225 protein-coding genes, 1 tRNA gene and 1 pseudogene (1 of these 227 cut by a window edge) are annotated in these 224458 nt (G+C 70.9%); 100 read left to right on the top strand and 127 right to left on the bottom strand.

Going from position 1 to position 224458, the window contains the following annotated elements; translation table 11 throughout:
- Positions 1–726, bottom strand: the 5' portion of a protein-coding gene (locus AB0N03_RS18940) for an FAD-dependent monooxygenase (protein ID WP_364372913.1). Its footprint begins 465 nt before the window's first position; 726 of the gene's 1191 nt are visible here — the first part of the coding sequence; it begins with the start codon at positions 724–726; its stop codon lies off the left edge, out of view.
- A gap of 73 nt (positions 727–799) precedes the next feature.
- On the opposite strand from AB0N03_RS18940, the gene AB0N03_RS18935 reads away from it, so the two are divergent.
- Positions 800–1372 carry a TetR/AcrR family transcriptional regulator gene (locus AB0N03_RS18935; RefSeq protein ID WP_364372910.1) on the top strand — a complete coding sequence of 191 codons (573 nt, stop codon included), beginning with the start codon at positions 800–802 and terminating at the stop codon, positions 1370–1372.
- On the opposite strand, the gene AB0N03_RS18930 is transcribed toward AB0N03_RS18935, so the two are convergent.
- The gene (locus AB0N03_RS18930; RefSeq protein ID WP_364372907.1) at positions 1369–1926 is read right to left on the bottom strand and encodes an NAD(P)H-dependent oxidoreductase; all 558 of its coding nucleotides are present in this window, start codon (positions 1924–1926) and stop codon (positions 1369–1371) included. The two genes, AB0N03_RS18935 and AB0N03_RS18930, sit on opposite strands and share 4 nt — an antisense overlap.
- A gap of 79 nt (positions 1927–2005) precedes the next feature.
- Here AB0N03_RS18930 and AB0N03_RS18925 point away from each other — a divergent pair, with 79 nt between their 5' ends.
- The 8 genes from AB0N03_RS18925 to AB0N03_RS18890 are packed head-to-tail and all read left to right on the top strand — an operon-like array spanning position 2006 to position 7324.
- Positions 2006–2422, top strand: coding sequence for a MarR family transcriptional regulator (locus tag AB0N03_RS18925; protein WP_364372904.1), 417 nt, complete (start codon positions 2006–2008; stop codon positions 2420–2422).
- A 31-nt stretch (positions 2423–2453) separates the two neighbouring features.
- Positions 2454–3245 carry an SRPBCC family protein gene (locus tag AB0N03_RS18920; RefSeq protein WP_364372902.1) on the top strand — a complete coding sequence of 264 codons (792 nt, stop codon included), beginning with the start codon at positions 2454–2456 and terminating at the stop codon, positions 3243–3245.
- 34 nt (positions 3246–3279) lie between these two features.
- Positions 3280–4386, top strand: a complete 1107-nt coding sequence (locus tag AB0N03_RS18915) for a sensor histidine kinase (protein ID WP_364372899.1) — start codon at positions 3280–3282, stop codon at positions 4384–4386.
- On the top strand, positions 4383–5048 hold the full coding sequence (locus AB0N03_RS18910) for a response regulator transcription factor (protein WP_364372896.1): 666 nt from the start codon (positions 4383–4385) through the stop codon (positions 5046–5048). The genes AB0N03_RS18915 and AB0N03_RS18910 overlap by 4 nt, the downstream gene beginning before the upstream one ends.
- Before the next feature lie 26 nt (positions 5049–5074).
- Entirely contained in the window at positions 5075–6712 is a 1638-nt protein-coding gene (locus tag AB0N03_RS18905) for an acyl-CoA carboxylase subunit beta (RefSeq protein WP_364372893.1), read from the top strand.
- Positions 6709–6930, top strand: a complete 222-nt coding sequence (locus AB0N03_RS18900) for an acyl-CoA carboxylase subunit epsilon (protein WP_364372890.1) — start codon at positions 6709–6711, stop codon at positions 6928–6930. Before AB0N03_RS18905 ends, AB0N03_RS18900 begins: the two co-directional genes overlap by 4 nt.
- A gap of 15 nt (positions 6931–6945) precedes the next feature.
- Positions 6946–7164: a Scr1 family TA system antitoxin-like transcriptional regulator gene (locus AB0N03_RS18895; RefSeq protein ID WP_364372888.1), complete on the top strand. Its 219-nt coding sequence runs from the start codon at positions 6946–6948 to the stop codon at positions 7162–7164.
- Positions 7133–7324, top strand: coding sequence for a DUF397 domain-containing protein (locus tag AB0N03_RS18890; RefSeq protein ID WP_364372885.1), 192 nt, complete (start codon positions 7133–7135; stop codon positions 7322–7324). The genes AB0N03_RS18895 and AB0N03_RS18890 overlap by 32 nt, the downstream gene beginning before the upstream one ends.
- Here AB0N03_RS18890 and AB0N03_RS18885 read toward each other — a convergent pair.
- Positions 7275–7733, bottom strand: a complete 459-nt coding sequence (locus AB0N03_RS18885) for a MarR family transcriptional regulator (protein ID WP_364372882.1) — start codon at positions 7731–7733, stop codon at positions 7275–7277. The genes AB0N03_RS18890 and AB0N03_RS18885 overlap by 50 nt on opposite strands.
- A gap of 9 nt (positions 7734–7742) precedes the next feature.
- Entirely contained in the window at positions 7743–8636 is an 894-nt protein-coding gene (locus tag AB0N03_RS18880) for an LLM class flavin-dependent oxidoreductase (RefSeq protein ID WP_364372879.1), read from the bottom strand.
- 141 nt (positions 8637–8777) lie between these two features.
- Here AB0N03_RS18880 and AB0N03_RS18875 point away from each other — a divergent pair.
- The 4 genes from AB0N03_RS18875 (at position 8778) to AB0N03_RS18860 (ending at position 12898) form a co-directional block, all read left to right on the top strand.
- Positions 8778–8846, top strand: a tRNA-Arg gene (locus AB0N03_RS18875).
- A gap of 102 nt (positions 8847–8948) precedes the next feature.
- Positions 8949–10526 carry a TROVE domain-containing protein gene (locus tag AB0N03_RS18870; RefSeq protein WP_364372876.1) on the top strand — a complete coding sequence of 526 codons (1578 nt, stop codon included), beginning with the start codon at positions 8949–8951 and terminating at the stop codon, positions 10524–10526.
- A 151-nt stretch (positions 10527–10677) separates the two neighbouring features.
- Positions 10678–11304 carry a PadR family transcriptional regulator gene (locus AB0N03_RS18865; RefSeq protein ID WP_364372873.1) on the top strand — a complete coding sequence of 209 codons (627 nt, stop codon included), beginning with the start codon at positions 10678–10680 and terminating at the stop codon, positions 11302–11304.
- Positions 11285–12898, top strand: coding sequence for a DHA2 family efflux MFS transporter permease subunit (locus tag AB0N03_RS18860; RefSeq protein WP_364372870.1), 1614 nt, complete (start codon positions 11285–11287; stop codon positions 12896–12898). The genes AB0N03_RS18865 and AB0N03_RS18860 overlap by 20 nt, the downstream gene beginning before the upstream one ends.
- A gap of 63 nt (positions 12899–12961) precedes the next feature.
- Here the strand turns inward: AB0N03_RS18860 and AB0N03_RS18855 are convergent, their stop codons facing one another.
- The gene (locus AB0N03_RS18855) at positions 12962–13090 is read right to left on the bottom strand and encodes a hypothetical protein (RefSeq protein WP_364372868.1); all 129 of its coding nucleotides are present in this window, start codon (positions 13088–13090) and stop codon (positions 12962–12964) included.
- Positions 13091–13224: 134 nt separating this feature from the next.
- On the opposite strand from AB0N03_RS18855, the gene AB0N03_RS18850 reads away from it, so the two are divergent.
- Both AB0N03_RS18850 and AB0N03_RS18845 read left to right on the top strand, forming a co-directional pair.
- Entirely contained in the window at positions 13225–13854 is a 630-nt protein-coding gene (locus AB0N03_RS18850) for a nucleoside triphosphate pyrophosphatase (protein WP_364372975.1), read from the top strand.
- 100 nt (positions 13855–13954) lie between these two features.
- A complete protein-coding gene (locus AB0N03_RS18845) occupies positions 13955–15307 on the top strand; it encodes a dicarboxylate/amino acid:cation symporter (protein ID WP_364372865.1) in 1353 nt (450 codons plus the stop codon).
- A gap of 148 nt (positions 15308–15455) precedes the next feature.
- On the opposite strand, the gene AB0N03_RS18840 is transcribed toward AB0N03_RS18845, so the two are convergent.
- The gene (locus AB0N03_RS18840; protein ID WP_364372863.1) at positions 15456–16178 is read right to left on the bottom strand and encodes a hypothetical protein; all 723 of its coding nucleotides are present in this window, start codon (positions 16176–16178) and stop codon (positions 15456–15458) included.
- A gap of 130 nt (positions 16179–16308) precedes the next feature.
- Here AB0N03_RS18840 and AB0N03_RS18835 point away from each other — a divergent pair, with 130 nt between their 5' ends.
- The 8 genes from AB0N03_RS18835 (at position 16309) to AB0N03_RS18800 (ending at position 21967) form a co-directional block, all read left to right on the top strand.
- The gene (locus AB0N03_RS18835) at positions 16309–16584 is read left to right on the top strand and encodes an SAV_915 family protein (protein ID WP_364372860.1); all 276 of its coding nucleotides are present in this window, start codon (positions 16309–16311) and stop codon (positions 16582–16584) included.
- A gap of 106 nt (positions 16585–16690) precedes the next feature.
- Positions 16691–18484, top strand: coding sequence for an acetyl/propionyl/methylcrotonyl-CoA carboxylase subunit alpha (locus AB0N03_RS18830; RefSeq protein WP_364372857.1), 1794 nt, complete (start codon positions 16691–16693; stop codon positions 18482–18484).
- A 58-nt stretch (positions 18485–18542) separates the two neighbouring features.
- Positions 18543–19079, top strand: coding sequence for a DUF1707 domain-containing protein (locus tag AB0N03_RS18825; protein ID WP_364372854.1), 537 nt, complete (start codon positions 18543–18545; stop codon positions 19077–19079).
- Positions 19080–19085: 6 nt separating this feature from the next.
- Positions 19086–19475 carry a DUF1707 domain-containing protein gene (locus AB0N03_RS18820; RefSeq protein WP_364372852.1) on the top strand — a complete coding sequence of 130 codons (390 nt, stop codon included), beginning with the start codon at positions 19086–19088 and terminating at the stop codon, positions 19473–19475.
- 22 nt (positions 19476–19497) lie between these two features.
- The gene (locus AB0N03_RS18815) at positions 19498–20652 is read left to right on the top strand and encodes a sensor histidine kinase (RefSeq protein ID WP_364372972.1); all 1155 of its coding nucleotides are present in this window, start codon (positions 19498–19500) and stop codon (positions 20650–20652) included.
- A gap of 75 nt (positions 20653–20727) precedes the next feature.
- On the top strand, positions 20728–21165 hold the full coding sequence (locus tag AB0N03_RS18810; RefSeq protein ID WP_364372849.1) for a hypothetical protein: 438 nt from the start codon (positions 20728–20730) through the stop codon (positions 21163–21165).
- A gap of 11 nt (positions 21166–21176) precedes the next feature.
- On the top strand, positions 21177–21377 hold the full coding sequence (locus AB0N03_RS18805; protein WP_364372846.1) for a hypothetical protein: 201 nt from the start codon (positions 21177–21179) through the stop codon (positions 21375–21377).
- A gap of 59 nt (positions 21378–21436) precedes the next feature.
- Positions 21437–21967, top strand: a complete 531-nt coding sequence (locus AB0N03_RS18800; RefSeq protein WP_364372843.1) for a GNAT family N-acetyltransferase — start codon at positions 21437–21439, stop codon at positions 21965–21967.
- 6 nt (positions 21968–21973) lie between these two features.
- Here AB0N03_RS18800 and AB0N03_RS18795 read toward each other — a convergent pair whose 3' ends face one another.
- Complete coding sequence (locus tag AB0N03_RS18795; protein ID WP_364372840.1) at positions 21974–23713, bottom strand: glycerol-3-phosphate dehydrogenase/oxidase; 1740 nt, start codon at positions 23711–23713, stop codon at positions 21974–21976.
- 336 nt (positions 23714–24049) lie between these two features.
- Between AB0N03_RS18795 and AB0N03_RS18790 the strand changes: the two genes are divergently transcribed.
- Both AB0N03_RS18790 and glpK read left to right on the top strand, forming a co-directional pair.
- Positions 24050–24799, top strand: coding sequence for an MIP/aquaporin family protein (locus tag AB0N03_RS18790; RefSeq protein ID WP_364372837.1), 750 nt, complete (start codon positions 24050–24052; stop codon positions 24797–24799).
- A gap of 31 nt (positions 24800–24830) precedes the next feature.
- Positions 24831–26345 (top strand): glycerol kinase GlpK, encoded by a 1515-nt coding sequence (gene glpK, locus AB0N03_RS18785; RefSeq protein WP_364372834.1) that lies wholly within the window; start codon positions 24831–24833, stop codon positions 26343–26345.
- Between the two features lie 68 nt (positions 26346–26413).
- On the opposite strand, the gene AB0N03_RS18780 is transcribed toward glpK, so the two are convergent.
- The 5 genes from AB0N03_RS18780 to AB0N03_RS18760 form a co-directional block, all read right to left on the bottom strand.
- The gene (locus AB0N03_RS18780) at positions 26414–27217 is read right to left on the bottom strand and encodes a VOC family protein (protein WP_364372831.1); all 804 of its coding nucleotides are present in this window, start codon (positions 27215–27217) and stop codon (positions 26414–26416) included.
- A gap of 87 nt (positions 27218–27304) precedes the next feature.
- The gene (locus tag AB0N03_RS18775) at positions 27305–27955 is read right to left on the bottom strand and encodes a class F sortase (RefSeq protein ID WP_364372828.1); all 651 of its coding nucleotides are present in this window, start codon (positions 27953–27955) and stop codon (positions 27305–27307) included.
- Between the two features lie 86 nt (positions 27956–28041).
- Positions 28042–28593, bottom strand: coding sequence for a hypothetical protein (locus AB0N03_RS18770; RefSeq protein ID WP_364372825.1), 552 nt, complete (start codon positions 28591–28593; stop codon positions 28042–28044).
- 187 nt (positions 28594–28780) lie between these two features.
- The gene (locus AB0N03_RS18765; protein ID WP_364372822.1) at positions 28781–29242 is read right to left on the bottom strand and encodes a hypothetical protein; all 462 of its coding nucleotides are present in this window, start codon (positions 29240–29242) and stop codon (positions 28781–28783) included.
- A 72-nt stretch (positions 29243–29314) separates the two neighbouring features.
- On the bottom strand, positions 29315–30718 hold the full coding sequence (locus AB0N03_RS18760; protein WP_364372819.1) for an NAD(P)H-quinone dehydrogenase: 1404 nt from the start codon (positions 30716–30718) through the stop codon (positions 29315–29317).
- 128 nt (positions 30719–30846) lie between these two features.
- Between AB0N03_RS18760 and AB0N03_RS18755 the strand changes: the two genes are divergently transcribed.
- A complete protein-coding gene (locus tag AB0N03_RS18755; protein ID WP_364372817.1) occupies positions 30847–31299 on the top strand; it encodes a gamma-glutamylcyclotransferase in 453 nt (150 codons plus the stop codon).
- Positions 31300–31359: 60 nt separating this feature from the next.
- Here the strand turns inward: AB0N03_RS18755 and AB0N03_RS18750 are convergent, their stop codons facing one another.
- The 6 genes from AB0N03_RS18750 to AB0N03_RS18725 all read right to left on the bottom strand — a co-directional run bounded on the left by AB0N03_RS18750 (position 31360) and on the right by AB0N03_RS18725 (position 39286).
- Positions 31360–32133, bottom strand: coding sequence for a DUF559 domain-containing protein (locus AB0N03_RS18750; RefSeq protein WP_364372814.1), 774 nt, complete (start codon positions 32131–32133; stop codon positions 31360–31362).
- A 287-nt stretch (positions 32134–32420) separates the two neighbouring features.
- Entirely contained in the window at positions 32421–33722 is a 1302-nt protein-coding gene (locus tag AB0N03_RS18745) for an amidohydrolase (protein WP_364372811.1), read from the bottom strand.
- A gap of 197 nt (positions 33723–33919) precedes the next feature.
- Entirely contained in the window at positions 33920–34228 is a 309-nt protein-coding gene (locus AB0N03_RS18740) for a hypothetical protein (protein WP_364372808.1), read from the bottom strand.
- A 49-nt stretch (positions 34229–34277) separates the two neighbouring features.
- Positions 34278–35273 (bottom strand): methylmalonyl Co-A mutase-associated GTPase MeaB, encoded by a 996-nt coding sequence (gene meaB / locus AB0N03_RS18735; RefSeq protein WP_364372805.1) that lies wholly within the window; start codon positions 35271–35273, stop codon positions 34278–34280.
- Between the two features lie 3 nt (positions 35274–35276).
- Positions 35277–37445 (bottom strand): methylmalonyl-CoA mutase, encoded by a 2169-nt coding sequence (gene scpA / locus AB0N03_RS18730; protein WP_364372802.1) that lies wholly within the window; start codon positions 37443–37445, stop codon positions 35277–35279.
- Positions 37442–39286, bottom strand: a complete 1845-nt coding sequence (locus AB0N03_RS18725) for a methylmalonyl-CoA mutase family protein (protein ID WP_364372799.1) — start codon at positions 39284–39286, stop codon at positions 37442–37444. The genes scpA and AB0N03_RS18725 overlap by 4 nt, the downstream gene beginning before the upstream one ends.
- A gap of 123 nt (positions 39287–39409) precedes the next feature.
- Here AB0N03_RS18725 and AB0N03_RS18720 point away from each other — a divergent pair, with 123 nt between their 5' ends.
- Positions 39410–41152 (top strand): serine/threonine-protein kinase, encoded by a 1743-nt coding sequence (locus tag AB0N03_RS18720; RefSeq protein ID WP_364372969.1) that lies wholly within the window; start codon positions 39410–39412, stop codon positions 41150–41152.
- Here AB0N03_RS18720 and AB0N03_RS18715 read toward each other — a convergent pair.
- Entirely contained in the window at positions 41149–41787 is a 639-nt protein-coding gene (locus tag AB0N03_RS18715; RefSeq protein WP_364372796.1) for a MerR family transcriptional regulator, read from the bottom strand. The two genes, AB0N03_RS18720 and AB0N03_RS18715, sit on opposite strands and share 4 nt — an antisense overlap.
- 108 nt (positions 41788–41895) lie before the next feature.
- On the opposite strand from AB0N03_RS18715, the gene AB0N03_RS18710 reads away from it, so the two are divergent.
- The 3 genes from AB0N03_RS18710 to AB0N03_RS18700 are packed head-to-tail and all read left to right on the top strand — an operon-like array spanning position 41896 to position 44029.
- Positions 41896–42837 (top strand): hypothetical protein, encoded by a 942-nt coding sequence (locus AB0N03_RS18710; RefSeq protein ID WP_364372793.1) that lies wholly within the window; start codon positions 41896–41898, stop codon positions 42835–42837.
- A complete protein-coding gene (locus tag AB0N03_RS18705; RefSeq protein WP_364372790.1) occupies positions 42834–43253 on the top strand; it encodes an ABA4-like family protein in 420 nt (139 codons plus the stop codon). Before AB0N03_RS18710 ends, AB0N03_RS18705 begins: the two co-directional genes overlap by 4 nt.
- Complete coding sequence (locus AB0N03_RS18700) at positions 43250–44029, top strand: purine-nucleoside phosphorylase (protein WP_364372787.1); 780 nt, start codon at positions 43250–43252, stop codon at positions 44027–44029. Before AB0N03_RS18705 ends, AB0N03_RS18700 begins: the two co-directional genes overlap by 4 nt.
- A gap of 91 nt (positions 44030–44120) precedes the next feature.
- On the opposite strand, the gene AB0N03_RS18695 is transcribed toward AB0N03_RS18700, so the two are convergent.
- Positions 44121–45281, bottom strand: a complete 1161-nt coding sequence (locus AB0N03_RS18695) for a nucleotide disphospho-sugar-binding domain-containing protein (protein ID WP_364372785.1) — start codon at positions 45279–45281, stop codon at positions 44121–44123.
- Positions 45282–45311: 30 nt separating this feature from the next.
- Between AB0N03_RS18695 and AB0N03_RS18690 the strand changes: the two genes are divergently transcribed.
- The 8 genes from AB0N03_RS18690 (at position 45312) to hisS (ending at position 52698) form a co-directional block, all read left to right on the top strand.
- Entirely contained in the window at positions 45312–46946 is a 1635-nt protein-coding gene (locus tag AB0N03_RS18690; protein WP_364372782.1) for a phospho-sugar mutase, read from the top strand.
- Positions 46946–47407, top strand: a complete 462-nt coding sequence (locus AB0N03_RS18685; protein WP_364372779.1) for an NAD(P)H-dependent oxidoreductase — start codon at positions 46946–46948, stop codon at positions 47405–47407. The genes AB0N03_RS18690 and AB0N03_RS18685 overlap by 1 nt, the downstream gene beginning before the upstream one ends.
- Before the next feature lie 288 nt (positions 47408–47695).
- Positions 47696–48100 carry an XRE family transcriptional regulator gene (locus AB0N03_RS18680; protein ID WP_364372777.1) on the top strand — a complete coding sequence of 135 codons (405 nt, stop codon included), beginning with the start codon at positions 47696–47698 and terminating at the stop codon, positions 48098–48100.
- Entirely contained in the window at positions 48097–48618 is a 522-nt protein-coding gene (locus AB0N03_RS18675) for a hypothetical protein (protein WP_364372774.1), read from the top strand. The genes AB0N03_RS18680 and AB0N03_RS18675 overlap by 4 nt, the downstream gene beginning before the upstream one ends.
- Entirely contained in the window at positions 48615–49742 is a 1128-nt protein-coding gene (locus AB0N03_RS18670) for an MAB_1171c family putative transporter (RefSeq protein ID WP_364372772.1), read from the top strand. Before AB0N03_RS18675 ends, AB0N03_RS18670 begins: the two co-directional genes overlap by 4 nt.
- Before the next feature lies 1 nt (position 49743).
- The gene (locus AB0N03_RS18665) at positions 49744–50907 is read left to right on the top strand and encodes an amidohydrolase family protein (protein WP_364372769.1); all 1164 of its coding nucleotides are present in this window, start codon (positions 49744–49746) and stop codon (positions 50905–50907) included.
- Positions 50908–50994: 87 nt separating this feature from the next.
- A complete protein-coding gene (locus AB0N03_RS18660; RefSeq protein WP_364372766.1) occupies positions 50995–51384 on the top strand; it encodes a hypothetical protein in 390 nt (129 codons plus the stop codon).
- Positions 51385–51408: 24 nt separating this feature from the next.
- A complete protein-coding gene (gene hisS, locus AB0N03_RS18655) occupies positions 51409–52698 on the top strand; it encodes a histidine--tRNA ligase (protein WP_364372763.1) in 1290 nt (429 codons plus the stop codon).
- Positions 52699–52852: 154 nt separating this feature from the next.
- Here the strand turns inward: hisS and AB0N03_RS18650 are convergent, their stop codons facing one another.
- From AB0N03_RS18650 to AB0N03_RS18615, 8 genes are all read right to left on the bottom strand, one after another.
- A complete protein-coding gene (locus tag AB0N03_RS18650; protein ID WP_364372760.1) occupies positions 52853–54043 on the bottom strand; it encodes a HAMP domain-containing sensor histidine kinase in 1191 nt (396 codons plus the stop codon).
- On the bottom strand, positions 54040–54687 hold the full coding sequence (locus AB0N03_RS18645; protein WP_364372757.1) for a response regulator transcription factor: 648 nt from the start codon (positions 54685–54687) through the stop codon (positions 54040–54042). Before AB0N03_RS18645 ends, AB0N03_RS18650 begins: the two co-directional genes overlap by 4 nt.
- 64 nt (positions 54688–54751) lie before the next feature.
- Complete coding sequence (locus AB0N03_RS18640; RefSeq protein WP_364372754.1) at positions 54752–56032, bottom strand: cation:proton antiporter; 1281 nt, start codon at positions 56030–56032, stop codon at positions 54752–54754.
- Entirely contained in the window at positions 56029–57294 is a 1266-nt protein-coding gene (locus tag AB0N03_RS18635; RefSeq protein WP_364372751.1) for a cytochrome P450, read from the bottom strand. Before AB0N03_RS18635 ends, AB0N03_RS18640 begins: the two co-directional genes overlap by 4 nt.
- The gene (locus AB0N03_RS18630) at positions 57291–58364 is read right to left on the bottom strand and encodes an alpha-hydroxy acid oxidase (protein WP_364372748.1); all 1074 of its coding nucleotides are present in this window, start codon (positions 58362–58364) and stop codon (positions 57291–57293) included. The genes AB0N03_RS18635 and AB0N03_RS18630 overlap by 4 nt, the downstream gene beginning before the upstream one ends.
- Positions 58364–59905, bottom strand: coding sequence for an NAD(P)-binding domain-containing protein (locus AB0N03_RS18625; RefSeq protein WP_364372745.1), 1542 nt, complete (start codon positions 59903–59905; stop codon positions 58364–58366). The genes AB0N03_RS18630 and AB0N03_RS18625 overlap by 1 nt, the downstream gene beginning before the upstream one ends.
- A gap of 84 nt (positions 59906–59989) precedes the next feature.
- Positions 59990–60913: an aldo/keto reductase gene (locus tag AB0N03_RS18620; RefSeq protein ID WP_364372966.1), complete on the bottom strand. Its 924-nt coding sequence runs from the start codon at positions 60911–60913 to the stop codon at positions 59990–59992.
- A gap of 50 nt (positions 60914–60963) precedes the next feature.
- Entirely contained in the window at positions 60964–61365 is a 402-nt protein-coding gene (locus tag AB0N03_RS18615; protein WP_364372742.1) for a MerR family transcriptional regulator, read from the bottom strand.
- 84 nt (positions 61366–61449) lie between these two features.
- On the opposite strand from AB0N03_RS18615, the gene AB0N03_RS18610 reads away from it, so the two are divergent.
- The gene (locus AB0N03_RS18610; protein ID WP_364372739.1) at positions 61450–62049 is read left to right on the top strand and encodes a TetR/AcrR family transcriptional regulator; all 600 of its coding nucleotides are present in this window, start codon (positions 61450–61452) and stop codon (positions 62047–62049) included.
- Between the two features lie 3 nt (positions 62050–62052).
- Here the strand turns inward: AB0N03_RS18610 and AB0N03_RS18605 are convergent, their stop codons facing one another.
- From AB0N03_RS18605 to AB0N03_RS18595, 3 genes are read right to left on the bottom strand one after another with little or no spacing between them, the layout of a single operon-like run.
- Positions 62053–62997 (bottom strand): pentapeptide repeat-containing protein, encoded by a 945-nt coding sequence (locus AB0N03_RS18605; RefSeq protein WP_364372736.1) that lies wholly within the window; start codon positions 62995–62997, stop codon positions 62053–62055.
- 4 nt (positions 62998–63001) lie between these two features.
- The gene (gene upp, locus AB0N03_RS18600) at positions 63002–63625 is read right to left on the bottom strand and encodes a uracil phosphoribosyltransferase (protein WP_285482509.1); all 624 of its coding nucleotides are present in this window, start codon (positions 63623–63625) and stop codon (positions 63002–63004) included.
- 5 nt (positions 63626–63630) lie between these two features.
- Positions 63631–64053 carry a protein-tyrosine phosphatase family protein gene (locus AB0N03_RS18595; protein ID WP_364372733.1) on the bottom strand — a complete coding sequence of 141 codons (423 nt, stop codon included), beginning with the start codon at positions 64051–64053 and terminating at the stop codon, positions 63631–63633.
- Between the two features lie 85 nt (positions 64054–64138).
- Here AB0N03_RS18595 and AB0N03_RS18590 point away from each other — a divergent pair, with 85 nt between their 5' ends.
- From AB0N03_RS18590 to AB0N03_RS18575, 4 genes are all read left to right on the top strand, one after another.
- A complete protein-coding gene (locus tag AB0N03_RS18590; RefSeq protein WP_364372964.1) occupies positions 64139–64753 on the top strand; it encodes a DUF1707 domain-containing protein in 615 nt (204 codons plus the stop codon).
- Positions 64754–64837: 84 nt separating this feature from the next.
- Complete coding sequence (gene deoC, locus AB0N03_RS18585) at positions 64838–65812, top strand: deoxyribose-phosphate aldolase (RefSeq protein ID WP_364372731.1); 975 nt, start codon at positions 64838–64840, stop codon at positions 65810–65812.
- The gene (locus AB0N03_RS18580) at positions 65812–67245 is read left to right on the top strand and encodes an aldehyde dehydrogenase family protein (RefSeq protein WP_364372729.1); all 1434 of its coding nucleotides are present in this window, start codon (positions 65812–65814) and stop codon (positions 67243–67245) included. The genes deoC and AB0N03_RS18580 overlap by 1 nt, the downstream gene beginning before the upstream one ends.
- Positions 67238–68104 (top strand): aldehyde dehydrogenase family protein, encoded by an 867-nt coding sequence (locus tag AB0N03_RS18575; RefSeq protein WP_364372727.1) that lies wholly within the window; start codon positions 67238–67240, stop codon positions 68102–68104. Before AB0N03_RS18580 ends, AB0N03_RS18575 begins: the two co-directional genes overlap by 8 nt.
- 60 nt (positions 68105–68164) lie before the next feature.
- Here the strand turns inward: AB0N03_RS18575 and AB0N03_RS18570 are convergent, their stop codons facing one another.
- Together AB0N03_RS18570 and AB0N03_RS18565 are read right to left on the bottom strand one after the other, a co-directional pair.
- Positions 68165–69031, bottom strand: coding sequence for a hypothetical protein (locus tag AB0N03_RS18570; protein WP_364372724.1), 867 nt, complete (start codon positions 69029–69031; stop codon positions 68165–68167).
- A 62-nt stretch (positions 69032–69093) separates the two neighbouring features.
- Positions 69094–69744, bottom strand: a complete 651-nt coding sequence (locus AB0N03_RS18565) for a helix-turn-helix domain-containing protein (protein ID WP_364372721.1) — start codon at positions 69742–69744, stop codon at positions 69094–69096.
- Positions 69745–69923: 179 nt separating this feature from the next.
- Here AB0N03_RS18565 and AB0N03_RS18560 point away from each other — a divergent pair, with 179 nt between their 5' ends.
- From AB0N03_RS18560 to AB0N03_RS18550, 3 genes are read left to right on the top strand one after another with little or no spacing between them, the layout of a single operon-like run.
- Positions 69924–71147: a cytochrome P450 gene (locus AB0N03_RS18560; protein ID WP_364372719.1), complete on the top strand. Its 1224-nt coding sequence runs from the start codon at positions 69924–69926 to the stop codon at positions 71145–71147.
- 14 nt (positions 71148–71161) lie between these two features.
- The gene (locus tag AB0N03_RS18555; RefSeq protein WP_364372716.1) at positions 71162–72361 is read left to right on the top strand and encodes a cytochrome P450; all 1200 of its coding nucleotides are present in this window, start codon (positions 71162–71164) and stop codon (positions 72359–72361) included.
- Between the two features lie 37 nt (positions 72362–72398).
- The gene (locus AB0N03_RS18550) at positions 72399–72593 is read left to right on the top strand and encodes a ferredoxin (protein WP_086858280.1); all 195 of its coding nucleotides are present in this window, start codon (positions 72399–72401) and stop codon (positions 72591–72593) included.
- 59 nt (positions 72594–72652) lie between these two features.
- Here the strand turns inward: AB0N03_RS18550 and ugpC (AB0N03_RS18545) are convergent, their stop codons facing one another.
- The 5 genes from ugpC (AB0N03_RS18545) to AB0N03_RS18525 are packed head-to-tail and all read right to left on the bottom strand — an operon-like array spanning position 72653 to position 77861.
- The gene (gene ugpC / locus AB0N03_RS18545; RefSeq protein ID WP_364372713.1) at positions 72653–73726 is read right to left on the bottom strand and encodes a sn-glycerol-3-phosphate ABC transporter ATP-binding protein UgpC; all 1074 of its coding nucleotides are present in this window, start codon (positions 73724–73726) and stop codon (positions 72653–72655) included.
- A 2-nt stretch (positions 73727–73728) separates the two neighbouring features.
- Positions 73729–74601, bottom strand: coding sequence for a carbohydrate ABC transporter permease (locus AB0N03_RS18540; RefSeq protein ID WP_364372710.1), 873 nt, complete (start codon positions 74599–74601; stop codon positions 73729–73731).
- Entirely contained in the window at positions 74598–75530 is a 933-nt protein-coding gene (locus AB0N03_RS18535) for a sugar ABC transporter permease (protein ID WP_364372707.1), read from the bottom strand. Before AB0N03_RS18535 ends, AB0N03_RS18540 begins: the two co-directional genes overlap by 4 nt.
- Positions 75530–76864: a sugar ABC transporter substrate-binding protein gene (locus AB0N03_RS18530; protein WP_364372704.1), complete on the bottom strand. Its 1335-nt coding sequence runs from the start codon at positions 76862–76864 to the stop codon at positions 75530–75532. Before AB0N03_RS18530 ends, AB0N03_RS18535 begins: the two co-directional genes overlap by 1 nt.
- Entirely contained in the window at positions 76857–77861 is a 1005-nt protein-coding gene (locus AB0N03_RS18525) for a zinc-dependent alcohol dehydrogenase family protein (protein WP_364372701.1), read from the bottom strand. The genes AB0N03_RS18530 and AB0N03_RS18525 overlap by 8 nt, the downstream gene beginning before the upstream one ends.
- 128 nt (positions 77862–77989) lie before the next feature.
- Between AB0N03_RS18525 and AB0N03_RS18520 the strand changes: the two genes are divergently transcribed.
- The gene (locus tag AB0N03_RS18520; protein ID WP_364372698.1) at positions 77990–78970 is read left to right on the top strand and encodes a sugar-binding domain-containing protein; all 981 of its coding nucleotides are present in this window, start codon (positions 77990–77992) and stop codon (positions 78968–78970) included.
- Positions 78971–79205: 235 nt separating this feature from the next.
- Positions 79206–79856, top strand: coding sequence for a hypothetical protein (locus AB0N03_RS18515; protein ID WP_364372695.1), 651 nt, complete (start codon positions 79206–79208; stop codon positions 79854–79856).
- Here the strand turns inward: AB0N03_RS18515 and AB0N03_RS18510 are convergent.
- The gene (locus AB0N03_RS18510; RefSeq protein ID WP_364372692.1) at positions 79747–80070 is read right to left on the bottom strand and encodes a helix-turn-helix domain-containing protein; all 324 of its coding nucleotides are present in this window, start codon (positions 80068–80070) and stop codon (positions 79747–79749) included. The two genes, AB0N03_RS18515 and AB0N03_RS18510, sit on opposite strands and share 110 nt — an antisense overlap.
- Before the next feature lie 67 nt (positions 80071–80137).
- Here AB0N03_RS18510 and AB0N03_RS18505 point away from each other — a divergent pair, with 67 nt between their 5' ends.
- Positions 80138–80746 carry an NAD(P)-binding domain-containing protein gene (locus tag AB0N03_RS18505; protein ID WP_364372689.1) on the top strand — a complete coding sequence of 203 codons (609 nt, stop codon included), beginning with the start codon at positions 80138–80140 and terminating at the stop codon, positions 80744–80746.
- Between the two features lie 106 nt (positions 80747–80852).
- Here AB0N03_RS18505 and AB0N03_RS18500 read toward each other — a convergent pair whose 3' ends face one another.
- Positions 80853–83357 (bottom strand): DUF3516 domain-containing protein, encoded by a 2505-nt coding sequence (locus AB0N03_RS18500; RefSeq protein WP_364372686.1) that lies wholly within the window; start codon positions 83355–83357, stop codon positions 80853–80855.
- A 149-nt stretch (positions 83358–83506) separates the two neighbouring features.
- Here AB0N03_RS18500 and AB0N03_RS18495 point away from each other — a divergent pair, with 149 nt between their 5' ends.
- Positions 83507–84778 carry a primosomal protein gene (locus tag AB0N03_RS18495; protein WP_364372683.1) on the top strand — a complete coding sequence of 424 codons (1272 nt, stop codon included), beginning with the start codon at positions 83507–83509 and terminating at the stop codon, positions 84776–84778.
- A 324-nt stretch (positions 84779–85102) separates the two neighbouring features.
- Here the strand turns inward: AB0N03_RS18495 and AB0N03_RS18490 are convergent, their stop codons facing one another.
- Positions 85103–86314, bottom strand: a complete 1212-nt coding sequence (locus tag AB0N03_RS18490; protein ID WP_364372961.1) for an MFS transporter — start codon at positions 86312–86314, stop codon at positions 85103–85105.
- A gap of 88 nt (positions 86315–86402) precedes the next feature.
- Entirely contained in the window at positions 86403–87497 is a 1095-nt protein-coding gene (locus AB0N03_RS18485; protein ID WP_364372680.1) for an adenosine deaminase, read from the bottom strand.
- Between the two features lie 213 nt (positions 87498–87710).
- On the opposite strand from AB0N03_RS18485, the gene AB0N03_RS18480 reads away from it, so the two are divergent.
- Positions 87711–88835 (top strand): PA containing protein, encoded by a 1125-nt coding sequence (locus AB0N03_RS18480; RefSeq protein WP_364372678.1) that lies wholly within the window; start codon positions 87711–87713, stop codon positions 88833–88835.
- 196 nt (positions 88836–89031) lie between these two features.
- Here the strand turns inward: AB0N03_RS18480 and AB0N03_RS18475 are convergent, their stop codons facing one another.
- The 7 genes from AB0N03_RS18475 to AB0N03_RS18445 form a co-directional block, all read right to left on the bottom strand.
- Entirely contained in the window at positions 89032–90315 is a 1284-nt protein-coding gene (locus tag AB0N03_RS18475; protein WP_364372675.1) for a thymidine phosphorylase, read from the bottom strand.
- A complete protein-coding gene (locus AB0N03_RS18470) occupies positions 90312–90701 on the bottom strand; it encodes a cytidine deaminase (protein ID WP_364372672.1) in 390 nt (129 codons plus the stop codon). Before AB0N03_RS18470 ends, AB0N03_RS18475 begins: the two co-directional genes overlap by 4 nt.
- The gene (locus AB0N03_RS18465; RefSeq protein WP_364372669.1) at positions 90702–91979 is read right to left on the bottom strand and encodes an ABC transporter permease; all 1278 of its coding nucleotides are present in this window, start codon (positions 91977–91979) and stop codon (positions 90702–90704) included.
- Positions 91979–93067: an ABC transporter permease gene (locus tag AB0N03_RS18460; RefSeq protein WP_364372666.1), complete on the bottom strand. Its 1089-nt coding sequence runs from the start codon at positions 93065–93067 to the stop codon at positions 91979–91981. Before AB0N03_RS18460 ends, AB0N03_RS18465 begins: the two co-directional genes overlap by 1 nt.
- Positions 93064–94644, bottom strand: coding sequence for an ABC transporter ATP-binding protein (locus AB0N03_RS18455; protein WP_364372663.1), 1581 nt, complete (start codon positions 94642–94644; stop codon positions 93064–93066). The genes AB0N03_RS18460 and AB0N03_RS18455 overlap by 4 nt, the downstream gene beginning before the upstream one ends.
- Before the next feature lie 78 nt (positions 94645–94722).
- Positions 94723–95862 carry a BMP family ABC transporter substrate-binding protein gene (locus AB0N03_RS18450; RefSeq protein ID WP_364372661.1) on the bottom strand — a complete coding sequence of 380 codons (1140 nt, stop codon included), beginning with the start codon at positions 95860–95862 and terminating at the stop codon, positions 94723–94725.
- A 322-nt stretch (positions 95863–96184) separates the two neighbouring features.
- Complete coding sequence (locus tag AB0N03_RS18445; RefSeq protein WP_364372658.1) at positions 96185–98176, bottom strand: NPCBM/NEW2 domain-containing protein; 1992 nt, start codon at positions 98174–98176, stop codon at positions 96185–96187.
- Between the two features lie 394 nt (positions 98177–98570).
- Between AB0N03_RS18445 and sdhC the strand changes: the two genes are divergently transcribed.
- From sdhC to AB0N03_RS18420, 5 genes are all read left to right on the top strand, one after another.
- Positions 98571–99014: a succinate dehydrogenase, cytochrome b556 subunit gene (gene sdhC / locus AB0N03_RS18440; protein ID WP_364372655.1), complete on the top strand. Its 444-nt coding sequence runs from the start codon at positions 98571–98573 to the stop codon at positions 99012–99014.
- Between the two features lies 1 nt (position 99015).
- Positions 99016–99429 carry a succinate dehydrogenase hydrophobic membrane anchor subunit gene (locus tag AB0N03_RS18435; RefSeq protein WP_364372653.1) on the top strand — a complete coding sequence of 138 codons (414 nt, stop codon included), beginning with the start codon at positions 99016–99018 and terminating at the stop codon, positions 99427–99429.
- A gap of 27 nt (positions 99430–99456) precedes the next feature.
- A complete protein-coding gene (sdhA, locus tag AB0N03_RS18430) occupies positions 99457–101211 on the top strand; it encodes a succinate dehydrogenase flavoprotein subunit (RefSeq protein ID WP_364372650.1) in 1755 nt (584 codons plus the stop codon).
- Positions 101211–101984, top strand: a complete 774-nt coding sequence (locus AB0N03_RS18425) for a succinate dehydrogenase iron-sulfur subunit (RefSeq protein ID WP_364372647.1) — start codon at positions 101211–101213, stop codon at positions 101982–101984. Before sdhA ends, AB0N03_RS18425 begins: the two co-directional genes overlap by 1 nt.
- A 97-nt stretch (positions 101985–102081) precedes the next feature.
- Positions 102082–102561: a TIR domain-containing protein gene (locus tag AB0N03_RS18420; protein WP_364372644.1), complete on the top strand. Its 480-nt coding sequence runs from the start codon at positions 102082–102084 to the stop codon at positions 102559–102561.
- A 43-nt stretch (positions 102562–102604) separates the two neighbouring features.
- On the opposite strand, the gene AB0N03_RS18415 is transcribed toward AB0N03_RS18420, so the two are convergent.
- The gene (locus AB0N03_RS18415; protein ID WP_364372641.1) at positions 102605–104002 is read right to left on the bottom strand and encodes a S8 family serine peptidase; all 1398 of its coding nucleotides are present in this window, start codon (positions 104000–104002) and stop codon (positions 102605–102607) included.
- Positions 104003–104065: 63 nt separating this feature from the next.
- On the bottom strand, positions 104066–104299 hold the full coding sequence (locus AB0N03_RS18410) for a hypothetical protein (RefSeq protein WP_364372638.1): 234 nt from the start codon (positions 104297–104299) through the stop codon (positions 104066–104068).
- Positions 104300–104342: 43 nt separating this feature from the next.
- Between AB0N03_RS18410 and AB0N03_RS18405 the strand changes: the two genes are divergently transcribed.
- Positions 104343–105587 carry a D-alanyl-D-alanine carboxypeptidase family protein gene (locus tag AB0N03_RS18405; protein WP_364372636.1) on the top strand — a complete coding sequence of 415 codons (1245 nt, stop codon included), beginning with the start codon at positions 104343–104345 and terminating at the stop codon, positions 105585–105587.
- Here the strand turns inward: AB0N03_RS18405 and AB0N03_RS18400 are convergent.
- The 6 genes from AB0N03_RS18400 to AB0N03_RS18375 form a co-directional block, all read right to left on the bottom strand.
- The gene (locus tag AB0N03_RS18400; protein WP_364372633.1) at positions 105584–106021 is read right to left on the bottom strand and encodes a helix-turn-helix domain-containing protein; all 438 of its coding nucleotides are present in this window, start codon (positions 106019–106021) and stop codon (positions 105584–105586) included. The two genes, AB0N03_RS18405 and AB0N03_RS18400, sit on opposite strands and share 4 nt — an antisense overlap.
- Positions 106018–107022: an NADP-dependent oxidoreductase gene (locus AB0N03_RS18395; protein ID WP_364372630.1), complete on the bottom strand. Its 1005-nt coding sequence runs from the start codon at positions 107020–107022 to the stop codon at positions 106018–106020. The genes AB0N03_RS18400 and AB0N03_RS18395 overlap by 4 nt, the downstream gene beginning before the upstream one ends.
- A gap of 8 nt (positions 107023–107030) precedes the next feature.
- Positions 107031–108137, bottom strand: a complete 1107-nt coding sequence (locus AB0N03_RS18390; protein WP_364372627.1) for an acyl-CoA dehydrogenase family protein — start codon at positions 108135–108137, stop codon at positions 107031–107033.
- A 56-nt stretch (positions 108138–108193) separates the two neighbouring features.
- On the bottom strand, positions 108194–109207 hold the full coding sequence (yhjD, locus tag AB0N03_RS18385; protein WP_364372624.1) for an inner membrane protein YhjD: 1014 nt from the start codon (positions 109205–109207) through the stop codon (positions 108194–108196).
- 291 nt (positions 109208–109498) lie between these two features.
- The gene (gene trpS, locus AB0N03_RS18380) at positions 109499–110533 is read right to left on the bottom strand and encodes a tryptophan--tRNA ligase (protein WP_364372621.1); all 1035 of its coding nucleotides are present in this window, start codon (positions 110531–110533) and stop codon (positions 109499–109501) included.
- Between the two features lie 329 nt (positions 110534–110862).
- Positions 110863–111213: a hypothetical protein gene (locus AB0N03_RS18375; protein WP_364372618.1), complete on the bottom strand. Its 351-nt coding sequence runs from the start codon at positions 111211–111213 to the stop codon at positions 110863–110865.
- A 455-nt stretch (positions 111214–111668) separates the two neighbouring features.
- On the opposite strand from AB0N03_RS18375, the gene AB0N03_RS18370 reads away from it, so the two are divergent.
- Positions 111669–112397: a chitinase gene (locus tag AB0N03_RS18370; RefSeq protein ID WP_364372615.1), complete on the top strand. Its 729-nt coding sequence runs from the start codon at positions 111669–111671 to the stop codon at positions 112395–112397.
- A 57-nt stretch (positions 112398–112454) separates the two neighbouring features.
- On the opposite strand, the gene AB0N03_RS18365 is transcribed toward AB0N03_RS18370, so the two are convergent.
- Positions 112455–112955 (bottom strand): MarR family transcriptional regulator, encoded by a 501-nt coding sequence (locus AB0N03_RS18365; protein WP_364372612.1) that lies wholly within the window; start codon positions 112953–112955, stop codon positions 112455–112457.
- An 82-nt stretch (positions 112956–113037) separates the two neighbouring features.
- Here AB0N03_RS18365 and AB0N03_RS18360 point away from each other — a divergent pair, with 82 nt between their 5' ends.
- Positions 113038–113511 carry a cupin domain-containing protein gene (locus tag AB0N03_RS18360; RefSeq protein WP_364372609.1) on the top strand — a complete coding sequence of 158 codons (474 nt, stop codon included), beginning with the start codon at positions 113038–113040 and terminating at the stop codon, positions 113509–113511.
- Here the strand turns inward: AB0N03_RS18360 and AB0N03_RS18355 are convergent.
- Positions 113508–114314, bottom strand: a complete 807-nt coding sequence (locus tag AB0N03_RS18355) for an exodeoxyribonuclease III (RefSeq protein WP_364372606.1) — start codon at positions 114312–114314, stop codon at positions 113508–113510. The two genes, AB0N03_RS18360 and AB0N03_RS18355, sit on opposite strands and share 4 nt — an antisense overlap.
- 52 nt (positions 114315–114366) lie before the next feature.
- On the opposite strand from AB0N03_RS18355, the gene AB0N03_RS18350 reads away from it, so the two are divergent.
- Positions 114367–115095, top strand: coding sequence for an MBL fold metallo-hydrolase (locus tag AB0N03_RS18350; RefSeq protein WP_364372603.1), 729 nt, complete (start codon positions 114367–114369; stop codon positions 115093–115095).
- Between the two features lie 403 nt (positions 115096–115498).
- On the opposite strand, the gene AB0N03_RS18345 is transcribed toward AB0N03_RS18350, so the two are convergent.
- Both AB0N03_RS18345 and AB0N03_RS18340 read right to left on the bottom strand, forming a co-directional pair.
- Positions 115499–115795, bottom strand: a complete 297-nt coding sequence (locus AB0N03_RS18345) for an SH3 domain-containing protein (RefSeq protein WP_364372600.1) — start codon at positions 115793–115795, stop codon at positions 115499–115501.
- Positions 115796–115963: 168 nt separating this feature from the next.
- Entirely contained in the window at positions 115964–117187 is a 1224-nt protein-coding gene (locus AB0N03_RS18340; protein WP_364372598.1) for an NADP-dependent isocitrate dehydrogenase, read from the bottom strand.
- A 256-nt stretch (positions 117188–117443) separates the two neighbouring features.
- On the opposite strand from AB0N03_RS18340, the gene AB0N03_RS18335 reads away from it, so the two are divergent.
- From AB0N03_RS18335 to AB0N03_RS18325, 3 genes are read left to right on the top strand one after another with little or no spacing between them, the layout of a single operon-like run.
- Entirely contained in the window at positions 117444–117962 is a 519-nt protein-coding gene (locus AB0N03_RS18335) for a hypothetical protein (RefSeq protein ID WP_364372597.1), read from the top strand.
- Positions 117963–117987: 25 nt separating this feature from the next.
- On the top strand, positions 117988–118368 hold the full coding sequence (locus AB0N03_RS18330; RefSeq protein WP_364372595.1) for a DUF2203 domain-containing protein: 381 nt from the start codon (positions 117988–117990) through the stop codon (positions 118366–118368).
- A 9-nt stretch (positions 118369–118377) separates the two neighbouring features.
- Positions 118378–118995, top strand: coding sequence for a class I SAM-dependent methyltransferase (locus AB0N03_RS18325; RefSeq protein ID WP_364372592.1), 618 nt, complete (start codon positions 118378–118380; stop codon positions 118993–118995).
- Positions 118996–119005: 10 nt separating this feature from the next.
- On the opposite strand, the gene AB0N03_RS18320 is transcribed toward AB0N03_RS18325, so the two are convergent.
- A complete protein-coding gene (locus AB0N03_RS18320) occupies positions 119006–119419 on the bottom strand; it encodes a DUF2000 domain-containing protein (RefSeq protein WP_364372590.1) in 414 nt (137 codons plus the stop codon).
- 50 nt (positions 119420–119469) lie between these two features.
- Between AB0N03_RS18320 and AB0N03_RS18315 the strand changes: the two genes are divergently transcribed.
- Complete coding sequence (locus AB0N03_RS18315; protein WP_364372587.1) at positions 119470–120246, top strand: AraC family transcriptional regulator; 777 nt, start codon at positions 119470–119472, stop codon at positions 120244–120246.
- A gap of 30 nt (positions 120247–120276) precedes the next feature.
- Positions 120277–120858 carry an HhH-GPD-type base excision DNA repair protein gene (locus AB0N03_RS18310; protein WP_364372584.1) on the top strand — a complete coding sequence of 194 codons (582 nt, stop codon included), beginning with the start codon at positions 120277–120279 and terminating at the stop codon, positions 120856–120858.
- A 69-nt stretch (positions 120859–120927) separates the two neighbouring features.
- Here AB0N03_RS18310 and AB0N03_RS18305 read toward each other — a convergent pair whose 3' ends face one another.
- Positions 120928–121122 (bottom strand): TrmH family RNA methyltransferase, encoded by a 195-nt coding sequence (locus AB0N03_RS18305; RefSeq protein WP_364372581.1) that lies wholly within the window; start codon positions 121120–121122, stop codon positions 120928–120930.
- Between the two features lie 139 nt (positions 121123–121261).
- Here AB0N03_RS18305 and AB0N03_RS18300 point away from each other — a divergent pair, with 139 nt between their 5' ends.
- Positions 121262–121450: a DUF1918 domain-containing protein gene (locus AB0N03_RS18300; RefSeq protein ID WP_364372578.1), complete on the top strand. Its 189-nt coding sequence runs from the start codon at positions 121262–121264 to the stop codon at positions 121448–121450.
- Here AB0N03_RS18300 and AB0N03_RS18295 read toward each other — a convergent pair.
- Entirely contained in the window at positions 121447–122613 is a 1167-nt protein-coding gene (locus tag AB0N03_RS18295; RefSeq protein WP_364372575.1) for an MFS transporter, read from the bottom strand. The genes AB0N03_RS18300 and AB0N03_RS18295 overlap by 4 nt on opposite strands.
- A 108-nt stretch (positions 122614–122721) precedes the next feature.
- Between AB0N03_RS18295 and AB0N03_RS18290 the strand changes: the two genes are divergently transcribed.
- A complete protein-coding gene (locus AB0N03_RS18290; protein WP_364372572.1) occupies positions 122722–123045 on the top strand; it encodes a metalloregulator ArsR/SmtB family transcription factor in 324 nt (107 codons plus the stop codon).
- A gap of 196 nt (positions 123046–123241) precedes the next feature.
- Complete coding sequence (locus AB0N03_RS18285) at positions 123242–124423, top strand: MFS transporter (protein WP_364372569.1); 1182 nt, start codon at positions 123242–123244, stop codon at positions 124421–124423.
- A 107-nt stretch (positions 124424–124530) separates the two neighbouring features.
- Here the strand turns inward: AB0N03_RS18285 and AB0N03_RS18280 are convergent, their stop codons facing one another.
- Positions 124531–124854: a DUF3017 domain-containing protein gene (locus AB0N03_RS18280; RefSeq protein WP_364372566.1), complete on the bottom strand. Its 324-nt coding sequence runs from the start codon at positions 124852–124854 to the stop codon at positions 124531–124533.
- Entirely contained in the window at positions 124851–125717 is an 867-nt protein-coding gene (locus AB0N03_RS18275; RefSeq protein ID WP_364372564.1) for a bifunctional methylenetetrahydrofolate dehydrogenase/methenyltetrahydrofolate cyclohydrolase, read from the bottom strand. The genes AB0N03_RS18280 and AB0N03_RS18275 overlap by 4 nt, the downstream gene beginning before the upstream one ends.
- A 187-nt stretch (positions 125718–125904) precedes the next feature.
- Between AB0N03_RS18275 and AB0N03_RS18270 the strand changes: the two genes are divergently transcribed.
- Positions 125905–128682 carry a glycohydrolase toxin TNT-related protein gene (locus AB0N03_RS18270; protein WP_364372562.1) on the top strand — a complete coding sequence of 926 codons (2778 nt, stop codon included), beginning with the start codon at positions 125905–125907 and terminating at the stop codon, positions 128680–128682.
- Positions 128683–128724: 42 nt separating this feature from the next.
- Here the strand turns inward: AB0N03_RS18270 and AB0N03_RS18265 are convergent, their stop codons facing one another.
- Both AB0N03_RS18265 and AB0N03_RS18260 read right to left on the bottom strand, forming a co-directional pair.
- Positions 128725–129312: a pentapeptide repeat-containing protein gene (locus tag AB0N03_RS18265; RefSeq protein ID WP_364372560.1), complete on the bottom strand. Its 588-nt coding sequence runs from the start codon at positions 129310–129312 to the stop codon at positions 128725–128727.
- A gap of 25 nt (positions 129313–129337) precedes the next feature.
- Positions 129338–129796: a VOC family protein gene (locus AB0N03_RS18260; protein ID WP_364372558.1), complete on the bottom strand. Its 459-nt coding sequence runs from the start codon at positions 129794–129796 to the stop codon at positions 129338–129340.
- 138 nt (positions 129797–129934) lie between these two features.
- On the opposite strand from AB0N03_RS18260, the gene AB0N03_RS18255 reads away from it, so the two are divergent.
- Positions 129935–130663 (top strand): methyltransferase domain-containing protein, encoded by a 729-nt coding sequence (locus AB0N03_RS18255; protein ID WP_364372555.1) that lies wholly within the window; start codon positions 129935–129937, stop codon positions 130661–130663.
- Here the strand turns inward: AB0N03_RS18255 and AB0N03_RS18250 are convergent.
- The 5 genes from AB0N03_RS18250 to AB0N03_RS18230 all read right to left on the bottom strand — a co-directional run bounded on the left by AB0N03_RS18250 (position 130656) and on the right by AB0N03_RS18230 (position 137693).
- Positions 130656–133961 carry an error-prone DNA polymerase gene (locus tag AB0N03_RS18250; protein WP_364372552.1) on the bottom strand — a complete coding sequence of 1102 codons (3306 nt, stop codon included), beginning with the start codon at positions 133959–133961 and terminating at the stop codon, positions 130656–130658. The genes AB0N03_RS18255 and AB0N03_RS18250 overlap by 8 nt on opposite strands.
- A 156-nt stretch (positions 133962–134117) precedes the next feature.
- Complete coding sequence (locus AB0N03_RS18245) at positions 134118–134426, bottom strand: hypothetical protein (protein WP_364372549.1); 309 nt, start codon at positions 134424–134426, stop codon at positions 134118–134120.
- Between the two features lie 2 nt (positions 134427–134428).
- A complete protein-coding gene (locus tag AB0N03_RS18240; RefSeq protein WP_364372958.1) occupies positions 134429–135991 on the bottom strand; it encodes a DNA polymerase Y family protein in 1563 nt (520 codons plus the stop codon).
- A gap of 490 nt (positions 135992–136481) precedes the next feature.
- The gene (locus tag AB0N03_RS18235) at positions 136482–137180 is read right to left on the bottom strand and encodes a hypothetical protein (RefSeq protein ID WP_364372546.1); all 699 of its coding nucleotides are present in this window, start codon (positions 137178–137180) and stop codon (positions 136482–136484) included.
- 153 nt (positions 137181–137333) lie between these two features.
- Entirely contained in the window at positions 137334–137693 is a 360-nt protein-coding gene (locus AB0N03_RS18230) for a phosphohydrolase (RefSeq protein WP_364372543.1), read from the bottom strand.
- A 158-nt stretch (positions 137694–137851) separates the two neighbouring features.
- Between AB0N03_RS18230 and AB0N03_RS18225 the strand changes: the two genes are divergently transcribed.
- Both AB0N03_RS18225 and AB0N03_RS18220 read left to right on the top strand, forming a co-directional pair.
- Complete coding sequence (locus AB0N03_RS18225) at positions 137852–138319, top strand: GNAT family N-acetyltransferase (protein WP_364372540.1); 468 nt, start codon at positions 137852–137854, stop codon at positions 138317–138319.
- A 68-nt stretch (positions 138320–138387) separates the two neighbouring features.
- Positions 138388–139137 (top strand): hypothetical protein, encoded by a 750-nt coding sequence (locus tag AB0N03_RS18220; RefSeq protein WP_364372537.1) that lies wholly within the window; start codon positions 138388–138390, stop codon positions 139135–139137.
- Here the strand turns inward: AB0N03_RS18220 and AB0N03_RS18215 are convergent.
- From AB0N03_RS18215 to AB0N03_RS18175, 9 genes are all read right to left on the bottom strand, one after another.
- Positions 139134–139874 carry a hypothetical protein gene (locus tag AB0N03_RS18215; protein WP_364372534.1) on the bottom strand — a complete coding sequence of 247 codons (741 nt, stop codon included), beginning with the start codon at positions 139872–139874 and terminating at the stop codon, positions 139134–139136. The two genes, AB0N03_RS18220 and AB0N03_RS18215, sit on opposite strands and share 4 nt — an antisense overlap.
- A 30-nt stretch (positions 139875–139904) precedes the next feature.
- The gene (purH, locus tag AB0N03_RS18210; protein WP_364372531.1) at positions 139905–141467 is read right to left on the bottom strand and encodes a bifunctional phosphoribosylaminoimidazolecarboxamide formyltransferase/IMP cyclohydrolase; all 1563 of its coding nucleotides are present in this window, start codon (positions 141465–141467) and stop codon (positions 139905–139907) included.
- Positions 141457–142074 (bottom strand): phosphoribosylglycinamide formyltransferase, encoded by a 618-nt coding sequence (purN, locus tag AB0N03_RS18205; protein ID WP_364372528.1) that lies wholly within the window; start codon positions 142072–142074, stop codon positions 141457–141459. The genes purH and purN overlap by 11 nt, the downstream gene beginning before the upstream one ends.
- A 77-nt stretch (positions 142075–142151) precedes the next feature.
- Positions 142152–143597, bottom strand: coding sequence for a DUF6350 family protein (locus tag AB0N03_RS18200; RefSeq protein ID WP_364372526.1), 1446 nt, complete (start codon positions 143595–143597; stop codon positions 142152–142154).
- Between the two features lie 152 nt (positions 143598–143749).
- Positions 143750–144538 (bottom strand): DUF5336 domain-containing protein, encoded by a 789-nt coding sequence (locus tag AB0N03_RS18195; protein WP_364372524.1) that lies wholly within the window; start codon positions 144536–144538, stop codon positions 143750–143752.
- Between the two features lie 270 nt (positions 144539–144808).
- The gene (sucD, locus tag AB0N03_RS18190) at positions 144809–145699 is read right to left on the bottom strand and encodes a succinate--CoA ligase subunit alpha (RefSeq protein ID WP_364372521.1); all 891 of its coding nucleotides are present in this window, start codon (positions 145697–145699) and stop codon (positions 144809–144811) included.
- A 1-nt stretch (position 145700) separates the two neighbouring features.
- The gene (sucC, locus tag AB0N03_RS18185) at positions 145701–146870 is read right to left on the bottom strand and encodes an ADP-forming succinate--CoA ligase subunit beta (protein ID WP_364372519.1); all 1170 of its coding nucleotides are present in this window, start codon (positions 146868–146870) and stop codon (positions 145701–145703) included.
- A 118-nt stretch (positions 146871–146988) separates the two neighbouring features.
- Positions 146989–147321 (bottom strand): hypothetical protein, encoded by a 333-nt coding sequence (locus AB0N03_RS18180; RefSeq protein ID WP_364372517.1) that lies wholly within the window; start codon positions 147319–147321, stop codon positions 146989–146991.
- On the bottom strand, positions 147311–149089 hold the full coding sequence (locus AB0N03_RS18175; RefSeq protein ID WP_364372515.1) for a hypothetical protein: 1779 nt from the start codon (positions 149087–149089) through the stop codon (positions 147311–147313). Before AB0N03_RS18175 ends, AB0N03_RS18180 begins: the two co-directional genes overlap by 11 nt.
- Positions 149090–150230: 1141 nt before the next feature.
- On the opposite strand from AB0N03_RS18175, the gene AB0N03_RS18170 reads away from it, so the two are divergent.
- Entirely contained in the window at positions 150231–150911 is a 681-nt protein-coding gene (locus tag AB0N03_RS18170) for a M23 family metallopeptidase (RefSeq protein WP_364372512.1), read from the top strand.
- Between the two features lie 853 nt (positions 150912–151764).
- On the opposite strand, the gene pcrA is transcribed toward AB0N03_RS18170, so the two are convergent.
- Positions 151765–154182, bottom strand: coding sequence for a DNA helicase PcrA (gene pcrA / locus AB0N03_RS18165; protein WP_364372509.1), 2418 nt, complete (start codon positions 154180–154182; stop codon positions 151765–151767).
- A gap of 108 nt (positions 154183–154290) precedes the next feature.
- Here pcrA and AB0N03_RS18160 point away from each other — a divergent pair, with 108 nt between their 5' ends.
- From AB0N03_RS18160 to AB0N03_RS18130, 7 genes are all read left to right on the top strand, one after another.
- Entirely contained in the window at positions 154291–154716 is a 426-nt protein-coding gene (locus AB0N03_RS18160) for a DUF1707 domain-containing protein (protein ID WP_364372506.1), read from the top strand.
- Positions 154717–154877: 161 nt separating this feature from the next.
- Complete coding sequence (locus tag AB0N03_RS18155; RefSeq protein WP_364372503.1) at positions 154878–155174, top strand: chorismate mutase; 297 nt, start codon at positions 154878–154880, stop codon at positions 155172–155174.
- A gap of 64 nt (positions 155175–155238) precedes the next feature.
- The gene (locus AB0N03_RS18150; RefSeq protein WP_364372500.1) at positions 155239–155553 is read left to right on the top strand and encodes a hypothetical protein; all 315 of its coding nucleotides are present in this window, start codon (positions 155239–155241) and stop codon (positions 155551–155553) included.
- Between the two features lie 337 nt (positions 155554–155890).
- Entirely contained in the window at positions 155891–157342 is a 1452-nt protein-coding gene (locus tag AB0N03_RS18145) for a hypothetical protein (RefSeq protein WP_364372497.1), read from the top strand.
- Between the two features lie 259 nt (positions 157343–157601).
- Positions 157602–158462: a hypothetical protein gene (locus AB0N03_RS18140; RefSeq protein ID WP_364372494.1), complete on the top strand. Its 861-nt coding sequence runs from the start codon at positions 157602–157604 to the stop codon at positions 158460–158462.
- A gap of 215 nt (positions 158463–158677) precedes the next feature.
- Positions 158678–160300, top strand: a complete 1623-nt coding sequence (locus AB0N03_RS18135) for a serine/threonine-protein kinase (protein ID WP_364372491.1) — start codon at positions 158678–158680, stop codon at positions 160298–160300.
- A gap of 13 nt (positions 160301–160313) precedes the next feature.
- Positions 160314–161408, top strand: coding sequence for a serine/threonine-protein kinase (locus AB0N03_RS18130; protein ID WP_364372488.1), 1095 nt, complete (start codon positions 160314–160316; stop codon positions 161406–161408).
- On the opposite strand, the gene AB0N03_RS18125 is transcribed toward AB0N03_RS18130, so the two are convergent.
- Positions 161405–162307, bottom strand: a complete 903-nt coding sequence (locus AB0N03_RS18125) for a LysR family transcriptional regulator (RefSeq protein WP_364372485.1) — start codon at positions 162305–162307, stop codon at positions 161405–161407. The two genes, AB0N03_RS18130 and AB0N03_RS18125, sit on opposite strands and share 4 nt — an antisense overlap.
- Before the next feature lie 104 nt (positions 162308–162411).
- Between AB0N03_RS18125 and AB0N03_RS18120 the strand changes: the two genes are divergently transcribed.
- A complete protein-coding gene (locus tag AB0N03_RS18120; protein ID WP_364372482.1) occupies positions 162412–163380 on the top strand; it encodes a DMT family transporter in 969 nt (322 codons plus the stop codon).
- 10 nt (positions 163381–163390) lie between these two features.
- Here AB0N03_RS18120 and AB0N03_RS18115 read toward each other — a convergent pair whose 3' ends face one another.
- Positions 163391–164071 (bottom strand): response regulator transcription factor, encoded by a 681-nt coding sequence (locus AB0N03_RS18115; RefSeq protein ID WP_364372479.1) that lies wholly within the window; start codon positions 164069–164071, stop codon positions 163391–163393.
- A gap of 7 nt (positions 164072–164078) precedes the next feature.
- Entirely contained in the window at positions 164079–165368 is a 1290-nt protein-coding gene (locus tag AB0N03_RS18110) for a PspC domain-containing protein (protein WP_364372476.1), read from the bottom strand.
- A 131-nt stretch (positions 165369–165499) separates the two neighbouring features.
- On the opposite strand from AB0N03_RS18110, the gene AB0N03_RS18105 reads away from it, so the two are divergent.
- Positions 165500–166789 carry a PspC domain-containing protein gene (locus tag AB0N03_RS18105; protein ID WP_364372473.1) on the top strand — a complete coding sequence of 430 codons (1290 nt, stop codon included), beginning with the start codon at positions 165500–165502 and terminating at the stop codon, positions 166787–166789.
- A complete protein-coding gene (locus tag AB0N03_RS18100) occupies positions 166782–167024 on the top strand; it encodes a hypothetical protein (protein ID WP_364372470.1) in 243 nt (80 codons plus the stop codon). The genes AB0N03_RS18105 and AB0N03_RS18100 overlap by 8 nt, the downstream gene beginning before the upstream one ends.
- A 65-nt stretch (positions 167025–167089) precedes the next feature.
- Here AB0N03_RS18100 and guaA read toward each other — a convergent pair whose 3' ends face one another.
- The gene (gene guaA, locus AB0N03_RS18095; RefSeq protein ID WP_364372467.1) at positions 167090–168646 is read right to left on the bottom strand and encodes a glutamine-hydrolyzing GMP synthase; all 1557 of its coding nucleotides are present in this window, start codon (positions 168644–168646) and stop codon (positions 167090–167092) included.
- Positions 168647–168754: 108 nt separating this feature from the next.
- Between guaA and AB0N03_RS18090 the strand changes: the two genes are divergently transcribed.
- Complete coding sequence (locus AB0N03_RS18090; protein ID WP_364372464.1) at positions 168755–169306, top strand: DinB family protein; 552 nt, start codon at positions 168755–168757, stop codon at positions 169304–169306.
- 77 nt (positions 169307–169383) lie between these two features.
- Positions 169384–169854, top strand: coding sequence for a hypothetical protein (locus AB0N03_RS18085; protein ID WP_364372461.1), 471 nt, complete (start codon positions 169384–169386; stop codon positions 169852–169854).
- On the opposite strand, the gene AB0N03_RS18080 is transcribed toward AB0N03_RS18085, so the two are convergent.
- Positions 169842–170450, bottom strand: coding sequence for a rhomboid family intramembrane serine protease (locus AB0N03_RS18080; protein ID WP_364372458.1), 609 nt, complete (start codon positions 170448–170450; stop codon positions 169842–169844). The two genes, AB0N03_RS18085 and AB0N03_RS18080, sit on opposite strands and share 13 nt — an antisense overlap.
- 75 nt (positions 170451–170525) lie before the next feature.
- Between AB0N03_RS18080 and AB0N03_RS18075 the strand changes: the two genes are divergently transcribed.
- Positions 170526–171560, top strand: a complete 1035-nt coding sequence (locus tag AB0N03_RS18075; RefSeq protein ID WP_364372455.1) for a zinc-dependent alcohol dehydrogenase family protein — start codon at positions 170526–170528, stop codon at positions 171558–171560.
- Between the two features lie 243 nt (positions 171561–171803).
- Complete coding sequence (locus AB0N03_RS18070) at positions 171804–173249, top strand: aldehyde dehydrogenase family protein (RefSeq protein WP_364372452.1); 1446 nt, start codon at positions 171804–171806, stop codon at positions 173247–173249.
- Here the strand turns inward: AB0N03_RS18070 and AB0N03_RS18065 are convergent.
- The 3 genes from AB0N03_RS18065 to AB0N03_RS18055 form a co-directional block, all read right to left on the bottom strand.
- Positions 173246–174760, bottom strand: coding sequence for an FAD-binding oxidoreductase (locus tag AB0N03_RS18065; RefSeq protein ID WP_364372449.1), 1515 nt, complete (start codon positions 174758–174760; stop codon positions 173246–173248). The genes AB0N03_RS18070 and AB0N03_RS18065 overlap by 4 nt on opposite strands.
- Positions 174761–174889: 129 nt before the next feature.
- A complete protein-coding gene (locus AB0N03_RS18060) occupies positions 174890–175600 on the bottom strand; it encodes a maleylpyruvate isomerase family mycothiol-dependent enzyme (RefSeq protein WP_364372446.1) in 711 nt (236 codons plus the stop codon).
- A 10-nt stretch (positions 175601–175610) separates the two neighbouring features.
- Positions 175611–177320 carry a GMC family oxidoreductase gene (locus AB0N03_RS18055; protein WP_364372444.1) on the bottom strand — a complete coding sequence of 570 codons (1710 nt, stop codon included), beginning with the start codon at positions 177318–177320 and terminating at the stop codon, positions 175611–175613.
- Positions 177321–177484: 164 nt separating this feature from the next.
- On the opposite strand from AB0N03_RS18055, the gene AB0N03_RS18050 reads away from it, so the two are divergent.
- A complete protein-coding gene (locus AB0N03_RS18050; protein ID WP_364372442.1) occupies positions 177485–177685 on the top strand; it encodes a DUF397 domain-containing protein in 201 nt (66 codons plus the stop codon).
- Here the strand turns inward: AB0N03_RS18050 and AB0N03_RS18045 are convergent.
- The 4 genes from AB0N03_RS18045 to guaB form a co-directional block, all read right to left on the bottom strand.
- Positions 177669–178802 (bottom strand): GuaB3 family IMP dehydrogenase-related protein, encoded by a 1134-nt coding sequence (locus tag AB0N03_RS18045; RefSeq protein ID WP_364372439.1) that lies wholly within the window; start codon positions 178800–178802, stop codon positions 177669–177671. The two genes, AB0N03_RS18050 and AB0N03_RS18045, sit on opposite strands and share 17 nt — an antisense overlap.
- A 76-nt stretch (positions 178803–178878) precedes the next feature.
- Complete coding sequence (locus AB0N03_RS18040) at positions 178879–179364, bottom strand: hypothetical protein (RefSeq protein ID WP_364372436.1); 486 nt, start codon at positions 179362–179364, stop codon at positions 178879–178881.
- A 1-nt stretch (position 179365) separates the two neighbouring features.
- Positions 179366–179893 (bottom strand): hypothetical protein, encoded by a 528-nt coding sequence (locus AB0N03_RS18035; RefSeq protein WP_364372433.1) that lies wholly within the window; start codon positions 179891–179893, stop codon positions 179366–179368.
- A gap of 130 nt (positions 179894–180023) precedes the next feature.
- Positions 180024–181535: an IMP dehydrogenase gene (gene guaB, locus AB0N03_RS18030; RefSeq protein ID WP_364372430.1), complete on the bottom strand. Its 1512-nt coding sequence runs from the start codon at positions 181533–181535 to the stop codon at positions 180024–180026.
- Positions 181536–181664: 129 nt separating this feature from the next.
- Here guaB and AB0N03_RS18025 point away from each other — a divergent pair, with 129 nt between their 5' ends.
- Positions 181665–182060: a DUF5319 domain-containing protein gene (locus AB0N03_RS18025; RefSeq protein WP_364372956.1), complete on the top strand. Its 396-nt coding sequence runs from the start codon at positions 181665–181667 to the stop codon at positions 182058–182060.
- Between the two features lie 59 nt (positions 182061–182119).
- Here AB0N03_RS18025 and AB0N03_RS18020 read toward each other — a convergent pair whose 3' ends face one another.
- From AB0N03_RS18020 to AB0N03_RS18000, 5 genes are all read right to left on the bottom strand, one after another.
- Positions 182120–183058 carry an anti-sigma-D factor RsdA gene (locus AB0N03_RS18020; RefSeq protein ID WP_364372427.1) on the bottom strand — a complete coding sequence of 313 codons (939 nt, stop codon included), beginning with the start codon at positions 183056–183058 and terminating at the stop codon, positions 182120–182122.
- Positions 183059–183631, bottom strand: coding sequence for a sigma-70 family RNA polymerase sigma factor (locus tag AB0N03_RS18015; protein ID WP_026468912.1), 573 nt, complete (start codon positions 183629–183631; stop codon positions 183059–183061).
- A gap of 392 nt (positions 183632–184023) precedes the next feature.
- Complete coding sequence (locus AB0N03_RS18010; RefSeq protein ID WP_003073605.1) at positions 184024–184620, bottom strand: response regulator transcription factor; 597 nt, start codon at positions 184618–184620, stop codon at positions 184024–184026.
- A gap of 131 nt (positions 184621–184751) precedes the next feature.
- Positions 184752–185606 (bottom strand): hypothetical protein, encoded by an 855-nt coding sequence (locus AB0N03_RS18005; RefSeq protein WP_364372424.1) that lies wholly within the window; start codon positions 185604–185606, stop codon positions 184752–184754.
- A gap of 158 nt (positions 185607–185764) precedes the next feature.
- Positions 185765–186709: a MerR family transcriptional regulator gene (locus tag AB0N03_RS18000; RefSeq protein ID WP_364372421.1), complete on the bottom strand. Its 945-nt coding sequence runs from the start codon at positions 186707–186709 to the stop codon at positions 185765–185767.
- Positions 186710–186918: 209 nt separating this feature from the next.
- Here AB0N03_RS18000 and AB0N03_RS17995 point away from each other — a divergent pair, with 209 nt between their 5' ends.
- Positions 186919–187221 (top strand): WhiB family transcriptional regulator, encoded by a 303-nt coding sequence (locus AB0N03_RS17995; protein ID WP_364372419.1) that lies wholly within the window; start codon positions 186919–186921, stop codon positions 187219–187221.
- A gap of 110 nt (positions 187222–187331) precedes the next feature.
- Here the strand turns inward: AB0N03_RS17995 and groL are convergent, their stop codons facing one another.
- Positions 187332–188945, bottom strand: a complete 1614-nt coding sequence (groL, locus tag AB0N03_RS17990; RefSeq protein WP_364372416.1) for a chaperonin GroEL — start codon at positions 188943–188945, stop codon at positions 187332–187334.
- Between the two features lie 95 nt (positions 188946–189040).
- Positions 189041–189334: a co-chaperone GroES gene (gene groES, locus AB0N03_RS17985; protein WP_004559922.1), complete on the bottom strand. Its 294-nt coding sequence runs from the start codon at positions 189332–189334 to the stop codon at positions 189041–189043.
- A 260-nt stretch (positions 189335–189594) separates the two neighbouring features.
- On the opposite strand from groES, the gene AB0N03_RS17980 reads away from it, so the two are divergent.
- Positions 189595–191469, top strand: coding sequence for a peptidoglycan recognition family protein (locus AB0N03_RS17980; protein ID WP_364372413.1), 1875 nt, complete (start codon positions 189595–189597; stop codon positions 191467–191469).
- Positions 191470–191530: 61 nt separating this feature from the next.
- Here the strand turns inward: AB0N03_RS17980 and AB0N03_RS17975 are convergent, their stop codons facing one another.
- Together AB0N03_RS17975 and xrtP are read right to left on the bottom strand one after the other, a co-directional pair.
- Positions 191531–192772, bottom strand: coding sequence for a glycosyltransferase (locus AB0N03_RS17975; RefSeq protein WP_364372410.1), 1242 nt, complete (start codon positions 192770–192772; stop codon positions 191531–191533).
- Positions 192769–193277 (bottom strand): annotated as a pseudogene (gene xrtP, locus AB0N03_RS17970) (exosortase P). The gene AB0N03_RS17975 and the pseudogene xrtP overlap by 4 nt, the downstream one beginning before the upstream one ends.
- 357 nt (positions 193278–193634) lie before the next feature.
- Between xrtP and AB0N03_RS17965 the strand changes: the two are divergent.
- The 3 genes from AB0N03_RS17965 to wecB all read left to right on the top strand — a co-directional run bounded on the left by AB0N03_RS17965 (position 193635) and on the right by wecB (position 195490).
- A complete protein-coding gene (locus AB0N03_RS17965; protein ID WP_364372407.1) occupies positions 193635–193925 on the top strand; it encodes a hypothetical protein in 291 nt (96 codons plus the stop codon).
- 138 nt (positions 193926–194063) lie between these two features.
- A complete protein-coding gene (locus tag AB0N03_RS17960) occupies positions 194064–194243 on the top strand; it encodes a peptidase (RefSeq protein WP_364372404.1) in 180 nt (59 codons plus the stop codon).
- 95 nt (positions 194244–194338) lie between these two features.
- Positions 194339–195490 (top strand): UDP-N-acetylglucosamine 2-epimerase (non-hydrolyzing), encoded by a 1152-nt coding sequence (wecB, locus tag AB0N03_RS17955; RefSeq protein ID WP_364372953.1) that lies wholly within the window; start codon positions 194339–194341, stop codon positions 195488–195490.
- A gap of 78 nt (positions 195491–195568) precedes the next feature.
- Here the strand turns inward: wecB and tsaD are convergent, their stop codons facing one another.
- Genes tsaD through tsaB form a run of 3 tightly spaced genes read right to left on the bottom strand, consistent with a single transcriptional unit; the run spans position 195569 to position 197765 of the window.
- Positions 195569–196615 carry a tRNA (adenosine(37)-N6)-threonylcarbamoyltransferase complex transferase subunit TsaD gene (gene tsaD, locus AB0N03_RS17950; RefSeq protein WP_364372402.1) on the bottom strand — a complete coding sequence of 349 codons (1047 nt, stop codon included), beginning with the start codon at positions 196613–196615 and terminating at the stop codon, positions 195569–195571.
- The gene (rimI, locus tag AB0N03_RS17945) at positions 196615–197094 is read right to left on the bottom strand and encodes a ribosomal protein S18-alanine N-acetyltransferase (RefSeq protein ID WP_364372399.1); all 480 of its coding nucleotides are present in this window, start codon (positions 197092–197094) and stop codon (positions 196615–196617) included. Before rimI ends, tsaD begins: the two co-directional genes overlap by 1 nt.
- On the bottom strand, positions 197091–197765 hold the full coding sequence (gene tsaB / locus AB0N03_RS17940) for a tRNA (adenosine(37)-N6)-threonylcarbamoyltransferase complex dimerization subunit type 1 TsaB (protein ID WP_364372396.1): 675 nt from the start codon (positions 197763–197765) through the stop codon (positions 197091–197093). The genes rimI and tsaB overlap by 4 nt, the downstream gene beginning before the upstream one ends.
- 200 nt (positions 197766–197965) lie before the next feature.
- On the opposite strand from tsaB, the gene AB0N03_RS17935 reads away from it, so the two are divergent.
- The gene (locus AB0N03_RS17935; protein WP_364372393.1) at positions 197966–199390 is read left to right on the top strand and encodes an acyl-CoA synthetase; all 1425 of its coding nucleotides are present in this window, start codon (positions 197966–197968) and stop codon (positions 199388–199390) included.
- Positions 199383–200714, top strand: coding sequence for a carboxyl transferase domain-containing protein (locus AB0N03_RS17930; protein ID WP_364372390.1), 1332 nt, complete (start codon positions 199383–199385; stop codon positions 200712–200714). The genes AB0N03_RS17935 and AB0N03_RS17930 overlap by 8 nt, the downstream gene beginning before the upstream one ends.
- Before the next feature lie 9 nt (positions 200715–200723).
- Here the strand turns inward: AB0N03_RS17930 and tsaE are convergent, their stop codons facing one another.
- The 8 genes from tsaE to glmS all read right to left on the bottom strand — a co-directional run bounded on the left by tsaE (position 200724) and on the right by glmS (position 210256).
- Positions 200724–201179, bottom strand: a complete 456-nt coding sequence (tsaE, locus tag AB0N03_RS17925; RefSeq protein ID WP_364372387.1) for a tRNA (adenosine(37)-N6)-threonylcarbamoyltransferase complex ATPase subunit type 1 TsaE — start codon at positions 201177–201179, stop codon at positions 200724–200726.
- On the bottom strand, positions 201176–202273 hold the full coding sequence (locus AB0N03_RS17920) for an alpha/beta hydrolase (RefSeq protein ID WP_364372385.1): 1098 nt from the start codon (positions 202271–202273) through the stop codon (positions 201176–201178). Before AB0N03_RS17920 ends, tsaE begins: the two co-directional genes overlap by 4 nt.
- Positions 202270–203400, bottom strand: a complete 1131-nt coding sequence (gene alr / locus AB0N03_RS17915; RefSeq protein WP_364372382.1) for an alanine racemase — start codon at positions 203398–203400, stop codon at positions 202270–202272. Before alr ends, AB0N03_RS17920 begins: the two co-directional genes overlap by 4 nt.
- Before the next feature lie 29 nt (positions 203401–203429).
- Complete coding sequence (gene ugpC / locus AB0N03_RS17910) at positions 203430–204521, bottom strand: sn-glycerol-3-phosphate ABC transporter ATP-binding protein UgpC (RefSeq protein WP_364372379.1); 1092 nt, start codon at positions 204519–204521, stop codon at positions 203430–203432.
- Positions 204522–204524: 3 nt separating this feature from the next.
- Positions 204525–205955 (bottom strand): xylulokinase, encoded by a 1431-nt coding sequence (gene xylB / locus AB0N03_RS17905; protein ID WP_364372376.1) that lies wholly within the window; start codon positions 205953–205955, stop codon positions 204525–204527.
- Positions 205945–206784, bottom strand: coding sequence for a DeoR/GlpR family DNA-binding transcription regulator (locus AB0N03_RS17900; RefSeq protein ID WP_364372374.1), 840 nt, complete (start codon positions 206782–206784; stop codon positions 205945–205947). Before AB0N03_RS17900 ends, xylB begins: the two co-directional genes overlap by 11 nt.
- Positions 206785–206927: 143 nt before the next feature.
- Positions 206928–208367: an NAD(P)H-hydrate dehydratase gene (locus tag AB0N03_RS17895; protein WP_364372371.1), complete on the bottom strand. Its 1440-nt coding sequence runs from the start codon at positions 208365–208367 to the stop codon at positions 206928–206930.
- A 26-nt stretch (positions 208368–208393) separates the two neighbouring features.
- The gene (glmS, locus tag AB0N03_RS17890) at positions 208394–210256 is read right to left on the bottom strand and encodes a glutamine--fructose-6-phosphate transaminase (isomerizing) (RefSeq protein WP_364372368.1); all 1863 of its coding nucleotides are present in this window, start codon (positions 210254–210256) and stop codon (positions 208394–208396) included.
- Positions 210257–210599: 343 nt separating this feature from the next.
- On the opposite strand from glmS, the gene AB0N03_RS17885 reads away from it, so the two are divergent.
- Entirely contained in the window at positions 210600–211424 is an 825-nt protein-coding gene (locus tag AB0N03_RS17885; protein ID WP_364372365.1) for an alpha/beta hydrolase, read from the top strand.
- A 42-nt stretch (positions 211425–211466) separates the two neighbouring features.
- On the opposite strand, the gene AB0N03_RS17880 is transcribed toward AB0N03_RS17885, so the two are convergent.
- The 5 genes from AB0N03_RS17880 to AB0N03_RS17860 form a co-directional block, all read right to left on the bottom strand.
- Positions 211467–211937, bottom strand: a complete 471-nt coding sequence (locus AB0N03_RS17880; RefSeq protein ID WP_364372363.1) for a hypothetical protein — start codon at positions 211935–211937, stop codon at positions 211467–211469.
- 19 nt (positions 211938–211956) lie between these two features.
- Complete coding sequence (locus AB0N03_RS17875; RefSeq protein WP_364372360.1) at positions 211957–214503, bottom strand: WXG100 family type VII secretion target; 2547 nt, start codon at positions 214501–214503, stop codon at positions 211957–211959.
- Positions 214503–214814, bottom strand: coding sequence for a hypothetical protein (locus AB0N03_RS17870; RefSeq protein ID WP_364372358.1), 312 nt, complete (start codon positions 214812–214814; stop codon positions 214503–214505). The genes AB0N03_RS17875 and AB0N03_RS17870 overlap by 1 nt, the downstream gene beginning before the upstream one ends.
- A 143-nt stretch (positions 214815–214957) precedes the next feature.
- Entirely contained in the window at positions 214958–215218 is a 261-nt protein-coding gene (locus AB0N03_RS17865; protein ID WP_364372356.1) for an acyl carrier protein, read from the bottom strand.
- Positions 215211–216755, bottom strand: a complete 1545-nt coding sequence (locus AB0N03_RS17860) for a fatty acyl-AMP ligase (RefSeq protein WP_364372353.1) — start codon at positions 216753–216755, stop codon at positions 215211–215213. The genes AB0N03_RS17865 and AB0N03_RS17860 overlap by 8 nt, the downstream gene beginning before the upstream one ends.
- 30 nt (positions 216756–216785) lie before the next feature.
- Here AB0N03_RS17860 and AB0N03_RS17855 point away from each other — a divergent pair, with 30 nt between their 5' ends.
- Positions 216786–217670: a cytochrome P450 gene (locus AB0N03_RS17855; protein WP_364372350.1), complete on the top strand. Its 885-nt coding sequence runs from the start codon at positions 216786–216788 to the stop codon at positions 217668–217670.
- On the opposite strand, the gene glmM is transcribed toward AB0N03_RS17855, so the two are convergent.
- From glmM to rplM, 3 genes are all read right to left on the bottom strand, one after another.
- On the bottom strand, positions 217656–218990 hold the full coding sequence (gene glmM / locus AB0N03_RS17850) for a phosphoglucosamine mutase (protein ID WP_364372347.1): 1335 nt from the start codon (positions 218988–218990) through the stop codon (positions 217656–217658). The two genes, AB0N03_RS17855 and glmM, sit on opposite strands and share 15 nt — an antisense overlap.
- Before the next feature lie 285 nt (positions 218991–219275).
- Positions 219276–219935: a 30S ribosomal protein S9 gene (gene rpsI, locus AB0N03_RS17845; protein ID WP_364372344.1), complete on the bottom strand. Its 660-nt coding sequence runs from the start codon at positions 219933–219935 to the stop codon at positions 219276–219278.
- A 14-nt stretch (positions 219936–219949) separates the two neighbouring features.
- Positions 219950–220402, bottom strand: coding sequence for a 50S ribosomal protein L13 (rplM, locus tag AB0N03_RS17840; RefSeq protein WP_247060576.1), 453 nt, complete (start codon positions 220400–220402; stop codon positions 219950–219952).
- Positions 220403–220663: 261 nt separating this feature from the next.
- Between rplM and AB0N03_RS17835 the strand changes: the two genes are divergently transcribed.
- Both AB0N03_RS17835 and AB0N03_RS17830 read left to right on the top strand, forming a co-directional pair.
- On the top strand, positions 220664–221557 hold the full coding sequence (locus AB0N03_RS17835; protein ID WP_364372341.1) for a hypothetical protein: 894 nt from the start codon (positions 220664–220666) through the stop codon (positions 221555–221557).
- A gap of 29 nt (positions 221558–221586) precedes the next feature.
- Entirely contained in the window at positions 221587–222324 is a 738-nt protein-coding gene (locus AB0N03_RS17830) for a DUF4333 domain-containing protein (RefSeq protein ID WP_364372338.1), read from the top strand.
- Between the two features lie 95 nt (positions 222325–222419).
- Here AB0N03_RS17830 and AB0N03_RS17825 read toward each other — a convergent pair whose 3' ends face one another.
- The 4 genes from AB0N03_RS17825 to AB0N03_RS17810 all read right to left on the bottom strand — a co-directional run.
- Positions 222420–222713, bottom strand: coding sequence for a WXG100 family type VII secretion target (locus tag AB0N03_RS17825; protein WP_364372335.1), 294 nt, complete (start codon positions 222711–222713; stop codon positions 222420–222422).
- Positions 222714–222770: 57 nt separating this feature from the next.
- The gene (locus tag AB0N03_RS17820; RefSeq protein ID WP_364372332.1) at positions 222771–223094 is read right to left on the bottom strand and encodes a WXG100 family type VII secretion target; all 324 of its coding nucleotides are present in this window, start codon (positions 223092–223094) and stop codon (positions 222771–222773) included.
- Between the two features lie 251 nt (positions 223095–223345).
- Positions 223346–223702: a hypothetical protein gene (locus tag AB0N03_RS17815; RefSeq protein ID WP_364372330.1), complete on the bottom strand. Its 357-nt coding sequence runs from the start codon at positions 223700–223702 to the stop codon at positions 223346–223348.
- A gap of 14 nt (positions 223703–223716) precedes the next feature.
- On the bottom strand, positions 223717–224458 hold a 742-nt coding region (locus tag AB0N03_RS17810; protein WP_364372327.1), incomplete at its 5' end, for a type VII secretion-associated protein.

Below are 224458 nucleotides of genomic sequence, written 5' to 3'. Positions count from 1 at the left end.
GAACGTCTCCTCGACGATCCGCCGCTGCTGCTCGACGTCGCGGTGGTCGTAGTCGATCGGCGGGGAGCCGAACCAGAACAGCGCCTTCGCCTCCGCGTTGTCCCGCGCGCTGTAGACGCCGATGGTGCGGTTCGGCTCGTTGTAGAACCGGCCGACGTGGTCGAGGCCGAGATGGTTCGGCACGGTGAAGATCGAAACGTAGTACCCGAGGTCGCGGCGGTACCGGGACTCGGCGCCGAAGACCAGCGAGCGCACGTTCGAGTGCAGCCCGTCGGCCCCGATGACCAGGTCGAACTCGCGCGGCTCGCCGTGCTCGAAGGTGACCGTGACGCCGTCGTCGTGGTCGAGGACGCTGATGACCGAGTCACCGAAGACGTACTCGACGTCGTCCTTCGTGGCGTCGTACAGGATCCGCGACAGGTCGCCACGCAGGATTTCCAGCTCGCCGCTCTGGAACGAGGCGGGCGTGCCGGCCAGCGGCCGATCCGCACCGTCCACATAGGTCACGTCGCCCATCCGGGTCGCGGCCGCTTCGACCCGCTCCAGCAGGCCCATCCGGTCGAGGACCCGTAGCGACGCGCCGCGGAAGTCGACCGCGTAGCCGCCGTCGCGCAGCTCGGGAGCGCGCTCGACGACCGTCGGCGTGAAGCCGTGGCGGCGGAGCCAGAAGGCGAGAGCGGGGCCGGCGACGCTGGCGCCGGAGATGAGGACTCGTCGGTTCGTCATGCCGGGAACCATAACGACGATTTGGGCGATCGCGCAAGGCGTTCGCCTAAGACGTTCGTGCTAGGGTCGGGCCATGGGCAACAAGGAAGCGCTCCTGGCCGGCGCGAAGCGCTGTCTGAACGAGAAGGGCTACGCCCGCACGACCGTGCGCGACCTGGCCTCGGCGGCGAACGTGAGCATGGCCGCCATCGGCTACCACTTCGGCTCGCGGGAAGCCCTGCTCAACACCGCGCTGATCGAGGCGAACGAGGAGTGGGGCGAGACGCTGGCCAAGGTGCTGCAGGTGGAGACGCCGGCGGGCGCGTCACCGGCCGAACGGTTCGAGCTGATCTGGCGCCGGGTCATCGAGTCGTTCGAGGAGCACCGCCGGATGTGGGCGGTGAGCATGGAGGCCTGCTCGCAGCCGGATCTGGACCCCGAAGTGCGCGCGCAGCTGGCGAACGCCCTGGAGCTGGCCCGCTTCGGGCTGGCGAACCTTTTCCAGGGCCTCGACGACGGCGGCGACGCGGCCTGGGCCGTCGGCACCGTGCACCAGGCCCTGCTCTCGGGCGCGATGCTGCAGTGGCTGATCGACCCGGACCGCGCGCCGTCGGGCGCCGACCTCGTGCGCGGCCTGCGCCTGATCGCCGCCGACGTCCTGAGCTAGGCCGTCACGAGAGCGCGGCTGAAGAACGTCGAAGCCGCCGACATCGCGTCGGCGTCCAGGAGCACGTCGCCGGGGCGGCTGCCGTTCCCCAGGAGCACGCCGCCCCAGTTCATGCCGAGGTACTCCGCGCACAGCTCGAGCGTGCCGATCAGCGGCTGGGCCTCGCGGGCCGTCTCACTCAGGACGCTCACGCCCCACAGTGTCTTGCCGCGCATCTTCGGCTTGAACTCGACGGGCAGCCGCATCCAGCCCGACCAGTAGTCCAGGTACAGCTTCACGCTCGCCGCGACCGAGTACCAGTACACCGGCGACACGACGACGATGTCGGTCGCCGCGAACGTCGCGTCCATCAGCAGTTGCTCGTTCTCGCCCGGCGCCGGATGGTCGCCCGCGCCGTGGCGGCGGTCTTCGAACGGCGGCAGCGGCAGCTCGGGCAGCCGGAGCCACCGCTGTTCGGCGTCGCGAGGCAGCTCCCGGGCCGCTCGCCGGGCCAGCATCTCCGTGTTCCCGCCGGCCCGCGCCGCGCCGACCAGGAAGAGGAAGCTCCGCGTCATCACATGTCCCCTCAGTTACTTGCATGTACATATAAAGACTGTCCCTGGACTATGCTGGTGTCAAGAGGAAGGCGGGAAGATGACCGTCGATGAAGAATCCTGGGGACGCATGCTCGTGCTGCACGCCCGCATCGAGCAGGACCTGGGGAAGGCACTGCAACGGCGACACGGGCTCGGCCTGTCCGAGTACCGCGCGCTCGGCAAGCTGGTCGCGGGTCCGCGCGGCGGCCTGCGGATGCAGGAGCTCGCCGAAGCGATCGGGCTCAACCAGAGCTCGGTCAGCCGGATGTGCGCACGGCTCGAAGACGCCGGCCTGACCATCCGCGACCTGTGCGAAGACGATCGCCGCGGCGTCTATTCGGTGATCACCGACGCCGGCCGAAAGCGCTACGCCGAAACCGAGCCGACGTACTGCTCGGTGCTGCGGACGTCGCTCGACAAGGCCGAGAGCGACCCGGAACTCACGGCCGCGGTCGTCGCCGTCCGGGGCGCTTGACCCGTATATGCCTCAGTGGTTATATACAGGCATGCCCGCGAAACTGCTGACCACCGAGGATCGCCCGGTGCTGCGGCTGGAACGCCGCCTGAAGCACGCGCCCGAGAAGGTCTGGCACGCCATCACGGACCCGGGCGAGCTCGCGCACTGGTTCCCGACGAAGGTGGACGTCGAACTGCGCGCCGGTGGCGCCATCCGATTCGCCTTCCCCGGCGAGGACACGACGACGACCGGGCGGGTCGTCACCGCCGACCCGCCGCGCGAGTTCACCTTCGTCTGGAACGACGACACCCTGCGCTGGCTGATCTCCCCCGACGGCGACGGCAGCCTCCTGGAGTTCACGCACACGTTCGGCCGCGGCGACCCGGCGATCGCGAAGCTCGCGGCGGGCCGCACCGCGAGCGGCTGGGACGTCTGCCTCCACGCCCTCGACGCTCGCTTGTCCGGCCGCGACTTCGAGCAGCCGACGGACTGGCACGCCCGCATGGCGTCCTATGTGGACGAATTCGGTCTCGGCTTCGGCGAGGTTCTCACCGACGGCACGATCCGCTTCCGCCGCGACCTCGTCTGGCAGCCGGTGGACGAGGTCCGGGCGCTGCTCCCGGACGAACCCGGCTGGCACGTGCTCCAGGACCCGCTCGAAGGCACCCGCGTCGAGTTCACGGAGAAGCAGGAAGACGACGTCCCGGCACAGCTCGCCCGGCGCCACGAGCAGCTCGACAAGCTGTTCGCCGCGACGCACGGCGTCGACCTGCCGGGCTGGACGGCCGAGCGCGTCGAGGCCGTGAAGAAGCATTACGCGGAGCGTCCGACTCAGGGTTGACGCGCGGGGGCCGCGTCCGCATTACGTTCGGTGCATGCGAATTCGCGTGGTGCTGGACGCGCTCGCGGTCCTGGTGCTGGCGTTCGGGGCCGGCGGCAACCTCGCCGCCGGCGCGTGGGCGCTGCCGCCGTGGCTGCCCGCGTGGCTCGGCTGGACGATCATGCTGACGAGCGTCACGCCGATCCTGCTGCGGCGCTGGTGGCCCCGGCCCGCCTACGTCCTCGCGCTGGTGCTGACGGCGGCGGCCGTGCCGATCGGCGGGCCGGTGCTGGCGATCGCCGTCGTGGCGGCCGGGTGCGCGCTCTACACCTTCGTCGTGCGCCGGGGCAGCCGGGCTTCGCGGGTCGGGTTCGCGGCCGGGCTGCTCGGCATCGGTCTGCTCGGGGTCGCGGTGCCGAACCCGAGCACCGCCACGACCGTCAACTTCGGGGCGTCGGCGCTGATCGTCGGGTTCGCGCTCGGCATCGCCGTCCACGGGCGCCGCGAGTACGCCGCCGCCGAGCGGGAAACCCACGCGCGGGAAGCGGTTTCGGCGGAACGGCTGCGGATCGCGCGCGAGATGCACGACGTCGTCGCGCACAGCATGAGCCTGATCGCGGTGAAGGCGGCGGTCGGCAACCACGTCGCTCTGGAGCAGCCCGCGGAGGCGCGGGAAGCGTTGCGCGTCATCGAAGACACCAGCCGCGAGACGCTGGCCGAGCTGCGGCGGATGCTCGGCGTGCTGCGCGACGGCACCGGCGTCCCGGCCTTGGCACCCGCCCCGACGCTCGCCGACCTGCGCGCGCTCGCCGAGCGCGCGGAGCAGGCGGGCGCGCTGGATGTCGACCTGACGGTCGACGGTCTCGACGAGCTGCCGGGCGGCGTCGGCCAGTCGGTGTACCGGATCGTGCAGGAGGCACTGACCAATGTGGTCAAGCACGCGGGCGCGACGACGTGCCGCATCCGCGTCACGGGCGGCGAGGGGGAGGTCGGCATCGAAGTCCGCGACGACGGCCGCGGCGGCACCGCGACCCCGGGCCACGGCCTGATCGGCATGCGCGAGCGCGTGGCCGTCTACGGCGGCGAGTTCTCCGCGGAGCCGGCCGACCCCGGTTTCCGCGTGTTCGCCCGGCTCCCCTACGAGACGGCGGTGGCCCGATGACCCGCGTCCTGATCGCCGACGACCAGGCGTTGCTGCGCGGCAGCTTCCGGGTGCTGGTCGACAGCGCGCCGGGCTTGGAGGTGGTCGGTGAGGCATCCGACGGCGTCGAGGCGGTGGCGCTGACCCAGCGCGAACTCCCCGACGTCGTGCTGATGGACGTCCGGATGCCGGAGATGGACGGGATCGAGGCGACCCGCCGGATCTGCGCGGAAACGGAAGTCCGGGTCCTGATGCTGACGACGTTCGACCTGGACGAGTACGTCTACGCGGCATTGCGCGCGGGTGCCAGCGGGTTCCTCCTGAAGGACACCCGCCCAGCGGACCTGCTGTCGGCGATCGACATCGTGGCTTCGGGGGACGCGTTGCTGGCGCCCTCGGTGACGCGCCGGCTGGTGTCGGAGTTCGCGCGGCTGCCGACGGGCCCGGTGACCGCGCGGCTGGACGGGATCACGGCGCGCGAGCAGGAGGTGCTGACGCTGATCGCCCGGGGCCTGTCGAACGACGAGATCGCGACGCGGCTGCACCTGGGCATCGCGACGGTGAAGACCCACATCGGCCGGCTGCTGCACAAGCTCGCGGCCCGCGATCGGGCGCAGCTGGTGATCGCGGCGTACGAATCCGGCCTGGTCGGTCGAACGTTGCCTACGCCACACGCGAAGTGACCGGCAAGTAGCTAAGCTCCGGTGCCATGAGCAGTGCGACGGAGCCGCTCGGGACGCCGCCCGAGGATGAACCGGACATCCACACCACGGCCGGCAAGCTGGCCGACCTGTACCGCCGCTACGACGAGGCGGTGCACGCGGGCTCGGCCCGCGCGGTGGAGAAGCAGCACGCCAAGGGCAAGAAGACCGCGCGCGAGCGGATCGAGCTGCTGCTCGATGAGAACTCGTTCGTGGAGCTCGACGAACTGGCCCGGCACCGCTCGACCAACTTCGGCCAGGAGAAGAACCGCCCCTACGGCGACGGCGTCGTCACCGGCTACGGCACCGTCGACGGCCGCCCGGTCTGCGTCTTCAGCCAGGACGTCACCGTCTTCGGCGGCAGCCTCGGCGAGGTCTACGGCGAGAAGATCGTCAAGGTCATGGACCTGGCGATCAAGACCGGCCGCCCGATCGTCGGCATCAACGAAGGCGGCGGCGCGCGCATCCAGGAAGGCGTCGTCTCGCTCGGCCTCTACGGGGAGATCTTCCGCCGCAACGTGCAGGCCTCCGGCGTCATCCCGCAGATCTCGCTGATCATGGGCGCGAACGCGGGCGGGCACGTCTACTCCCCCGCGCTCACCGACTTCGTCGTGATGGTCGACGAGACCTCGCAGATGTTCATCACCGGCCCGGACGTCGTCAAGACGGTCACCGGCGAGGACGTCACCTTCGAGGAGCTCGGCGGCGGCCGCACCCACAACACGAAGTCCGGCGTCGCGCACTACCTCGGCGACGACGACGAAGACGCCATCGCCTACGTCAAGGAACTGCTCTCCTACCTGCCGCAGAACAACCTCTCCGACGCGCCGGTGTTCGAGCAATCGGACACCCCCGCCGGGTTCTTCGACGACGTCACCGACGCCGACCGCGAGCTCGACACGATCATCCCGGACTCGCCGAACACCCCGTACGACATGCACGAGGTCATCAACCGCGTGGTCGACGACGGCGAGTTCCTCGAGGTCCACGAGCTGTTCGCGCCGAACATCATCGTCGGCTTCGGCCGCGTCGACGGCCAGAGCGTCGGCGTCGTCGCCAACCAGCCGACGCAGTTCGCCGGCTGCCTGGACATCGACGCCTCCGAGAAGGCCGCGCGGTTCGTCCGCACCTGCGACGCGTTCAACATCCCGGTGCTCACCTTCGTCGACGTCCCGGGCTTCCTCCCGGGCACCGAACAGGAGTGGAACGGCATCATCCGCCGCGGCGCGAAGCTGATCTTCGCCTACGCCGAGGCGACGGTTCCGCTGGTCACGATCATCACGCGCAAGGCGTACGGCGGCGCGTACGACGTCATGGGCTCCAAGCACCTCGGCGCCGACATCAACCTCGCCTGGCCGACCGCCCAGGTCGCGGTCATGGGCGCCCAGGGCGCGGCGAACATCGTCCACCGCAAGACGCTGGCGAACGCGGCTTCCGAAGGGCGCGATGTGGACGCGTTGCGAGCCGAGCTGATCCAGGAGTACGAGGACACGCTGCTCAACCCGTACGCGGCGGCCGAGCGCGGCTACGTCGACTCGGTGATCGTGCCGGCGCACACCCGCGGGCACGTCGCGCGGGCGCTGTCGCTGCTGCGCAACAAGCGCGAGTCGCTGCCGCCCAAGAAGCACGGGAACATCCCGCTGTGAGCAGCGACGAGAAGCCCCTGCTGCGGGTGGTCCGCGGAAACCCGAGCGACGCCGAGCTGGCGGCGCTGACGGCGGTCGTCGCCGCGGCGTCGGCCGCTTCGCCCGCGAAGAAACCGAAGCCGCGTACGTCGTGGTGGGGCGATCACGCCGCTTCGCTGCGTAAGCCGCTTCACGCCGGCGAAGGTGCTTGGCGCGCTTCGGGTTTTCCTCAGAGCTAATCGCTGCTCACGCTGATGCAGTTCGCCGAGATCCGGCCGGTGGTCTACCTCGAGAACGCCACGACCACGGTCTTCCTCGAAGAACCCGAGGAGACGGCCACCTACGAACGCATCGTCACCGCACTGGCCGAAACTGCCCTGTCTCGGGAAGAATCGAAGGAGCTGATCAGTACCTTGGCGATCGAGCTGTACGGAGGCGAAGATGACCTGGCGGACAAGCAGCTACACGGGTAGCCAGGGTAATTGCGTCGAAGTCGCTTCCGGTGAAACCGTCCTGGTGCGGGACACGAAAGACCGCAGCGGCGGCACCCTCGCCGTCGAACCTCGCGCGTGGGAAGCGTTCCTCAGCGCTGAACGGTGTCCAGGAACACCGTCGGAGCCTCGTTCTCGCTGACGATCAACCCCAGCAGCCCCGCGAGCCGGTCGCGGTCCGGGGTGCTCAGGCCCGCGGCCAGCTCGTCGACGCGCCGGCAGGTCGCGGCGTAGAAGTCCTCCGCCAGGTCGCGGCCTTCGCCCGTCAAGACCACCTGGACCGCGCGGCGGTCGTCCGGGTCGGGCTCGCGGCGGACGAGCCCGCGCCGGACCGCGCGGTCGACCAGGCCCGTCAGGCTGGACTTCTCGAGGCCGAGCGTCGCGCCGAGGTCGCCCATGCCGTACGGCCGGCCCATCAGCACGCACAGCAGCTGCCCCTGCTGCACGGTCAGCCCGTACTCACGAGCTGACTCGGCGTAGACGGCGTTCACCAGGAACGACGCCCGCACGAGCCCGGCCACCACGCCGAGGTCCTCCCCGCGTTTCCCCATCGCACCAGCCTACTTCGCGACGGCTTCCCGCACGGCGGGCACGATCTCCCCGGCCCAGCGCGCGGCGGCATCCTCGTCGGGCGTGCTGCCGCCCGGCCCGAACAGCACGAACCCGGCGGCGCCGTGCTCCAGGACCGCGCCGGTCAGCTCCTCGATCCACTGGTCCGGGGAGCCGCCGATCCAGCGTCCGTCGTCGGTGCGGGTGTTCTCGAGCGGGTTTTCGGTGATGCGGCCGGGGAAGTTGTAGACGGTGACGACGTCGGCGGGCTCGCGGCCGGCGTCGACGGCGGCCTTGTCGATCAGCGGGCGCGAGGTGCGGTAGCGCTCGCTGAGCCAGTCGGCGGCGCGGCCGGGCATCCACCCGTCGGCGACGCGCCCGGTGACGGCGAGGGACTTCGGCCCGACCGAGCCGGTCCACACGGGCGGCATCTTTTCCGCGGCCGGTTCGAGGTCGGTGACCTGGTAGAACTCGCCGTCGAAGGTGACCGGCTCGCCGCCGTCGCCGAGCATCTTGACGAGCCGGATGCCCTCTTCGAAGGCGCGGACGGCCTGCCCCGGGGTCAGCTTGGTGAACCCGAGCCGCGCGATGTCGTCCCAGAGCCCGCCGACGCCCATCCCGAGCACGATCCGGCCGCCGGTCAGAGCGCTCAGCGACGTGATCGTGCGAGCGAGCATCGGCGCGGGGCGCGTCGGCAGGTTGGTGACGCTGACCAGGCCAGAGATCCGTTCGGTGCGCCCCAGAAGGACACCGATCTCGGCGTACGCGTCGAGCCGGTCGGCGTGGTACGGGTGATCGGACACGGTGAGCAGATCCAGCCCGGCGCGGTCGGCTTGAGTGGCGAGCTTCAGGGTGCCGGGAATGGCGGTGACGGCGGTGGACACGCCGATGCCGAAGTGCGTCATGATTCCTCCCAGTGTTAGTTCGTGCTACGAACTGACTATACATAGTTCTTAGCACGAACTACCGGTACCCGCCAGGCGGTCCGCGTGCCGCGCGGATATTCGGTTCCCCCGGGGCGGCGCGGCGGCTAACGTAGCTCTCGCCCGGTGCGGCGGTGAGGGTTACTTCCACTCCTATTGGGCAGGTCGGGGGTTCGAATCCCTCCCGGACCACGTGGTCCGGTAGCTCAGCCTGGCAGAGCAGCAACCGTACCTTCACCGACTTCGATCTCGGGCATCGCTGTGGCCGCGGCTCCCCCATCACGAGGGGGAGAAATGAGCAAGTTCAACACCGCCCGCGCGCCCGCCGCGACCTCTCCGGTCCGCGGTGAGGCCACGCCGTCCGGCGTGACCCACGAGGGCGGCGCCGGCTACGCGCGCGACGCACGGTCCGAGCTCTTCCTGCTCGCCGTCACGAACATGCTCGGCGAGCACACTTTCTACGAGCCCGCCGGAAAGCGCGACACGCGCTACACCGAGCTCGTCCACGCCGCGACCCTCGAGGATCCCGAGTGGACAGCCCGGTTCCTGCGCTGGCTGCGCACCGAAGCGAACCTGCGCACCGCGTCGCTCGTCGGTGCGGCCGAATTCGCCAAGGCGCGCCGCGACGCCGGGCTCGACGGGCTCGGCCGCCAGGTCGTCGCCGGCGTCCTGCAGCGCGCCGACGAGCCCGGCGAGCTGCTCGCCTACTGGACTTCCGTGCACGGCAAGAACATCCCGAAGCCGGTCAAGCGCGGCGTCGCCGACGCGGCGCGGAAGCTTTACGACGAGCGTTCCTACGTCAAGTGGGACTCGGGGGCGCGGGCGTTCCGCTTCGCCGACGTCCTCGAGCTGACGCACCCGTCGAACGGCGACTCCGCGCTGTTCAAGCACATCCTCGACGAGCGGCACGGCCGCGGGAACCCGCTGCCGGACGCGCTCGAGGTGCTGCGCGCCTGCGCCGAGCTGACGGCGTGGGACGTGCCGCGCCGCCGTGCGCTGTTCGCCCGGCCGGACGCCGCGGACGTCCTCCGCGCGGCGGGCATGACGTGGGAGTCGGTCGCCGGCTGGCTGCAGGGTCCGCTCGACGCGCGCGTCTGGGAGGCGCTGATCCCGTCGATGGGTTACATGGCGCTCCTTCGCAACCTGCGCAATTTCGACGAGGCCGGCGTCTCGGACGAGGTCGCGCAGCGGGTCGCCGCCCGGCTCGCCGATCCCGCGCGGGTCGCGAAGTCGCGGCAGCTGCCGATGCGGTTCCTGTCGGCCTACCGCGCGGCGCCGTCGCTGCGCTGGGCGTGGGCGGTGGAGCAGGCGATCGCGCACTCGCTGGCGAACGTGCCGGAGCTGCCGGGCCGGACGCTCGTGCTCGTCGACACCTCGGCGTCGATGAACACGGGCTTCAGCCGCGACGGCTCCCTCATGCGCTGGGACGCCGCCGCGGTGTTCGGCCTCGCGCTGGGCCGGCGGTGCGCGGACGCCGACGTCGTGTCGTTCTCGGACGGCTTCCTGCTGGGCGGCGCGCACACGAAGGTGTTCAAGCTGCGGCCGGGCGGGTCACTGCTGAGCGACGTCGAGCACTGGAAGTCCCGCGGGTACTTCCTCGGCGGCGGCACGAACACGGCGGGCGCGGTGAAGAAGCACTTCGCGAACCACGACCGCGTCGTCATCCTCACCGACGAGCAGGCCGGCCAGGGTGACGTCGGACAGTCACTGCCCGTGCGCGTGCCGCTGTACACGTGGAACCTGGCCGGCTACCGGTACGGCCACGCGCCGTCCGGCAGCGGGCACCGGCACACGTTCGGCGGCCTGACCGACCAGGGGTTCCGGATGATTCCCCTGCTCGAGGCGGGGCGGAACGCCGACTGGCCGTTCTGAGAGAAGCCGTGGAAGCCCCCTTGACGGGATCATGGGGGCCTTCGCGCTGTGTACGGACCGTCACAGGAATGAGTGTGGACCGAGCGCTAGTCTGCGCCGTATAGTCCACGTGGAATAAACGGCCTGGAGTCATCCGAAGGGAGTAACGATCATGGCCTTGGCCAAGCTGACCCCACTCGGCCTCGCCGTGCTGGAGCTGCTCCACGAGAAGCCCATGCACCCCTACGAGATGGCTTCGCTGATGCGCGAGCGCTACGTCAGCACCCGCGTCAACGTGAAGGCCGGGTCGCTCTACCACACCGTGGAACGCCTGCAGCGCAACGGCTTCATCGAAGTCGTCGACACGCAGCGTGACGGCAGGCGACCCGAGCGGACCGTCTACGGCATGACCCAGGCCGGGCTGGACGAGTTCAGCCAGCGTGGCCGCGAGTTGCTGGGCGACCTCGCCGACGAGTTCCCCGCTTACCTGTCCGGGCTCGCCGTGATCGACGAGCTCGGCAAGGAGACGTCGCTGCTCGAACTCGAACACCGGATCACGCGGCTGCGTGCCGGCGTCGCGGCCGACCAGGCCGTGCTGGAGCGCCTCGCCGAGGACCGGACGCCACCGATCTACTGGCTCGACTGGCGGTACAAGTGCGACCACAGGAAGTTCGAGCTCGAGTGGACCGAGCGCCTCCACGAAGACCTGAAGTCCGGACGGATCCCGTTCCAGGACTGCGAACAACCGAAGCTCACGCTCATCACCGAGGAAGACGACGATGAACGCAAGACAAGCTAACCCGTGGGCGGCGCTCGGCGCGCTGTGCCTCGGCTTCTTCATGATCCTGCTCGACACGACGATCGTGTCGATCGCGATCCCGACCATGCTGCGCGAGCTGAACGCCGGGCTGAACTCCGTCGTCTGGGTGATCAGCGTCTACCTGCTGACCTACGCCGTGCCGATGCTGTTCACCAGCCGCCTCGGTGACCGCTTCGGCCCGAAGCGGGTGTTCCTCGCCGGGCTGGTCGTGTTCACCGGCGCGTCGCTGTGGTGCGGCCTGTCCGGCAACGTCGAGATGCTGATCGCCGCGCGTGCCGTGCAGGGCATCGGCGCCGCGCTGATGACGCCGCAGACGCTGGCGTTCATCACGCACCTGTTCCCGCCGGCCAAGCGCGGCCCGGCGATGGGCATGTGGGGCGGCGTCGCCGGCCTGGCGACGATCACCGGCCCGCTGCTCGGCGGCGTGCTCGTCGACCACTTCGGCTGGGAGTGGATCTTCTACGTCAACGTGCCGATCGGCGTGGTCGCCATCGTCATGGCGCTGCTGCTGGTGCCGGACTGGCAGCCGAAGCACTCGCACTCGTTCGACGTGATCGGCGTCGTGCTCTCGAGCGCGGCGCTGCTGTTCATCGTGTTCGGCGTGCAGAACGGCCAGCAGTACGACTGGGGCGCCGTCTGGGGCGGGATCACGGTGTTCGAGATCATCGGCGCCGGCGTGCTGCTGCTGGTGGCGTTCGTCGTGTGGCAGCGGGTCAACAAGCGGGAGCCGCTGCTGCCGCTGCAGGTGTTCTCGAACCGGAACTTCTCGGCGGGCACGCTCACGGCGACGACAGTCGGCTTCGCGATGACCGGCATGTTCCTGCCGCTGGTGATCTACATCCAGTCGGTGCTCGGGCTCAGCCCGACGATGGCGGGCCTGCTGACCGCGCCGATGTCGCTGCTGTCGGGGATCGTGGCGCCGTTCGTCGGGAACCTGTCCGACAAGGTCAACGGCAAGTACCTGGTGATGTTCGGGCTGGCCGCGCTGGCGGTGGGGCTGGGGGTCATCTCGTGGCAGGCGGCGCCGGACAGCAGCCCGTGGAGCTTCATCCCGGCGCTGCTGCTGTGCGGGCTCGGGATCGGCTGCATCTTTTCGCCGATGAGCAACATGACGATGGGTTCGGTGGAGCCCCGGCTGGCCGGGACGGCGTCAGGGATCTTCAACACGTCCCGGCAGGTCGGCGGGGTGCTCGGGTCCGCCGCGATCGGCGTGCTGCTGCAGGCGCAGGTCAGTTCGTCGATCGCTTCCGAAGCGGCCGAGGCCGCGGCTCAGCTGCCTCCGCAGTATCGGGCGCCGTTCGCCGAAGGCATCGCGAAGGCCGCGGCGAGCACCGGCGAGTTCGGGTCCGCCGGCGGACCGTCGCCGATGCCGGGGGTGCCGGCCGAGATCGCCGCCCAGGCGGGGAAGCTCGCCTCGGACGCCGTCCACAGTGGACTGACGGACGCCGCTCGCGTGACGATGCTGCTGCCGATGGCGGTGCTGCTGCTGGGCGTCATTTCGGCCGCCGTGATGCGGCAGGTGAAGCCGCGCTGGGCCGCCCCGACGCCGGCTCCCGAGGCCGCCGCGGCCTGAAAACCGTGCGAGCCTCCGGGTGTCGGGTGCCCGGAGGCTCGCACGAACCGCGGGAGCGGTGGTTCAGCGAGCGGTCTTCGGGGCCGTGGCCGAATCCGCCCGGATGGTCGCCCGGCCCTTCGTCGCGCGGATCCTGGTCCACAGCGACTGCGACCTGGTGGCCGACGTCGATTCCGTGACCCGTACGGTCATCGGTCACCTCCGCGTCTGTCCCCAGCGCCATATGTTGCGAGCCACAACAAACTAACTCCGTTCGCCGGGTGACGCCGGTCACAATTTGGTCACGGCGAGCGCCCGGGTACGTTCGGCCTGTGTCCGTTCAAGCCATGCAGTTCGTCCTCGCCTCCCAGTCCCCCGCCCGCCTCGCCCTCCTGCGCTCCGCGGGCCTCGATCCGGCCGTGTTCGTCTCCGGCGTCGACGAGGACGCCGTCGCCGCGTCGCTGACCGACCCGTCGCCTTCGGAGCTGGTCGCGGCCCTCGCGGCAGCCAAGGCCGAAGCGGTCCTCGACCAGGTCGCCGCGGCGCACCCGGACGCCGTCGTCGTCGCCTGCGACTCGATGCTGAACATCGGCGGGCGGATGGTCGGCAAACCACCCACTCCGGACATCGCGCGGCAGCGCTGGGCCGCGATGGCCGGGACATCCGGTGAACTCCTCACCGGGCACGCGGTCGTCCGGCTCGAGGGCGGGACGCGGGCCAAGGAGACCAGCGGCTGGGAGTCGACGACCGTCCGGTTCGGCACCCCCAGCCCCGAGGAGGTCGACGCCTACATCGCGACCGGCGAGCCGCTGCACGTGGCCGGCGGGTTCACGATCGACGGCCTGGGCAGCTGGTTCATCGACGGGCTCGACGGCGGCCACACGAGCGTCATCGGGATCAGCCTGCCGCTGACGCGCCGGCTGCTGGCCGAAGTCGGCGTGAGTGTCGTGGATCTCTGGCGACCTCCCGCATCCTGAGAAGAGCACCACACCAACGGGTGATCCGGAAGAGTCTCCTCTTGCCTGACGTTCTCTTCACGAGGCAAAACAAGAAACTTTCGAGCACCGGAGTCGCCCCGTGTCTTTTGTACGGACTTACACCAAGCCGCGGGTGTTCGCGGCCGCGGTTCTCGGCTCGCTCATCGTCGGCGCCCTGCTCGGCGTCGTCGCGCGGCAAACCGAGGCCGGGTGGCTGACCGATCTCCTCGACCAGATCGGCACCATCTTCACCACGCTGCTGCAGGTCGCGGTGATCCCGCTGGTCTTCACGGCGATCGTGGTCGGCATCAACAGCCTCCGGAAGCTCGGCGGCGGCCGCACCGCCGCGCGGCTCGGCGGCAAGACGGTCATGTGGTTCGCGATCACGTCGTTCATCGCGTCCCTGATCGGCATCGCGGTCGGCAAGCTCTTCAACCCGGGTGTCGGCGGCCTCGGCGGCGTCGAAGCGACCGCGAAGAACGCCGAAAAGGCGGCGAAGAGCGTCGACAGCTGGGGCTCGTGGAGCGCTTTCATCCAGGGGCTGCTGCCGGAGAACTTCATCAAGGCCTTCGCCGACGGCGAGACGCTGCAGGTGCTGTTTCTCGCGCTGGTCATCGGCGCGGCCGCGTACAGCCTCGGTGACAAGGCCAAGCCGTTCGTGGACTTCACGACGAGCGTCTTCGAGATCATCCAGCGCTACCTCGGCTGGATCGTCCGGCTCGCCCCGATCGGCATCATCGGCCTGATCGGCGCGGCGGTGTCCAACTACGGCGACGCGCTGTTCCGGCCGCTGTTCTCCACCACGCTCGCGGTGTACGTCGGCTGCCTGCTCGTGCTGTTCGTCGTCTACCCGATCCTGCTGCAGTTCGTGGCGAAGGTCAGCCCGCTGAAGTTCTTCGCGAAGGCGGGCACGGCGATCCAGTTCGCGTTCGCCTCGCAGTCCTCGGCCGCCACGCTGCCGCTGACCCGCCAGTCCGCGGTGAACCTCGGCGTGCAGCCGGCGTACGCGGCCTTCGCGACGCCGCTCGGCAGCGCGACGAAGATGGACGGCTGCGCGGCGGTCTTCCCGGCGATCGCGGCGATCTTCGTCGCGAACCTGGCCGGGGTGCAGCTCAACTTCTGGCAGTACGTCGGCATCGTGGTGGTCGCGGTGGTCGGCGCCCTGGCGACGGCCGGCACCACCGGCTGGCTGACGGCGTTCACGCTGACGACGTCGTTCATCGGCCTCGACGCCAAGCAGGTGGCGCTCGGCCTGGCGCTGATCTACTCGGTCAACCCGATCATGGACATGATGCGCACGGCGACGAACGTGGCCGGCCAGATCGTGGTCCCGGTGGTCGTGGCCCGCGGCGAAGGCCTCCTCGACGAAGAGGTCCTCAACGCCCCGACCGACAACCCGCAGCACAGCGACGAAGGCACGGAAGCGCGTCACACGGAACCCGCCCCCGCCTGACCCGAAGCGCCCCAGTGTGGCCTTGGTTGCTCCATCCATGCCCCCGCCACCACCCTCAACGGAGGCGCTTCGCGCCGCAGCGCTGATTCAACGCACCCAAGGGGCCCTTCGGTGCGTTCAACGCACCGAAGGCCACATTGGGGCGCTTTCAGGAGGGGCAGGTGCGCAGGTCGGCGCGCGTGAGGCGGATGTCCGGCCAGCCGCGCAGGTCCGACGGCGCCGTGTACCGGCGCGTGCAGCCGACCGACTTGCCCGTCAGGTCGTACACCTGGCCCAGCACCGGGGCCGCGGCGCACTTGGGCGTGCCGGCGTCCGCGCCGCGGCAGTCGTGGCGGACCACGATCACGTCCGGACGGCCGTCGGCCGTGACGTCGTAGAGCGACAGCGTCCCCGCGTCCGCGAAGTACGGCTTGCCCGGCGCGCGCCACACTCCGCCACCCGCGACGAGCAGCTCGCCGTACGCCGCGGTGCCCTGGTCGCCGACGTCGCCGCGGACCAGGCACGTCGGCGCCGCGCCGTCGATGCAGCGCAGCGAGTCCTGGTCCAGCCGCACGCCCAGCTGGGCGATCGACAGCTCGAACACCGTGCCCGGCTCGGGCCCGACGCGCACCCGCGCCGAACCGCCCGCCGCGTCGGTCAACAGCACCACCGGGGTCCCGCCGACCGTCATCGCCGCGAGCTGGCGGCACGGGCCGCCGCCGCAGGTCACCACCGGCGACACCGGGGCGGCCGCGGGCTCGGCCGCGGCGGCGGGCTCCTCCGGCCGCGGCCGGAGGAGGAACACCGCGGCGATCGCACCGACGGTCACCACCGCGGCCAGCACCGCGGTGAGCAGCGCCGACCGAGGCGTCCGCGCCGCCGAAGTCCGCATGAGACAGAGCGTAAGCCGCGTCGCGACTGTGTGTGGGCAGCGGCCCGGCGGGGTGTGGCTGAAATCCCCCGGCCGGGCACCCGGCGGAGGCAACCCGGGGTGGCGGAGCGTGTCCGTCTATGTTGTCCGGGTGACCAACCCGAACCTTCCCCCCGCGCTCTACCTGCCGACCGGCCCGGCCAGCGCCGAGACCGAAGGCGCGTCGATCGAGCTGCGGCGCACGCCGGACGGCCGCACCGCGCTCGTCGCGTTCACCGCGCTCGACCGGCTGATCGACTGCTGCGGCGAGCACCAGCCGTGGGTGCTGGTGAACACCGAGCACCTGCCGACGGTCCACGCGGCGAACCCGTACGACGTCATCGTGCTGGACTCACCGCTGCCCCAGGAGCTGCGCCACCACGTCTGAGCGTGGTTCAGCTCTCACTCAAGAGACTCCCGACGTCATATCCGTAGACTCCCCCGTACCGCGTGGGCGGTCAGCGATGGAGCTGTCGGGACGCAGGAGGTGCGGGGTGGCCGAGCAGGTCGGCGAATCCACCGGTGGTCCGGTGACCAAGATCCTGGTCACCAACCGGGGCGAGATCGCGGTACGCGTGATCAGAGCCGCCAAGGACGCTGGGCTCGCCAGCGTCGCGGTGTACGCCGACCCGGATCGCGACGCACCGCACGTGCGCCTGGCCGACGAAGCCTTCGCGCTCGGCGGCACCACGGCCGCCGAGAGCTACCTGAACTCCGACAAGCTGCTCGACGCCGCCAAGCGCGCGGGCGCCGACTCGGTGCACCCGGGCTACGGCTTCCTCTCCGAGAACGCCGACTTCGCCCAGGCCGTCCTCGACGCCGGGCTGACCTGGATCGGGCCGAGCCCGCAGGCCATCCGCGACCTCGGCGACAAGGTCACCGCGCGCCACATCGCCCTGCGCGCGGGCGCGCCGCTGGTGCCGGGCACCAAGGAGCCGGCCAAGGACGCCGACGAGATCGTCGCGTTCGCCGACGAGTACGGCCTGCCGGTGGCCATCAAGGCCGCGTTCGGCGGCGGTGGCCGTGGCCTGAAGGTCGCGCGCACCCGCGAAGAGATCCCCGAGCTGTTCGAGTCGGCGACGCGGGAAGCGGTCGCCGCGTTCGGCCGCGGCGAGTGCTTCGTCGAGCGCTACCTGGACAAGCCGCGCCACGTCGAGGCCCAGGTGCTGGCCGACCAGCACGGCAACGCGATCGTCGTCGGCACCCGCGACTGCTCGCTGCAGCGCCGGCACCAGAAGCTCGTCGAGGAGGCGCCCGCGCCGTTCCTGTCCGACGAGCAGCGCAAGCGCATCCACGAGTCGGCGAAGGCGATCTGCAAGGAAGCCGGGTACTACGGCGCCGGCACGGTCGAATACCTCGTCGCCACCGACGGCACCATCTCCTTCCTCGAGGTCAACACGCGCCTGCAGGTCGAGCACCCGGTCTCGGAGGAGACCACCGGCCTCGACCTCGTCCGCGAGATGTTCCGCATCGCGCGCGGCGAGAAGCTGCGGATCACCGAGGACCCCGAGCCGCGCGGCCACTCGATCGAGTTCCGCATCAACGGCGAGGACGCCGGCCGCGGCTTCCTGCCCGCGCCGGGCACGGTGACGAAGTTCGTCGCGCCGAGCGGCCCCGGCGTGCGCGTCGACTCCGGTGTCGAGTCCGGCAGCGTGATCGGCGGCCAGTTCGACTCGATGCTGGCGAAGCTGATCGTCACCGGGTCCGACCGGAACAACGCCCTCGAACGCAGCCGCCGCGCCCTGGCCGAGATGGTCGTCGAGGGCATGGCGACCGTGCTGCCGTTCGACCGCGTGATCGTCGACGACCCCGCGTTCATCGGCGACGAGAACGGCTTCAGCGTGCACACGCGCTGGATCGAGACGGAGTTCGACAACAAGATCGAGCCGTTCGTGGCGCCGGACGTCGAGGCCGCCGAAGAAGAGCCGCGGCAGAACGTCGTCGTCGAGGTCGGCGGGCGGCGCCTGGAGGTTTCGCTGCCGGGCGGGTTCGCGCTCGAAGGCGGCGCCGGGGGCGGCACCGCCGTCAAGGCGAAGCCGCGCAAGCGGGCCGGCGGCGGCAAGGCCGCGGTGAGCGGCGACGCCGTCACCGCGCCGATGCAGGGCACCATCGTCAAGGTCGCCGTCGAAGAGGGCCAGACGGTCGAAGCCGGTGAGCTGATCGTCGTCCTCGAGGCGATGAAGATGGAGAACCCGGTCACCGCGCACAAAGCGGGCACGATCACCGGCCTTTCGGTCGAGGTCGGCGCCGCCGTGACGCAGGGCACACAGCTGCTGGAGATCAAGTAGCGCAGTTCGTTGCGGATGTCGTGGTGGGCCGCCCCCGTGGCGGCCTACCATCGACTACGTGACCGAAGTCCCGTCTCCGCAGCTGCGGATCAGCGACCAGAACCGCGAGTCCGCGCTGTCCGCGCTCGGTGAGCACATGAGCGCGGGGCGGATCGACATCGACGAATACGGCGAGCGCTCGGCGCGGATCACCGCGGCGAAGACGCGCGGAGAGCTCGTCGACCTCTTCGCGGACCTGCCCGCGCCGCACCCCCGCTACGACGACGTCCCCCAGGCCGTCGCGGCTCCCGAGCCGGCCACGGAGGCCGCACCGGCACCGCGGCACCCGGGTACGCCGGACGGCTGGACGGGCCCGCAGCGGTTCGTGGCCGCGTTCGTCCCGCTGGTCTGGATCGCGGTGATCGCGCTGATCGCCACCGGGGTCGTGCACGGGGCGCTGATCCTCGTCCCGATCGGGCTGAGCATCTTCGGCCGGTCGATGTGGGGCCACAGCGGGCACCACGACCACCGCCACGACCGGCACCTGCGCGACCGGGAGCGCCGGCGCGAGCTGCGCGACTCCTTCCGCGACCACCGGCGTGGCCTGGACCGCTGAGCCACCGTGGGCGACATGCGGTTGAGCGACGACGAGCGCCAGGACGCCCTGGACGTCCTCGAAGAGCACGTCCGCTCCGGGCGGCTCGACATCGACGAGTACGGCACCCGCTCCGCGAAGGTCACCGCGGCCAAGCGGGTCAGCGAGCTCGTGCCGCTGTTCGACGACCTGCCCTCGCCGCGCCCGAGCGCGCTGCTCAACGGGGCCTCCGCGCCCCCGGTGCCGGTGATGTCCGGCGACAACGCGCTGCAGCAGTTCCTGATCCGCGGCGCGGTCCCGATCGCGATCGTCCTCGCGGTCGCGGTGCTCATCCTGTCCCGCGGCCGGCTGCTCATCATCTCGGTCGCGCTGCCGCTGGTGGTCGCGATGATCGCCGGGGCCCGCCGGCGGCGCTGAACCTGCGAGAATCACCGGCGTGATGGGCGTGGTGCCGGGCGCGCTGGACGTCCGAGGCGAACGGCTGGCGGGGCCGATCTTCACCGGCGTCGGGCTGGCCGGGCTCGCCGCTTGCGTGATCTGGGGGCCCGGAGTCCGGGGCGCCACGCTGGTCGTCGTCGTGCTGGCGGCGGTGTGGGTGCCGCTGCTGATCCCGCTGTTCCCGCACCGGCGGACGCACCCCTGGGTCGCCGCCGGCTACTACGCCGGCGTGCTCGCGGCCGCGACGGTGCTGGTGGCGCGCGACGACACGTTCATGGGCTTCGCGTCCTTCGGCTACCCGCTCGCCTTCGTGCTCTTCCCGGCGCGGTGGGGGTTCTTCGCGGTGGCCGCGACAGCGACGTTGCCGCTGCTGGCCGCCGACCCGGGCTCGCGCAGCCCGACCTGGGTGCTGGTCCTGTCGATGGCCGGCCCGCTGCTGTACGCCGCGTGGTTCGTCGGCGCGGAGAGCGAGCAGCGGCGGAAGGCGAACGTCCGGCTGGAAGCGGCGCTCGAGGAGAACGCGGACCTGCACGCGCGGCTGGTGGCCCAGGCGCGCGAAGCCGGCGTGCTCGACGAACGGCAGCGGATGGCCCGCGAAATCCACGACACCCTCGCCCAGGGCCTGACCGGGATCGTCACGCAGCTGCAGGCGGCGGACGGCCCGGACCGCGACCGGCGGCTGGAGCAGGTCAAGGCGCTCGCCCGCGACAGCCTCGCCGAAGCGCGGCGAGCGGTGCAGGCCCTCCGACCGGAACCCCTCGACGCGGCTCAGCTGCCGGAAGCGCTTTCCCGGCTGGCCGAGCGGGTGTCGTCGACGTCCGGAGTCGCGGTTCGCGTGGAGACGACCGGTGACGCCCGGCCCCTGCTGCCCGAACTGGAGGAAACGCTTTACCGCGTCGCGCAGGAGGCGCTGGCGAACGCGGAGAAGCACGCGAAGGCGTCGCGGATCGGGGTGACTCTGTCCTATTCGGACGATCTGGTGCTGCTCGACGTCGTCGACGACGGCATCGGCTTCCGCCCCGGCGACCGCGGCGAGGGCACCGGCTTCGGCCTGGAGGCGATGCGGCAGCGCGTCCGCCGGGTGGCGGGGACGCTGTCGATCGAGAGCACCCCCGGCGACGGCACGGCCGTGAGCGCCCAGGTCCCGGCCCTCTGAGATTGCTCCTTTCGCCGGGCAACCGGTCCCCCGCCTCGGACGTGGTGATCGTGCAGGTCGGGGGAAGGGAACAAAATGCGGGTGGACGCCGACGACGAGAACTCGTCCGGCGTGGTGGCCGGCACGATCCACGACTACGAGAGCATGGTCAGCCGGACGTACACACTGGACGCGTCGGGCTACCACATCAAGGACGTCCCGGCGGGCTACGACTCCGTGTTCGGCGTCGCGATCAACACCCGCGGCGACGTGCTGGGTGAGGCCTATCGGTTCGGTGGCACCGGGGCCGTCGTCCTGTGGCGGGCCGACGGCAGTGCGCCGGTGGTCATCCCGGAGACGGGCGACGTCTCGTCCCCGCGCGACCTGGACGACGACGGCACGATCCTGCTGGACTCGGGCATCGGCTCCGCGCTGTGGAAGGACGGCGTCGTCCGGTACCTGTCGCCGAGCCCGGCGGCCCAGGCCTGGGGATCCTCGGCGGCCGGGCGACGGGCGTCAACCAGGCCGGCCTGACGACCGGGCTGGTGCCGAACCCGGCGGGCCCGGTGATCGTCGGCAACGCGATCGTCTGGCGCGGCACGACCCCGGGCGAGGTCCGCGCACCGAGCGGCTACTCGACGTTCGAAGCCCCGGTCGTCGCCGACGACGGCACGCTCGCGGGTTACGCGTCGAACGACCTGACCGCCGGCAGCGGGGTGCCGGTGATCTGGCGCTTGACGCCGTGATCCGGCCCTGATCGCCGGGCCGGGAGCGGGGTGCTCCCGGCCTGGCTAGGCTGGGCGGAGTGGAACCGGTGGAGATCAACGCGGGCACTTACTACCTGCGCCAGCTGCGCGCCGACCGGCACATCGACGACCGGCCGCTGCTCATGGAGGCGTTCGCCGACCCGACGCACCGCAAGTACGTGCTGAACTACCGCCTGCGCACCCTCGACGAGGCAACGGAGTACGTGGCGCTCCGAGCGGCCCAATGGGCGGGCGACGAGCGCTGTTCGTGGGCGATCGCGGAGCCGACGTCAGGGCGTCTGCTCGGCGAGGTGGGCCTGCGCGAGCTGGACCTTTCGTCGGAGTACGCGGAGGCGACGATCTGGGTTCACCCGACCGAGCGAGGCAAGGGCATCGCGACGACGGCGTTGAACGCGGCCTTGCGCTTCGGTTTCGGCGGCCTGGGGCTGACCGAGGTGAGCTACCGGTACGAGGAGAGCAACGCGGCCTCGGCGATCGTGGCGGAGCGCTGCGGGTTCACGTTGGTGGGCCCGGAGCCGGACCCCGCCCCCACCAGCGAACGCCTGATCCGCTGGCACCGCACGGCCTGACACCCCTCAGCTCACCGGCTCCACGATGCCCGCCCGGGCCTCCGGGGCCGCCGACCTCAACGCGTCCGCCGCTTCGTCGCTCGGCTGGGACTGGGACTCCCTCTCCGCCTCCACCCGGGCGTTGTAGACCTCGATCTCCCGCTTCACCGTTTCGGGTGACCAGCCGAGGACCTCGCCGACCAGCGTCGCGACCTGCTCGGCGCAGTCGACGCCGCGGTGGGCGTACTCGATCGAGATGCGCGTCCGGCGGGCCAGGACGTCCTCCAGGTGCAGCGCCCCCTCGTGCGAAGCCGCGTACACCACTTCGACGCCCAAATAATCCGGAGCATGCTCGATCGGCTTCAGCAGCTCCGGGCGGCCGTTCGCCGACGTCAGGACCTCGTTGACCAGCGAGCCGTAGCGGTCGAGCAGGTGCCGGACCCGGTACGGGTGCAGGCCGTGCTCGGCGGCCAGGTGGTCGGCCTGGTTGACCAGGGCGTGGTAGCCGTCCGCGCCGATCAGCGGGACCTTGTCCGTGATCGACGGCTGCGAGCGGCCCGGCAGGTCCACCGCCGCCGCGTCGACGGCGTCCGCCGCCATCACCCGGTACGTCGTGTACTTGCCGCCGGCGATCGCGACCAGGCCTGGTGCCACCCGAGCCACCGCGTGCTCGCGCGAAAGCTTCGACGTCTCTTCGCTCTCCCCCGCCAGCAACGGGCGAAGGCCCGCGTACACACCTTCGATGTCGTCGTGCGTCAGCGGCGTCGCCAGGACGCTGTTGACGTGCTCGAGGAGGTAGTCGATGTCGTGCTTCGTCGCCGCCGGGTGCGCCAGGTCCAGGTTCCAGTCCGTGTCCGTCGTCCCGACGATCCAGTGGTTGCGCCACGGGATCACGAACAGCACCGACTTCTCGGTGCGCAGGATCATCCCCGACTCCGAGACGATCCGGTCGCGCGGCACGACGATGTGCACGCCCTTGCTGGCGCGCACGCGGAACCGCCCGCGGCCGCCGGAGAGCCGCTGCAGCTCGTCGGTCCACACGCCGGTGCAGTTGATCACCGCGGCCGCCGAGATCTCCGTTTCGCGCCCGTCCTCGACGTCGCGCACGCGGACGCCGGACACCCGGTCGGCCTCGCGCAGGAACCCGACGACCTGGGTCGACGTCCGCACGACCGCGCCGTAGTGCGCCGCCGTCCGGGCCACCGTCATGGTGTGGCGGGCGTCGTCGGACTGCGCGTCGTAGTAGCGGATCCCGCCGATCAGCGCGGACCGCTTGAGCGCCGGCACCATCCGCAACGCACCCGCCCGGGTGAGGTGCTTCTGGCCCGGGACGCTCTTGGCGCCGCCCATCGTGTCGTACATCAGCAGGCCGGCGGCGGTGTAGGGCCGCTCCCACACGCGGCGCGTCAGTGGGTAGAGGAAGCTGACCGGCTTGACCAGGTGCGGCGCGATGGTCGTCAGCATCAGCTCGCGTTCGCGCAGCGCTTCCCGGACCAGGCCGAATTCGAGCTGTTCCAGGTAGCGCAGGCCGCCGTGGAAGAGCTTGCTCGACCGGCTCGACGTCCCCGAGGCGAGGTCGCGGGCCTCGACGAGCGCGACCCGCAGTCCGCGCGTCGCGGCGTCCAGCGCCGTGCCCGCGCCGACCACGCCGCCGCCGATGACGACGAGGTCGAAGGTCTCGTTGCCGAGCCGCTGCCAGGTCTGTTCCCGCTTGGCCGGGCCCAGTCGAGCCGGGTTCGTCTCCGCTGCGTGCTGCGCACTGGCCACGTGACACTCCTCCTCGTGCTGGCGAGGCTTCCAGCATCGCACGACCTGGTGATCCTCCGCCCGTCCACGGATGACACGTGTGGCGTAACCCTCCGCGATCTTGCTGTGCCGCTGGTTTGCCAATCCGACGGCAGTCACGGCGGAAACCGGCACCTCGCGCGAATCGCTGCGGCCCGTATCCGCCTGCTTTGGGTCGGATTGGTAAAAAGTTTCGGCTACCCGGTGCTTGGTATCCGCTTCTACGCCCCGGTAACGTCGCGCGGACGTGGGTCGGCAACGGTGCCGTGGCACGCCGTGATCGACCCTGCGCAGAGTGTCCAGTGTGGAGGTGCAGCGGTGAGTGCTGGGGCAATAATCGTCTGGGAACTACTGGGAACGGCCGCCCTGATCCTGCTCGGCAACGGCGTGGTCGCGAACCACGTGCTCCGCAAGAACAACGGCCACAACGCCGGGTTCTTGTTCATCAACTTCGGCTGGGCGTTCGCCGTCTTCACCGGCGCCAGCATCGCCGCGCCCAGTGGCGCGCACCTCAACCCCGCAGTGACGCTGGGCCTGGCGATCTCGGGCAAGACCCCGTGGGCCGACGTCCCCTTCTACTTCATCGGGCAGATGGCAGGCGCGATCATCGGCGCCGTCCTCTGCTGGGCCGCCTACAAACTGCAGTTCGACGACCACCCCGAGCCGGAGAACACGCTCGGCATCTTCTCCACCGCACCTCAGATACCGAACACCGTGTGGAACCTCGTCACCGAGGTCATCGGCACCTTCGTCCTGGTGGCGTGGATCCTGCTCAGCCCGGTGGTCTCCGTCGGCGACGGCGGCACCCCGAACTTCGGCAACTCCGCACTGGGCTACGCCGGCGTGTCCTTCGTCGTGCTCGTGATCGGTACCTCCCTCGGCGGGCCGACGGGCTACGCCATCAACCCGGCCCGCGACCTCGGCCCGCGCATCGCGTACGCCTTCCTGCTGCCGATCAAGAACAAGGCCAACGCGAACTGGGGTTACTCGTGGATCCCGGTCGCCGGCCCGCTGGCCGGTGGCGCGCTCGCCGCGTTGCTCTACCTCGGTGTGCACAACCTGACCTGATCGCCCCACTTACCGAATTCCTGGAGCACAGATGACTTCGTACGTAGCCGCGATCGACCAGGGCACCACGTCGACCCGGTGCATGATCTTCAACCACGAGGGCCGCGTGGTCTCGGTCGACCAGCGCGAGCACGAGCAGATCTTCCCGAAGGCGGGCTGGGTCGAGCACAACGCCGAAGAGATCTGGGAGAACACGCGCCGGGTCGCCGCGGGCGCGCTGGCCAAGGCCGACCTGACCGCGAAGGACATCGTCGCGGTCGGCATCACCAACCAGCGCGAGACCGCGCTGGTCTGGGACAAGACGACCGGCAAGCCGGTGTACAACGCGATCGTCTGGCAGGACACCCGCACCGACAAGATCGTCACCGAGCTCGGCAACCTCGGCGGCGGCCAGGAGCGCTACCGCGAGAAGGTCGGCCTCCCGCTCGCGACGTACTTCTCCGGGCCGAAGATCAAGTGGATCCTCGACAACGTCGACGGCGCGCGCGAGAAGGCCGAAGCCGGTGACTTGATCTTCGGCAACATGGACACCTGGGTGCTGTGGAACATGACCGGCGGGGCCGACGGCGGCGTGCACGTCACCGACCCGACCAACGCGTCGCGCACCATGCTGATGGACCTCGAAACCCTGCAGTGGGACGCCGACATCGCCGGTGAGATGGGCATCCCCCTTTCGATGCTGCCGGAGATCCGCTCCTCGTCCGAGGAGTACGGCAAGGTCCGCGAGAAGGGTGCGCTGGCCGGCGTGCCGATCTCGGGCATCCTGGGCGACCAGCAGGCCGCGACGTTCGGCCAGGCCTGCCTTTCGCCCGGCGAGGCCAAGAACACCTACGGCACCGGCAACTTCATGCTGCTCAACACCGGCACCGAGAAGGTGATGTCACAGAACGGGCTGCTCACCACGGTCTGCTACAAGATCGGCTCGAACGACACGATCTACGCGCTGGAAGGCTCCATCGCGGTGACCGGTTCGCTGGTGCAGTGGCTGCGCGACAACCTCGGTATGATCGGGACCGCGGCCGAGATCGAGGAGCACGCGCGCAGCGTCGAGGACAACGGCGGCGCGTACTTCGTCCCGGCGTTCTCGGGTCTGTTCGCTCCTTACTGGCGATCCGACGCTCGCGGCGCGATCGTCGGGCTCACCCGGTTCGTCAACAAGGGCCACCTCGCCCGCGCGGTCCTGGAGGCGACGGCCTTCCAGTCCCGTGAGGTGATCGACGCGATGAACGCCGACTCGGGTGTCCCGCTGAAGTCGCTCAAGGTGGACGGCGGCATGGTCGTCAACGAGCTGCTGATGCAGTTCCAGGCCGACATCCTCGGCGTGCCGGTGATCCGTCCCGTGGTCAACGAGACGACGGCGCTGGGTGCCGCGTACGCCGCCGGGCTGGCGGTCGGGTTCTGGAAGTCCGAGGACGACATCCGGAACAACTGGGCGCAGGACAAGCAGTGGGACCCGGCGATGGACGACTCCCGCCGCGACCGCGAGTACCGCAACTGGAAGAAGGCCGTGACGAAGACCTTCGATTGGGTCGCCGACGACGACTGAGCGGACTGACCGGCCCGGGGCCGGGGGCGTCGTTCGGCGTCTCCGGCCCGCGGCCGCGCGGTACCCCCTCAGTCCTCCCAGCCCTCCGGTTTCCCGGACCGCTCGTTCGGCGAAATGACCAGGAATGGCGCCCCCTGGTCGTCCACCACCCGGACCTGCCGCCCGTACGGTGAGTCGAACGGCTGGTCCAGCGCCTGGCCGCCCAGCTCCACCACCTTGGCCGCGCTCTCGTCCGCGTTCGCCACCGAGAAGTACGTCGACCAGTTCGACGGCACCTCCGCCGGCACCGAGCCGGGCAGCGCGCCGAGCCCGCCGACCGGGCGACCGTCGATCAGCAGCACCGCGTACGTGAAGTCGTCGTTCGACAGGTCCTGGAACCCGTACCCGAACACCTGCTCGTAGAACGCCTTCGCCGCCGGGTAGTCGCGGCTCATGCACTCGTTCCAGGCCAACGTGCCCGGCGCCGCCGTGACCTGCGTGCCCAGGTGGTGGCCCGGCTCCCACAGCCCGAACACCGCGCCCGCCGGGTCGGCCGCCACCGCCATCCGGCCTTCCTTCAGCACTTCCATCACCGGCACGACGATCTGCCCGCCCGCCTCGGTGATCGACGCGGCCGTCTTGTCCACGTCGGACACTGACAGGTACGTCGTCCACACCGGAGGCATGTCCTGCCCCGACGGTGTCTGGCCGATCCCGGCGACCGGCCGCCCACGCAGCTCCGCCATGCCGTAGAAGCCGGTTTCCTCACCGCCCGCCTGCACGTCCCAACCGAACAGGCCGCTGTAGAAAGCCACCGCTTTCGCCTGGTCGGGCACCATCAGGTCCACCCAGCTGGGCGTGCCATCGGGCCACCGCTCGTCCCGGAACACCATGTCGACTCCAACCCTCGCCTACGCCGCCTCGGGTGACGGCCGACACAGTCTTGCACCGAGCACCGACAAAACAGGGCCGAAGGACCTTCAGTGGCCGACGAGCTGGGCGTACACGACGATGTTGTCGACGTAGTTGTGCGCGCTCCGGTCGAAAACTCCCCCGCAGGTGATCAGCCGCAGCTCAGGGCCCGCCGTGTCGTCGTACACGCCTTCCTTCTCGAAGTCCTGCTTCGGCACCTGGTGCACCTTGGTCACCTGGAACAGCGCCGTCGTCCCGTCCTGGCGCGCGATCGAGACGCGGTCGCCGGCGGCCAGCTCCTTGAGCCGGTAGAAGATGCCCTTCTGGTGGTTGCCGTCGACGTGCCCGAGGACGACGGCGGGGCCGACCTCGCCCGGCGTCGGCGCGTACGTGTACCAGCCCGCCTGCAGCGGCGTGGTCACCGGTGGCACCTGGATGGTGTTGTCCGCGTTGACGCCCAGCGGCACCAGCGACGAGTGCGCGCCGATCTTCGGGATGTCGATCGAGACCGGATCGGACTCCGGCAACGCGGCGACGGCGTCCTGCTCGCCGGCCGCGAACTCCGGGTTCACCGCGACGGGCTGGGCGGGCGGCGGCTGCGCGGTCGACGTCTCGGATCCGTCGCCGCCGAGCGTCAGCGCCAGCACCACCAGCGCGGCCAGCAACGCCACGACCAGGGCGATCAGATAACCCCGTCGGCTCGTGCTCCTCGTGCTCATGTGCTCCCCCCTTCCTGCGGGTTCACTCGTCCGGGCGGCCCGATCGGTTGGGCCGCCCAGACGCTACCCCCGCTCCCCTCGGGAGATCAGCGGCGCCGGACCCGCCGGGCCAGCACCAGACCGCTGCCGCCGACCGCGAGCACGCCCATGGCGGCCGCGGCCGCGAGCGGGCTGCCGGAGTCGTCGGCCGGGCCGTCGGTGCCGCCGGTCTGCGGCGCGCCCGCCGGCACCTTGGTGACCTGCTTCGGCGCACCCAGCAAGGTGAACTTCGTGCTGATCTCGGCACCGCCGCAGAAGAACGACAGCGGATACACGCCCGGCTTCACCGGCTTCACGACGGCGGACGCGACGGCGGCCGGCGCGGTCGCCGGGTCGTTCTGCGGGCCGGTGCGGCGCAGCGAGCCGATGGTGAGAGCCGGCGAAGTCAGGTCATGCGTGCCTTCGGCGGCGCAACCCACCCGGATCTGCACCTTTGCGCCAGGGCGGGCGACCTTCGGAATCACCTGGACGTAGGCCTTCGGGACACCCACGTACTCGGCCGGGGCGTCCGCGGCCGGCGACGTGCTCGCCAGCGCCGCACCGGGCGCGAGGACGAGGAAAGCGGTGGCGAAACTCGCGACGACAGCGGTCTTCTTCATTCTTTTCTCCCCTGTGGAATGATTCGACGCAGCAATTGCACGGACACCGATCGCAGTTCCCCCTGCCTCGGCTTTGTCCGCTTGCTTATGTCCTCAAGACGTCTCCACCTGCGAAAGGTTGCACCCGTCGGTCACGAAAAAACCGCCCCGGAGCGTGACCCCGGGGCGGTTCGGCGTATTCGGGAATTCAGCCGGCCATACTGCCGTCGCCCGCTTTCGCTGCCCCCGACGGCACCTTCGAAACCTGCGGCGCCGGCACCGAGAACTGCGTGCTGTAAGTCTGGGCGCCGCACGTCACGGTGAGCGGGTACGTCCCAGCCCCGGTACCCGGATTGAGGGCGACGTCGGCGCTGATGTTCGCGTCGACACCCATGAACGGGCCCGGGATGTAGTTCGAGAACGTCAGCACCGGCGAGGAGAACGTCGGCGAAGCGCCTTCGCACTTCGCTAGCGCGACATTCGGCGCATCGCGGACGTACTTGTCCACGAGCGACTGGTTGATCGCGGTGTTGACGTTGAGCTGCACACTGCCCTTCACCGGCGTGGCGCTGGGCGCCGGACTGGGACTCTGCTGCTGCGCTTGCGCCGGCCCCGCCAGCGTCGTCGCCCCGATCAGCGTTGCTACAACGAAAACCACCGTCTTGCGCACCTTCGCACCCTTCGCGTCCTTCAGCCGTACAACCGACAAGACGCGACGGGGCGCGACGGGTTGCCTACCGGATCAGTCGAGATCGTCGTGACGCATGAGCTGGCGCCCGGCCTCGGTGATCGAGCCCGACAGCGACGGGTACACCGAAAATGTCAGTGCCAGGTGGTCCACTGTGAGCTGGTTCTGGACGGCGAGCGCGATGGGAAGGATGAGCTCGCTCGCCTGCGGCGCCACGACGACTCCACCGACGACCACGCCGGTGGCGGGGCGGCAGAACAGCTTCACGAAGCCTCGGCGGAGGCCCTCCATCTTCGCGCGCGCGTTGGTGGCCAGGGGCAGCATGATGGTGCGCGCGGGCACCTCGCCGGAGTCGATCGCGTGCTGGCTGATGCCGACGGTGGCGATCTCCGGGTGGGTGAACACGTTGGCGGCGACGGTCTTGAGCTTGATCGGCGCGACGCCCTCGCCCAGCGCGTGCCACATCGCGATGCGGCCCTGCATGCTCGCCACCGAGGCCAGCATGAGCACGCCGGTGCAGTCGCCGGCGGCGTAGATCCCGGGAACGGAGGTGCGCGAAACGCGGTCGACGGTGATGAACCCGCCGGGGCCGGGCGAGATGCCGACGCGGTCGAGGCCGATGTCCTTGGTGTTCGGGACCGACCCGACGGTCATCAGCGCGTGGCTGGCTTCGATCACGCGGCCGTCGGCGAGGAAGATCTCGACGCCCTTTTCGGTGCGCTCGACGCGGTCGGCGCGCGCCTGCTTCGCGACGGTCGTGCCGCGCTGCGAGAAGACCTCTTCGAGCACCGCGGCGGCGTCGGCGTCCTCGTGCGGGAGGACGCGGTCGCGGCTGGAGACGACGGTGACCTTGACGCCCATCTCGGTGTAGGCGGACGCGAACTCGGCGCCGGTGACGCCCGAGCCGATCACGGCGAGGTGCTCGGGCAGCTCCTCGAGCTCGTAGAGCTGGCGCCAGTCGAGGATGCGCTCGCCGTCGGGCACGGCGCCGGGCAGCACGCGCGGGGTGGCGCCGGTGGCGATCAGGACGACGTCCGCGGGCAGCTTCTCGGTTTGGCCGTCCGACGTCGTCACGGCGACCTTGTGGGTCGCGAGGCCGGTCTCGTCGTCGCAGAAGCGGGCTTCGCCGATGACGACGCGGACGCCTTCGCGCTGGACGCGGGCCCGGATGTCGGCGGACTGGGCGAGCGCGAGGCCCTTCACCCGGCCGTGGACGGTCGGGAGGTCGATGCTCGTGTCGGCCAGGTCGGTGTTGATGCCGAGCTCGCCGAGGTCGTGCATCTTCGCCAGCGCACCCGAGCTCGCGATGAACGTCTTCGAAGGAACGCAGTCGTAGAGGACGCACGCGCCACCCAGTCCGTCACGCTCGACGATCGTGACGTCGGCCCCGTGCTGGACTGCGACCAGCGCGGCTTCGTAGCCGGCCGGGCCCCCGCCCATGATCACGATCCTGGTCACCTGGGTCCTCCTCGAAGTGCTCGCGTGCGGTGCACTCACCGTACGCGGCGAAGGTGACCGGACACTGAAGTGGGCGAACACGGCGAGTGCGTCCACTCGGGTGAGCGCGGGGTCGCTACGCTGTCGGCGTGCCGTTGTATGCCGCGTACGGATCGAACATGGAGCCCGCCCAGATGCTGGAGCGCGCGCCGCACTCTCCGATGGCCGGCTCCGGCTGGCTGGAGGGGTGGCGCCTGACCTTCGGCGGCGAGGACCTCGGCTGGGAAGGTGCCCTGGCCACGATCGTCGAGGACCCGGCCTCCCGGGTCTTCGTCGTGTTGTACGACGTGACGTCGCTGGACGAGACGGGCCTGGACCGCTGGGAAGGCGGCGAGCTGGGGATCCACTCGAAGATCCGGTTACGGGTCCAGACGATGGACGGCTCGACCTTGGCCTGGTTGTACGTCCTGGACGCCTACGAAGGCGGCTTGCCTTCGGCCCGCTACCTGGGCGTCCTGGCGGACGCCGCCGAGGCGGCCGGCGCTCCCGCCGACTACGTCGACGACCTGCGAACCCGCCCCTGCTCCGGCATAACCGGCTAACCCGTGTCGTCCCTCTAATCACGCGTGTCGACCCTTCAATCACGCGTGTCGACTCTCTGATCACGCTGCCCGGCCCGATCGCCGGTTGAAGGCGTTGTGCAACTCGACCAGAAGGCGACTTGGATCCCGGAGGTCGGCCGCGCTGGCCCGGATGGTGATCCAGCCACGGGCTGCCATCCGCTCGTCGCGTTCGCGATCGTATTCGCGCCGTTCCTCGTGGGCGGCGAACCCGTCGTACTCGAGGGCGATCTGCCTACTCGGCCAAGCCATGTCGAACACGTAGAGCTTGCGGCCGTCGATGGCGGTGATCTCGTACTGCGGTTCGGGCACCGGAAAGCCGGCTTCGACGACGATCAGCCGGAGCACGCTCTCCGGAGGCGATTCCGCCTTGCCGGTGGTGAGGTCCAGGAGCATCAACGCCCTGTGGATACCTCGCCGGTCCCGGCGGTCGTCGAGCCGGTCGCGGACGTTCTCCCGGAGTTTCGCGCAGTGGTCCGGCGGCAGTCCTCGCATGGCCTCGTCGGCCGCGGTGAAGGCCGCTCGCTTGTTCCCATCGCAGAGGAAGTCGGCCAGGGCGCGATCGAGCAGGAACGTCGCGAGGCCATCGATTTCGATCACGTCCTCGTCCCGGAAGCCACCCTGGTGCACGACCAGACCGGCCCGTGACCGAATGCGCCGCGAGTACGGCACCATCACGTGGATATTGCGGTCGTCGGCAGCCGAAATGCCATGTAGGGCAAGAGAAGTGGCTCCAGCCAGCGCGACCGGAGGACCGACGGCGAGCAACGCTGCGGCGGCTCTCGTCGGCAGCTTCAGCAGGTCGGTGGCGTGCACGACAACGCCTCGCCACGGCTGCGAAAGCAGCCCACGGTCAAGCCCTTCGAGGACCTTGCGCCGGCCTAGGATCCGATCGGCCTCGCAACGCGAGAGCACTCCATGTCGCCTTGCCCACTCGATCACGACATCGAGAATGAGGCCCTTCCCGCTCGGATGGAAGGGCCTCATTCTCGATCTGTGGATAACTGCCTACCTGTGGATAACCTGTGCACAACCCCGCCGTGAGGGAAGGGTCGACACGCGTGATTAGAGGGTCGACACGCGTGATTGAAGGGTCGACTCGGTTAGGCGAGGGTGGTTAGGGCTGTGTGGACCAGGGTTCGGACTCCGCAGAGCAGGGCTCGCTCGTCGAGGATGAACGTGGGGCGGTGGATGTCGGACTGGGGTTCCGGGGAACCGGACCAAACGCCCAGCCGGGCGAAGGCTCCCTGGACGTGCTCCAGGTACCAGCCGAAGTCCTCGCCACCTGAGGACTGCTCTGTCGACGCCACCGCGCCTTCGCCCAGGGCCGCGTCGACGCCCGCGCGCATCAGGGCCGTCGAGTCCGCGTCGGACACCACCGGCGGGACTCCGCGGCGGTAGTCCAGGTGGAAGCCGACGCCCGTCGGCGCCAGGAGGGATTCGACAGAAGACGCCACCAGCGGCTCCAGCGCCGTCCAGACCTCGTGGTCGGCCGTGCGCAGCGTGCCGCGCAGGACACCGTTCTGCGGGACGGCGTTGGCCGCCTGGCCCGCGTGGACCGCGCCCCACACCAGCACCGTGCCGGACCTCGGGTCGACCCGGCGCGAAAGCAGGGCGGGAAGACCGGTGATCACCGTGCCGAGGGCGTGGACCAGGTCGGCCGTCAGGTGCGGCCGGGACGTGTGCCCGCCCGGCGACGTCAGCCGCAGCTCGATCAGGTCCGCCGCCGACGTCAGCGCGCCGACGCGCATGCCGATCTGGCCCACCTCGAGCCGCGGGTCCACGTGCAGGCCGTAGATCCGCTCGACGCCCTCCAGCGCGCCCGCCGCGATCATGTCCAGCGCACCGCCGGGCATGACCTCCTCGGCGGGCTGGAAGATCAGCCGGACGCGGCCGGGCAGCTCCGGCGCGCCGGCCAGGGCGCGGGCCGCACCCAGCAGGATCGCCGTGTGGGCGTCGTGGCCGCACATGTGGGCCGCGCCCTCGACGGTCGACGCGAAGGGCAGCCCGGTCGACTCGGTGAGCGGCAGCGCGTCCATGTCCGCGCGCAGGGCCACGCACCGCTCGCCGCTGCCGATGTCGCAGACGACACCGGTGCCGCCGGGCAGCACCCACGGCTTGAGCCCGACGGCACGCAGCAGCGTGACGACCAGTTCCGTGGTCGCGAACTCGTGCCGGGACAGCTCCGGGTGCGCGTGGATGTGCCGGCGCCAGGCGAGCACGTCGGTCGCGTTGGCGCGCAGCCAGTCATCGAGCCAGAACGGGCCGCGGCCCGCACCAAGGTCCTCCACGGGAGCCATGCTTACGCCCGCTTCGGAAATAAGCGCCTGGGACCCCTCCATGGGGTTGATGATGCGCCCATGGGGGTCGCCTGGAACGTCCGGCCGTGAGTCGAGCACCGTCACGCCGCACCTCCTCCCGCAACACGGGTAACCCGGGCAGCGGCTGGGGTCACGCAACGTGCCGATCGATCTGTCGTACGCATTTGCAGACGATCGTGCACCATGCAGGCGGCAACGCGCGCCTCGAAAACGGCCGTCCTAGATGGCCGGTACCGGATCTGCGTTGAACGGCGTGCAGTAGTTCGGCTAAGCCGAACGCCTCAAGAGCTCTTGGCCTTCTTCGACCGAATCCGCCTGCCCCAGATCACGATGCCGAGCAGCGCCACCGCGACCACGCCCGCGATCAGCTTGTTCTTGGTCTTTTCGGTGTTCGCCTTGTCCGTCTGCGCCGGGTCGAGGACCGGGCCCGGCGGCTGCGTCTGCGTCTGCACCGGGACCAGCGCGACGGAGGCGTGCGCGACCGTCACCGTGACGGCCGCCGAGCGCACCGGTTCGGCGGACGCCGGCGACGCGCTGAACAGCACCGCGCCCAGCACCCCGGCCAGGACCAGACCCCGCAGTTTCGCCATGTCATCCCTTCGCCACGACCAGGCATTCTCCCGCGGAACGCCCGGCGCGTCAGCCCCCACGCGGTGGACCGAACGCGTCGAGGATCCGCTGAGCACCGAGGGTAGCCGTCAGTTCACCGTCCCGCACCGCCCGTTCGACGTCGGGAACGACCGTTCGCACGTCCGGATGTGCCGCCAGACGACTCAGCAGCTGTTCGCGAACCATCGCCCACGTCCAGTCGACCTGCTGTCGGCGGCGGCGGGCATCGAGCTCGCCGGACGCCGTGAGCGTTTCGCGGTGCTGCTCGATCGCGCCCCACACCTCATCGAGCCGCAGGTTGTGCAGGCCGCTGCAGGTCAGCACCGGTGGCGTCCACGACGCTTCGGGCCCGTAGATCATCCTCAGCGCGCCCGAAAGCTCGCGGGCCGCGCGCCGGGCGTCCCGCTCGTGGTCACCGTCGGCCTTGTTGACGGCGATGACGTCGGCGAGCTCCAGCACGCCCTTCTTGATCCCCTGGAGCTGGTCGCCCGTGCGCGCGAGCGTCAAGAACAGGAAGCAGTCGACCATGTTCGCGACGGTCACTTCGGACTGTCCTACCCCGACGGTCTCGACCAGCACGGTGTCGTAGCCGGCGGCTTCCATCAGCACGATCGTCTCGCGCGTCGCCCGCGCGACACCGCCCAAGGTCCCGGACGTCGGCGACGGGCGGATGAACGCCCGTTCGTCGATCGCCAGGCGCGCCATCCGGGTCTTGTCGCCGAGGATCGACCCCCCGGTACGCGTCGACGACGGGTCGACCGCGAGCACGGCGACGCGGTGCCCGGCCGCGGTCAGGTCGGTCCCCAGCTGATCGATGAATGTCGACTTGCCGACACCGGGCACGCCCGTGATGCCGATCCGTCGCGCGCCACCGGACGAAGGCAGCAGCTCGACCAAAAGCTCCTGCGCCAACGCCCGGTGGTCCTCCCGCTGCGACTCGACCAGCGTGATCGCCTTCGACAGCGTCCCGCGATCGCCCGCCAGCACGCCCTTGGCGTAGGCGGTGACGTCGATCTTGCGCGGCAAGGGTCAGGACTCCTGCGCCGTCAGCTGGCCGAGCAGGTCGATGGCCGCGTCCGCGAGCACCGTCCCGGGCCCGAAGATCGCCGCCGCGCCGGCCTCGCGCAGCGCCGGGTAGTCCTGCGGCGGGATGACGCCGCCGACCACGACCATGATGTCCTCGCGGCCCAGCTCGGCGAGCTCGTGGCGCAGCGCGGGCACCAGCGAGAGGTGCCCGGCGGCCAAAGAGGACACTCCGACGACGTGCACGTCCGCCTCGATCGCCTGCCGCGCGACCTCGGCCGGGGTGGAGAACAGCGGGCCGACGTCGACGTCGAAGCCGATGTCGGCGAAGCCGGTGGCGATCACCTTCTGGCCGCGGTCGTGGCCGTCCTGGCCCATCTTCGCGACGAGGATCCGCGGCCGGCGGCCCTCTTCCGCGGCGAACTCTTCGACCAGCTGACGGGCCTTCTCGACGTTCTGCGACTTACCCACCTCTTCGCGGTAGACGCCCGAGATCGTCCGGATCTGCCCGGAGTGCCGGCCCCAGAGCTTCTCCAAGGCGTCGGAGATCTCGCCGACCGTGGCCTTCGCGCGGGCCGCGCCGATGGCCAGCTCCAGCAGGTTGCCGCCGTTCCCGGCGCCCTCGGTGAGCCGCCGCAGCGCGTCCTCGGTGGCGGCGGAGTCACGCTCTTCGCGAAGGCGCCGCAGCTTCTCCAGCTGTTGCGTCCGGACGCCGGCGTTGTCCACTTTGAGCACTTCGATGTCTTCATCGCTCGTGACCTGGTACTTGTTGACGCCGATCACGGGCTGCCGGCCGGAGTCGATGCGCGCCTGGGTGCGGGCGGCGGCCTCTTCGATGCGCAGCTTGGGGATGCCCGCGTCGATCGCCTTGGCCATGCCGCCGGCCTGCTCGACCTCGCTGATGTGCCCCCACGCCTTGCGCGCGAGGTCGTAGGTCAGCTTCTCGACGAACGCGCTGCCGCCCCACGGGTCGATCACGCGCGTGGTCCCGGACTCCTGCTGCAGCAGGAGCTGCGTGTTGCGGGCGATCCGCGCGGAGAAGTCCGTCGGCAGCGCGAGGGCCTCGTCGAGGGCGTTCGTGTGCAGCGACTGCGTGTGCCCCTGGGTCGCGGCCATCGCCTCGACGCACGTGCGCACGACGTTGTTGTAGACGTCCTGCGCGGTCAGCGACCAGCCCGAGGTCTGGGAGTGCGTCCGCAGCGACAGCGACTTCGAGCTGGCCGGCGAGAAGCCCTTCACCAGCTTTGCCCACAGCAGGCGCGCCGCGCGCAGCTTCGCGACCTCCATGAAGAAGTTCATGCCGATCGCCCAGAAGAACGACAGCCGCGGCGCGAACTTGTCCACACCGAGGCCCGCGTCGACGCCCGAGCGGATGTACTCGACGCCGTCGGCCAGCGTGTAGGCCAGCTCCAGATCGGCGGTCGCCCCGGCTTCCTGCATGTGGTAGCCGGAGATGGAGATCGAGTTGTACTTCGGCATGTGCTGCGAGGTGTAGGAGAAGATGTCGGAGATGATCCGCATCGACGGCTGCGGCGGGTAGATGTAGGTGTTGCGGACCATGAACTCCTTGAGGATGTCGTTCTGGATGGTCCCCGCGAGCTGCTCCGGTTTCACCCCCTGCTCCTCGGCCGCGACGACGTAGAGCGCCAGCACCGGCAGCACCGCGCCGTTCATCGTCATCGACACCGACATCTTGTCGAGGGGAATCCCGTCGAAGAGCTGCCGCATGTCGTAGATGGAGTCGATCGCGACGCCCGCCATGCCGACGTCGCCGGAGACGCGCGGGTGGTCGGAGTCGTAGCCGCGGTGGGTGGCCAGGTCGAAGGCGACCGACAGGCCCTTCTGCCCGGCGGCGAGGTTGCGCCGGTAGAAGGCGTTGGACTCCTCGGCGGTGGAGAACCCGGCGTACTGGCGGATGGTCCACGGCTGGTTGACGTACATCGTCGGGTACGGGCCACGCAGGAAGGGCGCGATGCCGGGATACGTGCCCAGGAAGTCCACATCGGACAGGTCGGCGGCGGTGTAGACCGGCTTGACGCCGATGCCCTCGGGCGTCTCCCAGGCCAGGGCGTCCGGGCCCTTGCCGGTGGCGGCCTCCACCGCGCGTGCCCAGGCGTCACGGTCACCCGGCGACGGCGTGCCGAGGTCGAGACCGGCGAAGTTCGGGATGCTCATCGGGTGACTCCCAGCTTGGCGTGCAGGCCGTTCAGGACGTCGAGGGCGTCGCAGCCGGCGAAGACGTTGCCGTCCACTCCGTCGTACGAGCCCTTGCCCGCCAGTAGTACGTACTCGGCTCCGAGGGACGCGGTCACCTCGGCCGCGGAAGCCGCGTAGGCGTCGTCGGTGCCGCAAAGACAGGCGACTCGGGCGCCGCTCGCGCGGAACGCACCGGGCAGGTCGTCGGTCGCACCCGGGTTGACGGCCTCGATCCCGCCCGCCTGGAACAGGTTGGCGGCGAAGCCGGCGCGCGCGGTGTGCGCGGCGACCGGGCCGAGCGTGGCCAGGAAGATCTTCGGCCGGGCGCCGGTCGACGCGAGATGGGCGTCGGAGGCGTCCCGCAGCGCCTCGAAGCCTTCGGCGTACCGGTGCCGCGGCAGCCCACCTTCCACAGCGGCCTCGACCGGCTCCCGGACCACCGGTTTCTCGGTCAGGTTCGGGAACTCGCTGACGCCGGTGAGCGGGTCGCGCCGGGTCGCGATCCGCTTCGACCGCTTCTCCCACGTCTCGGCCAGCCGGCCGGCCAGCGCGCCGGAAGACAGCTCGGCCAGCAGGCCGCCCGCGCCCTCGATGGCGGTGAACTCGGCCCAGGCGACGTGCGCGAGGTCGTCGGTGAGCTTCTCGACGTACCAGGAGCCGCCCGCCGGGTCGGCCACGCCGGCCAGCTTGGACTCCTCCAGCAGCACGGCGTGGGTGTTGCGGGCGATCCGCGCGGAGAACGCAGAGGTGTTCTCGGGGCGGCCGATCGCCGCGTCGAACGGCAGCACGGTGACCGCGTCCGCGCCGCCGACGCCCGCGCCGAAGCAGGCGACCGTCGTGCGCAGCATGTTCACCCAGGGGTCGCGCCGGGTCAGCATCGCCGGCGACGTCACGGCGTGCTGGCGCATCGGCGAGGAGAACCCGCACACCTCGGCGACGCGGGCCCACAGGCGCCGCGCCGCGCGCAGCTTCGCGATGGTGGAGAACTGGTCGGCGGTCGCGGCGAGCCGGAACTCCAGCCGGCCGGCCGCGGTTTCGGCGTCGAGGCCCGCGTCCGTCAACGAACGCAGGTAGGTGACGCCGGCGGCGACGAGCGCGCCCAGCTCCTGCGCGTCCGACCCGCCGGCTTCGTGGAACGGCAGGCCGTCGGCGACGATCGTGCGCACCTTCGGGTACTTCCCGGCGACACGCGCGGCAAGCGCGGCGGCCGGTTCGAGCGCGACGGCCGAGCCGGTGCGGGCCGCGAGCCCGATCGGGTCGGCGCCCAGCACCGCGGTGGCTTCGCTCGCCGGGATCTCGCGCTCGTCGAACAGCGCCAGCAACTCCGAGGCCGCGGCTTCGTACTCCGCGCCCGCGTCCAGCACGACCGGCGCCAGGTCGAGGTAGACCTCGTTGAGCGCGTCCGCGAGCGACGCGGGCGGGACGGACAGCCAGATCGACGTGACGCCGCCTTCGAGGTCGGCGAGGATCGCCTTGTTGACCGCGCGGGCGTCGTCACCGGTGAAACGGGCCCGGACGTCCCAGCCCGTGCTGATCTGGCCTTCCGGGCGGGAACCGCGGACGAACGGCGGCAGTCCGGGGAACCCGGTTTCGCCCGGCACGTCTTCGGCCGTGTACAGCGGCTGGATCTCGATGCCGTCGTAGGTCCGCGTGACGAGCTTGCTCTCCGGCGCGCCGGTGAAGTCCTCAGGCAGCTTGCCGCTCTTGCGCAGGACCCCGGCGACCAGCTCCTGCCACTGCTCGCGCGTCGCCTGCGGGAACTCGGCCGCGAGGTCGAGCTCGGAGATCGGCGCTGACTCCGGACCGGCCACTTCAGTCATACCCAGTGATGGTAGAGGCACGGGCCGCGTCCGACCTGTGACTCTAGTCGCGCCCCTAGGCAGTCAGGGGTGAGCCGCGTAAGACACAATCAGGGGGTGCCCCCCTCCAGCGAAGAGACACGACTGGTCGCCGGTCGCTACCGGTTGCGCTCGGTGCTCGGCTCGGGGTCGATGGGCACCGTCTGGTCGGCCTACGACGAGTTCCTGCACCGGCAGGTGGCCGTCAAGGAGATGAAGGTGCCGCCGGGCATCCCGGCGGCGCAGGCGGACGAGCTGCGGGAGCGCACCCTGCGCGAGGCCCGCGCGATCGCCGTCCTGTCTCACCCGAACGTGATCATCCTGCACGACGTCGCCCGCGAGGACGACCAGCCGTTCGTGGTGATGGAGCTGCTGCCCTCGCGCAGCCTGGCGCACATCCTGCGCGACCACGGGCCGCTGACCGTCGAGCAGGCGGCCGCGGTCGGCATCGCCGTGGCGTCCGCGCTGGAGGCCGCGCACGCCGCCGGGATCACGCACCGCGACGTCAAGCCGGGCAACGTCCTGGTGGCCAGCGACGGCCGGATCAAGCTGACCGACTTCGGCATCGCGCGCAACGTCTCCGAGGCGACTATGACCCGCACCGGGATCATGCTCGGCTCCCCCGCCTACATCGCGCCGGAGGTCGCCTCCGGCGGCGCGGTCGTCCCGGCCGCCGACCTGTGGGGCCTGGGCGCGACGCTGTTCGCGGCGGTCGAGGGCGCGCCGCCGTACGACGCCGACGGCGACCCGCTGGAGACCGTCGGCAAGGTCGTCAACGGCAAGGTGCCCAAGCCGAAGGCCGGGCCGCTGGCCGACGTCATCTCCGCGCTGATGAAGAAGGAGCCGGGTCAGCGGATCACGCTGCGGGACGTCCGGCACCGGCTGTACCCGCTGCAGACGAAGACGCCGCTCGACCTGTTCGGGGCGGACCTGTTCCGCACCCCGGACGGCAAGAAGACGTCCGCCCAGCCGGACGCGACCGACACCCAGGTGATCAAGACCGTCCTGCCCGACAAGGCGGAGAAGAAGGCCGAGGGGTCGAGCAGCGAGCTCGCCACCGACCCGGGTCCGCTGCCGTTCCTGCGGCCGCCCACCCCCGCGCCGGTGCCGCCGCCGTCGCCCTCGGCGGAGCAGGCCACGGTGTTCGTCCCGCCGAGGGTGACGGCACTGTCCGGGCGGCGGACCGCGCGGGCGAGCGTCGTGCTCGTCGCCGTGGCGGTCCTGATCTTCCTGCTCGCCGCGGGCGGCGGGTTCGCGCTGGCCAGGACGGTCGGCGGGCAGCCGCTGCTGCCGCCGGCCGCCGAGCCGGCACCGGCGCCGAACGGGCCCACCGAGGTGCCGCCGCCGACCCTGGTGCGCCAGACCGGCAACGGCAGCTACGTGAACGGCGACGGCGGGCAGTACGCCCTCGACGTACCGGAGGGCTGGCAGAAGTTCTCCGCCCCGCACAGCACGAAGTTCGGGCTGAGCCTGGCCGTCCAGTACGTCTCGCCGGACGGGCGCCGGTCCCTGCGCCTGGAGCGGCTGAGCAAGTACTTCGACCAGTCCGACGATTACGAGGACTACATCGCCTGGCTGCGGGCGTCCTACCCGGGCAACGCGCTCGCGCTCTTCACGCCGTCGAAGTCGGCGGACGGCAAGAGCGCCACGGTGACCTACCGCCTGGCCGAGGGCGGCACGGCCCCTCAGAGCGACGGCGGCGGGGGCACCCGCGTGACGTTCATGAAACTGGTCCAGGCCGGCACGAGCCTGTGGATCCTGTCGGTCACCGTGCCGGCCGAGCAGGAGAGCGCGGGCGAGGCGGACGTCTTCAACCGCGTCGCGCCCACGCTGGCAGTCTCGGACTAGGGAGCCCGGTTCAGCACCTCGCGGGACACGTGCTCCTGCGCGAGGTGGCGCAGGCCGGTGAAGATCCGGTCGCCCAGGACCGTCGCGACCAGGCCGGCCTCGATGATCTTGTCGAACGACGTCAGTCCCGTCACGACCTCGACGTCCAGCTCCGCGACGCGCAGCGCGAGCACGAAGTACTCGTTCAGTCGTTCGGCGAGCTTCTCGTGCCCCAGCTCCTTCGCCGTGGCCAGCGCGGCGACCAGGTTGCCGGTCGCGCGGCTCTCCTCCGAGTGCCACGTCCAGCCGTGCCGATGGGCGAGGTCCTCGAGGAGCCCGGACGCCCACGCGGCCGCCTCGTCGGACACCTTCGGCGGCGTCCCGGCCAGCTCCTCCTGGACGACACCCATCGTTTCGTGCGGGGTTTCGCCGCCGTCGATCGCGCTCAGCACGGCCCCGACCGACGCCAGCGGCAGGCCGCCGACCTCGGTGAGCGCCTTGATGAGCCGGAGCCGCTGGACGTGGGCCGCCGAATACCGGGCCTGGTTGGGGCTCGTGCGCTCACCCGCCGGGAGCAGGCCTTCGCGCAGGTAGTACTTGACGGTCGCGACCGGCACTCCCGACCCCGCGCTCAGTTCGGCCATCCGCATGCGCATCCGCTCCGATCCCAGGGTCGGACTCCGGGTCAACCCTGAAGATTTCTCAGTATGGATAGTTTAGCTTCCCATAACGGAGAGCTTGACTATCCATTCTGGGAGGGAACCATGACCATTCTTGCCGATGTCCGGAGCAGAACGCGCGGGTGGCACCGGCCGTCCGCGCTCGCGGCGGCCGCCCTGGGGGTGATCGCGGTGCTGTGCGTCGCGGCGCTCGTCATCGACCAGCGCACCTTGGCCGGCGCGCCGATCTGGGCGAAGCCGTTCAAGTTCGCGGTGTCCGGTGCGCTCTACTTCGCCACCTGGAGCTGGCTCGTCTCGTTGCTGCCGCGGTTCCGGCGCACGGCGGGCGGGCTGACGAACTTCCTGGTGGCCATCTTCGCCGCCGAGTACGTCCTGCTCGTGTTCCAGGCCGCACGCGGCCGGGCGAGCCACTTCAACAACGCGACCCCGCAGGACGCCCTGATCTACAACGTCATGGGCAAGATGATCATGGGCCTGTGGGTCGCGACGCTCGTGTTGACCGTGCTGGTGATGTTCACGAAGCTCGAGGACCGGGCGAGCTTCTGGGCCGTGCGCGCCGGCGCCGTCGTGTCGCTGGTGGGGATCTCGCTCGGCATCCTGATGACGAACCCGACCGCGCAGCAGCTCGCGCAGTGGAAGACGGGCGGCACGCCGGACCTGGTCGGCGCGCACACCGTCGGGCTCGCCGACGGCGGCCCCGGCCTGCCGATCCTCGGCTGGAGCACGGTCGCCGGCGACCTGCGGATCCCGCACTTCGTCGGGATGCACGCGCTGCAGGCGCTGCCGCTGCTGGCCCTCGCGCTCGCGGCACTGGCCCCGCGTTTCGCCCGGCTGCGCGACGACGTCGTCCGCGCGCGGCTCGTCCTGGTCGGCGCGGCCGGGTACGCGGGGCTGACCGCGCTGGTCACCTGGCAGGCCCTGCGGGCGCAGTCGATCGTGCACCCGGACGCGCTGACGCTGGGCGCGGCCGCGCTGCTCGTGGCGGCCGTCGGGCTGGGGTCGTGGGCCGCGGTGCGCGTCCGATGACTCTGTTCGGCCTGGCGTTCCCGCTGGCGGCGCCGTTCTGGGCGCTGATGATCCTGGCGCCGAACTGGCGGTGGACGGCGCGGATCATGGCGTCGCCCTGGGTGCCGCTGCTGCCGCTCGCCTGCTACTTCGCCCTGGTCCTGCCGCACTTCGGCGAGTGGGGACGAGCGATGCTCTCGCCCGACCTCGGCGTGCTGCGGACGCTGCTGGCCACGCCGTGGGGCGCCGGGCTCGTCTGGGCGCACCTCATCGCGTTCGACCTGTTCATCGCGCGGTGGATGTACTTCGAGGCGCGGTCACGGGAGATTTCGCCGTGGATCATGAGCCCGATCCTGGTGCTGACGATCTTCCTCTCGCCGTTCGGGCTGGTGGTGTTCCTCGTGGTGAGGAGCGTCCGGATACGCTCCCTCGCATGAGTGAACACGAGGCCGCGAGCGCCATCGCCAGTCGAACCGGCGTGGACGCGCACGACATCGCGGTGGTCCTGGGGTCGGGCTGGCGGCCGGCGGCGGACGTCATCGGGGAGTGCGAGACGGAGATCCCGTTCGCCGAACTGCCCGGCTTCACCACGCCCGGCGCGGTGGGGCACGGCGGCACCATCCGCTCGCTGAAGATCGGCGACAAGAACGTCCTGGTGCTGCTGGGACGCACGCACTTCTACGAGGGCAAGGGCATCGACCCGGTGGTGCACAACGTGCGCACCGCGGCGGCGGCCGGCGTCCGGACGGTGCTGCTGACGAACGCGGCGGGCGGGCTGCGCCAGGGGTTCAAGGTGGGTCAGCCGGTGCTGATCTCCGACCACCTGAACCTGACCGCGCGCTCGCCGATCGTCGGCGCGAACTTCGTCGACCTGACCGACCTGTACTCGGCGCGGCTGCGGAAGATCGCGCGGGAGATCGACCCGTCGCTGGAGGAGGGCGTCTACGCGGGCCTGACCGGACCGCACTTCGAGACGCCCGCCGAGATCCACATGCTGCGCACACTGGGCGCGGACCTGGTCGGCATGTCGACGGTCCTGGAGGCGATCGCGGCCCGCGCGGCCGGGGTCGAGGTGTTCGGGCTGTCGCTGGTCACGAACCTGGCCGCCGGCATGACGGGCGAGCCGCTGAACCACCAGGAAGTCCTGGAAGCGGGCCGCGCCGCGGCGACCCAGATGGGCTCGCTGCTGCGCGACCTGGTCTCCCGCGCCTGACCCGAGCGCCCCAATGTGGCCTTGGTTGCGTTCAACGCACCCAAGGGGCCCTTCGGTGCGTTCAACGCACCGAAGGCCACATTGGGGCGCTTTACACCAGGGTGGGGAGCTGGGCGGCCACCTCGGCCGGGGACGGCATCGCCGCCACCTCCGCCGCCAGGACCCGGGTCGCGTCGGCGATGGAGGTGTCCGTGAGCAGGTGACGGGCTTTTGCGGCGACGGCGTCGGCGGTGACCTCCGCGGCCAGCAGGCGGTCGCCCACACCGGCCGCGATGACCGCGTCCGCGTTGCTGAACTGGTCCGCGCCCTGCGGCAGGAGCAGCTGCGGGAGGCCCGCGCCGAACGCGCCGAGCGTCGTGCCGCTGCCGCCGTGGTGGACGACCAGGTCGACGTGCGGCAGCAGCGCCGCCTGCGGGACCCACGCCTCGAGCCGGACGTTCGACGGCACCTCGCCGAGCGCCGCCGGGTCGACCGTCGGGCCGGTGGCGACCAGGACGTCGACGTCCAACCCGGACAGACCGGCGATCGCCGCGCTCAGCACGCCCGCGTGGCCCATCGCCGTGCCGAGGGTCAGGTAGACCAACGGCCGCGAGCGCTCCAGCACGCCCGCGGGCAGCTCACCCGGCTCACTCCAGCCGACCGGCCGCAGCGGGACGCGCGTCGTGCGGGCCAGGAAACCCGGCTCCTGCACCGATTCCGGGCAGATGTCGAGGAACGGCCCACCGAACGCGAGGTCCTCGCCGACGTCGATGCCCAGCGCCGCGCCGTGCGCGCGGATCGCGTCGCGGATCTTCGTCACCATCGGGTCTTCGCTCGACACCCGGCCGAAACCGTGGGCCACCACCGGGAGCCCGGCCTTCATCGCGGCGAACGCGCCACCCGAGTTGCCTGCCTCGCTCACGACGAGGCCGGGCCGGAACCGCGAGAACAGCGGCAGCAGGTCGGCGACGAACCGCTGCGGCATCACCTCGCCGAACACCTTCGCGACGATCGGCCCCAGGACCTCCGGCGGGATCTCGCCGGGCGGCCGCCGCGGGCCGGGCGGCCCGGCTTCGGCGAACGCCTGGCCGAAAGCGTCGCGGATCTCGAGCCCGGCCGCCGCCGTCTCGAGCCCGGCTTTCGTCAGCTGTGGCAGGAAGTCTTCCGAGGTGGCGAAGACGACGTCGTGGCCCGCGTCGCGCGCGGCGACCGCCAGCGGGACGAGCGGGAACGTGTGACCGAAGGACCCCAGTGAGGTGAAGAGCAAGCGCACTCCCCCGACCCTAGCCCGTAGGCTGGCTCGGTGACTTCGACCTCCACGCTGCGTGACGCCGCCTCCCGCTGGATCGCCGACGACCCCGACGACCGCACCCGCGCCGAACTGCAGGACGTCCTCGCCCGCGCGATGGACGGCGAGGACGCTGCCGCCGACGACCTGGCCGACCGGCTGGCCGGGCCCCTGGAGTTCGGCACCGCCGGCCTGCGCGGGCCGGTGCGCGCCGGGCCGAACGGGATGAACGTCGCCGTCGTCACGCGCACGACGGCCGGGGTGGCGGAGTGGCTGAAGGCACACGGGCACGCGGGCGCGCTGGTCGTCATCGGCCGCGACGCGCGGCACGGCTCCGAAGCCTTCGCGACCGCGGCCGCCGAGGTGCTCACCGCGGCGGGCTTCGACGTCAAGGTCTTCCCGAAGCCGCTGCCGACGCCGGTACTGGCGTTCGCGGTCGGGCGGCTCGGTGCGGTGGCCGGGATCCAGATCACCGCGTCGCACAACCCCCCGGCGGACAACGGGTACAAGCTCTACGACGCGACCGGCGGGCAGATCGTGCCGCCGTCCGACGGCGAGATCGAGCGGGCCATCCAGGCCGCGCCCGCCGCGGTGAGCGTGCCGCGGGCGCCCGGCGCCGAGGTCGTCGACCTGCTGGACCGCTACCTCGACGAGGTCGCGACCCTGCCGCTCGGCCAGGAGCGCACCGTGCGCGTGGCCGCCACCGCGTTGCACGGCGTCGGCGCCGACACGCTGCGCGCGTCCTTCGAACGGGCCGGGTTCACCGACCTGCACCTGGTGGACGACCAGGCCGCGCCGGACCCCGACTTCCCGACGGTGTCGTTCCCGAACCCCGAGGAGCCGGGCGCGACCGACCTGCTGCTGGCGCTGGCGTCCGATGTGGACGCCGACCTGGCGATCGCGCTCGACCCGGACGCCGACCGGTGCGCGCTGGGCGTGCGGGACCCCGGCGGCGAGTGGCGGATGCTGCGCGGCGACGAGACCGGCGTGCTGCTCGGCTCGTACGTCCTGTCCACAGTGGACCGCACGACCCTGCCGGACCCGCTGGTCGCGACGACGATCGTCTCGTCGTCGATGCTCGGCGAGATCGCGAAGGCCGAGGGCGCCCGCTACGCCGAGACGCTGACCGGCTTCAAGTGGCTGGTCCGCGCCGGCGAAGGACTCGTGTTCGCCTACGAAGAAGCGCTCGGCCTGTGCGTGAACCCGGGCTTCGTGCGCGACAAGGACGGCATCGCCGCCGCGACACTGGCGGCCGGCTACACCGCGCGGCTGAAGGCCGAGGGCCGCACGCCGCTGGACGTCCTGGACGAGCTGGCGCGGCGCCACGGCGTCCACCTCACCGACCAGGTTTCGCTGCGGGTCACCGACCTCGCCGTCCGCGGGCAGCTGATGACGAAGGTGCGGGAGACGCCGCCGGCCGAGCTGGGCGGCGTCGAGGTGACCCTCGAAGACCTGCTGCCGGACGCGGACGTGCTGCGCCTGACCGGCGAGGGGGTGCGCGTGGTCGTGCGGCCGTCCGGGACCGAGCCGAAGCTGAAGGCGTACTTGCAGGTCGTGGCCCCGGTGACGGGTTCGCTGACCGAAGCCCGCGACGCCGCGACCGCCCGGCTGAGCGCGTTGCGGACCGCCGTCGAGGAACTGCTCGCCTGATGCCAAGGCTGCTGATCGTGCACCACACGCCGTCGCCGTCGACGCAGGCGCTGTTCGAGGCGGTGCTGGCCGGCGCGACGCACCCGGACATCGAAGGCGTGGACGTGGTCCGCCGGGCGGCGCTGGCCACCACCGTCCCCGACGTCCTCGAAGCGGACGGCTACCTGCTGGGCACGCCGGCGAACCTGGGCAGCATGAGCGGTGCGCTGAAGCACTTCTTCGACACCGTCTACTACCCGTGCCTGGACGCGACGCGCGGCCGTCCGTTCGGGTACTGGATCCACGGCAACAGCGACACGGCGGGAACGGAACGCCAGCTGCTGTCCATCACCACGGGCCTGGCCTGGGAGAAGGTGGCGGAGCCGGTGATCAGCACGAGCGAGCCGGACAAGAAGACCCTGGAAGCGTGCACCGAACTGGGCGGCACCCTGGCCGCCACGCTGATGTCGGCGAAAAAGTAAGGGGCCTGTCACCGGAAGCCCTGGGGGTCGACCTCCGGCAACAGGCCGAGACCAAGGGATCGCCGCTAGGGCGTTCGACCTTGGCACCCAAAGCGTACTACAGACCGCCGATCATGACGAGTCGGCGGACATGACTGCCTCTCGTCTTGCGGTTCCGTACACCCCCAGGGTACGGAGAGCAAGACGAGAGGCGCGTCAACTGTAAACCACTGCATACGATAGCTGTCAACATGTGCGTACAGTGGTTTCCCGGCTAGAATTTTCACGGTGGAAACCTAGGGGGCGGGTATGACACGGGAACGCACCTTCGCGGAGCGCCTGAGCGCCCTGATCGAGGCCGCTCGGCTGGACGGCCGCGCGCCGCACAGCTACCGGGAGATCTCGGCCGCCGTCGAGCGGGCGGGCGGGCCGGCGATGTCGCCCGCCTACCTGCAGCAGCTGGCCACGGGCAAGCGCGTCAACCCGAAGATCCACTATGTTGAGGCCCTGGCGAGGCTGTTCGGTGTGCCCGTGACGTACTTCTTCGACGAAGAAGCGGCCGCGCCCCCGGCCGGGGAAGCGCAGCTGATGGCGATGCGGGCGCAGGAGCTCTCGCCGCAGGGACGGCGGCAGGTCATGGACCTGCTGGAGCTGGTGGAGCGCTACGAACGGGCCGAACGCGAGGGCCGGAACCCGGAGGACGCCGCGCGATGAAGGAACGGGAGCTGCGCCGCCGCTGCCGCACGCTGCTGAAGCAGCTCGACATCGGCCCGCCGCTCGACGTCGAGGTGCTGTGCGCGCGGCTGGGGGACCAACGGCGGAAGCCGATCCGGCTGATGGCCTACCCGCTGGAAGTGCCCGGGCCGTTCGGCTGCTGGATCGCGACGTCGTCGGCGGACTACATCTTCTACCAGGCCGAAACGACGAAACCCCACCAAGACCACATCATCCTGCACGAGCTCGGGCACATGCTGGCCGACCACCACCCGCACGGCGACGCCGCGCCGGCGGACTTCCTGCGCGGGCCCGCTCCGGATCTTGACCCGGATGCAGTACACCGCGCACTGCGGCGGACGTCCTACGATGACGCGCACGAGTGGGAAGCCGAGACCGTCGCGACCATCATCCTCGAGTGGGCGTCGGTCCTGAACTACACGATCCCGCGGCGTGCTGCGGACCGGGATCTCCGCCGGATCCAGGGGACGCTCGGCGATCACCAAGGGTGGTTGTGAGCACACTTTTCAGCCCCGTGAACGTTCTCGCGATGGTGCTGTTCGCCGCTGCCCTGGCGTGGCGGATCTACCAGGTGCAGCGCGCACCGACGGTGCCGAACTGGGCCGTCACGGCGTGCATCGCCGGGTTCGCGGCGGCGTTCCTGCTGCAACAGGAAGCCGTGTCCGACGAAATCGACGCGGTCCTCGGCCTCGGCGCGGCACGCGTGGTCAACAACGCGCTGCTGGCGTGCGCCGTGTGCGCGCTGGTGATCTTCTTCCTCGGCTCGGCGCTGGGCCCGCGGCGCTACCGCCGGGTGGTGGTGGAACTGGTGCCGCTGGCCGCGGCGATCACGCTGATGATCGTCACGATGGCCCTGACGGCGCCGGAGCTGCGCGGGCTCCCGCTCGGGCCGTCGACGATCCACGACAGCGGGATCGCGTCGTTCTACCTCGGCGCCGGGCTGTACCTGATCTACGGCCTGATCGCCTGCACGGCGTGGATCGTGCGCTACCTGCGGGTGGCCGACCGGAACCTGCGGATCGGGCTGCGGATGGGCGCGGCCGGCATGGCCTGCGCGGCCGCGGGCAGCATCTTCCGCGCGCTGTACATCGTGGTGGCGTGGGCGTTCGGCCCGGTCGTCAAGGTCCTGCTGCTGCTCGGGGTGCCGTTCGTGATCGTCGGCGGGATGCTGTTCCTGCTCGGCGTCACCTACCCCGGCGTGCGGGCGCGCGTCTCGGCGTTGCGGCGCCGGCGCCAGCACCGCCGCGAGCACGACGCCTTGGGTCCCTTGTGGACGGTTCTGGTCCGGGCGTTCCCCAGCATCGTGCTCCGGACGCCGCCGCGCCGGCGCGGCGAACGCCTTTCCCCGCGCAGCATCCACCGCGTGCACTACCGCCGGGTGATCGAGATCCGGGACGGCCTGGTGCAGCTGTCGCCCTACCTGGCCGCGGACTTCGGCGAAGTCGTCGCCACCGATCCCGGTGCGGCGGCGGCCGCGTTGAAGGCGGCGCTGGCGCGGCACGCGGCCGGCGAGGGGAGCGACGGCCACGCCAAGCAGGTCCTGCCCGCACCGGCGGACGACATCGAATCGGACGTCCGGCCGCTGCTGGCGCTGTCGGCGGCGATGGAGAGCGGGGCCTGACGTGGACACGCTGATCACGGCGGGCCGGGTGCTGCCGCGGCCGTCGATGCCGATCGAAGACGGCGCGGTGCTGGTGCGCGACGGGGTGCTCGTGGCGGCCGGTCCGCGCGCGGACGTCGTCGCGCAGGCTTCGCCGGATGCCTCGCGGCACGACTTTCCCACCGGCACCGCGCTGGCCGGGCTGTTCAACGTCCACGTGCACCTGGCCTTCGACGCGTCTCGCGAGATGCTGGCGCATTTGGAAGACGGCGCCCTTCTGGACGGCGCGCGTTCGCGGCTTTCGTCGATGCTGCGCAGCGGCGTCACGACGGTGCGGGACCTCGGCGACCGCGACCACCTGGGCGCGGCGGTCCGCGAGTCCTTCTCGGACGAGGTGGCCCCGCGGCTGCTGGTGTCGGGCCCGCCGATCACGGTGCCGGACGGGCACTGCCACTTCTTCGGCGGCGCGGTCACTTCCGACGATTCGATCCGCGCGCTGATCGACGCGAACGCGGCGGCGGGCGCGGACGTGATCAAGGTGATGGCGAGCGGCGGCCAGATCACCGAGGGCGGCGCGGACATGTGGGAGTCGCAGTTCGACGCCCGGCAGCTGTCCCTGATCGTCGCGCACGCCGCGTCGCACGGGCTGCCGGTGGCGGCGCACGCTCACGGCGCCGACGCCATCGAGGCGGCGGTCGAGGCCGGGGTGTCGACGGTCGAGCACTGCAGCTTCCTGACCGGGCCGCGGTCGTTCGACCGGCGCGAGCCGGTGGCGAAGCGGATGGCCGCTCAAGGGATTTCGGCGTGTTCGACGAGCAGCCGCAACTGGCGGGTGATCGTCGAGAAGCTGGGCGACGAGACGGCTCAGGCGATGTACGGGCGGCTGCCCTGGCTGGAGGAACACGGGGTCCGGTTGCTGGCGGGGACGGACGCGGGCCTGCCGGGATCGGTGTTCGACGACCCGGTGGGAGCGCTGGAGCTGTACGAGTGGCTTGGTTTTCCCCGCCGCCGGATCCTGGAGATCGCGACCGAGGATTCCGCGGCCGGGCTGGGGCTGGCCGAGGTGACCGGACGGCTCGAGCCAGGCCTCGCCGCGGACGTGCTCGTCGTCGAAGGTGACCCGCTAGCGTCGCTCGCCGCCCTGCGAAACCCCCTCTTGGTGCTGGCCCAGGGCCGCGCGGCCTAGATTCCCGACCAGGGAAGGCCAGTTTGGTGACAGTGTTTTAAAACAGTGTTACTGTAGCCGCGACCTCACCGGACAAGGAGTCCCCCGATGCACGGACCCACCCAGCTCTTCACCGTGATCGCCCTGGTTTCGCTGCCGACCGTGATGTACGGCGGTTACGCGCTCATGGGCGTCCTGCGGGACCGGAAGCTCACCGAACACCAGCGCGCGATGTTCCGCGCCGGCCACGCGCACGCCGGCGTCCTCCTGATCCTCGCCCTCGTCGCGCTGCAGATCCTCAGCCGGACGACGCTGTCCGACCCGACGTTGTGGATCACCTGCTTCCTGCTGCTTTTCGGGATCCTCGCCCAATCCGGCGGGTTCTTCCTCCACCTGCTCCCGAACCGGGGCAAGCTCGGCGGGCGCGTCACGTCCACCGGCGCCGTGCTCCTCGCCGCCGGCACGCTGCTCACGGCCTATGGGGTCGCCTTCGCCTGAGCGCCGGTCGTTAAGCTGGGTGACGTGCCTGAATACCTGCCGACCGCGCCCTACAAGGGGACCCGGGACTTCCTGCCCGCCGAAATGTCCGTCCGGACGCAGGTGTTCGGTCATCTCTACGACGTCCTCGAGCGCCGCGGCTTCCTCCGCTACGACGGCCCGATCCTCGAATCGGCCGAGATCTACGAGCGGAAGTCGGGTCAGGAGCTCGCCGACAAGCAGCTGTACACCCTCACCGACAAGGGCGGGCGGCGGCTGGCGCTGCGCCCGGAGATGACGCCGTCGGTGGCGCGGATGATCGCCGGGAGCGCGAAGTCGCTGTCGTTCCCCGTCCGCTGGTACAGCCACCCGAACTGCCACCGGTACGAGGCGCCGCAACGTGGGCGCGTGCGCGAGCACTGGCAGATCAACGCCGACATCTTCGGCTCGGACAGCGCCAACTGCGAGATCGAGATCTTCGAGCTCATCCACGACATGATGGCCGCGCTCGGCGCGACGCCGGACATGTTCGTGCTGCGCGTCAACGACCGGAACCTGCTGACGTCGGCGCTCACCGACGTCGCCGGGGTCTCCGAGGACCACCTGGCCCAGGTGTTCACGCTCGTCGACCGCTGGGAGAAGTACCCGCGCGAGAAGCTGGCGGAGAGCGCCGCGGAGATCGGGCTCTCGGACAAGCAGTTCGAGAAGCTGGCCGAGACGCTCGGCGCCGGCGAGGCCCTGCTCGACGAGCTGCCGGCCGAGGTGCGCGAGGCGTCGAACCTCGTGCGCGTGCTGAACAGCAGCGCGGGCAGCCTGGTGAAGTACGAGCCGATGATCGTGCGCGGGCTGGCGTACTACACGTCGACCGTGTTCGAGGTCTTCGACACCTCGCCGGAGAACCGCCGCGCGCTCTTCGGCGGCGGCCGCTACAGCGACCTCGCGTCGATGTTCACGCCGCAGCAGATCCCGGGCATCGGCTTCGGCATGGGCGACGTCACGCTGATCGACTTCCTCGACACGCACGGCCTGGCGCCGGCCCCGCGCAGCGAGGTCGACGTCACGGTGATCCCGGTGACCGAGGACCTCGCGGACGCGGCCCGCTCGGTGGCGTCGTCGCTGCGCGCCGCCGGGCTCCGGACGTCGACGCCGATCGAGCACCGCAAGCTGGGCAAGGAGCTGACCCGCGCGGACAAGGCGGGCGCGGTCGCGGTCGTGATCGTCGGCCAGGAGGACTGGGCGGCGGGCAACGTCACGGTCCGCAGCCTCGCGACGCGCGAGCAAACCTCGGTCGCAACCGCCGACGCCCCCGCCGCGGTCCAGGCCCTGCTGGCCTGAACACCGATCTCGCGTGATCAGGAGGTCGACACGCGTGATTGGGGAGTCGACACGCGTGATTGAGCGGTCAACACGACGAAGCCCGGCCGAGCCCGCCGTGTCGACCCTCCAATCACGCGTGTCGACCCTTCAGACACGCGTGTCGACTCTCTGATCACGCGGGGTCGGCGCGGAGCAAGCGCAGGGTGAACGTTGCTCCGTCGCCGGGGCGGCCGGCCGCCGCGATCGTGCCGCCGTGGCCCGTCACCACTTCGCGGACCAGCGCCAGGCCCAGGCCGAACCGGCGGCCGTCGCCGTCGGAGCCGCGGGCGAACCGCTCGAAGATGCGGTCCGCGTCGGCCGCCGGGAAGCCGACGCCCGTGTCGCGGACTCGCAGCTCCACGTGCCTTTCGTCGGGCACGCCCAGCCACACCTCGATCGAGCCGCCCGGCGGGGTGTGGCCCAAGGCGTTGTCCAGCAACGCCGAAAGCACCCGCCGCAACGCCGTCGGGACGCCCTGGACGACGTACGGCCGCCGCTCCCGGGACACCGCGAGCCGGACGTCGCCCTCCCCCGCGCGCACCGCTTCCGCCGCGACCGCTTCCTCGGCGAGCCCACCCAGCTCGACCAGCTCGAACTCCGGCCGGTCGCACGCCTGCGCCGACAGCAACAGGTCCTCGACGACGTCGCCGAGCTCCCGCGTCCCGCGCACCAGCTGCGCGAGGTCGTCGGCGTCCCGGCCGGACGCGCGCCGGGCCAGCAGCTGCGCCCGCGTGTGCAGCCGGGTCAGCGGGGCGCGCAGTTCGTGGGACGCGTCCGCGACGAACGTCCGCTGCCGCCGCAGCGCGTCGGCCAGGGGCCGGATCGCCCGGCAGGCCAGCACCCGGCCGCACAGCACGGCCGCGAGCAGCGCCAGCACTTCCGCGACCACGAGCCCGGACACCAGCGACGAGCGGTCCTGGATCTGGTAGACCTCCTCGAAGAACGCCTGGGAGACCACGCCGCCGCGGTTCTCCACGCGGATCGTGTACGTCATCCCGCCGATCGGGCGGCGTTCCGTGTGGACGTCGCCGGGCGAAGGCACCCTCGCGGTCAGCGCCGGGATCGGCATCCCGGCCGGTGGCGTTCCCGAAGGCGCGTGCAACGCCGGGGTGAACAGCCAGACGCAGCCGGGCGGGGTCGCCGCGGGGCCGAGCTCGATCGTCCTGCTCAGGGTTCGGTCGGCCTCCGCGTGCTGCCGGGACAACATCATCCCGTAGGCGATCCCGCCCGCGACGGCCACCAGCATCGACACCACGACGGCGATCTGCGCGGTGATCGCCCACCGAGCCCGCCGCAGGGCCCGCTCTTCCGGGTCGGCTCTCATACCGCGCCGATCTGGTAGCCGAGGCCGTGCACGGTCCGGACGACGTCGCGGCCGAGCTTGCGCCGCAGGTAGTAGACATAAGTGTCCACAATGGACTCACCGGTCGAGTCGGCGAAGACGTGCGTGCGCAGCGACGCCCGCGGGTGGATCGCCTTGGGCCGCTGGGCCAGCGTCCGCAGCAGCTCGAACTCCCGCCCGGACAGCGTGATCCGCTCGCCGCGCGGCAGCACGACCTCGTGCCGCTGCAGGTCGAGGGCCGCCGCGCCGACCGGAAGACTCTCCGCGCCTTCGAGGTCGCGGCGGCCGAGCGCCCGCAACCGGGCCAGCAGCTCCTCGGCCTCGAACGGCTTGACGAGGTAGTCGTCGGCGCCGGCGTCGAGCCCGCCGACGCGGTCGGCGAGCTCGCCCAGCGCCGAGAGCACCAGGACGCGCGTGGTCACCCCGCGCGCCCGGAGCCGGGCGAGCAGTTCGAGGCCGTCCAGCACCGGGAGGCGGCGGTCGATGATCATCACGTCGTACCGCCCGGTGAGCCCGAGGTGCAGACCCCGCTGGCCGTCGTGCGCCGCGTCGCTCTCGTAGCCTTCGTCCGCGAGCAGCTCGGCGAGCATGCCCGCCAGCTCCCGGTCGTCTTCGACGAGCAGCACTCTCGGTTTTGTCGCCCCATCGTGCACGAGTCCATACTGGCAGTGATTTTCCGAAATTGAACTATCAACTTTTCCCGGTCACCGGGACCGGTTCGGCCATCAGGAGCACCTCGGTGGTCCCCTTGCGGGCATCGCGGCGGTCGAGCCAGCTCAGCACCGGCGCGGTCATGATCGTGGTGACCAACGCCACCAGCACCAGCACCGTGAACAACGCCGGCGAAACGATCCCCGCGGCCAAGCCGACGTTGAGCGCGATCAGCTGCATCAGCCCGCGGGCGTTGACGAGCACGCCGACGCGCGTCGCGATCGCCTGCGGCTCCCCCGCCAGCCGGGCCGCGCCCCAGGACGCACCCAGCTTGCCGACGATCGAGACCGCCACCGTCAGCAGCGCGAAGGCGAGCAGCTTCGGGTCGGCGAGCAGCGCGAACCGGGTGTTCAGGCCGGAATAGGTGAAGAACAGCGGAACGAACACGATCGACCCGATCGGCATGATCTTCGCGAGCACGGCGTCGGAGGCCGCACCGCGGGGGAACGCCACCCCGACGGTGAACGCGCCGAACACCGCGTACAGCCCGATCGTGTCGGTGAACCAGGCGGCCGCGAACAGCGTCATCGCGGTGATGAGCACCCGCTGGTCGACGCTCACCCGGTCACTGCCCATCAGCCGGGTCAGGAGCCGGCGCCCGACGATGAACACCAGCAACGCGAACAGCAGGCCGCCGCCGAGCGCGAGCGCGATCGGCCCGGCCGACCCCGCGTGCATCCCCAGCACGACGGCCAGCAGCAGCCACGCCAGCACGTCGTCGAGCGCACCGCAGGCCAGGGCCAGCGAGCCGAACTTCGTCGACCCGATCCCGCGCTCGGTGATGATCCGGACCATCATCGGGAACGCCGTGATCGCCACCGCCACCCCGACGAACGCCGCCGACGTCACCAGTGAGACGCCTTCCTTGCCGATGCCGATCCACGACGTGCCGAGCACCGCGACCGCGATCCCGAGGGTCAGCGGCACCAGCGTCCCGGCCGAGGAGATCGCCGCGACCGACTTCTTCGACTTCCGGATGCTCTGCAGGTTGAACTCGTAGCCCGCGCCGAACATGTAGATGACCAGGCCGATCTGGCCACCGACGTAGAGCAGGGACTTGATGCCGTCGGGGAACAGCTCCGCCTGGACGTGCGGCAGCAGCAGCCCGAACAGCGAGGGGCCGAGCAGCACGCCGGCGACCATCTCGCCGACCACCGGTGGCTGGCCGAGCTTGACCGCGATCATGCAGACGATCCGGACCACCAGGAGGATCACCACGACAGCGAGGAAGAACAGCGGTGCCGCTTCGGACGGGGTCATGAGTTTCCTCCGGCGAAGTAGGTCGAGCAGAGGGCTTGCTTGCGGGCGTCGAGCACCATGTACGTGCCGAAGACGAGCTGGGCGAAGCTGCGCCAGACGTCTTCCCAGCGGTCGCGGACCGCGAGCCACACCAGCGGCGCACGCTTGCGGCGCGCACCGCGGGGCGTGAGCAGCGCCGGGCCGCGGTTGGGGATCGAGCGCGTGTGCCGGGCCGTCGAGGCGAGGCTGAACCGGCGCAGGACTTCGCGCGTCACGACCCGCATGGTCGGCGGGGCCAGGCCGCGGGCCGGGCACGCGCGGTTCTGCGCGACGCCGAACGGGATGAACTCGTCCTTCGCGGTTTGCGCCGCGAAGCCCGGGTAGCTGAAGCACAGAACCGTGCCCGCCGGGATGGTCAGGTCCGCGAGGTCGATGTCGGCGGTGGAGATCCGGTGCGCGATGCCGAACAGCGGGTACTCGCGCAGCCCGTCGTCGATGACCTGGTCCAGGTAGGCGTCGTCGTCCGGGTGCTCGACGAGCCGCCGCTGCACCTCCGGGCGCTGGGCGATGATCATCAGCAGGTGCGCCATCGCCTCGGACATCTGCACGACGGCGGTGTTGAAGAACGTGCCCTGCAGGTAGAAGGCCTGCTCCTCCGGCGTCAGGGACTGCGGCAGCGGGTGCGGGACGTCGGCGAGGCGCCGTCGCAGGTACTTCGTCAACCGGGCCCGGCGACGCATGTTGCGAGGCCGCACGCACTTGAGCGCCGAGACGACGTCGTCGGCGTGGCCGACGATCAGGTCGCGCGCCTCCGGCGGGCACGGCTCGTCGAACACCAGCTCGTAGTAGAGCTCGGCCCAGATCGGCATCATCTCGTCGCGGATCCGGCGCAGGCCGCCGTCGAGACCGTCGAGCACGTGCGCGGCTACGCGGCGAGCGAGCTCCTCGGAGTCCTTTTTGGACCGGACCAGGATGTGCCGGGTGCACTTGGCGACCTCGTCGTAGCGCGGCCCGGCTTCGAGGTGCTCCTGGTGCACTTCGGGCCCGGGCGCGAGCCAGTACCAGAACAGGTCGGAGAGCGCGGCGCCGCGGCTGCGGCCGTTCGCCGCGGGGTCGGCGTAGACGCGCCGGAAATCCCCGACGCCGACCTGCTCCCCCGGGATCGTCACCACGTCCTGGCCGTTGACCAGCTCGAAGATCCGCATCCGCAGCGCGACGACCCGGGCGGGGAGCCACGCCGGCGCGGTCACCAGCGCGGCCGCGGCAAGCGCTTTCCCGATCACCGGCGCACCTGGTCCGGGGTGAGGTCGGCCGGGTACCGGCCACCGCACATGGCCAGCGCCTGGTCGAAGTCGTCGCGCAGCAGCTCCAGGACCTGCGTGACGCCTTCGCGACCGCCCGCGGCCAGCCCCCACACGACCGGCCGGCCGACGCCGACCGCGTCCGCGCCGAGGGCCAGCGCCTTGACGACGTCGGTGCCGCGGCGGATCCCGCCGTCGAGCAGCACGGGTATCGCCCCGCCGACGGCCGCCGCGATCTCGGGGAGCACGTCGATCGTGGCGGGCACGGTGTCGAGCTGGCGGCCCCCGTGGTTGGACACGACGATCCCGGCGACGCCGTGGTGCACCGCCAGGCGCGCGTCCTCGGCGTGGAGCACGCCCTTGATCAGCACCGGGAGCTTGGTCTTGCCCCGCAGCCACGCGATGTGGTCCCAGCTCAGCCCGGCCGACATGACGATCTCGCGGACGTGGCTCGCGTTGCCGCCGCTGCGGTTCTCCAGGTCGAGGTTGCGGAGGTTCTCCACGACCAGCCCCGGCGGCAGGTCGTGGAAGTCGTTGCGGTCGTCGCGCTCGCGGCGGCCGAGCACCGGCGAGTCGACGGTCACGACGAACGCCTTGACGCCGGCGTTTTCGGCCCGGCGCACGATCGCCTCGGTGAACTCCAGATCGGGCTGCAGGTAGAGCTGGAACCACAGGCCCGGGTCCGGCGCGACCTCGCGGGCCGCCGCGGCGATGTCCTCGATCGCCGTGGTCGAGGCCATGCTGACGATCATGATCGTGCCCGCCCGCGCGGCCGCCCTCGCCGTGGCGAGCTCGCCGTCGGCGTGCGCGAGCCGGTGGAACGCCGTGGGCGCGACGAGGATCGGCATCGAGGACGGCGTCCCGAGCAGGGTCAGGCTCAGGTCGCGCTTGTCGCTGCCGCGCAGGACCCGCGGGAGGAGCCGCAGCTTCTTGAACGCCGATTCGTTCTCCGCCACCGTGATCTCGTCCTGCGCGCCACCCGCGAAGTAGTCGTAGTGCACCGGGTCGAGGCGCTGCCGGGCCGCCGCCTCGAACTCCGCGATCGTGCGCATCACAGCTCCCGGGCGAAGAACGCGGTCAGCGGTCCGACGTGCACCTCTTCGTTGTCCCACTCGTTCTCGAGGTTCTCGGTGACGTGGTGGGTCGCGACCAGCTCGCCGCGGCGGTAGTGGCGGACGATCGGGTGCAGGTAGTGGCCTTCGCCGTGGTCGTTGGCTTTGTCCTGGGCGGCGCGCGCGACGAAGTCGAACGGGTCGATCTTGTCGTGGTCGGGGCCGTAGTCGAGGGTGACGATGTAGGCGTCGTCGGGGGGATCCTGGAGGACGCGATCCACCGGCACCTCTTCGAGGTAGCGGGCGGTGTCGCCGTCGACGATCAGCGCGTCACCGAGGAAGCCGAACTGCTGGTACAGCGCGGAAGTCCGGTTGATCCGGGTGATCACGGCGTCGGTCAGCGCGTCCGGTTTGGCGGGCAGCTCGGTGCTCGGCCACGGCGTGTCGTGGTGGCGCTCGTTCAGGACCTTGGCCAGCGCGCGGACGCCGTAGCGGAAGCCGTGGATGAACGCGCTGGTGGCCTTCTTGAAGTCGCGGACCTGCGTGATCGTGCCGGCGAAGTAGAGGCCGGGCACGTTGACCGACTCCCAGTCCGGCGTCTGCGCCGGGAAGCGGTCGTTGATCGTGAGCTGGGGACGGCAGTCCTCGTCGAAGAGTTCGGCGTCGAAGCGGAAGCCCGTGCAGCCGATGACGCGGTCGTAGCGGATCTCCTTGATGACCTCGTCGGCGCGGGCGAAGGCGAACTTGACGTGGTAGCCGTCGGCGTCCTTGCGGACCTCGCGGACGTCGCCGTCGAGGATCGCGTGCTGGAGCTTGAGCTGGTACATGTCGAGGATGCCCGCGTTGTAGGCGCGGAGGTGGCCGACGAAGTGGGTGCGCCAGGCGAGCTTCACCGGCCGCGGGCCGCCGACGTGCACGACCGCGGCGGTCTCGATGAGGTTGTCGGCGGTCTCGAAGGCGGAGTTCCCCTTGCCCAGCACCAGGACACGCTGGTCGGTGAAGCTCTTCGGGTCGACGTCGACGTCCACGTACTGGTCGATCAGCTCGACGCCGGGGAACTGCGGGAGGTACGGCTTGGTGACGCCGGAGGCCATGACCAGCCGGTGCGCCTTGAACTCCGTGTCACCGGCGGTGAGGATGAAGACAGCGCTTTCCGGGTCGCGGCGGATGCGCGTCACCCGGGTGTCGTAGCGGACGTCGACGTTGTGCTTCGCCGCGTAGTCGGCGAGGTAGCGCAGGAAGTCCGGAGCGTCCGGGAAGAGCTTCTCGCTGTAGTCGGTGAAGACGGGCTGGTCGTCGCCGCCCTCGGTCAGGATCGAGTTCCAGTCCATCCGCATGCGCAGCTCCGGGTCGGCGTACCCGGTGTGCTTCTTGTTGATGGAGATGAGCGTGCGGTGCCGGGGGAAGGTCTCGAAGAAGTGGCCGGGCGCGGAACCGGCCTCCAGCACCAGGTACCGGTGGCCGGCGTGGCCGAGGTGCTGCCCCAGCTGCAACCCGGCGGGCCCGGCCCCGACGACCAGATAATCGAGCACTTCCTCCACGACGACCTCCTGCAGGCTCGGCACCGACCTTGATCGGCGCCGAGCCTGCTCCGGAGATCTCAGAAAAGGCTCAGAGGAAGTTGCTTACTTGCCGGCGGCGCGGGCCAGGCGTTCGGGGTAGCGCTCCCCCGCCACGGCCTCCGCCGGCGCGGCCGCCGCGATGGCCGCCAGGTCGTCCGCGGTCAGCTCCAGCGAAGCCGCCGCCACGTTCTCCTCGAGGTACTTGCGGCGCTTCGTCCCCGGGATCGGCACGACGTCCTCGCCGTGGGACTGCACCCACGCGAGCGCCAGCTGCCCCGCCGTGACGCCCTTCGAATCCGCCAGCGCACGCAGCGCGTCGACGATCGCCATGTTGCGCTCGAAGTTGCCCTCGGCGAACCGCGGCAGGCCGCGGCGCATGTCGTCCTCCGGCAGGTCCGCCATCGACTTCACCGCGCCCGTCAGGAAACCGCGGCCCAGCGGCGAGAACGGCACCACGCCGACGCCGAGCTCCCGGCACGTGTCCAGGATCTCGCCCTCGATGCCACGGGTCCACAGCGACCACTCGCTCTGCAGCGCGGTCACCGGGTGCACCGCGTGCGCGGCGCGGATCGTCGCCGCGCTCGCCTCGGAAATCCCGGCGTACCGGATCTTCCCGGCTTCCACGAGCGAAGCCAGCGCGCCCCAGGTCTCCTCGATCGGCGTGTCCGGGTCGACGCGGTGCTGGTAGTACAGGTCGATGTGGTCGACGCCGAGCCGGCGCAGCGACTCGTCGCAGGATTGCTTGACGTACTCGGCGTCACCGCGGGCGCTCATCGCGCCGTCGGTCCACACGATGCCGAACTTCGTCGCGAGCACGACCTCGTCGCGGCGGCCGGCGATCGCGCGGCCCACCAGGTCCTCGTTGACGCCGTCGGCGTAGACGTTCGCGGTGTCGAGCAGCGTGACGCCGAGGTCGAGGGCCCGGTGGATCGTCGCGATCGACTCTTCGTCGTTGTCGCGGACGCCGTAGGCCTGGCTCATCCCCATGCAGCCGAGTCCCTGGGCGCTGACCTCCAGGCCGCCGAGCTTCCTGGTCTTCACGCGGAAATCTCCTCCATGTCGGGTTCCACGCCGAGCACCTTCCGCTCGACCTGGGCGTAGTTCTCGATCTTGTAGTCCAGGACGTCGAGGCAGCCCTGCAGCTCGGCGATCCGCTCGGCGACCGACCGCCGCTGCTCCACCAGCAGAGCCTTGCGGCGGCCCGCGCTGGCGACGCCGTGGCGGCGCAGCGACGCGTATTCGCGCATGCTCTTGATGGGCATCCCGGTGGTGCGCAGCTTGGTCAGGAACCCCAGCCAGCCGAGGTCGTCGTCGGAGTAGGCCCGGCGGCCCGCGGTGTCCCGAGCGGGCGGGTCGAGCAGTTTGATGCGCTCGTAGTACCGGAGAGTGTCGATCGACAGTCCGCTACGTCGCGCGGCTTCCGCTATCGAGTAGCTCATGAGCTCGACACTACGACCTGGAGTGCACTCCAGGTCAACTCTTCACCCTGGCCATTTATAACAGCGTTCCGATACGCTGCGTACATGGCTCGACCACGGACCCACGACGAAGCGCTGCGGCTGAAGCTCCTCGACCGCGCCGGAGAGCTCATCGCCGCCGACGGGCCCAAGGCGCTTTCCCTGCGGAAGCTGGCCGCCGACGCCGGGACGTCGACCACCGCCGTGTACTCCCTCTTCGGCAGCAAACCCGATCTGGTGAACGCCCTCTACACCGAAGGCTTCCGCCGCTTCGGCGCCCGGATGGCCGGCACCGTGCTGACCGGCGACCCGGTCGGCGACCTCGTCGCGCTCGGCAGCGCCTACCGCGCCAGCGCGCTGGCCGACCCGAACCTCTACGGAATCATGTTCACCAGGTCGGTGCCCGGGTTCGAGCCCAACGAAGACGCCGAAAAACTGGCCAGGAAGACCCTCGAGCCCTTGGAGGCGATCATCCGCCGGGCCATCGCCGACGGCGTCTTCCTCGACGTCCCGCCGGAGACGGTCGCGGTCGGCTGCTGGGCCTTCGTGCACGGGCTCGTCTCCCTGGAGCTGACCGGCAACCTGCCGGAGGAGTTCGACGTCACGGGCTCGTACGAGACGGCCCTGCGCGCGAACGCCTCCGGCTGGCTGCGCTCTCGGCCGTAGCGCTCACGCGGTCTCGTCTGGCGGGAACCGGGCGTCCGCCAGGTCGAGTTCCTCGTGTTCGCCTCCCTCGAAGTCGGCTCCCCCTTCGAAATGCGTGTGGGAGCACTGGAACAGGCCGCCCGAGCGGATCCGGGTGAAGCGGACGTCCCGGGCGAAGTGCGCCCACGAGAAGAACACGCCCTCCTCGAAGACCGACTGGTCGAAGTTCGCGATGTCGGTGAACTGCGTGCCGTAGAACCCCGCCCGGCGGGTGAAGGTCGTGCCGCGGATGTGGACCGCGCCGACGAACCGGGCGCGGCTGAAGTCCGCGGCGGCCAGGGTGCAGCCGCTCAGCCGGAAGTCGACCAGGACGGCGCGCTGCAGGTCGACCGACATCCCCGGCCAGTAGCCCGGGTCCTCGTGGCTCAGGTGCGTCTTGAGCAGCTCCTGCACGGCCAGGCGGACCAGCAGTTCGGGATCCGTGTCCTCGCCGAGCTCCGCGCCGGTCCGGCCGCGCAGGCCCGTTTTCGGGGCCTTGAACGGCATCCGCAGGTACGCGCACAGCACGTTCACGATCGTCTGACGCTGTTTCGGGTTGTCCTGCCCGAGCCGCTCCAGCGCGTAAAACCCGCCGAACCGCACCGGCGCCTTGTCGCTGCCGAGCTGCTCGACGGCCTTCGTGTACAGCTCGGTGACCCGCCGCTCCTCGAGATCGCGTTCGGTCACGCCCGCGACGCGGGTCGTCTCGGCGAGCTGCAGCTCCATCGTGCGCTGGCGGCGCGTCGCCAGCCACAGCGCGAAGATGCCGCCCGCGCCGGCGCCGATGCCGAACGCCGTCTTGACGGCGTCGATGCGCACCGGCGCGTCCGGCGACCCGGACCAGCCCAGCAACAGCCACAGCAGGCCGGCCGTGACGACCGCGACCACGGCGCCGGCCACCGCGACCCACCGCCACTTCAGGACGGGCAAGGCTTTAGACAGCACCGTACTGGCGGTCACCCGCGTCACCGAGACCCGGGACGATGAAGCCCGAGTCGTTGAGGCGCTCGTCGATGCTGGCGGTGACGACGCGGACGGGCAGGCCGGTCTTTTCCAGGTGCGCCAGGCCTTCCGGCGCGGCCAGCGCGCAGATGGCCGTGACGTCGTCCGCGCCGCGGTCGGTGAGCAGCCGGATCGTGTACTCCATCGAGCCGCCGGTGGCCAGCATCGGGTCGAGCACCAGCACCGGCCGGTCGGCGAGCGACTCCGGCAGCGATTCGAGGTACGGCGTCGGCTTCAGGGTTTCTTCGTCGCGCGCGAGGCCGACGAAGCCCATCTGCGCGTCCGGGATCAGCTTGTGCGCCTGGTCGGCCATGCCGAGGCCGGCCCGCAGCACCGGGACGAGCAGCGGCGGCTTGGCCAGCTTGTAGCCCTCGGTGCGCGCGACCGGCGTGTGAATCCGCTCGGTCTTGACCGGCACGTCGCGCGTGGCTTCGTAGACCAGCATGACGGTCAGCTCGTGCAGCGCGGCCCGGAACGCGGCGCTGTCGGTGCGCGCGTCGCGCATCGTGGAGAGCCGGGCCTTCGCGAGGGGGTGATCGACGACGTGCACATCCATGCGGGTCAATCTAGCCGTCCCGCGAACCTTTTCACCCAGCCGCGCTGCCAGGGCGTTTCGACGGCGCGTTCGTGGTAGTGCTCCCGCACCCAGGCGACGGCTTCGTCGGCCGGGACGCCGGAGAGGACGGCCAGGCAGGCCATCACCGTGCCGGTCCGCCCGGCGCCGCCGTAGCAGGCGACTTCGACGGTTTCCGTCTTGGCTCGTTCGTGGAGGGCCTTGATCTGCCGGCGTGCTTCGGCGGGCTTGGTGGGCAGCAGGAAGTCCGGCCAGGTGACCCATTCGTGCGGCCAGGTGATGCCCCCGCCGTGCTTGCGCCGCAGCCGGCTCGTGCCCAGGTAGAGCCCGAAGTCCGGCTCGGGTTCGTCGGGCCGCGGGCGCCCCAGCCCGCGACCTCGGACCTGGACGCCGTCAGGGAATTCGACCATCGGCCCAGTGTCCTCCGGAAGTTGGACACGCAGGGTGGTTTTCGCCGCTAAGCTCCGCCGGGTGAGCGAACTGACGCCCGATCAGATGAGGGCCTCCGACGCGGACCGCGAGCGCGTCGCGCAGGTGCTGCACAACGCCCTCTCGGAAGGGCGGATCACCGTGAACGAGCTGGAAGAGCGGCTCACGACGGTATACGCGGCGAAGACGCTCGGCGACCTCAAACCGGTGACGGTGGACCTGCCGTCCACGTCGGCGGCGATCGAGCCGGCGACCACGCGCGCGCTCGGGTTCCCCGACCAGCGCATCGGCGGCCACCCGGGCAGCCCGGTGTCGATCGGCGTGCTGTCCGGAGCGGTCCGCAAGGGCAGCTGGGTCCTGCCCCCGCAGCACAACAGCTTCGCGTTCTGGGGCGGCGCGGAGATCGACCTGCGCCAAGCGCGTTTCGCGGACCGGAACTGCACGATCACCGCGGTCGCGATCATGGGCGGCATCCAGATCACGGTCCCGGACGACATCAACGTCGACGTGACGGGGATCGGGTTCATGGGCGGGTTCCTGCTGGAGGACAAGTCGGGAGCACCGCCCGCGCCCGCGACGGCGCCGACGGTGAAGATCAACGGGCTGGCGTTCTGGGGCGGGGTCGTGGTGTACCGGAAGGCGGCTCAGCGGTCGGAACCGCCGCAGATCGAAGGGGCCTGACCTCGGCGTTGTGACGCGCTACGCACTCAGCGTCACAGCCGATGGGGCCTCGCACTGCCGGACCCGCCGCCTAGACTCAGGCGCATGACAGCCACGACCAGCACGTCAGCGGCGCCGGCCACCCCGGCACCGCTGGTGGACGCGACTCGCGACGACGCGAGCCTGCGCCGCTTCCTGCTCGGGCTGCCCGGTGTCGACCAGGTCGGCGTCGAGCAGCGCGCGGCGGGCCTCAGCACGCGCAGCATCAAGAAGGACGCCAAGCGGTGGGCCATCGACACCGCCATCTCCATGGTCGACCTGACCACGCTGGAGGGCGCCGACACCCGCGGCAAGGTCCGGGCGCTCGCCGCGAAAGCCGTCCGCCCCGATCCCGAACGCCAGGACACCCCGCGTGTCGCCGCCGTCTGCGTGTACCCGGACATGGTCGCCACGGCCGTCGAGGCGCTCAAGGGCAGCGGCGTCCACGTCGCGAGCGTCGCCACCGGCTTCCCCGCGGGCCGCACCAGCCGCGAGATCAAGCTGGCCGACACCAAGATCGCCGTCGACGCCGGCGCGCACGAAGTCGACATGGTGATCGATCGCGGCGCCTTCCTCGAGGGCCGCTACATGGACGTCTTCGAGGAGATCCAGGCCATCAAGGCCGCCTGCGGAGACGCCCACCTCAAGGTCATCCTCGAGACCGGCGAGCTGGCGACCTACGACAACGTGCGGCGCGCGTCGTGGCTGGCGCTGCTCGCCGGCGGTGACTTCATCAAGACGTCCACCGGCAAGGTCTCCCCCGCCGCGACGCTGCCGGTCACCCACATCATGCTGCAGGCCGTCCACGACTGGCACGCGCAGACCGGCGAGCTGCGCGGCGTCAAGCCCGCCGGCGGCATCCGGACCACGAAGGACGCGATCAAGTACCTCGTCGCCGTGCACGAGGTCGCCGGCGAGCAGTGGCTCGTCCCGGACCTGTTCCGCTTCGGCGCGTCCAGCCTGCTCAACGACCTGCTGCTGCAGCGCCGCACCCAGGTGGACGGCCACTACAGCGGCCCCGACTACGTGACGGTGGACTGATGCCTGTTTTCGAGTACGCACCGGCGCCCGAGTCGCGCGCCATCGCGAACCTGAAGGACCACTACAAGCCGTTCGTCGACGGCGCGTTCGTCGACGGCTCGGGTGAGCCGCTCAAGACGATCAACCCGGCCACCGAAGAGGTGCTGGCCGAGGTCGGCACGGCGTCGAAGTCCGATGTGGACATCGCGGTGAAGGCCGCGCGCAAGGCTTTTACGAATGTCTGGTCCAAGATGCCGGGCACCGAGCGCGCGAAGTACCTCTTCCGCATCGCGCGGCTGATCCAGGAGCGCTCGCGCGAGCTGGCCGTGCTGGAGAGCCTCGACAACGGCAAGCCGATCAAGGAGTCGCGCGACTCCGACATCCCGACGGCGGCGGCGCACTTCTTCTACCACGCCGGCTGGGCGGACAAGCTCGAATACGCGGGGTACGGCGCCGATCCGCGTCCGCTGGGTGTCGCGGGCCAGATCATCCCGTGGAACTTCCCGCTGCTGATGCTGGCCTGGAAGATCGCGCCGGCGCTGGCCACCGGCAACACGGTGGTGCTGAAGCCCGCCGAGACGACGCCGTTGACCGCGCTGGTGTTCGCCGAGATCTGCCAGCAGGCCGAACTGCCGCCGGGCGTGGTCAACATCCTGCCGGGCGCGGGCGACATCGGCGCGTCCATTGTGGAGCACGGCGACATCGACAAGATCGCCTTCACCGGCTCGACCGAGGTCGGCAAGGCCATCCAGCGCGAAGTCGCGGGCACCGCGAAGAAGCTCACGCTGGAGCTGGGCGGCAAGGCCGCGAACATCGTGTTCGAGGACGCGCCGCTCGACCAGGCCATCGAGGGCATCGTCAACGGCATCTTCTTCAACCAGGGTCACGTCTGCTGCGCGGGCTCGCGGCTGCTGGTCCAGGAGTCCATCGCCGAAGAGGTGCTGGAGAAGCTGCGCTACCGCGTCTCGACGCTGCGCGTCGGCGACCCTCTGGACAAGAACACCGACGTCGGCGCGATCAACTCGGCCGAGCAGCTGGCGAAGATCCAGGGGCTCGTCGAGTCCGGTGACGCCGAGGGCGCGCAGCGCTGGACCAGCCCGTGCCCGGTGCCGGACCGCGGGTTCTTCTTCGCCCCCACGGTGTTCGCGAACGTCCAGCAGTCGATGCGGATCGCGCGCGAGGAGATCTTCGGCCCGGTGCTGTCGGTGCTGACGTTCCGCACGCCGGACGAGGCCGTCTCGAAGGCGAACAACACGCCGTACGGGCTTTCGGCCGGCATCTGGACCGAAAAGGGCTCCCGGATCCTGTGGATGGCGAACCAGCTGCGCGCCGGCGTGGTCTGGGCCAACACCTTCAACCGCTTCGACCCCACCGCCCCCTTCGGCGGCTACCAGGAATCCGGCTTCGGGCGCGAAGGCGGCCGCACCGGGCTGGAGGCGTACCTGAATGTCTGACCGGATTTCCGTCGCGAAGACGTACAAGCTGTACCTCGGCGGCAAGTTCCCGCGTTCGGAGTCCGGCCGGGTCTACCCGGTGACGGACGCGAAGGGCAAGTTCCTGGCGAACGCGGCGCACGCGTCCCGCAAGGACGTCCGCGACGCGGTGGTGGCGGCCCGCAAGGCGTTCCCGGGCTGGGCGGCCGCGACGGCGTACAACCGCGGCCAGGTGCTCTACCGGGTGGCCGAGGTGCTGGAAGGCCGCCGCGACCAGTTCATCGCGGAGGTGTCGGCGTCGGAGGGCCTGGCCGCGAAGAAGGCCGAGTCCAGTGTGGACGCGGCCATCGACCGCTGGGTCTGGTACGCGGGCTGGACGGACAAGATCGCGTCGGTCCTGGGTTCGGCCAACCCGGTGGCGGGCCCGTACTTCTCGTTCACGATGCCGGAGCCGACCGGCGTGATCGGCGTGCTGGCGCCGCAGAAGTCGTCACTGCTGGGCCTGGTCAGCGTGCTGGCCCCGGTCCTGGCGACGGGTTCGACGGCGGTGGTGGTGTCGAGCGCGGAGCGGCCCCTGCCGGCGATCACGTTGTCGGAAGTCCTGGCGACCTCGGACGTCCCGGGCGGAGTGGCGAACATCCTGACGGGGCGGGCATCGGAGCTGGGGTCCTGGCTGGCCTCGCACGGCGACGTCAACGCCCTGGACCCGACGGGAGCCGCGGCGGAGGACCGCCCGGGGTTGGCACGCGAAGCGGCGAACACGGTGAAGCGGGTACTGACGGTCCCGGAGGCGGAGCCGGACTGGACCGCGGCGCCGGATCTGGCCCGGCTGCGGAGGTACCTGGAGGCGAAGACGGTCTGGCACCCGCTGGGCGTCTGAGTTCTTCCATGAGGGGCACCTTCATGGCCTGCAGAGCCATGAAGGTGTCCCTCATGGCAGTCAGCTCATCGTCACCGAGAAGTCCGTCAGCGTGAACCTCGCCTTGCCACCACCGGTCGAGCAGAACTCGATCCCGTAGCCGATCTGGTTCACCGTCGGGTTGGGCGGGATCAGCCCCTTCCCGATCGACCAGGCGATCATCGCCTTCAGGTCGAGGCTCCCCGAGTACTGCGTCGCCCGCGAAACGAACGCCACGTACCCGTCGTCGTCCGCCCAGACGTCGTACGTCGCCCCTCCGGCCGTGTACGTCGCCAGCTTGTCGCCCGAGGGCTGCTGCTTCAGGTTCTCCGTCCACACCATCAGCTCGCTGACGCCGGCCCCGTCGCCGACTCCGTTCAGCCACAGGTCGTACGCCACGTCGTAGATGCCCACGCCCGGGCCGCGGCCCGCGAACGTCGTCTTGATCACCGAATAGTCGTTGAACGGTTTCCCGTTCTGGTCGTTGATGTCCTTGTGCACATTCGGATAGGTTTTCACCGACGTCGATTCGGGTTGGGTGGAATCGACGTACCAGTTGTCGTACGCGCACGCGCGCAGCGTTTCCGGGCCTGCTTCGTCCGCGTTCCACATGTTGTTGTGGACGTAGTAGCCGCCGTCCGACCAGCCGCCGTCGGCGTCGGACGTCGTGAACTCCGGGCTGCGGCAGCCGCGGACCGGTGTCGTCGACGGCGGAGTCGGAGTCGGTACCACAGCACGGGAAGACGCGGAAGGCGAGGTCGAAGTGGCGGACGACGGCGAGACGCTGGGCGCCGTCGTCGTGGCGGCCACCGGGGCCGGGGCCGCCGCGCCGCCGACCGGGCCGTCACCGCAGCCGGCGACCGCCAGGAAGGGAATCGTCAACACCACGGCCAGCATTCTTCGTCGCATTTTCCCGCCCGCAGCCCGAATTCGGCAGAACGAGGCGGAACCCTAACACGAAAACCGAAGAATCAGCTGTGGTCGTCCGCGGGGTCCAGATCGTCCGACGTGATCGGACGGCCCGGGAGCTCCGTGCCCGGCCGCGCGCTGAGCCCGTCGATCATGATCCCGACGCAGCGGCGCGCCGCCATCTCGGCCACCTCCGGCACCTTCGCCCGCACCTGCCGCAGCAGCGTCGCGAACAGGATCGCGATGTCGCCCGCACCGATGTCCCGGCGGAGCCTGCCCTCGGCCTGCGCCCCGCGGACGAGCTCGTCCACCACCACCAGGATCTCGTCCCGCAGCCGCCGGACCTCCGGGTCGCTCTTCAGGATGACGAGCGCCCGGTGGGACACCATCGCCAGCTGGATGCTCAGCTGCAGCTCCACCGACTGGCGCAGCAGCCGCGACAGCGCGCTCCACGCCGACGTCTCCTCGGCGGCGATCACCTTCGCCTCGATCAGCACCCGCTCGAAGTTGTCCATCGCGACCGCGCGGACCAGCGCGTCCCGGTCCGGGAACCGGCGGTACAGCGTCCCGACGCCGACGCCGGCGGCGCGGGCGATCTCTTCCATCGGCACTTCGGGACCGGAGACGGCGAAGATGGTCTTCGCGGCAGCCAGGATCTGGTCGCGGTTGCGCCGCGCGTCCGCCCGCAGGGTGGTCTCGGGGTCTGCCGTCATGCCGTTCGCCTCTCGCTGGATCGCGCGGGGTGATTCTCGCATGGTCAGGCGGCCACACACTCGGCCTCAAGTGAGTCACCCGTTAGCTAGTGGACGACTTCCCTCCACTTCGGTACCTTGGGTTCTAGAACCGGAATGTAATCCTCCGCATACTGTTAGTCCGTTTTAGGGGGCCCGATATGACCGAAGTCGCCGATCCCACCACGAAGGGCGAAGTCTTCCCACTGGCGCGCACCTGCCCGTTCGCTCCGCCGGCGGCGTACGAGAAGCTGCGCGAAGCGGGGCCTGTCCAGCGCGTCGCGCTGCAGTCCGGCCAGGAGGCGTGGGCGATCACCCGGCTCGAGGACGTCCGGCAGATGCTCACCGACCCGCGGTTCAGCTCCGACCGGTTCAACCCCGGCTTCCCGTTCCTGACCAAGCAGGGGCGGCCGGTCCGGCGGACCAACTTCACCGCGTCGCTGATCAACATGGACCCGCCGCAGCACGGCGCGGCCCGCCGCGAGGTCGTGGGCGAGTTCACCGTCCGGCGGATGAAGGCGCTCGAACCGCGGATCCAGCAGATCGTCGACGAGCACATCGACGCGATCCTGGCCGGCCCGAAGCCCGCCGACCTCGTCACCGCGCTGTCGCTGCCGGTGCCGTCGCTGGTCATCTGCGAGCTGCTCGGCGTGCCCTACGGCGACCACGACTTCTTCCAGGTCCGCAGCTCGACGCTGCTCAACCGGGACGTCGAGCAGGAAGTCCGGATCAAGGCCGTCGACGAGCTGCAGGAGTACCTCGACCAGCTCGTCGCCAAGAAGGAAGCCGAGCCGACCGACGACCTGCTCGGGCGCCAGATCCTCAAGCAGCGCGAGGAGCACGGCGACGTCGACCACGACTCGCTCGTGTCCCTGGCCTTCCTGCTGCTCATCGCCGGCCACGAGACGACGGCCAACATGATCTCGCTCGGCACCGTCGCGCTGCTGGAGAACCCGGACCAGCTCGCGCTCATCAAGAACGACCCCGGCAAGACGCTCGACGCCGTCGAGGAGCTGCTGCGGTACTTCACGATCGCGGAGTTCGCGACCTCGCGCGTCGCCACCGAGGACGTCGAGATCGGCGGCCAGCTGATCCGCGAAGGCGAGGGCGTGCTCGGCCTCAGCTACTCCGGCAACCGCGACGAAGCCGCGTTCGAGAACGCCGACGAGCTCGACCTGGAGCGCGGCGCGCGCCACCACGTCGCGTTCGGCTTCGGCCCGCACCAGTGCCTCGGCCAGAACCTGGCCCGCATGGAGCTGCAGATCGTCTTCGACACGCTCTTCCGCCGCATCCCGGAGCTGAAGCTGGCCGCGCCGGTCGACCAGCTGCCGTTCAAGCACGACTCGTCGATCTTCGGCCTGTACTGCCTGCCCGTCACCTGGTGAAAAGGGGGAAAGTCATGACGACAGTCGAGAAGCACGAATTCCCGATGACCCGCACGTGCCCGTTCGCGCCGCCGGCGGCGTACGAAGAGATCCGCGAAGAGGATCCGGTTTCGAAGGTGGGGCTGCCCGACGGCGGCTGGGCCTGGGTGGTCACCCGGCACGAGGACGTCCGGACCGTGCTGAACGACCGTCGGTTCAGCGCCGACCGGCAGCGCCCGGACTTCCCGCAGCTGGTCAAGGGCGGGTTCCGGCGGCAGGGCGACGAGCGCACCATGATCACCATGGACGCGCCCGAGCACGGCCCGGCCCGCAAGGCCGTGCTCGGCGAGTTCACCGTGCGCCGGATGGAGGCGCTGCGGCCGCGGATCCAGGAGATCGTGGACGGGCAGATCGACGCGCTGCTGGCCGGGCCGAAGCCGGGTGACCTGGTCGAGGCGCTGTCGCTGCCGGTGCCGTCGCTGGTGATCTGCGAGATGCTCGGCGTGCCCTACGCCGACCACGGCTTCTTCCAGGAGCACACGGCCAAGCTGATCAAGCGCGCGACGCCGCCCGAGGAGCGGCGGGCGGCGTTCGACACCATCCGCGGCTACATGGCCGACCTCATCGCGAAGAAGGAGGCGAACCCGCCGGACGACCTGCTCGGCCGGCAGATCGTCAAGCTCCGCGAAGACGGCACCTACCGGCGGGAATCGCTGGCCGCGACCGGCTTCCTGCTGCTCGTCGCCGGGCACGAGACCACGGCGAACATGATCTCGCTGTCCACCGTGGCGTTCCTGCGCAACCCGGAGCAGCTCGCGGCGATCAAGGCCGACCCGGGCAAGACGCTCGACGCCGTCGAGGAGATGCTGCGCTACTGGACGATCGTCGACGCGGCCACCGCGCGCCTGTGCGTCGAGGACGTCGAGGTCGGCGGGCAGCTGATCCGCGCCGGCGAAGGCGTGCTGGCGCTGGGCTACGCGGCGAACCGCGACCCGCGGGCGTTCGAGAACGCCGACGAGCTGGACATCGAGCGCGGCGCGCGCCACCACGTCGCGTTCGGCTTCGGCCCGCACCAGTGCCTCGGCCAGAACCTGGCCCGGATGGAGCTGCAGATCGTGTTCGACACGCTCTTCCGGCGGGTGCCTTCGCTGGCGCTGGGCGCTCCGGTGGACGATCTGCCGTTCAAGGACGACGCGAACATCTACGGCCTGTACCGGCTGCCGGTGACCTGGTAGAGAACGAACTGCCATCCCACCACAGGAGAGAAGAACCATGAAGATCATCGCGGACACCGGCAAGTGCGTCGGCGCCGGTCAGTGCGTGCTGACGGAGCCCGAGCTGTTCGACCAGAGTGAGGACGACGGCACGGTCATCGTCCTGAACGAGACGCCCGAGGGCGAGCTGGTCGAGAAGGCCCGCGAAGCGGTGCACGTGTGCCCCAGCCAGGCCCTCTCGCTGCAGGAGTAGCGAGGAACGGCCACCTCGCGGGCAAGGGGTTTCCCGCGAGGTGGCCGTGGCCTGTTCTTTCAGGAGAGCCGGAGGGTGGTCTCCGGGTTGAACGCGTGCGTCTCGCCTTCGCCGCGCAGGCCGACCCGGACGTTGTCGCCCATGCGGGGCGGCGTACGGCCGTCGACGCGGACGACGAAGCGGTCGTCGCCCACCTTGCCGTGCACGTACGCGTCCGCGCCGAGTTCCTCGACCAGCTCCACCACCAGCTCGAAGCCGCCCTCGGGCACCAGCTGCAGCGACTCCGGGCGGACGCCGAACACGACTTCACGCAGGTCGCCCGCCGAAGTCAGCACCGAGCGCGGCAGCGGCAGCACGACGTCGCCCAGCCGGACGCCACCCTCGGTCAACGGCAGCGTCGCCAGGTTCATCGCCGGTGAGCCGATGAAGCCGGCCACGAACGAGTTCGTCGGGTTCTCGTACAGCTCCCGCGGTGACGCGCACTGCTGCAGGATTCCATCGCGAAGGACCGCCACCCGGTCGCCCATCGTCATCGCCTCGACCTGGTCGTGCGTGACGTAGATGGTCGTCGTGCCCAGGCGCTGCTGCAGCTTCGCGATGTTCGCGCGGGTCTCCACCCGCAACTTCGCGTCCAAGTTGGACAGTGGCTCGTCCATCAGGAACACGCTGGGCTCGCGCACGATCGCCCGGCCCATCGCGACGCGCTGCCGCTGCCCGCCGGACAGCGCCTTGGGCTTGCGGTCGAGGAACTTCGTCAGGTCCAGCATCTTCGCCGCTTCGGCGACCTTGGCCGCGATGTCCTCTTTGGACAGTCCGCGCAGCTTCAGCGCGAAGCCCATGTTGTCGGCCACCGTCATGTGCGGGTACAGCGCGTAGGACTGGAACACCATCGCGATGTCCCGGTCCTTCGGCGGCAGGTGCGTGACGTCGCGCTCGCCGATGTGGATGGCGCCTTCGTCGACGTCCTCCAGCCCGGCGAGCATCCGCAGCGCCGTCGACTTGCCCGAGCCCGACGGCCCGACCAGCACCAGGAACTCGCCGTCCGGCACCGCCAGGTCGAACCCGTCGACCGCCTTCACCGGAGGAGAACCCGGGTAGATCCGCGACGCAGCTTCGTAAACGACTCCGGCCATGGCTACTTCACCGCTCCCATCGACAGACCGCGGACGAGGTGGTTCTGCGCGATCCAGCCGACGATCATCACCGGCAGCGAAGCCAGCAGCGCGGCGGCGGAAAGCTGGGCCCAGTACAGGCCCTCACTGGTGATGAACCCGACGAGGAACACCGGCACGGTACCGGCCCGGGCCGCCGTCAGGTTGACCGCGTAGAAGAACTCGGTCCAGGAGAAGATGACGCAGATCAACGCGGTCGCCGCGATTCCGGGCGCGACCACCGGCATGATGATCTTGCGCAGCAGCGTCGGCAGGTTCGCGCCGTCGATGCGGCCCGCCTCGATCATCTCGTGCGGCACTTCCAGGAAGAACGACCGCATCATCCAGATGGCCAGCGGCAGGTTCATCGACGTGTAGAGGATGACCAGCGCCCACACCGTGTCGAGCAACTCGGTGTTCTGGGAGATGATGTACAGCGGGATGATCGCCGCGACGATCGGCAGCATCTTCGTCGAGAGGAAGAAGCCGAGCGCGTTCGACGTCTTCTTCACCGGCGCCAGCGACAGCGCGTACGCCGCCGGGATGCCGAGCAGCAGCACCAGCAGCGTCGAAAGCACCGTCACGAACGCGGAGTTCGACACGTAGGGCAGGAACCCGCCCTTCAGCACGTTCGCGATCTGGTCGAACGTCGGGCTGAAGAACAGCTTCGGCGGGTCGGTGTAGGCGTCGGCCTCCTGCTTGAACGCCGTGAGGATCATCCACAGCAGCGGGAAGACGAACAGGATCGCGATGATCCAGGTGACGGCGGTGAGCACGCCGGGGCCGGTCTTGCGCTTCGGCTTGCGTGCCGGCGGGGCGGTGGTGGCCGCCGACGGGCGGGTCTCGAGGGTGGTCATTTGATCCCTCCGTCGACCGAGAAGGTGCGGAACATGAGGCGCAGCGCGAAGGTCGCGACGATCATCGTCAGGATCACGACGATCACGCCCATCGCCGACGACTGGCCGACGTCGAAGCCTTCGAACGCGCGCTGGTAGATGTAGTACGGCAGGTTGGTGCTGGCCACACCCGGCCCGCCCTGGGTCATCAGGAAGATCGCGTCGAAGCTGTTCACGATGTAGATCGCGCCCAGCAGCGTCGCCAGCTGCAGGAACCGGGACAGGTGCGGCAGCGTGATCGACGCGAACGTCCGCCACCGGCTCGCACCGTCCACGGAGGCCGCCTCGAGGACCTCTTTGGACTGGCTCTGCAGGCCGGCCAGGATGAGCAGCATCATGAACGGCGTCCACTGCCACACGATCTGCGCCATCACCGACGCCAGCGGGAACTCCGAAAGCCAGTCGGTGTCGGTGCCGAAGACGAAGTGCAGCAACCCGTACGTCGGGTCGAACACCGTCGTCTTCCACAGCAGCGCGCCGGCCGCCGGCAGGATGAGGAACGGCGTGATCAGCAGCGTCCGGACGACACCGCGGCCGAAGAACTTCCGGTCGAGCAGGATCGCCAGGCCGAGACCGAGCAGCAGCGCGACCAGCACGCACACCACGGTCAGCAGCACCGTGTTCAGCAGCGCGACCAGGAACGTCGTGTCACTGAAGACGTCGATGTAGTTGTCGAGGCCGACGAAGTGCCGTGAACCCGGCCGGACCAGGTTCCACGACTGGAACGAGTAGAACACGGTGAGCAGGAACGGCAGCTGCGTCACCGCGATGACGAAGATCAGCGCGGGCAGCAGCGGCAGCCGCCGCTTGGCCGCGGTGCTCAGGCCTTTCTTTTCCTCGGCCTTCGCGTGCGTGTGGGACTTGGGCGTGTCTACGGAGAGCGTGGACATCACTGCACCGCCTTGTAGGAGTCGCCCACCGTCTGGGCGTAGTCCTGGGACTGCTTGAGGGCGTCGTCGACCGACTCGCGGCCGGCGATGGCCGCCGACAGCTGCTGACTCACCCGGGTACCCAGGTCCTGGAACTCGGGGATGCCGACGAACTGGATGCCGGGGTAGGGCACCGGGTTCGCCATGGCCTTCTGCTGGTTCGCGTCCGCGATGCCGTCCAAAGTGGGCTTCGCGTAGGCCTGCGCGGCCTTGGCGTAGTCGGGAATGTCGTAAGTGGACTGACGCACGCCCGGTGGGACGCGGTTCCAGCCGTAGGTCGCGCCGACCTTCTGGACGTACGCCTTGTCGGTCATCCAGGCCATGAACTTCCAGGCCGCGTCCTTGTCCTTGGCGACCTTCGGGATGCCGAGCGCCCAGGTGTAGAGCCAGCCGCTCGCCTGCGTCTTGACGACCGGCGCGGGCGCATACCCGGACTTGCCGACGATCTTGCTGCTCGACGGGTCCTCGTTGGTGCCCGCCATGACCGTCGCGTCGTACCACATCGCCGCGTTGCCCTGCGTGTAGCGCGTGCCGCACTCGGAGAACCCGGCGCTGGAGGCGCCGACCTCGCCGTGCTCGCGGATCAGGTTGACGTAGAAGTTCGCGGCTTCCTTGAACTCCGGCGACGTCAGCTTGGCGTTCCAGTCCTTGTCGAACCACTGCGCGCCGAAGGTGTTGGCCACCGTGGTGAACGGCGCGAGGCTCTCGCCCCAGCCCGGCTTGCCGCGCAGGCAGATCCCGGCGACGCCGTTGGCCTTGTCGTCGAGCTTCGCGGCGTAGTCGGCGATCTGCTGCCAGGTCGGCTTGGCCGGCATGGTGATCCCGGCCTTGTCGAAGAGGTCCTTGCGGTAGGCCAGGAACGACGACTCGCCGTAGAACGGCACCGCGTACATCTGGTTCTGGTACGACAGCGACTGCTTGATGCTGGGGATGAAGTCGCCTTCGTCGTAGCCCGGGGTGGCCGCCATGTGCGGCTCGAGGTTCTCGAGCCAGCCGTTGGCCGCCCATTGCGGGGCCTCGTAGTTGCTGATCATGACGACGTCGAACTCGCCGCCCTCGGTGGCGGTCGACGCGGTGATCTTGGCGCGGGCCTGGTTTTCCGGGAGCGAGACGAACTTCAGGTTGATGCCCGTGGCCTTCTCGAACTCCGGGGCGAGGGAGATCGCGTCCTTCATCTGCGGGTTGGACACGATCGCGATGACGAGCGTGCTCCCGCCGGTGCCGACCGAGCCGGCCCCGGCACAGCCGGTGACCAGCAGGGACGTCGCGGCGAAGAGGGTGAGGAGCTTACGCACGGCCGCCTCCCGGGAGTACCTGCACCTTGAGGCCCGAGCCGCTGCGCATCTTGGCGAGCGCCTCGGGGTACTGCTCCAGCGGAAGCCGGTCCGTGAGCAGCGAATCGGTGTCGATCGCACCGGACGCGACGAGGTCGAGCGCGGTGCCGAAGCTGTGCAGCACGGCCATCGAGCCGACGATGGTGATCTCGTCGTTGTAGATGCGGAACGGCGAAAGCGCGACGCGGGCCTCGGCCGGTGCGACGCCGAAGACGAGCAGCCGGCCGCCGCGGCGGATCGAGTCGAACGCGGCTTCGATGGCGGGGGCGGCGCCGGTGGCGTCGACGGCGACGTCGAACTTCTCGCCGTTCAGCTCGCCGACGTCGGTCGCGGTGGCGACGGCGCCGAGGCTCGTGGCCCGCGGCAGCCGGGCCGCGTTGCGGTCGACCACCGTGACCTCCGCGCCGGAGCGCTGCAGCAGCTGCTGCATGATCAGGCCCATGGTGCCGGCGCCGACCACGAGGAAGCGCTCTCCGGCTTCGACGCCGACGCGGCGCACGCCGTGCACCGCACAGGAGACGGGCTCGACCAGCGCGCCCTGTTCCCAGGTCATCGCGTCGGGCATGCGGTAGCAGGTGGACGACGGGACGGCGACGTACTCGGCGAAAGCGCCGTTGACCGTGTCGCCGGTGGCGCCCCAGTTCGCGCAGAGGTTGCCGTGGCCGGCGCGGCACGGGCCGCAGTAGCCGCAGAACAGCGACGGGTCGACCGCGACGCGGTCGCCGACCTTCCATTCGCCCGGCACGTCCGCGCCGAGCTCGACGATCTCCCCGGCGAACTCGTGCCCGGGGACGATGGGATACGGCGTGGGCGGGAAGTGCCCGTCGGCGATGTGCAGGTCGGTCCCGCAGATCCCGCACGCTCCGACCTTGACGACGACCTGGCGTTCTCCGGGTTTCGGATCGGGCACCTCGCCGACCCTGATCTCACCGGGCCGGTCGACGATGGCGGCACGCATGCCTTGCCCCTTCCTCGCGCTCATATGAGCAGCGTTGACCTATGGCGTCGAGAACATGTGAAGGCATTACAGGACTGACCTCGGTGTTACGTCAACCTTTCAGGCAGATTTCGGACTATAGTGCTCATATGAGCGCCTCCAAGAAGCAGCCGTCGCTGACCGAAGCGATCCTGCTGGCCACCATCGCCCGGCGCTTCTACGTGCAGGGACGCTCCAAGCTGGAGATCGCCGACGAGTTCGGCGTCAGCCGGTTCAAGGTGGCCCGGATGCTCGACACGGCCATGGAGTCCGGCCTGGTCAGAGTGGAGTTCGCGCTGCCGGCGCCGGTGGACCTGGCCCTGTCGGACGAGGTCCGTTCGGCGTACGGCCTGAAGCGGGCCTTGGTGCTCGAACGCTCAACCGAGCGCGAGCCGAGAGAGGTCGTCCGGGCCAAGATCGGGACGCTTTCGGCGCGGCTGCTGGAGGAGATCGCGACCCCGTCGGACGTCATCGGGTTGTCGTGGGCGCGGTCGGTGAACGCGATGACCGAGGCGATCCGGACGCTCCCGCGGTGCCCGATCGTCCAGCTCTGCGGGGTGCAGGCGGGGATGGACATGCGCGGCCGGTCGGTGGAGACGGTCAGCCGCGTGACGGCGGTGTCCGGCGGCGACGCGTACCCGATCTTCGGCCCGCTGGTGCTGCCGGACCGCCGGACCACGGAGACGCTGCGGCGCCAGCCGGGCATCGCGGAGACGTTCGGGCAGTTCCGTCATTTGACCAAGGCGGTCGTCAGCATCGGCTCGTGGCAGCCGGGCGAGTCGACGGTGTACGACGCGCTGGACGAGGCCGAGCGAGCGGCGATCGCGGCCCGCGGCGCGACGGCGGAGGTCGCGGCGCGGTTGTTCGACGCTTCGGGAAACGCTTTGTCGACCGGGCTGGCGCACCACGTGCTGGCGATCAGTCACGAGGAGCTGATGGCGGTGCCGGAGGTGATCGCCTTGGGTTACAGCAAGCCGAAAGCGTCGGCGGTGGACGCGGTCCTGCGGTCCGGCATGGTCTCGACACTGATCACGGACGCCGCGGCAGCAGTCCCGCTCCTCGCCCTGGCCGCCAAGAACCCACCGCGCTGAGCCGTGTCGCCCCTTCAATCACGCGAGATGCCCTCCCAATCACGCGAGTTCCGGCTTCAATCACGCGAGTTCCGCCGCTGATCACGCGAGTTCCGGGTTCCCGCCGTACTCCCCCGGCGGTACGACTCGTCCGGTGCCCTACTCCGCCGGGTGCAGTCCGCACCACCCCGGCTCCGGGACGAAACCCGGGTCGCGCCCGATGTGCTCTCGTGCCCGCTCGGCGAGCCTGGACCGCGTGAAGACTTCCCCTCGCTGGCGCCAGACCGTCGTCTGGCTGCACGTCGTTTCGTCCGTCGCCTGGATGAGCCAGGCCCTCGCCCTCGTCGTGCTGATGTCGACGGCCGCGCCCTCGATGGCCGACCGGCTCGACTCCGTCCTGCTCGCCCCGATGGCGAACGTCTCCGCGTTCACCGGCCTGGTGCTCGCCGGCGCGACGGCGTGGGGCTACTTCCGGCACTGGTGGGTGCTGACGAAGTTCGCGCTGACGCTGATCCAGCTCTACGCCGGGATCTTCCTGCTCTCCCCCGCGCTGCGCGACTCCGCGGAGACCGGCACCGTCGCCTGGGCGCAGATCGCCGGGGCGTCGCTGATGGCGAGCGCGCTGTCGTTCCAGGCGTGGCTTTCGATCGCGAAGCCGTGGAAGAAGACGCCGTGGTCCGCGGCCGCGAAGCCGCCGACCGCGCCGACCTGGGTGTTCGTCGCGGGGGTCGGCGCGCCGGTGTTCGACGTCGTCGCCGGGATCCTCGCCGGCTACCCGCTGCCGGCGTTGTCGCTGGTCACGCTGATCGTGCTCGGTCTTGAGCGGCGACGACGTCGTCGCCGTGCTCCGCGGCCCACCGCCCGAAACCCTCGATCGGCTCCAGGAAGCTTGAACCCAACGCCGTAAGCGCGTAAGCGCCTTCGCGGCGCTCGACGAGACCGTCGAACTCCAGGCGCCGCAGAGTTTCCGTGAGCACCTTCGCGCTGATCCCGCCGATCGTGCGCCGGAGGTCGGCGTGCCTTCGCGGCCCGTGGCGCAGCGCCCAGACCACCACCGGGTTCCAGGTGTTGGCGACCAGGTCGAACGCGAGCCGCGTCCGGCAGTCGGCGAGGAAGTCCATGGTTACCGTTCGGTTCCTTCCCGGGTTCCTACCGTCGAGCACGTACAGCCAAGCACAAGGAGGACACATGCGGATCGGGATCTTCGGCACGGGCGGGATGGCGGACGCACTCGGCACGCACTGGGCGCGCGCGGGACACGAGCTGATGGTGAGCGGCCGTTCCGACCCCGGCACCCTGGCCGCACAGCTCGGCGCCGCCGTCGGATCGTGGCCCGAGACGGCGGCCTTCGCCGACGTGCTGCTCCTGGCGATCCCCGCCGCAGCGGTCGGCGAGGTCCTGGCGGAGGCGGGCCCGCTCGCCGGGAAGGTCCTGGTGGACTGCACCAACCACCCGGACCTGAGCGGCACCCCGGTGGCGTCGCGGATCGCCACCGAAGCCCACGTGGTCAAGGCGTTCAACCTGGCCCACGTGGACATCTGGCGGATGACGCCCCCGGCGTGGGACGGCCGCCCGCTGTCGGTCCCCCTGTGCGGCGACGATCCGGCGGCGCTGGAAGCGGTGCGCACGCTGGTCCGGGACGCCGGCGGCAAGCCGGTGCACGGAGGCGGCCTGGACCGCGCCGCACTGCTGGAAGCGACAGCGGCGTTCGTCATCGGCCTGTGGTTCGCCGGCGAAGACGCTCAGGCGATCCTCGCGCCCACGGGCACCCCGGCACCCGGCGCGCCCGCTCGGTGACCGGCCACGCCGGCAGTCCCGCGAGGACGGTCCGGATGTCGGAAGCGGCGTACGAACCCAACGCGCGGAAAGCGGCTCCCGGGCCCGCAGTCAGGAAAGGGAACGGCTAGTGCGCGCCCACCTCGGTCACCCGCACCACGGCCACGCCGGCCTCGTCGGACGCCGCCAGGTCGACCTCCGCGCTGATGCCCCAGTCGTGGTCGCCCGCCGGGTCGTCGAAGATCTGGCGGACCTTCCAGACGTCCGGCAGCTGCTCGATCATGATCAGCGCCGGGCCGCGCGCGTCCGGGCCGGTGCCGAGCGCGTCGTACTCCTCGAAGTAGTCCTCGATCGCGTCTTCCCACGCGTCGGCGTCCCAGCCGGACGCCGCGTCGAGCTCGCCGAGCACGTTCCACGCCCGGCGCCCGAACAGCTCGACCCGGCGGAACAGCTCGTTGCGCACCAGGACGCGGAACGCGCGCTCGTTGCGCGTGACGGCCGGCGGCAGCTCCGGCGGCCGGTGCGACACCGGCCCTTCTTCGTCCGGGTGGCGCAGCGCTTCCCACTCGTCCAGGAGACTCGAGTCGACCTGCCGGACGAGCTCGCCGAGCCACTCGATGAGGTCCTGCAGCGGCTCGGTCTTCGCCTCGTCCGGCACCGTGTGGCGCAACGAGTCGTAGACGTCCGTGAGGTAGCGCAGGACCAGGCCTTCGGAGCGGGCGAGCTGGTAGAACCCGATGTACTCGACGAAGTTCATCGCGCGCTCGTACATGTCGCGCACGACGGACTTCGGCGAAAGCTCGTAGTCGTCGACCCACGGGTGGCCCTGCCGGTAGCTGTGGAACGCGCCCTGCAGCAGCTCCTCCAGCGGCTTCGGGTACGAGACGTTCTCGAGCAGCTCCATCCGCTCGTCGTACTCGATGCCCTCGGCCTTCATGGCGTTGACGGCCTCGCCGCGCGCCTTGAACTGCTGCTGGGACAGCACCGGCCGCGGGTTGTCCACCGTGGACTCCACCGTGGACACGACGTCGAGCGGGTAGCTCGGCGACTCCAGGTCGAACAGGTCGATCGCGGCCAGCGCGAACGGTGAAAGCGGCTGGTTGAGCGCGAAGTCGAACTGCAGGTCGACGGTGAGCCGGATGATCCGGCCCTGCTCGTCCGGTTCGGACAGTCGTTCGACGACGCCGGCGGCGAGCAGCGCGCGATAGATCGCGATGGCGCGCAGGATGAGCTTGCGCTGCGACGCGCGGTCCTCGTGGTTGTCCTCGAGGAGGTGCCGCATCGAGTCGAACGCGTTGCCCGGGCGCGAGATCACGTTGAGCAGCATCGAGTGCGTCACCTTGAAGCTGGACGTCAGCGGCTCGGGCTCGGCCGCGATGAGCCGGTCGAACGTGCTCTCGGTCCAGTTGACGAAGCCCTCCGGCGCCTTCTTCCGGACGATCTTCTTTTTCTTCTTCGGGTCGTCGCCCGCCTTTTCGAGGGCCTTGGCGTTCTCGACGACGTGGTCGGGCGCCTGCACGACGACGTAGCCGTCGGTGTCGTAGCCCGCGCGTCCGGCCCGGCCGGCGATCTGGTGGAACTCGCGCGCCTTCAGGTGGCGCTGGCGGACGCCGTCGTACTTGGTCAGCGCGGAGAAGACCACTGTCCTGATCGGCACGTTGATGCCGACGCCGAGGGTGTCGGTCCCGCAGATCACCTTGAGCAGCCCGGACTGCGCCAAGGTCTCGACCAATCGGCGGTACTTCGGCAGCATGCCGGCGTGGTGGACGCCGATGCCGTGGCGGACCAGCCGCGAGAGCGTCTTGCCGAACCCGGCGGCGAAGCGGAAGTCGCCGAGCAGGTCGGCGATGGCCTCCTTCTCGGCCTTGGTCGTGACGTTGATGCTCATCAGCGTCTGGGCGCGTTCGATGGCCGCGGCCTGCGAGAAGTGCACGACGTAGACCGGCGCCTGGCCGCCGTTGAGCAGCTCGGACATGGTCTCGTGCAACGGCGTGAGCGCGTACCGGAAGGTCAGCGGCACCGGGCGCTGCACCGACGTGACGACGGCCGTCGGCTTGCCGGTGCGGCGGGTGAGGTCCTTCTCGAAGAAGGACACGTCGCCCAGGGTCGCCGACATCAGGATGAACTGGGCTCCTCGCAGCTCGAGGATCGGCACCTGCCACGCCCAGCCGCGGTCGGGCTCGGAGTAGAAGTGGAACTCGTCGGCGACGACCTGGCCGACCGGGGCGTCCGCACCGAACCTCAACGCGATGTTCGCCAGGATTTCGGCCGTGCAGCAGATGATCGGCGCGTCCGGGTTGACGCTGGAGTCGCCGGTCATCATCCCGACGTTGTCGGCGCCGAAGATCTCGATGAGCTGGAAGAACTTCTCCGACACGAGGGCTTTGATGGGCGCGGTGTAGTAGCTGCGGCGGCCTTGGGCGAGCGCGGTGAAGTGCGCGCCGACGGCGACGAGGCTCTTCCCGGAGCCGGTCGGCGTCGAGAGGATGACGTTCGATCCGGAGACGACCTCCATCACCGCCTCCTCCTGCGCCGGGTACAGCTCGATGCCCCGATCGGCCGTCCAGGTCGTGAACGCTTCGAAGAGGGCGTCGGGGTCGGGATCCGCAGGCAGGAGGTCTGTGAGAGTCATCAGGTGTCCATCGTGCCATCCGCTCGTCGCAAAGTCGGCAGGGGCAATCGCGTCGCGCGTGGTAAACCCGTAGGCTTCGCGGTACCGCGCATCGACCGGGATACATTCGGTCTCGCGCGCACACGGGCGGTAATCCGGAGGGCTTAGGAATGGCACAGGACATCATCCCGATCGAACTCGGGCTGCCGCAGGGCGACGTCGTCACCCTGTGGGCCCCGCGCTGGCGGGAAGACGGCGAGGAGTGGGAAGCGTTCCTCGGCGACGAGGACGACCTGTACGCCTTCCCGGACGCCGCGCACCTGGCCGCCTTCGTCCGCACGTCCGAGCGCCACGACCTGCTCGACCACCCGGCCTGGGACGCCGTGCCGTCGCTGAACGTGCCCGAGCTGATCCCGGACGAGGACCACACCTACGACCTCGTCGGCGTGCCGGAGCTCGTCGCCGAAGAGCCGGACATCTGGCACATCGCGGAGCTGGCCGAGATCGTCGGCATCGTGCGCTCGCTCGCCGACGTGTGCGACCTCGAAGAGGTGCACGAGATCCTCGACTCGACCGAGGGCTTCTCGCTGCTCGACCAGGGCACCCTCCCGTTCACCGGGAGCGTCGGCGTCCAGGTCTGGAACGACCTGTCCGAGACGGTGTCGCAGAAGTGGGACACCGTGCTCGACGCGATCGACGGCCTGGTGACCGCGCCGGACGTCGACGAGAAGGTGCTGGAGCAGACGGCCGAGGAGCTGGCCGCGTTCCACGAGGAGTCCGCCGAGGCCGAAGCCGGCGCCGAGGGCGAAGAGGACCTCGAAGCCATCGACTCTCTCGACTCCGATTCGGATGAAGACTCCGATGAAGACGAGGACGAGGGCCCGGTCGGGTTCTGGGCCGAGGTCGGCATCGACCCGATCAAGATCATCACGTCCGGCGCGGAGTACTACACCCTGCGCTGCTACCTCGACGACGCGCCGGTGTTCCTTGGCAGCGAGGGCGAGATCGACGTGTTCACGTCGGAGAAGGCACTGGCCCGCGCGCTGGCCGACGGCAAGGACCTGGCCGACACGGACCTCGCGGACGTGTCCACGTGGGACGAGGTCCTGGCGAAGGCGACGGCGGGCGAGCTCGAGGTCGAGGTCGACCCCGAGAACACGTACGTCCTGACGGGCATCGACGCGGACATCGCGGAGGGCCCGGAGGCGATCGACCCGACGCAGCTGGAGCTGGCGGTCGAGCTGATCACGGACGCGGCGGACTGGGCGGGCGACGACTCGGCCGAGACGGCGCTGGCGGGCAACGAAAGCCTGGGCTGGCTGGTGTCGTTCGTGCTGCGCCCGGACCCGACGCGCCTCGAGCCGTCGGCGCCGTTCGACGCGGAGCAGAGCGCTTGGCGGAAGCTCGTCGAGGGGTTCGAGAACCGCCTGACGGTCGCTTGATCTTTTGGTTCGGCGAAGGCCGCTTCCCGTGGTTGGGGAGGCGGCCTTCGCCGTGTCCGGGGCTGGGGCTGGGGCCGGGGGACGACGCCGGGACGACATGAAAGGGTCGTTCATGTCGTCTGGTGACATGAAAGGGTCGTTCACCACACCTGCCGCACCCACCGCGCGGCCGGACCTGCCGCACCCACCGCGCGGCCGGCCGGATCGCTCCACAGCCCGGGCGTGATGTGGACAAGTGGGCCCACCCACCTCGCGAGCGGCCGGTTTCCGTCGTAGGCGGCCGATACGCTGGAGACGGGGGGCGCCCCCGCGGGCCGGCGGGTGTCAGTCCTCCGAAGCGTGCTCCGCGCGGACCGGGACCACCAGCACCGCCAGGGCCGGGAACACCGCCGCCACGCAGAAGGCCAGTGCGTACCGGCTGTCGCCGATCACCAACCCCAGCAGCGGCGGGGTCAGCGAGGCCGCGATGTTCTGGCCCGTGTTCTGCGTCCCCATCGCGCGGCCCGACCACGCCAGGCCGGCCAGCTCCGCCGACGCCGTGAAGCCCAGGCCGTTGTCGGCGACCGTCACCACACCCGCCAGCGCCACCGCCAGCAGCACCAGCCAGGGCCACGAAGCGTCCCCCAGAGCCACCAGCAGCATCACGAAACAACTCAGCACCGCCAGCTGACGCATCGGGCGGAGACGGCTGCCCACCCGGTCGGACCACCAGCCCGACCCCAGCCGCCCCGCCGCGCCCAGCACCTGGACCACCGCCAGGTACCAGCCCGCCGACAGTGGGCTCCAGCCCTGCACCGCCACCAGGTACGCCGGCGCGAACGCCGACACCGCGAACTGCGGCACCACCAGCAGCGCGCTCGCGCCGTGGACCCGCCACAGCGTCGCGTGCCGGTATGGCGAAGGCGGCTTCTCGCCAGACGCCGGCCGCGGCGGTCGCGGCGGGTCCGTGACGAGCCAAGCCACCAGCAGCGCGACGGCGATCGCCAGCCCGGCCGGCAGCAGGACGGCCGCCCGGAACCCGAAGTGCGCCGCCAGCGGCGGCAGCCCGAGCGCCGCGACGCCGACGCCGAGCGGCTGGGCCGTCTGGCGGATCCCCATCGCGATCCCGCGCTCGGACTTCGCGAACCAGCCCATCACGACGCGGCCGCTCGCCGCGTTCACCGAAGCCGTGCACGCTCCGGCCGCCAGGAACACACCAAAGAGAAGCCCGATCGGGTGAGTTCCTACCCCGGCGTACACCAGGAGTAACCCCGAGGCGCCCAGTCCGAGCGCCATGATCAGACGCTCTCCGTAACGGTCCGCAGCCGCACCCCACACGATCAGGGTGAACAGCAGCCCGATGCTCGGCGCCGCGACGACCGTGCCGGCCTGGGCCAGGGACAGCCCTTCCTGGTCCCGCATGACCGGGACCAGGAACGGGATGCCGTAGAGGAACGAACAGCTCGCGGTCTGCGCGGCGAGACCGAGCGCGAGGATGAGCCACCGTCGTGAACTCGCCTGCACCCGTTCGACCGAACCGTCCGCGACCTGCGCCATCTTCGTCACCGTCTCAATATCTGAGAACAACTTCCTATATGGTGAACGATAGTTGGCATGGCTAAGGACCGCAAGGACCCGGTCCGTCTCAGCTCAGCGCGGCGTACCCGGGCTTGATGACGTCGTCGATCAGCGCGAGCCGGGCGTCGAAATCGATGAACGCGGATTTCATCGCGTTGATCGTGAACCACCGGAAGTCGTCGAGGTCATACCCGAAGGTCTCGTGCAGCGCGGCGAATTCGCTGGTCATCGTGCATCCGCTCATCAGGCGGTTGTCGGTGTTCACGGTCACCCGGAAGCGCAGCCGCTTGAGCAGGCCGATCGGGTGCTCGGCGATCGAGCGCACGGTGCCTGTTTGGACGTTCGACGACGGGCAGATCTCCAGGGGGATCCGGCGGTCGCGCACGTACGCGGCCAACCGTCCAAGGTGGACCGTGCCGTCCGCGTCGGTCTTGACGTCCTCGACGATCCGCACGCCGTGCCCGAGCCGCTCGGCGCCGCAGTGCTGAATCGCCTCCCAAATGGACGGAAGACCGAACGCTTCACCGGCGTGAATCGTGAAATGCGCATTGTTCTGCCGCAAATACTCGAAAGCGTCGAGATTGCGGGTCGGCGGAAATCCGTCCTCGGGTCCGGCGATGTCGAAGCCGACGACACCGGCGTCGCGGTAGCGGACGGCCAGGTTCGCGATCTCGAGGGCCCGGGCGTGCTGGCGCATCGCGCAGAGCAACGTCCCGACGCGGATCGAACCGCCGTTCGCGGCCACGCGGCGTGTGCCCTCCGTGAACCCCTCCTGGACGGCCTCGACCACCGCATCGAGTGACAGTCCGCGTTCGACGAACAACTCCGGTGCGTAGCGCACCTCGGCGTAGACGACGCCGTCGGCGGCCAGGTCCTCCACCGCCTCCGCGGCGACCCTGACCAGGGATTCTTCCGTTTGCATCACGCCACAGGTGTGCGCGAAGGTCTCGAGGTAGGACACGAGTGAGCCGGAATCGGCCGCCCGGCGGAACCAGCTGCCCAGCTCGGCCGGGTCGGTGGTGGGCAGTCCGGCATAGCCGGTGGCTTCGGCGAGCTCGGCGACGGTGGCCGGGCGGAGCCCGCCGTCGAGGTGGTCGTGCAGGAGGACCTTCGGCGCGCGGCGGAGTGTCTCGCTGGTCAGAACAGGGCTTTCGTCAGGCATCCCCCAACGGTAACCTCGTTGTCATTCCCCTACATGGCCGTAACTCTCAGGCTCGGGTCAACGCTCAGCGTTGACGATCATGCGACGAATCGGCCATCCGGGGGCAGCCTCCGTAATACGCGCTTCACGGGGGCCATACGCACAGCAATTTCGCAATCGTTAAGCTTCGTGGCACGTCCCTCCCATTTCCCCGCCGACGAAGGACACACAGCAGTGACCACTGACAACCACATTGCCGCCCCGTCCTTCGACCGGATGCGCAACATGCTGGTGCGCGCGGCCGAAGTGCGTGAGAGCGAGCAGCAGCAGATCTTCGACGCGCTCGACGACATCTACGCCCGCCTCGCCCCGGTGGACTCGCTGGGCGCGGTCCGCAAGCGGCTGTCCGAGATGCCCGACCGCACCGAGGTCAGCGTCCTGGCCGAGCGCCTCGACGAGACGATGTCCCGGCTCGAGAACCAGGACAACGCGATCGCCGCGCTGACCCGCGCCGTCGAGAGCATCGTCGACAAGCTGGCCAAGCCGTTCGCGCAGCTCGACGGGCGGCTCGACGGCATGGCCGCCCGCTTCGAGGGCGTCGCGGGCCGGATGGACGGACTCGAGGACAAGCTCCAGAACATCCACCGCCGGATCGACGAGGTCGGCGGCCACCTCGACAAGCAGGACATGAAGCTCGACTCGATCCCGCAGTCGGTGAGCGGCCCGGTCCGCGAGCGGATCGAGCAGGCCGAGGCGTCGCTGCGCGACCGCGTCGACCACGCCGACCACGAGCTGCGGGGCAAGGTCGACGAACTGAGCCGCACGACGCAGGAGCGCATCGGCGAGCTGGACCGCGTCACCGGCGAGCGGATCGGCGCGAACACCGAGGCGCTCAAGACGGCGCTGACCGAGACCGGCGAGATGATCGACGCCTCGGACCGCCTGGAGAAGCTGGGCAACCGGCTCGAAGCGGTCACCACCCGCCTCGACGACATGGCCGGCCGCCTCGACAAGGTGGAGGACGGCTTCCTCTCCGGCATCGGCGACCTCGACGGCGCGCTCAAGGCCGGGCTGTCCAAGGTCGAGGGCACGCTGTCCAAGCAGCCGGACACCGACTCGGTGGACACGCTGGTCCGCAAGAGCAACGACGAGAGCGTCCGCCGCATCGGCGGCCAGCTCGACGAGGCGATGGCGACGTTCGCGGAGCTGATGCTCGGCGGCGGCCCCTCGGTGCAGCAGATCGCCCCGGCACCCCCGGCCCCGCGCCAGCCGCGTCGCAGCTCCCGCAACGGCCGCGCGCCGAAGCCGGCCGACCCCAAGGCCAAGACCGGCGAAGGCGCCGAAGAAGCCACGGAGTAACTCAGCCCCACGAAGAGGCCCCCACCGGATTCCGGCGGGGGCCTCTTCGCGTGATTGAGGCCGGAACTCACGTGATCAGAAGCGGAACTCGCGTGATCGGAGCCGTTACGGCTTCAATCACGCGAGTTCCGGCCTCAATCACGCGGGATACGACCTCGGACGTCACTCACTCGGGTGATCATCTTCGCGATGATCGTCACACCGTGCCGCGGATCGTCTCCCGGACGATCGGACCCGGCTCCGGGGCCGAGTCAGCCACCGTGAAGCTGCCTTCGAGGGCCGCCAGGGCCGCGGGGACCGCTTCCGGCGTGTCCGTGTGCAGCTCCAGCAAGGGCTCACCCTCCGTCACGCGGGAGCCGGGCTTGGCGAGGCACAAGATCCCCGCCGCGGCCTGGACCGGGTCCTCCTTGCGGGCCCGGCCCGCGCCCAGCCGCCACGCCGCGACGCCCACCGCGTACGCGTCCAGCGAGGCAAGCACGCCGGAAGCGGGCGCCGAAACCACGTGGACGTGCGAAGGCGTCGGCAGCGGCGCCGAAGGGTCGCCGCCTTGGGCGGAGATCATCCGGCACCACACCTCGTACGCCTCACCCGAAGCCAGCACCGCGGCCGGGTCCACGTCCAGACCGGCCAGCGCCAGCATTTCGCGAGCCAGCGCGAGAGTCAGCGAAACCACGTCCGCGGGTCCGCCGCCCTGGAGCACGGCAACCGACTCCGCGACCTCCACCGCGTTCCCGACCGCCCGCCCCAGCGGGACGTTCATGTCGGTCAGCAACGCCGTCGTCGGGACACCGTGGTCGACACCGATCGAGGTCAACGTCGAGGCCAAGGTCCGAGCCTGTTCCAGAGACTTCATGAACGCGCCCGACCCGAACTTCACGTCCAGGACCAGCCCGGACGCGCCTTCCGCGATTTTCTTGCTCATGATCGAGCTGGCGATCAGCGGAATCGACTCCACAGTGGACGTCACGTCCCGCAGCGCGTACAGCTTCTTGTCCGCCGGCGCCAGCCCGTCCGTCGCCGCGCAGACCACCGCGCCGACGTCCTCCAGCTGACGAGCGATCTCGGCGGCGGAAAGGGAAGCCCGCCACCCCGGGATCGACTCCAGCTTGTCGAGCGTCCCGCCGGTGTGCCCGAGCCCGCGCCCGGACAGCTGCGGCACCGCCGCGCCGCACGCCGCCACCAGCGGCGCCAGCGGCAGCGTGATCTTGTCGCCGACCCCGCCGGTCGAGTGCTTGTCGACCGTCGGCCGCGACACGTCCAGCGACAGCCGCTCACCCGAGGAGATCATCGCCCCGGTCCACCGCGAGATCTCGTCGGAGTCCATGCCCCGCAAGTAGATCGCCATCGCCAGCGCCGACATCTGCTCTTCGGCGACCTCGCCGCGCGTGTACGCGTCGACGACCCAGTCGATCTGCTCGTCCGAGAGCCGGCCGCCGTCGCGTTTCACCCGGATGACGTCGACCGCCGCGAACGCGCTCACGGCAGGTCGTCCGGGCCGAAGGCATCCGGGAGGACGTCCGACATCGGCAGCACCCCCCGAGGGGTGTCGACCAGGCAGGCCGATCCGCCCAGCTCGAACAGGATCTGACGGCAGCGCCCGCAGGGCATCAGCAGGTCACCGGCGCCACTGCGGCACGCCACCGCGACGAGCCGGCCGCCGCCGGACAGCCGCAGCTGCCCGGCCATTGTGCACTCCGCGCACAGCCCGAGCCCGTAGGACGCGTTCTCGACGTTGCACCCGGTGACCACGCGACCGTCGTCGACGATTCCGGCGACCCCGACGTGCAGACCCGAATAAGGCGCGTACGCATGGGAAGCGGCCTCGATCGCCTGAGCGCGCAGAGCGTCCCAGTCCACAGTAGACACTCAGTCCTCACCTCGCCGATACGGCTGCCCGTCGGCCTTCGGCGGCCGAAGCCGCTGCGAAGCCACGGCCAGCACGATCAACGTCACGAAGTGCGCGGTGTACGGGATCAGGTCCGACGGCAGCGTGTCGTTGGACCAGTAGATCAAGTACAGGATCCCGGCACCGAGGACACCGAGTCCCGCCGCGATCCACTGGCGACGGAACAGCTGCACGACGACGATCACGGCGACCAGGATCACCGCGCCGTACAGCAGCGCGAGCACCGCTTCGCCGCCGCCGGCGAGCTGCAGGCCGTCCGCGTAGCCGAACAGCGCCGCTCCGCCGAGCAGGCCGCCCGGACGCCAGTTGCCGAAGATCATCGCCGCGAGGCCGATGTACCCGCGGCCGTTGGTCTGATTCTCCAGGTAGTCGGCACCGCCGCGCAGCAGCACCAGCGACGCGCCGCCCATCCCGGCGAACCCGCCCGAGATCAGCATCGCGACGTACTTGTGCCGGTAGACGTTGACGCCCAGCGACTCCGCGGCCACCGGGTTCTCGCCGCACGAGCGCAGCCGCAGGCCGAAGCGCGTGCGCCAGAGCACCCAGAAGCTCACCGGCACCAGGATGATCGCGATCATCGTCAGCGGCGCCACCTCGGTGACCAGGCCGCGCAGGATGCCGGCGACGTCGGAGATCCCGACGCGCTGCTCCTTCTCGAGGTCACCGAGCCAGTCGGAGAGGAACGACGCGGAGTAGGTGTCGAACTTCGGCACCACCGGCGACTGCCGCGGGTTGCCCGAGAGCGGCTCGAAGATCAGGTTCGCCAGGTACTTCGTGACACCGAGGCCCAGCAGGTTGATCGCGACGCCGGAGACGATGTGGTTGACGTTGAACGTCACCGTCGCCACCGCGTGCAGCAGGCCGCCGAGCGCACCGAACACGATCGCGGCCAGCAGGCCGACCCACACGCCGCCGTAGTACGAACCCCAGGCGGCGCCCCAGGTCCCGAGGATCATCATGCCCTCGAGGCCGATGTTGACGACGCCGGCGCGTTCGGCCCAGAGGCCGCCGAGCGCGCACAGCAGGATCGGCAGCGCCAGCCGCAACGCCGTCGACGCGGTGTTGGACGACGTCAGCGCGGAGACGCCGGTGGAGTACGACGCCGTCGAGACGACGGCGATGGCGATGACCGCCCAGATGACCCCGCGGAGCCAGCCGGGGACGCGGGACCGCTTGCGGTGCACCGGCATGGTGCCGGAGCTGCCCGGATCCGGCCTAGAGATGTCGGTGACGGCCATCAGACGGCACCTCCCCCGGCGACCGAGGAGCTCTTGGCGCCGAGCGCCCGCCCGACTCTGCGTTGTTCGGCCGCGAGGTCGGCGCGGCGCACGACCTCGTACGCCACGACGACCGACAGCACGATGATGCCCTGCATGATCGTCGCGATCTCCTTGGACACGTTGATCTGCTCCAGCGACACCGCGGAGGTGTCCAGGAACGCCCACAGCAGCGCGCCGAGCGCGATGCCGCCGGGGTGGTTGCGGCCCAGCAGCGCGACCGCGATGCCGGTGAAGCCGTACATCTGGGTCGAGGTGATGCCGTAGGTGTAGTCGCGGCCGAGCAGCTCCGGCATCGCGACCAGGCCGGCGACGCCGCCGGAGAGGACCATCGCGATGAGCGTCATCTTCTTGGCGTTGACGCCGCCCGCGGCGGCCGCGGTGGTCGACTCGCCGGACGCCTTGAGCTCGAAGCCGAACCGGGTGCGGTTGAGCATGAACCAGTAGGCGGCACCGATGATCGCGGCGATGACGACGAACCCGAACAGCGTGCCCGAGCCGAGCGGGATGCCCGGGATCCGGCCGGACGGCGTGATTTCGCGGGTGCCGATGTTGTTGCCCCGCTGCACGCCGAACTGGTCGGCGTTGATGAGGAAGGCGATGATCCCGCCGACGATCGAGTTCAGCATGATCGTCGCGATCACCTCGCTCACCCCGCGGGTGACCTTGAGGATCGCCGGGATCGCCGCGTACGCCGCGCCGGCGACGACCGCGACGATGAGGATGACCAGCGTGTGGAGCACGGGCGGCAGCTGCAGCGCGCCACCGGCGATGGCCGCGATGACCGCCGCGAACCGGTACTGGCCCTCGACACCGATGTTGAAGAGGTTCATCTGGAAGCCGATGGCGACCGCCAGCCCGGAGAGGTAGTACACGGTCGCGAGGTTCACGGTGTCGACCGCGGTCGAGCCCTTGAACATCTGGCCGATCATGGTGCCGTACGCCTCGAGCGGGTCGGCCCCGGAGATGATCAGCGCGATCGCCGACAGCAGCACGGCGAACACGATCGCCAGCAGCGGCGGCAGGACTTTGGTGCGCCAGGAAGTCATTCTTTGTCACCCGCTGTGTCGTCTTCGGCGCCGGTCATCGCCGAACCCAGTTCCTGCGGCGTCACGGTGGCCGGGTCGGCCTCGCTGACGAGCCGCCCGCGCAGCATGACGCGGATCGTGTCGGACAGGCCGATCAGCTCGTCGAGGTCGGCCGAGATCAGCAGCACCGCGAGCCCGGCCGCGCGGGCCTGGCGGATGTTCTCCCAGATCAGCGCCTGCGCGCCGACGTCGACGCCGCGGGTCGGGTGCGAGGCGATGAGCAGCACCGGGTTGCCGGACAGCTCCCGCCCGACGATCAGCTTCTGCTGGTTGCCGCCCGAGAGCGCCGCGGCCGGGACGTCGATCCCCGGCGTGCGGACGTCGTACTCGCGGACGATCCGCTCGGTGTCCGAGCGCGTGCCCGCGATGTCGAGCAACTGTCCTTTCGAGACCGGTTCGCGGGTCTGGTACCCGAGCATCCGGTTGACCCACAACGGTTGCGTGAGCAGCAGGCTGTGCCGCGTGCGGTCCTCGGCGATGTAGCCGATGCCCGCTTCGCGCCGCGCCAGCGTGCCTGCCTTCGTCAGGTCGCGGGCCTTGCCCTCGGCGTCGACCAGCTCGATGGTGCCGCCGGACGCCTTGCGCATGCCCATGATCGTCTCGACGAGCTCGGTCTGGCCGTTGCCCTCGACGCCGGCGATGCCGAGCACCTCACCCGCGCGCACGGTGAAGGAGACGTCGTCGAGCGCGTTGCGGTCGGACCCCTCGGCGCCCAGCGTCAGGCCGGTCAGCCGCAGCACGGCGCGGTCGGTGACGGTGGACTCGCGCGTCTCCGGGCTCGGCAGCTCGGAGCCGACCATCATCTCGGCGAGCTGGCGCGAGGTGATGGTCTTCGGGTCGGCCGTGCCGACGGTGGTGCCGCGCCGGATGACCGTGACGGTGTCGGCGATCGCCCGCACCTCGTCGAGCTTGTGCGAGATGAAGAGGAAGGTGTAGCCGTCGGCTTTCATCTCCCGCACGGTCGCGAAGAGCGCGTCGACCTCCTGCGGCACGAGCACCGCGGTCGGCTCGTCCAGGATGATGATCTTCGCCCCGCGGTAGAGGACCTTGACGATCTCGACGCGCTGGCGGTCGGCGACGCCGAGCTCTTCGAGCAGCGTGTCCGGCTCGGCGCGCAGGCCGGTGCGCTCGGCGAGCTCGGCCAGCCGCGCGCGGGCGGCCCGGCCGATGCCGTGCAGGGCCTCGGCGCCGAGGAAGACGTTCTCGCCGACGGTGAGGTTGTCGGCGAGCATGAAGTGCTGGTGCACCATGCCGATGCCGGCGCGGATGGCGTCCTGCGGGTTGCGCAGCTTCACCTCGTCGCCGTTGATCGCGATGGTGCCCTCGTCCGGCGGCTGCATGCCGTAGAGGATCTTCATCAGGGTGGACTTGCCGGCGCCGTTCTCGCCACAGATGGCGTGCACCTCGCCCGCGGCGACGGTGAGGTTGACGTCGGAGTTGGCCACCACGCCAGGGAAACGTTTGGTGATCCCGGTCAGCTGGACGGCGGGCACGCCCCGGTCGGGGACGGCCTCGGCCGGGGCCTCGGCAGTGCTCATGGGCGGGAGAGTTCCACTTCTGTCAAAACGCGTGAGGGGCCCGGAGGGAAATCCCTCCGAGCCCCGGCACGCGTCGAGCTACTTCTGCGGCTTGTCCGAAACGGTGATCGCGCCCGAGATGATCTGGGCCTTGTACCCGTCCAGGACGTCCTTGATGTCGTCGACCTTGCCACCGGAGGTGGAGTAGCCGACACCGTCGACCTTGAGGTCGAACCGCTTCGGCAGGGTCGTCAGGTCACCCTTGGCCAGCGCCGTGATGTAGTCGAACACCGCGACGTCGACCCGCTTGAGCATGGACGTGATGATGACGTCCTTGTCGGCCGCGACGGTCTTCTGGTTGTACTGGTCGGAGTCGACCCCGATGGCCAGCGCGTTGGCTGCCTTCGCGGCGTCGAAGACACCCTTACCCGAGGCGCCCGCGGCGTGGTAGATGACGTCCGCGCCCTTGGCGATCTCGGCCGCGGCCTTGGCGTTGCCCTTCGGCGGGTCCTGGAACCCGGAGAAGTCACCGGCCGGCGTGAGGTACTCGTCCTCGATCTTGATCTTGCTGGAAACGGTCTTCGCGCCCTGCAGGAAGCCGGCCTCGAACTTCTGGATCAGCGGGGTGTTGACACCGCCGACGAAGCCGATGTGGCAGCTCTTGCTCTTGTACGCGGCGGCGACGCCGGCCAGGAACGAGCCCTGCTCTTCGGCGAAGACCAGCGGCGTGACGTTCGGGAGCGTGATCGAGTCGTCGTCGACGATCGCGAACTTGGTGTTCGGGTACTTGGCCGCGACGGCCTTGACCGAGTCGGCGTAGGCGAAACCGACCGCGACGATCGGGTTCAGGCCCTGCGAAGCCATCTGGTCGAGGCGCTGCTGCTTGGCCGACTCGGCCTCGCTGGCGGACGCGGTGCTCTCGTTCACCGTGGTCACGCCCAACTCGGACTTCGCCTTGTCGGTACCCGCGGCGGCGGCGTCGTTGAAGGACGCGTCACCCCGGCCGCCCACGTCGAAGGCCAGGCCGATCTTCAGCTGGCTGCCGTCGACCTTGCCGGTGGCGGCGGTGCTGCTCGAAGCGGCGGCGGGCGCCGCGGGCGGCTTCTGCGCGGTGACGCAGTCCGAACCTCCCGACGAAGGCGCGGCGCTGTTGCTACTGCCACCACTCGAGTCCTTGGCGCACCCGGTCAGGGCGAGCGCCCCGGCCATGGCCACGGCGGCCAGCGCGGTTCCACGCATGCGACGCAACGTGTGTCTCCCTCCCCGCTGATCCAGCGGATGGTCAAGGGCACGCCCCGGCCCGACTGCCGAGGCGACCGCCAGACCGTACCCAACGGACAGGAAAGCGCCATAGGAACGGCACGCTACGTAACACAAACGTTTACTCAGCAGTCTCGCGCGCGACGGACCGGACACCGCCCGTGATCATCGGATCGTGCGGAGACCTACTTTCGGCGGATTCGACGTCGCGGGGACGGTCGAAATGCCATTTCGTGTCACTCAGTGTGCCGAAACGACCGAGGGGTGGGCCAGCGCGGTCACTCTGTGAGATGACGGCCATTCAGGCGCAGGTGAGCCGCGCGGCGGCCCAGTCGCTGCGGTCGTAGGAGTTGCCGTCGCCGCCGTCGGTGACGACCAGCCGCAGGTACTGCGCGCCGTGCAGGTCCGCCGTCAGCGGCACCGCCGGGTCCTGCCACGTCCGGACGCCCGTCGACGCCGCCTTCGCGCCGTCCGCGTAGACCTCGAACGTCGCCGAGCCCTGCTTGTTCGTCGCCTCGCGTTCGTCGTCGACGCCGACGTCCGCGGTGAACGCCGTGCAGCGGCCGCCCAGGTAGAAGACGACCTCGCTGGGAGCGTGCGCGCCGAGGCCCTTCGGGTAGACCACGCCGTTGATCGTCAGGGGCTTGCCGTCGCCGGCCGGGATGCTGCCGTTGGACATGTCCCGTTCGACCGGGCCGTAGCCGTTCTTCTCCGCCGCCCAGCGCAGGTCGCCGGCCCAGGCCGGGCCGCCGGGTGGTGCCGCGGGCACCGTCAGCCGCTGCTCACCGGTCCAGCTCACCGGGCCGAACCCGAGCGTGCGGTAGGTGACGCCGCCACGCAGGACCGCCGTCGTGCCTTCGGTTCCGGCCGGCGGGGTGACCCGCCAGCGCCCCGCAGCCAGGTCGCCGGTGCCGAGCACGAACGTCCGTGGCCGGGCCACCTGCTCGGCGCGCCAGCCGGCGGGCGCGGTCAGCGTCACGCGCGGGTCGAACACCGGGACGCGGGCCTCGTCGGTCGCGGACACCGTGACCTCGAACGGCTTCCCGGCCGGAGTGATCTCGCCCGGCACGCCGGGCACCGGCGAGGCCGGCTCGATCCCGGTGCTCACCAGCGGCGCGTTCCGCAGCCACGCGCCGCCCGCGTGGACCCGGTACACGACCGTCGCGTGCGGCGGGACGACCGCGGAGATCCGGCCCGCGGTCTGGAAGTCGCGGCGGGCCCAGAGGTCGCGGGCGGAGTACCCGGCGGCCTTCGGGAGGCCCGCGGCGGCCGCCGTGGTGCCGATCGTGGCGTTGGCGGAAGTCTCGTTGAAGAGCGCGACCGCGACGTCGCCGTTCGCGAGGGGCTTGGCGAAGACCCAGTGACCGTCCTGCTTGGACAGCACGCGCGCCTGGACCCCGCGGCGGTCCTGGTCGAGGGCGATGACCTCGGCGTTGCGCAGCACGTCGAAGTTCGCCGGCGACACCTTGCGCAGGTCGGCGCCGATGAGCAGCGGGGCGGCCATCATGGCCCAGAGCGAGAAGTGGGACCGGTACTCCTCGGTCGTCATACCGCCGTTGCCCACCTCGAGCATGTCGGGATCGTTCCAATGGCCCGGACCGGCGTAGGGCGCGAGCGGCGCGTTCGCCTCGAGGATCTGGACCATCTTCGCCCAGTTGTCCTTGATGTCGCCGGTGGTCCGCCACAGGTGCCCGACGCCGGCGCCCCACTCCCACGGCTTGTTCTCGCCCCATTCGCAGAGCGAGTACACGATCGGGCGACCGGTCTTCGCCAGCGCGTCGCGCATCTTCGTGTAGCGCTCGAGCGCGGGCCGTCCTTCGTTGTTGCAGTTGTCGTACTTGAGGTAGTCGACGCCCCAGCCGGCGAAAGTCTGCGCGTCGACGTCCTCGTGGTCGAGCGCGCCCGGCTGGGTCTTCGCGCAGGTCAGCGTGCCCGCGCTGGTGTAGATGCCGAACTTGAGGCCCTTCGAGTGGACGTAGTCGGCGAGCGCTTTCATCCCGCCCGGGAAGCGCGCCTTGTTCGCCTGCATCCGGCCGTCGGCGTCGCGCGCCGGCTCGGCCCAGCAGTCGTCGACGTTGACGTACTGGTAGCCGGCGGCTTTGAGTCCCTGGGCGACGAAGATGTCCGCGGTGTCGCGGATGATCTGCTCGTCGACGGCGCAGCCGGTGGTGTTCCAGTTGTTGAAGCCCATCGGCGGCGTGAGAGCCAGTCCGTCGGGCAATGCCTGGGCGGGCGTGACCACCGCCACGGGAAGCAATGCGGCGATAGCGATCACCAGGCCGAGGCGTCTCACCAGAACGTCACCCCATCGTGAGAGATCCGATGTATGTGGCAGCGACAGTAGGAACGACTCGATGGTTGGTCAACTACAAACCGGCTGCACCAGCCTTTTGATCTAATGCATCAGATATTAGATTCCGTAGAGGTCAGATCTCCGGTGACTGGGACGCGACCCGTCACCGCACGGCTGAGTGCGCTGCACCACACCACCGGGTGGCGGCACGGGAGTACCGGTGTCTGGTCCATCACAGAGAGGAACCCGGAGGTGAGCCGCGTGCCGGGTGCGGGTCTAGCATCCGATTCATCCAGGCTCGATGACCCTCGATCTCGGCATCGCCGCCGCTCCGCGGCGACTGCGGACCTCACGGCCACCGGGCACATAGTCAGACGTTGGAGGCCGTTCACCGATGTCCACCACGGCGAGCACTGCCACAGCGGCAGGGGCGAGCGATCGGGCGGGTGCCTCACGCCGGCAGGGGACCTTCTACCGGGGCGACCCCGGCATGTGGTCCTGGGTGCTGCACCGCATCACCGGCGTGCTCACCTTCTTCTTCCTGTTCGTGCACGTGCTCGACACCGCGCTGGTGCGCGTGTCGCCGAACACCTACGACCAGGTCATCGAGACCTACAAGACCCCGATCGTCAACCTCCTCGAGGTCGGCCTGGTCGGCGCGGTGCTGTTCCACGCGCTCAACGGCATCCGCGTCATGCTGGTCGACTTCTGGTCGAAGGGCCCGAAGCTGCAAAAGGCGATGCTGTGGGTGATCGGCGTGGTCTGGGTCTTGGTGATGGTCCCCGGTGTGTACTTCATGCTGAAGCGCACCGTCGAAACGCTCTTCGGGGGTAACTGACATGGCCGACCTCGCCCTCGCGAACCCCCGCGCGCCGAAGCGTCCCGCCGCCCGCCGGAGCAACTTCGAGCTCTACAGCTGGCTGTTCATGCGGATCTCCGGGATGGCGCTGATCATCCTGGTGCTCGGCCACCTGCTGATCATGAACATCCTCGACGGTGGCGTGCACCGGATCAACTGGGGCTTCGTCGCCGGCCGCTGGGCCTCGCCGTTCTGGCAGTTCTGGGACCTGCTGATGCTGTGGCTGGCCGAGATTCACGGCGGCAACGGGCTGCGCGTGATCATCGACGACTACGCCCGCAAGGACAGCACGCGGTTCTGGCTGAAGATCCTGCTCTACGTCTCGATGGTGCTGATCCTGGCCGTCGGCACGATGGTGATCTTCACCTTCGACCCGAACATGCCCGCGAACTGATTGTTTCGACTTCGGAGACCTCCCACCATGCAGTTCCACAAGTACGACGTGGTGATCGTCGGTGCCGGCGGCGCCGGGATGCGCGCGGCCATCGAGTCCGGCCAGCGCACCCGCACCGCGGTCCTCACCAAGCTCTACCCGACCCGGTCCCACACCGGCGCGGCCCAGGGCGGCATGTGCGCCGCGCTGGCGAACGTCGAAGAGGACAACTGGGAGTGGCACACCTTCGACACGATCAAGGGCGGCGACTACCTGGTCGACCAGGACGCCGCCGAGATCATGGCGAAGGAAGCCATCGACGCGGTCCTCGACCTCGAGAAGATGGGCCTGCCGTTCAACCGCACGCCCGAGGGCAAGATCGACCAGCGCCGCTTCGGCGGGCACACGCGTGACCACGGCAAGGCCGCGGTCCGCCGCGCCTGCTACGCCGCGGACCGCACCGGGCACATGATCCTGCAGACGCTGTACCAAAACTGCGTCAAGTACGGCACGGAGTTCTTCAACGAGTTCTACGTGCTCGACCTCGTCACCAGCCCGGACGAGAACGGCAACCCGGTCGCGTCCGGCGTCGTCGCCTACGAGCTGGCCACCGGCGAGCTGCACGTCTTCCAGGCGAAGTCGATCGTGATGGCCACCGGCGGCGCGGGCAAGATCTTCAAGACGACGTCGAACGCGCACACCCTCACCGGTGACGGCCTCGGCATCATCTTCCGCAAGGGCCTGCCACTGGAGGACATGGAGTTCTTCCAGTTCCACCCGACCGGCCTCGCGGGCCTGGGCATCCTGATCTCCGAAGCCGTCCGCGGCGAGGGCGGGATCCTGCGCAACGCGTCCGGCGAGCGGTTCATGGAGCGCTACGCCCCCACCATCAAGGACCTCGCGCCGCGCGACATCGTCGCCCGCTCGATGGTGCAGGAAGTGCTGCAGGGGCGCGGGTGCGGCCCGAACAAGGACTACGTCGTCCTGGACGTCACGCACATCCCCGAGGAGACGCTGAACGCGAAGCTCCCGGACATCATGGAGTTCTCCCGGACCTACCTGGGCGTCGACCCGGTCAAGGAGCCGGTGCCGGTGTTCCCGACCTGCCACTACGTGATGGGCGGCATCCCGACCAACATCCACGGCGAAGCGCTGCGGGACAACGAGAACGTCATCCCGGGCCTGTACGCGGCGGGCGAGGTCGCGTGCGTGTCCGTGCACGGCTCGAACCGCCTGGGCACGAACTCGCTGCTGGACATCAACGTGTTCGGCCGCCGCGCCGGCATCGCGGCCGCGGAGTACGCGCTGGCGCACGAGCACGTCGAGCTGCCTTCGGAGCCGACCACCTTGGTCGAGGAGCAGCTGGCGGGCCTGCTGTCGGAGCACGGCGACGAGCGCGTCGCCGACATCCGCAAGGAAATGCAGCAGACGATGGACTCGCACGCGTCGGTGTACCGGACCGAGGACACGCTGAAGCAGGCGCTGACCGACATCCAGGCGCTGAAGGCGCGTTACCAGCGGATCACCGTGGCGGACAAGGGCAAGCGGTACAACACCGACCTGCTCGAGGCCGTCGAGCTGGGCTTCCTGCTGGAGCTGGCCGAGGTGCTCGTCGTCGGCGCGATCGCGCGCAAGGAGTCCCGCGGCGGCCACGCCCGCGAGGACTACCCGACCCGCGACGACACGAACTTCATGCGGCACACCATGGCCTACAAGCAGGGCACCGGCCTGGCGTCCGACATCCGGCTCGACTACAAGCCGGTTACCTTCACCCGCTACGAACCGATGGAGCGGAAGTACTGATGACCACGGCAACTTCCTCTGATTCGGCTGTCGCTTCCTCCGACGAGCACACGCCGATCACGGTCACGCTCAAGATCCTGCGGTTCAACCCCGAGGTGGACACCGAGCCGCACTGGGAGTCCTACGAGGTCCCGGCGCAGCGCACCGACCGGCTGCTGAACCTGCTGTTCTACGTCAAGGACTACCTCGACGGCACGTTCGCGTTCCGCCGTTCGTGCGCCCACGGCGTGTGCGGGTCCGACGCGATGCAGATCAACGGCATCAACCGGCTGGCGTGCAAGGTCCTGATGAAGGACCTGCTGTCGCCGTCCGGCAAGCCGACGACGATCACGATCGCCCCGATCAAGGGCCTGACGACGTTGAAGGACCTCTACGTCGACATGGACCCGTTCTTCGAGGCGTACCGCGCGATCAAGCCGTACCTGATCACGTACGGCAACGAGCCGACGCGCGAGCGGATCCAGTCACAGGCCGACCGGGACCGGTTCGACGACACGACGAAGTGCATCCTTTGCGCTTGCTGCACTTCGTCCTGCCCGGTGTATTGGAACGACGGGTCGTACTTCGGGCCGGCGGCGATCGTGAACGCGCACCGGTTCATCTTCGACTCCCGCGACGAGGGGGCCGAGGAGCGGCTGGACATCCTCAACGACGGTGAGGGTGTGTGGCGCTGCCGGACGACGTTCAACTGCACGGACGCTTGTCCCCGTGGGATCCAGGTGACCAAGGCGATCCAGGAAGTAAAGCGAGCGCTCCTCTTCAAGCGCGTCTGACCACTTGCTGCGAAGGGGCCCCTCCGCTCGGCGACCGGAGGGGCCCCTTCGTCGTTCGGGGCAACTGGGTGCACTCGGTGCGGCATATGGTCAAAGCATGGCCGTCTTCTACAGCTTCCACTACGAGCGCGATGTCACGCGCGTTCAGTTGGTCCGCAACATGGGTGTGCTCGACGGACAACCCCTGCTGAAGGCGCAGGAGTGGGAACAGGTCCTCGCCTCGGGCGACGCGGCCGTCGAGAAGTGGATCGACGATGAGATGTCCTACAAGCGGGCGGTCGTGGTGCTCGTCGGCGCCGAGACCGCTGACCGCCCGTGGGTCCAGTACGAAATCGAGAAGGCGTGGGCGGACCGGAAGCCGCTCGTCGGAATCCGGGTCCACGGACTCGCGAACTTGCAAGGGCAGACCGATCGGTCCGGGCCCAACCCGTTCTCCAAGATCCAAGCCGATTCGTGGTCCAAGCTCGACAGCCGCGTGCACCTGCACGATCCGGCCGGGGCCACCAGCTCGGCTGTCTACCGGTCCATCCAGGCCAACCTCGAGACCTGGGTCGACAACGCGGTCCGCAGGCGCTGAAAGGCCGCCACCGGAGTGATCCGGTGGCGGCCTTCACGTCACATCAGCGGACCGCGTCCAGGGCGTTGACCAGGCCGTGGCCGTAGTACGAGTTGTTCCTCGCCGGCCCCGAGCACGTCGCCTCGGCGGCCGGGCACGAAACCGGGTCCGCCTCGCCCGTCAACACGCGAGCCAGCAGCGAAGGCGGCAACCCACGGAACCGCGAAGCCAGCAGAGCAGCGACCCCAGCCGCGTGCGGCGAAGCCATCGACGTCCCGCACTTCGAGCCGTAGAGCCCGCCGAACACCGTCGTCGACAGCGGGCACGACGGCCCCTCACCCGAAGGCGGCAACTGCGAGAAGTCCCCGCCTGGCGCCGTCACGTCGATCGACCCGTAGTTGCTGAACGACGACTTCGTGCCCGCGTACCCCACCGACGACACCGTCACCACTCCGTCGATCGCCTTCGGCAGGATGCCGCACGACGAGTCCACCGGGTGCGGACGGTTCGGGTCCGTCGTCTGGTCGGTCGTGTCGAAGCCCGAGTTACCCGCCGCCGACACGTTCAAGACCCCGTGGTGCGTCGAGAACTCGATCGCCCGACGCACAGCCTCGTAAGCCGCCGCGTCGCCCGGTTCGCGAGAGCAGAAGAACATGCCCGGGTCGATGTAGTAGCTGTTGTTCGTCACCGGGAAGCCGTGCTTGGCCGCCCACACGAATCCGCAGACCGCCGACTCCGGGAAGATGTAGCCGTCGTCGTTGACGACCTTCACCGAGGCCAGACGCACTCCCGGCGCGATGCCCGTGAAGCCCGCCGCCGGGTCCTTGCCCGCGATCGTGCCCGCCACGTGCGTTCCGTGGTCGGACGTCGTCGGCGCCCATGACGCCGGGGCCGAATCGGGCGCCCCCGTGATGCAGCCGGCCGAAGCGGAAGGCGACACGGCCGCGCGCAGGGCCGGGTGCGTCGCGTCGATGCCCGAGTCGAGCACACCCACGGTCACCGAGGAACTGCCCTGGTACTTCTTGTTCGCCTCGGGCGCGTGGATCGCCTTCATGTCCCACTGCTGCGCCGACAGGTCACCCGCCGCCGCGACCGACCGCGTGTCCTCCAGCGTCCGCACCGCACCCAGCGAAGAGCGGGCCGCACCAGCGGAAGAAGCCACGTCCTTGCCGCCCGAATACGCCCGGTAGACGCCGATCTTCTGCTGGAAGTCCGCGTTGCGCGAGCTGGCGATCGCGACGCCGATCTCGCCGTAGTACGCCACCTTCGTGCCGCACTTGGCCGCCAGCTCCTTGTCGACCGCCGACGCGCGCGTGCCCGGCTGGTAGGTCACCACGTAGGTGTACGGCGTGCTCGTCGTGTCACAGGCGACCGGCGCGGCTTCCGCGGCCGGCGCCGCGGCGAACAGGCCACCCCCGACGGCCAGCACGAGCGGGGCCGCCATTCGGCGTAAACGGGACATTCCACCTCCAGAGTCAGTGGCGTCAACCTAAACCGGCCCCGGAGAGCGCGCCACCGACCAAAGTCAGGTGGCGACCCGGGAACGCACCCCGCGCCAGCCCAGCACGCCGATGATCGTGCCCAGCACGAACGACACGACCGTCAGCACCGCGTGCACCACGAAGTACGCGGTCGGCGAGCCGTCGGGCGTCCAGGACTGGTCGCTCGCCCAGAGGTTCTTGGCGAAGGTGATCCAGATGATCCACGACCACACGCCGAAGGCCAGCAGGAACAGCGAGGTCCGTCGGGAAATGCGCATGCCCCTGAGTATGCGACGCGCGCCTCGGCGCTAGATTGCGTGGGTGCACTCCGCTGTCTTCCGGTCGCTCAAGGTCTTCACGACGACGCTCGCCGCCGCCCTCCTGGCCCTGAGCACCCCGGTCCTCGCGGCCGCGGCGCCGCAGCAGGGCCAGTGCGCGAACCGCCAGGCCCCGCCGGCCCCCGTCGACACGTCGGAGAAGCCGGCGCCCGGCAAGCAGGCCCCGCCCGCGCTGGCCGTGCCCGCCGTCCCGGTCGGCGGCCCGCGGATGGCCGAGTGCGGCCTGGTCACCCCGGACGGCGCGCTCAACCCGCCGGGCGGCAACACCGCGGCGTCGTGGGTGGTGCAGGACCTCGACACCGGCGCGGTCGTCGCGGCGAAGGACCCGCACGCCCGGGAGCGGCCGGCGTCGCTGATCAAGACGCTGCTCGCGCTCGCCGTCGTCACCCAGCTGAACCCGCAGCAGGTGATCGTCGCGACGAAGGAGGACGCCGAGCAGGAGTGCACCTGCGTCGGCCTCGTCGCCGGTGGTCAGTACACCGTCGACCAGCTGCTGCACGGCCTGCTGATGCACTCGGGCAACGACGTCGCGCACGCGTTCGCCACGGCGCTCGGCGGCGTCGACGCCGCGGTGGCCAAGATGAACGCGCTGGCGGCCCGCATCGGCGCGCACGACACACGCGCCGCGACGCCGTCCGGGCTCGACGGGCCGGGCATGTCGACCTCGGCCTACGACCTGAGCCTGATCTTCCACTACGCGATGAAGCAGCCGGAGTTCGCGAAGGTCGTCTCGACGAGAAACTTCGAGATCCCGCCGACCGGCGGCAAGCCGGCCATCCCGATCTACAACGACAACAAGCTGCTCGGCGTCTACCCCGGCTTCCTCGGCGGCAAGACCGGCTTCACCGACGACGCCCGCCACACCTACGTCGGCGCGGCGCAGCAGAAGGGCAAGCGGCTCGCGGTCGTCATGCTGCGCGCCGAGCAGAAGCCGACGAAGGTCGTCGACCAGGCCGCGAAGCTGCTCGACTACGGCTTCGCGCTGGAGGCCGACCGCGCCGTGCCGGTCGGCCAGATCAGCTACCAGGCCCCGGTGGCCACGCCCGAGAGCGGCGAACCGTCCGTGCTCGCCGACGGCGGCACCGGCAACAGCGGGACGTCCTCGGCCGCGTCGGCCGCCAAGGAGGACCCGTTCGGGGTCACCGGCTGGATCATCACGCTGGTGGTGTTCCTCATCATCGTCGGCGCGTTCGTGGTCGGGCACCAGCGCAAGAAGGCCGCGGGCTAGCGGAACCCGGGGCCGGGCTCCGGGGTCACCCGGCCGGTGGCGATCGCGCCACCGCAGTGTCCACACGCGACGTACGTTTCGGTGATCTCGCCGCAGTCCGTGTGCCGCAGCAGGATCGGTGGCCCCTCCGGGCCGGCGAGGTGCTTGTCACCCCATTGCATGAGCGTGACGACGGCACCGAACAGGTCCCGTCCGGCCTGGGTCAGCACGTACTCCGGCACCGGGTCGACACGTTCGAGCACACCCGCGTCGACGAGCGTCTTCAGCCGCGCGGACAAGGTCGGGCGCGGGATCGACAGGTTCCGTGCGAACTCGCCGTAGCGCCGCACGCCGAAGAACGACTCGCGCAGGATGAGCAGGCTCCACCGCTCGCCGACCAGGTCGAGCGCCCGGCCGACCGAGTCGTTCGTGAAGCGGTGCGACAGGTCGGTCACAGCGCCAGCACCAGCTTGCCGGTGTTCTCCCCGCGGAACAGCTTGAGCAGCGTCTCCGGGAACTTCGCGATCCCGCCTTCGACGACGTCTTCGCGCGGCTTCAGCTTGCCTTCGCCCAGCCAGCCGGCCAACGCGGCGATCGCCTCCGGGTAACGCTCGGCGTAGTCGGAGAAGACGAACCCGGTCATCGACGCGCGCCGCACCAGCAGCTGCATGTAGTTGGCCGGGCCACGCGGGCCTTCGGTGCTGTTGTACTGCGAAACCGCGCCGCTGAGCACGATCCGGGCGCCGCGCGCGAGCCGGGCCAGCGCCGCTTCGAGGACGTCGCCGCCGACGTTGTCGAAGAAGACGTCGATCCCGTCGGGCGCGTGTTCCTTGAGGTCGGCGCGGACGTTCCCGGCGCGGTGGTCGACGGCGGCGTCGAAGCCGTACTCCTCGACGAGCGTCCGGCACTTCTCCGGGCCGCCGGCGATGCCGACGACTCGGCAGCCGTGGATCTTGGCCAGCTGGCCCACCACGATGCCGACCGACCCGGCCGCGGCCGACACCACGACGGTCTGGCCCGGCTCGGGCCTGCCGACGTCGAACAGCCCGAAGTACGCGGTGATCCCGCTGATCCCGAGCGTGCCGAGGAACGTCGGCGCCGGGGCGAGCGACGTGTCGACGATCGTGACGCCCTCGCCGTCCGAGACGGCGAAGTTCTGGACGCCGAAGGTGCCGAACACGCTCTGCCCGGCCCGAAAGCCCGGGTGGCGTGACTCGACGACCTCGGCGATCCCCGCCGCGCGCATGACTTCGCCGATTTCGACCGGCGGAACGTACGACCGGCCGGCGTTCATCCACGTGCGCATCGCCGGGTCCAGCGAGAGGTATCGGACCTCGACCAGGAACTCGCCTTCCCCCGGCAACGGAACGGCTTCCTCGGTGTATCGCCAGTCGGTGTCCTTCGGCAGCCCGGCGGCCGGGCGGGCGGCGAGGTGGTACTGGGCGTTGATGGGCACGGGACTCCTCAGAGCTGTTCGGTGCGGGCGGGGACGCCCAGCAGCAGCTTGCCGGACAGCTCGAAGCTCGCCGGGTTGACCTGGAAGTGGGCGGTCGCCGTGTGGGCGTCGCGGAACCGGCGTTGCAACGGCGACGTCTCGTAGATCGCCGCGCCGCCGCCCAGGTCGTACATGCTTTCGGCGACCTTCGCGGCGGTGCGCGTGACGTGCGTGGCCGCGAGCCGGAGGCCGAGTTTCAGCTGGTCCGGCACCGGTTCGGTGCCCTGCGCGGCCTGCCAGGCGTCGTCGATGCTCGTGTAGTAGAGCAGCCGCGCCGCGCGCAGGGCGGCTTCGGCCTCCGCGACGGCGGCCTGGGTCTGCGACCGTTCGGCCAGCGACCGGCTGGAGCCGAGGGGCTTGCGCGTCGAGGCGAGCTCGACGAGGTCGTCGATCGCACCGCGCGCGTTGCCCAGCGCGGCCGCCGCGACCGACAGCGCGAAGTAGCCGAAGAGCGGGAAGCGGTGCAGCGCGACCGCTTCGGCGGGCGGACCGCCCATCACCGAGAAGACGCGGTGCTCGGGGACGAACAGCTCGTCGGCCACGCAATCGTGGCTGCCGGTGCCCCGCAGGCCGTTCGTGTGCCAGGTGTCGAGGACTTCGATCTCGGCCTTCGGCAACGCGGCGACGTACAGCTCGCGTTCGTGCACGAATCCGGCGAAAAGCCAGTCGCAGTGCGGGATGCCGCTGCAGAACGCCCAGCGGCCGGAGACGACGTAACCGCCATCTGCTTTCTTCCCGACCCCGCGTGGCGCCCAGACGCCCGCGGCGACCGTCTTCGGGTTGCCGAAGACCTCCTCGGCGCACTTCGGCGGGGCGTAGGCCGAGAGCAGGCTGCTCGTCACGGCGATCGAGACGCACCAGCCGGCCGAAGCGTCCCCGCGCGCGACCGTCTCCGCCGTTTCGAGGCTGAGCGCCGGCGGCGCTTCGGGACCGCCGAGGTAGCCGGGGACGCCGCTGCGCAGGAGCTGGGCGTCGGTCAGCTTCGCGACCAGCTCGGCGGGCAGGGCGCGCTGCCGTTCGGTGACCGGCGCGAGCGTCTTGGCGAGCGCGGCGCATTCGCGGGCGGCGTCCAGCATGAAACCTCCGGTTCAGAATTCTTACCGGTTCAGTTTCTTTACCGCAGACGCCGCTGTCAAGGCTTGCGGCGGCCACCCAACCACGCGAGCAGCGCGCCGGCGCTGAACGCCCCTGCGACGGCCCCGAGGCCCGGCCCGCGCTGGACCGTGACGGCCTGTTCGAGCCGCACCGGCGGCGGGGGCTGGACGACTACGTGCTGGTTCTCCTTCGCCGTCGCCGTCCACGCCGTGATGAGCAGGAGGAAGCGCGAGACGAGGTTCGCGAACACGAGTAGGCCGATGACCGGCCCGAACAGCGCGGCCGACGGCGACTTCGTGACGCTGGCCAGGTAGATCGAGCCGACCTGCTGCAGGATGACGAACCCGACGGCGGCGACCACGGCCCCCTTGACGGCACTGCGCAGCGCGACCTGCTCCCGTGGCAATCGCGCGATCACCCAGAGGAAGACGAGGGTGTTGGCGATCAGGCCGAGCACGATCGTCGCCACCCGCAGCAGGTAGATCGCCCAGGTCTGGTCGGCGAGCCCGACGAGTTCCAGCAGGAACTGCCCGACCCCACCGCCGACCGCGGTCAACGCGAAGGAGACGATGAGCGCGACCCCGAGACCGACGAGCGCGACGAGGTCCTTGAGCGTCTGCTTGACGATCGGCTGCGACTGCTTCTCCTGGCCCCACTGCGCGGTGAGCGCGTCCCGGAGGTTCGACATCCAGCCGATGCCGGAGTAGAGCGCGATGAGCAGACCGAAGATCCCGATCCCGCCACCGGAGTCCAGCGCGCCCTTGACGATGCCGTTGACGAGCTCTTTGAGGCCTTCCGGCACGGAGTCGTTGATGCCACCGGTGATCTTGTCGATGATCGTCTGGTCGTGGTTGACGACCAGCCCGACCACGGCGAAGGCGACCATGAACAGCGGGAAGACGGACAGCACGCTGAAGTAGGTGATGGCGGCGGCGTAGTGGTTGCCGTACCGCTCGCTGAAGGCGTCGTTGGCCCGGATCAGGTGATCGAGCCACGGGTACTTCCGCCGCAGCCGCGGCAGGAGCTTTTCCTTCGTTTCTTCGTTCGCCACTGTGAAACGCTAACCACGCCCGGTGACTCCCGCAACGCGAGCGGCTCACGTGAGGGAGGCGAGGTGGGGCGGCGGAGCGCTTCGCGCACTTTTGCTTCGCGCACTTTTGCGGATGGCTCAGCGGTCCCCGGGCGGCCTTCCGGCTATCCACAGTCCTCGACAGTTGTGGACAAGTCACTCGGGCGGCGCCGCAAAAGTCCGAATCGTCGGTGGGCGCCGATAGACTGGACTCGGGGACGCCCCCCTGGGAGGGCGGGGGCTGCTTTCCGGTCGGCGGCCCCGGGGCACGCGTCAGCGGACGGGCGACAGGAACCCGATCCGCTGGTACGTCTTGGCCAGCGTCTTCGACGCCACGTCGCGAGCGCGCTCCGCGCCCGCGGCGAGGATCTTGTCGAGCTCCGTGACATCGTCCAGGTAGGACTTGACGCGCTCCTGGATCGGGGTCACCCACTCCACGAACACCTCGCCGAGGTCCTTCTTCAGGTCCCCGTAGCCCTTGCCGTCGTACGCCGCTTCCAGGTCCGCGATCGACCGGTCGGTCAGCGCCGAGTAGATCGTCAGCAGGTTCGAGACGCCCGCCTTGTTCTCGGCGTCGAACTTGACCTCGCGGCCGGTGTCGGTGACCGCCGAACGGATCTTCTTCGCCGAGCGCTTCGGGTCTTCGAGGAGCTCGATGAGGCCGTTCGCGGTGGCCGCCGACTTGCTCATCTTGCTCGTCGGGTCCTGGAGGTCGTAGATCTTCGCCGTGTCCTTGATGATGTACGGCTCGGGCACGACGAACGTCTTGCCCAGCCGGTTGTTGAAGCGCTGCGCGAGGTCGCGCGTCAGCTCCAGGTGCTGACGCTGGTCCTCGCCGACCGGGACCGCGTCGGCCTGGTAGAGCAGGATGTCCGCGGCCTGCAGGATCGGATAGGTGAACAGGCCGACGCTGGAGCGGTCGGAGCCCTGCTTCGCGGACTTGTCCTTGAACTGCGTCATCCGGCCGGCCTCGCCGAACCCGGTCTGGCACTCCATGACCCAGCTCAGCTGGGCGTGCTCCGGGACGTGGCTCTGCACGAACAGGGCGCTGCGCTGCGGGTCGATGCCGATGGCGAGCAGCTGGGCGGCCGAGATCCGGGTGCGCTGCCGCAGCACCTTCGGGTCCTGCTCGACGGTGATGGCGTGCAGGTCGACCACGCTGTAGAACGGCTCGTGCGTGTCCTGCAGCCGCACCCACTGGCGCAGCGCGCCGAGGTAGTTGCCGAGGTGGAACGAATCGGCGGTGGGCTGGATCCCGGACAGGACCCGCGGACGGCGTTCAGCGGCGACGGTCTGCTCTTCGGACACGTGAGGATTCTTCCAGGCCGGGACGCACGGCGGGTGCCGAGGGGGCCCAAGCTGGGGATTCTTCCAAGCCGCGCCGCGCGGCGGGCACCGAGCCGAAGTTCTCAAGGGGCGATTCGCGTGCCTGGACGGTCGGCTCGCGTGCCTGGAGGGTCGGCTCACGTGCCTGGACAGTCGGCTCACGTGCCTGGACAGTCGGCTCACGGCCTGGACAGTCGGCTCGCGTGCCTGGAGGGTCGGCTCACGGGTCTGGAGGGTCGACTCGCGTGATTGGCGGGTCGACACGGTGTGGCCCCCGAGCGCGGCGGCGTGGGCGGCGGGCGACGCGCGGGTCAGGCGTGCGGGCGCTGCGTCAGGAACGGGCGGGTCGGCGTGGCGTCGGGCTCGCCGAGGACGGTCACGGCCATGGCCGTGACCGGGCCAGGAGCTTCCGGGACCGCCGGGGCGGCCTCCGCGACGCGGGCCTTCCGGCGCTGGCGCAGCACCCCCAGCGTCATGCCGACGATGCCGAGCGCGACCGCGACCAGCCCGACCGGGCCGAGCACGCCGAAGCTCTCCGTGCTCGAGTCCGCCTGCGCGGTGACGACGTCGGCGAACGCGTTCCCGCCGCCGGCCACGAGCAGCGCGGCCGGGACGAGTGCGACCACCGCGGCCGCGCGGAGCCCGCGCAGCGTGGATCGCATCAGGCTTCGACCTGGGTTGCGCACCGGAGTGCCTCCCGCGAGTGACGAGCGAAACGCTCACCCATTCGAGTGAGTCGCTGCATGCTGCTGATCAAAAAACTACCGAGCGTGTCAAGACCTGTCGGTACCGATCGACTCGGGGGCCGAGAGTAGCGCCCAACCGGGAACACGATCCGGGCACCCCCACGGTTCACTCTGATCACCCAAGTGGGTGTTGCGGAAGGCGGAACGCTAATACTGAGAGTAGAGGGTGACCGATCCGTGTCCGGCTGGTCATCACCCGTTCATCGCAAGAACGGCACACCCTGTGCCATTCGTCGCAGTTACCACTGCTCCGATCGCGTCGTCTTAGTCGGAAAACTTTTCACTCGATCGGGATTGGTCTATACCTCTTGGAGTAGCCCATTCGGCTCGGTCGGACCGCGCACGACCGGCGTGATCAAGAGGAGTCCCGAATGTCGATTACCCGATTCTTGAAGCGCACCGGAGTGGCGGTGAGCGCGCTCGCCGCGGCGGCCGCCGCCGTCGTGCTCCCGGCCACCACCGCGTCCGCCGCGGCGGACGCCTCGTTCGTCGTCAGCGAGGCCCAGTTCAACCAGATCTTCCCGAACCGCAACAGCTTCTACACCTACAGCGGCCTGACCGACGCGCTGTCGGCCTATCCCGGCTTCGCCAACACCGGCGACGACACGGTGAAGAAGCAGGAAGCGGCGGCGTTCCTGGCGAACGTCAACCACGAGACCGGTGGCCTCGTCTACGTCGTCGAGCAGAACACCGCGAACTACCCGCACTACTGCGACGCCAGCCAGCCCTACGGCTGCCCCGCCGGCCAGGCCGCGTACTACGGCCGCGGCCCGATCCAGCTGAGCTGGAACTTCAACTACAAGGCCGCCGGCGACGCGCTGGGCATCGACCTGCTCGGCAACCCGTACCAGGTCGAGCAGAACGCGGCCGTCGCGTGGAAGACCGGACTCTGGTACTGGAACACCCAGACCGGGCCGGGCACGATGACGCCCCACGACGCGATGGTCAACCAGCGCGGCTTCGGCGAGACCATCCGCAGCATCAACGGCTCCATCGAGTGCAACGGCGGCAACCCGGCGCAGGTGCAGAGCCGGATCGACAAGTACACGCAGATCACCGGGATCCTCGGGGTTCCGACGGGCAGCAACCTGTCCTGCTGAGCCGGGCGCGGCGAGAAGGGCCTTCCCGGCGATCCGCCGGGGAGGCCCTTTTCGTGGTCAGGCTTGGGGATCCAGGTTGTCCAGAAGCTTGCGCAGGACGTCGTCGAGCAGGCCCAGCTCCTTTCCGGACAGCCCGGACAGCAGCTCGGAGACGTTCGCGGTGTGCTCGGTCATCGCGGCGTCGACAGCGTCGAAACCCTTGTCCGTCAAGCGGATGCGGAAGCTGCGGCGGTCGTTCGGATCCAGCGCGCGCTCGACGAACCCCGCCTTCTCGAGCCGGTCGAGGCGGCTCGTCATGCCGGCGCGGGACATCATCAGCGTCGCGGACAGCTCGGACGGGATCAGCGTGTAGGGCGGGCCGGACCGGCGCAGCGCCGCCAGGACGTCGAACTCCCCGCGTTGCAGGCCGAACTTGCCGAACACGCGCTCCTGCGCCGGGCCGAGCACGAGCGCCAGCCGGCCCATCCGGCCGGCGACGCCGATGGCGGTCAGGTCGAGGTCGGGGCGTTCCCGGTGCCAGGCCGACACGACGGCGTCGACGGCGTCTTCGTCACTCACGCCGCCCACTCTATTCGACGCCAGCACTATTCGCCGCCTGATAGTTTGACAGCGAACTATCAGACGTGGAACCATCGCTGGCATGACGACATTGCTGGTACGCCACGACGAAGCCGAGCAGCTCGGCTCGACCCCCGACACGATGACCCTGCTCGCGGACGTCTCCCAGACCGGCGGGCACCTGAGCACGAACCGCGCGTCCCTGGGCCGCGGGCACGACGGCGCGACGCCGCATTTCCACACCTCGTCGGCGGAGATGTTCTTCATGCTGGACGGGGAGCTGGAGATCCTTCAGGGCCACGAGGTGGTGACCGTGCGGACGGGCGACATGCTGTTCGTGCCGCCGCACACGACACACGCTTTCGGCGCGACTTCGCGGTCCGCCGCGGACGTGCTGATCGTGTTCACGCCCGGCGTCGAGCGGTTCGAGTACTTCCGGATGATCGACCGGATCCGGCGGGGCGAGGCGTCGCCGGCGGAGATCCTGGCGTCGCAGGACCGGTTCGACAACCACTTCGTGGACAGCGCGACCTGGCGCGCCGCCCGCGCGGCCTAGATGTCGTAGGTGGCGGTGACCGGCGCGTGGTCGGACCAGCGCTGGTCGTAGGCGGCGGCGCGTTCGACGACGACGTCGACGACCTTCTCGGCGAGGCCGGGGGTCGCGAGCTGGCAGTCGATGCGCCAGCCGGAGTCGTTGTCGAAGGCCTGGCCGCGGTAGGACCACCAGGTGTAGGGGCCGGGGCCTTCGGGGTCGAGGCGGCGCTGGACGTCGGTGTAGCCGGCCTCGGTGTGGACGCGGCCGAGCCAGGCGCGTTCCTCGGGGAGGAAGCCGGAGTTCTTGCGGTTGCCGCGCCAGTTCTTGAGGTCGACCGTGTCGTAGGCGATGTTCCAGTCCCCCACGACGACGACCTCGCGCCCGGCCGCGGCGGCCTTGGCCCGGAGCTCGACGAGGTAGGGCAGGAACGCGGCCATGAAGCGTTCCTTTTCGTCCTGGCGTTCGGTGCCGACGTCCCCGCTGGGGAGGTAGAGACTCGCGACCACGACGTTCGGCAGGTGGACCTCGAGGTAGCGGCCGCTGTCTTCGAACTCGGGTTCCCCGAAGCCGATCCGGATCTCTTCGGGCTCGATGCGGCTGTAGACGGCAACGCCGTTGCGCCCCTTGACGGCGGAGGGGGCGTGCACCGAGAACCAGCCTTCGGGCTCGACGACCGCCGCGGGGAGCTGCTCCGCCGTGGCACGCACTTCTTGGCACGCGACGACGTCCGCCTTCGTGGCGGCGAGCCACTCGACGAAGCCCTTCTTGGCGGCGGCGCGGAGGCCGTTGACGTTCACGGTGGAGACGGTCAGCACGCACCGCACGCTACCGGCCGCGCGCCTCCGAGCCGGTGGCCGGTCTGCCAGACTGCCGGGCATGGGTGAGGTGACGGTTCTCGGCAGCTGCGGCGCGTTCCCCGAGCCCGGGCGGGCGTGCGCGGGGTTCCTGTTGTCGCACAACGGGTTCCGCGTCGTCCTCGACCTCGGGTACGGCGCGGCGTCGCGCCTGTTCGCGCACGGGCTGCCCGACGCCGTGGTGGTGACGCACGAGCACCCCGACCACTGCGCGGACGTGAGCGCGCTCGGACGGGCCTGGTACTACACGGCTTCGTCCGGTGGCCGGCTGCCACTGCATTGCACGCCCGGCACGCTCCGGCGCCTGGAGGCGATGGAGCCGCGGCCGCACCCGACGGAGCTGTTCGAGGTGCACGACCTCGGCTCACCGGCCGACGTCGGACCGTTCCGCCTCACGACGTATCCGCTGCCGCACTACCTGCCGAACTTCGGCGTGCGGCTGACGGCGCCCGGGCTGACGGTGGCGTACACCGGCGACACGGGACCATCCCCGGCGTTGGCGGACCTCGGGCGCGACGCGGACCTGTTCATCTGCGACGCGACCCTGCGCACGCCACCGCCGGAGGGCGAGGCCCGGTTCTTGATGACCGCGGCAGAGGCGGGTCACTGGGCCGAGCAGGCGGGAGCGCGCCGGCTCATGTTGACCCACTTCTGGCCGGGCACCGACCGCGCGGCGGCGGCCGCCGAGGCACGCGCGGAGTTCGGCGGCGAAGTGGTGGTCGCGGAGGAGGACCTCACGGTCTCACTCTGACGCCTCGACGGGTCCGGAAGAATCTCGCCTTCGCGCTCCGACCCCGTCCGAGCGCGTCCCCTGGTTTGTTCCTCCGGCACTCGCCGATGCGCCCCACGCCCGCGGAACTCCCCCTGGAGACCCCGCGGACAACCGCCTCAAGCCCGAGCCGCATTCAGTTGTCGCCCGTCCCCGGGACGTCGCCTCCCTTCCGTTCACCTGCGGTTTTCGACTACCCAAGTTCTATCAGCGACCACCGACAAAAACGGCGCCTCGACTCCCGAAGCCGTGGTCGTCTTCGCCGTGCTCCGGCCGTTCGGCTTCGACCACGTCCAGGCCGTCCACGCCACCCGGTGCATCCGCGGCGTTCGGCGTCGTCACCCTCGCGGCCGACCTGCTCGGCGTCTGAGAAGCGTCCGAGGACTCAGCAGGCGGACCCGGCGACCGGCTCGGTGAACGCGGCGGCGACCCACTTGTCGTCGGCCACCTTCCGGAAGCCGTTCTGCACGCCCGGCACCGCGTCGAACGACGCGTCGCGCAGGTACTTGCCGACGATCTTCGCGTTGCCGTCGGCCGTCTCGCGGGCGTTGAGGACGTCCGCGGTCACGGTCACCTTGCAGCCGGTGGCCGAAGCTCCCGAAGCCTGCTTGTCCGTGTTCATCACGTAGACGACGATGACCAGGACGATGGCGCCCAAGATGAGCAGAGTCTTCTTCGACATGCCTTCCTCCAACCGCGTGCCCCGTCCCCCGCCAAGGGTAGGCAATCCTTTACCCGGACCGACAGCGCCGGACGCCGCAACCACCTGGACGCGCCATCGCCGTCACTCCCCGTGAACGCAAAAAAAACCCCTTCCCGGCGTCCGGGAAGGGGTTTCCGCCGAAACAACTCAGCCCTGGGCGATCTTCTTCGCCAGGTTGTCGTCCAGCGTCGCGAGGAACTCCTCGGTCGTCTGGAACGGCTGGTCCTTGCTGATGAGCAGCGCCAGGTCCTTCGTCATTTGACCGCTCTCGACGGTCTCGACGACGACCTCTTCGAGCTTGTTCGCGAAGCCGATGAGCTCCTGGTTGCCGTCCAGCTTGCCGCGGTGCTCGAGACCCCGGGTCCACGCGTAGATCGACGCGATCGGGTTCGTCGAGGTCGGCTTGCCCTGCTGGTGCTGGCGGTAGTGCCGGGTGACCGTGCCGTGCGCGGCCTCGGCCTCGACGGTCCGGCCGTCCGGCGTGCGCAGCACCGAAGTCATCAGGCCGAGCGAGCCGAAGCCCTGCGCGACCGTGTCGGACTGGACGTCACCGTCGTAGTTCTTGCACGCCCAGACGTAGCCGCCCTCCCACTTCATCGCCGCCGCGACCATGTCGTCGATCAGGCGGTGCTCGTAGGAGATGCCCTTGGCGTCGAATTCGGCCTTGAACTCGGCCTGGAAGATCTCCTCGAACACGTCCTTGAACTGGCCGTCGTAGGCCTTGAGGATGGTGTTCTTGGTGGAGAGGTAGACCGGCAGGCCGCGGTCGAGGCCGTACTGGAGCGAGGCGCGCGCGAAGTCCTCGATGGACTTCTTGAAGTTGTACATCCCCATGGCGACGCCGCCGCCCTCGGGGAACTTCGCGACCTCGAACTCCATCGGCTCGGAGCCGTCGTCCGGGGTGTAGCTGATGGTCAGCGTGCCCGGGCCGGGGACCTTGAAGTTGGTCGCCTTGTACTGGTCGCCGTGGGCGTGGCGGCCGATGATGATCGGCTTCGTCCACGTCGGCACCAGCCGCGGGATGTTCTGGATGACGATCGGCTCGCGGAAGATCACGCCGCCGAGGATGTTGCGGATCGTCCCGTTCGGGGACAGCCACATCTTCTTGAGGCCGAACTCTTCGACGCGCGCCTCGTCCGGGGTGATCGTGGCGCACTTGACGCCGACGCCGTGCTTCTTGATCGCGTGCGCGGAGTCGACCGTGACCTGGTCGTCGGTGCGGTCCCGCTCCTCGATGCCCAGGTCGTAGTAGTCCAGGTTCACGTCCAGGTACGGGTGGATCAGCTTGTCCTTGATGAACTGCCAGATAATGCGGGTCATCTCATCGCCGTCGAGTTCGACGACGGTGCCCTGGACCTTGATCTTGGCCATGAGCAGCGGTGCTCCTTCCGCGGATCTTCGCGTGTTTCGATACGTCTCGCCGGTAGCGGTACAAGCGTACTGCTTGATGGGGCCGACTGGGTCAGGCAGTGGCCGGTATCAAGTCTCCACCCGCGGAATGTGGTCCGGCTCACTGGGCGCGACCTGCCGGTGACCCGATCCGACCGCTCGCCGAGCGATCGTCGCGCCGACGGGTGAACCAGGGCACGATGCCATCCGTGAACTCATCATGCGGGAGGTGACGGCCATGTCGACCCATCGGTACGCCGAGTACGAAGACGACTACGAGGACTACGAAGACCCCGAAAACACCGCTGACGTGCTCGACGAGCGGCCGCGCCGCGGCGTCGCCCACCTGGTCAGCGCGCTGGGCGGGCTGCTGCTCACGCCGGTCGCGCTGGGCCTGCTCAGCTGGGGCGGGCTGCGCCAGCAGCAGCTGATCCAGGCGACGCTGAGCACCAACCGCGACCCGCTGGGCATCGCGCTGCTGGCCGGCGGGGCGATCCTGCTGCTCGTCGTCGCGGCGCTCGGCGCGCTGTCGGCGGTCGGGCCGATCCTGGGCGGGCTGATCTACGGCGTGCTGCCCGGCGTCGCGGCGATGGCCGTGCCCGACTGGGGCTTCCGGCTGGTGAACATGATGCCGAAGAGCGACATCGCGTACGGCGTCATGGACTTCCTTTTCATCGGCGGCCTGCTCGGCGTGGGCTTCCTGCTGGTCGGCAGCGGGCTGGCCAACGCGCTGGTGCGGCGGCGCCGGGAGGCCTGAACCGTGCCGGTGGGATCATCGGCCGATGGGTTTGTTCACCGTCGCGGAGGCGTGCGACGAACTGACGCGGCTGCGGCCGGTCCTCGACGAACTGGTGCGCGTCCGGGCCGACGCGGCCGAGCTCGCGGCGTCGCTGCGTCCCGGCGGGCGGGCCACCGAGTTGGGCGGCCTGCCCGAGTGGAAGGCCGCGCAGGCCCGGCTCGACGACCTGATGACGCAGGTCCAGCGCACCGGCGCCGAGCTCAAGGGGTTCGCGCCGCTGCTGGTCGACTTCCCGGCCGAGCTGGACGGCGTCGACGTGCTGCTGTGCTGGCTCGAGGGTGATCGCGAGCTGGGCTGGTACCACCGCACCGACCTGGGTTTCACCGGGCGCCGGCCGCTGAAAATCGCTGGTCGGCCGGACTAGGTTGGGTCGGTGGACCACGACTCGAGGGCTGCGCTGTTCGACAGCACGGCCGAGCACTACGACGAAGACACCTTTCACGCCCAGGTGGCGGACGCGCTCATTGCGCCGCTGCCGTCCGGGCCGGGGCTCGTGCTGGACGTCGCCACCGGGACGGGCTTCGCGGCGTACGCGGCGTTGCGGCTGAAGCCGGGTCGCGTGCTCGCTGTCGATCTCTCGCCGGCGATGGTCGAGCAGGCGTCGGCGAAGGCCGCCTCGCTGGATCCGGCCGGGTTGATCACGTGGCAGGTCGGGCCGGCGGTGCCCATGCCGTCCCTGGATGGTTCGGCCGACGTGGTGCTGTGCGCGTCCTCGCTGCACTTCCTGGGGGCGGTCGCGTTCGCCGACTGGCTGCGGGTGCTCCGGCCGGGTGGGCGGCTGGCGTTTTCGGTCGTGTCGGGAGCGCGGTTCCGGGCTTCGGGGCCGTTCGCGGCATTCGTGCCGGAGGACCTTTCGTTTCCGCTGGACGAGGCCGGGGCGGCGGCGCTGGCGTCGGCGGCGGGGTTCGTGGACGTCTCGGCGGAGACGTTCACCGTCGACGGCGGGGACCGGGTGCGGAGCGTCTTCCTGGTGCACGCGACGGCCCCGTGAAATCGAGCTCTCAACGGTGCAGTGAAGCGCCCTTGAGGATCTTGTCCACCGCGTTCTTCGGGCCGTGCACCGCGAGCCCGGCCAGCGTCAGCTTCTCCCCCGGTACCGCGCGGACCGCCGCCCGGTTGTCCACGTCGTTGCCCGTGTGGAACAGCTCGTCGGTGAAGATCGAAATCCGCAGGCCGCGGCCCAGCGCGCGGGTGTGCGCCGCGGTCAGGACGTCCGCTGTGCCCGAAAAGACCAGCACCGGCTGGCCGAACATCGGCAGGTACTCCGTGTCGTCCGCGTCGACGTACGGCTCGCCCATCAGCTCCGGCGTCACGTGGGCGATGCCGCTCACCAGGAACGCGGTGACGTTGAGCCGCTGCCAGGACGCCAGGTCGTCGCGCAACAGGACGGCGATCTTCGTGTCGAAAGAACTCATGCCGGCAAGACTCGCCCGCCGGCCACCCGCGCGTCTTGTACGTTCTTGACATGGCCCACGTGGAAGCTTGGCGCCCGGCGGTCCCGGGGATCGCCGAGGTCTTCCACGCGCGCTTCACCACACACGCCTACCCGCTGCACACGCACGACACGTGGACGCTGCTGATCGTCGACGACGGCGTCATCCGCTACGACCTCGACCGCCACCACCACGGCGCCCTCGGCCCGGCCGTGACGCTGCTGCCGCCGAACGTCGCGCACGACGGGCGCGCCGCGACCAGCCACGGCTTCCGCAAGCGCGTGCTCTACCTGGAGACGTCGGTGCTGGGCGAGGACCTCATCGGCGCGGCGGTCGACCAGCCGAGCGTCGCCGACGGGCTGCTGCGCACCCGGATCCACCAGCTGCACGCGTCGCTGGCCGAGCCGGGCGACGCGCTCGAGGCGGAAAGCCGGCTCGTGCTCGTCGCCGAGCGGCTGCGCACGCACCTCGGTCAGCCGGTCTCCCACGAATCGAAGCGCGGCCTCGCCGACGACCTGCGGGACCTCCTCGACGCACGCCTGCCGGAAGCGGTGACGCTCGCCGAAGCCGCCGAGACGCTGGGCGCGCACCCCGCGTACCTCGTCCGCTGCTTCGGAGCGCGGTTCGGCCTGCCGCCGCACCGCTACCTGACCGGCCGCCGCGTCGACCGCGCGCGCCGGCTGCTGCTCGACGGCTCCCCGGCCGCGGAGGTGGCGGCCACCGCCGGGTTCACCGACCAGGCCCACCTGACCCGGCACTTCAAGCGGTACCTGGGCACCACACCGGCGCGCTACTCGAAGGCTCGTTGACCGGCCTGCCGGTTGTGTCAAGATGGCCGCATGCTGCGCGAACTGCACCTGACCGGCGAACCGGCCGCCGACAAGCTGCTCAACGACGACCCGTTCGCCCTGCTCGTCGGCATGCTCCTCGACCAGCAGTTCCCGATGGAGCACGCCTTCGCCGGCCCGCGGAAGATCGCCGACCGGATGGACGGCTTCGCGCTGGCGAAGATCGCCGCGACCGACGTCGAGAAGTTCGTCGAGATGTGCGTGGTACCGCCGGCCATCCACCGCTACGGCGGCTCGATGGCCCGCCGCGTCCACGCGCTCGCGGAGCACATCATCGAGAATTACGACGGCCGGACCGAAGGGCTCTGGCTCGACGGCCGCCCGAAGCCCGACGGCCCGGAGGTCCTGAAGCGGCTGCGGGCGTTGCCCGGGTTCGGCGAGCAGAAGGCGAAGATCTTCCTGGCCCTGCTGGGCAAGCAGCGCGGCATCCAGCCGAAGGGCTGGCGCGAGGCGGCCGGCGCGTACGGGGACCGCGGCTCGCGCCGGTCGATCGCCGACGTCACGAGCGCCGAGACGCTCGCCGAGGTCCGCGCGTTCAAGAAGGCCGCCAAAGCCGCGGCCGCGTCGAGCTAGCGCACCCTCACGCGCAGCGGGCCCAGCGGCTTCGCGCCGAGCCCGGCAGCTCGTCCATAGTGGACCCTCTCACAGCAGGCCGGCGAGTTCGTACAGCACAAGGCTTCCCGCCACCGCGACGTTGAGACTCGCACCCGTCCCCACCATCGGGATTTCGACGACGGTGTCCAGCAGGTCGAGGGCCTCCGGCGGGATCCCGGTCTGTTCGTGGCCGAGCACGGCGATCGTGCGGCCGCGGGCGGCCGGGAGGTCACCCAGCCGCACCGCTTCCGCGCCGCAACGCCTCGGGCACCCAGGGAAAGTGCGGCGCCTCCGATTTCGTTGGTCATGCCCGGATTCCAACCCGTTCGCCGGGACCGCGGAACCGTCCGACGCTCCTACTCTGGACACGGAGGTGCAGCCCATGCACACAGGAGTGGGAGACGAAATCCAGGTACACGGCCGTACCGTCGGGTCGGCGGAACAGCGCGGCGAAATCCTCGAAGTCCGCGGGCCCGACGGCGCCCCGCCCTACCTGGTGCGGTTCGCCGACGGGCACGAGGCACTCGTTTACCCGGGCCCCGACTGTGAGGTCCAGGCCCACGCCGACTAAGCGGCGACCGGCTCGCGGACCCGGCCCCACGCCGTGCCGACGAGCACCAGCGCCCCCAGGGTCAGCGCCGCCGCGACCTCGGGCAGCACCAGCGGCCCGCCGGACGTCAGCACCGCGCCCCCGACCACGCCGGACAGGCCGACGCCGAGGTAGATCGCCGACGCGTTGAGCGACAGCACCAGGCCCGCGTGGCCCGGGGCCAGCTCGATCAGCCGGTGCTGCACCGGCGGGTTGAACGACCACGTCGCCAGGCCCCACACGAACAGCGCGATGCCCGCCGCGATCGGCGTCGTCATCGCGATCGGCAACAGCGCCATGACGACGGTGATCGCGGCGGTCACGACGAGCAGCGGCGTGCGCGAACCCCACCGGTCGGTCACCCGGCCGCCGGCGAAGTTGCCGACCGCGCCGCCGACGCCGTAGCAGAACAGGAGCACCGTGACCGTCGTGCCGTGGACGCCCGCGGTCGCGGCCAGCAGCGGCGACACGAACGTGTAGACCATGAACGCGGCCAGGCACCCGAGGACCGTCACGGCCAGCATGACGAGCACGCGCGGGTCGCGACCCGCGGCGAACCGCTCGGCCAGGCTCACCCGCGGCGGGGCGGCGACCGCCGGCAGCACCGCCCGCACGGCCAGCGCGCTCGCCAGGGAGAACGCGGCGACCAGCGCGAACGCCAGCCGGTAGCCGAGGTGCTGCGAAATGAGGCTGCCCAGCGGCACGCCGAAGATGAGCGCGACGGTCAGGCCGCCGAACACGAGCGCGACCGCGCGTCCCCGGCGTTCCGGGCTGGTGAGCTCGGCCGCCACGGCACTCGCCGCCGGGGTGAACACCGCGGCGCCGACCGCGGTCACCACCCGGGCCAGCAGGAGCGTGCCGTAGCCGGGCGCGAGCGCGGCGAACAGGTTGCCGGCGGCGGTCACGGCGAGCGCGGCGACCAGCAGCGTCCGGCGCTCCCAGGTGCCGGTGACGGCGGCGAAGAGCGGCGAGCCGATCGCGTACGCGATGGCGAAGGCCGTGACGAGCTGCGCTGCGGCGGTGGCCGAGACGTGCAGTTCGCCGGTCAGCGCCGGCAGCAGCCCGGCGACGATGTAGCCGCTCGTCCCGACGCCGAACGCGCCGAAGGCCAGCACCGAGATCCTCGAGGACGAGGGTGTGGACATGGGTGGGTCCCCCCAGCGAGCAGGTGATTGGTTCGATGAACGTCGTAGTTCGACAAACACCGTACTACGCGGGTCCGACAATTTCGATCGGCGTCGTACAATGGGCTCATGGCCAAGTCCGTCACCCTGCCGCCGCTCGTCTACCCGGACCGGGACGAGATCACCGTCGAAGGCGTGCTTCGCGCCCTCGCCGACCCGGTCCGCCTGGCGATCGTCCGGCAACTGGCCGCCGCCGATCACGAACTCTCGTGCGGCGCGCTGACCGTGTCGGTGACCAAGTCCACAATCACCCACCACCTGAGCATCCTGCGCCAGGCCGGGGTCGTGGCCGGCCGCCAGGAGGGGACGACCCGGTTCAACTCGTTGCGCCGCAACGACCTCGACGCGCTGTTCCCCGGTCTCTTGGACGGTGTTCTGGCCGCTCGCCGCTGAGCGCGCCGCCACGGGTGTGGATCGTCACCCGGATACCCGGATGACAACGACCCCCTCCATCGGTTGGACTGGGCGAAGGCAGCTCACGGCACTGGGGCCGGATGGCTGTCTTCCTTTTTGCCCGTGTACTGAACCGATCCAGTAACCCCGACGAAGATCGGCCAAGTAATCGTTTACCCACATTGGAAGGAGTGCCGTGCCCGTCGCGCTGCTCGCGCTCGCCATCGGAGCTTTCGGCATCGGGACCACCGAGTTCGTCATGATGGGCGTGCTGCCCCAGGCGGCCGCCGACTTCGGCGTCGACATCCCGACCGCCGGCTACCTCATCACCGCCTACGCCCTCGGCGTCGTCGTCGGCGCCCCCCTGCTCACCGCGGTCGCCGTCCGGCTGCCGCGCAAGACCATGCTGCTGGCCATGATGGGCCTGTTCACCCTGGGCAACGCCCTCTTCGCGCTCTCCCCGAACCAGGAGTTCGGCGTCGCGTTCCGGTTCCTCGCCGGCCTGCCCCACGGCGCGTTCTTCGGCGCCGGCGCGGTCGTCGCCTCCAGCCTCGTCGGGCCCGGCCAGCGCGCCAAGGCCGTGTCGATGATGTTCCTCGGGCTGACCCTGGCCAACGTCATCGGCGTGCCGCTGGGCACGCTGCTCGGCCAGCAGGTCGGCTGGCGCGCCACCTTCGGCGTCGTCGCGGTGATCGGCGTCGCCGCCGCCGCGGCCATCGCGAAGCTGGTGCCCCACCAAGGCCGGCCCGCGGAGGCCTCGCTGCGCAACGAGCTCGGCGCGTTCAAGCGGCCGCAGGTGCACCTCGCGCTGGCGATCGTCACGTTCGGACTCGGCGGCGTGTTCGCCTGCCTGTCCTACATCACGCCGATGCTGACCGACGTCGCCGGCTACTCCCCGTCGAACGTCACCCTGCTGCTGTCGCTGGCCGGGGTCGGCATGACGATCGGCAACCTGCTCGGCGGCCGCCTGGCCGACCGCGCGCTGATGCCGGGCCTGTACGCCGCGCTGCTGTCGCTGGCGTGCGTGCTGGGCATCTTCACGATCACGGCGCAGGGCAAGGTCGGCGCGGCGATCACGATCTTCTTCGTCGGCGTCGCCGGGTTCATGATCGGCCCGATGATGCAGGCGCGGATCATGGAGAAGGCGGGCGGCACTCCGTCCCTGGTGTCGGCCGCCGTCCAGTCCGCGTTCAACATCGCCAACTCGATCGGCGCCTACCTCGGCGGTTTGGTGATCGCCGGCGGGCTCGGTTTGGTCGCCCCCAACTGGGTCGGCGCCCTGCTGGCGGTCTTCGGGCTGACACTCGCGATCGTCTCCGGCACCTTGGACCGCCGCGAGGCCCGCGCCGAACGCCGCGAACTCGCGATGGCGTCCTGACGGCCCTCATGCGCCCCAAGGTGGCCTTCGGTGCGTTCAACGCACCGAAGGCCGCCTTGGGTGCGTTCAACGCACCCAAGGCCACCTTGGGGCGTTCGGGGCACCACCTAAGAAGACGCGAACGGGCCGCCGATGATCGTCAGGGCCACGTACAGCACCGCGGCCGCCAGCCCGGCGTAGGTCACGACGTCGACGACCTTGCCGCGGATCGCGAGCAGCCCGGCCCGCTCCGTCGGCAGCACCGCCCGCAGCACCCCGGCGAGGAGGAGCGCGGCGCCGATCAGCGCCGCGCCCTCCCGCCAGTGGTACTGGACGATCCGCACCGCGGCGACGGCCACCACCAGCAGCACCACCGCGAACGGGACCTGCGCGAACCGGGCCGGCCGGCTCCGGCGGTCGTGGACGTCCCGCCGGTCCTCGGTCATCGTCATCGGCCCTGAAGACCCTGGATCGAGCGTTCCGCCGCCTCGACGACGTTGCTCACGAGCATCGCCCGGGTCATCGGCCCGACCCCGCCGGGGTTCGGCGAGATCCAGCCGGCGACCTCGGCCACGTCCGGGTGAACATCGCCGGTGAGCTTGCCGTCCACGTGGGACACGCCGACGTCGAGCACCGCGGCGCCCGGGGCGACCATGTCCGGCGTGATGATCCCGGGCACCCCGGCCGCGGCGACCACGATGTCGGCGCGGCGGACCTCGGCGGCGAGGTCGCGGGTGCCGGTGTGGCACAGGGTCACCGTGGAGTTCTCGCTGCGGCGGGTCAGGAGCAGGCCCAGCGTCCGGCCGACGGTGATGCCGCGGCCGACCACGGTGACGCGCGCGCCGTTCAGCTCGACGCCGTGGCGCTTGAGCAGCTCGATGATCCCGTACGGCGTGCAGGGCAGCGCGCCCCGCTGGCCGAGCACGAGCCGGCCGAGACTGACCGGCGCGAGGCCGTCGGCGTCCTTCTCCGGGTCGATGCGCTCCAGCACGCGGTTCGCGTCGAGGTGCTTCGGCAGCGGCAGCTGGACGAGGTAGCCGTGGCACGCCGGGTCGGCGTTCAGCTCGTCGATGACGGCTTCGAGCTTCTCCTGGGTGATGTCGGCCGGCAGGTCGCGGCGGATCGAGTTGACGCCGATCTTGGCGCTGTCGGCGTGCTTCATCCGCACGTACGAGTGCGACCCCGGGTCGTCGCCGACCAGGACCGTGCCCAGGCCCGGCGTCACCCCCTTCGCGGCCAGTGCCGCGACGCGCGGCTCGAGCTCCGCGAAAATGGCGTTCTTGGTGGCCTTGCCGTCGAGAATCTTCGCCGTCACGACGCCCATTCTGGCAAAGCGGCCCCCGCGCGTCGCTTCCAGGCGCGGGTGGTCGCAGCCCGTAGAGTGATCGTTACCCCCCACGGTCCACTCGCGACGCTGCCCGCGATCAACCTGTGATCTACCGCACGTCGCATCACGCGAGGTCAGACCGGGTGCCACCGGGTCGCCGAGCGGCAAAACCCACATGCGGGGTGCACACGCGCGCGCGAACAGTCAAAATGTCCCCGTGGCACAACCGACGACGCAGCTGAACGCGACCGAGCAGGACACCCTGGTCAAGCAGATCGGCCTTGCCCTGCTCCGTGCCGCCCCACGCGACTGGCGCAAGGTCTCGGCGGAGTATCGAGCCGTCGGGAGGTACCACGAGCTGACCGGCGAGATCGTCACCGAAGACGGCACGGTGCACGAGTGGCTCGCCACCCACGACATCGCGACCTTGTTCGGCAGGCTGCGCGGGGGCATGTACCGCGACGGCCGCGGAACGTGGTTCAACGCGCGCTACCAGCTCGACCACCCGTCCAGCTACAACCTCGAGTACAACCGCGACGAGCCGGTGTGGAACCTCGCGCCGCCGCCGCAGGCCTACTCGGACGAACTGCGGATGTTCCCGCGCACCGAGGAGAACGTGCCCGAGTGGCTGATCCGGCGGATGTCCGGGCTCGGCCCGGAGCAGCCGGGGCCGCACTTCCGGATCGCCCGGATCTTCGACACGATCGGTCCCGCCGGCCGCCCGGTGATCAACCGCCCCGACCTCGAGGTCGAGGAGCAGGACCGGCTGCTGGAGTACCTCGACCACGCGCCGCTGGTCGTCACCGAGCGCGGCTACGACATCGACCGGCTGGCCGCGACGCCCGAGGCCACCGTCCCGGTCGCCTTCCACAGCGACGGCCAGTGGATCTGGCCCGCCGCCGTCAACTTCTACCTCCGCAAGTACGGCGTTTCGCCGGAGTCGGACCTGGTCGAGCACGTCCGGGCGGTCGGCTTCAAGCTGCCGCCGGTCGACGAGCCGACGCTGCAGGCCGCCGGCGCGTACCTGACCCGGGGCAACCAGCCGCCACCGCAGCAGCAGCGCCCGGCCGGGCCGCCGCCGCAGGGGCCGCCGCCAGGTCCGCCGCCCCAGCAGCAGGCGCCCGCGGGCCCGCCGCCGACCATGGTCGCGCCGGCAGTGCCGGCCGGGCCGCCGCAGCAGCACCAGGAGCCGCCCGCGCCGGTGGAAGCGGCGGCGCACGCCCCCGAGCCGGAGGCCCCGGCCGAGGAGCACACCTACGCCGAACAGGCCGAGTTCGCCGAAGAGGGCTACGACGACCAGGAGTTCGACGGCCGCTTCGCCGAGGAGGACTCCTACGGCGAGGGGGAGTACGAACACGCCGCGGGCTCGAACGGCACGTCGCCGGAGCCGGGCCGGGTGCCCGACCTCGAGGAGACCGCGGAGTACGTCCCCGACCAGCCGATCGGACACGGCGAACCGCCGCGCGACGGCGAGGTCCGGCCGACGCACGAGGACGAGGGCGGGTTCGACGGCGAGCAGTTCCCGGAGCCGGCCGGCCACCGCGAGGACGACGGGCACGCCGCGTTCGACGCCGGTACCCACCGGGACGACGAGCCGGCGCACGCGGCGTTCCAGCCGGATCACCAGCTGGACGACGAGCCTTCCCACGCGGCGTTCCTGCCGGGTGAGGCCGAGGCCTCGCACGCCTTCCAGCCGGGTCAGGACGAGCCGGCGCACGCGGCGTTCCCGCCGGCCCGGCCCCGGCCGGACGAGCCGTCGCACGCCGCGTTCGACCCCGGTCCGCCGACCATGATCACCCAGCCCGAGGTGCCCGGCGTGCTGCCGGTGCCGGAACCGACGGCGCCCGAGCCCGCGGAGCCGCCCGCGCCCCGCTCGGGCCGCCGCGCGCTGCGCCGCGAGACCCCGGACCACCCGGTGCTCGCCGGCCTGCAGAGCAAGCTGGACGAGCTCGAGGTGCCCGAAAGCGGCTACAAGCTGGGCGAGCCCGCCGAGCACGGGTGGAGCGTCGAGCAGGTCGACGACGGCTGGCGCGTCGGCTGGTACGACGGCAAGCTCAGCAACCCCGCGGTCTTCGGCGACGCCGAGGACGCGGCCGCGTTCATGCTCGGCAAGCTGCTGCTCAACCCCGAGGGCCACGTGCCCGAGGAGCCGCCCGCGCCGGAACCGGAGCCTGAACCCGAGCCGGAACCGGCGCCGCAGCGGGTCGTCGCGACGCTGTCGCCGGAGGTCGCCACCGGGTCCTACCCGGTCCGCAAGCCGGAGCCGGTGCCCGCCCAGGAGCAGACGGCGTTCACGAGCGCCGAGGAGCTGTTCGGCGACCTCGAGGACGACGAGCCGCCGGCCCCGCCGCGCCGGCCCGTCCCACCCGCGCCGGTCCCGGCCGGGCCGCCGCCGATGGCGCAGCAGCAGGCCGGCCCGCCCCCCGTGGCCCCCGCGCCGCCGCGGCGTGAACCGCCGTCGACGCCGACCGTGCTGGCCGCCCCGGTGTCGCCGGGCGCCCCGCCGGTGCCGCCGCCGGCCGCACCGCCCGTGCCCCCGCGGCGTGAGGAGCCGGCTCGCCCGGCCGCGGCCGTCAACGGCGGTGGTGGTGGCCAGCAGCAGTGGCCGATCGGGCCGATGGCCGGGGAGCCGCCGCTGACGCTGTTCCGTGGCAAGGAGCTGCGCGAGCTGCCCGCGGGCAGCGAGCTGGACCGCTTCGGCGGCCCGAACGGCAACCTGACGTACGCGGCGGGCACGCCGTTCGCCGAGCGGTCGCTGGTGCCCGAGTGGGTGAACCGGCCGTACCACGTCTACCGGGTGCAGCGGCCGCTCGAGGCGCTGGCCGGCGTCGCGATCCCGTGGTTCAACCAGCCGGGCGGCGGGTCGGCGTACCTGCTCCCGGCGTCGATCGAGGAGCTCGTCGCCGAGGGCGACCTGATCGAGCTCGACCCGGGCGAACCCCCGATCGACTGATTTTCCGCGAAGGCCCGGCAGCTCGCCGGGCCTTCGTGCTTTTCAGCGGATGACGAGCCCGTGGGCGGCGGCGAAGGCGATGGCCGTCTCGACGTCCACCTCGGCACCCCGCAGGTTGGCCTGGACCAGGGCGTTCGCGTCGAGGCGCGCGCCGCGCAGATCCGCGCCGTCGAACTTCGCGGCTTGCAGGCGGGCGCCGGTCAGGTCGCTGCCGCGCAGGTCGGCGCCGGCGAGGTCGGCCTCGGTCAGGTTGGCTTCGCGCAACCGCAGCCCGGACAGGCCCAGCTTGCGCAGCCGCGCCTTCGCGAGCGACGCCAGCGAGAGGTCGCATTCGGTGAGGGCGATGCCGCCGAACCCGCACTCGGCGAACGACGAGCCGAGCAGCGAGCACGACGTCCAGCGGCTTTCGACGAGCACCGAGCGGTCGAAGGTGCACGAGCGGAACGCGGAGGCGTCGTGCCGCGAGCGGGCCAGGTCGGCCCGGCTGAACAGGCAGTCGTCGAAGGTGCAGCCGCGCGTGCGCAGCCCGCTCAGGTCCGCGCCGGTGAAGTCGCACCCGGTGAACCGGCGCTTTTCCCACCACTGCCCGGACAACACCGCTTCGCGGTAGTCCTCCCCCGTCTCCAGCACGGGCCCCAGGGTGCCACACCGGTGATCAGAGGTTCGCACCCTGGACGTAGTTCATCGCCTCGATGTACTCGGGCAGTTGCGCGCGGCGCGTCATCTCGGCCTCGTCCAGGTTCTCCAGGCGCGTCTGGATCCACCACAGGTTGCCGAAGGGATCGCGCACGCGCCCGACGCGGTCGCCGAAGAACAGAACCGTCTGGCGAGTCACCTCGGTCGCCCCCGCTTCGATCGCGCGTCGCTGCGTTTCTTCGCTGTCCGGCACGTAAAGCCGCAGGAAGGCCGGAGTGGCGGCCCAGCCGTCCGGCGAGTCGAACGCCATCACGACCGCGTCGCCGATGCGGACTTCCGCGTGGCCGATCTTCCCGTGCTCGCCGACGACGCGGCCGAGCTCTTCGGCGTCGAAAGCGTGCTTCAGGAAGCCGAGCAGGCCGGCGGTGTCGTGGCCGATGATCCACGGCGTGACCGTCGTGTAGCCCTCGGGAACCATGGTCTCCTCCTCAGTCGGTGTGGCTTCGACCGTAAGATCGAAATAGGTCAGTTCCTGACCGCTGCATACTGGGCCCACTGCTGGGCCTGGCGCCGAAAACCGGATGATCTTTCCCGGTCCGCTGACTACGGTGACGCCGTGCCCGACCACGATTACGTCGACCCCTACCTCGCCTCGCTGTACGACACGATGAACCCGCGCGAGAGCAGCGGCGACTTCGCGTTCTACCTGCCGATGATCATGGCGGCGGAGTCGGTGCTCGACGTCGGCTGCGGCACCGGTTCCCTGCTGCACTGGGCCCGCGAGTCCGGCCACGAAGGACGGCTCGTCGGCATCGATCCCGCCGAGGGCATGCTCATCCAGGCCCGTCGCCGGGACGACGTCGAGTGGGTGCACGGCGATTTGTCGACCGGTGCCTGGGACAGCAAGTTCGATTTCGCGGTGATGACCGGGCACGCGTTCCAAGTGCTGCTGACCGACGAGGAGCTGCGGACGGCGTTCGCGGCGATCCACCGCGCGCTGCGGCCCGGCGGCCGGTTCGGCTTCGACACCCGCAACCCCGCCGGACGCGCCTGGGAGCGCTGGACGCCGTCGAACGTCTGGGAAGCCGGCGAGGTGCGGTCGTGGAACGACGCCGGGCCGTTCGAGAACGGGTACGTCAGCTTCACGACGACGTACGAAAGCCCGGGCTGGGACGCACCGCGGTTCAGCGAAAGCACGCTGCGGTTCCTCGATGTGCCTTCCCTGAACGAGTTCATCGGGGAAGCCGGGCTGGTCGTCGACGAGCAGTACGGCTACTGGGACCGCACGCCGGTGACCGCCGACAGCCCGGAGATCGTCACGATCGTGCGGCGCCCGCTCACCTGAAGTCCCGCGACTTCGCCTTGATCCGCATCGGCAGCGCCTCGACGCGGTCGGCCAGCACGCTGACCACGCCGTCGGCCTTCTCCACCACCCCGCGGATCAGCAGCGCCGGGCTCGCGCGCGCGACGCGGTGGTAGCGCTGCCACAGGCCGAGCGTGCAGATCACGTTGACCATCCCCGTCTCGTCCTCGATGTTGAGGAAGGTGACCCCGCCCGCCGTCGCCGGGCGCTGCCGGTGCGTGACGGCGCCGCCGATTAGCACGCGCGCGCCGTCTTCGAGGTCGGCCAGGCCGTTCGCCGGGACGACGCCGAGGGCGTCGAGGCGGTCGCGGATGAACTCGGTCGGGTAGCTGTCCGGCGAGACGCCGGTCGCCCAGACGTCCGCCGCCGCGAGGTCGAGGCCGTCCATCCCGGGCAGCACGGGGGCCTGCGCGCCGACCAGGCCCGGCAGCTTCTCCGGGCGTTCCCCGGCGACGGCGCCCGCGGTCCACAGCGCCTGCCGGCGGTCGCCGCCGAACCCGGCGAACGCGCCGGCCGTGGCGAGCGCCTCGATCTGCGGGGTCTTCAGCCGCACGCGGCGGGCGACGTCGGCCATGTCGGTGAAGTCGCCGTTCGCCTTCCGCTCGGCCACGATCCCCTTCGCCAGCTCCTCCCCGATCATCCGCACGGTGCTCAGCCCGGTGCGGACAGCGTGTCCGTTGTCCGGCAACGGTTCCAGCGTCGCGTGCGGCAGGCTGCGGTTGATGTCGGGGCCGTGCACGGTGACGCCGTGGCGCCGCGCGTCGGCGACCAGCGACTGCGGTGAGTAGAAGCCCATCGGCTGCGCGCGCAGCAGGCCCGCGAGGAACGCGTCCGGGTGGTAGTGCTTGAAGTAGGCGCTCGAAAACACCAGGTGCGCGAAGCTCAGCGCGTGGCTTTCCGGGAAGCCGAAGTTCGCAAACGCCTTGAGCTTCAGGAAGATCTTCCCGGCCAGCTCCGCTTCGACGCCGTTCGTGGCGGCGCCGTCGAGGAAGCGCTGACGCAGCCTCTCCATCTTCCGGTCCGAGCGCTTCGACCCCATCGCGTGCCGCAGCTGGTCGGCCTCCGCCGCGGTGAAGTTCGCGACGTCCAGGGCGATCTGCATCATCTGCTCCTGGAACAGCGGCACGCCCTTGGTCTTGTGCAGCGCGTTCTCCAGCAGCGGGTGGTCGTAGTCCCATTCTTCGCGGCCCTGCTTGCGGCGGATGTACGGGTGCACCGAGCCGCCCTGGATCGGGCCCGGCCGGATCAGCGCCACCTCGACGGCGAGGTCGTAGAACTCCCGGGGTTCGAGGCGGGGCAAGGTCGCCAGCTGGGCCCGGCTCTCCACTTGGAACACGCCGATCGCGTCGGCGCGGCAAAGCATGTCGTAGACCTTCTGGTCGGTGAGGTCCAGCTCGGCGAGGTCGATCTTCTCGCCCTTGTACTCCTCGACGAGGTCGAGCATGTAGTGCAGCGCCGAGAGCATGCCGAGGCCGAGCAGGTCGAACTTGACGAGCCCGGCGGCCGCGCAGTCCTCCTTCTCCCACTGGATGACGCTGCGGTCGGCCATCCGCGCCCACTCCACCGGCACGACCTGGCTCACCGGCTCGTGGCACATGACCATCCCGCCGGAGTGGATGCCGAGGTGGCGCGGGAAGTCCTCGAGGGCGAGCGCGAGCTGGACGACGTCGTCCGGGATGTCGTGGTCGTGGTCCTTTTCGGTGCTGCGCAACGATCCCCAGCGGTCGATCTGCTTGCTCCAGGCGTCCTGCTGGCCCGGCGAGTACCCGAGCGCCCGCGCGGCGTCGCGGACCGCCGACCGGGCACGGTAGGTGATCACGTTCGCGACCTGGGCGGTTCTCAGGCGGCCGTGCTTCTCGAAGACGTACTGGATGGCCTCCTCGCGACGGTCGGACTCGATGTCGAGGTCGATGTCCGGATAGCCGTCGCGGTCCGGGGCGAGGAAGCGCTCGAAGAGCAGCTTGTTGGCCACGGAGTCGACCTTCGTGATGCCGAGCGCGTAGCAGACGGCCGAGTTCGCGGCCGAACCCCGGCCCTGGCAAAGGATCTTGTGGTCGTTGCAGAACCGGACGATGTCCCAGACGATCAGGAAGTACCCGGGGAAGCCGAGTTCCTCGATGATCTCGAGTTCGTGCTCGATCTGTTCTGTTGCCTTCTCTTCGTGCTCTTTGCCTCCGAAGCGCTCCTTCGCGCCTTCGCGGGTGAGTTCGCGGAGGTAGGTCGTCTCGGTGTGGCCCGCGGGGACGTCGAAGGGCGGCAGTTTCGGGGCGATCAGCTCGAGCGGGAACGCGCATTCCATGCCGAGGAGGGCGGAACGGCGGACGGCACCGGGGTAGCGCCGGAACAGGACGTCCATTTCGGCGCCGCTGCGGAGGAAAGCCGTCCCGGCCGCGGGCAGCCAGCCTTCGAGTTCGTCGATGCCGCGACGGGCCCGGATCGCGGCGAGGGCGTCGGCGAGCGGGGCGCGTTCGGGCCGGGCGTAGTGCGCGGCGGTGGTGGCCACGGTCGGGAGGTGCAGTTCTTCGGCGAGCTTCGTCAGGACGTCGTTGTGCGTGCTGTCGAGCGGCTGGCGGTGGTCGGTGAGCTCGACGTAGACGTTGTCACGGCCGAAGCGGTCGACGAGGTTCTTCAGCGCTTCGGCGGCGGCCGCCGGGCCGTGCGTGACGAGGGCGGAGCGCACCGCGCCTTTGCGGCAGCCCGTGAGGACGACGCACTGCCCGGCGACCTCCTCGGCGACCGCGCCGAGGTCGTAGCGGGGTTTGCCTTTTTCGGCGTCTTCGTGGATCTGGCCGGCGGTGATGGCGCGGCAGAGGGCCCGGTAGCCCTGGTCGCCGCGGGCGAGCAGCAGGAGGTGCTCGCCTTCGGGGTCGGCGACGCCGTTCTGCGGGGTCTGGAGGCCGAAACTGAGCTCGGTGCCGAAGACGGTGTTGACGCCGAGCTCGCGCGCGGCCTCGGCGAAGCGGACGACGCCGTACATGCCGTCGTGATCGGTGAGGGCGATGGCGTCGAGCTGCAGGCGCGCGGCTTCCTCGACGAGCTCTTCGGGGTGGCTGGCGCCGTCGAGGAAGCTGAAGTTGGAGTGGCAGTGCAGTTCGGCGTAGGGGACGCGGACGGTCTCGCCGCCGTCGTCGTTGCGCCGGGTGGGGAGGTTTTGTGGCCGCTGGTAGGCCTCGCGCTTGCGACTCCAAGCGGGGCTGTCACCGTGGTCGCCGGGAGGCACCCCGCCGGCGAGGGTGCGGGCGAGGTCCTTCCAGCGGACGGGTGGGTTGTTCCAGCCCATCTAGCGACTCCCGGGCTCACGGTCTTCGGTGTGGGGGTGGAGTTGCGCGTCTCGGGCTTCCGGTGGTGAAGCCTGGTCGGCGGCCCCGGCATCCCGGCGGCGGTGCCAGTTGCTGGGGTGGTTCCAGCGGCTCCGGGCTTCGGCTTCGGTCATGGGCTAGGTGGGCGGGTCATCCACCGCTGCTTGCGTGCGCCGCTTCGGGTTCCGCTCAGCAGGCCCGCTCAGGCGGCAGCCGTTCTCCTGCGACGAGCGCGGAACCGGGAGCGCGATCACCGGGCACACCCACTCCTCTTCCAGTTCGGGCTGCTGGGCAGGTAGCTGCCCGCGGACCGACCACCTCTCCGGTTCAGGCTGGGGAGCGGGTACTTCGCGCAGCCATTCGCGCTCTTCTTCGGCCCGGCGGGGTGTTGCCCCCGGTTCGGCGCGCAGCCAGGCTCGGAGCTTTCGTGCGTAGTCCTCGTCCATGCTCAGTCGTACACTCCCTCGACCGTCCACAGTGGATTTTCCGTGCCCGCGCAGTGCACCAGCACCGCGTCGGGCGGGTCGTCCGGCTCGCCCGCGAGCAGCAGCTGCAGCCGTGCTCGCCGCGGGCCCGGTCTTCGGCGGTCGCCCGCCAGCGGCCACGGCCCCGCCCACCCCACGACCTCCCGGTGCGGGCCGCCGGTGATGCTCAGCCCGCGCGGGACCGCCGTGAGCTCATCGCGCGCCGTGATGCCCACCGGCCGGCCCTCGGCGTCGAAGACCTGCGCCGGCACCGGGCGGTCGAGGACCGTCGCCGGGGACGGCGCCGGCAGCCGTCCCGGCCAGGTCGCGTCGGCCGGCGTCGTCCGCTCGCGCGGGTCGCCCCACGGCACCAGCCGGACGCGGCCCGCCGGGTCGCGGCCGCCGTCGAGCACCGGCGTCACCACTCCTTCCGGCCCGAGCAGCCCCTGGACCCGCACGAACGCCCGCGCCGCGCGCTCGTCTTCCTCGTCGGAACGACCGTTCTGCCACAGGTCGAGCTGCAGCGACCGCCCTTCGACGACCTCCTCGGGCTCCAGCCGCAGCCGCACCACGCCGGACGTCGGACGCCGGCCCGGCGCCGCGCGCAACCAGCCTTCGAACTGCCAGCGCACGCGATCGGCGACCCCGGCGGGCGTCAGCGGTTCCGCGCACCGCCACGCGCGGCCGAGGTGTTCGCCCTCTTCGGTGACGGCGTAGATGCCAAGCCGCGTGCACGCCAGGCCGTGCCCGGCCAGGCCGGCGCAGAACCGCGTCGCGAGGCCCTTGGCGAGGAACGCCGCGACGTCGACCCGCTCGACGACCGGATCGAACTCTTCGGCCAGCGTCAGTTCGGGCGGCGGGCGGCGCCGCAGCGGCGGACGTTCGGAGCGGCCCCGCGCCAGCCGGTGCGCGAGCACGCCGGCGGCGCCGAACCGGTTGACGACGTCGCGTTCCGGGAGTTCGGCGAACGCGCCGAGCGTCCGCAGCCCGAGCCGGCGCAGCAGGTCGACGAGCTCCGCGCGCTCGGCGCCGGGCTGGTCGAGCTCGGTGACGGGCAGCGGGGCGAGGAACTCGGCGACGCGCCCGGTTTCGACGAACTCCCCGCGCCGCGCGGCGAGCGTCGCGGCGAAGAGCCCTTCGGCGACGCCGACCTGACACTCGACGCCCGCGGCGGCGGACACTTCGTCGACGAGCCGTTCGACGAGGGCGTGCTCCCCGCCGAAGTACCCGGCGGCCCCGGCGACGGGGACGGCGACGAGCCCCGGCCGCACGACCTCGACCCCGACGACGAGCGCCTCGACAGCTCGGGCGACGGCTTCGAAGAGCCGAGCGTCCCGGCCGTCGTCGGCGGCGAAGACGGCCAGGTCCGGACAGTTCGACTGCGCTTCCCGCCGCCGCGTCCCCCGCCGGACACCGTTCCGCCGGGCGACGGCATTGCCGGCGACAACGCGGTTCGCGCTGAAGACGGCAGCGGGCTCGGTGACGGCCACGCCGCCGACGGCGGCAGCGGCGACGACGGGCCAGTCGGGGCACCAGAGGACGAGCATCCGGGTGGGGAGATCGGCGGACCGCCGTTGCGCGGGGACGGTCATGCGGCCTCCCCGCGCGGGCCGCGAACGACCGCCGGGCGGACGTGACGGAGAGGTCGACACGCGTGATTGGGGAGTCGACACGCGTGATTGAGCGGTCGACACGCGTGTTTGGAGGGTCGACTCGCGCACCTGGAGGGTCGACTCGCGCACCTGGAGGGTCGACTCACGTACCCAGAGGGTCGACTCACGTACCCAGAGGGTCGACTCGCGCACCCAGAGGGTCGACTCGCGCACCCGGAGAGTCGGCTCGCGCACCCAGAGGGTCGACTCGCGCACCCGGAGAGTCGGCTCGCATACCCAGAGGGTCGGCTCGCGTACCTGGACGGTCGGCTCGCGTGATTGGGGAGTCGACTCGCGTGATTGGGCGGACGACACGCGTGTCTGGGTGGACGACACGGCGTTGGGTGCGGTCGGGCTGGGGCGGGGGTCCACTTTGGACGGGACGTCATGCCGTGGCCTCCTCGCGGAGGCCCGGAGCCGGGACCGCGGGATCCGGCGTCTCGGCGGGGCCCGGGAGGGCGAGCGAAGCCGAGACCGGGCGGGCCGCCGCGCCGCGGCCGTGGGCCCGCACCTCGACCCGGCGCTCACGCAAGTGGCCGTAGCCGTCCGCAAGACCGGACCACGCCGAAAACCGGCACGACAGCTCGACGTCCGCCCCCGGCCAAGCGCCGGAGGCCAGCAGCACCGCCCCGCGGTGCCGGGTCCGGGCCGACAACCGCCGCGCCACGGCGGCCTGGACCGTCTCCGAACGGACCGCCACCACGTCCACGCCGTCCAGCAGCGCCGCGACCACCGCCGGGAGCTCCGCCCCCGGACGCGGGACCAGCGCCACCCGGGCGAGGTCCACGCCGTACTCGGCCGCCGCCGCCAGCCCCAGCGACGGCATGCCGACCACGGCCGCCCACGAGCCGGCGGCCGTCGCCTCGGCGAGCAGCGCCACCAGCAGCGACGTGCTCCCGTGGACCGCCACCGTGCTCCCGCGCCGGAGCCCGGCCGAGGGCAGCAGCCCGGCGAGCGCCGGGGCGACCGGGAGCACCTTCCCCGTCGCCCGCGCACGCTCGGCCTGCGCCGCGACCCGGCTCGCCGTGCTGACCCCGGGCAGGGCCGCCAGCCGGGCCACCGGCGGCTCCACCACAGCGGTCACCGCACGCACCTCCCCACCACGGACTAGGCCGGCGGTCGGGCCTCTCCCAAAACACGACCGACGGCACTGGTTCGCCGCGGGGAAGGCGGCGGTTCCACGTCGAACACCTGTTCGACATGGACAAGTCAACCGTGAACCACCCGAGGTGTCAAGTCACCCACTGGTGGGGTACGAACCCTGGAACGCCAGCCGCGAATCGGCCTCCGCGGCAAGCCGTGAGAGCTCGTCGTCCAGGGCCATGAACGTCTCCCACGGCGGGCCGCCGAGCCGCGCGACGACCCGATCCTCCAGGTCCGGGACCCGCTTCGCCTTCCACACCTTGTCCGCCAGGCTGACGAGCAGATCCTCGACCGCCACGTCGGGAGCGGACCACGAGCCGTGCGTCCGCGCGAACCGCGCCCAGTCCTCGGAGACCCCGTGGGACACCAGCAACGCGTAGCCGGCCGGCTCGTGCGCGGACCCCGGCCCGGACAGTTCCGAGCGCGACGTCGTGCACCACCCGCAGGTGCGCACCGAGCCGCGGCGGCGCGCCCAGCGTCTCCAGCAACTGCCGGGCCCGCGACGGCAGCGGAGCGAATCCGGGGGCGTCCAGCGCGGCGCGCAGCAGATCGGTCACCCCGCCAACGTAATGAACTTGCCCGCGCCGAGCCGTGATCGCTAGACACATCCGCGTGGAGCTCACCGAAGCCCGGCCCGAAGACTGCCCGGAACTGCTCGTCCTGCAACGCTGCTGCTGGGTCCAGGAGGCCGTCCTCAACGACACCCTCGACATCCCCGCCCTGCACGAAACCCTCGAGGACGTCCGCGACTGGACGAAGACCTGGTCGGTGTGGGTCCTGCGCGACGAGCACCGGCTGGTCGGCGCGGTGCGTGCCCGCCTCGAAGGCGACTGCTGGGAGCTGGGCCGGCTGATGGTCGCGCCGGACTTCGCCGGCCGCGGGCTCGGCCGCCGGCTGCTCGAACACGCCGAGGCGCAGGCGCCCGCCGAGGCACGCCGGTTCGCTCTCTTCACCGGCGCCCGGAGCACCCGCAACATCACGCTCTACCAGCGGGCCGGCTACCGGCTCACCGACGCACCCGGCGCCGGCGGCCACATCAGCGGCGCCGTCTACCTCGAGAAAGACGTCACGCAGCGCTAAAAACCCGGTCCGCCCGCCTGACGCTGCGGTGTCGGCTAGATTCGCCGGTGGACTTCTGGGGGTGAGCGATGACCGGACGACCGGTTCTGTGGATCGCCGGAGCGCTGGTCGCCGCGGGCGCGGTGGCGGCCGTCGTGCTCACCGCGGGCGGCGGGGTGCCCGGCGCGAAGGCCGCGGCCCCGGGGCCGACGACGATGGGCGCGGAGTGGCGATCGTTTCGCGCCGACGTCACCGGGATCCGGCCGGGCACGGACGACGTCAGCCTGTTCGTGCAGGTCGCGCTGCCCGGCAAGGACCCCGGCTGCGTCCGGGAGCCACGCATCGAACAGATCGTGGAGACCAAGACCGACGTCCGCGCCGACGTCGTCTACTCGACCCGGCCCGCGGCGGGCGGCTGCCAGGACAAGGTGCCCGCCGAGCTGCGGCTGGCCACGTCCACCCCGGTCGCGGACCGCACGGTGATCCTCAACGGCGACAACGGCAACGCCTGGCACAAGCTCGGTGCCGGCTGGGGGCACTGCGCTCCCCAGGGCACCTGCGTCCCGCCCGCCGACCACTGCGACCCGGCGTGGATCGGCGCCGCGGTGTCCGCGACGGGCGCCGAGAGCGCGGGCACCACCCGCGTCTGCGACCCGAACTGGCTGGTCCTCGACCTGCTGGTGCGCCAGACCGACCCGCCCGCCCGCTCGGTTTTCCGCTGGAGCGATTCGGGCTGGACGTCGTTCGCGCAGGTCAAGTCGGCCGGCTGCCCGGAGATCCGGGCGGCCGAACCGAAGTTCCCCGTCGCGCTCTGCAAGGCGCTGCCCGCGCCGGCTTAACGCAGCTTCTTGACGATCTCCGCGCCGACCGCCTTCACCGCGTCGTCGGTCTCCTGCTGCGGCATGGGCGAGTTCGAGAAGAACCCCTTGTCCCAGCCGGACACCTCGACGATCACGACCGTGGTGCCCTTCAGGACGTGCAGTTCGGATCCGCTGAAGGCGCTCTTCGTGACCAGCCGGACCAGCACCGCCTTGTCGCCGACGCCCTTCACGTCCGTCGGCGGGACCTCCGGGGCGATCGGCAGGTACAGGTGGTTCGCCGAATCCCGCGCGTTCTCCCCGGAGTACGCCGTGATCCGCACGCTCAGCGTGGCGTCGCGGACGTTCTCGTCGGGGCCGGGCTTCCAGCTGCAGTTGACCTGTTTCAGGCCGGGCGCGTTCGCGGTGCCCGGGCCGCCCAGCGCGAAACTCGGGAAGCCCGCCTTCTCCAGCGTCTGGGCCGGCACCTGGCACTCGGCGGGCACCGGCGACGACGACGGTGCCGCGCCGGTGCTCGCGAAGTAGCCGCTCGCGAAGATCCCGAGCGGGATGCCCGCGCCGAGCAGCACCACCACGCCGATGACGATCCCGAGGATCAGCCCGGTCCGCTTCTTCTTCGGCGGCTGCTGCATGGGCCTGCCGTAGCCCGGATATCCCTGGTACCCGGGCGGCGGGTAGCCGGGCCGCTGGGGATACCCCGGCGGCCCCTGCTGCCCGTAGCCCGGCTGACCCGGTCCGTACGGCGGTGGTTGCTGCATCGAGCCCTCCCTCTCGAAGCGAAGCCGGGGTCAGTGCGCGAAGTGGCGCGTCCCCGTCAGGTACATCGTGACGCCCGCCTTCTCCGCGGCCGCGATCACCTCGGCGTCGCGGACCGAGCCGCCGGGCTGCACGATCGCCCGCACACCGGCCTCGACCAGCACTTCCAGGCCGTCCGGGAACGGGAAGAACGCGTCGGACGCGCCTACCGAACCCTTGGCCCGGTCGCCCGCCCGCGAGACGGCCAGCCGCGACGAGTCGACGCGGTTGACCTGGCCCATGCCGACGCCGACGGTCGCGCCGTCCGTGGCCAGCAGGATCGCGTTCGACTTGACCGAGCGCAGCGAACGCCACGCGAACTCGAGGTCGCGCAGGGTCTGCTCGTCGGCCGGGGTGCCGGTGGCCAGCTGCCACGACGCCGGGTCGTCGCCGGGCGCGTTGATCGCGTCGACGGTCTGCACGAGCACGCCGCCGGAGATCTGGCGGAACTCGATCGGGGCCGGGTGGGCGATCTCCGGCAGCTTCAGCAGCCGGATGTTCTTCTTGCGCTGCAGGACCTCCAGCGCCTCGGCGTCGAAGTCCGGCGCCAGGACGACCTCGGTGAAGACCTCGGCGATCTGCTCCGCGGCCTCGCGGCTGACCGGCCGGTTCGTCGCGATGACGCCGCCGTAGGCCGAAACCGGGTCGCACGCGTGCGCCTTGCGGTGCGCCTCGGCGATGTCGGTGCCGACCGCGATGCCGCACGGGTTGGCGTGCTTGATGATCGCGACGGCAGGCCCGTCGAAGTCGAACGCGGCGCGGCGGGCGGCGTCGGTGTCGACGTAGTTGTTGTAGGACATGGCCTTGCCGTGCAGCTGCTCGGCGTGCGCCAGGCCGGCCCGGTGTCCCTTGTACAGCGCCGCCTTCTGGTGCGGGTTCTCGCCGTAGCGCAGCACCTCGCCGCGTTCCCAGCTGATGCCGGAGAAGTCCGGGAAGCCGGAGTCGTCCGCGGGCGCGTAGACGTTGGAGAACCAGGACGCGACGGCGATGTCGTAGGACGCCGTGTGCGCGTACGCCTGCGCGGCCAGGCGCTTGCGGTCGGCGAGGTCGAAGCCGCCGTCGGCGACGCGCTCCAGAACCCAGCCGTAGCGGGCCGGGTCGACGACGACCGCGACGCTGCCGTGGTTCTTCGCCGCGCCGCGGACCATGGCCGGGCCGCCGATGTCGATGTTCTCGACGCAGTCCTCGGGGCTCGCGCCGGAGGCGACGGTCTGCGTGAACGGGTAGAGGTTCACGACCAGCAGGTCGAACGCCGCGATGTCCAGCTTGCGCAGCTGCTCGACGTGGTCGGGATTGCCCTGGTCGGCGAGCAGCCCGGCGTGCACGTTCGGGTGCAGCGTCTTGACGCGGCCGTCCAGCGACTCGGGGAAGCCGGTGACGTCTTCGACCGGCGTGACCGGGACACCCGCGTCGGCGATGGCCTTCGCCGTGCCGCCGGTGGAGACGATCTCGACGCCGGCCGCGTGCAGGCCGGTCGCGAGGTCCAGCAGGCCCGCCTTGTCCGAGACGCCGATCAGCGCCCGGCGGACCGGGCGCCGTCCCAGGTCAGTGCTCACGAAATGTCACCTTTCGTCCGTCCACGGTGCAGCCACCGCGGCCGAGTCGCTCGATCGTTTCCACCAGCAGCCTGCGTTCGACGGCCTTGATCCGTTCGTGCAGGACGTCTTCGGTGTCGTCGTGCTCCACGACGACGGCCTCCTGGGCGATGATCGGCCCGGTGTCGACCCCGGCGTCCGCGAAGTGCACGGTCGAGCCGGTGACCTTGACCCCGGCTTCCAGTGCGTCGCGCACCGCGTGCATCCCGGGGAACGACGGGAGCAGCGCCGGGTGCGTGTTGACCACCGTGAACCGGCCGAGGAACTCGCCCCCGAGGATCTTCATGAACCCGGCGGAGACGACCAGGTCGGGCTGGTAGGCCGCGACGGCCTCGGCGAGCGCCTTGTCCCAGGCGGCGCGGTCGGGGTGGTCGGCGACGCGGACCGTGAACGACGGGATGCTCACGCGTTCGGCGCGGGTGAGGGCCTCGATGCCGGTGCGGTCGGCGCCGACGGCGACGACCTTGGCCGGGAAGCCGGACCGCCCGGTGGCGTCCAGCACCGCCTGCAGGAGGGTGCCGGAGCCCGACGCGAGCACGACGAGCTTCACCGGAGTGGGCAGGTCCAACCGTTGAGACAGAGCGGGCTCCTTGCCGCGGGCGGTGCGCAGCCGGGCGCACGGCGCTTCACCAGGTCACGCCAACCCTAACGGTCGGTCCCGTCCGCCTCGACGTCGCCGCAGGTCTCGGTGCCTCCGGTCACAGCCGCGTCGTCTTCCGGGACGTCCTCGACCCGATCTTCGAGGCCGAGTTCGGCGTCGGCCTCGGCTTCGAACTCCGCGTCCTCGTCGGGTTCTTCCTCCGAAGGCTCTTCGTCCTCTTCGGACTGTTCGAGCTCCGCGACGGCTTCGGCTGCTTCGTCGACGTCGACCTCGTCGGCGTCTTCGAAGGCCTGGTTGTCCTCGAGCGCTTCGGGCGGTGCCGGCGGCTCGTGCTCGCCCGCGAAGAACGCGACGAACGAGCCCGGGATGACGATCCAGCAGAACGCGACGACCGACGCGACGCCGACCGGCACGCTCACCGGGTCGAACGGGCCGTCGCCGAGCCGCCCGCCCGACAGCGAGCCCAGCAGGACGCAGCCGAGCGCGACCACCGCGCCGGCCACCGCGACCGCGCGGATGCGCTGCGCCGGGTCCGCGTCGGCTTTGCGCAGCGACCAGCCGACGAGCAAGCCGGTCGCCGCGGGCAGCGCCAGCAGCGCCGGCCACCACGCCGCGTGGTGCTCCGGCAGGCCGCCGAGCAGCGGGATGCCGGGCACGGCGCCGCCGCGGTAGCCGAACATCCCGACGTTCAGGTCGCCGATCGAGAAGCCGGGGCCGGTGACGAACGACAGCACGGCCGTCATGGCGTTCGGCAGGTACAGCACCGACAGCAGGAACATCCCGAAGCTGCTCCCGAACGCCGGCTCGTACATGTCGGCCACCGTCCGCCACGACAGCGCGGTCGCGACGGTGAACACGACGGCACCGCAGGTCACCAGCACCGCGAGGCCCAGCGCGCCGGCCCGCAGCCCGCGCAGGGCGAGGAGGTCGAGGCGGTCGGCGACGACGTCCGGCACCCCGCAGCACCGGACGATGCCCGCGGCCGAGGCCGCCGCGGCGAGCAGGCCGGGCACGACGAAGGCGGTCAGCGGGTTCGCCGTCACCGGCGAGCCCTGCGCGCAGAAGGCGATGACGAGCCCGAACAGCGCGTGCGCGCCGGTGATCGTGACGAACACCGGCAGTGCCTCGCGAGGTGACCGGCAGCCCAGCCGCACGGCGGCGCCGGACGCCGTCCGCGCGGCCAGCGCGAGCGCGCCCAGCGTCGGCAGCAGCGGCAGCACGCCGAGCGGGTGCCCGCCGACGTCGAGGCGCACCTGGTGCGCGGCGAGCCAGCCGGGCCCGGCGGCCAGCAGCACGCCGGTGCCGGAAAAGACGGTGCGGCCGGCGGTGAGGGTGACCAGCGTCAGCACGGTCGCGACGGCGGCGTAGCCGGTGACCAGCGGGCCGAGGGCGGCGGCGAGCAACACCCGCACCCGCGCCGCCCGGGACGGCTCGACGTCGGGTCCGAGGTCGCCCACCGGCTCCTCGCGGGAGTCGGCGAGCAGGTCCATGATCCGCACCCTGACATCCGGGCTGGTCCATCCGGGTGAGCCACGCCGCCGCCCGCCGGCGTGGGGAAGCTAACCCACCCGGACGGGTAACGCCGGAATGCAAACACCCGCTGTGACACCGAGCGTCACAGCGGGTGTTTCGACGGACTGCGTCAGTTCGACTTGCCGAAGCCGCCCGGCGGCGTACCCGGGTTGTTGTCCGACGGCGGCTGCTGGAAGAACGAGCCCTGCTGCGGGGCGTACGTCGTGGCCTGCTGCCCCGGCGGCGGTGTGGTCGACGGCGGGTTCGGCGAGCCGTACTGGCCCTGCGGGAACGGCGCCCCCGACGGCTCCCCGGTCTGGGCGGCCGGACCCGGCCCGTGCCCCGGCTGCTGCTGGCCGTACTGCTGCCCGGGCTGGCCGTACTGCTGCTGGCCCGGCTGGCCGTACTGGCCACCGTAGGACGGGCCGGCGGGCTTCGCCGCCGGCGGCTTGAGCACGCCCTGGTCGATCAGCAGCGCGGCGACGGCGGCGGCCATCTGCAGGATGCCCAGGATCAGGATGACGGTGACGATGCCGGGCGACGTCTGCATCCCGATCAGCTGGTCCAGGACGTAGAGCGCGCCGAGAACGCTGAACAGCGCCGCGAACGGCAGCGTTTTCGGGCCCTTCGGCAGCGCGTGCATCGCGGCGAGCAGGCCGCCGCCCAGCAGGAACACGCCGCCGAGGCCGACGTCACCGGAGTCGGAGAAGCCGAGGAAGTACTGGACGATGCCGAAGACCGCGACGCCGAGCGCAAGCATCAGCGGCAGGTTGTGCGTCAGGTTCGCGACACCCCCCGACGGCGCCTGGTGCGAGTGGGACGGCGGCTGCTGCGCCGGGAAGCCACTGGACGGCGGTCCGGGGGGCTGCTGGCCGCCACCCTGCTGGGGGTAGCCGGGCCCACCGCTGGGGAAGGTCATCGGATGCACTCCTGTCGGTTCGACCGGCACTCCGGGGTACGAGGGACACCCGGGGGAAGACGAGGCGGCTTGCGTGCGCCGAACGCTAGCGCACTACGAGGCCACCGACCCATCAGACGCATGAATACCTCGGGAGGTTTCGTCCCGAAACGCGGAAAGGCCGGGCACCTCGGCGGTGCCCGGCCTCACCAGGAGTTACTTACCCGTCTTCACGGGGGTCCGGGGGCAAGCCCCCGGCCCCGGGGGCTTGCCCCCGGGATGACACAGCCCTCAGCCGAGGTTGTTGTACAGCTCACGCGCGAGGACGGCGGTCTCGCTCGGGGTCTTGCCGACCTTGACGCCGGCGGCCTCGAGGGCCTCCTTCTTCGCGGCCGCCGTGCCGGAGGAGCCGGAGACGATGGCGCCCGCGTGGCCCATGGTCTTGCCCTCGGGCGCGGTGAAGCCCGCGACGTAACCGACGACCGGCTTCGTCACGTTCTCCTTGATGTAGGCCGCCGCGCGCTCTTCGGCGTCGCCACCGATCTCGCCGATCATCACGATGACCTTGGTCTCGGGGTCCGCCTCGAACGCCTCGAGGGCGTCGATGTGCGTGGTGCCGATGATCGGGTCACCGCCGATGCCGACCGCGGTGGAGAAACCGATGTCCCGCAGCTCGTACATCATCTGGTAGGTCAGCGTGCCGGACTTCGACACGAGGCCGATCTGGCCCGCGCCGGAGATGTCGGCCGGGATGATGCCGGCGTTCGACTTGCCGGGGCTGATCACGCCGGGGCAGTTCGGCCCGATGATCCGGGTCGTGCCGCCCTTCGCGACCGCGTGCGCCCAGAAGTAGGCCGAGTCGTGCACCGGGATGCCCTCGGTGATGACGACAGCCAGCGGGATCTCGGCGTCGATCGCCTCGACGACCGCGTCCTTCGCGAACTTCGGCGGCACGAAGATGACCGACACGTCGGCGCCGGTCTCCTTGATGGCCTCTTCGACCGTGCCGAAGACCTTGAGGTCCTTGCCCTCGATGGTGACCGTCTGGCCGGCCTTGCGGGCGTTGACGCCACCCACGATGTTCGTGCCGGACTTCAGCATCTTGGTCGCGTGCTTCATGCCCTCGGAGCCGGTGAGCCCCTGCACGATGACCTTGCTGTTCTCGTTGATGAAGATCGACATCTCACGCACCTGCCGCGGCGAGCTCAGCGGCCTTGTCGGCCGCGTTGTCCATTGTGTCCACCACGGTGACCAGCGGGTGGTTCGCGTCGGCCAGGATCTGGCGACCCTCGACGACGTTGTTGCCGTCCAGGCGGACGACCAGCGGCTTGGCGGCCTCGTCGCCCAGGATCTTCAGGGCCTCGACGATGCCGTTCGCCACCGCGTCGCAGGCGGTGATGCCGCCGAAGACGTTGACGAAGACGCTCTTCACGTCGGTGTCGTTGAGGATGACGTCCAGCCCGGCCGCCATGACCTCGGCCGACGCGCCGCCGCCGATGTCGAGGAAGTTCGCCGGCTTCACGCCGCCGTGCTTCTCGCCCGCGTACGCCACGACGTCCAAAGTGGACATGACGAGGCCCGCGCCGTTGCCGATGATGCCGACCTGGCCGTCGAGCTTGACGTAGTTGAGGTTCTTGGCCTTGGCCTTCGCCTCGAGCGGGTTCTCCGCGTCCTTGTCCACCAGGGCCTCGTGGCCCGGCTGGCGGAAGTCCGCGTTCTCGTCGAGGGTGACCTTGCCGTCGAGGGCGATGATCTTGTCCTGCGGGTCGCGGACCAGCGGGTTGACCTCGACCAGGGTGGCGTCCTCGGAGACGAAGGTCTCCCAGAGCTTCACGACGACGTCGGCGGCCTCGTCGATGATGTCGGCCGGGAAGTTGCCGGCCTTCAGGATCTCGAGCGCCTTCGCCTTGTCGACACCGGTGATCGAGTCGACCGGGATCTTGGCGAGCGCCTCGGGGCGCTCGACGGCGAGCTGCTCGATCTCCATGCCGCCCTCGGACGACGCCATCGCCAGGAAGGTCCGGTTGGACCGGTCCAGCAGGAAGGAGAAGTAGTACTCGGACGAGATGTCCGAGGCTTCGGCCACGAGCACGCGACGCGTGATGTGGCCCTTGATGTCGAGGCCGAGGATGGCTTCCGCCTTCTCCTTCGCCTCGTCGGGCGTCTGGGCCAGCTTGACGCCGCCCGCCTTCCCGCGGCCGCCGACCTTCACCTGCGCCTTGACGACGACCTGGTTGCCGATCTGCTCCGCGGCGGCTTTGGCTTCTTCGGGGGTGCTAGCCACCGAGCCCGGCAGAACCGGTACTCCGTGGGCGGCGAAGAGATCCCTCGCCTGGTACTCGTAGAGGTCCACTACTCCAGTCTCCTGACGACACGCCACTGCAGGTGGTCCGCGACCGGACCGCGCTGTCGGACCAGTCGAGGTTAGCGACCTGCGCAGACGCCGGGGACTCCGCACCTGGTGAAGTCGGTCACCGTGCGCGGTCAGACGGTGCGTCCGCGGTGTGAGACCGCCCACCGACGAGCCATTTCACGGTTTCTTCCGGCGTTCCGAAGTCCTCGGCCGTGAAGAGGCGGACGTCGTCCAGAAGGGCTTTCAAGTTCGGGGGAGGCAGCTCCCCGAGCACGCCGACGGCGTCCGGGTCCTCCTGCTCGGCGGTGCGGAGGATCTGCTCGACGGTGTCCAAGGGGCCGGCGTGGACGACCTCCATGCCTTCGTCGCGCAGCACGCGGCCCCACGCGACGGCGGCCGGATCGGGGCGGGCGAACTCGACGACGAGCACCCGCGGCCGCTCACGGCGCACGGCGTCCGCCGGCGACCGACACGCCCGCCGCGACGAGCAGCGCGGCCACGGCGGCGAGGGCGAGCCAGAAGCCGGTCGACGGGCTCGCGTCGCCGAGGGCGCCGCCGACGAGCGGCAGTTCCGCGGCGTGCAGCGCGGCGAGCAGGGCGGCGCCGGTCAGCAGGGCCGCCGCGGGCTTCGGCCGGGACCGCAGCGCCAGCGCGGCCGCGCCGAGGACGACCACGACGGCGGTCAGCAGCCCCCACGAAGGCGTGTCGAAGTTCGACCAGAGCCCGGGCGCGACGTAGCCGGGCACGCTGAACACGGGGAGCCCGAACGCGGCGACGGCCAGCACCCCGCCGGCGACGACGGGCGTGAGCACGTTCTTGCCCGGCTCGGTGCCGGTGTCGGCGTCTTCGCGTTCGACGACACCGGTCCCGACGGCGGCGAGCGCGACGAGGGCGGCGAACACGAGCGCGACGAACGTCCAGGCGGCGCCGGCGCCGAGGTCGTAGGTGAAGACGGGGGTGGCGCCGGACGTGCCGCCGAGGTCCGCGCCCCCGAACCCGGCGAGGTTGCCGGCCTGGGTGGCGGTGAGCGCGGTGTTCAGGACGGCGGTGCCGGCCAGGACGATCCCCGCCCAGGCGAGCCCGAGCACGGGCCGTGCTCCGGCTGCTGTTTTCGGGACGAGCGTGCCGAGCGCGAGAACGGCGACGACGACCGCGGCGGCGAGCAGGAACCACCGGGCGGGGCTTTCGGCGGCGGCGCTGACCGGGGTTTCGGCCCCGGGGTTGAGCGCGGTGACGGCGACCTGCGGCGCGAAGGTGCCGATCAGGGCGGCGGCCGCGGTGGCGAGACCGAGGACGCCGGTCGTCAGCCGCCACCAGAAGAGGCCGACGATCTTGACGTCGCGTTCGGTTGTTTCGGGGGCTTCGGTCAGCCGTGTGAAGGCGAGACCGGCGGTGATCGCGGTGGCTCCGAGCACGAGGACGGGGCCCCAGGTGACGTGCAGGTCGTCCCGGAGGAGCCCGGCCAGCACGGGCGGCACGGCGACCCCGAAGGCGGCGATGGTGAGGCCGAGCAGGGTGCCTTTCGCCGCACTTTCGGACGGAGAGGCGAGCGCGAGGACGGCGGCCAGCGGCAGCGCGGCGGCGAGGAGCAGGTAGCCGCCGAGGGCGGGCCAGGGCCCCTCGAAAGCGGCGCGGGCGAGGAGGAAGCCGTTGTCCGAGCCGACGGGGGCGGTCAGCAGCCCGACGGAGGCGGTCACGGCGAGCAGCGGGACGAGCAGGCGCCAGCGTCGTCGTTCGGGCTCTTCGTTCGTCCGGGCGGCCCGCCAGGCCGCGATCCCGGCGGCCCCGGTCAGGACGTCCCCGGCCATGAGCAGCCAGAACCCCGCGCCGACGGCCGAGCCGCCGATGAAGCGATCGGGGAAGTAGAGCTCGGGGCGGATGGCGAGGGGTCCGTTGACGGCGAACTGGAGGTCGAGGAGCAGCCGGCCGGGCGCGAGGGCGGCGAGGCCGAGCAGGAGGCCTTTGGCCAGACCGGGCTTCCCCGCGGCCGCGGCCAAGACGGCGGCGACGGCGGGGGCCAGCGCGAGGACGGCCAGCCACGGCCAGGCGGTGAACCCGGGAGCGGCGGCCGGGGAGACGGGGACGACGGCCGCGGCGGTGAGCGCGACGGCGCCGAGGGCGGCGAGACCCAGGGCGATGATCAGGGGGCGGGAGGGAGTGGTGTCTTCGGCCCAGGTCGGCGGGGGCTCGGGGTGAGCTTTCGTTGTCGCGGGGGGCACGGCTTTGGCTCGGGCGGTTGTCGCGCGGGCGGCCTCGGCAGAGCTGGTTTTCGCTGGTCCGCTTTCAACCTCCGCCGAGCGGGCGCTCGCGGGTTCGGCACCGGCAGCGCCGGTCGTCGCCGCGTCGGCGGGCTCGGACCGCGTGTTCGGCACTGGTCCGCTTTCAACCTCCGCCGATCCGGTGGTTTCGGTCGGCGCCTGCCGGGAAGTCTGTGCGTGCGGGGGCTTCCGCTTGCCGGTGGGACGGGTGGCCGCGGGGTCCTGCGGGGAGGCCGGGGAGCCGGGGGCGCTCCCGGTCGGGGGCTCTGAGCGTGGGGGCATTGCCCGCGACGCTAGCAAGTCCGGACGACGGGGGACGTCCCAGCGGGGCGCGAGTCGTCGAGCGGCGCGGGTTGTCGGGCGGCGCGGGTTGTCGGGCGGCGCCGGTTGTCGGGCGGCGCCGGTTGTCGTTGCCGAGCGTGGGGTGGTCGGGAACCGAAGTCAGAACTTGGGAACCTCGCGAAGTCGGACAAACCCGGCACCTCAGCGTCAGGTTCAAACGCGAGTCGGTGAGCGGTTCACGGGCGTCGATGAACGGTCGACTCGACCGATCCTGCCGCCCTCGCGGACTGGCGGTTTTCGCGTCGCGCGTCCCCCTCGGGCCGCGCCGAGACGTCGAAAACGCTTGAACATCCCCTGGCAAACCCTTATTCCGCCCCCTTCGTGCCCGGACCACGCTCGTCGGTCCATAACCGCCCGCAAGAGCTGTAAGGCAAGTCACAACCAAAGCAGTAAACCCTCTCTAACTTTGAGTAATCTCCACAGGTGGAAGCAAGATCCACGCCACCCGATCGGCCGCCTCCGGGGGCAGATCTTGCTTACAGCGGTGCCCCTTCGTTACTGTCGGCCGGTCCCCATTACAGTCAGGTCACGAAGTAGGACAACGAGCGAACCACCCCCGAGGTTGGCTCACCGGGTTCCCCCGCCCGCAGTCCTCAGACCCGGCTCCCCGACCATGGAAGGCCCTGTCTTGGCTTCACACCGCTCCCCCGGCGGCCAAGCTCCTTCCCCGGCACTGAAGGACGCACTTGAAGGTGCGGTCGTTCGTGTCCGGGGTGCGCACCGCATCGCCCCGCCCTCTTCGGCCCTCCGTGGCCGTGTCGTGGTTGCCGCTGTCGCGGCCGGTGCGTTCGCCGCTGCTGCTGCGGGCTCGACTCTCAAGACAGTCACCGATTCCGACGCCGCGTTCACCCCGCTGGCCAACAGCCAGGACGCCAGCGCCTCGCTCACCGCGGGAGGTGCGGGCACCGGGGGCGCCCCCGAGCCCCTGCCCGCCGGGCACGCCGTCGACGCCTCCGCCGAGGCCGCGAAGCTTTCCGACAGCGCCTCGATCACGCAGGCCCGCGAGCAGCGCGAAGCCGACGCCGCCAAGAAGGCCGCCGAAGAAGCCGCGCGCCCCAAGACCTGCCTGCCGGCCCACGGCACCTTCACCTCGGGCTTCGGCGCCCGGTGGGGCACGAGCCACCTCGGCATCGACATCGCCAACTCGATCGGCACCCCGATCTACGCCGCCTCCGACGGCACCGTGATCGAAGCCGGTCCCGCCAGCGGCTTCGGCCTCTGGGTGCGGGTTCAGCTCGACGACGGCACGATCCAGGTCTACGGCCACATGAACAGCTTCTCCGTCAAGGAGGGGCAGAAGGTCAAGTGCGGCCAGCAGATCGCCGAGATCGGCAACCGCGGTCAGAGCACCGGCCCGCACCTGCACTTCGAGGTGTGGCAGAACGGCACCAAGAAGATCGACCCCCGGCCCTGGCTGGCCGCGCGCGGCATCGTCCTCTGATCCGTTCTCTCCACCGCGACAGCCTGCGAAGACGGGCCATCGCAGCAGGAAACCCGGCTGTAGAGCCATGATCCGCCGCTGAGGACCGACGACGCCCGTCGGCCGGGCGGACGCCTGCTCCGGCCGGGACACCACGGCAGCCCGAGATCGCCGGGGCACGCGAACGCGACAGCTCCAAGCCGCGAACGCATCCCGCGCACGACGGATCCCCGTCCGAAAGCGGTGAATCGACGACGGGCCGACGCGTGCGAGCGGAAGCTCCCCAGCGCGTTCCTCACCCTGCGGGCTACCCGAGACCACCCTCAGCACCGCCAAAGCCGCCCAAAAGCGCTTCAGCGCCCGGAAACGGCTAACGCTGCCCGCCCGGCAAGCGGCGGACGAAGTACGCCACCGCGACCTGCCACACCGTGCACAGCTCGGCGGACCTGCGCACCGGCAGCCAGCCCCAGGACACAGCTCCCCGTGCGCCCCCCGCGGAGCGGACACGCGCGGCACGACGTGTCGTCCAGCGGCGTCCCCGGCCGCAGGTGACACATCGCCCGTCCGCTCCGAGCTCGTGCTGCCTGAGCAGCGCTCGCCAGGCGGCGGCCAGCCGGCACGCCTCCGCTCCCGCACGCGAAGAAATTCCTGAAGCCCCCGAAGGGCCCGGACCCCGATCCGGAACCGTCGACCCCAGGACTCCTCGCAGGTGGTTTTGTACCCCCTCGGCCAACAGGTGAAACAGCACCGCGTCCACACCACACTACCCCCTCGCTCGAACTCGTGTTCGATTGCAGGGTCCGTTCTACCGGTGGGGTACGACGATTCCGGGGGCGATCGCGGAGATCGCCGCCGGGTTCACTCGGACGGGGTGTTAGAGCTTCACCATCGGCACGCTGCCGATCAGCATCAGGCGGACCTTGCCCGCCGCGCCGAAGTCGATCGTCGCCGTGGCCCGCGGGCCGACGCCGTCGCACGAGATCACCGTGCCCAGGCCGTACTTGTCGTGGCTGACCCGGTCGCCGACGTCCAGCTTCAGCGCCACTGTGTCCTTCCAGCCCTTGCCGAACGACGGCGTGCCCGAGGAAGACGGCGAAGCGGACCGGCGGCCGCCCCACGTGGTCGCCGCCCGCGGGGTACCGCCGCCCCGCGAACCGGACCCGAAGCCGAACCCGGCGCTGGACGGCTCCAGCCGCCGCCAGTCGACGAGGTCGCCCGGCAGCTCGTCGAGGAACCGCGAAGCCGGGTTCATCGACGGCTGCCCCCAGGCCGACCGCGTGATCGCGCGCGAGACGTACAACCGCTTGCGCGCCCGCGTGATCGCGACGTACGCCAGGCGCCGTTCCTCGGCCAGCTCGGTCGGGTCACCCAGCGCGCGCATGTGCGGGAAGACGCCGTCCTCCCAGCCGGTGCAGAACACCACCGGGTACTCCAGGCCCTTCGCCGTGTGCACGGTCATCAGCGTGACCACGCCCGCGCCGCCGTCGCCTTCTTCGCCGCCGTCGGGCGAAGGCACCGAGTCGGCGTCCGCCACCAGCGACACGCGCTCGAGGAACGCGGGCAGCGATCCCGGCGCCGGCACCCCGGGCTCCACGACCAGCTCGGCGTTCTCGTCCGCGACGACCTCGGCGGTGATCTCGGTGAACTCCCGGGCCACCGTGACGAGCTCGTCCAGGTTCTCCACGCGCGTGTGGTCCTGGGGGTCCTCGGACTCCTCGAGCTCGACGCGGTAGCCGGTCTTCTCCAGCACGGCTTCGAGGACGTCGTGGACCTCCGCGCCGGCGGTGATCAGGTCGCCCAGCTCGTCGAGCATTCCGACGAACCCGCTGATCGCCTTGACCGAGCGCGGGTTCAGCAGCGCCACCTTGCCCTCGACGGCGTCCCGCAGCGCCGCCGCGAACGAGATCCGCTCGCGCTCGGCGTGCGTCGCCACGACGGCTTCCGCGCGGTCGCCGATGCCGCGCTTGGGCACGTTCAGCACGCGCCGCAGGCTGACCGTGTCCTCCGGGTTCGCCAGCACGCGCAGGTACGCGATCATGTCCCGCACTTCGCGCCGCTCGTAGAACCGCACGCCGCCGACGACCTTGTACGGCAGGCCGAGCCGGATGAAGATCTCTTCGAAGACGCGGGACTGGTTGTTGGTGCGGTAGAAGACGGCGACGTCGGAGTAGTCGGCTTCGCCCTTCTCCGCCAGCGCGTCGATCTCGCCCGCGACGAACGCGGCTTCGTCGTGGTCGTTGTCCGCGACGTAGCCGACGATCTTCTCGCCGTCGCCCGAGTCCGTCCACAGCCGCTTCGCGCGGCGGTTCGGGTTCCGCTCGATGACGGCGTTCGCCGCGGACAGGATCGTCTGCGTGGAGCGGTAGTTCTGCTCCAGCAGGATGGTGTGCGCGTTCGGGAAGTCCCGCTCGAACTCTTCGATGTTGCGGATCGTCGCGCCGCGGAAGGCGTAGATGGACTGGTCCGCGTCACCGACGACGACCAGCTCGGCCGGGTCGACGCCCGACTCGTTCGGCGTGGTCCCGGCCAGCTCGCGCACCAGGGTGTACTGCGCGTGGTTCGTGTCCTGGTACTCGTCGACCAGCACGTGGCGGAACCGCCGCCGGTAGTACTCGGCGACGGCCGGGAACGCCTGCAGCAGCGAGACCGTGCGCATGATGAGGTCGTCGAAGTCGAACGCGTTCGCCTGGTTCAGCCGCCGCTGGTACTCGACGTAGACCTCGGCGACGCGCCGCTCGAGATCGTTGGCCGCGTTCGCCGACGCCTCTTCGGGATCGACGAGCTCGTTCTTCAGGTTCGAGATGTGGATGGCCAGAGTGCGGGCGGCGTAACGCTTCGGGTCGATGTCGAGGTCGCGCGCCACGAGCGTGATGAGCCGCTTCGTGTCGTCCGAGTCGTAGATGGAGAAGCTCGACGACATGTCCAGCGTCTTGGCTTCACGACGCAGGATCCGCACGCACATCGAGTGGAACGTCGACACCCACATCGCGTTCGCGCGGCGCCCGACGAGCGCGGCGACGCGCTCGCGCATCTCGGCGGCCGCCTTGTTGGTGAAGGTGATCGCCATGATTTCGCCGGGGTGCACGCGGCGTTGCCCGAGCAGGTAGGCGATCCGGCGGGTCAGCACCCGGGTCTTGCCCGATCCCGCCCCCGCGACCACCAGCAGCGGGCCACCGGCGTGGGTGACGGCTTCGCGCTGGGACGAGTTCAGGTCGTCGAGCAGATCGGCCTGCCCGCCGGAAGCGGGCTTGCGCGCGGGGGTCTCGGCGGGGAGATCGAAGAGGGTGTCCATCGTCTGTCCACGCTACCCCGGGCGGGTGGGCTACCGCGCCAGGCGTAGCGGGAGATGTCGCCTGGCGCCCGACGCGCCGCGGGCCCGCCGCGCGGAGCATCGGTTGACATGGAAGACAACCGCACCGCCCGCATCCGGGCCGCCGACGCCGACCGCGAACGCGTCGCCACCGCCGTCCAGACCGCCGGCTCCGAAGGCCGGCTCACCCTCGAAGAGGTCGAAGAGCGCCTCACCCGCGTCTACGCCGCGCGGTTCACCGACGAGCTGACCGGGCTCACCGCCGACCTGCCGCGGCCCGCACCGGCGCGGCCCGGCTTCCCGCTCACCCGGGCCGCGCTGCGACGGCACCCGGCGCTGCGCCTGCACCTCGCCGTGGTGGTCGCGATCGCGGTGGTGGCGATCGTCCGCTGGGCGGTGCTGGGCGCCGGGTTCTTCTGGCCGGCGTTCCCGATGTTCTGGCTCGCGGCGAGCCTCTTCGTTCATGCCGGGGTGCGCTCGTTCCGGGAGCGTCCCGGCGCGCCTGTGCCATACTGAACCCATGCGGCACCACGCAGAGCGATTTTTTTACGGGACCCGGACTCCGGCTCCCGTGATCGCGTAGTGCCCGAACCGCCATCACGCCAGCCCCGGAGTCCACGGACCCGGGGCTGTCGCCGTCCCAGGGGCCGGATCCGGGCCCCGAGGGAGAGGTCCCGATGAACGCACAAGCGACGAACGCCGACGGCCAGCCCGCCGAGCACACCCCGGCCGGGGACGACATCGCGGCGCTCCGGCAGGAGATCGACTGGCTGGACAAGGAGATCCTGCGGCTGGTGAAGCGCCGGGTCGAGGTGTCCAAGACGATCGGGGCCGCGCGGATGGCCGCCGGCGGCACGCGGATCGTCTACAACCGCGAGATGGACGTGCTCGAGCGCTACCGCGAGCTGGGCCCGGACGGCCGCCAGCTGGCGATGGCGCTGCTGAACCTCGGCCGCGGCAGGCTCGGCCGGTAACGGTTGTCCGAATTCCGGGTCTTCCCTGAGGCACCGATGACCCGGCTACAGGCAGACTGGGGCCATGGACTGGCTCGTGAACCTCATCGCCGTCATCGTCGCGCTCGCGAGCGTGCTGGCCGCGCTGGGCCATGTGGGGTATCTGGCGATGCTGAACAACGCGGCGGGTAAGCGGGCCGGCGGCGCGCCGGTCGCGCAGTACGTCCGCGGACGGTGGGCCGTTGCCGGCGGTACCACCGCGGCGTCGCTGTTCGCCTGGTTGCTCACGATCGGGGGGCCGACTCTCGACATCGTCGCGATTCTCGTCGCAGCGGGTAGCGGTGTGGTGGCGACGAAGGCGCTGCAGTCCACCCGCGACCGTTACCGCAGTGGGGGCTGAACCCCCTGAGCTGGGCTGATGGCGCTGCGTAAGACTTCGCAGCGTCACCTTCCCCCTTTCGGTCGCGCCCGACCGAGTGAAACCTGTGCAACTTGCAGGTTTGGGGGCGACTTTCTACGCCGGATGCTCCTAGGGTTGACGCCGTGAGGACCCTTGCGTTCGGGTCGGGCGAAGCCCGGGGGACGCGCGGGGGCATCGGCCCCGCGCGTCCAGTCTCTCATGCGCGTGCATCTGCGCAGGATTCGGAACGCGAAGCCGCTCGTGAGGATGGTGCTCCGATCGGGTTCTCCTCCCGCCGGACGGCGTCACGGCGGGGCGGCCGGGTGGTCGAGCCCACATGACCCACGGCACGGAGTTCCACGGACGCGGCGGCGCGCCCGCGCATCCCGGGCGGCACCGGCTCGGCGGCACGGAGGGCTGGACGCCGCCGCTGCCCCAGCACCGCGCCGGACGGCGCCACGCGGCCGGCCCGGGGCCGGTCGACCCGCCCGTGTCCGGGTCCCTCCCGCTCGCGCAGCCGAGGTCCGGGGCAGATCCGCTCCGGCAGCCGCCCTCCGGAGGATTCCCGCAGCCGACCTCCGGCGCGCATCCACTCCGGCAGCCGACGTCCGGAGGACTCCCGCAGCCGACGTCCGGCACGCTTCCTCAGACGATGGCCGGGGCACTCCCCCAGCCCACGTCCGGAGGGTTCCCGCAGCCGATGTCCGGAGAGCTTCCCCAGCCGATGGCCGGGGCATTCCCCCAGCCGACGTCCGGCACGCTCCCGCAGCCGGCGCTGCCCCAGCCCCGCGACCGGCGGCCGGCGGCCCCGCTGTTCCCCGCTTCGCACGGCAGCCTCGCCCTGGACGACGCCGCCGAGCCCCCCGAGGCCGTCGAACTCGTCGTGCCGTCGCGTCCCGAGACCCGCGCCGACCTGGCGGCCCGGCGCACCCGCGTCTCGCTGGCCACCCCGAAGCCGCGCGGTGCGGACCAGGAGGACGACGACGTCCGCATCTACGCCGCGCCCCCGATCGACGGGCTCGGCGGCTTCACCATCGGGTCGGTGCCCGCGTCCGTGACCCCGCCCAAGACGTGGAAGAAGGCGGCCTGGTTCGCCACCGGCGCGTCCGGCGCCGTGGTCGTCGGGCTGCTGTTCGCCGGCTCCTACCTGGTCGGGAAGCCGCCGGTGGACCAGGCCGTGCAGGGCGCGTGGCCGGGCTACCAGGGCGCGCCGACCGTCATCGACCCGACCGGGGAGGCCGGCCCGCCGTCCCGGCAGGGCGGTTCCGCGCCGGGCCCGGACGACAGCACGCCCTCGCCGGACGAGCCGGCCGGGCGGACCAGCGGCGGTGGCGCCGGCCCCGTCGACGGCGTCCCCCAGCCGCCGCCCCCCGGCAGCTCCGCCGGCCCGGAGACGAGCGGCACGGCCACGCCGAGCGGGCGGCCGCGGAAGCCCCCCGCCACACCCGCCCAGCGCGAAACCCCGGTCAAGCCGCCGTGGTGGTACTCCTTCCCGCCGGACGCCCAGACCATGGGGGACAACTCGGAGAAGTTCTTCAACACCGTCACCACCGATCCCGCCGCGGCGGCGGCGGTGACCACCGGCGACCTCCACGACCAGGGCCCGCAGGCCCTCGCCGAGCGGTACGCCGGCGTCGCCTACTTCGAGGTCCGGAAGATCAGCATCGACCAGCAGCGCGGCGTCACGGTCAACACCGTCGAGATCACCCACACCGACGGGTCGAAGACCGTCGAAGAGCGCACGCTGACGTTCGGGGACGGCGACAAGATCGCCGCTGACGGTCAGTAACCGAATTCGCACGTGCGGTTCGCCCGTTCCGATGCACGTGCGGTGCGCCGAGCGGTTACCCCTGGTCCGGGTGGGTGACATAAGCTGCCGCTCGTCGTATCGCGACGGCATTCCGGCGACAGAGCCTGGTGGTGCTCGTCCGCACAGGGTTACCTGACGACAGCGGATCCGGAACCGGCCACGAGTCGGCCATCCGGACCAACGGAAACCGGCCGAACGGCCGCGTGACCGTCCCCGGCACCCCAAAGCGAGGACATTCGTGCTTGATCGGCAGCGACCACGGCGTGAGGTACCCAACGCCGTCCGCGTCGAGGACGTGATCCCGGCCGAGATTCTCGACGGCGTCGGCGACGCCGATCGCGACTATCTCGAGCAGGTCTTCCGTGATCCGCAGCGGTTCCTGCCGCCGCGTCCGGAACCCGTCCGTGAGCCCGAACGGGCCGAGGACGACGGCGAGCCGGAGAGCAGGTTCGTCCGCCGGGCCAAGCTGGCCGGCCTCGTCGCCGCCGGAGCGCTCGTCGCCGGCGCGGTGGTCGCCGCGCCGATGCTGACCAGCGCGCACCGCGCGGTGTCCGAAGGCGGCCAGTCCACGCCCGCCGGCTTCACCGGCGCCGCGGAGCTCGGCGGCCTCGCCGTCCCGCAGCACCAGGCCGGCGGCGGCGCGCCCGAGCAGCACAGCGCCCCGACGCAGAGCACCCACTCCGGTGGTGCGCCGTCGGCCGACGAGTCGACCGCGAGCGGTCCGCGGACCCAGGCCGCGCCGGCCACCCCGGACACGGTGCCGGACACGGCCGCCGACGCGCGCAGCGCGAGCCGGAAGATCCAGGCCGTCAAGGACTTCTACGCCGCCATCGCGCGGGACTCGGCGGGCGCGCTCGCGCTGCTGAGCCCGTCGCTGGCCGACGGCGCGGCCGGCGAGCTGGTCCGCACCTGGAGCTCGATGGACGCCATCGACGTCCAGGAGGCCGACACGCAGATCAAGCCGGACGGCTCCATCCTCGCGGTCGCGACGCTCCACCGGCCGGACGGCGCCCTGGTGCGCGTGACCCAGCTGTTCCGGGTCGCCGACACGGGTGGGTTGATCACCGAAGCCGAGCTCGTCTCGGCCCAATACATGTAGCCCTCGGCGATCGCCCCTTCACCCGTGGTTCAAGTGCCTGTACCGGATTCGTGTGCGCAGAGTGAGCGCCTAGCCTTGTCACGAGCCGATCTCGGGAGAGTCGGCCCACAGCCCACGACATGTGCATACGCTCCAGCGAAGCGGCGTGCGCGTGGCCGCGTCACCAGGCACCGATCCTCACGCCCTGGTGAAGTCGGAGCCCAAAGGGAGGTCGCGTGAGCGACGAGGGTCGCCTGGTCGCCGATCGATACCGCATCGTCGGCCGGATCGGCACGGGCGCGATGGGGGCCGTCTGGCAGGCGCACGACGAAGTCCTGGGCCGCACCGTGGCCATCAAGCAGCTCCTGCTCCATGCGCACCTGGACGAGCACGACGCCGAGGACGCGCGGCAGCGGACGATGCGCGAGGGCCGGATCGCGGCCCGCCTGCACCACCCGAACGCGATCTCCGTCTTCGACGTCGTCACCGACGACAACGGCCAGCCGTGCCTGATCATGGAGTACCTCAACTCCACCAGCCTGGCCGCCGTGCTGCAGGACCGCCGCACGCTGCCGCCGACCGAGGTGGCGCGCATCGGCGCCCAGGTCGCCGCGGCGCTGCGCGAGGCGCACGCGGTCGGCATCGTCCACCGCGACATCAAGCCGGGCAACATCCTGCTCGGCGCCAACGGCGTCGTGAAGATCACCGACTTCGGCATCTCCCGCGCCAAGGACGACGTCACGGTCACCAAGACCGGGATGATCGCTGGCACCCCCGCCTACCTGGCCCCCGAAGTCGCCATCGGCGGCGAGCCCGGGCCGGAGTCCGACGTCTTCTCCCTCGGGTCCACGCTCTACGCGGCGTGCGAGGGCCAGCCGCCGTTCGGGCTGTCGGAGAACACGCTGAGCCTGCTGCACGCCGTCGCGGCCGGGCAGATCAACCCGCCGCGCCAGTCGGGCCCGCTGGCCAGCGTGCTGGCCGTCCTGCTGCACCCGGAGATCGAGCACCGGCCGACCGCCGAAGAGTGCGAAGAGCTGCTCGCGGCCGTCGCCCGGGGTGAGCTGCCGCTCGGCGGGCCGTCGGACGAGACCATGATGGCGCCCTCCGCGGGCGTGCTGGGCGCGGCGGCCCTCGCGGACCCGAACGCGACACAGATGTTCGACGAGGTCCCCGCGGGCCACTCGGGCAGCCTCCTCGACGGCGGCCAGGCCCCGACGCAGGCCGTGCCGTACTACGACGAGGACGACTACCCGGAGGGCACCGGCTATCCGGAGGACGACTACGACGGGTACCGGCGGTACCCCGAGGACGACCAGAACTACCCCGGCGGCGTGCCGCCCGGCTTGGCCGCGACGCGCGCGGTGCCGGTGCCCCCGCACGAGCAGGGCCCGTACGCGGACGACGACTACGACGACTACGACGACGAGCCGGCCCCGCCGCCTCCGCCGCGGCGCCCGCAGACCAGCCCGGCCGACGATGACGACGGGAAGCCCGGCGCCTGGAAGCGCCCGGCGATCATCGGCGGGGTCGTGGTCGTGGGCCTGGTCGCGCTGGCCGTCTGGCTGCTGAGCCCGAACAACCCGGAGTCCCCGGCGGCGCCGATCTCGAGCAACAAGCCGACGCCGGTCGCGACGACGGACTCGCAGCCGTCGACGACGGACGAGCCGACCGAGACGGCGGAGGTGCCGCCGCCGGTGTCGGAGACGACCTCGTCGTCGAAGCGGACCACCGCGCGGCAGACCGAGCCGGAGAAGACGACGACCCCCAAGACGACTTCGTCGAAGCCCCCGCCGACGACAACGTCGACGTCTGAGGAGCCTCCCCCGACTACATCAAGCTCAGTCCAGGCCGGCGGATGACCGAGGATCAGATTTGAGTTCTGAAGGCACCATCGTCGGCGGGCGGTTCCGGCTGGACCAGCCGATCGGCCGCGGCCGCGCGGGCATCGTGTGGCTGGCGTTCGACACGCGGCTGTTCCGCACCGTCGCGATGAAGCGGATGTACCTCCCGGTCGGGGCCGGCGACCGCGCCGAGCAGGCGCGCGCGGGCGCCATGCAGGAGGGCAAGGACGCGGCCCGGATCGAGCACCCCAGCGCGATCAAGGTGTTCGACGTGCTGCCCGACGGCCAGGACGTCTGGCTGGTGATGGAGTACATCCCGTCGCGCAGCATGGCGACGTTCCTCGCCGAGCACGGCCGGCTCACCCCCGACCAGGCGGCACTCCTGGGGATCCAGCTCGGCAACGCGCTCGCCGCGATCCACACGGCCGGGTTCGTGCACCGCACGCTCGAGCCGGGGACGGTCCTGCTCGCCGACGACGGCGGCGTGAAGCTCACCGACATCGGCATCAGCGGCGGCGGGCCGCACTCGGCGTACGTCGCGCCGGAAGTCGCGCGGGGACTGCCGCCGACGCCGGCCGCGGACGTGTTCTCCCTGGGCGCGACGCTGTACACCTCCGTCGAGGGCGTGCCGCCGTTCGGGGACGACGGGCAGTCGTCCGAGCGGCCGGCGCAGAACGCGGGCGTGCTGACCGCGGCGCTGCGCAAGATGCTGCGCTCGGACCCGACGACGCGGCCGACGATGGCGGACACCGTCCGATCGCTGAGCGCGATCACCGAAGGCCGCGAAACGGCGTTCATCCCGCCGACCGCGCCCGGGATGCCGCCCCCGCCGGCGCCGCTCTTCAACCCGGGCCAGGCGCCCCCGGGGCCGCCGATGCCGCCGTCGGGACCGCAGTTCCAGCAGCAGGTGCCGATCGCCGCGCCCGGCTACTCCTCGGCGGAGGAGACGCAACGGATGCAGCCGGTACCGCCGCCGACCCAGTTCGCTCCGCCGCCCGCACCAGGACCCCAGCCGCAGGCCCAGGCGTGGAACCTGCCGGTGTCGAAGAAGACGCTGATCACCGTGGGCGCGATCCTCGCGGCCGTGCTGGTGGGCATCCTCGTCTCGGAGCTGTTCTTCGTCTAGGCCACCTTGGCGGTCGCCGCGCGCATGGCTTCGAGCAGCGTGCGGACGGCCGGGTGGCCCCACGCCCGGGACGCCACCGCGGCGTGGATCGCGCGGACCGGCTCCGGGTTGCGGATCTTGCGGACGACGACGCCGGGGTGCTGCGCGCCGAGCCCGAGCTCCGGGATCAGGCCGACGCCGATGCCGGCGGCGACGAACCCCTGCGCCGTCTGGTAGTCCTCGGACTCGACCACGACGTTCGGCGCGAACCCGGCGGACGCGCAGGCGCTGTCCAGGATGTCGCGGCAGACGCCCGGCAGGCCGTCGACGCCGACCCACGGCTCCTCGGCGAACTCCGTCAGGTCGAGCACGCGCTTGCGGGCCAGCGGGTGGGTCTTCGGCAGCACCGCCCGGTACGGGTCGTCGAGCAGGTGGACGAGCCGGACGCCCTTGCCGGGCGGTCGCTTGCGCGGGAAGACGGTGATCGCGACGTCGGCGTCGCCCGTTTCGACGTCCATCATCGGGTCGTCGGGCTCCACCAGCTTGAGGTCCAGGCGGACGCCGGGGTGCTCGCGGCGGACCGCGGCGATGGCGGGCGGGACCAGGGACGCGCCGGCCGTCGCGAAGTAGCGGATGGCGACGCGGCCGATGCGGCCCTCCTTGAGCTCGGTCAGCGCCGCCTCGGCCTTCGCGAGCTCGGTGCTCAGCGTCTCGGCGTGCTCGGACAGCAGCGCGCCCGCCGGCGTCGGCCGGACGCCGCGTCCGACGCGTTCGAGCAGCTCGGTGCCGGCTTCGCGTTCCAGCGCGGACAGCTGCTGGCTGATCGCGGACGGCGTGTAGCCGAGGTTGCGGGCCGCGGCGGTGATCGACCCGCTGGTGATCACGGCGCGGAGGACCTGCATGCGGCGGACGTCGAGCATGCCCCGATCTTACAGCTGAGCTTAACGGTCGCTGCAGTTATTTTCGCTTGTCCTTATGTCTTTCCCCGACGAAGCTGGCGCTTGATCGGAGAAGGAGGACTGGGGTGGGCGAGTCGAAGACCCTGCTGAGGATCGCCGCGCTGGCGTTGATGTGGGGCTCGAGCTTCTTCTGGATCAAGCTGGGGCTGGGGATGTTCTCGCCGGTGCAGCTGGTGCTGGCGCGGCTCGTGCTCGGCGCGGCGATGCTGCTGGTGCTGTGCCGGCTGCAGCGGGCCCGCCTGCCGCGCGACCGGCGGATGTGGGGGCACCTGGCCGTCGCGGCGTTCTTCCACAACGCGCTGCCGTTCCTGCTGTTCGCGATCGGCGAGACGACGGTCGACTCGGGGATCACCGGGGTGCTGAACTCGACGACGCCGCTGTGGGTGCTGCTGGCGGCGCCGCTGATGGGGACGTCGTCCCGGATGACCGGGACGCGGCTGGCCGGGCTGCTGGCCGGGCTCGGCGGGATCCTGCTGATCTTCGCGCCGTGGCAGGCATCGGGGCTGCTGAGCTGGGGCGCGCTGGCGTGCCTCGCGGCGGCGGCGAGCTACGGCTTCGCGTTCGTCTACGAGGGCAAGTACCTGTCTTCTTCGACGTCTTCGCCGTACGCCATCTCGGCCGGGCAGATGCTGCTGGCCAGCGGAATGCTGGTGCTGGCGCTGCCGGCGGGCGGGTTCACGCCGGTGCACTTCGGGGTCGGGCCGCTGCTGGCGATGCTGGTGCTCGGCATCGGGTCGACGGGCTTCGCGTTCGCGCTGAACTACCAGCTCCTGGCGAGCGAGGGCGCGGTCACGGCGTCGGTCGTCGGCTACCTGCTGCCGGTGGTCTCGGTGCTGCTGGGCGCGGTGTTCCTGGGCGAGCAGCTGAACCTGCGGGTGATCGCGGGCATGGTGGTCGTCCTCGGCGGGGTCGCGCTGACCCGCCTCCAGAAGCCGGAGCGAGTGGCCGCGGAAGTGCCCGGTGACCAGGCGGATGGGCTTGGTGACGACACCACCGGGCGCGCACCCCGGCCGCTCGCTCCTCTGGCGGACTGAAGCTGGAGCGTCAGACGAGCCGGCGGTCTGAGGCCCAGCGAGAAAGCTCGTAGCGGTTCGACAGCTGGGTCTTCCGGAGAACGCTCGAAACGTGCGTCTCGACGGTCTTCACCGAGATGAACAGCTCCGACGCGATCTCCTTGTACGCGTACCCGCGCGCGAGCAGCCGCAGGACGTCGCGCTCGCGCGGGGTCAGCAGGTCCAGCTCGGGATCGTTGATCGGCGCCGATCCCGGGCGGTCGGCGAACGCGTCCAGGACGAAGCCCGCCAGGCGCGGGGAGAACACCGCGTCGCCGTCCGAGACGCGGACCACCGCGCGGACCAGCTCCTTCGACGAGATCGTCTTCGTCACGTACCCGCGCGCACCCGCGCGGATGACCGCGATGACGTCCTCCGCCGCGTCCGACACCGACAGCGCCAGGAACACCACGTCCGGCAGCTCGGGCCGCACCCGGCGCAGGACCTCGGCGCCGCCGCCGTCGGGCATGTGGACGTCGAGCAGCACCACCTGCGGCTTCGTGCGGGCGATCCCGGCCACCGCTTCGGCGACCGAGCCGGCCTCGCCGACCACGCGGACTTCGTCGGTGATCGAGTCGAGCTCGGTGCGGACCCCGGCGCGGAACAGCGCGTGGTCGTCGACGAGGAACACCTTCACCGGTTCGCGCTGGGTGTCAGTCACGACGTCGAGCATAGCCGCCTCACGCCGCCCCCTTGCTCGCTTTCACCGGCATGGCGAGCTGCACCTCGGTGCCCTCCCCCGGCGCGGTGCGCACCTTGCACGTGCCGCCGTGCCGGGTCATCCGGCCGCGGACCGAGTCGGCGAGGCCGTGGCGGTCGTCCGGGACCAGGTCGGGGTCGAAGCCCTTGCCGCGGTCGCGGACGAACACGGTCACCGCCGTCGGCTCGACCTCGGCGAAGACGCTGACCTCCTCGACGCCGGCGTGCTTCGCCGCGTTGACGATCGCTTCGCGCGCGGCCTGGACCAGCGCGACCAGCGAGTCGTCCAGCTCGGCGTCGCCGACGACGACCTGGCCGACGGAGATCGCGAACGTGTCTTCGACCTCGCCGCACGCCGTCGCGAGCGCTTCCGACAGCTGGCCCGTCGCTTCCTCGGGATTCTCGACGGGCTTGCCGTAGCCGTTCGGGCCGTAGAGCCAGCCGCGCAGCTCGCGCTCCTGGCTGCGGGCCAGCCGCGCGACCTCGCGCGGCTGCTCGCTCTGCTTCTGGATCAGCGCGAGCGTCTGCAGCACGGAGTCGTGCAGGTGCGCGGCGATCTCGGCGCGTTCGTCGGTGCGGATGCGGGCCTTGCGCTCGTCGGAGAGGTCCCTGACCAGCCGCAACCAGAACGGGATGGTCAGGACGGCGACGCCGATCAGCGTCGCGATGACGGCGATCAGGGCGAACTGGACCTGGTCGAGACTGCCGCTGCGGAGCACGACGACGCCGATGCCGGTGATCACCAGCGCGACGCCGGCGACGATCCGGATGGCCGCCGACCAGCCGCCCCCGCCGAGGAACGCCCCCGCGAAGCCGTCCTTCGCCCCGACGCGCCAACGGCGTCGCTGCGATTCGTCGGCCTCGCGCCAGACGACGGCGAGACCGATCATCGCGACGGCGAGCGGCACGGCGACCCAGCCGCTGATGAACCCGGTGAGCGTCCCGCTGGCGACGGCGAGGCCGACGCCGAGCGCGATCAGGCCGAACGCCTGCTGGCGCTCCTTCGAGGTGGGCGCCTTCGCGGTTTCTTCGGTCTGCTGCTGGACGAAGACCCAGAGCAGCCCGTAGGCGAGCAGGCCGGCCCCGTTCAGGGCGGCGAGCAGCGCGAAGGCCGTCCGCACCCAGACGACGGGCACCCCGAGGTGATCGGCGAGCCCCCCGGCGACCCCGGCGATCGCCCGCCCGGACCGGCGCCGGAACATCTTGGGCTTGTCCGGGACGGCCACCTGGTCGGGGGTTACGTGGTCGAGGGCTTCCTGCACGTGGTCCATGGTCACACGCAGGGGCGCGGGCTTCCATCGGGGAAGTCCCTGATCCGGAGCCGGCCCCGGAATTCCCCTCCGGGAAACCTCAGGGACCATCCCGGATGTCCGCCGATCCCGCGTGCCGCATGCTCTTCGGTATGAGTGGTGCGAGTGAGACACGGGCACCGAAGCCGAGTCCGTTGAACGGCTTCGAGGAGACCGTGAAGGACTTCTGGGTCAGCCGGCCCCGGCGGCCGCACGCCGGGCGGAAGATAGCCGGGGTGGCCGCCGCCATCGGGTACCGGTACGGGATCGATCCCGTCGTCGTGCGGATCGCCCTCGTGGTCGCGACGATCTTCGGCGGCTTCGGCGTTCCCTTCTACCTGCTGGGGTGGCTGTTCCTGCCCGGCGAGAGCGACGAGGTCTCCGGCTTCGAAGGCCTGATCGGGCGCGGCCGGTCGTCGGTGTCGCCTGCCTTCGCCGTCGTGCTCTGCGTGCTCACCGTCGTCAGCATCGGGGGCAGCTTCGGCGGCTCGTGGTTCGACGGCGGCAGCCTCATCAGCTTCGCGCTCATCTCCATCGCGCTCTACCTGCTGCACCGCAACCGCGGCCAGGAGAACCGGCCCGCTCCGGTCGTCTCGCGGGCGCACTCGACCGCCTTCACCGGGAACGGAGCCTTCACCATGACCGACACCGCGACCGCGGCCGCGGAGACGAAGCCGGGGTGGGACCCGCTCGCCGCCGACCCGGCCGGCTGGGACCTGCCCGAGCCGCCGTCCTCGCAGCCGCCGCCTCCGCCCGCGCCGCCGACCTACCAGCGGCCCGAGCGGCGCCGCAACTCGAAGGTCGGCTCGGTGACCTTCGCGCTCGCCGTGCTGACCGCCGGTGGCGGCGTGCTGGCGAACCTCAACGGCGCGAGCTGGTTCTCCGCTCAGCACGTCATCGGCTCGGTGCTCGCCGTGGTCGGGATCGGCCTCGTCGTCGGCGCGTTCGCCCGCGGCGGGCGCGGCCTGATCGGGCTCGCCGTCCCGCTCGCGATCGCCGGGATGGTCCTCACGACCGTGCCGTTCGAGAACTTCGACTTCCGCGGCGGCGCGGAAGACCTCCGGGAGACCCCGCACTCCGTGACCGACGTGCAGCCGCTCTACCAGCACGCCGCGGGCGACCTCGACGTCGACCTGACCGAGCTGCCGGCCGGCTCCTCCCCGATCACCACCAACGTGGTCAACGGCGCGGGCAACACCACCGTCACCGTGCCGGACACGGCGGACGTCACCTTCGACTGCCACACCGGCGCCGGCTCGACGGAGTGTTTCGACCGCTCCACCGACGGCATCAGCCAGGACGCGCTGACCGGGACCGACTACGGCACCGACGGCGTCGGCGGCCAGAAGATCACCCTGCACGTGAAGAACAGCGTGGGCAACGTGGAGGTGCGCCGTGGCTGACCAGAACCCTTACGCCTACGACAACCCGACGGAGACACAGCCGCCCGCGAAGCGCGGTGGCGTGGACATCTTCACCCTGATCGTCGGAGTGGCGACCCTGCTCGTGTCGGCCTACGTCCTCTCGGACGGCGCGAGCTGGCTGCCGCAGTTCGACTTCCGCTGGGTGATCGCCGGCGGCGCGGTGTTCGTGGGGCTCATGCTCCTCGGCGCGTCGTTCGGCAAGCGCCGCCGATAACGACAAACCCACCACTCTCTCGAGGCCCCGGATCCCACGCCGGGGCCTCGAGTCCGTTCAAGGACTTACTCCCACTCGATCGTGCCCGGCGGCTTGGACGTGACGTCCAGGACCACCCGGTTGACCTCCGCCACCTCGTTGGTGATGCGGGTCGAGATCCGCTCCAGGACGTCGTAGGGCAGGCGAGTCCAGTCCGCGGTCATCGCGTCTTCGGACGACACCGGCCGCAGCACCACCGGGTGCCCGTAGGTCCGGCCGTCGCCCTGGACGCCGACGCTGCGGACGTCGGCGAGCAGCACCACCGGGCACTGCCAGATGCTGCGGTCCAGCCCGGCCGCCGTCAGCTCCTCGCGCGCGATCAAGTCGGCCGTTCGGAGAATGTCGAGGCGGTGTTGATCGACCGCGCCGATGACGCGGATGCCCAAGCCGGGGCCGGGGAACGGCTGGCGCTGCACGATCGTCTCGGGCAGGCCCAGCTCCGAGCCGACGCGGCGGACCTCGTCCTTGAACAGCAGCCGCAGCGGCTCGACCAGCTCGAACTGCAGGTCGTCCGGCAGGCCGCCGACGTTGTGGTGGCTCTTGATGTTGGCCGTGCCCTCGCCGCCGCCGGACTCGACGACGTCCGGGTACAGCGTGCCCTGGACCAGGAACCGGTAGTCGCCCGCGGCCTTGAGGTCGCGCTCGGCCTGCTCGAACACGCGGATGAACTCGCGGCCGATGATCTTGCGCTTCTGCTCCGGGTCGGTGACGTCGGCCAGCGCGTAGAGGAACCGTTCCCGCGCGTCGATCGTGACGAGGTTGACCCCGGTGGCGGAGACGAAGTCCTGCTCGACCTGGGTGCGCTCCCCCGCGCGCAGCAGGCCGTGGTCGACGAACACGCAGGTCAGCCGGTCGCCGATGGCGCGCTGCACGAGCGCGGCCGCGACGGCGGAGTCGACGCCGCCGGACAGGCCGCAGATCGCGCGGCCGTCACCGATCTGCTCGCTGATCCGCTTGACCTGGTCCTCGACGATCGACGACGTCGTCCACTGCGGCTCGATGCCGGCGATGTCACGCAGGAACCGGCGCAGCACCTCCTGGCCGTGCGGCGAGTGCGCGACCTCCGGGTGGTACTGGACGCCGGCGAAGCGGCGCTTGACGTCTTCGAAGCCGGCGACCTCGGCGCCGTCGGAGGAGGCCGTGACGACCGAGCCCTCCGGGGCCTTGGTGACGCTGTCGTTGTGGCTCATCCAGGCGGGCTGGTGCGCGGGCAGGCCGGCGTGCAGGACACCGCCGTCACCGGTGACGCGGACCTCGGTGCGGCCGAACTCCCGGACGCCGGTCGGCTCGACGACGCCGCCGAGCGCGCTGGCCAGCAGCTGGTGGCCGTAGCAGATGCCGAACATCGGCACGCCGGCTTCGGTGAGCTTCGGGTCCATGCCGGGCGCGCCTTCGACGTACACGCTCGAAGGTCCGCCGGAGAGGATGATGGCCGCGGGGTTCTTCGCGAGGATCTCTTCGGTGGACGCGCTGTGCGGCACGACCTCGGAATAGATCTGTGCCTCGCGGACGCGCCGGGCGATCAGCTGCGCGTACTGCGCCCCGAAGTCCACGACGAGAACCGGACCGGTGGGGTTGGGCACCTGAGGACCTCCTGGCGAGAAGCGGGAATCCCCTCCATCGTCCCAGGTGGGCTGGGTCACCCGGGATTCAGGGCCGCCCCTGTCCTCGATCCGGCCTACGGTGCCGGTATGGCTGTGAACTGGACGAAGGAACTGACCGACCAGCTCGACTTCCACTGGAACGTCCTGGTGCGCCCGAAGCTCGAGGGGCTCACCGACGACGAGTACCTGTGGGAGCCGGTCGCGGGCTGCTGGACCGTGCGGGCGCGGAAGTCCGACGACGAACCCGGCAGCGGTCCGTTCACCATCGATTTTGCGTTCCCGGAGCCGACACCACCGCCGGTCACGACGGTCGCTTGGCGGCTCAACCACATCCTCGTCGGCGTCCTCGGCATGCGGTCCGCGTCGCACTTCGACGGCCCGGCGATGACCTACGACGACTACCCGTACCCGGGAACGGCCGCCGAAGCGATGGCCCTGCTCGACGAGTACTACGCCCGGTGGGTCGAAGGGGTCAAGTCCCTCGACGACGACGCCCTGGCGCGGCCGTGCGGCCCGGCGGAGGGCCCGTACGCGGAGTACCCGATGGCCACCCTGGTGCTGCACATCCACCGCGAGATGATCCACCACTGCGCCGAAGTCCTCCTGCTGCGCGACCTCTACCGGAGCCGGCCCCTGTAACACCGAGTCACCGTCGGCCCGATTCACCGGGTAACGAGCGTGGCTCCGCCCGGGGCCGCCGCCGAGGGGGCCCGCGCATGCTCTACCGACTCCGCCCACCAGCCCGGCTGACCTGGTGCGACGTGCCCGGGTACGCGGTCTCCCGGGTCGACGACCAGCCGGCGCCCGACTGGGAACGGCTGTCGTGGCTGCCCGCCGAAACCCGCGCGTTCAGCAACGACCTCCTGCGGATCGCCGCCCGGTACGGCGTGCGATCGGGCGGCGGGATCGTCCTCGACGCCCGGCACACCGAGGACCTGGGCCGGGCCGACCTGCTGCGGTGCGAGCGGATCGCCGCCGCGCAGGCCCGGGCGGAGCTGCGCAGCGGCGCGGGCGGGCAGCCGGTGGGGGTGCTCGGCTCGAACGCCCGGCTCGAAGACCGGGAGTGGGAACTCACCGAGGAAGCGGCTCGTGCGGCCGAAACGGACCTAGCCGAGATCCTCGCGGTGCCCGTGCGGGTCGACCTGGTCGCGCACTGGCAGCGGCTCGGCGGCCGCTACCCGGACTGAGACGTCGTGACCGGCCGCGGCAGGAGCAGGAAGCCGAGGGCCATCCCCAGCAGGCACGGGAGGCCGTGGTTGTCGTGCACCACCGTGTCGACCACGGCCAGCACCGGCACCGCGAACGCCATGACCCGGAACTGCACCGGCAGCACCACGCCGTAGCGGCGTGACGCCACCACGACCACCGCCGCCAGCGCGCCGATCAGGCCGACGACGCACATCGAGTTGCCCGCGCCGACCGGGTTCAGCCAGACGTAGCTCATGAACTGGCCGAACAGTCCGCACCCGAAGTAGAGGACCAGCCAGCGAGCGCGGCCGAACACGCGCTCGGCGAGCGTGCCGAACACCGCCAGCCAGAGCAGGTTCGAGACGAGGCCGAACGCCCAGCCGTCCTGGAAGAACATGCCCGTCACCAGGCGGTACCACTCGCCGTCGTCGATGCGGGCCGCGTCGCGGACGACCGCGTCGTAGAGCGGCGGATGCGCCAGCTGCGCGATCCCGCACGCCAGCGTCACCAGGAACACCGCGGCGGTGAGGTACGGCCGGCGGGCTCCCAGCGCGAGTCGCCCGAACGGGGTGCGGGATGCGGTGCGGGTGGTCATGGACGAAAATCTAGGCGCGACAGCGCCGCCGCACCCCCGACGTTTGTCACGAACCTCCACGGGAAAGGCACTGGCATGCGAGCGACAGTCATCTACGGCGCCGGCGACGTCCGGGTCGAGACCGTTCCCGACCCGAAGCTGGCCGAGCCGACCGACGTCGTCCTGCGGGTCGTGCGGTCCTGCATCTGCGGCAGCGACCTCTGGCCGTACGCTGACATGCCGCCCCGCGAGCACGGACGCCGGATCGGGCACGAGTTCCTCGGGATCGTCGAGGAGACCGGCGCCGACGTCGCGACGGTCAAGAAAGGCGATCTCGCCGTCGCGCCGTTCGTCTGGTCCGACAACACCTGCGAGTTCTGCCGCGAAGGGCTCCAGACGTCCTGCCTGCACGGCGGCGGCTGGGGCGCGAAGGGCGTCGACGGCGGTCAGGGCGAGGCCGTACGCGTGCCGCAGGCCGACGGGACGCTGGTCAAGCTCCCGCACACCGAGGACGACGACCTGCTCGCGTCCATGCTGACGCTGTCCGACGTCTTCTCGACCGGCCACCACGCCGCGGTGAAGGCGCGCGTGAGCGAGGGCCAAAACGTCACCGTCATCGGCGACGGCGCCGTCGGACTCTCCGCCGTCCTCGCGGCGAAGCGGCTCGGCGCCGACCGGATCGTCCTCATGGGCCGCCACCGGGCGCGCACCGACCTCGGCCGCGAGTTCGGCGCGACCGATGTCGTCGCCGAGCGCGGTGACGAAGGCATCGAGAAGGTGCGCGAGCTGACGAACGGCCAGGGGACGCACGCCGTCCTCGAGTGCGTCGGCACGAAGGGCGCCTTCGAGATGGGCGTCGGGGTCGTGCGCGCGGGCGGCGCGGTCAGCCGGGTCGGCCTGCCGCAGTACGAAGAAGGCCCGATCGGCGTGGGCGTGTTCCGCCGCAACGTCACCGTCACCGGCGGCGTCGCCCCGGCCCGGCACTACATCCCCGAGCTGCTGCCGGACGTCCTCGACGGCAAGTACCAGCCCGGCAAGGTCTTCGACCGGACCATCGACGTCGAGGGCGTGCCGGACGGCTACCGCGCCATGGCGGACCGCGAGGCGCTGAAGGTGCTCATCAAGCCGTGACCCGTCCGGGTGGAGGTCCGGAGGGTCAGGACGCCGGCAAAGTCGCGTCTGCCGGGCGGGACGTCATGAAAGGGTCGTTCATGACGTCCGGCGACATGAAAGAGTCGTTCATGACGTCGCCGACCCCCACCCAACGTCGCGAATGACTCATTCGGGACCCACCTCGCGGGAACCGTGACCCGTCCGGGTGGGGGCGGGCGGGGTGCGATACAGCGAGCTCCCACCCGGATTACGTTGGTGCGCATGGACATGATCACCCCCGAGCCGCGCCCCGCCTGGATCGCCGGCCGCCCGGAACCGGGCGCCACCACCCTCGTCGTGCACCACCCGTACGACGGCAGCGAGGTCGCCACGGTCGCCGTGCCCGGGCCGGAGCAGGTCGAGCGCGCGGTCGCCGCCGCGGTGTCCGTCGCGAAGGAGCTGCGCGCCACACCCGCGCACGTTCGCGCGGGCGCGCTCGAGCACGTGTCCCGGGTGCTCGCCGCGCGCGCCGAGGAGATCGCCGAAGTCATCACGGCCGAGAACGGCAAGCCGCTCAAGTGGGCCGAGGCCGAGGTCAAGCGCGCGGTGTCGGTGTTCCGCATCGCCGCCGAGGAAGCCCGCCGGTTCACCGGCGACGTCCAGCGGCTCGACACCGACCCGGCGGGCGAGGCGCGGCTGGCTTTGACCCGCCGCGTGCCGCGCGGGCCGGTGCTCGGCATCGCGCCGTTCAACTTCCCGCTCAACCTGGTGGCGCACAAGGTCGCGCCGTCGCTGGCGATCGGCGCTCCGATCATCGTCAAGCCGGCGCCGCGGACGCCGTTGTCGTCGTTGGTCCTCGGCGAGATCCTGGCCGAGACGGACCTGCCCGAGGGGTCGTTTTCCGTACTGCCAGTGGGAAACGAGGAGACGAAAGCGCTCGTCGCCGACCCGCGGCTGCCCGTCGTGTCCTTCACCGGCTCGGGCCCGGTCGGCTGGTCGCTCAAGGACGCCGCGCCGCGCAAGCACGTCGTGCTGGAGCTCGGCGGCAACGCGGCGGCCGTCGTGCTGCGCGACTGGCCCGACCCCGAAGGCGCCGCGCACCGCATCGCCACCTTCGGCAACTACCAGGCCGGGCAGTCCTGCATCGCCGTGCAGCGGGTGATCGTGGACGCCGCCGTCGCCGAAGAGTTCGTGCCGGCACTGCTGGAAGCGGTCGAATCGCAGCGGACCGGCGACCCGTACGACCGCAACACCGACGTCGGCCCGGTCGTCGACGAAGCCGCCGCCGAGCGGATCGTCGCGTGGGTCGACGAGGCCGTCGCGGCGGGCGCGAAGCTGCTCACCGGCGGGACGCGCGAGGGCGCGACCGTCGCTCCCACCCTGCTCACCGACGTCCCGCCGGACACCAAGGCCTGGGCGGAGGAGATCTTCGGGCCGGTGCTCGCGGTGTCCGTTGTGGACGGTGTGGACGAGGCCTTCCGCTCGGTCAACGAATCCGCGTACGGCCTGCAGGCCGGCGTCTTCACCACCGACGTCCAGCTGGCCTTCCACGCCTCGGCGGAGCTGGAGGTCGGCGGCGTGATCATCGGCGACGTCCCGTCCTACCGCGCCGACCAGATGCCCTACGGCGGCGTCAAGGGCTCCGGCGTCGGCCGCGAAGGCGTCCTCGCCGCCATGCACGACCTGACGGAAGAGCGGGTCACGGTCTTCACCGGCATCGACCTCTAAGCGACGACGCCCTGCCCGAACCGGAAGACGTTGTAGGGGTCGTACTTCTTGGAGACGTCCTGCAGCCGCTTGGCGTTGTCGCCGTAGTAGGCGGCCTTCCAGTCGGGCAGGGCGGGGTCGATGTAGTTGACGTACCCGCCGCCCGCCCCGGCCGCCGCGAGACCCGCGACGACGTCGCCCACCGACCGCGCCACCTTCGACCGGGTCTTCGCCGTCGCGGGCGCGTAGATCTGCACGCTGGCCAGCGCGTCGCGGTGCCAGAACGCCGTCGCGTCCTTCGCCGGCTCGCCCACCTTCCCGCCGAGGCCGTCGATGAGCAGGTCCATGCCCGCCCGGCCGTCGGCCAGGGCGACGATCTTCGCCGGGTCGACCGGGCTCGTGATGATCCGCGACGACGCGACGAACGACTGCCGGGCCGAGCTGCCGGAGAAGTAGTTCATGGCGCCGAGGTAGTCGAGGGCCTTCACCGTGCGCTGCGTCGGCCGTGCGCCGGCGTTGGCGGTGAGGTTGTTCAGCAGCGTGTTCAGCCCGGACGGCGGCCCGACGTAGCAGCCGCCGACGCGGCACTGGACCGGCGAACCGCCGGAGAGCACGATGTTCGCCCACAGCTCCGGCGGCATCGCGGCGATCCACGCCTGCCACGCGCCGAGCACGCCCGCCGCGGAACCGGACGGGAAGTGCAGCGAGAACACCGTCAGGTTCGGCGCGGGATCGGTGTCGAAGGTGAACTCGGTGACGATGCCGAAGTTGCCGCCACCCCCGCCGCGCAGCGCCCAGAACAGATCCGGCTCGGAGCTCGCGGACGCCGTCACCAGCTTGCCGTCGGCCGTCACGACCTGCGCGGAGCTCAGGTGGTCACACGTCAGGCCGTACTTGCGCGAGAGCACGCCGATGCCGCCGCCGAGGGTCAGCCCGGCGATCCCGACCGTCGGGCACGAGCCGGCGGGCAGGGCACGACCGGCCTGCGCCAGGCCGGCGTAGACGTCCTTCAGCTTCGCGCCGGCGCCGATCACGGCCTGGGTGCCCCGGATGTCCACTTTGTTCATCGCGGACACGTCGATGACGAGCCCGCTCTCGGGGACCGAATAGCCGGCGTAGCAGTGGCCGCCGCTGCGCGCGGCGAGCGCCACGCGCCCGGCGGCGCCCTGGATGCAGGCCTGCACGTCCTGGACGCTCGACGCCGTCACCACGGCGATCGGGTTGTTGCCGTCGAAGAGCGGGTTGAAGGCGCGCTTGGCGGTGGCGTAGCCGTCGCTGCCCGGGCGCAGCAGGCCGCCGGCCAGCTTGGAGCGCAGGTCGTCCCAGTTCGGCGGCCCGGTGGGCAGCCGGCTGGGGGGCGGCCCGGACGTGATCGGCGGCGGCGTGGCCGTCGAAGCGGCGGGCGCCGTGGGGCTGCCCGGCCCGCACGCGGCGGCGACGGCACCGGCCGCCGACACGCCCGCGACCCGGAGGAACGCCCTTCTGTCCAGGTAATCGAAGACGTGCGGCCGTCCGCCGGGTTGCCCGGTCACCGGGCCGGCCTGCTCACGCTGTCCACATCGGACTCCTCGCTGCCGGGGACGCCCAGCTTAGGGCCGGACCCGGGGATCCGCGCCCCTGATCGGTACACGGAGGACGGTCGCGGTCAGTTCACGGCGGCTTCACGACCAGGCGGGGATCCGCGGCACGTCGCCGTCGAGGCTCTCGCCGTCGGAGCGCCCGCTCAACCAGGCCAGGAGCTGCCCGCTCGTGCCGGTGACGGTCGCGCCGGGGACGGCGCCCATCGTCCACTCCCCGGTTCCCTCGGCGACCAGGCGGAGCGCGGGCAGGTGCGCGCTCCGGGAGGTGATCGCGTGCTGGACGACGTCCTGCGCGAGCGGGCCGAGAAGAGCCAGGACGCGGTCGAGGTCGTAGCCCCGGTCGAGGTCGGCGAGGTGGATGGTCAGCTCGGACACCCGCATCCGCGCGACGACGGTCCCGCTGACGGGCGCGCCCTGCCGGTTTCGGGCTTCTCGCGCCCAGGCGTCGTCGGGCAGGCCGGCGGCATACTCCTCGAAGCGCGCGGCGGAGGCGACGAAGTCGGCGAGGATGTCGGCGGCCCCGCGTCGGGCCCCGGCCTCGATGTCGGCTTCGCGGGCCTCGGCGCTGGCGTACATCGGCGTCTCGACCCCGGTGTTCGCCCAGTTCAGCAGGTTCTTGAGGCCATCGGCGTTGCGCGCGACGTGCGCGAGGACGTGGGCGCGCGACCACCCGGGCAACGCACTGGGGGCGCGCAGTTCGGGCTCACCGAGGCCACCGATGGCCAGCGCCCATTCGTCGTCGAGCTTCCGTACCCCGTCGAGCAGCGCGTGCGCCTTCTCGGATGCCGTCACGGCCCCGAGTCTAGGACCGCCGCAGTGCTGCCGGGGCGTCGGCGGGCACCGCCGGGTTCTTCGGCGCCACCGGCGTCAACCGGACGTACGACGACTCCTGCGATGGCCGCTGGTCCGCCTCGCCCTTGTTCGGCCAGAACGAGAACGCCCGCTCGGCCTGCGCCGTGATGGTCAGCGACGGGTTCACGCCCAGGTTGGCCGTGATCGCCGCGCCGTCCACCACCGACAGGCCCGGGTAGCCGAACACCCGGTGGTACGGGTCGATCACGCCCTCCTCGGCGGACGCGCCGATCGGGACGCCGCCGATGAAGTGCGCGGTCAGCGGGATGTCGAAGATCTCGCCCCACGTGCCGCCCGCGATGCCGCCGATGCGGTCCGCCGTGCGCTCGTTCGCTTCGTGGCCGGCCGGGATGAAGCTCGGGTTCGGCTCGCCGTGGCCCTGCTTCGACGTGTACTTGCGCCGCCCGAACAGCCCGCGCCGCGTGTACGTCGTGATCGAGTTGTCGAGGCTCTGCATCACCAGCAGGATCACCGTGCGCTCGCTCCAGCGGTAGCCGTTGAGCAGCTTCGCCGCCTGCACCGGGTGCTTGACCATGAAGCTCACGGCCTGCCGCCAGCGCGGCACCGGCGACGCGCCGTCGGTCGCGATCGTCTGCAGCAGGCTCATCGCGTTGCTGCCCTTGCCGTAGCGCACCGGCTCGATGTGGGTGTTCTCGTCCGGGTGGATCGACGACGTGATCGCGACCCCGCGGCTGAAGTTCCGGCTCTCGTCGACCTCGGTCCGGGCCGCGCCGATGATCGCCTCGGAGTTCGTCCGGGTCAGCTCGCCCAGCCGCCGCGACAACCGGGGCAGCGTGCCGGTGTCCTTCATCCGGTGCAGCAGGTTCTGCGTGCCCCACGTACCGGCGGCGAAGACGACCTTCTCGGCCGTGATCGTCGTCCGGAACCGGCGAGACGTCGTGCCGGTCTTCTTCAGGTCGACTTCGTAGCCGCCGTCGACCGGGCGCACCGACGTCACCGTCGTCAGCGGGATGACCTGCGCGCCGTCCTGCTCGGCGAGGTACAGGTAGTTCTTGACCAGCGTGTTCTTCGCGCCGACGCGGCAGCCGGTCATGCAGGCGCCACACTCGGTGCAGCCGACGCGCTCGGGTCCGGCGCCGCCGAAGTACGGGTCGGCCGCCTTCGAGCCGGGCTTGCCGAAGTACACGCCGACGGGCGTCGGGTGGAACGAATCGGCGACGCCCATGTCCTTCGCGACGTCGCGCATCACGACGTCCGAAGGCGTGATCGTCGGGTTCGTGACGACGCCGAGCATCCGGCCGGCCTGGTCGTAGTGCGGCGCGAGCTCGGTTTCCCAGTCGGTGATGTGCGACCACTGCTGATCCGCGTAGAACGGCTTGAGCGGCCGGTACAGCGTGTTCGCGTAGACGAGCGACCCACCACCGACGCCGGCGCCCGCCAGCACCATGACGTCGTTGAGCATGTGGATGCGCTGGATCCCGTAGCAGCCGACCTGCGGTGCCCACAGGTAGCGCTTGAGGTCCCACGACGTCTTCGCGAACTCGTCGTCGGCGAACCTCCGCCCGGCCTCGATGACGGCTACCCGGTAGCCCTTTTCGGTGAGCCGCAGCGCCGCGACGCTGCCGCCGAACCCCGACCCCACCACGACGACGTCGTAGTCGAGGGCACCCGCACTGGTGGTGGTGTTACTGGCAGTCACACCTTGAGCCTAACCCGGGGTTCCCGTCCTGACCAGAGGTAAGTTACTCACCAGTCACCCACTTGCACGCTTTCCCGATGGTCATTGTGGGTATTCACTGAGTAGCTCGATGTTCACGCTCGGCGAGACCCGTCGGCGGGACACGATTTCCGGGAGGGACCGACATGGGCCCCCAGCAGCTCACCGGTTGGCGCAAGTCGAGCCACAGCCACTTCGAGGAGAACGCCTGCGTGGAGGTGGGCACCGGCCCGGGCGTCGTCGGGGTGCGGGACACCAAGCAGGCGGCGCTCGCCGCCCGCCCGGTGCTCGTCTATTCCGAAAACGCCTTCGCCGCGTTCCTCGCGCACGTCACCGGCGGACGGTGAGCCCCACCCGCTGGAACTCCTTGAGGTCCGAGTAACCCGTCTTCGCCATCGCACGGCGGAGTGCCCCGAAGAGGTTCACCACGCCTTCCGCGTCGGACGACGGCCCGAACAGCAGGGTCTTGAGGTCGACGGCGTAGTCCGGCCCGGCCGCCACGCGCGAGCGCGGCAGCGACGGGTGCGCGGCCGCCGCCGTCCAGTAGAGGCCCTGACCGGGTGCGTCCGACGCGGCGGCCAGCGGGGAGCCCAGCATGACGGCGTCCGCGCCGCACGCGATGGCCTTCGCGATGTCGCCCGACACCGTCATGCCGCCGTCCGCCAGGACGTGCACGTAGCGGCCACCAGTCTCGTCGAGGTAGTCGCGGCGGGCGGCCGCGGCGTCGATGATCGCCGTGGCCATCGGGACGCCGATGCCGAGGACGCGGTCGGTGCTCGTGACGCCCGGCGTGTAGCCGTGGCCGACGATCACGCCGGCCGCGCCGGTGCGCATGAGGTGCATCGCCGTGCGGTAGTCGCTGACGCCGCCGGCGATCACCGGCACGTCGAGGCGGCCGATGAAGTCCTTGAGGTTCAGCGGCTCGGCTTCGCGCACCACGTGCTCGGCGGAGATGATCGTGCCCTGCACGACGAGGATCTCGACGCCGGCCGCGATCAGGTCCGGGGTCAGCTCGGCGGCGTGCTGCGGGCTGACGCGCGCGGCCACCGTGACGCCGGACTCGCGGACCGTCTTGATGGCCTCGGACAGCAGGTCGAGCTGGATCGGCGCGGCGTGCAGCTCCTGCAGCACCCGGCCGATCGCGGTCGGGTCCTCGAGGTCCTCGGCCGCGCGAACCAGCTGGAAGATGGCGTCTTCGACGTTCGCGTGCCGCGCCCAGAGGCCCTCGGCGTTGAGCACGCCCAGGCCGCCCAGCTCGCCGACGGCGACCGCGGTGCCGGGCGAGACGATCGCGTCCGTGGGGTGCGTGACGAGCGGCAGGTCGAAGCGGTAGGCGTCGATCTGCCAGGAAGTGGACACCACCGAAGACGACCGGGTCCGCCGCGACGGCACGATCTCGACGTCGTCGAGGTCATAAGCCCGCCGCGCGGTGCGGCCCATCCCGATCTCGACCAGGTCCCGCACGTGAAGCCTCCTCCGACGACGACAATCTGCCGTGCCCCATTGTCGCCAGTCCGCGTGGGTGACCCGCGCACGGGGGTTAGAACAGCAGCAACACCGGCGCCACGCCCGCTTCGAGCCCGGCCACGGTGCTCAGCGCGGCCGGCAGCGGGCGCTCGGCCGCGGCCGCGTGGGCCAGGGCGCCGGCCAGCGCTCCGCCGCCGAGCAGCACGGCCCAGAAGGCCAGGCTTTCCCCGGCGTCGGTGCCGATCGGACGGCGGTAGACCACGATGGCCTGTACCTCCCGCCCGACCGCGGAGATTTCGATCCTGACGTCGTCCCCCGACCGGAGGTGGACGCCCTTCTCGGAGCCCTCGGCTTCGAAGCGCTCGCCGGACGCCGTGCGCAGGACCAGGTGGTAGGTGTGGTGGCCCCCGGACCCCGACTCGTAGTCGTGGCTCGCCTCGACGACGGCTTCCGCGCGCTCGACCGGCCCGGCCGACTCGAGGATCCCGTACACCGCGAAGGTCAGGCCCGCTCCGGCGGCGACGGCCCACGCCGCGGGCGCGGCCAGACTGACGGGCACGTCACACCCGCACGAAGACGGCGACGGGCGCCAGCAGCGCGCCCAGGGCCAGGGCCAGCCAGGTCGCCACCGGTGGGTAGACGTTCAGCCGGACCGCGCCGAAGTACATCGCGCCCAGCGCGAACAGGGCCGCGCAGATCAGCAGCACCGGCCGGATCACCCCCGGCCGCAGGTCGACCACGCCACCACCGGCGCGGAGGTAGGCGATGCTGCCGTCCGCCGTCGAGACGTCGAGCGCGACCGGCTGCCCGGCCGGCAGGTCGAGGCCGGGATCGACCGCGGTGACACGGTAGAGCCGGTGCCCGGCGTCGACCGCGATGGTGTGGCTGACCGCCTCGTCGTCCCCGCCGACCGGGAGGGCTCCCCGCTCGTGGGACAGGACGTGCCCGTCGACGCGGAAGGTGGGCGCGTCGCGGCCGGCCAGCACCTGGCACATCAGGCAGACGATCCCGCCGAGGAACAGCGACACGAGCGCGACGGCCGTGAAGAACACCTTGCGCAGCACGCGCGTGAAGCGGCTGACCGTCATGGCGTTCAGTGCACACCACGACGGCCACGGAAGGCGATAGGCCGATTACCGTAAGCACTGTGGGTCACGGTGACTCAGCGGGAAACCCGCACTTCGGACCGGTTCGGAGTGCGGGTTCCGCTGCAGGGCGTTAGCGAGTCGTGTAGTTAGGGGCCTCGACGGTCATCGTGATGTCGTGCGGGTGGCTCTCCTTGAGGCCGGCCGCGGTGATCCGGACCAGCTGGGCCTCCTGCAGCTCGGCGATCGTGTTCGCGCCCGCGTAGCCCATGCCGGAGCGCAGGCCGCCGACGAGCTGGTGCACGACGTTGGCCAGCGGCCCGCGGAACGGGATGCGGCCCTCGATGCCTTCGGGGACCAGCTTGTCCTCGCTCAGCACGTCGTCCTGGGCGTAGCGGTCCTTGGAGTACGACTTCGCCTGGCCACGCGACTGCATCGCGCCGAGCGAGCCCATGCCGCGGTAGACCTTGAACTGCTTGCCGTTGACCAGGATGAGGTCACCGGGCGACTCGGCGGTGCCGGCCAGCAGGCTGCCCAGCATCACCGTGGACGCGCCGGACGCGATCGCCTTCGCGATGTCGCCGGAGTACTGGATGCCGCCGTCGCCGATCACCGGGACGCCCGCCGGGCGGCACGCCTGGTCGGCCTCGTAGATCGCGGAGATCTGCGGGACGCCGACACCCGCGACGATCCGGGTGGTGCAGATCGAGCCCGGGCCGACGCCGACCTTGACCCCGTCCGCGCCCGCGTCGACCAGTGCCTGCGCGCCCGCCCGGGTCGCGACGTTGCCGCCGACGATGTCGACCGCGTCACCCAGCTCCTTCTTCAGCAGCGAGACGGTGTCGACGACCGCGCGGGAGTGCCCGTGCGCCGTGTCGACCATCAGGACGTCGACGCCCGCGTCGGCCAGCGCCATCGCGCGCTTGTGGCCGTCCGGGCCGACGCCGACCGCGGCGCCGACGATCAGGCGGCCGTCCGGGTCCTTCGTCGCCTTCGGGTACTGCTCGGTCTTCACGAAGTCCTTGACCGTGATCAGCCCGCGCAGCTTGCCCGCGCCGTCGACGATCGGCAGCTTCTCGATCTTGTGCCGGCGCAGCAGGCCGAGCGCCGCGGAAGCGGACACGCCGACCTGCGCGGTGACCAGCGGCGCCTTCGTCATGACCTCGGACACCGGGCGGCTGTGATCGACCTCGAACCGCATGTCGCGGTTGGTGATGATGCCCACCAGCGCGCCGGACGCGTCGGCCACCGGCACCCCGGAGATGCGGAACTTCGCGCACAGCGCGTCGACCTCGGCCAGTGTCGCGTCGGGCGAGCAGGTGACCGGGTCGGTGACCATGCCCGCCTCGGACCGCTTCACGACCTCGACGGCGGCGGCCTGCTCGTCGATCGGCAGGTTGCGCTGGAGCACGCCGATGCCGCCCTGGCGGGCCATGGCGATGGCCATCCGCGCTTCGGTGACGGTGTCCATCGCGGCGGAGACCAGCGGGATGCCGAGGGTGATGTTCCGGGTCAGCCGCGTGCCGGTGTCCACCGCGCTGGGCACGACGTCCGACTCGGCCGGCAGCAGCAGCACGTCGTCGAAGGTCAGGCCGAGCATGGCGAACTTGGCCGGCATGGGGGCGGTGATGCCGTCGCTGGTCATAGCGGGTGAAGGGCCTTCCTGACGCGGGATGAGCGGGGTCGCTGTGGCGACTCGGAGCCTTCCCCTCATGATATCCGCCGCGCGAGCCCGGCCCGGGCGGTGGGCGAGCCGCCGGGACCGCCCGGTACCGTGCTGGCCGTGGCGCATGATGTCTTGCCTCCAGACCCGTTCGCGAACGACCCGGACGACCCGGCCCGGGCGTTCCTCGTCGACGAGGACCGGCCGGACGAGCCGATCAGCGACCAGGAACGCACGGAGCTGCTGGCCGACCTCTCCGATCTGGCCGTCTACCAGGCACTCCTCGAGCCGCGCGCGGTCCGCGGGATCGTCGTCGACTGCGGTGAGTGCGACGAACCGCACTACCACGACTGGCACCTGCTGCGGGCCAGCCTGGAGCAGCTGCTGGCCGACGGGCGGATGCGCCCGCACGAGCCGGCCTACGACCCGAACCCCGGCGACTACGTGAGCTGGGACTACTGCCGCGGCTTCGCCGACGGCGTGACGGCCAACGAAAGCGCCTACTGAGTCCGTGAAAAAGCCCTGGTGAGCTTGCTCACCAGGGCTTTTTCACGTCCGAGGTACTACTAGCCGTCGCCCGCGCCCTGCCCGCCGACGGCGGACTCGCTGCGGCCCGTGTTCGTGCCGGGGTCGTTGCCGCTCGCGGCCGTGGTGGACGGCGGCGGCTCGGTGGTCGGCGGCGGCGGTTCGGTGGTCGGCGGCGGGGGCGTCGGGGTCGGCGTCCCGGTGCCCGGCAGGCTGGTGGTGCCGCTGCCGCTGCCCGGGATGGACGTCGCCGAGCCGGCCGGCGGCACCTGCGTCGAGGAGGCTCCGCCGGGCGGGACCTGCGGCGAAGTGGTCTGGATCGGGCCTTGGACCGGCGCGTCCGGGTTCTGGAGCTGCGCGGCCAGCTGCCGGTGCTGCTCCATCAACTGGTCGCGGTTGTCCTCGTCGCTGACCTGCGACAGAGCGGCCTGGGCGGCGTCGAGGGCTTCGCGGGCGGCGTCGAGGTTGCCACCGGCGATGGCCAGGTTCGCCTTCTCGAGGTCGAGCTTCGCGTTCGCGGCCGCCTCGACCGAGCGGGTGTGATCGGAGTACAGGACCTTCGCCAGGCCCCACAGGGTGTCGCCGGGTTGCGCGGAGCGCGCGGCCAGCCCGGTACCGGTGAACGCGATCGCCAGCACGGCGGCGGCGACGGCGACCGGGACGAGCAGCCTGCGACGGCGTCCGCTAGAAGCGTGTTGCTTCGCGAGACTCGCGGTGGTGACGGTCCGCACAGCGGTGTCGACGTCGACCAGTTCGGCCAAGGGCTCACTGTCGATGTCTCTTCGCCACGCCACCAGCAACGCGTTGAGCTCCTGGTCGCCGAGGCCGTCGGCCAGCGCCGGGTCGGACCCGCCGAGCGCGTCGAGCAGCGCGTCGTCCGCTTGGACCGCCGACAGGTCGGCGGCGAATTCCGCCTCCGACGACGACAAGCCATTCCCGAACACGTCATCGGGCTCGTAGCCCTTCTCGTGACCGGTCACTCAGATCACCTCCTCCGCGGCCAGGACCTTTCTCAGCCGCGCGAGGGCGCGGTGCTGGGCTACGCGGACGGCGCCGGGCGTGGAGCCGACCGCGTCCGCGGTCTCCTCCGCCGACAGGCCGACGACCACGCGCAACACCACGATCTCCCGCTGCTTGTCCGGCAGCACCTGCAACAACTGGGACATCCGCTCGTTCAGCTCACCTTGCAGCGCCCGCTGCTCGGGGCCGACCCCGCCTTCGACCTCGTCGGGGATCTCGGCCACCGGCTCGGCCCGGTTGCGCGCCGCCGCGCGGTGCGCGTCGGCCACCTTGTGCTGGGCGATTCCGTAGACGAAGGCCAGGAAAGGGCGGCCTTGATCGCGATACGAGGGCAATGCCGTTAGCACCGCGAGACACACCTCCTGCGCAACGTCGTCCGCCGAAGCGAACGATCGCTCCTGCCTGCCAACCCGGGCGCGGCAATACCGCACTACCAGTGGACGGATAGCAGCCAGCAGCCGCTCCACTGCCTGGGGATCTCCCTCGACAGCAGCGGCGACCGGTTCATCCAGTCCATCCCCCACATTGGCCATCGCAGACAACAGTCCCAGTGTTACGCGTAGGTGTGCAAAGAACCCGGCCCGTGGTCGCCTCCACCCCGAACCGGTGACCGCTACCGTACCTTCGGCCCGCTTCGGGCCGGCGCGCGCGGTGTTCCCCGGCGCGCCGCACCGCCTGGAGGCGCGGAAATACGGATTATCGTGCTGACCCGCGGTCGATATCGTCGAACAACGAGCGAACGGCGTCGCGGGTACGAGCTCCGTCGGAGGGACGGGTGCCGGGGCGGGGGTCCGCCCCGGGGCTGCCCAGGTGGGCGCCGGAGTGTGATGGGGACCACACAGGTACGGGCCAGGGCGGAGCGCCCTGGCCCGTCGTCACCTGTATTCCGGCCGTGTCAGGATCGAGGAGAAGCCGCGGGGACGGGTCAGCTGACCAGGCCGCGACGGAAGCCGTGCGCCACGGCCTGCGCGCGGTCGCGCACGCCGAGCTTGCGGAACAGCCGCCGGGCGTGGGTCTTGACCGTGTCCTCGGACAGGTACAGCTCGCGGCCGATCTGGCCGTTGCTCTTGCCCTGGCTCATCCCGCGGAGCACCTGAAGCTCGCGCTCGGTCAGCTGGACGCCCGGGTCGGACGGCTGACGGGGCGCGGGCACCGAGGTGCTCGCCAGGGTGTGGGCCAGTGCGGCGACGAGCTCCGGCCGGGACGCGTCCCAGCGGAGGTAGCCTCGGGCACCGCCGGCGATCGCGGCGGCGATGCTGCCCGCGTCGTCCGGGGCGCCGAAGACGATGACGTTCGCCTGGGGGTTTGCGGAGACGAGCCGTCGAGTGGCTTCGACACCTGTCGGAACCGCGCGTTGCGTTCCGACCAGCACGACGTCGACGGGCTGACGGGAGTACCGGGCCAGCAGCTCGTCACCGTGCGCTACGCAGTCGATGCGACTGACCCCAGGGACCGCGGACATCACTCGGGTGAGCCCTTCACGGACACTGCGTCGGTCGTCGCAGATCAAGACCGTCGTCACGGGGTTTCCTTCCTGCAGCCGGGTGACATTCCACTTCCCCTATCGGACGCTTTAGCCCGAACCTTGACACGATCCGGTGGCTTTTTTTGAACTTTCTTAGCCCGGATGCCGGAACACCCCATTCCGACGGCTCAACGACCCGGGGCGGGCACCCATGGCGATTCCCCCGCGATCCTCCTTCCGCAAGGATCTGCGCTTCGTAACACTGCGTGCAACACCTCTGCGGCTCTGAATCGATACTCCTCGGCGTGTCCTGGGCGCACATCGGCCATGACGAGGGCTGCGGGCCACAAAAGTGAAAGCAGTTCGCATTCCTCGGCGGTCGCCATTGCCTTTCCGACAAGGCCGTCCGAAATGTTCTGGTGATCGGGAGCCCCGGCGGCCCGCAGGGCCACGGCCAGCACAATCCCGGATTTCACGGTGTGCCGCCGCGCACCACGGGCTTGGGCCGTTTCGAATGCGCGCTCGGCGTGCGGCACGGCGGCGGCGCCCTGACCTGCGGCGAGCTCGATCTCGGCGCCGACCCAGCCGCCGCGGACCCGCGCCCGCCACCCGGCGTCTTCCGCTTCGGCCCGCGCGGCGAGCCTTCGGGCGGCTCGGAGGCGGCCGAGGGCGAGGTTGTCGGCGGCCAGGCCGAGGAGGGCGTCGGCCCGCGCGCCTGCGGCGTCGAGACCGTCGGGGTCTGGCCCGGATTCTTGGCCGGCGGCTTTCGCGAAGGCCTCGCCGTCGAGCGCACGGGCCTCCCGGTGGCCCCCCAGCTGCCTCCGGTGGGCGGCGAGGGTGCTGGCGGCCAGTGAGGCGTCGATGGGGCCGGCTTCGCGCCTCAGCGGGCCGAGCAGAGCCGCGGCGGCGGCATACCGGCCCTGGGCACCGAGCACGACGGCGGCGAGCAGCCGTTCCCGCGAACCGCCGGCACCGCGCGTGACGGCGGGATCGGGCAGCGGATCGCTCCCGAACGCGGCGGCCCTGAGGGCGGGTTCGTGCACCCGTCCTTTCTAGCGGTTACCACCGACAGAATCATGATCGAGTCGCGAGACGCGCGGCTCGGGTCGGGTCGGGTCGGGCGCGAGGGGGCCTGGACGAACGTCGCGAATGACTCATTCGGGACATCCGACGCCGGGAATGAGTCATTCGCGACTCCCGGCTACCGCCGCCCGCCCGCCAAGACGTGCTCGATGCGGTCCGCCGCTCCCGGCAAGTCCACCAGCAGCTCCACCTTGTCCGGCAACCCGGCCGGGTCCCACCCGGGCCCGCACGCGAACAACCGGCTCCGCTGCCTCCCCCGGGACACCCGCGCGAACAGCCGCGTGTCCGCCACCCCGCGCCGGTGCGCCCACAGCACCACCGCCGCCGGTGCGCTCCGGCGCACCGCCACCGCCAGAACCTCCGCGGGCAGCGGCACCCCGAACAGCTGCGCGCCGATCCGGCGGCCGGCCAGCGATGCCGCCAGTGCGTACATCGGCATCGAGTCGCGCTCGTCCGGGACGCACCCGAGCAGCACCGGGCGCGTGTTGCGGGGCTCGTCGAGGACCGGGGTCGCGCGGACCAGCGCCGCGAACACGCACTCCGCCAGCAGGTACTCGACCTCCGCGCCCGCGCTCGCCCCCCGCCAGCGGGCCCCCAGCGCCGACAGCACCGGCTCGATCACGCCGGCCCACGCGGGGAGCACGCCGAGCTCGGTGATCGTGTCCGCGAGCATGCGCTGGACCGCTCCCACGTCCATCGCCAGCGCCGCCGTGCTCAAGCGGCGGGCGAGCCGGGAGCGGACCTCCAGGCCGTCGTCGGCCGCCGCCGCGTCGGCGGGTACCGAAGGCTCCTCGGCCTGGGGCGGGCCGGAGCGCGGCATCTGCTCGAGGGCGTAGCGCGCCGCCTCGGCCGTCGACGCGCCGCTCAGCAACGCGCGCTGCATCAGTTCGAGCCGGCCGATGTCGGAGCTGCCGTAGCGGCGGTGACGACCGTCGGTGTGCCTGCTCGGGCCCAGCCCGTAGCGGCGGTCCCAGGTTCGGAGGGTGGACGGCGCGACCCCGAGCCGGCGGGCGACCGAGGCCACCGGCAGGGTGGGTTCTTCGGTACCCGACCCAGCTCCCACGAGCCTCAATATCCAGGCACTCAGCGCGGTCGGCAACCGGAGGCGAAACCCCTGCTCACACATCCGGGGGATGCCTAACGGCTGAATCGAACCGAATCGCTTGAACAACTATTGGCGCGCTTCTAACGTTACGGCCGTTGCACCGAATGGAGTATCGGCATCACAGCAGAGCAGCTAGCGGCATCGACCGATTGACGGAGGCGGTCAGGATGGCAGACACGCGCAGGCTCCCAGGACCCAACGCCGACATGTGGGACTGGCAGCTCGAAGGGTCGTGCCGGGGGATGGACAGCGCGTCCTTCTTTCACCCGGACGGCGAGCGCGGCCCGGCGCGGGCACGGCGGGAGGCCAGGGCGAAGGCGGTCTGCCTGAGCTGCCCCGTCCTGGAGTTGTGCCGCAGCCACGCGCTGGCGGTGCACGAGCCCTACGGCATCTGGGGCGGGCTCTCGGAGTCCGAACGCGAGCACCTCATCAAGTCCGACAAACGCGCGCTCAGCATGTCCGGCGGCTGAGCGGCCACAGACAACGGAGGGCGGCACCGGGTGGGGTGCCGCCCTTCGTGCTCTTCAAGACGAAAGCGGCGGCACTCCCAGCAGGAGTGCCGCCCGGCTTCGTTCGGAAATCAGTGCGAGTGGCCGTGACCCGCCGCGGCGGGCTCCTCGTCGGCCGGCTTCTCGACGATCGACGACTCCGTCGTCAGCACGAGACGCGCGATCGAAGCGGCGTTCGCCACCGCGGACCGGGTCACCTTGACCGGGTCGACGATGCCGGCGGCCAGCAGGTCGGTCAGCTCGCCGGTGGCGGCGTTGAAGCCGTGCCCCCAGCTTTGCTCCCGCACCTTGTTGACGATGACCGCGCCCTCGTGGCCCGCGTTGGTCGCGATCCAGAACAGCGGGGCGGACAGCGCGTCGCGCACGATGCGGACACCGGTCGCTTCGTCGCCTTCGAGGCCGAGGCCGTCTTCCAGGTCCTTGACCGCGTGCACCAGCGCCGAGCCGCCGCCGGGCAGGATGCCCTCTTCGACGGCCGCCTTGGTCGCGGCCACGGCGTCTTCGATGCGGTGCTTGCGCTCGTTCAGCTCGGTCTCGGTGGCCGCGCCGACCTTGATCACCGCGATACCACCGCCCAGCTTCGCGAGCCGCTCCTGCAGCTTCTCGCGGTCCCAGTCGGAGTCCGTGGACTCGATCTCCTTGCGGATCTGGGCGATCCGCGCCTGGGTGGCGTCCTTCGTGCCGGCGCCGTCCACGATGGTGGTGTCGTCCTTGGTGACGACGATGCGCCGCGCGCTGCCGAGCGCACCGAGGTCCGCGTCGGCGAGCTTCATGCCGATCTCCGCGGAGACCACCTCGCCGCCGGTGACGACCGCGAGGTCGTCCAGGAACGCCTTGCGGCGGTCACCGAAGAACGGCGCCTTGACGGCGACGGCGGTGATCGTCTTGCGCAGCGAGTTCACCACGAGGGTGGACAGCGCTTCGCCGTCGACGTCCTCGGCGATGATCAGCAGCGGCTTCTTGGCCTCGACGACCTTCTCGAGCACCGGCAGCAGGTCCGCCAGCGAAGAAACCTTCTCGCGGACGAGCAGGATGTAGGCGTCCTCGAGGATCGCCTTCTGCTCCTCCGGGTTGGTCGCGAAGTGCGCCGAGAGGAAGCCCTTGTCGAACTGGACGCCCTCGGTGATCACCAGCTCGGTCGCCAGGGTCGACGACTCCTCGATGGTGATGACGCCGTCTTCGCCGACCTTCTCGACGGCTTCGCCGAGCAGGGCGCCGATGTTGGCGTCACGGGAGGTGACGGTGCCGACCTGGGCGATGTCCTTGCGGCCCTTGACCGGGGTGGCCTTGGCCTTGAGGACCTCGATGACCTTCTCCGCGGCGGCCTCGATGCCGCGGCCGATCGAGGACGGGTTGGCGCCGGCCGCGACGTTGCGCAGGCCGACCTTCACCAGCGACTGCGCGAGCACGGTCGCGGTCGTGGTGCCGTCGCCGGCGACGTCGTTGGTCTTGGTGGCGACGCTCTTGGCGAGCTGCGCGCCGAGGTTCTCGAACGGGTCGTCGAGCTCGATCTCACGAGCGACGGTCACGCCGTCGAGGGTGATGGTCGGGCCGCCGAACTTCTTGTCGAGCACGACGTGACGACCACGCGGACCGAGGGTGACCTTGACCGCGTCGGCGAGCTTGTTCACCCCGCGCTCCAGCGCGCGACGAGCGTCCTCGTCGAATTTGATCTGCTTGGGCATAGCGGTTTCCGCTTACCTTTCGGTGTTTGAGACGCAAGAACGCCCCGTCCCCCGGCTTGTGCGGGGCCCGGGGCGTCATGCGCTGCGAGCGGACGTCAGTTGATGACGGCCAGCACGTCGCGGGCGGACAGGATGAGGTAGTCCTCACCGTTGTACTTGACCTCGGTGCCGCCGTACTTCGAGTAGATGACGACGTCACCGACGTTCACGTCCAGCGGGACGCGATTGCCCTTGTCGTCGATCCGGCCCGGGCCCACGGCCAGAACCTTGCCCTCCTGGGGCTTCTCCTTGGCGGTGTCGGGGATGACGAGGCCGGAAGCGGTCGTCTCCTCGGCCTCGCTCGTCTGGACAACGATCTTGTCCTCGAGCGGCTTGATGTTCACGCTCACCGGGTTGACCTCCACGGTCGTCGAAAGCGTCGGCAGGATGTATTACGGCTCCTACCACCCCCGCCGTCGCGGGTGCCGGGGCTGTCGGGCCGTGCGATTAGCACTCTAGCCATGGGAGTGCCAGCCGTGCAACCAGGGTCGGCCCGATCGTCCGACGCCCACCGGCGCCGGTCACGCATCGCCAGGTCAGCGGCACCTCTTACCTCCGGCGTGAGTTTCTGGTTAGGTTCTCACGTCTGGCACCTGAACCCTGGGGGTTTATGCCCATGTCCTCCCGTTCCGTCCCGAGAACGGCGGCCGTCGCGGCCGTCGTCGCGATCGCGGCCGGCCTCGCCGCCGCTCCGGCCCACGCCGCCACCACCGAACAGCGGCAGCGCGACTTCACCGCCGCCGCGGCCGAGTTCGGCGTCCCCGAGAACGTCCTGCTCGGCGTCTCCTACCTCGAATCCCGCTGGGACTCCAACGCCGGCACGCCCAGCACGGCCGCCGGTTACGGCCCGATGCACCTCACCGACCTGCGCGAAGCCGGGGTGGCGACCAGCCACCACGACGAGGGCGCAGAAGACCCCCGTGGCGACGACGCCCGCCCCGCGTTGCACCCGAAGGCCGGCCCCGCCACGCCGCCGCACGGGCTGCAGACCGTCGACGAGGCCGCCCAGCTCACCGGCCAAAAAGCCGAGACCCTCCGCACCGACGCCGCCCAGAACATCCGGGGCGGCGCCGCCCTGCTCGCGAAGTACCACGCCGGCCAGTCCGACTGGTACGACGCCGTCGCGCGGTACAGCGGGTCGGCCGGAGACGCCGCGCAGACCTTCGCCGACGAGGTCTTCGACACCATCAAGACCGGCGTCGCCCGGACCACCGACGACGGCCAGCAGGTCACCCTGGCCGCGACGCCCGATCTGAAAGCCCCGCAGCACGCCGGGAACCCGGCGAACGTCGAGTGCCCGCGGACCGTCGCCTGCGAGTCGGTCCCCGCTCCCTACCAGGAGCTGCCGAACGACGACTACGGCAACCACGACCTCGCCAACCGGCCGGTCAGCCAGAAGATCGACCACATCGTCATCCACGACACCGAGGGCTACTGGGACAACGTCCTCGACCTCGCCCAGGACCCGACGTACGTGAGCTGGCACTACACCATCCGCTCCAACGACGGCCTGATCGCGCAGCACGTGCCGACCAAGGACGTCGCCTGGCACGCCGGCAACTGGTACGTCAACGCGAAGTCCATCGGCGTCGAGCACGAGGGCTTCGCCGCGAAGGGCACCTGGTACACCGAAGCGATGTACCGGTCGAGCGCGAAGCTCGTCGGCTACCTCGCGCGCAAGTACGGCATCCCGCTCGACCGGGCGCACATCATCGGCCACGACAACGTGCCGGGCACGATCCCGTCGACCATCGCGGGCATGCACTGGGACCCGGGCCCCTACTGGGACTGGTCGCACTACTTCGACCTGCTGGGCGCGCCGCTCGGCGGGTTCGGGCTGCCCGGCTCGTCGCTGGTCACCATCGACCCGGACTTCGCGAAGAACCAGCCGGTGTTCACCGGGTGCGACGGTCCCGGCACGGCTTGCGCGCCGCGGGGCTCGGAGGCCGTCGTGCTGCACTCGCAGCCCAGTGAGACGTCGCCGCTGCTCGTCGACATCGGCCTGCATCCGAACGGTTCACCGTCCACAACGGACGTCTCCGACGTCGGCAGCCGCGCCGCGACCGGACAGCAGTACGCCGTCGCCGGCGTCAGCGGCGACTGGACGGCGATCTGGTACCTCGGGCAGAAGGGCTGGTTCCACAACCCGCGCAACGCCCGCGTGGCCAAGCCGGCGATCGGGCTCGTCGTGACGCCGAAGCCGGGGTTGACGACGATCCCCGTGTACGGCCGGGCCTACCCCGAGCCCGAGGCCTACCCGGCGAACACCACCGTGCAGGCGATCACGCCGCTGCCGTACACGCTGGCCGCCGGCCAGAAGTACTCCTCGGCCGGGACGGTCGGCTCGGAGTACTACTCGGCCACGACGTTCGACGTGGCCGACCACGTGGTGGTGAAGGGCAAGCTGAAGTACGTCCAGATCCAGTTCGGGCACCGGATCGCGTTCGTCAAGGCGGACGACGTCCGGATCCTGCCGGCGTTCTGACCGAAGTTCGTGAAGGCCACCTTGAGGAACTTGTAGTTCCTGAAGGTGGCCTTCACGGCTTTCAGGCGTCGAGCGCGACCTTCGCCCCGGCCGCCTGTTCGGTGTTGCGGCGCGTCTTCGTCCAGCCGTTGCGGCCGCGCACCAGCCGGAACAACGCGCGCCAGTAGACGGCGAAGAGGATCCACGCGCCGCCGGTGAACCACGCCCACATCCGCGCCGGGTCGCCCGCGGTGCTCGTCACCAGCAGGACGAACGGGATCGGGTAGAGCAGCGAGCCGAGCAGTTGCAGCCACGGCTGGGCCAGGTAGTACATCATCTCCGCGGCGCCGAGCGTGCTCAGGTGCGGCGAGTCCCAGATCCGCCGCAGGTAGCGGGCGCACTGCATGGTGCCCTGGCCCCACCTCGTGCGCTGCACCAGGAACCGCCGCAGGCTGTACAGACCTTCCTGCGCCACATGGGAATCCGGCGTGAACCCGGTGCGCCAGCCCGCCGTCAGCAGGTGGACGCCGAGCTCGAAGTCCTCCAGCAGCGAGCCACGCCACGGCTGTTCGTCCGGGCCGGCGATCGAGTCGAGCGCGGTGAGCCGGGTGAACTGGCCGTTGCCGCCCATGGAGATCGTGCCGGTGAAGCCGCGGGAGGTCTGGATCGCCGCGATCGCCGTCCGGAACTCGAGATCCTGCAGCTGCGCGAGCTTCAGGCCGAACCAGCGGCCGGCCGGGTTGCGCGACGGCGGCGGCGTCCCGACGTTGCTCATCCGGACGTCGAGCTGGACCGCGCCGATCTCCGCGTCGCCGAAGAGGTGGTCCGCCGCGCAGACCTCCAGGCAGTTCGGGGCCGGGCGGCCGTCGGCGTCGACGACCACCACGACGACGACGTCGTTCCGGCGCGCGTCCGGGCCCATCCACTCGTTCAGCGCCCGGTAGGCGGCGTTGAGCGCGTCGCCCTTGCCGGTCCGGGCCTCGGGCCGCACGCGCGGCACCAGGTGCAGATACGGGTCGTAGCCGCCGTGGCGCCGCCACAGCATCCGGACGACGCGGGCCGTGCGGTCGTCGGAGTCGTCGTCGACGACCCAGACGTGCGCCTTGCGGAACGTCGTGCGCAGGTAGCGGATCGTCTCGCGGATGACCGTCTGCTCGTCGCGGCACGGCACGAAGAAGTGCCACGTGAAGTCCGCCGGATCGCCCACGGGAGCGGGCTTGCGGCGCAGGTACGGGACGACGATCACGACGACGTACACGAGGAACGCCACGCTCATCGTCAGCGCGAACGCCTGCGTGATCGCCAGCAGGACCTTGACGCTCATGCCTTCTTCTTCCGCGCCGCGAGCCAGACGAACAGGACCAGCGACACCGCGCCGCCGAAGACGCTGATCATCGAGCCGAGCAGCGTGTGGCCCCAGTAGTAGCCTTGTCGGTGCCGAACCCGTGGACCCGCCCGACGATCGTGAGAATGCGCAGCTGATTCACCAGCACGACGACGAGCGCGGAAATGCCGAGCGAAAAGAACAGCCTTTTGGCATTGGCGGGCCGGAAGTACACCATGACCATGGTCACAACGAGCAGCGGCAGCAAAAGGAACGCGGACGAACATTCCGGCGTCATTCTCAACCCGAATGGCGCAGCACTGTTCAACCCGAAGTAAACAGACTCCCGATCGGGCGCTACATAAACACCCGATGTAGTGACGGCCTCGAGGATCGCGCCCGCGAGGCGCACTTCCAGTTCGCGGTAGAACCGCTCGGCCAGCACCACCACGGCTCCCGCGACGGCCAGCGCGCCGAGCGCGATGACCAGCGGAAACTTCGTAATACCTCAATTCGGAGCGTTCGCTACGGCCACGACAGTCCTCTCGGTGTCGATTCTTCGTTCAAGCTGCGAACCCGGGCGAGCGTAAGTCATGGACGTCCCGCGGTTCCACCCGGAGGTGTGGTTTCAGCGGCCATTCGGCAGCAGCGGCGGCGAACTTGCTAGCCCGACCGGGTGATGTGGTGACGACCAGCGGAAACGACGTCGCGAAATACCCGATCCGGTGATCCGGGAAATTTCGTGTGCTATTCGAACCGCGCTTGGCGATAGTCGATTCGCGTGCCGAGTAGAGGCCAGCCGGTTCGATCCGCGCCGCCGTCACGCGAATCTCCAGGAAACCCAGCGAATTCGGAGGATCAGTTGAGGAAAAGCTCCCTCGTGCGCCGCGGCGGCCTGCTCGCCGCGGTCGTGGCGAGCGTCGTGCTCGCCGGCGCGGCCCCCGCTTGGGCCTCGCCCGGCGACGGGTCCGCGTACGGCGTCAAGGTCGACGTCAAGCTGCTCGGCCGGCCGGCGGTGAAGGCGGGCCCGCTCGCGGCCGCCGCCACGGCCGGCCCGGCGAGCAGCAGCCTGGCGAAGGTCGACCTCCCGGCGTCCTCACCGCCAGCGCGATCACCACCGAGGCCAAGCGCGACGAGGATTCCGGGGCGGTGACGGCGAAGGCGAGCACCGCCGACGTCGGGTTGCCGCTGCTCAAGACGGCCCTCGGGACCGTCGGCATCAAGCCGTCGCGGTGCCGGCCGGGACGCGCATCTACCGCCGCCGCTCCGCCCAGGTCTGAGCGGGGCCCGGATGTACAAGATGCCGGGCGCGGGCGTCGGCGTGGCCGGCGGCGGGGTGGGCACCCTCGCCGCCACCGGTGCCGACGTCGGGTGGTGGCTGGCCGTCGGCGTGCTCCTGGTCCTGCTCGGGACCGTCGCGCTGATCGCCGTCCAATGCCGCAACCGCCGCCTTTCCCGGGCGCGGGACTGAGGGAAGGGCCGTCGGCGTGCGCCCCTCGCACGCCGGCGGCCCTCCAAGGCGGAAATTCCTGGACACTGGACTATGTGGAGAAGGGGCACCGCGCGGTGGACGTGATGTTGCTGGCCGGGACGCGGCCGGAAGCGCTGAAGCTCGCGCCGCTGGCCCTGGCGCTGGACGCGCACCCCGCGCTCCGGCCGATCCTGGTCCACAGCGGGCAGCACGCGGGCATGGTCGAGCAGGCCTTGGCGCCCTTCGGCCTGGTCGCGGATGCGTGGCTGGACGTGCCGCCGCGGGTCACCGGCGGTCAGGCGGAGCTGGTCGCGGGCCTGCTGCCCGCACTCGACGACGCGCTGCGCCGGTTCTCCCCGGCCGCGCTCGTCGTCCAGGGCGACACGACGACGACGCTCGCCGGCGCGCTGGCCGCGTTCTGGCTGGGCATTCCCGTGGTGCACCTGGAGGCCGGGTTGCGCACGCACGACCTGGCGGCGCCCTTCCCCGAGGAGGGCGCGCGGCAGATGGTGTCACGGCTGGCGGCGCTGCACCTCGCGCCGACGCTGCGCGCGGCCGCTGAGCTCCGCGCGGAAGGCGTTGCGCGGCAACAGATCGCGGTCACCGGCAACACGGTCGTCGACGCGGTGCTGGAGATCGCGGCGCGCGACCTCCCGGCGCGCGACACGGCGCTGGCGTTGCTGGAGATGGAGATCGCGGAGGCGGGCGAGCGGCTGGTGCTCGTGACGTCGCACCGCCGCGAGTCGTGGGGCGAGCCGCTGGAGCGGACGCTGGCCGCGGTGCAGCTGATCGTGGCCGAGCACCCGGACGTGCAGGTGCTGTTCCCGGCGCACCCGAACCCGCAGGTCCGCGGCCAGGTGGAGGCGGCTTTGGGTGGGCTGCCGAGGGTGACGGTGACGGACCCGCTGGAGTACCCGGACCTGGTCCGCGCGCTGCGGCTGGCGTCGCTGGTGCTGACGGACTCGGGCGGGATCCAGGAGGAGGCGCCGACGTTCGGCACGCCGGTGCTGGTCCTGCGCGACGTCACCGAGCGGGTCGAGGTCGTGGCGGCCGGGTGCGCGTGGCTGGTGGGGACGGACACCGAGCGGATCGCGGACACGGCGGCGCGGTTGTTGAGCGGTGAGCTGCGGCCGGCGCAGGTGGGAAACCCTTACGGCGAGGGGAACGCGGCGACGCTGGCGGTGGCGGCGATCGAGGAGCTGCTGGGTGTGGGGGCCCCGGCACACAAGCACGCCGCGGCTTCCTGAGGCCCGGCCGCAACGACTTGAACGACTCTTTCATGTCGTCAGGCGACATGAAAGAGTCGTTCATGTCATCTGAGCGGCCTAAAGCGAGACCACGTTCACCGGCAGGGCCGGGTTCGCGCTGAAGTCCAGCGATGCCGTCGGACGCTTGGCCGCCACCACGTGCGCACCCAAAGCCGCGATCATCGCGCCGTTGTCCGTGCACAGCCGCGGCCGCGGGACCCGCAGCTCGATGCCCGCCGCGGCACAGCGCTCGGCCGCCAGGGACGACAGCCGCGAGTTCGCCGCCACCCCGCCCGAGATCACGATGGTGCCGATCCCCTGTTCCTTGGCCGCGCGGATCGCCTTCATCGTCAGCACGTCCGCGACCGCCTCCTGGAACGACGCCGCGACGTCGTCCACCGGAATCTCCTCGCCGCGACGAGACGCGCCTTCGACCCAGCGCGCCACCGACGTCTTCAGGCCGGAGAACGAGAAGTCGTTCTTCGCGTCGCGCGGGCCCGTCATACCGCGGGGGAACGCGATCGCGGAGGGATTGCCGTTCTTCGCCGCTTTGTCGATCGGCGGGCCGCCCGGGTACGGCAGGCCGAGGACCCGCGCGACCTTGTCGTACGCCTCGCCCGCCGCGTCGTCCACAGTGGACCCCAGCTCGGTGATCGACGACGCGATGTCGTCGACGCGCAGCAGCTGCGTGTGCCCACCGGAGACCAGCAGCGCCAGGCACGGCGTCGGCAACGGCCCGTGCTGCAGCGTGTCCACGGCGATGTGCCCGGCGAGGTGGTTGACGCCGTACAAAGGCACGTCCAACGCCGTCGCGTACGCCTTCGCCGCGGAGACGCCGACGAGCAGCGCACCGGCCAGGCCGGGGCCGGCCGTCACCGCGATGGCGTCCACATCGGACAGGGAAAGCCCGGCCTTCTCGAAGGCACGGGAAGTCGTCGGGACCATCGCTTCGAGGTGCGCGCGGCTCGCGACCTCGGGCACCACGCCGCCGAAGCGGGCGTGCTGCTCGACGCTGGAGGCGACCTCGTCGGCGAGCAGCTCGACCGCTCCGTCGTCGTGCAGGCGGACCAGGCCGACGCCGGTCTCGTCGCACGAGCTCTCGATGCCCATGATGATGCGTGACATCAGCCCGCCACCTCGTCTCGCGTCCGCGCCGGGCGGACCATCGTGTACGCGTCGGCGCCGGAGGGCTGGTAGTAGCGCTTCCGGATGCCGAGCCGTTCGAAGCCGTGGCTCTCGTACAGCGCGAGGGCCGAGTCGTTGTCCGTGCGGACCTCGAGGAACACCGGCGCTTCGAACTCGTCCGCCCGCTCCAGCAGCGCCCGCAGCAACGCCTTGCCGATACCCCGGCGCTGGTACTCGGGTGCGACGCCGATGGTGTGCACGGTCGCCTCGTACTCGCCGCGGCGCCGCCCGACGACGGCCAGCCCGGCGTACCCGAGCAGCTCGTCGCCCTCGTCGGGGCGCGCGGCGAGGTAGAAGTTGCCCATGTCCAGCTCGGAGTGGAAGGCGCGCGCGCTCCACGGGTCGTCGCCGGGGAAGAGGATCTGCTCGATCTCGACGCACCGGGCGATGTCCCGGCGGCGCAGCGGCTCGAGTCTCACGGCGCGGTCACCCGTTTCGGCGCGGTGGGCTCGGCGGCGTCGGGGCGGCGCAGGTACAGGGGCGTCAGCGGCGCGGGCGCTTCCTTCGCCAGCAACGCACTGCGAGCGACCTTCACCAGGCCAGCGGGCGACGGAAAGCGCGGCTCGATCGGCCGGACGTCGAGCGCGGCGGTGTACAGCAGCGCGCCGTCGCCGGCCGCGACCTTGACACCGGTCTCGAGGTCGGCGGGGCGCTGGACGTGCGGGCCGTCGGTGCGGTTCCCGGCGGCGTCGTAGGCGGCCCAGTAGACCTCGCGGCGGCGGGCGTCGGTGAGGACGAGGAAAGCGTTGTCCCCCGGCACGACGTCGGCGGCCAGCGCGTCGAGGCTGCAGACCGGGTACACCGGGAGGCCGAGGGCGTGCCCGAGCGCGGCGGCGGTGGCCATCCCGGCACGCAGGCCGGTGAAGGGGCCGGGACCGACGCCGACGACGATCGCGTCGAGGTCCTTGAGGGACACTCCGGCGGCTTCGGCGGCGGCGAGCGCGTGCGGCATGATCAGCTCGCCGTGGGCGCGGGGGTCCACCGTGACGCGGTCGCCGCGCGTCTCGACCCCGTCAGCGTCGCCCGAGCCCACCGCGACGACGCCCGCGGTCACCGCCGGGGTCGAGGTATCGATCGCCAGTACCAACACGGTGTCCCAGCCTACGACCAGGGCCTTCGGCGACTTGCTGCAGGGGACGGATCCGCACGGTACTGTGCCGATTGTCACCAATCCGACAGCAGCCACGGCGGAAATCGGCGCCTTGCGCTGATCGGCCGGGGAACGTGTCCGCCTGCTTTCGGCCGGATTGGTAACGTGCGGATCGAGTGCGACACTGGGAGGTCCCCGCGGTGCCCGACCCGTTGTTCCCCACCCTCACGTCAGCTTCGGGCAAGGAAGCCCTCCGGTTCGGCGAACAGGCCCTGACCTACGAAGAGCTCGCGGCGGTCGCCGGCGGCCTCGCCGCCGAGCTGCCGCGCGGCCGCGTCGCGGTCTGGGCGACCCCGACGCTGCACACGAGCGTCGCCGTCGTCGCCGCGCTGCTGGCCGGCGTCCCGGCCGTGCCGCTCAACCCGAAGATCGGCGAGCGCGAGCTGGCGCACATCCTCGCCGACAGCGAACCCCGGCTGGTGCTGGCCGAGCCGGGCGCCGAGCTGCCGTCGGGGCTGGCCGGCCTGCCCCGGCGCGACATCCCGCTGACCGGCGAAGCCACGCCGCTCGCGGAAGAGCCGGATCCCGAGACGCCCGCGTTGATCGTCTACACCTCGGGCACGACCGGGCCGCCGAAGGGCGTCGTCCTCCCCCGCCGCTCGATCGCGACGACGCTCGACGCGCTCGAGGACGCCTGGGGCTGGACCGCCGAGGACACACTGGTGCACGGCCTGCCGCTGTTCCACGTGCACGGACTGATCCTCGGCATCCTCGGCCCGCTGCGCCGCGGCGGCTCGGTGCGCCACCTCGGCCGGTTCTCGACCGAGGGCGTCGCGCGCGAGCTGTCGGCCGGCGCGACCATGCTGTTCGGCGTCCCGACGATGTACCACCGGATCGCCGGCGAAGTCGGCACGGACGCGGCACTCGCCGACGCGCTGCGCGGCGCGCGGCTGCTCGTCTCCGGGTCGGCCGCGCTGCCGGTGCACGACCACCAGCGGATCACCGAAGCGACCGGCCAGCAGGTCGTCGAGCGCTACGGGATGACCGAGACGCTGATGAACACGAGCGTCCGCGCGGACGGCGAGCGCAAGCCCGGCACGGTCGGCGTGCCGTTGAGCGGGGTCGAACTGCGGCTGGTCGGCGAAGCCGGTGAGACGATCGACGACGTCGAAGGCGTCGGCGAGATCCAGGTGCGCGGCCCCAACCTGTTCACCGAGTACCTCAACCGCCCGGACGCGACCGCGGCCGCGTTCGACGGCGGCTGGTTCCGCACCGGCGACGTGGCGACGCGCGATGCCGACGGGTACGTCAAGATCGTCGGGCGCAAGGCGACCGACCTGATCAAGAGCGGCGGCTACAAGATCGGCGCGGGCGAGATCGAGAACGCGCTGCTCGAACACCCCGGCGTCGCGGAGGCGGCCGTCACCGGCGAGCCGGACGACGACCTCGGCGAGCGGATCGTCGCGTGGGTCGTGCCCAGCGGTGAGCCGCCTTCGGCCGACGAGCTGGCCGACCACGTCGCCAAGCTGCTCGCGCCGCACAAGCGCCCGCGGGTCGTCCGGTACCTGGACGCGTTGCCGCGCAACGACATGGGCAAGGTCTTGAAGCGGGCGCTCGGTGACTAGACGGCCGGCGCGCGAAGTCGTCGGCGCGATCTCGAACGGCTTCGAGGAGTTCCCCACGCCGTTGCGCGACGAGCCGGCCGACGGACCGATCGGCTGGCCCGGCTACCGCGAAGCACGCTCCGCCGCTGAAGAACGCACCGGCGAGAAGGAGTCCGTCGTCTGCGGGACGGCGAAGATCGGTGACGTCGAGGCCGTGCTGATCGCGTTCGAGTTCGGGTTCCTCGGCGGATCGCTCGGGCAGCGCACCGGCGACCGGATCGAGGCGGCGTTCGCGCACGCGCGTGACGCGCGGCTGCCGGTGGTCTCGCTGGTTTCGACCGGCGGCAGCCGCATGCAGCAGGGCATGCGCGCGTTGATGCAGCTGCAGCGGGTGGCGCGGGCGTCGGCGCTCACGCGGGCGTCGGGAATCCCGCAGATCTCGGTGCTGCGCGACCCGACGACCGGCGGCGGCTGGGCGACGCTCGGCGCGGGCGCCGACGTCATCCTCGCGCTGCCGGAGGCGCAGGTCGGCTTCGCGGGCTCTCGGGTGCGTCCCGCGGGTTCGCCGGAGGCGTACACGGCGGAGGCCAAGTACGAGTGGGGTCAGGTCGACGCGATCGTCTCCCCCGACGAACTCGGCGCTGTGCTGGAACGGTGGCTGCGGCTGCTGACGGCGCATTCGTCGGCGGCGGCTCCCCCGCCTTCCGCCCTGCGGCCGGCTTCCCTTCCCGGCACGGGCTGGGAAGCGGTGCAGGCCGCGCGTTCCCCGCGACGGCCACGGGCCGTCGAGTACCTCGACGCGTACTTCGACTGGCGCTCGGACGTCAGCGGCGACCGCGGCGGCGGGGTCGATCCCGGGGTTTTGTGCGGCTTCGGCTGGCGCGACGGCCGGACGATCGCCTACGCGGCCCAGTGCGGCACACCGACGTTGCCCTCGGGCTTCCGGACCGCGGCGAGGCTGGTCAAGCTGGCCTCACGGCTGGGGATCCCGGTGCTGACGCTGGTCGACACCCCGGGCGCGGCGAACGACGCGGCGGCGGAGCAGGCGGGCGCGGGCGGCGCGATCGCGGCGCTGTTCGAGGCGGTGGCGACGGCATCGATCCCGGTGACGACGCTGGTGATCGGCGAAGGCGGCTCGGGCGGGGCGTTGGCGTTCGCGGCCCCGGAGTCGACGTGGGTGACGCCCGACGCGTACTTCTCGGTGACGTCCCCGGAAGCGGCGGCGGCGATCCTGAAGCGGCCGGCCTCGGAGGTCCCGGATCTCGCCAACCAGCTGCACCTGCGGCCCCAGGACCTGGTGGACCTGGGCGTGGCGCGGGCCGTCGTGAGTGTTCAGGCGGGTTAGAACCACGCCCTAAACACTCACGACCTCTCGCGCCGCCCAGGTGCCGTGCGGCTCCAGCGTCACCTCGCGGACGTCGTCCTCGCGGCGGTCCAGCCGCACCACCAGGTAGTCCGACGACAGCCGTTCCGCCGAGCCCTCGCCCCACTCGACCACGATCGCCGAGCGCTCCAGGTCCGTGTCGAGGTCCAGGTCGTCCAGCTGGGACAGGTCGCCGCCCAGGCGGTACGCGTCCACGTGCACCAGCGGCACTCCGGCGGCGCCCGCCGGGTGGACGCGGGCCAGGACGAACGTCGGGGAGCTGACGCGGCCGCCGACGCCGAGGCCGTCCGCGATGCCGCGGGTCAGCGTGGTCTTGCCCGCGCCCAGCGGGCCCGCGAGCAGGACGAGGTCACCCGCGCGCAGGGAGCGGCCGAGGGACCGCCCGAACTCCATCGTGTCTTCGGGCGTCGGGAACAGATGCGTCAACGCTGCCACCACCAGTTTCGCTGAGCTGAAAGCACGCCGTCCACACCGGAACAGCGTTGCAGGAGATCGATCAGATGGCTGTTCACCAGCTCCGGCTGTTCGAGCAGCACCATGTGCCCGGCGCCGCGGACGCGCACCAGCTCGGCGTCGGGCAGCTCCGAGGCGATCCGCTCGGCGTGCGAGAACGGCGTGAACCGGTCCGAATCACCGCCGATGACCAGCACTTCCGCGTGCTTCAGCCCGGCCAGCGCGGCGTACCGGTTGTGGCTGCCGAGCGTGTCGACGAAGTTGACGAGCCCGCGGACCGGCGTCACCTCGAGCATTTCGAGCATGAAGTCGACGAGCCTCGGCGCGACGTCGCGGCTGCCGAAAGCCAAGCGCCGCACGGCTTGCCGCGTCAGCTGCCCGCCCGCCGCGCGGACGAACTCGACCAGCCCCGGCTGCCAGCCGGCGAGACCGCCGGCCGCCCGCGTCAGCGGGTTGTACTTCGAGAGCAGCGAACGCGGCAACCCGCGTGCGCCCACTTCGCCCGCCGCGGTCGCGATGAACGCGACGCCGGCGACACGATCTTCGAACAGCGAAGGGAACTCGGCGGCCAGCTCCATGATCACCATGCCGCCCATCGAGTGCCCCATCAGCACGATGGGCCCGTCCGGCACCACGGACCGCAGCACGACGTCGAGGTCGCGCGCCAGCTGCTCGATCGTCGAATTCTCCGCGGAAGCCGCGCCGGACAGACCGTGGCCGCGGTGGTCGTAGTACACCTGACGTACGCGAGGCAGGCGAAGCGTCGCGAGATCCCGGCGCTGGAAGTGAAAGCACCGCCGCGAAAGCGCGAAGCCGTGTACCCCCACGACAGTCAGTTCAGGCTTGCCGCCGTCCTCCGGGTCGATCTCCTCGACCGAAAGCGGCGTGCCGTCCTCGGCCGCGACCGTGGAAGTACGGTCCGGCTTCAGCTCCCCCAGCGGCTCGTCCACGTACGGATCCTCACTGTGCCGCCGCTGCTGCGCGGCGACGATAGCGGCGGCGGCGGTCCCGGTGGCGATGGCCCCGACCCCGCCGGCGATGGCCAGCAGTCGACGTGAAGGTGTCACGAGCGCGCCCCCAGATACCGGCGCCGCACCCGCGGGCGGTACATCGAGGTGACGATCTCGTAGTCGATGGTGCCCAGCTTGTCGGCCCATTCCCGGGCCGTCGGCTCGCCGTGCGTCCCCCGCCCGAAGAGGACGACCTCGTCGCCGACCGCCGGCTCGTAGTCACCGCAGTCGACCACCAGCTGGTCCATGCAGACGCGCCCGGCGACCGGGCGCCGCTGCCCGCCGAGGAGTACGTCCATCCGCCCGGACAGCGACCGCGGGACGCCGTCGGCGTAGCCGGCCGGCACCAGCGCCAGGTTCGTGTCCTGTGCCGCCGTCCAGGTGTGCCCGTAGGACACCGATTCGCCGGCTTCGACGCGCTTGACCAGCGCGACCGCGGACCGGAACGTCATGGCCGGGCGCAGGTCTTCGGCGTGGCGCACCGGGTTCAGCCCGTACATCGCGATGCCGGGGCGGACGACGTCGAAGTGCAGGTCCGGGCGGGTGAGCAGGGCCGCGGAGTTCGCCAGGTGCCGCTTCGGGTCGAGCCCGGCGGCGCGGGCGGCGTCGTAGGCCTCGGCGAAGCGCTTCGCCTGCAGGTCGGTCGCCGGGTGGTCCGGCTCGTCCGCGCACGCGAGGTGGGACCAGATCGCGACGACTTCGACCCGCGGTTCGGCGGCCGCCGCTTCGACCAGCTCGGCCCAGCGGGCGGGCGGGCAGCCGTTGCGCGAGAGCCCGGTGTCGATTTTGAGGTGCACACGAGCCCGGGTACCCGCTGTCGTGGCGGCCGCGATGCGGCGTAGCTCACCCAGGGAGCTCGCCGCGAGGTCGATGCCGGCCTCGATGCCCGGCGCGAAGTCGACGTCCGGGGTGTCCAGCCAGCTGAACAGCCGGGTCGTGATCCCGGCTTCGCGCAGGGCGAGGGCCTCGCCGAGCGAACAGGTGCCGAGCCAGCCCGCGCCGGCCTCGACCGCGGCGCGCGCCACCGGCAGCGCGCCGTGGCCGTAGGCGTCGGCCTTCACCACGGCCATCACCTCGGCGCCGGGCGCGCGGGCGCCCAGCAGGGTGAGGTTGTGGCGGATCGCGTCGAGGTCGATGTCGACCTGGGCGCGGGGGCTGGGCTCATGGGAAAAACTGGAAGACATGACGCCTCCCAGTTTCCCATGACCCGAGGTCAGGGCAGGCGCAGCCCGGACGTGGCGGAGAACACGTGCAGCTCGTCGGGGCGGATCCGCAGGTGCAGGGTGTCGCCCATGGACGGCGGCGTGCGCGGGTCGACCCGGACGACGACGTTGGGCCGGGTGTCGTCGGCGTCGGTGTGGGCGAGCTTGCCGTAGACGAACGCGTCCGAGCCGAGCTCCTCGACCAGGTCCACCTTGATCGGCAGGGTGCCGTCTTCACCGTTGGCGACCTCGAGGGCCTCCGGCCGGAAGCCGAGGGTCACGGTGTCACCGTCGGCCGCGGCGATGGTCTCGCGGGTCAGCGGCACGCGCGCCCCACCCACCTCGGCGCCGTCGGCCGTGAGCTTCGCGGTGGCCAGGTTCATCGCCGGCGAGCCGATGAACCCGGCGACGAAAGCGTTTGCGGGCCGGTCGTACAGGGCGCGCGGGGTGTCGCACTGCTGCAGCAGGCCGTCCGACAGCACGGCGACGCGGTCACCCATCGTCATGGCTTCGACCTGGTCGTGCGTGACGTACACCGTGGTGACGCCGAGGCGGCGCTGCAGCGCGGCGATCTGCGTACGCGTCGACACGCGCAGCTTCGCGTCGAGGTTCGACAGCGGCTCGTCCATCAGGAAGACCTGCGGCTCGCGGACGATCGCGCGGCCCATCGCGACGCGCTGGCGCTGACCACCGGAGAGCGCCTTCGGCTTGCGGTCGAGGTAGTCCACGATGTCGAGCAGCTTCGCGGCCTCCAGGACCTTCTGCTTGATCTCGGACGCGGGACGCCCGGCGATCTTCAGCGCGAAGCCCATGTTCTGCGCGACCGTCATGTGCGGGTACAGCGCGTAGTTCTGGAACACCATGGCGATGTCACGCGAGCGCGGCGGCAGCTGGGTGACGTCGCGGTCGCCGATCCAGACGGCGCCGTCGTCGATGTCCTCGAGGCCGGCGAGCATGCGCAGGCTGGTCGACTTGCCGCAGCCGGACGGGCCGACCAGCACCAGGAACTCGCCGTCGGCGATCTCCAGGTCCAGCGCGTCGACCGCGGGGCGCTCCGAACCCGGGTAGCGCCGGGTCGCCTTGTCGTAGGTGATGGAAGCCATCGGTCAGTCCTCTCCGAGATTCCGCCGGACCCCGTACGCCGCTTCGCGGGCTTCGAGGTGGCGCTGCTGGATCCGGTGGCCCTCGGCGCGCTGCGCCTCGGTCGGCTCGTCCAGCTCGAGCCGGGCTTTCTTGTTTTCCTGCCAGGACGGGGGTTCCGCGCTGGAAGCCAGGGCCCAGGCCGCCTGCCGCGCCGCGCCGACGGCGACGTACTCGGCGACTTCGGGCAGCTGCACGGGCACGCCGAACACCAGCGGCGCGACCGCGCGGACGGCGGCCGACTGCGCGCCCCCGCCGATCAGCAGCACGCGGTGGACGTCGAGGCCGTGCGCGCGGACCGCGTCGAGACCGGCGGCGAGGCCGCAGAGCATGCCTTCGACGGCGCTGCGCGCGAGGTTCGCCGGGGTCATGTTCGCGCGGGTCAGGCCGGTCAGGGAGCCGGTGGCGCCGGGCAGGTTCGGGGTGCGCTCGCCGTCGAGGTAAGGCAGGAAGGTCAGGCCGCCGGCACCGGGTTCGCCGGACAGCGCGAGGCGGTCGAACTCGCTCAGCGTCGCGCCGAGCATGCCGGCCGTCGCGGTGAGGACGCGCGCGGCGTTGAGCGTGCAGGCGAGCGGGAGGAACCGGCCGGTGGCGTCGGCGAACCCGGCCACCTCGCCGGACGCGTCGGCCGCGCCGCTTTCGGCGACGCCGAACACGGTGCCGCTGGTGCCGAGCGAGACGACGACGTCGCCGGGCTGCAGTTCGAGCGCCAGCGCGGCGGCCATGTTGTCGCCGGTGCCGGCCGAGACGAGCACTCCGCCGGGGGTGTGGCCGGCGGTGTCGGCCGGGCCGAGGACGGTCGGCAGCTCCGGCGTCCGGCCGCCGAAGGCGTGGGCCAGGACGTCGAGGCGGTAGGCGTTGTCGGACGGCGAGAAGTAGCCGGTGCCGGACGCGTCGCCGCGGTCGGTGACCGGGGCGCCGCCGGTGAGCTTCCAGGTCAGCCAGTCGTGCGGGAGCAGCACGCGCGCGACGCGGTCGGCGAGCTCGGGCTCGTGGTCGGCCAGCCAGCGCAGCTTCGTGACCGTGAAGCTGGCGACCGGCACCGAGCCGACGGACTTCGCCCAGACCGACGGCCCGCCGAGCTCGTCGATGAGGTCGAGCGCCGACTGCGCGGAACGGGTGTCGTTCCACAGCAGCGCGGGGCGGACGACCTCGTCGTGCTCGTCGAGGGTGACCATGCCGTGCTGCTGGCCGCCGACGCCGATGGCCTTGACGTCGTCGAGCAGTCCCTTCGCGGCTTCCTGGAAGGCGTCCCACCAAGCGGCGGGGTCGACCTCGGTGCCCTCGGGGTGCGGCGCGCGGCCGGTGCGGACGATCTCACCGGTGCGCGCGTCGCACACGACGACCTTGGTCGACTGGGTGGACGAGTCGATGCCGGCGACCAGCTCAGCTGTCATAGGGCTGCCCCTCTGCGACGTGTTCGACGATCTCGATCGTGGTGCCGGCGTTGAGCGCGGCCTCGATCTCCTCGGTCGGCGTGGTTTCGCCGGTGATCAGCAGGTCGTAGTCGCCGACGTCGCCGTGGCCGTAGGTGGCGGTCCGGCCGAACTTCGAGTGGTCGACGACGAGAACCGTCTGGTTGGCGACCCGCAGCGCCGCCTTCTTCAGCTCGGCGTAGTCGCGGTCGGGGTGGAAGAGCCGCCCGACGGCGACGGCGGTGACCGAAACGAACGAGACGTCGGCGCGGATCGAGTCCAGGAGGTTCAGGACCTCGGGGCCGGCGCAGGAGTCGTACTCCGGCGAGTACCGGCCGCCCGCCAAGACGACGTCGGTCTTCGGGCCGAGCAGGCGGGCGGCGTGCAGCGAGTTGGTGACGACGGTGAGGGCGTCGATCTCTGCCAGGCGCCTGACCAGCGGGAGGAGGGTGGTGGAGTCGTCCACGAAGACGGTCTGGCCGGGCTGCACGTGGTTCGCGGCGGCCGCGCCGAGGGCTTCCTTTTCGCCGTGGTGGAGAGTGTCGCGGAAGCGGGCGGCGGTCTCGATGGTGAGGGCCGGATAGGCCTCGACCTTGCCGCGCAGCTTGCGCAGGAGGCGGCGCTCGGCGAGGTCGTCGAGGTCGCGGTGCATGGTCATGAGGCTGACCCGGAACCTCGTCGTCAGGTCGTCGATGCGGGCTTCGCCCTGCTCGATGACGTGGTCGAGGATGTCCTGCCGCCGCTGTTCGACGACGGCATCGGACGGCCGGGTCTTCCGGTCCCCCGATGATGATGCTGTGCCGCCGCTCACCCGGCATTCTTACCAGATTTATCGCCCGGAGTTAACAGAGAACTCGATAACTCTTCGCGCGTCGGTGGCCGGCCGACGTCATGAAAGGGTCGTTCATGTCGTCTGGCGACATGAACGACCCTTTCATGGCATGCCGGTGGCGGTCAGGTCGCGAGGGAGCGGATCGAGCGGATCGCCTCGGGAATCGCGTGGACCAGGCCCGATGCCGACGTCGGGGCGTTCTGGGCCGCGATCGCCCCCGCCAGCGAGTGCACGTGGGCCGCCGCCGCGGCCGCCAGCCACGGGTCAAGGCCCGCCGCCAGCAGCGCGCCCACCAGGCCCGACAGCACGTCACCCGACCCGGCCGTCGCCAGCCACGCGCCGTGCGGCTTGTTCACCGCGACCCGGCCGTCCGGGGCCGCCACCAGCGTGACGTGCCCCTTCAGCAGCACCACCGCGTCGTACTTCTTCGCCGCTTCGCGCGCCGCCGTCACGCGGTCCGCGCCCGGCTTCCGGCCCATCAGGCGCTCGTACTCGCCCGCGTGCGGCGTCAAGACCAGCGGTGTGTCCGGATCGCGCGCGTCGAGGACCTCCGGGGACTTCGCGATGATCGTCGTCGCGTCGGCGTCCGCGCAGACCGGGACGCCCTGGCCCAGCACGTGCCGCAGGACGTCGCGGCCATCGGAGCCCGTGCCGATGCCCGGCCCGACCGCCCACGCCTGGACGCGGCCGGCGTCCGCGACCGTGCCCGTCGCGATGATCTCCGGCCACTGCGACCGGACGACGTCGGCCGCGTGACCCGCGTAGCGCACCATGCCGGCCGTCGCGCGGACCGCCGAACCCGCCGCCAGCACCGCCGCGCCCGGGTACGTCGCCGAGCCCGCCGCGATCCCGACCACACCCTGGCTGTACTTGTCGTCCGCCGGCCCGGGCACCGGCCAGGCCGCCGCGACGTCCACGGTGTCCAGCCGCTCGAGCGAAGGGTCCGTCAACTCGAGGCCGATGTCGACCAGCACGACCTCGCCGCACCACGACGGCGCCAGCGCGTGCACCGGCTTGAGCGCGCCGAACGTCACCGTGCGGGTCGCCTTCACCGCCGGACCGTCGACCGCGCCGGTGTCCGGGTCGACGCCGCTGGGCAGGTCGACCGCCACGATCGGTGCCTCGACCAGGTCGACCAGCCGCGCGGCGTCGGGCCGCAGCGATCCGGAAGCCGAAATCCCGACGATCCCGTCGACGACGACGTCGGCCTTCGCGATCCACTGTGGACCGTCCTCGGCGGACACCGCCCGACCGCCGGCGCGCTTCAGCGCCTCGAGACCGGCGGGGTGGGCCTTCTCGGGCTTGAGCAGGATCGCCGTGACGGCGACTCCGCGCTTCCGGAGGAAGGCTCCCGCCCAGAGCGCGTCTCCACCGTTGTCGCCGGAGCCGACGAGCAGCACGACCCGACGGCCGGACACTCCGCCGGTGTGGTCTTCGAGCAGGTCCGCGATCTGCACCGACAAGCCGAACGACGCCCGGCGCATCAGCTCGCCTTCGGGCGTGACGGCGAACGCCCGCCCCTCCGCCTCGCGAATCCGTTCCGTGGTCCAGATTCCCTGCACGGCGGCGGCCTCCCTCGTACGCGGTGTTACTCCACGGTGACGGACTTCGCCAGGTTACGCGGCTTGTCGACGTCGTACCCGCGGGCGCGGGCGATCTCCGCGGCCAGCACCTGCAGCGGGACCGTGGACACCAGCGGCTGCAGCAGCGTCGGCACCGCGGGGACCTCGATGAGCTCGTCGGCGAACGGCCGGACGGTCTCGTCGCCCTCTTCGGCGATCACGATCGTGCGGGCGCCGCGCGCCTGGATCTCGCTGATGTTCGACACGAGCTTCGAGTGCAGCACCGCGCGGCCCTTGGGCGACGGCATCACGACGACGACCGGCAGGCCCTCTTCGATCAGCGCGATCGGGCCGTGCTTGAGCTCGCCGGCCGCGAAGCCCTCGGCGTGCATGTACGCGAGTTCCTTGAGCTTCAGCGCGCCCTCGAGCGCGACCGGGAAGCCGACGTGGCGACCGAGGAAGAGGATGGCTTTCGAGTCCGCGATCCGGCGGCCGAGGTCGCGCACCTGGTCCACAGTGGACAGTACCTTCTGGACGGCCGCGGGCATCGCCTCGAGCTCGGCGAACTCGCGCGCGACCTCGTCCGGGTACTTGGTGCCGCGGGCCTGCGCCAGCGCCAGGCCGACCAGGTAGTTCGCCGCGATCTGGGCGAGGAACGCCTTGGTCGACGCGACGCCGATCTCGGGCCCGGCGTGGGTGTAGAGGACGGCGTCGGACTCCCGCGGGATCTGCGCGCCGTTGGTGTTGCAGACGGCCAGGACGCGCGCCTTCTGCTCACGCGCGTGCCGGACGGCTTCGAGCGTGTCCGCCGTCTCGCCGGACTGGGAGACGGCGACGACCAGCGTGTCGCGGTCGAGGACCGGGTCGCGGTAGCGGAACTCCGACGCCAGCTCGACCTCGACCGGCAGCCGCGTCCAGTGCTCGATGGCGTACTTGGCGACCAGGCCGGAGTGGTAGGCCGAACCGCAGGCGACGACGAAGACCTTGTCGACGTCGCGCAGGTCCTGGTCGGAGATGCGCTGCTCGTCGAGGATGATCCGGCCGGACTCGAAGTGGCCGCGCAGCGTGTTGGCCAGCGCCTCGGGCTGCTCCTCGATCTCCTTGAGCATGAAGTACTCGTGGCCGCCCTTTTCGGCGGCGGACAGGTCCCAGTCGACGGTGAACGGCTTGGCCTGGGCGGCGTCGCCGTGGAAGTCGGTGACCTCGTAGCCCTCGCGGGTGATGACGACGAGCTGGTCCTGGCCGAGCTCGACGGCCTCGCGGGTGTGCTCGATGAACGCGGCGACGTCGGAGGCGACGAAGTGCTCGCCCTCCCCGACCCCGACGACCAGCGGCGACGACCGGCGGGCCGCGACGATGGTGTCCGGCTCGTCGGCGTGCGTCACGACGAGCGTGAACGCGCCTTCGAGGCGGCGGCAGACGGCGGCGACGCTGGCGGGGAGGTCGCCCTCGGTCTCGCCCTCGGTGTAAGCGCGGGCGACGAGGTGGGCGGCGGTCTCGCTGTCGGTGTCGCTGGCCATCTCGACGCCGTCGGCCTCGAGCTCGGCGCGCAGGGTGGCGAAGTTCTCGATGATGCCGTTGTGCACGACGGCGACGCGCTGCGAGGTGTCGCGGTGCGGGTGCGAGTTGCGGTCGATCGGCGCGCCGTGGGTGGCCCAGCGGGTGTGGCCCATGCCGGCGGTGCCGGTGATGCTGTCCCGGCCGACCTTGTCGAGCTCGGCTTCCAGGTTGGCGAGCCGGCCCGCCTTGCGTTCGACGGTCAGCGCCCCGGCGCCGTCGAGGACCGCGACACCGGCCGAGTCGTACCCGCGGTACTCCATGCGCCGGAGGCCGCCGAGGACCACGTCCAGGGCTGGGCGGTGCCCGACATATCCCACGATTCCACACACGCGCACCAGCCTAACGAGGGACGTTCGGCAGGTTGACGGGGTCCGCGAACGGGCTTTGACCTGCGCGGATGTGGCGGCGGATGGTCCGGACCAATGCGGGGTAACCCACACGTGTGGCCGCTCGCCGCAAGCGCCCCAATGTGGCCTTGGTTGCGTTCAACGCACCCAAGGCGGCCTTCGGTGCGTTCAACGCACCGAAGGCCACATTGGGGCGCTTGGGTCGGGGTCGAGCGGCGGGCGAGCCGAGCGGGTGCGCACGGTCGCGACGGGCCGGCGCCCCGGACCGCGGCTCGCCGGGGCGGCGGGCGAGCCGCCCCGGCTTCCGCACAGTAGGGTTCCGGCCATGGCCAGCAAGCCCAAGCAGCTGCTCGCGGAGTTGACGCACCCGGGTCCGCACGAAGTCCTGCGGGGCAACCTCGCCCTGGTCGGACTGCCCGGCGTGGTGTTCACGCCGCGCTCCGGTCTCGGGTTGCCGGCCGTTGCCTTCGGGCACGGGTGGCTGCAGCCGCCCGATCGGTACCGGCAGCTGCTGCACCACCTCGCCAGCTGGGGCATCGTCGCCGCCGCGCCCGCGACCCAGCGAGGCCCGCTGCCGTCGCACCGGTTGCTCGCCGCCGACCTGCTGACCACCCTCGACGTCGTCACGACCGTGCGGCTCGGGCCGGACGGCATCAGCGTCGACCCGGCCAAGCTCGGCCTCGCCGGGCACTCGACCGGCGGTGGCTCCGCCGTCCTCGCCGCGGCTCAGGACGCGCAGGCTGGGAACCACCGGATCAAGGCGGTCGCGACCATCACCGCCGCCCAGACGCTCCCGCCGGCCACCGAGTCGGCGAAGGCCATCACCGTTCCCGGCCTGCACCTCGCCGCCGAAGAGGACCTCGTCGCCCCGAAGGTCGGGCACGCCGAGGCCATCACCGACGCGTGGGGCAGCGAGGACGTCCAGCTGCGCACCCTCGGCAAGTCGACCCATCTGGGCGTCACCGAGGGACGGCACTGGTCGCAGCTGATCATGCACGGCAAGCCGCACCGCAAGACCCAGCAGCTCACGCGCGCGCTGTTCACGGCGTTCTTCCTGACCCACCTGACCGGCACGGACAAGTACCGGCCGCTGCTGGAAGCCGACGTCAAGCGCGCCCCCATCGAGCGCGAAGAAGAACCCGCGCACTGACGCGGAAAAGGCCCGGCCGAAGCCGGGCCCTTCCCTGGAAACTCAGACCAGCCAGCTGGTGCTGGAGAAGTCGTCCTCGTCGTCCACCGGACGCGCGTGCCGCCCCCGCTTCGGCGGCTCCGGCGCCGGAGCCGGGGGCGCCGGCGGTTCCGGCACCGGCTGAGGCGCCACCGCCGCGGGCACTGGCGTCCCGTAACTCGGCGTCGGGTACGGCGTGCGGCCCGTGTCCGCCTCTTCGTCCTCGACGCCGAACTCCATCAGCGACTCGCGGCCCTTGTCGGCCAGCGTCTTCTCCGTCGCCCAGCCGCCCGCACTCTGCTTGCGCTTGTTGAGCTCGTCCATGTGCTCGGCGTACTTCTGCGCGGCGGCGAGCTCGTTCTTCAGCCCCTCGCGGGCCTGCGTCTCGGCCTCCGCGACCCGGCGTTCGCGCAGCCCCCGCTGCTCGTCCTGCTCGCGCGCCGCGGCGTCCATCGTCGAGATCGCCGTGCGGTACCGGTCTTCGGCGCTGCTCATCGGCCCTCCTCAGCCCTGGTCACCGGTCGTACCGGATCGAACGGTCACCCTCGTCGTCCAGCGAGCCGCTGATCCGGCCCTTGGCGCCGCTCGTCTCGAAGACGCCGCCCTCGATGCGGTACTGGCTCGGCCCGCGCTGCTGGTCGCCGCCGCCACCGCCACCCGGGGCGCCGCCCATGCCACCCATCATGCCGCCCATGCCACTCATGCCGCTCATCCCGCCGGACGAGCTCGCCGCGGCCTGGTGCCCGCCCGGGTCGACCGGGGTCGTGCCGAGGCCGCTGCCGTCGGACATCGGCATCGACGCGTCGCTGCCCGACTGCGCACCGGGGTCCAGCGACACGGCGCCGGCGAAGTCCGCCGACCCGCCGCCGGTCACGGCGGACCCGAAGTCGCTCGCCCCGGCCGTGGTCGTCGAGTCGCCACCGCCACCGGCCACGCCGGAGTCACCGCCGCCGGCACCCGCGTCGGCCACCGCGATCGCGGGCTCCGCGCCGACGCTGCTGCCGCCACCACCGCCGAAGTCGCCGGAGAAGTCCTGGCCGCCCGGCGTGGTGAACCCGCCCTCGCCCGAAGCGGCCGCCGCTGCGCCCTGCGTGAACGCCGGGTCGGGGTTGGCCGGCGCCGGGTCCTTCGCCTGCGGCAGCTCGGCATCCGCGTCGTGCTGGATCGCGGAGCCGCTGCTGTCGGTCGCCGCGGGATCGGTCTTGAGGTCGCTCGCCTTGGGGTCGTCCTTCTCGTCGAGCGTGTACGTCGTCGGCTCGCCCTTGCCGTCGTCGACGGTCACGACCGTCGGGCCGTCCGGCCCCTCCGGACGCTCGGCCGTGATCTCGAGGTTGCCGTCCTTGATGTGGATCTTGCCGTCCGGACCCGGCTTGTAGCTGCCGTCGGCCGAGGGCTGCCCGTCCTTGACGGCCTGCTGCGAACCCTGCGGGCCGAAGCTGCCGTCACCGGCCTTGGCGCCGTCCTTGGCGTCCTTGCCGGCCTCGGCCTTGTCGTCGTCACCCCAGTCGAGGTGGTAGTCCTTCTTGTTGCCGTGGCCGTCGTCCACGGAGATGTCCTGCTTGCCCTCCTTGTCGGGCTCGGACATCTCGATCGTGTTGTCGCCCTTCTTGACCGAGACCGTGTCGGTGTCGTCGGTGTTCTTGATGGCTTCACCGGTCGTCGGGTCGATCGGGTACGGCTTGCCGGTGGCCGGGTCGACCTCGAGGGGCTGGCCGGTGATCGGGTTCTTCCCGTCCTCGGGCTTCGCCGGGTCCTCGGCCGCGGGCGGCTCGGCCGCCGACGGCGTCGTGCTGCCCCCGCCGCCGGTTCCGCCGCCGGTTCCGCCGCCCGTGCCACCCCCGGTGCCGCCGCCGTTGTCGTTCTTGCCGGAGCCGCCGGTGTTCTCCTTGCCCTTGTCCGTGCCGCCGTTGTCGGTGCCCTTGGCCTCGGTGAGCTGGTTGCGGTAGCCGTCCATGAACCGCTCGAGCGCGCCGAACTGCTGGTCGATCGTGTCCTTGGCGGACTTGCAGGAGCCGTTGAAGGCGGTGATCAGGCCCTGGTACTCGGTGGCGAACGCGCCGTCGCGCCAGTAGCGGCAGACGTTGCGGCCGTACTCCTTGTTCTCGTCGTTGAAGCCGCAGTCGTCGTTCTGCAGCCGCTCGGCGAGGTTCGTCTGGTTGCCGTTCTTCGCGTTGACCGCGTCGACCCAGCCGGCGACCTTCATGAAGTCGTCGAACTCCTCGGTCTCGCCGTTGGCGATCTTGAGGACGTCCTTGGCCATGTTGATGTCGGCCTGGGCGATCGTCGTGCGGTGCAGCTGCAGGACCTCGTCGACCTTCTTCTTGACGGCGTCGTAGACGTGCGTCACGGTCTGCGGGATCAGCTTCGCGGCGCCGTCGATCTGCTGCGAGAGCTCCTTGGCGTGCGGCTTGATCGCCTCGTCGTACTTGATCTCCGCCGCGTTCGCGCCCTTGCCCTTCCACTCCCCGAAGAGGGTCTGGAGCTCGGTGTCGCTCTTGGTCAGCGTGTCCTCGACGACCTTGTGTGCCTTCGAGAGGTCGTCAGCCTCGGTGAGGAACTTCTGGAACTGAATGCCGCGGTTCTCGTGGAACTTGTCCTTGAGATCCTTCTGCGAGTCGATGTGGCCGGACCCGCCCTTGATCTTGTTCCAGATCTCGTCGGTCCACTGGACCAGGAAGTCGACCGTGACGTTGCCCTGGTCGAGCATTTCGTCGGAGCTCTTCGCGCCGACCCCGAGCGTGGGCGTCGCGATTCCGTCGAGGTTCTTCTTCGCCGTGTTCTTGCGGTCGGTCTGGGTCTGCTGTTCCTTGCCCTTCGCCGCCCCGTCCTGCTGGGCTTCCTTCAGCCGGTTGTCGAGGTCGTCGCCCGAACCGATGGAGGGAGTCTTGGCGTCGAGCCAGGTCCGGTCGGAATACCCGTCGATGTATTCCTTGGCGTACTTCTCTTCTTCTTCGTTGAAGTTCCAGGTGTTGTCGTCGTACGCCTCCATGAGCGCCGACTTCTTTTCCATGGAAACGTTCGGGTCGTCGAGGACCTTCTTGATTTCCGCCCAGTCCGCCATTACTTGCTCCCCGCCGCGTTCGCCTTCGCACCGGCGTCCGCTTCCTGCGCGGTGTACTTCGAGCCGGCCGTCCCGATCCCGGAGCCCAGGTTCATCAGCGCGTTCGACAGCCCGGTCATGCCCGCGCCGATCTCGTCGATCCCGGTCTTGTACTTGCTGAAGCCGTCCCCGTGGACCCGGCCGAAGTCCGCCTGCGCGATTTCGGTGGGCGCGACCTTCTTGGCCTCGGCGGCCGGGTCGTCCGCGACGTCGTTGAGGCGGATTTGCGCCCGCGTCATCGCCTCGGAGCTCGCTTCGTAACCGTCTGGCATGGTCGGCTTTCCCCCTTCGATCCACAGCCCCTGTTCCGGGTGGCAAGACTGTGACGCACCCGGACGCCGTTCGGTGCCGTCGCAGATGCACACAGAGTCTAGCGTTCGGCCGAGCGGCCGACCTGGGCTTTGCCCAAGTGCACTCACCCGGTGGGGTGCTGCGCGGCGATCGCTTCCGAAATGACTTCGGCGACGCCGCGGACGTCCACCAGCCGGTCGAGCTCGTCCAGGTCGACGGAGACGCCGTACCGCACCTCGACCCGGGCGAGCAGCTGGACGCGCTGCCGGGACGTCATGCCGATGTCGTCGAACGGCGTCGAGTCGGTCAGCTGCTCGAGCGGGAGCTGCAGCGCGGTGCAGACGATCTTCCTGATCTCGTCGACGTCGGCGGCCGGGTCAGTCATGGCGCCCATTCTCGCCCCACCAGCGGTCGCGGGCCGCGGCGCGGGACACCTTGCCGCTGGAGGTCCGCGGCACGGCGCCCGGCGGGACCAGCCACAGGGCGCGCAGCGGCAGGTCGTGGCCCGCGGACACGGCCCGCCGCACGGCCGTCTCGACGTCGTCGTCCGGCGCCGAGCAGCCGGCCACGACCGCGACGCCCTCGCCGTGGCTGTCCCGCACGGCGAACGCGGCGACGCGCCCGGCCCGGACGCGCGCGTGCGCGGCCTCCACAGTGGCCTCGATGTCCTGCGGGTGGTGGTTGCGGCCGTCGACGATGATCAGGTCCTTCAGCCGGCCGGTGACGTACAGCTGACCGTCGTGGACGAAGCCGAGGTCGCCGGTGCGGAGCCAGCCGTCGCCGGTGAAGGTGTCGCCGCGGTCCGGCCGGCCCCAGTAGCCGTCGGCGACGTTGGGACCGGACACCCAGATCTCTTTGTCGACAATGCGGATGCGCTGGCCGTACGGCCGGCCCACGGACACCAGCTCGCCGCGGTCGAACGCCGTGATCGTCGGGCCTTCGTCGCCCGCGCTGGTGACGAACACCGTGGCTTCGGCCAGGCCGTAGCACGGCTTGATCGAGGTGCGCGGCAGCCCGGACGGCGCGAAGGCGCGGGCGAAGGCCTCGATACTGGCCGCGCGGACGGGCTCGCTGCCGTTGAGCACGGAGTTGACGTGCGAGAGGTCGACGTCCACCGGCGCCCCCGCGGCCTCGGCCGCCAGGTCGAAGGCGAAGTTCGGCGCGGCGGTGATCGCGCCGGGGTGCTCGGCGAGCAGGCGGATCCAGCGCAGCGGGTCGCGCACGAACTCCATCGGCGTGAAGAACACCGAGTGCGCGCCGAGGAACACGGGGGTGCCGATGAGCAGCACGAGCCCCATGTCGTGGAAGAACGGCACCCAGCCGGCGAGATGGGTCGACGCGCCGGCGTGGTAGCACTCGGTCGTCTGCCAGCACGCGGCCACGAGCGCCCGGTGCGAGATCACCGCGCCGGCCGGGCGGCGCGTCGAGCCCGACGTGTACTGCAGGTACGCCGGATCGGTCATCACCACCTCGGCGGGCGGCTCGGCGCCGTCGGGTGCGATGTCCTCGACGGCCAGGGCGGTGCCCGGCGGAATCTTGTCCAGGAAGTCTTTCGAGGTCAGGCACACCTTCGGCGTCGCGTCCGCGAAGGCCGACTCGATCCGGGCGCGGCCGGTCCGGCCGGTCGGGACCGACAGGGGCACCGCGACGCGGCCCGCGTAGAGCGTGCCGAGGAAGGCGACGACGTACCCCAGGTCCTGGCGGGCGACGATCGCCACCCGGTCACCCGGCCGAGTGAAGCGGCGCAGCTCACGCGCGACGCCGCGGACGCGGTCGAGCACCTGCGGCCAGGTCAGGGTGTGGTCGGTGGGACCCGGGAAGGTGCGGCACGTGAACGCGGGACGGTCTTCGGCGGCGTTGCGGAGCAGGTAGTCCGTGAACGGCGTGGTCAGGACCTCATCCGGGACGTCTGCGGGCGGCACGGACCCATCCTGCCCTACCGTGTCGAAGCGATGGACGACTTCGAGCGGCACGGGATCGGCGTGGTCTCCGGCCGCGACGCGTGCGCGCACGCCCTGCACTCCCCCGGCCTGACGTCCGATCCCGGCAGCGGCTCGCCGAGCGTCCTGCTGCGCGACGGCGAGGACCACGCGCGGGTGCGCGGGGTGCTCCGGGAGATCATCGCCGGGCTGGAGCCGCTCCCGGACTCCGTGCGCGCGTCGATCAAAGCCGTCGTGGGCGGGCTGGGGACGTCGTTCGACCTCGTGCGCGACTTCGCGCGACCGGTGGCGGGCGCGGTGACGTCGGCGGTGCTGGGCGTGCCCCTCGACGACGTCTTCCTGGACCACCTGGAGCGGACGACGGCGAACCTCGACGTCTTCGGCGGCACCGACCGCGCCGGGCAGGCGTCGGCGTTCCGGCTCGCGGTGCAGCTCAGCCGGACGCCGGCCGGGCCGGGCGGGTTGACGGCGTTGCGGGAGGCCCACGCGGCCAGCCGGCTCGACGAAGACGAGCTGATGCTGAACCCGGTGGTGCTGGCGCACGCCGCCTACGAGAACTCGCTGAACTTCCTGGCGTGCGCGGGGCTGGAGCTGGCTTCCTCGTCGGCGTCGAAGAGCGTGCGGGAGCTGGTGACGTCGATCTGCCCGGCCCGGTACGTCCTGCGCTTCGGCCCGGACGGCCCGCTGGCGGTGTCCCTGACCGACGGGCTCCCGTTCGGCCTGGGACGCCACGCGTGCCCGGGTTCGGGAGTCGCGCTGGCCGAGGGCGAAGTCGCCCTCACCGCGGTGGCGAAGCTCCTCGACAACGGCTGCGAAGTCGGCGACGTCGAGTGGAAGACCCACCCGGTGTTCCACGGCCTGGCGAAGGCCGTGGTCACCAGGTCAGGAAACCGCTGAGACGACGCCCGCCAGGCGGTCGGCCGCGGCCTGGGCCGTCGCCTGAGCCGTCGCTTCCACCATCACGCGGACCAGCTGCTCGGTACCGGACGGGCGCAGCAGCACCCGGCCCTCCTCGCCCAGCTCGGCCTCGACCTCGCCGACGGCGTCGCGGACCTCGCTCGAGACCGCCACCGCCGCCTTGTCCGCGACCGGGACGTTCACCAGGACCTGCGGCAGCCGGTTCATCACGGCCGCCAGGTCTTCGAGGGACTTGCCCGTCTCGGCCATGCGGCTCATCAGGCGCAGCGCCGTGAGCAGGCCGTCGCCGGTGGTGGCGTGCGACGGCAGCACGACGTGGCCGGACTGCTCGCCGCCGAGGGCGAAGCCGCTCGCGCGCAGCTCCTCGAGGACGTACCGGTCGCCGACCGCCGTCGTGACGACGGTGATGCCGTGGGCCTTCATCGCCAGGTGCAGGCCGAGGTTGCTCATCACGGTCGCGACCAGCGTGTCCTTGGTCAGCTCACCGGACTCGGCGAACGCCAGGGCCAGCACCGCCATGATCTGGTCGCCGTCCACCAGCTCGCCGGCGGAGTCGACGGCCACGCAGCGGTCGGCGTCGCCGTCGTGGGCGATGCCCAGGTGGGCGCCGTGCGCGACGACCGCCTCGCGCAGCTTGTCGGGGTGGTTCGAGCCGCAGTGCTCGTTGATGTTGACGCCGTCCGGCTCCGCGTACAGCGCGACGACCTCGGCGCCGGCGCGGCGGTAGACCTCGGGGGCGGCGGCCGACGACGCGCCGTTCGCGCAGTCGACGACGACCTTCAGCCCGGCGAGCGAGTGCGGCGTCGCGCCGAGCAAGTGGGTGGCGTAGCAGTCGAGGGCGTCGTCGACGTCGTGGACGCGGCCCACGCCGGCACCGGTCGGGCGGACCTTGCCGTCCGCGAGACCGGCCTCGATCTCGTCCTCGATGCCGTCGGGAAGCTTGTGCCCGCCCGAGGCGAAGAGCTTGATGCCGTTGTCGGGCATCGGGTTGTGCGACGCGGAGATCATCACGCCGAGGTCGGCCTGGAGCGTGCCGACCAGGTAGGCGACGGCCGGTGTCGGCAGCACGCCGACGCGGAGCACGTCGGCCCCCGCGGAGGTGAGGCCCGCCACGACGGCGGCCTCGAGCATCTCGCCGCTGGCGCGCGGGTCGCGGCCGACGACCGCGACCGGCCGGTGCGAGCGGTCGTGCGCGGCGAGCACGCGGGCGGCGCTGGCCGCCAGCGCCAGCGCCAGCTCCGGCGTCAGCTCGGCGTTGGCCAGGCCACGTACGCCGTCGGTACCGAACAGGCGTGCCATCGATGGACCTCCTCAGTGTGGTTGCGACAGCGCAACCGACCACGACAACCTAGCGACCCCGGGGGCACGAACCCCACCCCAGGATGTCGCTCCGGACCCCGGAAACGACACAGTGCTCGTTCGTTACCAATCCGACCACAGTCACGGCCGAACCGGCCCGTGACAACGGTTGCGTGCCGCTCGGGGGGCCGGCCTGCTTTCGGCCGGATCGGTAACCCCGTGAAAACGCCGAAGCGCCCATCCGATGGACGGATGGGCGCTTCGGTGGTTGCGCCGGAGGCGCGATCAGCGCTTGCTGTACTGCGGGGCCTTGCGGGCCTTCTTGAGGCCGTACTTCTTCCGCTCCGTGGCGCGCGCGTCACGGGTCAGGAAGCCGGCCTTCTTGAGGGCCGGGCGGTCATCGGCGTCGACCTCGATGAGCGCACGGGCGATCGCGAGGCGCAGCGCGCCCGCCTGGCCCGAGACGCCGCCACCGTGCAGGTTGGCGAAGATGTCGAACGAGTCCGGCTTCTCGACCAGGACCAGCGGGTCACGGATGAGCTGCTGGTGCACCTTGTTCGGGAAGTACTCCTCGAGGGTGCGGCCGTTGAGCTTGAACTCGCCGGTGCCCGGGACGACACGCACGCGGACGACGGCTTCCTTGCGGCGGCCGACGGTCTGCGCGTTGCCACCGGCAGCGCGCGACGGGCGCGGCGCCGTGGCGCTCTCGCTCGTGGCGACCGGGGTCTCGCTGGTCGCAACCGGGGTCTCGCTCGTGGCGACCGGAGTCTCGCTGGTCGCAACCGGAGTTTCGCTGGTGGCGACCGGGGCCTCGGGGGCCTCGGTGGCTTCGGCGGGGGCCTCAGTGGTCTCGGTGGCCTCGGCGGGCGTCTCGCTGGTCTCGACGGCGCCGGTCTCGGTCGCCTCGGTCGTGACCTCGGCGGTCTCGGGCTCGGTGCTGCTCACGGACTGTTCCTCACTCACTGCGCGACCTGCGCGATCTTGGTGATCTCGCGCACCTGCGGCTGCTGCGCGGTGTGCGGGTGCTGCGGGCCGGCGTAGACCTTCAGCTTCTTCGCCTGGGCGCGGCCGAGCTTGTTCTTCGGCAGCATGCCCTTGACGACCTTCTCGAGAAGGTGCTCGGGTTTGGTGTCCAGCAGCTCGCCGAACGAGCGCTTCCGCAGACCGCCCGGGTAACCGCTGTGCCGGTACGCGAACTTCTGCGTGCGCTTGTTACCGGTGAGCGCGACCTTCTCGGCGTTGACGATGATGACGAAGTCACCGGTGTCCACGTGCGGGGCGTAGGTCGGCTTGTGCTTGCCGCGCAGCAGCGTGGCGACCTCGGTCGCGAGCCGGCCGAGCACGACATCCTCGGCGTCGATCACGTGCCAGGCACGAGTGACGTCGCCGGGCTTGGGGCTGTACGTGGGCAAGGGTCTACCTCGTCGTCAACATTGCGTGTGGGTTATGTGCGGGCCTAGCGCGCTGATGCGCCGCAACGCACAACGACATATGAAGATACCCGCACGTCCACCGCCGCTGTGCATCGGGGTGGGTTGCGCGGCCATCCTAGGCTCAGACCAGCCCGGGCGCAGGCGGACTCTACCGGGTTTTCCCGCCGAAGTGCCTGCACGCGCCGCCCCGACACGCGAGGATGAGACGATCCGAGCGACACAGTCGAGCAGGGGACGGCGATGAGCAGACGACCGACGGCGATCTTCGTCCTGGCTGCCGTCCTGGCCCTGGTCAGCGCCTGCGGCACGGCCAAGGCCGGTACCGCGCTGCCGAAGGGCGACGACGCGGCGGACTACGTCGGCGGCAAGTTCGAGCAGGTCATCGGCAAGCTCGGGGACGCCATCACCGACACCCGCGACGTCACCAATTTGCTGGACGCCTACTTCAAGTTCGACGACAAGTGGATCCACAGCACCGTGACGTCGGCCCGCACGGGCAGCCCGGAGAGCCGGGCGGTGCGGCACCGGTCGCAGAAGAACCCCGATGAGATCATCGACACGTACACGCCGGCCGACGGCGCGGTCGAGTACACCTACCTCGGCCCGATGTACGTCCAGAAGGGCGTCTCGCCGACGGCGTGGGTGTCGATGCCGAAGCCCGAGGCCGGCCTGATCCTGCCGTGCGCCTGGGGCGGCGTGCTGACGCCCTGCCGGATGGCGGACTCGACCGTGGACGCCTACAAAGCCGACAAGCGAGCGGTCCGCGGGGCCAAGAGCCTCGGCGACGGGAAGACCGCGCTGACCGTCAACGTGCCGTTCGAGATCTTCGTCAAGAACAAGGTCGAGATCCTGCCGTCCAGCATCACGAGCCAGGTCGGGCCGGAGCTGAACAAGGCCATGGTGCCGACCACGATCACGCTGAACCCGGACGGCAGCCTGGTCTCGTTCGTGATGGACGCCAAGTTCTCCGGCGACGGCCACCAGCTGGAGCTCAAGTACGACTTCCGGTTCACCGGCAAGGCCAGCCTGCAGGACATGCCGAAGCTGCCGGACGCGGCGCAGATCACGGTGCTGCCCGACCGGGCGGCGATGGACGACTTCTACCGCCGGCTCGGCGAAGCGCAGGGCAGCTGAACCGTGGCCACGACCCGAGGTGAGCTCCGATGACTCAGCCGCCCCAGCCGCCCCAGCCGTCCGACCCGCAGCAGCCGCAGTGGTGGCAGCCGCCGGCGAACCCCCAGGGCGCCCCTTCCGGGTGGCAGCCGGACCAGCAGGCGACCGGTCCGCACGCCGGGCAGTGGCAGCAGAACGCGGCCCCGGGCGCGGCCACCGGTTCCTACACCGGCCAGTGGAACCAGGCGCCGCAGCCCGGCACGAGCGGGTCGTTCTCGGGACCGTGGCAGCCGGGGCAGCCCGCGGGCGGGCCGTGGCAGCCACCGTCCCAGCCGACGCCGTCCCAGCCGGGTACGCCCGGTGGCGGGTGGCCGGCTCCCCCTTCTCAGCAGCCCGGGCAGCAGTACGGCGGTGGGTTCCAGCCGGCGCAGTACGGCGGTCTCGGCGCGTTCGCTCCCGCGCCGGAGAAGAAGCCGAAGTCGAAGAAGCCGTTGCTGGTCGCCGGAGCCGTCGTCCTGGTGCTCGTCGTCGGCGGCGGTGCCGCGTGGCTCCTGGGCGCGTTCCGCGGGAACGTGCTCGAGCAACAGTCCCTTGAGGACGGTGTGGTCAAGGTCCTCAACGAGAATTACGGCGAGCCGGACGTGAAGAACGCGCAGTGCCCGGCGAACGAAGCCGCCGAAAACGGCACGACGTTCGACTGCACGGTGAAGATCGGCGGGCAGGACAAGAAGGTGACCGTGCGGGTGCTCAACGACCGGCCCGAGTACGAGGTCGGCGCGCCGCACTGAGTTTCCCTTGCCGCACCCGAGTTTCCTTTGACAAAAGGAAAACGGCGGGCCCCGCACCGAAGTGCGGGCCCGCCGTGGTTTCCGGGGCTAGCGGATCAGAACAGGCCTTCGACGGCGTTGTCCGTGGCCTGGTAGCCGTTGGCGATCTCCGGCAGGGCGGCGGCGATCTGCGCCAGAACCTGCTTGAGGTCCTCGAACTTCGAGTCCCAGGTGCGCTGGGCCTGGTCGTACTGCTCCTTCGCGGAACCGGTCCAGGTGGTGATCAGCGGCTTGAGGTCGTCCTTCAGGCGGTCGAACGCCGCCTGCAGCTCGCCACCGGTGGAGTTGCAGTCGTCGGCGGCCGCCTGGATGGTGGCGTAATTGACGACAATGCCGGCGTCACTGGGCATGGTGCGCTCCTTCTGTACTGAAAAAGTTCGGGTGGATTAAAGGAAGTGGGGTGGCGATCAGCCGAGCGCGTCGAAGCCCTTGTTGACGGCCGCGAGGATTTCCTGCTGCTGCTGCTCGGACTTCTCGTACTTCGAGCCGGCCTCGCGAAGCAGGTCCGCGATCTTCTGCAGCGCCTGGTTCATCTGACGGGCGTCGTCGTCGAAGCGGCGCATGACGTTGTCGAACGCCTTCTGCGCCATACCCTGCCAGCCCGCGCGGGTGGCTTCGATGCGGTCACGCAGCTGCACGAGGTTGTGGTCCATGCCGGCGCGGACTTCGGTCACGCGGCCCTCGGCCTCGGTGAACTGCTGAACTGTCCCTGTGAACCCGGATCCAGACACGCTGGAACCCCCTTCAGAAGTGTGGTTTGTCCGTACCAAGTTTGTTCGTTGTACGGCGCTACGACGCAGACCCTGCCATGCAGGGTTCCTCTTGTCGTGCTTTGCCCGCAAGTAGTTGCTTGCGGGAACGCTCGTGCCGGGAACCGATCGCCGCGCGTATTCCGCGAGTCCCGCGAATCAGCGAACTCTCACCCGGAAAAGCGTTCTCCACCAGCATGATTAGCACACGCAAAGCGATCGTCGGAGCGGTCTTACCGGTCGCGTCCCATGATTCGCATTTGGGAAAAGTCTTCGTCCTCGTCACCCGTTCGAGGTGAACGAGCGGTGGATTGCAAAAGCGAATGAACCGAATCCGCGGGATCCGGAACCACCGGGACCGGTAACCCGCGGGCGCGGCGGAACCGTTCGGCGGCCGCGCGCAGCGTGCCGGGAGTCGGGTCGCCGGACTTCGCGCCGCGGCCGCTGCGCTTCAGCAATTCGGCGTTTTCGCTGCGGTGGCGCCGGCTGCGCGCCTTCGCGTTCCCGGCGACGCGCCGGGCGTGGGTCACCGCGTCTTCGCCGACGCGCCGGAAGGCGGACGCGGCGCTTTCGAAGTCTTCGGACGGCACCGCGTGCCCTCCTCTCAGTTGAGGATCTCGACCGTGCGCACGGCCTGCGTGCACGCGGCGGCAACCCGGTCGCGCAGCTGCGCCGTGGCGTACTGGCAGCCGACGTGGACCCGGATCCGGCCCTTCGCCACGACGTACCAGTCGACCTGGAGGTCGGGCCGGTCCTTCTTGATCTCGTGGTAGCCGATCACGGTCTTGCCCGCGTACGACAGGTTCGGGTTGACCGCGCTGTAGTGGTCGGGATCGAGGTCCGCGCCGCGCTTGAGGAAGTCCACCAGCTTCTGCGGGTCCGCCGTCGCGTCGTAGTCCATGACGAACTCCTGGGCGACCAGGAGGTCGTTGCCCTCGCGGGACTCCTGCGGGTGGATGACGACCTGGCGCTCGGCGACCCGGTCGTCGGTCTGCACCCAGTCCTCGGGCGCGACGAACTTGAAGTCGTACTGCGAAAGCGTCCGGCCCGTCTCGGCCTGGCCGCCGGGGTCGCCGAACACGAGCACCCCGCCGACGACGAGCGCGGCCACCACGACCACGGCACCCGCGATGAGCCCGCACAGCTTGCCCCGGCTCTGCTTCTTCTCCGGCACCGCGGTGGCGCCGCCGGGGCGGTTGCCGGGCGGGGCGGGCTGGCCGGCGGGCGGGGTCCACGGCGGCCGGGCCACCGGCTGCCCGTGGGGCGGGGACGGCGGCGGGACCGCGCGGTTCGGGAAGCCGTTGGCGGCCGGCGAGCGCGGCGGCGCCGGGCGCTGGCCCGCGTCG

This window comes from Amycolatopsis sp. NPDC051061 (assembly GCF_040682935.1).
In the GTDB taxonomy this organism is placed as follows: Bacteria; Actinomycetota; Actinomycetes; order Mycobacteriales; family Pseudonocardiaceae; genus Amycolatopsis.
The sequence above is the reverse complement of the archived record's forward strand: the minus strand, read 5'-3'. Positions and strand labels throughout refer to the sequence as shown.

Bases quoted from the DNA above. Each gene is read 5' to 3' on its own strand.
- glpK (WP_364372834.1), top strand. From the start codon at position 24,831: ATGACTTCGTACGTAGCCGCGATCGACCAGGGCACCACGTCGACCCGG.
- AB0N03_RS18345 (WP_364372600.1), bottom strand. From the start codon at position 115,795: ATGTCGAAGAAGACTCTGCTCATCTTGGGCGCCATCGTCCTGGTCATC.
- scpA (WP_364372802.1), bottom strand. From the start codon at position 37,445: ATGAGCATCCCGAACTTCGCCGGTCTCGACCTCGGCACGCCGTCGCCG.
- AB0N03_RS18310 (WP_364372584.1), top strand. From the start codon at position 120,277: ATGCTGCGCGAACTGCACCTGACCGGCGAACCGGCCGCCGACAAGCTG.
- AB0N03_RS18390 (WP_364372627.1), bottom strand. From the start codon at position 108,137: ATGCTGGACGCCGCCCGCGAATGCGCCGCGCTCGCCAAGACGCTCGCG.
- AB0N03_RS18535 (WP_364372707.1), bottom strand. From the start codon at position 75,530: ATGTCCACGCTCTCCGTAGACACGCCCAAGTCCCACACGCACGCGAAG.
- AB0N03_RS18865 (WP_364372873.1), top strand. From the start codon at position 10,678: ATGGCCTTGGCCAAGCTGACCCCACTCGGCCTCGCCGTGCTGGAGCTG.
- AB0N03_RS18930 (WP_364372907.1), bottom strand. From the start codon at position 1,926: ATGACGCGGAGCTTCCTCTTCCTGGTCGGCGCGGCGCGGGCCGGCGGG.
- AB0N03_RS18035 (WP_364372433.1), bottom strand. From the start codon at position 179,893: ATGACGGTCAGCCGCTTCACGCGCGTGCTGCGCAAGGTGTTCTTCACG.
- AB0N03_RS18565 (WP_364372721.1), bottom strand. From the start codon at position 69,744: ATGACGGCAGACCCCGAGACCACCCTGCGGGCGGACGCGCGGCGCAAC.
- alr (WP_364372382.1), bottom strand. From the start codon at position 203,400: ATGTCTTCCAGTTTTTCCCATGAGCCCAGCCCCCGCGCCCAGGTCGAC.
- AB0N03_RS18740 (WP_364372808.1), bottom strand. From the start codon at position 34,228: ATGGCGAAACTGCGGGGTCTGGTCCTGGCCGGGGTGCTGGGCGCGGTG.
- AB0N03_RS18370 (WP_364372615.1), top strand. From the start codon at position 111,669: ATGTCGATTACCCGATTCTTGAAGCGCACCGGAGTGGCGGTGAGCGCG.
- AB0N03_RS18850 (WP_364372975.1), top strand. From the start codon at position 13,225: ATGCAGTTCGTCCTCGCCTCCCAGTCCCCCGCCCGCCTCGCCCTCCTG.
- AB0N03_RS18775 (WP_364372828.1), bottom strand. From the start codon at position 27,955: ATGAGCACGAGGAGCACGAGCCGACGGGGTTATCTGATCGCCCTGGTC.
- AB0N03_RS18500 (WP_364372686.1), bottom strand. From the start codon at position 83,357: ATGACTCTCACAGACCTCCTGCCTGCGGATCCCGACCCCGACGCCCTC.
- AB0N03_RS18855 (WP_364372868.1), bottom strand. From the start codon at position 13,090: ATGACCGTACGGGTCACGGAATCGACGTCGGCCACCAGGTCGCAGTCG.
- AB0N03_RS17870 (WP_364372358.1), bottom strand. From the start codon at position 214,814: ATGCCAGACGGTTACGAAGCGAGCTCCGAGGCGATGACGCGGGCGCAA.
- AB0N03_RS18555 (WP_364372716.1), top strand. From the start codon at position 71,162: ATGACGACAGTCGAGAAGCACGAATTCCCGATGACCCGCACGTGCCCG.
- AB0N03_RS18700 (WP_364372787.1), top strand. From the start codon at position 43,250: ATGAGTGAACACGAGGCCGCGAGCGCCATCGCCAGTCGAACCGGCGTG.
- AB0N03_RS17975 (WP_364372410.1), bottom strand. From the start codon at position 192,772: ATGAGCGTCAAGGTCCTGCTGGCGATCACGCAGGCGTTCGCGCTGACG.
- AB0N03_RS18705 (WP_364372790.1), top strand. From the start codon at position 42,834: ATGACTCTGTTCGGCCTGGCGTTCCCGCTGGCGGCGCCGTTCTGGGCG.
- AB0N03_RS18520 (WP_364372698.1), top strand. From the start codon at position 77,990: ATGAGCGCCTCCAAGAAGCAGCCGTCGCTGACCGAAGCGATCCTGCTG.
- AB0N03_RS18245 (WP_364372549.1), bottom strand. From the start codon at position 134,426: ATGGACGAGGACTACGCACGAAAGCTCCGAGCCTGGCTGCGCGCCGAA.
- AB0N03_RS18195 (WP_364372524.1), bottom strand. From the start codon at position 144,538: ATGACCTTCCCCAGCGGTGGGCCCGGCTACCCCCAGCAGGGTGGCGGC.
- AB0N03_RS18935 (WP_364372910.1), top strand. From the start codon at position 800: ATGGGCAACAAGGAAGCGCTCCTGGCCGGCGCGAAGCGCTGTCTGAAC.
- AB0N03_RS18295 (WP_364372575.1), bottom strand. From the start codon at position 122,613: ATGTCCACACCCTCGTCCTCGAGGATCTCGGTGCTGGCCTTCGGCGCG.
- AB0N03_RS18895 (WP_364372888.1), top strand. From the start codon at position 6,946: ATGCAGTTCGCCGAGATCCGGCCGGTGGTCTACCTCGAGAACGCCACG.
- AB0N03_RS18575 (WP_364372727.1), top strand. From the start codon at position 67,238: ATGTCTGACCGGATTTCCGTCGCGAAGACGTACAAGCTGTACCTCGGC.
- AB0N03_RS18115 (WP_364372479.1), bottom strand. From the start codon at position 164,071: ATGCTCGACGTCGTGACTGACACCCAGCGCGAACCGGTGAAGGTGTTC.
- AB0N03_RS18415 (WP_364372641.1), bottom strand. From the start codon at position 104,002: ATGTCCCGTTTACGCCGAATGGCGGCCCCGCTCGTGCTGGCCGTCGGG.
- AB0N03_RS18015 (WP_026468912.1), bottom strand. From the start codon at position 183,631: ATGGCCAATGTGGGGGATGGACTGGATGAACCGGTCGCCGCTGCTGTC.
- AB0N03_RS17835 (WP_364372341.1), top strand. From the start codon at position 220,664: ATGAGCAGACGACCGACGGCGATCTTCGTCCTGGCTGCCGTCCTGGCC.
- AB0N03_RS18300 (WP_364372578.1), top strand. From the start codon at position 121,262: ATGCACACAGGAGTGGGAGACGAAATCCAGGTACACGGCCGTACCGTC.
- AB0N03_RS17855 (WP_364372350.1), top strand. From the start codon at position 216,786: ATGGACGACTTCGAGCGGCACGGGATCGGCGTGGTCTCCGGCCGCGAC.
- AB0N03_RS18485 (WP_364372680.1), bottom strand. From the start codon at position 87,497: ATGCCTGACGAAAGCCCTGTTCTGACCAGCGAGACACTCCGCCGCGCG.
- AB0N03_RS18260 (WP_364372558.1), bottom strand. From the start codon at position 129,796: ATGGTTCCCGAGGGCTACACGACGGTCACGCCGTGGATCATCGGCCAC.
- AB0N03_RS18455 (WP_364372663.1), bottom strand. From the start codon at position 94,644: ATGAGCACTGCCGAGGCCCCGGCCGAGGCCGTCCCCGACCGGGGCGTG.
- AB0N03_RS18620 (WP_364372966.1), bottom strand. From the start codon at position 60,913: ATGGGGATGAGCCAGGCCTACGGCGTCCGCGACAACGACGAAGAGTCG.
- AB0N03_RS18595 (WP_364372733.1), bottom strand. From the start codon at position 64,053: ATGGTCGAATTCCCTGACGGCGTCCAGGTCCGAGGTCGCGGGCTGGGG.
- AB0N03_RS18080 (WP_364372458.1), bottom strand. From the start codon at position 170,450: ATGACCACCCGCACCGCATCCCGCACCCCGTTCGGGCGACTCGCGCTG.
- AB0N03_RS18610 (WP_364372739.1), top strand. From the start codon at position 61,450: ATGGCTCGACCACGGACCCACGACGAAGCGCTGCGGCTGAAGCTCCTC.
- AB0N03_RS18050 (WP_364372442.1), top strand. From the start codon at position 177,485: ATGGGCCCCCAGCAGCTCACCGGTTGGCGCAAGTCGAGCCACAGCCAC.
- AB0N03_RS18090 (WP_364372464.1), top strand. From the start codon at position 168,755: ATGGCTGTGAACTGGACGAAGGAACTGACCGACCAGCTCGACTTCCAC.
- AB0N03_RS18375 (WP_364372618.1), bottom strand. From the start codon at position 111,213: ATGCGATCCACGCTGCGCGGGCTCCGCGCGGCCGCGGTGGTCGCACTC.
- AB0N03_RS18910 (WP_364372896.1), top strand. From the start codon at position 4,383: ATGACCCGCGTCCTGATCGCCGACGACCAGGCGTTGCTGCGCGGCAGC.
- AB0N03_RS18110 (WP_364372476.1), bottom strand. From the start codon at position 165,368: ATGGACCACGTGCAGGAAGCCCTCGACCACGTAACCCCCGACCAGGTG.
- sdhC (WP_364372655.1), top strand. From the start codon at position 98,571: ATGTCCACCACGGCGAGCACTGCCACAGCGGCAGGGGCGAGCGATCGG.
- AB0N03_RS17995 (WP_364372419.1), top strand. From the start codon at position 186,919: ATGGCAGACACGCGCAGGCTCCCAGGACCCAACGCCGACATGTGGGAC.
- deoC (WP_364372731.1), top strand. From the start codon at position 64,838: ATGACAGCCACGACCAGCACGTCAGCGGCGCCGGCCACCCCGGCACCG.
- AB0N03_RS18580 (WP_364372729.1), top strand. From the start codon at position 65,812: ATGCCTGTTTTCGAGTACGCACCGGCGCCCGAGTCGCGCGCCATCGCG.
- AB0N03_RS18725 (WP_364372799.1), bottom strand. From the start codon at position 39,286: ATGACTGAAGTGGCCGGTCCGGAGTCAGCGCCGATCTCCGAGCTCGAC.
- pcrA (WP_364372509.1), bottom strand. From the start codon at position 154,182: ATGGACACCCTCTTCGATCTCCCCGCCGAGACCCCCGCGCGCAAGCCC.
- upp (WP_285482509.1), bottom strand. From the start codon at position 63,625: ATGGATGTGCACGTCGTCGATCACCCCCTCGCGAAGGCCCGGCTCTCC.
- AB0N03_RS18215 (WP_364372534.1), bottom strand. From the start codon at position 139,874: ATGCAGCAACCACCGCCGTACGGACCGGGTCAGCCGGGCTACGGGCAG.
- AB0N03_RS17885 (WP_364372365.1), top strand. From the start codon at position 210,600: ATGGCCAGCAAGCCCAAGCAGCTGCTCGCGGAGTTGACGCACCCGGGT.
- AB0N03_RS18330 (WP_364372595.1), top strand. From the start codon at position 117,988: ATGGGTTTGTTCACCGTCGCGGAGGCGTGCGACGAACTGACGCGGCTG.
- AB0N03_RS18150 (WP_364372500.1), top strand. From the start codon at position 155,239: ATGGACTGGCTCGTGAACCTCATCGCCGTCATCGTCGCGCTCGCGAGC.
- AB0N03_RS18410 (WP_364372638.1), bottom strand. From the start codon at position 104,299: ATGCGCATTTCCCGACGGACCTCGCTGTTCCTGCTGGCCTTCGGCGTG.
- AB0N03_RS18615 (WP_364372742.1), bottom strand. From the start codon at position 61,365: ATGAGCTACTCGATAGCGGAAGCCGCGCGACGTAGCGGACTGTCGATC.
- ugpC (WP_364372713.1), bottom strand. From the start codon at position 73,726: ATGGCCGGAGTCGTTTACGAAGCTGCGTCGCGGATCTACCCGGGTTCT.
- AB0N03_RS18155 (WP_364372503.1), top strand. From the start codon at position 154,878: ATGAACGCACAAGCGACGAACGCCGACGGCCAGCCCGCCGAGCACACC.
- groL (WP_364372416.1), bottom strand. From the start codon at position 188,945: ATGCCCAAGCAGATCAAATTCGACGAGGACGCTCGTCGCGCGCTGGAG.
- AB0N03_RS18650 (WP_364372760.1), bottom strand. From the start codon at position 54,043: ATGAGAGCCGACCCGGAAGAGCGGGCCCTGCGGCGGGCTCGGTGGGCG.
- AB0N03_RS18200 (WP_364372526.1), bottom strand. From the start codon at position 143,597: ATGGACCTGCTCGCCGACTCCCGCGAGGAGCCGGTGGGCGACCTCGGA.
- sucD (WP_364372521.1), bottom strand. From the start codon at position 145,699: ATGTCGATCTTCATCAACGAGAACAGCAAGGTCATCGTGCAGGGGCTC.
- AB0N03_RS18660 (WP_364372766.1), top strand. From the start codon at position 50,995: ATGCACGGACCCACCCAGCTCTTCACCGTGATCGCCCTGGTTTCGCTG.
- AB0N03_RS18510 (WP_364372692.1), bottom strand. From the start codon at position 80,070: ATGGACTTCCTCGCCGACTGCCGGACGCGGCTCGCGTTCGACCTGGTC.
- sdhA (WP_364372650.1), top strand. From the start codon at position 99,457: ATGCAGTTCCACAAGTACGACGTGGTGATCGTCGGTGCCGGCGGCGCC.
- AB0N03_RS18105 (WP_364372473.1), top strand. From the start codon at position 165,500: ATGAGTGGTGCGAGTGAGACACGGGCACCGAAGCCGAGTCCGTTGAAC.
- AB0N03_RS18905 (WP_364372893.1), top strand. From the start codon at position 5,075: ATGAGCAGTGCGACGGAGCCGCTCGGGACGCCGCCCGAGGATGAACCG.
- AB0N03_RS18890 (WP_364372885.1), top strand. From the start codon at position 7,133: ATGACCTGGCGGACAAGCAGCTACACGGGTAGCCAGGGTAATTGCGTC.
- AB0N03_RS18145 (WP_364372497.1), top strand. From the start codon at position 155,891: ATGACCCACGGCACGGAGTTCCACGGACGCGGCGGCGCGCCCGCGCAT.
- AB0N03_RS18560 (WP_364372719.1), top strand. From the start codon at position 69,924: ATGACCGAAGTCGCCGATCCCACCACGAAGGGCGAAGTCTTCCCACTG.
- AB0N03_RS17980 (WP_364372413.1), top strand. From the start codon at position 189,595: ATGCCCATGTCCTCCCGTTCCGTCCCGAGAACGGCGGCCGTCGCGGCC.
- AB0N03_RS18160 (WP_364372506.1), top strand. From the start codon at position 154,291: ATGGAAGACAACCGCACCGCCCGCATCCGGGCCGCCGACGCCGACCGC.
- AB0N03_RS18870 (WP_364372876.1), top strand. From the start codon at position 8,949: ATGAGCAAGTTCAACACCGCCCGCGCGCCCGCCGCGACCTCTCCGGTC.
- AB0N03_RS18925 (WP_364372904.1), top strand. From the start codon at position 2,006: ATGACCGTCGATGAAGAATCCTGGGGACGCATGCTCGTGCTGCACGCC.
- AB0N03_RS18460 (WP_364372666.1), bottom strand. From the start codon at position 93,067: ATGACTTCCTGGCGCACCAAAGTCCTGCCGCCGCTGCTGGCGATCGTG.
- AB0N03_RS18420 (WP_364372644.1), top strand. From the start codon at position 102,082: ATGGCCGTCTTCTACAGCTTCCACTACGAGCGCGATGTCACGCGCGTT.
- AB0N03_RS18590 (WP_364372964.1), top strand. From the start codon at position 64,139: ATGAGGGCCTCCGACGCGGACCGCGAGCGCGTCGCGCAGGTGCTGCAC.
- AB0N03_RS18640 (WP_364372754.1), bottom strand. From the start codon at position 56,032: ATGACCCCGTCCGAAGCGGCACCGCTGTTCTTCCTCGCTGTCGTGGTG.
- AB0N03_RS18270 (WP_364372562.1), top strand. From the start codon at position 125,905: ATGCGGGGTGCACACGCGCGCGCGAACAGTCAAAATGTCCCCGTGGCA.
- AB0N03_RS18915 (WP_364372899.1), top strand. From the start codon at position 3,280: ATGCGAATTCGCGTGGTGCTGGACGCGCTCGCGGTCCTGGTGCTGGCG.
- guaB (WP_364372430.1), bottom strand. From the start codon at position 181,535: ATGACCAGCGACGGCATCACCGCCCCCATGCCGGCCAAGTTCGCCATG.
- AB0N03_RS18685 (WP_364372779.1), top strand. From the start codon at position 46,946: ATGCCAAGGCTGCTGATCGTGCACCACACGCCGTCGCCGTCGACGCAG.
- AB0N03_RS18240 (WP_364372958.1), bottom strand. From the start codon at position 135,991: ATGCTCGTCCTCTGGTGCCCCGACTGGCCCGTCGTCGCCGCTGCCGCC.
- AB0N03_RS17875 (WP_364372360.1), bottom strand. From the start codon at position 214,503: ATGGCGGACTGGGCGGAAATCAAGAAGGTCCTCGACGACCCGAACGTT.
- AB0N03_RS18920 (WP_364372902.1), top strand. From the start codon at position 2,454: ATGCCCGCGAAACTGCTGACCACCGAGGATCGCCCGGTGCTGCGGCTG.
- ugpC (WP_364372379.1), bottom strand. From the start codon at position 204,521: ATGGCTTCCATCACCTACGACAAGGCGACCCGGCGCTACCCGGGTTCG.
- AB0N03_RS18340 (WP_364372598.1), bottom strand. From the start codon at position 117,187: ATGGCCAAGATCAAGGTCCAGGGCACCGTCGTCGAACTCGACGGCGAT.
- AB0N03_RS18505 (WP_364372689.1), top strand. From the start codon at position 80,138: ATGCGGATCGGGATCTTCGGCACGGGCGGGATGGCGGACGCACTCGGC.
- AB0N03_RS18125 (WP_364372485.1), bottom strand. From the start codon at position 162,307: ATGCTCGACGTCCGCCGCATGCAGGTCCTCCGCGCCGTGATCACCAGC.
- glmM (WP_364372347.1), bottom strand. From the start codon at position 218,990: ATGGCACGCCTGTTCGGTACCGACGGCGTACGTGGCCTGGCCAACGCC.
- AB0N03_RS18810 (WP_364372849.1), top strand. From the start codon at position 20,728: ATGCGGGTGGACGCCGACGACGAGAACTCGTCCGGCGTGGTGGCCGGC.
- AB0N03_RS18540 (WP_364372710.1), bottom strand. From the start codon at position 74,601: ATGACCACCCTCGAGACCCGCCCGTCGGCGGCCACCACCGCCCCGCCG.
- AB0N03_RS18770 (WP_364372825.1), bottom strand. From the start codon at position 28,593: ATGAAGAAGACCGCTGTCGTCGCGAGTTTCGCCACCGCTTTCCTCGTC.
- AB0N03_RS18315 (WP_364372587.1), top strand. From the start codon at position 119,470: ATGGCCCACGTGGAAGCTTGGCGCCCGGCGGTCCCGGGGATCGCCGAG.
- AB0N03_RS18070 (WP_364372452.1), top strand. From the start codon at position 171,804: ATGGACATGATCACCCCCGAGCCGCGCCCCGCCTGGATCGCCGGCCGC.
- AB0N03_RS18425 (WP_364372647.1), top strand. From the start codon at position 101,211: ATGACCACGGCAACTTCCTCTGATTCGGCTGTCGCTTCCTCCGACGAG.
- AB0N03_RS18335 (WP_364372597.1), top strand. From the start codon at position 117,444: ATGTCGACCCATCGGTACGCCGAGTACGAAGACGACTACGAGGACTAC.
- AB0N03_RS18450 (WP_364372661.1), bottom strand. From the start codon at position 95,862: ATGCGTGGAACCGCGCTGGCCGCCGTGGCCATGGCCGGGGCGCTCGCC.
- AB0N03_RS18490 (WP_364372961.1), bottom strand. From the start codon at position 86,314: ATGGCGCAGGTCGCGGACGGTTCGGTCGAACGGGTGCAGGCGAGTTCA.
- AB0N03_RS18290 (WP_364372572.1), top strand. From the start codon at position 122,722: ATGGCCAAGTCCGTCACCCTGCCGCCGCTCGTCTACCCGGACCGGGAC.
- AB0N03_RS18570 (WP_364372724.1), bottom strand. From the start codon at position 69,031: ATGCGACGAAGAATGCTGGCCGTGGTGTTGACGATTCCCTTCCTGGCG.
- AB0N03_RS18495 (WP_364372683.1), top strand. From the start codon at position 83,507: ATGGCACAGGACATCATCCCGATCGAACTCGGGCTGCCGCAGGGCGAC.
- AB0N03_RS18250 (WP_364372552.1), bottom strand. From the start codon at position 133,961: ATGGGCTGGAACAACCCACCCGTCCGCTGGAAGGACCTCGCCCGCACC.
- AB0N03_RS17865 (WP_364372356.1), bottom strand. From the start codon at position 215,218: ATGACTGACCCGGCCGCCGACGTCGACGAGATCAGGAAGATCGTCTGC.
- AB0N03_RS18085 (WP_364372461.1), top strand. From the start codon at position 169,384: ATGCTCTACCGACTCCGCCCACCAGCCCGGCTGACCTGGTGCGACGTG.
- AB0N03_RS17960 (WP_364372404.1), top strand. From the start codon at position 194,064: ATGTACAAGATGCCGGGCGCGGGCGTCGGCGTGGCCGGCGGCGGGGTG.
- AB0N03_RS18710 (WP_364372793.1), top strand. From the start codon at position 41,896: ATGACCATTCTTGCCGATGTCCGGAGCAGAACGCGCGGGTGGCACCGG.
- AB0N03_RS18550 (WP_086858280.1), top strand. From the start codon at position 72,399: ATGAAGATCATCGCGGACACCGGCAAGTGCGTCGGCGCCGGTCAGTGC.
- AB0N03_RS18465 (WP_364372669.1), bottom strand. From the start codon at position 91,979: ATGGCCGTCACCGACATCTCTAGGCCGGATCCGGGCAGCTCCGGCACC.
- AB0N03_RS18525 (WP_364372701.1), bottom strand. From the start codon at position 77,861: ATGCGTGCCGCCATCGTCGACCGGCCCGGTGAGATCAGGGTCGGCGAG.
- AB0N03_RS18880 (WP_364372879.1), bottom strand. From the start codon at position 8,636: ATGACGCACTTCGGCATCGGCGTGTCCACCGCCGTCACCGCCATTCCC.
- AB0N03_RS18075 (WP_364372455.1), top strand. From the start codon at position 170,526: ATGCGAGCGACAGTCATCTACGGCGCCGGCGACGTCCGGGTCGAGACC.
- AB0N03_RS18360 (WP_364372609.1), top strand. From the start codon at position 113,038: ATGACGACATTGCTGGTACGCCACGACGAAGCCGAGCAGCTCGGCTCG.
- tsaD (WP_364372402.1), bottom strand. From the start codon at position 196,615: ATGTCACGCATCATCATGGGCATCGAGAGCTCGTGCGACGAGACCGGC.
- AB0N03_RS18320 (WP_364372590.1), bottom strand. From the start codon at position 119,419: ATGAGTTCTTTCGACACGAAGATCGCCGTCCTGTTGCGCGACGACCTG.
- AB0N03_RS18675 (WP_364372774.1), top strand. From the start codon at position 48,097: ATGAAGGAACGGGAGCTGCGCCGCCGCTGCCGCACGCTGCTGAAGCAG.
- AB0N03_RS18715 (WP_364372796.1), bottom strand. From the start codon at position 41,787: ATGCGCATGCGGATGGCCGAACTGAGCGCGGGGTCGGGAGTGCCGGTC.
- AB0N03_RS18780 (WP_364372831.1), bottom strand. From the start codon at position 27,217: ATGGTGTTCCGGGACGAGCGGTGGCCCGATGGCACGCCCAGCTGGGTG.
- AB0N03_RS18680 (WP_364372777.1), top strand. From the start codon at position 47,696: ATGACACGGGAACGCACCTTCGCGGAGCGCCTGAGCGCCCTGATCGAG.
- AB0N03_RS18220 (WP_364372537.1), top strand. From the start codon at position 138,388: ATGACCGGACGACCGGTTCTGTGGATCGCCGGAGCGCTGGTCGCCGCG.
- AB0N03_RS18860 (WP_364372870.1), top strand. From the start codon at position 11,285: ATGAACGCAAGACAAGCTAACCCGTGGGCGGCGCTCGGCGCGCTGTGC.
- AB0N03_RS17880 (WP_364372363.1), bottom strand. From the start codon at position 211,937: ATGAGCAGCGCCGAAGACCGGTACCGCACGGCGATCTCGACGATGGAC.
- AB0N03_RS17830 (WP_364372338.1), top strand. From the start codon at position 221,587: ATGACTCAGCCGCCCCAGCCGCCCCAGCCGTCCGACCCGCAGCAGCCG.
- AB0N03_RS18280 (WP_364372566.1), bottom strand. From the start codon at position 124,854: ATGACGATGACCGAGGACCGGCGGGACGTCCACGACCGCCGGAGCCGG.
- xylB (WP_364372376.1), bottom strand. From the start codon at position 205,955: ATGACAGCTGAGCTGGTCGCCGGCATCGACTCGTCCACCCAGTCGACC.
- AB0N03_RS18435 (WP_364372653.1), top strand. From the start codon at position 99,016: ATGGCCGACCTCGCCCTCGCGAACCCCCGCGCGCCGAAGCGTCCCGCC.
- AB0N03_RS18350 (WP_364372603.1), top strand. From the start codon at position 114,367: ATGGGTGAGGTGACGGTTCTCGGCAGCTGCGGCGCGTTCCCCGAGCCC.
- AB0N03_RS18815 (WP_364372972.1), top strand. From the start codon at position 19,498: ATGGGCGTGGTGCCGGGCGCGCTGGACGTCCGAGGCGAACGGCTGGCG.
- AB0N03_RS17825 (WP_364372335.1), bottom strand. From the start codon at position 222,713: ATGCCCAGTGACGCCGGCATTGTCGTCAATTACGCCACCATCCAGGCG.
- AB0N03_RS18630 (WP_364372748.1), bottom strand. From the start codon at position 58,364: ATGCGCACGATCGCGGAGTTCGAGGCGGCGGCCCGGCAGCGCCTCGAC.
- AB0N03_RS18840 (WP_364372863.1), bottom strand. From the start codon at position 16,178: ATGCGGACTTCGGCGGCGCGGACGCCTCGGTCGGCGCTGCTCACCGCG.
- AB0N03_RS18885 (WP_364372882.1), bottom strand. From the start codon at position 7,733: ATGGGGAAACGCGGGGAGGACCTCGGCGTGGTGGCCGGGCTCGTGCGG.